The organism is Magnetospirillum gryphiswaldense MSR-1 v2 (assembly GCF_000513295.1).
GTDB lineage: Bacteria > Pseudomonadota > Alphaproteobacteria > Rhodospirillales > Magnetospirillaceae > Magnetospirillum > Magnetospirillum gryphiswaldense.
Genome location: NC_023065.1, coordinates 461,374 through 692,059, shown reverse-complemented (window position 1 = coordinate 692,059; position 230,686 = coordinate 461,374). Strand labels below are relative to the sequence as shown.

Annotated in this window: 207 protein-coding genes, 1 tRNA gene and 7 pseudogenes (2 of these 215 running past the window's edge); 104 read left to right on the top strand and 111 right to left on the bottom strand. The window is 62.7% G+C overall.

All coding sequences use genetic code 11. From position 1 onward, the window contains the following. Positions 1-536, top strand: the end of a protein-coding gene (locus MGMSRV2_RS03235; RefSeq protein WP_024078900.1) for an IS1182 family transposase. It extends 841 nt beyond the left edge of the window; 536 of the gene's 1,377 nt are visible here — the last part of the coding sequence; the start codon falls outside the window, past its left edge; its stop codon occupies positions 534-536. Between the two features lie 426 nt (positions 537-962). On the opposite strand, the gene MGMSRV2_RS20945 is transcribed toward MGMSRV2_RS03235, so the two are convergent. Continuing rightward, positions 963-1,580, bottom strand: coding sequence for a hypothetical protein (locus MGMSRV2_RS20945; protein ID WP_024078899.1), 618 nt, complete (start codon positions 1,578-1,580; stop codon positions 963-965). Positions 1,581-1,723: 143 nt separating this feature from the next. On the opposite strand from MGMSRV2_RS20945, the gene MGMSRV2_RS03225 reads away from it, so the two are divergent. The 4 genes from MGMSRV2_RS03225 to MGMSRV2_RS03210 are packed head-to-tail and all read left to right on the top strand — an operon-like array spanning position 1,724 to position 8,756. Next, positions 1,724-3,037, top strand: coding sequence for an NHLP bacteriocin system secretion protein (locus MGMSRV2_RS03225; protein ID WP_084027892.1), 1,314 nt, complete (start codon positions 1,724-1,726; stop codon positions 3,035-3,037). Next, complete coding sequence (locus MGMSRV2_RS03220; protein WP_024078897.1) at positions 3,034-5,259, top strand: NHLP family bacteriocin export ABC transporter peptidase/permease/ATPase subunit; 2,226 nt, start codon at positions 3,034-3,036, stop codon at positions 5,257-5,259. The genes MGMSRV2_RS03225 and MGMSRV2_RS03220 overlap by 4 nt, the downstream gene beginning before the upstream one ends. A gap of 4 nt (positions 5,260-5,263) precedes the next feature. Next, positions 5,264-8,203, top strand: a complete 2,940-nt coding sequence (locus tag MGMSRV2_RS03215) for an NHLP bacteriocin export ABC transporter permease/ATPase subunit (RefSeq protein WP_024078896.1) — start codon at positions 5,264-5,266, stop codon at positions 8,201-8,203. A 10-nt stretch (positions 8,204-8,213) separates the two neighbouring features. Next, complete coding sequence (locus MGMSRV2_RS03210) at positions 8,214-8,756, top strand: cyclic nucleotide-binding domain-containing protein (RefSeq protein WP_024078895.1); 543 nt, start codon at positions 8,214-8,216, stop codon at positions 8,754-8,756. 429 nt (positions 8,757-9,185) lie between these two features. Here the strand turns inward: MGMSRV2_RS03210 and MGMSRV2_RS03205 are convergent, their stop codons facing one another. Both MGMSRV2_RS03205 and MGMSRV2_RS03200 read right to left on the bottom strand, forming a co-directional pair. Further along, positions 9,186-10,376, bottom strand: a complete 1,191-nt coding sequence (locus MGMSRV2_RS03205; protein ID WP_024078894.1) for an IS91 family transposase — start codon at positions 10,374-10,376, stop codon at positions 9,186-9,188. A gap of 4 nt (positions 10,377-10,380) precedes the next feature. Next, positions 10,381-11,292, bottom strand: coding sequence for a tyrosine-type recombinase/integrase (locus MGMSRV2_RS03200; protein WP_024078893.1), 912 nt, complete (start codon positions 11,290-11,292; stop codon positions 10,381-10,383). 653 nt (positions 11,293-11,945) lie between these two features. On the opposite strand from MGMSRV2_RS03200, the gene MGMSRV2_RS03195 reads away from it, so the two are divergent. Beyond that, on the top strand, positions 11,946-13,199 hold the full coding sequence (locus tag MGMSRV2_RS03195) for a tyrosine-type recombinase/integrase (protein WP_024078892.1): 1,254 nt from the start codon (positions 11,946-11,948) through the stop codon (positions 13,197-13,199). A gap of 372 nt (positions 13,200-13,571) precedes the next feature. Continuing rightward, complete coding sequence (locus MGMSRV2_RS03190; protein ID WP_024078891.1) at positions 13,572-13,877, top strand: hypothetical protein; 306 nt, start codon at positions 13,572-13,574, stop codon at positions 13,875-13,877. 8 nt (positions 13,878-13,885) lie between these two features. Here the strand turns inward: MGMSRV2_RS03190 and MGMSRV2_RS20940 are convergent, their stop codons facing one another. The 3 genes from MGMSRV2_RS20940 to MGMSRV2_RS03175 all read right to left on the bottom strand — a co-directional run bounded on the left by MGMSRV2_RS20940 (position 13,886) and on the right by MGMSRV2_RS03175 (position 16,251). Continuing rightward, complete coding sequence (locus MGMSRV2_RS20940) at positions 13,886-15,373, bottom strand: hypothetical protein (protein ID WP_144084268.1); 1,488 nt, start codon at positions 15,371-15,373, stop codon at positions 13,886-13,888. A 179-nt stretch (positions 15,374-15,552) separates the two neighbouring features. Next, positions 15,553-15,795, bottom strand: a complete 243-nt coding sequence (locus MGMSRV2_RS03180; protein ID WP_024078889.1) for a helix-turn-helix domain-containing protein — start codon at positions 15,793-15,795, stop codon at positions 15,553-15,555. Positions 15,796-15,993: 198 nt separating this feature from the next. Then, positions 15,994-16,251, bottom strand: coding sequence for a helix-turn-helix domain-containing protein (locus tag MGMSRV2_RS03175; RefSeq protein WP_024078888.1), 258 nt, complete (start codon positions 16,249-16,251; stop codon positions 15,994-15,996). Positions 16,252-16,489: 238 nt separating this feature from the next. On the opposite strand from MGMSRV2_RS03175, the gene MGMSRV2_RS03170 reads away from it, so the two are divergent. From MGMSRV2_RS03170 to MGMSRV2_RS20935, 8 genes and pseudogenes are all read left to right on the top strand, one after another. Further along, positions 16,490-17,032: a hypothetical protein gene (locus MGMSRV2_RS03170; protein ID WP_024078887.1), complete on the top strand. Its 543-nt coding sequence runs from the start codon at positions 16,490-16,492 to the stop codon at positions 17,030-17,032. Between the two features lie 45 nt (positions 17,033-17,077). Beyond that, positions 17,078-17,584 carry a hypothetical protein gene (locus MGMSRV2_RS03165; protein WP_024078886.1) on the top strand — a complete coding sequence of 169 codons (507 nt, stop codon included), beginning with the start codon at positions 17,078-17,080 and terminating at the stop codon, positions 17,582-17,584. Between the two features lie 430 nt (positions 17,585-18,014). After that, positions 18,015-18,194, top strand: coding sequence for a type II toxin-antitoxin system PemK/MazF family toxin (locus MGMSRV2_RS03160; protein ID WP_024078885.1), 180 nt, complete (start codon positions 18,015-18,017; stop codon positions 18,192-18,194). Between the two features lie 263 nt (positions 18,195-18,457). Beyond that, complete coding sequence (locus MGMSRV2_RS03155) at positions 18,458-18,667, top strand: hypothetical protein (protein ID WP_024078884.1); 210 nt, start codon at positions 18,458-18,460, stop codon at positions 18,665-18,667. A 77-nt stretch (positions 18,668-18,744) separates the two neighbouring features. Next, positions 18,745-18,912 carry a hypothetical protein gene (locus tag MGMSRV2_RS21345; protein WP_158497724.1) on the top strand — a complete coding sequence of 56 codons (168 nt, stop codon included), beginning with the start codon at positions 18,745-18,747 and terminating at the stop codon, positions 18,910-18,912. 40 nt (positions 18,913-18,952) lie between these two features. Further along, positions 18,953-19,267, top strand: coding sequence for a hypothetical protein (locus MGMSRV2_RS21340; RefSeq protein ID WP_158497723.1), 315 nt, complete (start codon positions 18,953-18,955; stop codon positions 19,265-19,267). Then, the gene (locus MGMSRV2_RS03145; protein ID WP_158497722.1) at positions 19,189-19,911 is read left to right on the top strand and encodes a Y-family DNA polymerase; all 723 of its coding nucleotides are present in this window, start codon (positions 19,189-19,191) and stop codon (positions 19,909-19,911) included. The genes MGMSRV2_RS21340 and MGMSRV2_RS03145 overlap by 79 nt, the downstream gene beginning before the upstream one ends. 105 nt (positions 19,912-20,016) lie before the next feature. After that, a pseudogene (locus MGMSRV2_RS20935) lies at positions 20,017-20,127 on the top strand (IS630 family transposase); the annotation flags it as partial. 31 nt (positions 20,128-20,158) lie between these two features. On the opposite strand, the gene MGMSRV2_RS03135 reads toward MGMSRV2_RS20935, so the two are convergent. Next, positions 20,159-20,922 (bottom strand): IS5 family transposase gene (locus MGMSRV2_RS03135; RefSeq protein ID WP_106001305.1). Its coding sequence is split into 2 segments (ribosomal slippage): positions 20,159-20,595 and positions 20,595-20,922, totalling 765 coding nucleotides; the frame shifts between segments, so codons are not numbered across the junction. Positions 20,923-21,069: 147 nt separating this feature from the next. Here MGMSRV2_RS03135 and MGMSRV2_RS03130 point away from each other — a divergent pair. Beyond that, positions 21,070-21,825: pseudogene (locus MGMSRV2_RS03130) on the top strand (IS5 family transposase). 246 nt (positions 21,826-22,071) lie between these two features. On the opposite strand, the gene MGMSRV2_RS03125 reads toward MGMSRV2_RS03130, so the two are convergent. From MGMSRV2_RS03125 to asnB (MGMSRV2_RS03080), 12 genes are all read right to left on the bottom strand, one after another. Further along, the gene (locus tag MGMSRV2_RS03125) at positions 22,072-22,674 is read right to left on the bottom strand and encodes a 2OG-Fe(II) oxygenase (RefSeq protein ID WP_024078876.1); all 603 of its coding nucleotides are present in this window, start codon (positions 22,672-22,674) and stop codon (positions 22,072-22,074) included. Next, complete coding sequence (locus MGMSRV2_RS03120; RefSeq protein ID WP_024078875.1) at positions 22,671-23,105, bottom strand: lasso peptide biosynthesis B2 protein; 435 nt, start codon at positions 23,103-23,105, stop codon at positions 22,671-22,673. The genes MGMSRV2_RS03125 and MGMSRV2_RS03120 overlap by 4 nt, the downstream gene beginning before the upstream one ends. Further along, positions 23,102-23,236 carry a hypothetical protein gene (locus MGMSRV2_RS22130; RefSeq protein ID WP_024078874.1) on the bottom strand — a complete coding sequence of 45 codons (135 nt, stop codon included), beginning with the start codon at positions 23,234-23,236 and terminating at the stop codon, positions 23,102-23,104. Before MGMSRV2_RS22130 ends, MGMSRV2_RS03120 begins: the two co-directional genes overlap by 4 nt. 156 nt (positions 23,237-23,392) lie before the next feature. Then, a complete protein-coding gene (locus tag MGMSRV2_RS03115; RefSeq protein WP_024078873.1) occupies positions 23,393-24,229 on the bottom strand; it encodes a sulfotransferase domain-containing protein in 837 nt (278 codons plus the stop codon). Then, a complete protein-coding gene (locus tag MGMSRV2_RS03110) occupies positions 24,226-25,146 on the bottom strand; it encodes a hypothetical protein (RefSeq protein ID WP_024078872.1) in 921 nt (306 codons plus the stop codon). The genes MGMSRV2_RS03115 and MGMSRV2_RS03110 overlap by 4 nt, the downstream gene beginning before the upstream one ends. Positions 25,147-25,148: 2 nt before the next feature. Next, positions 25,149-25,448: a PqqD family protein gene (locus MGMSRV2_RS03105; protein ID WP_024078871.1), complete on the bottom strand. Its 300-nt coding sequence runs from the start codon at positions 25,446-25,448 to the stop codon at positions 25,149-25,151. A gap of 174 nt (positions 25,449-25,622) precedes the next feature. After that, the gene (locus MGMSRV2_RS03100; protein ID WP_024078870.1) at positions 25,623-27,539 is read right to left on the bottom strand and encodes an asparagine synthetase B family protein; all 1,917 of its coding nucleotides are present in this window, start codon (positions 27,537-27,539) and stop codon (positions 25,623-25,625) included. Continuing rightward, positions 27,536-27,700, bottom strand: coding sequence for a hypothetical protein (locus MGMSRV2_RS21335; RefSeq protein WP_024078869.1), 165 nt, complete (start codon positions 27,698-27,700; stop codon positions 27,536-27,538). Before MGMSRV2_RS21335 ends, MGMSRV2_RS03100 begins: the two co-directional genes overlap by 4 nt. Positions 27,701-27,847: 147 nt before the next feature. Continuing rightward, positions 27,848-30,106, bottom strand: coding sequence for a nucleotidyltransferase family protein (locus tag MGMSRV2_RS03095; RefSeq protein WP_024078868.1), 2,259 nt, complete (start codon positions 30,104-30,106; stop codon positions 27,848-27,850). After that, positions 30,103-31,371 (bottom strand): O-antigen ligase family protein, encoded by a 1,269-nt coding sequence (locus MGMSRV2_RS03090; protein WP_024078867.1) that lies wholly within the window; start codon positions 31,369-31,371, stop codon positions 30,103-30,105. Before MGMSRV2_RS03090 ends, MGMSRV2_RS03095 begins: the two co-directional genes overlap by 4 nt. Then, the gene (locus tag MGMSRV2_RS03085; protein WP_024078866.1) at positions 31,356-32,585 is read right to left on the bottom strand and encodes a hypothetical protein; all 1,230 of its coding nucleotides are present in this window, start codon (positions 32,583-32,585) and stop codon (positions 31,356-31,358) included. Before MGMSRV2_RS03085 ends, MGMSRV2_RS03090 begins: the two co-directional genes overlap by 16 nt. After that, positions 32,576-34,417, bottom strand: a complete 1,842-nt coding sequence (gene asnB, locus MGMSRV2_RS03080) for an asparagine synthase (glutamine-hydrolyzing) (RefSeq protein WP_024078865.1) — start codon at positions 34,415-34,417, stop codon at positions 32,576-32,578. The genes MGMSRV2_RS03085 and asnB (MGMSRV2_RS03080) overlap by 10 nt, the downstream gene beginning before the upstream one ends. Before the next feature lie 136 nt (positions 34,418-34,553). Between asnB (MGMSRV2_RS03080) and wecB the strand changes: the two genes are divergently transcribed. Then, positions 34,554-35,660, top strand: coding sequence for a non-hydrolyzing UDP-N-acetylglucosamine 2-epimerase (wecB, locus tag MGMSRV2_RS03075; protein ID WP_052588846.1), 1,107 nt, complete (start codon positions 34,554-34,556; stop codon positions 35,658-35,660). Continuing rightward, the gene (locus tag MGMSRV2_RS03070; RefSeq protein WP_024078863.1) at positions 35,657-37,027 is read left to right on the top strand and encodes an O-antigen ligase family protein; all 1,371 of its coding nucleotides are present in this window, start codon (positions 35,657-35,659) and stop codon (positions 37,025-37,027) included. Before wecB ends, MGMSRV2_RS03070 begins: the two co-directional genes overlap by 4 nt. Here MGMSRV2_RS03070 and MGMSRV2_RS03065 read toward each other — a convergent pair. The 4 genes from MGMSRV2_RS03065 to MGMSRV2_RS03050 form a co-directional block, all read right to left on the bottom strand. Further along, positions 37,021-37,677 (bottom strand): hypothetical protein, encoded by a 657-nt coding sequence (locus MGMSRV2_RS03065; RefSeq protein ID WP_024078862.1) that lies wholly within the window; start codon positions 37,675-37,677, stop codon positions 37,021-37,023. The two genes, MGMSRV2_RS03070 and MGMSRV2_RS03065, sit on opposite strands and share 7 nt — an antisense overlap. Then, positions 37,661-39,889 carry a GumC family protein gene (locus tag MGMSRV2_RS03060; RefSeq protein WP_158497721.1) on the bottom strand — a complete coding sequence of 743 codons (2,229 nt, stop codon included), beginning with the start codon at positions 39,887-39,889 and terminating at the stop codon, positions 37,661-37,663. Before MGMSRV2_RS03060 ends, MGMSRV2_RS03065 begins: the two co-directional genes overlap by 17 nt. 20 nt (positions 39,890-39,909) lie before the next feature. Further along, positions 39,910-41,352: an outer membrane beta-barrel protein gene (locus MGMSRV2_RS03055; RefSeq protein WP_084027889.1), complete on the bottom strand. Its 1,443-nt coding sequence runs from the start codon at positions 41,350-41,352 to the stop codon at positions 39,910-39,912. Positions 41,353-41,494: 142 nt separating this feature from the next. Further along, positions 41,495-42,163: a class I SAM-dependent methyltransferase gene (locus MGMSRV2_RS03050; protein WP_024078859.1), complete on the bottom strand. Its 669-nt coding sequence runs from the start codon at positions 42,161-42,163 to the stop codon at positions 41,495-41,497. A gap of 298 nt (positions 42,164-42,461) precedes the next feature. Here MGMSRV2_RS03050 and MGMSRV2_RS03045 point away from each other — a divergent pair, with 298 nt between their 5' ends. The 4 genes from MGMSRV2_RS03045 to MGMSRV2_RS03030 all read left to right on the top strand — a co-directional run bounded on the left by MGMSRV2_RS03045 (position 42,462) and on the right by MGMSRV2_RS03030 (position 46,526). After that, the gene (locus MGMSRV2_RS03045; RefSeq protein ID WP_144084267.1) at positions 42,462-43,184 is read left to right on the top strand and encodes a TylF/MycF/NovP-related O-methyltransferase; all 723 of its coding nucleotides are present in this window, start codon (positions 42,462-42,464) and stop codon (positions 43,182-43,184) included. Positions 43,185-43,267: 83 nt separating this feature from the next. Next, positions 43,268-43,981, top strand: coding sequence for a hypothetical protein (locus MGMSRV2_RS03040; RefSeq protein WP_024078857.1), 714 nt, complete (start codon positions 43,268-43,270; stop codon positions 43,979-43,981). 30 nt (positions 43,982-44,011) lie between these two features. Further along, a complete protein-coding gene (locus tag MGMSRV2_RS03035) occupies positions 44,012-45,211 on the top strand; it encodes a hypothetical protein (protein ID WP_024078856.1) in 1,200 nt (399 codons plus the stop codon). Further along, positions 45,204-46,526 (top strand): sugar transferase, encoded by a 1,323-nt coding sequence (locus MGMSRV2_RS03030; RefSeq protein ID WP_024078855.1) that lies wholly within the window; start codon positions 45,204-45,206, stop codon positions 46,524-46,526. The genes MGMSRV2_RS03035 and MGMSRV2_RS03030 overlap by 8 nt, the downstream gene beginning before the upstream one ends. Here the strand turns inward: MGMSRV2_RS03030 and MGMSRV2_RS03025 are convergent. From MGMSRV2_RS03025 to MGMSRV2_RS22355, 3 genes and pseudogenes are all read right to left on the bottom strand, one after another. Further along, entirely contained in the window at positions 46,476-48,014 is a 1,539-nt protein-coding gene (locus MGMSRV2_RS03025) for a WecB/TagA/CpsF family glycosyltransferase (protein WP_242410741.1), read from the bottom strand. The two genes, MGMSRV2_RS03030 and MGMSRV2_RS03025, sit on opposite strands and share 51 nt — an antisense overlap. A gap of 177 nt (positions 48,015-48,191) precedes the next feature. Beyond that, positions 48,192-49,250, bottom strand: coding sequence for a right-handed parallel beta-helix repeat-containing protein (locus MGMSRV2_RS21815; RefSeq protein ID WP_242410740.1), 1,059 nt, complete (start codon positions 49,248-49,250; stop codon positions 48,192-48,194). 156 nt (positions 49,251-49,406) lie between these two features. Next, positions 49,407-49,544: pseudogene (locus tag MGMSRV2_RS22355) on the bottom strand (glycosyl hydrolase family 28-related protein); the annotation flags it as partial. On the opposite strand from MGMSRV2_RS22355, the gene MGMSRV2_RS21805 reads away from it, so the two are divergent. Next, complete coding sequence (locus tag MGMSRV2_RS21805; protein ID WP_162472130.1) at positions 49,491-49,640, top strand: hypothetical protein; 150 nt, start codon at positions 49,491-49,493, stop codon at positions 49,638-49,640. The pseudogene MGMSRV2_RS22355 and the gene MGMSRV2_RS21805 overlap by 54 nt on opposite strands. Here MGMSRV2_RS21805 and MGMSRV2_RS03015 read toward each other — a convergent pair. After that, complete coding sequence (locus MGMSRV2_RS03015; protein WP_242410711.1) at positions 49,637-50,509, bottom strand: NAD-dependent epimerase/dehydratase family protein; 873 nt, start codon at positions 50,507-50,509, stop codon at positions 49,637-49,639. The two genes, MGMSRV2_RS21805 and MGMSRV2_RS03015, sit on opposite strands and share 4 nt — an antisense overlap. A 61-nt stretch (positions 50,510-50,570) precedes the next feature. After that, positions 50,571-51,137, bottom strand: coding sequence for a polysaccharide biosynthesis/export family protein (locus MGMSRV2_RS03010; protein WP_024078851.1), 567 nt, complete (start codon positions 51,135-51,137; stop codon positions 50,571-50,573). Between the two features lie 189 nt (positions 51,138-51,326). Here MGMSRV2_RS03010 and MGMSRV2_RS03005 point away from each other — a divergent pair, with 189 nt between their 5' ends. The 4 genes from MGMSRV2_RS03005 (at position 51,327) to MGMSRV2_RS02990 (ending at position 56,122) form a co-directional block, all read left to right on the top strand. Further along, on the top strand, positions 51,327-52,046 hold the full coding sequence (locus tag MGMSRV2_RS03005) for a metallophosphoesterase family protein (RefSeq protein ID WP_158497719.1): 720 nt from the start codon (positions 51,327-51,329) through the stop codon (positions 52,044-52,046). 74 nt (positions 52,047-52,120) lie between these two features. After that, positions 52,121-53,854, top strand: a complete 1,734-nt coding sequence (locus MGMSRV2_RS03000) for an ABC transporter ATP-binding protein (RefSeq protein WP_041633418.1) — start codon at positions 52,121-52,123, stop codon at positions 53,852-53,854. A 168-nt stretch (positions 53,855-54,022) separates the two neighbouring features. After that, positions 54,023-54,205 (top strand): hypothetical protein, encoded by a 183-nt coding sequence (locus tag MGMSRV2_RS21330; RefSeq protein WP_041633417.1) that lies wholly within the window; start codon positions 54,023-54,025, stop codon positions 54,203-54,205. A gap of 408 nt (positions 54,206-54,613) precedes the next feature. Next, positions 54,614-56,122, top strand: coding sequence for a B12-binding domain-containing radical SAM protein (locus MGMSRV2_RS02990; protein WP_084027885.1), 1,509 nt, complete (start codon positions 54,614-54,616; stop codon positions 56,120-56,122). Positions 56,123-56,289: 167 nt separating this feature from the next. Here MGMSRV2_RS02990 and MGMSRV2_RS02985 read toward each other — a convergent pair. Next, a pseudogene (locus MGMSRV2_RS02985) lies at positions 56,290-56,735 on the bottom strand (integrase core domain-containing protein); the annotation flags it as partial. 14 nt (positions 56,736-56,749) lie between these two features. Here MGMSRV2_RS02985 and MGMSRV2_RS02980 point away from each other — a divergent pair. Beyond that, positions 56,750-57,145, top strand: coding sequence for a phage major capsid protein (locus tag MGMSRV2_RS02980; protein WP_024078845.1), 396 nt, complete (start codon positions 56,750-56,752; stop codon positions 57,143-57,145). A 5-nt stretch (positions 57,146-57,150) separates the two neighbouring features. Here MGMSRV2_RS02980 and MGMSRV2_RS02975 read toward each other — a convergent pair. After that, positions 57,151-57,267: pseudogene (locus MGMSRV2_RS02975) on the bottom strand (IS5/IS1182 family transposase); the annotation flags it as partial. 126 nt (positions 57,268-57,393) lie between these two features. Here MGMSRV2_RS02975 and MGMSRV2_RS02970 point away from each other — a divergent pair. The 3 genes from MGMSRV2_RS02970 to MGMSRV2_RS21795 all read left to right on the top strand — a co-directional run bounded on the left by MGMSRV2_RS02970 (position 57,394) and on the right by MGMSRV2_RS21795 (position 59,966). Continuing rightward, positions 57,394-58,635 (top strand): sugar-transfer associated ATP-grasp domain-containing protein, encoded by a 1,242-nt coding sequence (locus MGMSRV2_RS02970; RefSeq protein ID WP_024078844.1) that lies wholly within the window; start codon positions 57,394-57,396, stop codon positions 58,633-58,635. Between the two features lie 280 nt (positions 58,636-58,915). Then, a complete protein-coding gene (locus tag MGMSRV2_RS21800; RefSeq protein WP_242410710.1) occupies positions 58,916-59,434 on the top strand; it encodes an IS110 family transposase in 519 nt (172 codons plus the stop codon). 22 nt (positions 59,435-59,456) lie between these two features. After that, positions 59,457-59,966 (top strand): IS110 family RNA-guided transposase, encoded by a 510-nt coding sequence (locus tag MGMSRV2_RS21795; RefSeq protein WP_234016326.1) that lies wholly within the window; start codon positions 59,457-59,459, stop codon positions 59,964-59,966. Positions 59,967-60,233: 267 nt separating this feature from the next. Here MGMSRV2_RS21795 and MGMSRV2_RS02960 read toward each other — a convergent pair whose 3' ends face one another. The 5 genes and pseudogenes from MGMSRV2_RS02960 to MGMSRV2_RS02940 all read right to left on the bottom strand — a co-directional run bounded on the left by MGMSRV2_RS02960 (position 60,234) and on the right by MGMSRV2_RS02940 (position 63,109). Further along, positions 60,234-61,439: an IS256 family transposase gene (locus MGMSRV2_RS02960; RefSeq protein WP_024078840.1), complete on the bottom strand. Its 1,206-nt coding sequence runs from the start codon at positions 61,437-61,439 to the stop codon at positions 60,234-60,236. 207 nt (positions 61,440-61,646) lie between these two features. Next, positions 61,647-61,913 (bottom strand): annotated as a pseudogene (locus MGMSRV2_RS02955) (transposase); the annotation flags it as partial. A 312-nt stretch (positions 61,914-62,225) separates the two neighbouring features. Further along, positions 62,226-62,301: transfer RNA gene (locus MGMSRV2_RS02950), tRNA-Glu, on the bottom strand. 20 nt (positions 62,302-62,321) lie between these two features. Further along, positions 62,322-62,792, bottom strand: coding sequence for a M67 family metallopeptidase (locus MGMSRV2_RS02945; RefSeq protein WP_024078838.1), 471 nt, complete (start codon positions 62,790-62,792; stop codon positions 62,322-62,324). Beyond that, a complete protein-coding gene (locus MGMSRV2_RS02940) occupies positions 62,789-63,109 on the bottom strand; it encodes a hypothetical protein (protein ID WP_024078837.1) in 321 nt (106 codons plus the stop codon). The genes MGMSRV2_RS02945 and MGMSRV2_RS02940 overlap by 4 nt, the downstream gene beginning before the upstream one ends. Before the next feature lie 48 nt (positions 63,110-63,157). Here MGMSRV2_RS02940 and MGMSRV2_RS02935 point away from each other — a divergent pair, with 48 nt between their 5' ends. Next, positions 63,158-64,141, top strand: coding sequence for an RluA family pseudouridine synthase (locus MGMSRV2_RS02935; protein ID WP_024078836.1), 984 nt, complete (start codon positions 63,158-63,160; stop codon positions 64,139-64,141). A gap of 137 nt (positions 64,142-64,278) precedes the next feature. Next, complete coding sequence (rpoH, locus tag MGMSRV2_RS02930; RefSeq protein WP_024078835.1) at positions 64,279-65,145, top strand: RNA polymerase sigma factor RpoH; 867 nt, start codon at positions 64,279-64,281, stop codon at positions 65,143-65,145. A gap of 254 nt (positions 65,146-65,399) precedes the next feature. On the opposite strand, the pseudogene MGMSRV2_RS02925 reads toward rpoH, so the two are convergent. From MGMSRV2_RS02925 to MGMSRV2_RS02900, 6 genes and pseudogenes are all read right to left on the bottom strand, one after another. After that, positions 65,400-65,684, bottom strand: a pseudogene (locus MGMSRV2_RS02925) (DDE-type integrase/transposase/recombinase); the annotation flags it as partial. After that, the gene (locus tag MGMSRV2_RS02920; RefSeq protein ID WP_024078833.1) at positions 65,685-65,978 is read right to left on the bottom strand and encodes a hypothetical protein; all 294 of its coding nucleotides are present in this window, start codon (positions 65,976-65,978) and stop codon (positions 65,685-65,687) included. A gap of 162 nt (positions 65,979-66,140) precedes the next feature. Then, on the bottom strand, positions 66,141-66,860 hold the full coding sequence (locus MGMSRV2_RS02915) for an efflux RND transporter periplasmic adaptor subunit (RefSeq protein ID WP_024078832.1): 720 nt from the start codon (positions 66,858-66,860) through the stop codon (positions 66,141-66,143). Further along, complete coding sequence (locus MGMSRV2_RS02910; protein ID WP_024078831.1) at positions 66,857-68,458, bottom strand: TolC family protein; 1,602 nt, start codon at positions 68,456-68,458, stop codon at positions 66,857-66,859. The genes MGMSRV2_RS02915 and MGMSRV2_RS02910 overlap by 4 nt, the downstream gene beginning before the upstream one ends. 24 nt (positions 68,459-68,482) lie before the next feature. Further along, positions 68,483-73,849: a DUF4347 domain-containing protein gene (locus MGMSRV2_RS02905; protein ID WP_024078830.1), complete on the bottom strand. Its 5,367-nt coding sequence runs from the start codon at positions 73,847-73,849 to the stop codon at positions 68,483-68,485. Further along, positions 73,846-75,039, bottom strand: a complete 1,194-nt coding sequence (locus MGMSRV2_RS02900; protein ID WP_024078829.1) for a TIGR03032 family protein — start codon at positions 75,037-75,039, stop codon at positions 73,846-73,848. Before MGMSRV2_RS02900 ends, MGMSRV2_RS02905 begins: the two co-directional genes overlap by 4 nt. Before the next feature lie 303 nt (positions 75,040-75,342). Here MGMSRV2_RS02900 and MGMSRV2_RS02895 point away from each other — a divergent pair, with 303 nt between their 5' ends. The 5 genes from MGMSRV2_RS02895 (at position 75,343) to MGMSRV2_RS02870 (ending at position 78,527) form a co-directional block, all read left to right on the top strand. After that, entirely contained in the window at positions 75,343-75,549 is a 207-nt protein-coding gene (locus tag MGMSRV2_RS02895) for a helix-turn-helix domain-containing protein (protein WP_024078828.1), read from the top strand. A gap of 84 nt (positions 75,550-75,633) precedes the next feature. Further along, entirely contained in the window at positions 75,634-76,476 is an 843-nt protein-coding gene (locus MGMSRV2_RS02890) for a DMT family transporter (protein WP_024078827.1), read from the top strand. After that, positions 76,473-77,036 carry a helix-turn-helix domain-containing protein gene (locus MGMSRV2_RS02885; protein ID WP_041633413.1) on the top strand — a complete coding sequence of 188 codons (564 nt, stop codon included), beginning with the start codon at positions 76,473-76,475 and terminating at the stop codon, positions 77,034-77,036. Before MGMSRV2_RS02890 ends, MGMSRV2_RS02885 begins: the two co-directional genes overlap by 4 nt. An 852-nt stretch (positions 77,037-77,888) precedes the next feature. Continuing rightward, positions 77,889-78,236 carry a response regulator gene (locus tag MGMSRV2_RS02875; protein ID WP_041633411.1) on the top strand — a complete coding sequence of 116 codons (348 nt, stop codon included), beginning with the start codon at positions 77,889-77,891 and terminating at the stop codon, positions 78,234-78,236. A 111-nt stretch (positions 78,237-78,347) separates the two neighbouring features. After that, complete coding sequence (locus MGMSRV2_RS02870) at positions 78,348-78,527, top strand: hypothetical protein (protein WP_024078820.1); 180 nt, start codon at positions 78,348-78,350, stop codon at positions 78,525-78,527. A gap of 68 nt (positions 78,528-78,595) precedes the next feature. On the opposite strand, the gene MGMSRV2_RS02865 is transcribed toward MGMSRV2_RS02870, so the two are convergent. From MGMSRV2_RS02865 to MGMSRV2_RS02830, 8 genes are all read right to left on the bottom strand, one after another. Continuing rightward, entirely contained in the window at positions 78,596-78,910 is a 315-nt protein-coding gene (locus tag MGMSRV2_RS02865) for a type II toxin-antitoxin system ParD family antitoxin (RefSeq protein ID WP_024078819.1), read from the bottom strand. A gap of 19 nt (positions 78,911-78,929) precedes the next feature. Next, positions 78,930-79,472, bottom strand: a complete 543-nt coding sequence (phnN, locus tag MGMSRV2_RS02860; protein WP_024078818.1) for a phosphonate metabolism protein/1,5-bisphosphokinase (PRPP-forming) PhnN — start codon at positions 79,470-79,472, stop codon at positions 78,930-78,932. Then, on the bottom strand, positions 79,472-80,167 hold the full coding sequence (phoB, locus tag MGMSRV2_RS02855; RefSeq protein ID WP_041633410.1) for a phosphate regulon transcriptional regulator PhoB: 696 nt from the start codon (positions 80,165-80,167) through the stop codon (positions 79,472-79,474). Before phoB ends, phnN begins: the two co-directional genes overlap by 1 nt. A gap of 15 nt (positions 80,168-80,182) precedes the next feature. Further along, positions 80,183-80,875, bottom strand: a complete 693-nt coding sequence (gene phoU / locus MGMSRV2_RS02850) for a phosphate signaling complex protein PhoU (protein WP_024078816.1) — start codon at positions 80,873-80,875, stop codon at positions 80,183-80,185. Between the two features lie 10 nt (positions 80,876-80,885). Beyond that, the gene (pstB, locus tag MGMSRV2_RS02845) at positions 80,886-81,671 is read right to left on the bottom strand and encodes a phosphate ABC transporter ATP-binding protein PstB (protein ID WP_024078815.1); all 786 of its coding nucleotides are present in this window, start codon (positions 81,669-81,671) and stop codon (positions 80,886-80,888) included. A gap of 10 nt (positions 81,672-81,681) precedes the next feature. Then, a complete protein-coding gene (gene pstA / locus MGMSRV2_RS02840) occupies positions 81,682-82,980 on the bottom strand; it encodes a phosphate ABC transporter permease PstA (protein ID WP_052589076.1) in 1,299 nt (432 codons plus the stop codon). A gap of 10 nt (positions 82,981-82,990) precedes the next feature. After that, positions 82,991-84,367 carry a phosphate ABC transporter permease subunit PstC gene (gene pstC, locus MGMSRV2_RS02835; protein WP_024078813.1) on the bottom strand — a complete coding sequence of 459 codons (1,377 nt, stop codon included), beginning with the start codon at positions 84,365-84,367 and terminating at the stop codon, positions 82,991-82,993. Between the two features lie 111 nt (positions 84,368-84,478). Next, a complete protein-coding gene (locus MGMSRV2_RS02830) occupies positions 84,479-85,510 on the bottom strand; it encodes a PstS family phosphate ABC transporter substrate-binding protein (RefSeq protein WP_024078812.1) in 1,032 nt (343 codons plus the stop codon). A gap of 357 nt (positions 85,511-85,867) precedes the next feature. Here MGMSRV2_RS02830 and recQ point away from each other — a divergent pair, with 357 nt between their 5' ends. Beyond that, complete coding sequence (gene recQ / locus MGMSRV2_RS02825) at positions 85,868-87,670, top strand: DNA helicase RecQ (RefSeq protein ID WP_041633408.1); 1,803 nt, start codon at positions 85,868-85,870, stop codon at positions 87,668-87,670. Positions 87,671-87,762: 92 nt separating this feature from the next. On the opposite strand, the gene MGMSRV2_RS02820 is transcribed toward recQ, so the two are convergent. The 5 genes from MGMSRV2_RS02820 to MGMSRV2_RS02800 all read right to left on the bottom strand — a co-directional run bounded on the left by MGMSRV2_RS02820 (position 87,763) and on the right by MGMSRV2_RS02800 (position 91,361). Then, positions 87,763-88,365, bottom strand: a complete 603-nt coding sequence (locus MGMSRV2_RS02820) for a NapC/NirT family cytochrome c (RefSeq protein WP_024078810.1) — start codon at positions 88,363-88,365, stop codon at positions 87,763-87,765. 6 nt (positions 88,366-88,371) lie between these two features. Next, positions 88,372-89,046 (bottom strand): c-type cytochrome, encoded by a 675-nt coding sequence (locus tag MGMSRV2_RS02815; RefSeq protein ID WP_024078809.1) that lies wholly within the window; start codon positions 89,044-89,046, stop codon positions 88,372-88,374. Positions 89,047-89,259: 213 nt separating this feature from the next. After that, entirely contained in the window at positions 89,260-90,534 is a 1,275-nt protein-coding gene (locus MGMSRV2_RS02810) for an NAD(P)/FAD-dependent oxidoreductase (protein ID WP_024078807.1), read from the bottom strand. Positions 90,535-90,545: 11 nt separating this feature from the next. Further along, on the bottom strand, positions 90,546-90,803 hold the full coding sequence (locus tag MGMSRV2_RS02805; protein ID WP_052588837.1) for a c-type cytochrome: 258 nt from the start codon (positions 90,801-90,803) through the stop codon (positions 90,546-90,548). A gap of 195 nt (positions 90,804-90,998) precedes the next feature. Next, entirely contained in the window at positions 90,999-91,361 is a 363-nt protein-coding gene (locus MGMSRV2_RS02800) for a rhodanese-like domain-containing protein (RefSeq protein WP_024078805.1), read from the bottom strand. 232 nt (positions 91,362-91,593) lie between these two features. Between MGMSRV2_RS02800 and coxB the strand changes: the two genes are divergently transcribed. The 4 genes from coxB to MGMSRV2_RS02780 are packed head-to-tail and all read left to right on the top strand — an operon-like array spanning position 91,594 to position 95,318. Further along, the gene (coxB, locus tag MGMSRV2_RS02795; RefSeq protein WP_024078804.1) at positions 91,594-92,403 is read left to right on the top strand and encodes a cytochrome c oxidase subunit II; all 810 of its coding nucleotides are present in this window, start codon (positions 91,594-91,596) and stop codon (positions 92,401-92,403) included. After that, entirely contained in the window at positions 92,400-93,980 is a 1,581-nt protein-coding gene (gene ctaD / locus MGMSRV2_RS02790) for a cytochrome c oxidase subunit I (RefSeq protein ID WP_024078803.1), read from the top strand. Before coxB ends, ctaD begins: the two co-directional genes overlap by 4 nt. Positions 93,981-93,984: 4 nt before the next feature. After that, positions 93,985-94,527, top strand: a complete 543-nt coding sequence (locus MGMSRV2_RS02785; protein ID WP_024078802.1) for a cytochrome c oxidase assembly protein — start codon at positions 93,985-93,987, stop codon at positions 94,525-94,527. Further along, on the top strand, positions 94,524-95,318 hold the full coding sequence (locus tag MGMSRV2_RS02780) for a cytochrome c oxidase subunit 3 (protein ID WP_024078801.1): 795 nt from the start codon (positions 94,524-94,526) through the stop codon (positions 95,316-95,318). Before MGMSRV2_RS02785 ends, MGMSRV2_RS02780 begins: the two co-directional genes overlap by 4 nt. Before the next feature lie 243 nt (positions 95,319-95,561). Here MGMSRV2_RS02780 and MGMSRV2_RS02775 read toward each other — a convergent pair whose 3' ends face one another. Next, a complete protein-coding gene (locus MGMSRV2_RS02775; protein ID WP_024078800.1) occupies positions 95,562-95,972 on the bottom strand; it encodes a hypothetical protein in 411 nt (136 codons plus the stop codon). Between the two features lie 10 nt (positions 95,973-95,982). Continuing rightward, complete coding sequence (locus tag MGMSRV2_RS02770) at positions 95,983-96,231, bottom strand: hypothetical protein (protein ID WP_024078799.1); 249 nt, start codon at positions 96,229-96,231, stop codon at positions 95,983-95,985. A gap of 202 nt (positions 96,232-96,433) precedes the next feature. Between MGMSRV2_RS02770 and MGMSRV2_RS02765 the strand changes: the two genes are divergently transcribed. Continuing rightward, a complete protein-coding gene (locus MGMSRV2_RS02765; RefSeq protein WP_024078798.1) occupies positions 96,434-96,691 on the top strand; it encodes a hypothetical protein in 258 nt (85 codons plus the stop codon). Positions 96,692-96,983: 292 nt separating this feature from the next. Here the strand turns inward: MGMSRV2_RS02765 and MGMSRV2_RS02760 are convergent, their stop codons facing one another. The 3 genes from MGMSRV2_RS02760 to MGMSRV2_RS02750 form a co-directional block, all read right to left on the bottom strand. Beyond that, the gene (locus MGMSRV2_RS02760) at positions 96,984-98,114 is read right to left on the bottom strand and encodes a type III PLP-dependent enzyme (RefSeq protein WP_024078797.1); all 1,131 of its coding nucleotides are present in this window, start codon (positions 98,112-98,114) and stop codon (positions 96,984-96,986) included. A 551-nt stretch (positions 98,115-98,665) separates the two neighbouring features. Next, positions 98,666-99,649: a sulfur carrier protein ThiS gene (thiS, locus tag MGMSRV2_RS02755; RefSeq protein WP_024078796.1), complete on the bottom strand. Its 984-nt coding sequence runs from the start codon at positions 99,647-99,649 to the stop codon at positions 98,666-98,668. Positions 99,650-99,754: 105 nt separating this feature from the next. Beyond that, positions 99,755-100,489 carry a DUF748 domain-containing protein gene (locus MGMSRV2_RS02750; protein ID WP_024078795.1) on the bottom strand — a complete coding sequence of 245 codons (735 nt, stop codon included), beginning with the start codon at positions 100,487-100,489 and terminating at the stop codon, positions 99,755-99,757. 155 nt (positions 100,490-100,644) lie between these two features. On the opposite strand from MGMSRV2_RS02750, the gene aroQ reads away from it, so the two are divergent. From aroQ to accC, 3 genes are read left to right on the top strand one after another with little or no spacing between them, the layout of a single operon-like run. Next, positions 100,645-101,091 carry a type II 3-dehydroquinate dehydratase gene (gene aroQ / locus MGMSRV2_RS02745; protein ID WP_024078794.1) on the top strand — a complete coding sequence of 149 codons (447 nt, stop codon included), beginning with the start codon at positions 100,645-100,647 and terminating at the stop codon, positions 101,089-101,091. A 7-nt stretch (positions 101,092-101,098) separates the two neighbouring features. Next, entirely contained in the window at positions 101,099-101,548 is a 450-nt protein-coding gene (locus MGMSRV2_RS02740; protein WP_024078793.1) for an acetyl-CoA carboxylase biotin carboxyl carrier protein, read from the top strand. A gap of 8 nt (positions 101,549-101,556) precedes the next feature. Further along, positions 101,557-102,900 (top strand): acetyl-CoA carboxylase biotin carboxylase subunit, encoded by a 1,344-nt coding sequence (gene accC / locus MGMSRV2_RS02735; RefSeq protein ID WP_024078792.1) that lies wholly within the window; start codon positions 101,557-101,559, stop codon positions 102,898-102,900. Between the two features lie 69 nt (positions 102,901-102,969). On the opposite strand, the gene MGMSRV2_RS02730 is transcribed toward accC, so the two are convergent. From MGMSRV2_RS02730 to MGMSRV2_RS02715, 4 genes are all read right to left on the bottom strand, one after another. Then, on the bottom strand, positions 102,970-104,067 hold the full coding sequence (locus MGMSRV2_RS02730) for an HD-GYP domain-containing protein (RefSeq protein WP_041633406.1): 1,098 nt from the start codon (positions 104,065-104,067) through the stop codon (positions 102,970-102,972). A gap of 8 nt (positions 104,068-104,075) precedes the next feature. Next, complete coding sequence (locus MGMSRV2_RS02725; RefSeq protein ID WP_084027883.1) at positions 104,076-105,242, bottom strand: response regulator; 1,167 nt, start codon at positions 105,240-105,242, stop codon at positions 104,076-104,078. Positions 105,243-105,250: 8 nt separating this feature from the next. Continuing rightward, entirely contained in the window at positions 105,251-109,585 is a 4,335-nt protein-coding gene (locus tag MGMSRV2_RS02720) for a response regulator (RefSeq protein WP_024078789.1), read from the bottom strand. A gap of 127 nt (positions 109,586-109,712) precedes the next feature. Continuing rightward, positions 109,713-112,610 carry a coiled-coil domain-containing protein gene (locus MGMSRV2_RS02715; RefSeq protein ID WP_024078788.1) on the bottom strand — a complete coding sequence of 966 codons (2,898 nt, stop codon included), beginning with the start codon at positions 112,608-112,610 and terminating at the stop codon, positions 109,713-109,715. 217 nt (positions 112,611-112,827) lie between these two features. Between MGMSRV2_RS02715 and MGMSRV2_RS02710 the strand changes: the two genes are divergently transcribed. Next, positions 112,828-113,784 (top strand): alpha/beta hydrolase, encoded by a 957-nt coding sequence (locus MGMSRV2_RS02710; RefSeq protein ID WP_024078787.1) that lies wholly within the window; start codon positions 112,828-112,830, stop codon positions 113,782-113,784. A gap of 44 nt (positions 113,785-113,828) precedes the next feature. Continuing rightward, the gene (locus tag MGMSRV2_RS02705) at positions 113,829-114,632 is read left to right on the top strand and encodes an RMD1 family protein (RefSeq protein WP_024078786.1); all 804 of its coding nucleotides are present in this window, start codon (positions 113,829-113,831) and stop codon (positions 114,630-114,632) included. A 50-nt stretch (positions 114,633-114,682) separates the two neighbouring features. Here the strand turns inward: MGMSRV2_RS02705 and der are convergent, their stop codons facing one another. From der to MGMSRV2_RS02685, 4 genes are all read right to left on the bottom strand, one after another. Beyond that, the gene (gene der / locus MGMSRV2_RS02700) at positions 114,683-116,095 is read right to left on the bottom strand and encodes a ribosome biogenesis GTPase Der (RefSeq protein ID WP_024078785.1); all 1,413 of its coding nucleotides are present in this window, start codon (positions 116,093-116,095) and stop codon (positions 114,683-114,685) included. 1 nt (position 116,096) lies between these two features. Next, a complete protein-coding gene (locus tag MGMSRV2_RS02695) occupies positions 116,097-117,413 on the bottom strand; it encodes a PQQ-like beta-propeller repeat protein (protein WP_024078784.1) in 1,317 nt (438 codons plus the stop codon). A gap of 14 nt (positions 117,414-117,427) precedes the next feature. After that, a complete protein-coding gene (locus tag MGMSRV2_RS02690; RefSeq protein WP_024078783.1) occupies positions 117,428-118,111 on the bottom strand; it encodes a tetratricopeptide repeat protein in 684 nt (227 codons plus the stop codon). 81 nt (positions 118,112-118,192) lie between these two features. After that, positions 118,193-118,747 carry a thioredoxin family protein gene (locus MGMSRV2_RS02685; protein ID WP_024078782.1) on the bottom strand — a complete coding sequence of 185 codons (555 nt, stop codon included), beginning with the start codon at positions 118,745-118,747 and terminating at the stop codon, positions 118,193-118,195. Positions 118,748-118,858: 111 nt separating this feature from the next. Between MGMSRV2_RS02685 and MGMSRV2_RS02680 the strand changes: the two genes are divergently transcribed. After that, on the top strand, positions 118,859-119,236 hold the full coding sequence (locus MGMSRV2_RS02680) for a hypothetical protein (RefSeq protein WP_024078781.1): 378 nt from the start codon (positions 118,859-118,861) through the stop codon (positions 119,234-119,236). 78 nt (positions 119,237-119,314) lie between these two features. On the opposite strand, the gene MGMSRV2_RS02675 is transcribed toward MGMSRV2_RS02680, so the two are convergent. The 6 genes from MGMSRV2_RS02675 to glgB all read right to left on the bottom strand — a co-directional run bounded on the left by MGMSRV2_RS02675 (position 119,315) and on the right by glgB (position 129,794). Beyond that, positions 119,315-119,494, bottom strand: a complete 180-nt coding sequence (locus MGMSRV2_RS02675) for a hypothetical protein (RefSeq protein WP_024078780.1) — start codon at positions 119,492-119,494, stop codon at positions 119,315-119,317. A gap of 105 nt (positions 119,495-119,599) precedes the next feature. Next, a protein-coding gene (locus tag MGMSRV2_RS02670; protein ID WP_144084263.1) for an IS630 family transposase occupies positions 119,600-120,561 on the bottom strand; the annotation gives its coding sequence in 2 pieces (ribosomal slippage) (positions 119,600-120,213 and positions 120,213-120,561; 963 coding nt in all). Positions 120,562-120,684: 123 nt separating this feature from the next. Then, on the bottom strand, positions 120,685-123,141 hold the full coding sequence (locus MGMSRV2_RS02665) for a glycogen/starch/alpha-glucan phosphorylase (RefSeq protein WP_024078778.1): 2,457 nt from the start codon (positions 123,139-123,141) through the stop codon (positions 120,685-120,687). 60 nt (positions 123,142-123,201) lie between these two features. After that, the gene (gene malQ / locus MGMSRV2_RS02660; protein ID WP_024078777.1) at positions 123,202-125,400 is read right to left on the bottom strand and encodes a 4-alpha-glucanotransferase; all 2,199 of its coding nucleotides are present in this window, start codon (positions 125,398-125,400) and stop codon (positions 123,202-123,204) included. An 11-nt stretch (positions 125,401-125,411) separates the two neighbouring features. Then, a complete protein-coding gene (gene glgX, locus MGMSRV2_RS02655; RefSeq protein WP_024078776.1) occupies positions 125,412-127,541 on the bottom strand; it encodes a glycogen debranching protein GlgX in 2,130 nt (709 codons plus the stop codon). Positions 127,542-127,598: 57 nt separating this feature from the next. After that, positions 127,599-129,794: a 1,4-alpha-glucan branching protein GlgB gene (glgB, locus tag MGMSRV2_RS02650; protein ID WP_024078775.1), complete on the bottom strand. Its 2,196-nt coding sequence runs from the start codon at positions 129,792-129,794 to the stop codon at positions 127,599-127,601. A gap of 251 nt (positions 129,795-130,045) precedes the next feature. On the opposite strand from glgB, the gene MGMSRV2_RS02645 reads away from it, so the two are divergent. Beyond that, positions 130,046-130,267, top strand: a complete 222-nt coding sequence (locus tag MGMSRV2_RS02645) for a hypothetical protein (protein ID WP_024078774.1) — start codon at positions 130,046-130,048, stop codon at positions 130,265-130,267. Positions 130,268-130,355: 88 nt separating this feature from the next. Here the strand turns inward: MGMSRV2_RS02645 and MGMSRV2_RS02640 are convergent, their stop codons facing one another. Genes MGMSRV2_RS02640 through msrP form a run of 3 tightly spaced genes read right to left on the bottom strand, consistent with a single transcriptional unit; the run spans position 130,356 to position 132,317 of the window. After that, entirely contained in the window at positions 130,356-130,826 is a 471-nt protein-coding gene (locus tag MGMSRV2_RS02640; protein WP_024078773.1) for a hypothetical protein, read from the bottom strand. A 7-nt stretch (positions 130,827-130,833) separates the two neighbouring features. Next, a complete protein-coding gene (locus MGMSRV2_RS02635) occupies positions 130,834-131,418 on the bottom strand; it encodes a protein-methionine-sulfoxide reductase heme-binding subunit MsrQ (protein ID WP_024078772.1) in 585 nt (194 codons plus the stop codon). Then, a complete protein-coding gene (gene msrP / locus MGMSRV2_RS02630) occupies positions 131,418-132,317 on the bottom strand; it encodes a protein-methionine-sulfoxide reductase catalytic subunit MsrP (protein ID WP_024078771.1) in 900 nt (299 codons plus the stop codon). Before msrP ends, MGMSRV2_RS02635 begins: the two co-directional genes overlap by 1 nt. Before the next feature lie 146 nt (positions 132,318-132,463). On the opposite strand from msrP, the gene MGMSRV2_RS02625 reads away from it, so the two are divergent. Next, positions 132,464-133,531 carry a YjgN family protein gene (locus MGMSRV2_RS02625; protein ID WP_024078770.1) on the top strand — a complete coding sequence of 356 codons (1,068 nt, stop codon included), beginning with the start codon at positions 132,464-132,466 and terminating at the stop codon, positions 133,529-133,531. After that, positions 133,531-134,562, top strand: a complete 1,032-nt coding sequence (locus MGMSRV2_RS02620) for a M48 family metallopeptidase (protein ID WP_024078769.1) — start codon at positions 133,531-133,533, stop codon at positions 134,560-134,562. Before MGMSRV2_RS02625 ends, MGMSRV2_RS02620 begins: the two co-directional genes overlap by 1 nt. Here MGMSRV2_RS02620 and MGMSRV2_RS02615 read toward each other — a convergent pair. From MGMSRV2_RS02615 to MGMSRV2_RS02605, 3 genes are all read right to left on the bottom strand, one after another. Next, the gene (locus tag MGMSRV2_RS02615) at positions 134,555-134,785 is read right to left on the bottom strand and encodes a hypothetical protein (RefSeq protein WP_024078768.1); all 231 of its coding nucleotides are present in this window, start codon (positions 134,783-134,785) and stop codon (positions 134,555-134,557) included. The genes MGMSRV2_RS02620 and MGMSRV2_RS02615 overlap by 8 nt on opposite strands. 99 nt (positions 134,786-134,884) lie before the next feature. Beyond that, positions 134,885-135,439, bottom strand: coding sequence for a demethoxyubiquinone hydroxylase family protein (locus MGMSRV2_RS02610; protein ID WP_024078767.1), 555 nt, complete (start codon positions 135,437-135,439; stop codon positions 134,885-134,887). Next, positions 135,436-135,909, bottom strand: a complete 474-nt coding sequence (locus MGMSRV2_RS02605; protein WP_052589075.1) for a disulfide bond formation protein B — start codon at positions 135,907-135,909, stop codon at positions 135,436-135,438. The genes MGMSRV2_RS02610 and MGMSRV2_RS02605 overlap by 4 nt, the downstream gene beginning before the upstream one ends. Positions 135,910-135,998: 89 nt before the next feature. Between MGMSRV2_RS02605 and meaB the strand changes: the two genes are divergently transcribed. Next, the gene (gene meaB, locus MGMSRV2_RS02600; protein WP_024078765.1) at positions 135,999-136,922 is read left to right on the top strand and encodes a methylmalonyl Co-A mutase-associated GTPase MeaB; all 924 of its coding nucleotides are present in this window, start codon (positions 135,999-136,001) and stop codon (positions 136,920-136,922) included. A gap of 98 nt (positions 136,923-137,020) precedes the next feature. Next, complete coding sequence (locus MGMSRV2_RS02595) at positions 137,021-138,325, top strand: diguanylate cyclase domain-containing protein (RefSeq protein ID WP_041633404.1); 1,305 nt, start codon at positions 137,021-137,023, stop codon at positions 138,323-138,325. A 108-nt stretch (positions 138,326-138,433) separates the two neighbouring features. On the opposite strand, the gene ygfZ is transcribed toward MGMSRV2_RS02595, so the two are convergent. Continuing rightward, the gene (gene ygfZ / locus MGMSRV2_RS02590; protein ID WP_024078763.1) at positions 138,434-139,258 is read right to left on the bottom strand and encodes a CAF17-like 4Fe-4S cluster assembly/insertion protein YgfZ; all 825 of its coding nucleotides are present in this window, start codon (positions 139,256-139,258) and stop codon (positions 138,434-138,436) included. A 102-nt stretch (positions 139,259-139,360) separates the two neighbouring features. On the opposite strand from ygfZ, the gene MGMSRV2_RS02585 reads away from it, so the two are divergent. The 6 genes from MGMSRV2_RS02585 (at position 139,361) to MGMSRV2_RS02560 (ending at position 146,001) form a co-directional block, all read left to right on the top strand. Then, positions 139,361-140,386 (top strand): glycosyltransferase, encoded by a 1,026-nt coding sequence (locus MGMSRV2_RS02585; RefSeq protein WP_024078762.1) that lies wholly within the window; start codon positions 139,361-139,363, stop codon positions 140,384-140,386. Continuing rightward, positions 140,383-141,408 (top strand): glycosyltransferase, encoded by a 1,026-nt coding sequence (locus MGMSRV2_RS02580; protein ID WP_024078761.1) that lies wholly within the window; start codon positions 140,383-140,385, stop codon positions 141,406-141,408. The genes MGMSRV2_RS02585 and MGMSRV2_RS02580 overlap by 4 nt, the downstream gene beginning before the upstream one ends. Next, complete coding sequence (asnB, locus tag MGMSRV2_RS02575; protein ID WP_024078760.1) at positions 141,408-143,159, top strand: asparagine synthase (glutamine-hydrolyzing); 1,752 nt, start codon at positions 141,408-141,410, stop codon at positions 143,157-143,159. The genes MGMSRV2_RS02580 and asnB (MGMSRV2_RS02575) overlap by 1 nt, the downstream gene beginning before the upstream one ends. Before the next feature lie 2 nt (positions 143,160-143,161). Next, positions 143,162-144,496: a dihydroorotase gene (locus tag MGMSRV2_RS02570; RefSeq protein ID WP_024078759.1), complete on the top strand. Its 1,335-nt coding sequence runs from the start codon at positions 143,162-143,164 to the stop codon at positions 144,494-144,496. Continuing rightward, positions 144,497-145,315, top strand: a complete 819-nt coding sequence (locus tag MGMSRV2_RS02565; protein WP_024078758.1) for a hypothetical protein — start codon at positions 144,497-144,499, stop codon at positions 145,313-145,315. A 143-nt stretch (positions 145,316-145,458) separates the two neighbouring features. Next, entirely contained in the window at positions 145,459-146,001 is a 543-nt protein-coding gene (locus MGMSRV2_RS02560) for a hypothetical protein (protein WP_024078757.1), read from the top strand. Positions 146,002-146,126: 125 nt separating this feature from the next. Here the strand turns inward: MGMSRV2_RS02560 and MGMSRV2_RS02555 are convergent. Further along, positions 146,127-147,088, bottom strand: a protein-coding gene (locus MGMSRV2_RS02555) for an IS630 family transposase (protein ID WP_144084247.1) whose coding sequence is annotated in 2 segments (ribosomal slippage) — positions 146,127-146,740 and positions 146,740-147,088 — 963 coding nt in all. Because the reading frame shifts where the segments join, the coding sequence is not laid out codon by codon here. A 123-nt stretch (positions 147,089-147,211) separates the two neighbouring features. Here MGMSRV2_RS02555 and MGMSRV2_RS02550 point away from each other — a divergent pair. From MGMSRV2_RS02550 to MGMSRV2_RS02525, 6 genes are all read left to right on the top strand, one after another. After that, positions 147,212-149,632, top strand: coding sequence for a bacteriohemerythrin (locus MGMSRV2_RS02550; RefSeq protein ID WP_024078756.1), 2,421 nt, complete (start codon positions 147,212-147,214; stop codon positions 149,630-149,632). Between the two features lie 63 nt (positions 149,633-149,695). Beyond that, a complete protein-coding gene (radC, locus tag MGMSRV2_RS02545; protein WP_024078755.1) occupies positions 149,696-150,406 on the top strand; it encodes a RadC family protein in 711 nt (236 codons plus the stop codon). Further along, the gene (locus MGMSRV2_RS02540) at positions 150,406-151,497 is read left to right on the top strand and encodes a ParA family protein (protein WP_024078754.1); all 1,092 of its coding nucleotides are present in this window, start codon (positions 150,406-150,408) and stop codon (positions 151,495-151,497) included. Before radC ends, MGMSRV2_RS02540 begins: the two co-directional genes overlap by 1 nt. A 228-nt stretch (positions 151,498-151,725) precedes the next feature. Further along, a complete protein-coding gene (gene metC, locus MGMSRV2_RS02535) occupies positions 151,726-152,895 on the top strand; it encodes a cystathionine beta-lyase (RefSeq protein WP_024078752.1) in 1,170 nt (389 codons plus the stop codon). Continuing rightward, a complete protein-coding gene (locus tag MGMSRV2_RS02530; protein WP_024078751.1) occupies positions 152,895-153,488 on the top strand; it encodes a DUF1007 family protein in 594 nt (197 codons plus the stop codon). Before metC ends, MGMSRV2_RS02530 begins: the two co-directional genes overlap by 1 nt. Before the next feature lie 67 nt (positions 153,489-153,555). Further along, positions 153,556-154,428: a nickel/cobalt transporter gene (locus tag MGMSRV2_RS02525; protein WP_024078750.1), complete on the top strand. Its 873-nt coding sequence runs from the start codon at positions 153,556-153,558 to the stop codon at positions 154,426-154,428. On the opposite strand, the gene MGMSRV2_RS02520 is transcribed toward MGMSRV2_RS02525, so the two are convergent. The 3 genes from MGMSRV2_RS02520 to gltX are packed head-to-tail and all read right to left on the bottom strand — an operon-like array spanning position 154,336 to position 158,526. After that, positions 154,336-155,793, bottom strand: a complete 1,458-nt coding sequence (locus tag MGMSRV2_RS02520) for a hypothetical protein (RefSeq protein WP_024078749.1) — start codon at positions 155,791-155,793, stop codon at positions 154,336-154,338. The genes MGMSRV2_RS02525 and MGMSRV2_RS02520 overlap by 93 nt on opposite strands. Then, positions 155,790-157,169 (bottom strand): cysteine--tRNA ligase, encoded by a 1,380-nt coding sequence (cysS, locus tag MGMSRV2_RS02515; RefSeq protein WP_024078748.1) that lies wholly within the window; start codon positions 157,167-157,169, stop codon positions 155,790-155,792. The genes MGMSRV2_RS02520 and cysS overlap by 4 nt, the downstream gene beginning before the upstream one ends. A gap of 16 nt (positions 157,170-157,185) precedes the next feature. Further along, a complete protein-coding gene (gltX, locus tag MGMSRV2_RS02510) occupies positions 157,186-158,526 on the bottom strand; it encodes a glutamate--tRNA ligase (protein WP_024078747.1) in 1,341 nt (446 codons plus the stop codon). A 247-nt stretch (positions 158,527-158,773) separates the two neighbouring features. On the opposite strand from gltX, the gene MGMSRV2_RS02505 reads away from it, so the two are divergent. Continuing rightward, the gene (locus MGMSRV2_RS02505) at positions 158,774-161,845 is read left to right on the top strand and encodes a cyclic nucleotide-binding domain-containing protein (RefSeq protein WP_024078746.1); all 3,072 of its coding nucleotides are present in this window, start codon (positions 158,774-158,776) and stop codon (positions 161,843-161,845) included. A 5-nt stretch (positions 161,846-161,850) separates the two neighbouring features. On the opposite strand, the gene MGMSRV2_RS02500 is transcribed toward MGMSRV2_RS02505, so the two are convergent. From MGMSRV2_RS02500 to MGMSRV2_RS02475, 6 genes are all read right to left on the bottom strand, one after another. Next, complete coding sequence (locus MGMSRV2_RS02500; RefSeq protein WP_024078745.1) at positions 161,851-162,216, bottom strand: SET domain-containing protein; 366 nt, start codon at positions 162,214-162,216, stop codon at positions 161,851-161,853. Between the two features lie 12 nt (positions 162,217-162,228). Further along, positions 162,229-162,666: an SET domain-containing protein-lysine N-methyltransferase gene (locus MGMSRV2_RS02495; RefSeq protein WP_024078744.1), complete on the bottom strand. Its 438-nt coding sequence runs from the start codon at positions 162,664-162,666 to the stop codon at positions 162,229-162,231. A 168-nt stretch (positions 162,667-162,834) separates the two neighbouring features. Next, positions 162,835-163,386: a GNAT family N-acetyltransferase gene (locus MGMSRV2_RS02490; protein ID WP_024078743.1), complete on the bottom strand. Its 552-nt coding sequence runs from the start codon at positions 163,384-163,386 to the stop codon at positions 162,835-162,837. Positions 163,387-163,461: 75 nt separating this feature from the next. Next, positions 163,462-164,997: a SpoVR family protein gene (locus tag MGMSRV2_RS02485; protein WP_024078742.1), complete on the bottom strand. Its 1,536-nt coding sequence runs from the start codon at positions 164,995-164,997 to the stop codon at positions 163,462-163,464. Further along, positions 164,984-166,270: a YeaH/YhbH family protein gene (locus MGMSRV2_RS02480; RefSeq protein ID WP_024078741.1), complete on the bottom strand. Its 1,287-nt coding sequence runs from the start codon at positions 166,268-166,270 to the stop codon at positions 164,984-164,986. The genes MGMSRV2_RS02485 and MGMSRV2_RS02480 overlap by 14 nt, the downstream gene beginning before the upstream one ends. Before the next feature lie 119 nt (positions 166,271-166,389). Next, on the bottom strand, positions 166,390-168,336 hold the full coding sequence (locus MGMSRV2_RS02475; RefSeq protein WP_024078740.1) for a PrkA family serine protein kinase: 1,947 nt from the start codon (positions 168,334-168,336) through the stop codon (positions 166,390-166,392). A 256-nt stretch (positions 168,337-168,592) separates the two neighbouring features. Between MGMSRV2_RS02475 and MGMSRV2_RS02470 the strand changes: the two genes are divergently transcribed. Together MGMSRV2_RS02470 and MGMSRV2_RS02465 are read left to right on the top strand one after the other, a co-directional pair. Next, the gene (locus MGMSRV2_RS02470; RefSeq protein WP_024078738.1) at positions 168,593-169,927 is read left to right on the top strand and encodes an SAF domain-containing protein; all 1,335 of its coding nucleotides are present in this window, start codon (positions 168,593-168,595) and stop codon (positions 169,925-169,927) included. A 115-nt stretch (positions 169,928-170,042) separates the two neighbouring features. Then, on the top strand, positions 170,043-170,837 hold the full coding sequence (locus MGMSRV2_RS02465) for a hypothetical protein (protein WP_024078737.1): 795 nt from the start codon (positions 170,043-170,045) through the stop codon (positions 170,835-170,837). Between the two features lie 53 nt (positions 170,838-170,890). Here the strand turns inward: MGMSRV2_RS02465 and MGMSRV2_RS02460 are convergent, their stop codons facing one another. From MGMSRV2_RS02460 to MGMSRV2_RS02410, 12 genes are all read right to left on the bottom strand, one after another. Next, on the bottom strand, positions 170,891-171,631 hold the full coding sequence (locus MGMSRV2_RS02460) for a proteasome-type protease (protein WP_024078736.1): 741 nt from the start codon (positions 171,629-171,631) through the stop codon (positions 170,891-170,893). A gap of 19 nt (positions 171,632-171,650) precedes the next feature. Beyond that, the gene (locus MGMSRV2_RS02455; RefSeq protein ID WP_024078735.1) at positions 171,651-172,577 is read right to left on the bottom strand and encodes an alpha-E domain-containing protein; all 927 of its coding nucleotides are present in this window, start codon (positions 172,575-172,577) and stop codon (positions 171,651-171,653) included. Beyond that, on the bottom strand, positions 172,571-173,989 hold the full coding sequence (locus MGMSRV2_RS02450) for a circularly permuted type 2 ATP-grasp protein (protein ID WP_024078734.1): 1,419 nt from the start codon (positions 173,987-173,989) through the stop codon (positions 172,571-172,573). The genes MGMSRV2_RS02455 and MGMSRV2_RS02450 overlap by 7 nt, the downstream gene beginning before the upstream one ends. 159 nt (positions 173,990-174,148) lie before the next feature. Further along, positions 174,149-175,024: a radical SAM protein gene (locus MGMSRV2_RS02445; protein WP_024078733.1), complete on the bottom strand. Its 876-nt coding sequence runs from the start codon at positions 175,022-175,024 to the stop codon at positions 174,149-174,151. Positions 175,025-175,043: 19 nt separating this feature from the next. Then, positions 175,044-175,244, bottom strand: coding sequence for a ribonuclease HepT family protein (locus MGMSRV2_RS20925; RefSeq protein ID WP_144084262.1), 201 nt, complete (start codon positions 175,242-175,244; stop codon positions 175,044-175,046). After that, positions 175,234-175,431 carry a nucleotidyltransferase family protein gene (locus tag MGMSRV2_RS02440; RefSeq protein ID WP_024078731.1) on the bottom strand — a complete coding sequence of 66 codons (198 nt, stop codon included), beginning with the start codon at positions 175,429-175,431 and terminating at the stop codon, positions 175,234-175,236. Before MGMSRV2_RS02440 ends, MGMSRV2_RS20925 begins: the two co-directional genes overlap by 11 nt. Positions 175,432-175,465: 34 nt before the next feature. Then, entirely contained in the window at positions 175,466-176,845 is a 1,380-nt protein-coding gene (gor, locus tag MGMSRV2_RS02435) for a glutathione-disulfide reductase (protein WP_024078730.1), read from the bottom strand. Positions 176,846-176,878: 33 nt separating this feature from the next. After that, positions 176,879-178,534, bottom strand: a complete 1,656-nt coding sequence (locus MGMSRV2_RS02430; RefSeq protein ID WP_144084261.1) for a PAS domain S-box protein — start codon at positions 178,532-178,534, stop codon at positions 176,879-176,881. Positions 178,535-178,711: 177 nt separating this feature from the next. Beyond that, a complete protein-coding gene (gene cysC, locus MGMSRV2_RS02425) occupies positions 178,712-180,577 on the bottom strand; it encodes an adenylyl-sulfate kinase (protein WP_024078728.1) in 1,866 nt (621 codons plus the stop codon). 18 nt (positions 180,578-180,595) lie between these two features. Further along, entirely contained in the window at positions 180,596-181,396 is an 801-nt protein-coding gene (gene cysD, locus MGMSRV2_RS02420; RefSeq protein WP_041633952.1) for a sulfate adenylyltransferase subunit CysD, read from the bottom strand. Between the two features lie 13 nt (positions 181,397-181,409). Continuing rightward, positions 181,410-182,102 (bottom strand): phosphoadenylyl-sulfate reductase, encoded by a 693-nt coding sequence (locus MGMSRV2_RS02415; protein WP_024078726.1) that lies wholly within the window; start codon positions 182,100-182,102, stop codon positions 181,410-181,412. Then, positions 182,099-184,162 (bottom strand): nitrite/sulfite reductase, encoded by a 2,064-nt coding sequence (locus MGMSRV2_RS02410; RefSeq protein WP_024078725.1) that lies wholly within the window; start codon positions 184,160-184,162, stop codon positions 182,099-182,101. The genes MGMSRV2_RS02415 and MGMSRV2_RS02410 overlap by 4 nt, the downstream gene beginning before the upstream one ends. Before the next feature lie 145 nt (positions 184,163-184,307). Here MGMSRV2_RS02410 and MGMSRV2_RS02405 point away from each other — a divergent pair, with 145 nt between their 5' ends. The 3 genes from MGMSRV2_RS02405 to mepK all read left to right on the top strand — a co-directional run bounded on the left by MGMSRV2_RS02405 (position 184,308) and on the right by mepK (position 187,103). Further along, on the top strand, positions 184,308-184,727 hold the full coding sequence (locus MGMSRV2_RS02405; RefSeq protein WP_024078724.1) for a rhodanese-like domain-containing protein: 420 nt from the start codon (positions 184,308-184,310) through the stop codon (positions 184,725-184,727). Between the two features lie 130 nt (positions 184,728-184,857). Continuing rightward, positions 184,858-186,456 carry a L,D-transpeptidase family protein gene (locus MGMSRV2_RS02400; RefSeq protein WP_024078723.1) on the top strand — a complete coding sequence of 533 codons (1,599 nt, stop codon included), beginning with the start codon at positions 184,858-184,860 and terminating at the stop codon, positions 186,454-186,456. Between the two features lie 83 nt (positions 186,457-186,539). Then, positions 186,540-187,103: a peptidoglycan L,D-endopeptidase MepK gene (gene mepK, locus MGMSRV2_RS02395; protein ID WP_024078722.1), complete on the top strand. Its 564-nt coding sequence runs from the start codon at positions 186,540-186,542 to the stop codon at positions 187,101-187,103. 163 nt (positions 187,104-187,266) lie between these two features. Here mepK and MGMSRV2_RS02390 read toward each other — a convergent pair whose 3' ends face one another. Beyond that, positions 187,267-187,899: a hypothetical protein gene (locus MGMSRV2_RS02390; protein WP_052588832.1), complete on the bottom strand. Its 633-nt coding sequence runs from the start codon at positions 187,897-187,899 to the stop codon at positions 187,267-187,269. A 145-nt stretch (positions 187,900-188,044) separates the two neighbouring features. Here MGMSRV2_RS02390 and MGMSRV2_RS02385 point away from each other — a divergent pair, with 145 nt between their 5' ends. From MGMSRV2_RS02385 to MGMSRV2_RS02365, 5 genes are all read left to right on the top strand, one after another. Then, positions 188,045-190,138, top strand: coding sequence for an ATP-binding protein (locus MGMSRV2_RS02385; protein ID WP_024078720.1), 2,094 nt, complete (start codon positions 188,045-188,047; stop codon positions 190,136-190,138). Positions 190,139-190,223: 85 nt separating this feature from the next. Then, a complete protein-coding gene (locus MGMSRV2_RS02380) occupies positions 190,224-190,910 on the top strand; it encodes a response regulator transcription factor (RefSeq protein WP_024078719.1) in 687 nt (228 codons plus the stop codon). A 76-nt stretch (positions 190,911-190,986) separates the two neighbouring features. Next, on the top strand, positions 190,987-191,484 hold the full coding sequence (gene folK, locus MGMSRV2_RS02375) for a 2-amino-4-hydroxy-6-hydroxymethyldihydropteridine diphosphokinase (RefSeq protein WP_024078718.1): 498 nt from the start codon (positions 190,987-190,989) through the stop codon (positions 191,482-191,484). Between the two features lie 12 nt (positions 191,485-191,496). Continuing rightward, positions 191,497-191,877 (top strand): dihydroneopterin aldolase, encoded by a 381-nt coding sequence (locus MGMSRV2_RS02370; RefSeq protein ID WP_024078717.1) that lies wholly within the window; start codon positions 191,497-191,499, stop codon positions 191,875-191,877. A 125-nt stretch (positions 191,878-192,002) separates the two neighbouring features. After that, positions 192,003-194,129 carry an ATP-binding protein gene (locus MGMSRV2_RS02365; RefSeq protein ID WP_024078716.1) on the top strand — a complete coding sequence of 709 codons (2,127 nt, stop codon included), beginning with the start codon at positions 192,003-192,005 and terminating at the stop codon, positions 194,127-194,129. Positions 194,130-194,161: 32 nt separating this feature from the next. On the opposite strand, the gene MGMSRV2_RS02360 is transcribed toward MGMSRV2_RS02365, so the two are convergent. Beyond that, complete coding sequence (locus tag MGMSRV2_RS02360) at positions 194,162-194,425, bottom strand: DUF2312 domain-containing protein (RefSeq protein WP_024078715.1); 264 nt, start codon at positions 194,423-194,425, stop codon at positions 194,162-194,164. Positions 194,426-194,589: 164 nt separating this feature from the next. Here MGMSRV2_RS02360 and MGMSRV2_RS02355 point away from each other — a divergent pair, with 164 nt between their 5' ends. Then, a complete protein-coding gene (locus tag MGMSRV2_RS02355) occupies positions 194,590-194,988 on the top strand; it encodes a response regulator (protein WP_024078714.1) in 399 nt (132 codons plus the stop codon). Between the two features lie 122 nt (positions 194,989-195,110). Further along, a complete protein-coding gene (locus MGMSRV2_RS02350; RefSeq protein ID WP_024078713.1) occupies positions 195,111-195,494 on the top strand; it encodes a response regulator in 384 nt (127 codons plus the stop codon). On the opposite strand, the gene MGMSRV2_RS02345 is transcribed toward MGMSRV2_RS02350, so the two are convergent. Then, a complete protein-coding gene (locus MGMSRV2_RS02345; protein WP_024078712.1) occupies positions 195,495-196,283 on the bottom strand; it encodes an N-formylglutamate amidohydrolase in 789 nt (262 codons plus the stop codon). 139 nt (positions 196,284-196,422) lie between these two features. Between MGMSRV2_RS02345 and ykgO the strand changes: the two genes are divergently transcribed. Both ykgO and MGMSRV2_RS02335 read left to right on the top strand, forming a co-directional pair. Beyond that, complete coding sequence (ykgO, locus tag MGMSRV2_RS02340; protein WP_041633398.1) at positions 196,423-196,548, top strand: type B 50S ribosomal protein L36; 126 nt, start codon at positions 196,423-196,425, stop codon at positions 196,546-196,548. Between the two features lie 98 nt (positions 196,549-196,646). Next, positions 196,647-197,216: a tetratricopeptide repeat protein gene (locus MGMSRV2_RS02335; RefSeq protein ID WP_144084260.1), complete on the top strand. Its 570-nt coding sequence runs from the start codon at positions 196,647-196,649 to the stop codon at positions 197,214-197,216. Here the strand turns inward: MGMSRV2_RS02335 and MGMSRV2_RS02330 are convergent, their stop codons facing one another. Genes MGMSRV2_RS02330 through MGMSRV2_RS02320 form a run of 3 tightly spaced genes read right to left on the bottom strand, consistent with a single transcriptional unit; the run spans position 197,217 to position 198,919 of the window. Then, the gene (locus MGMSRV2_RS02330) at positions 197,217-197,924 is read right to left on the bottom strand and encodes a Crp/Fnr family transcriptional regulator (RefSeq protein WP_024078710.1); all 708 of its coding nucleotides are present in this window, start codon (positions 197,922-197,924) and stop codon (positions 197,217-197,219) included. A gap of 36 nt (positions 197,925-197,960) precedes the next feature. Continuing rightward, complete coding sequence (locus MGMSRV2_RS02325) at positions 197,961-198,407, bottom strand: YaiI/YqxD family protein (protein ID WP_024078709.1); 447 nt, start codon at positions 198,405-198,407, stop codon at positions 197,961-197,963. Next, positions 198,404-198,919 (bottom strand): GNAT family N-acetyltransferase, encoded by a 516-nt coding sequence (locus MGMSRV2_RS02320; protein ID WP_242410709.1) that lies wholly within the window; start codon positions 198,917-198,919, stop codon positions 198,404-198,406. The genes MGMSRV2_RS02325 and MGMSRV2_RS02320 overlap by 4 nt, the downstream gene beginning before the upstream one ends. A gap of 121 nt (positions 198,920-199,040) precedes the next feature. Between MGMSRV2_RS02320 and ccoG the strand changes: the two genes are divergently transcribed. From ccoG to MGMSRV2_RS02305, 4 genes are all read left to right on the top strand, one after another. Continuing rightward, the gene (gene ccoG / locus MGMSRV2_RS02315; RefSeq protein ID WP_024078707.1) at positions 199,041-200,507 is read left to right on the top strand and encodes a cytochrome c oxidase accessory protein CcoG; all 1,467 of its coding nucleotides are present in this window, start codon (positions 199,041-199,043) and stop codon (positions 200,505-200,507) included. Positions 200,508-200,684: 177 nt separating this feature from the next. Next, complete coding sequence (locus MGMSRV2_RS02310; RefSeq protein WP_024078706.1) at positions 200,685-202,886, top strand: transporter substrate-binding protein; 2,202 nt, start codon at positions 200,685-200,687, stop codon at positions 202,884-202,886. A gap of 62 nt (positions 202,887-202,948) precedes the next feature. Further along, positions 202,949-203,095, top strand: coding sequence for a hypothetical protein (locus tag MGMSRV2_RS21325; protein ID WP_024078705.1), 147 nt, complete (start codon positions 202,949-202,951; stop codon positions 203,093-203,095). A gap of 166 nt (positions 203,096-203,261) precedes the next feature. After that, positions 203,262-204,509: a phosphatidylserine decarboxylase family protein gene (locus MGMSRV2_RS02305; RefSeq protein ID WP_024078704.1), complete on the top strand. Its 1,248-nt coding sequence runs from the start codon at positions 203,262-203,264 to the stop codon at positions 204,507-204,509. Here the strand turns inward: MGMSRV2_RS02305 and MGMSRV2_RS02300 are convergent. Beyond that, positions 204,506-204,796, bottom strand: a complete 291-nt coding sequence (locus tag MGMSRV2_RS02300) for a DUF6156 family protein (protein ID WP_024078703.1) — start codon at positions 204,794-204,796, stop codon at positions 204,506-204,508. The two genes, MGMSRV2_RS02305 and MGMSRV2_RS02300, sit on opposite strands and share 4 nt — an antisense overlap. Before the next feature lies 1 nt (position 204,797). Beyond that, positions 204,798-205,691 carry a phosphoserine phosphatase SerB gene (serB, locus tag MGMSRV2_RS02295; RefSeq protein ID WP_024078702.1) on the bottom strand — a complete coding sequence of 298 codons (894 nt, stop codon included), beginning with the start codon at positions 205,689-205,691 and terminating at the stop codon, positions 204,798-204,800. A gap of 110 nt (positions 205,692-205,801) precedes the next feature. On the opposite strand from serB, the gene miaA reads away from it, so the two are divergent. The 16 genes from miaA to MGMSRV2_RS02215 all read left to right on the top strand — a co-directional run bounded on the left by miaA (position 205,802) and on the right by MGMSRV2_RS02215 (position 226,901). Beyond that, a complete protein-coding gene (gene miaA, locus MGMSRV2_RS02290; protein WP_024078701.1) occupies positions 205,802-206,740 on the top strand; it encodes a tRNA (adenosine(37)-N6)-dimethylallyltransferase MiaA in 939 nt (312 codons plus the stop codon). Positions 206,741-206,842: 102 nt separating this feature from the next. Further along, the gene (locus MGMSRV2_RS02285; RefSeq protein WP_024078700.1) at positions 206,843-208,612 is read left to right on the top strand and encodes an acetolactate synthase 3 large subunit; all 1,770 of its coding nucleotides are present in this window, start codon (positions 206,843-206,845) and stop codon (positions 208,610-208,612) included. Positions 208,613-208,630: 18 nt separating this feature from the next. After that, positions 208,631-209,143 carry an acetolactate synthase small subunit gene (ilvN, locus tag MGMSRV2_RS02280; protein ID WP_024078699.1) on the top strand — a complete coding sequence of 171 codons (513 nt, stop codon included), beginning with the start codon at positions 208,631-208,633 and terminating at the stop codon, positions 209,141-209,143. A 59-nt stretch (positions 209,144-209,202) separates the two neighbouring features. Then, positions 209,203-210,222: a ketol-acid reductoisomerase gene (ilvC, locus tag MGMSRV2_RS02275; protein ID WP_024078698.1), complete on the top strand. Its 1,020-nt coding sequence runs from the start codon at positions 209,203-209,205 to the stop codon at positions 210,220-210,222. Positions 210,223-210,365: 143 nt separating this feature from the next. Next, complete coding sequence (locus tag MGMSRV2_RS02270; RefSeq protein ID WP_084027877.1) at positions 210,366-212,390, top strand: ATP-binding protein; 2,025 nt, start codon at positions 210,366-210,368, stop codon at positions 212,388-212,390. An 80-nt stretch (positions 212,391-212,470) separates the two neighbouring features. After that, positions 212,471-214,453: an ATP-binding protein gene (locus MGMSRV2_RS02265; protein ID WP_024078696.1), complete on the top strand. Its 1,983-nt coding sequence runs from the start codon at positions 212,471-212,473 to the stop codon at positions 214,451-214,453. A 165-nt stretch (positions 214,454-214,618) separates the two neighbouring features. Further along, the gene (locus MGMSRV2_RS02260) at positions 214,619-216,163 is read left to right on the top strand and encodes a 2-isopropylmalate synthase (RefSeq protein WP_024078695.1); all 1,545 of its coding nucleotides are present in this window, start codon (positions 214,619-214,621) and stop codon (positions 216,161-216,163) included. A gap of 52 nt (positions 216,164-216,215) precedes the next feature. Then, positions 216,216-217,256 carry a rod shape-determining protein gene (locus MGMSRV2_RS02255; protein ID WP_024078694.1) on the top strand — a complete coding sequence of 347 codons (1,041 nt, stop codon included), beginning with the start codon at positions 216,216-216,218 and terminating at the stop codon, positions 217,254-217,256. 87 nt (positions 217,257-217,343) lie between these two features. Then, positions 217,344-218,243, top strand: a complete 900-nt coding sequence (mreC, locus tag MGMSRV2_RS02250; RefSeq protein WP_024078693.1) for a rod shape-determining protein MreC — start codon at positions 217,344-217,346, stop codon at positions 218,241-218,243. Continuing rightward, positions 218,240-218,755, top strand: coding sequence for a rod shape-determining protein MreD (mreD, locus tag MGMSRV2_RS02245; protein WP_024078692.1), 516 nt, complete (start codon positions 218,240-218,242; stop codon positions 218,753-218,755). The genes mreC and mreD overlap by 4 nt, the downstream gene beginning before the upstream one ends. Before the next feature lie 6 nt (positions 218,756-218,761). Then, positions 218,762-220,651, top strand: coding sequence for a penicillin-binding protein 2 (gene mrdA / locus MGMSRV2_RS02240; protein WP_024078691.1), 1,890 nt, complete (start codon positions 218,762-218,764; stop codon positions 220,649-220,651). Beyond that, positions 220,651-221,814: a rod shape-determining protein RodA gene (gene rodA, locus MGMSRV2_RS02235; protein WP_024078690.1), complete on the top strand. Its 1,164-nt coding sequence runs from the start codon at positions 220,651-220,653 to the stop codon at positions 221,812-221,814. Before mrdA ends, rodA begins: the two co-directional genes overlap by 1 nt. Before the next feature lie 127 nt (positions 221,815-221,941). Continuing rightward, a complete protein-coding gene (locus tag MGMSRV2_RS02230; RefSeq protein WP_024078689.1) occupies positions 221,942-223,213 on the top strand; it encodes an imelysin family protein in 1,272 nt (423 codons plus the stop codon). A gap of 65 nt (positions 223,214-223,278) precedes the next feature. Then, a complete protein-coding gene (locus tag MGMSRV2_RS02225; RefSeq protein ID WP_024078688.1) occupies positions 223,279-224,715 on the top strand; it encodes a di-heme oxidoreductase family protein in 1,437 nt (478 codons plus the stop codon). Between the two features lie 10 nt (positions 224,716-224,725). After that, entirely contained in the window at positions 224,726-225,805 is a 1,080-nt protein-coding gene (locus tag MGMSRV2_RS02220; RefSeq protein ID WP_024078687.1) for an imelysin family protein, read from the top strand. Further along, on the top strand, positions 225,786-226,901 hold the full coding sequence (locus tag MGMSRV2_RS02215; RefSeq protein ID WP_024078686.1) for a DUF1513 domain-containing protein: 1,116 nt from the start codon (positions 225,786-225,788) through the stop codon (positions 226,899-226,901). The genes MGMSRV2_RS02220 and MGMSRV2_RS02215 overlap by 20 nt, the downstream gene beginning before the upstream one ends. 85 nt (positions 226,902-226,986) lie before the next feature. On the opposite strand, the gene MGMSRV2_RS02210 is transcribed toward MGMSRV2_RS02215, so the two are convergent. Then, positions 226,987-227,946, bottom strand: coding sequence for a helix-turn-helix domain-containing protein (locus MGMSRV2_RS02210; protein ID WP_024078685.1), 960 nt, complete (start codon positions 227,944-227,946; stop codon positions 226,987-226,989). Between the two features lie 223 nt (positions 227,947-228,169). On the opposite strand from MGMSRV2_RS02210, the gene MGMSRV2_RS02205 reads away from it, so the two are divergent. Next, a complete protein-coding gene (locus tag MGMSRV2_RS02205) occupies positions 228,170-230,152 on the top strand; it encodes a TonB-dependent receptor domain-containing protein (RefSeq protein WP_024078684.1) in 1,983 nt (660 codons plus the stop codon). 54 nt (positions 230,153-230,206) lie between these two features. Then, positions 230,207-230,686, top strand: partial view of an ABC transporter substrate-binding protein gene (locus tag MGMSRV2_RS02200; protein WP_024078683.1) — the start only. The gene runs 645 nt beyond the window's last position; only the first 480 of its 1,125 coding nucleotides appear in the window; its start codon is at positions 230,207-230,209; its stop codon lies off the right edge, out of view.

The window sequence follows — 230,686 nt, the reverse complement described above, 5'->3', positions numbered from 1 at the left end:
GGCTTGTCCATGAGCGCGGCATCGAGCCGCATATTCCGGTATTCGACAAATCCGCCCGCAGCGACGGCAGCTTTGCCCGCGCCGACTTCCCCTATGATCATCAGCGCGATCGCTACACCTGTCCTGCCGGCAAGGAATTGAAGCAGTATCACCGCACCTACGCCACCCCGCGGCCCGGCGTCGACAAGGACGGCTTCATGCGCTATCGCGCGAGCAAGCACGACTGCGATGCCTGCTCGCTCAAACCGCGCTGCTGCCCCGGCCAACCTGCGCGCAAAATCCCGCGATCGATTCACGAAGGCGCCCGCGACATGGCGCGCGAGATCGCGAAGACAGATGCCTACGTCACCTCACGGCGCGAACGGAAGAAAGTCGAGATGCTGTTCGCCCACCTCAAACGCATCCTGAAGTTGGATCGGCTCCGATTGCGGGGACCAAACGGTGCCCGCGACGAATTCCTTCTCGCCGCCACCGCCCAGAACCTCCGGAAACTCGCGAAGCTCATCCCCATGCAGCAACTGGTCCCGGCGACCTGAGCGGGACAGGGCAACACAGTCTCGTCAGATCGTGTCGGCACCATCGAGCGCCAGGCCGCCATCGATGGGGTTTTTCAACAGAATCCGCCCATCATGGTCGTTCCGGAGATCACCGCCTAATTCCGAAAACGGACCTTGCCCTAATTCGCCACACCAGCGGTTGCTGGGCCTGGATAGGTGACAAGGGCTATCGCGGCCACGGCCTCAACCGTTCTCTACCGGGGCCATCCCCGCGAGTTCCGTCGCCGATCCCGTCATCGGCCACATGAAGAACGACGGTCCTGCCTCCCTCAAAGGCAGGGGCGGCGGGTGCGCCATATGCTCAGCAAATTGGCGTAACGCCGGGCACCATTCGACTGGTGCCCGACCGCGATCGCGGCGCCCCTGACCGGGCGCCGCAACATGCGCGTTACGCAGCCCTAGGCGTCAGTGTGCCGGCGGGATACCGACCTCCAGTGTCACGGTGCCGTCGCCATTGTCGACCATTCCCGACATCGGCCACGAATGGATGGTGTAGGTCCCATCGCCATTGTCCTTGGCCTCGGGAGGAATCCCGCCTTCCCAGCTTCCAACCTGATCGGCCGAGACAGTGAAGGTCGAATTCTCCAGATCAACCTGATCGGCCGAAACCGGCAGCGTCCACGAACTCGGTCCCTCTGCGTTGTATTCGAGCCCTTCAAACAGCGGAGCGATGAATTCATTGACATAGCCATCCGGATGGGGCGGCGGTGCGGCCATATCCCCACCACCCGGAGGCGGCGGGGGTGGCATTTCGTCACCTGCCGGCGGCGGGGGCGGCATGTCACCACCGGGCGGCGGCGGAGGCGGCATGTCACCACCGGGTGGCGGCGGAGGCGGCATGTCACCACCGGGTGGCGGCGGGGGCGGCACTTCACCACCGGGCGGGGGCGGCGGGGCATCGATGGCACCGGCCAGGTCTTCCGGCGGAGCTTCGCCAGGCGTTCCCGAGCCGCCGACCACCAAGTCCAAATCCAACTCGGAAATCTCTTCCGGGGTCTTGCCAGTTTCCTTTATGGGTGCCATCGCCGCTCTCCCTTGTGCTGTAGCTTTGCACCATTTTTTTCGCGCCGCAGCAATCGCGACGCAACAACAGTGCAATGAAATCTTTTGTCTAAACCCGTATTTATGCTTACCACCAGCCATGTATCACGGCTATCCTAAATTGGATGGGAACAACTAGTTATCAGTTTATAATGAGCATTAACGGAACGCAGTCTATCTTCCGACAAGTGGCGCTGGAGCGGCTTTCGACTCCGGAACAACTTGATCAGGCTATGTGTGTGACTTCGCCATTGGCGTGGTTGCTGATGGCTGCGAGCGGTGTTCTGGTCGCCGTCGCCGTGGTTTGGAGCATGATCGCGACTGTGCCGATCAGGGTGCCGGCCAAGGGCATCTTGTTCAGCGCCGGTGGTGTGCTGACGGTGGCGTCAGAGCAGGGCGGTCGCATCGCTGCGCTGCCGGTGCGGTCGAACCAGCGGGTCGAGGCCGGCCAATTGGTGGCGCGGATCGAGCAGCCCGACCTTCGTCAGGACCTGGAGACCGCGCGTCAGGAACTCAACGAGTTGGAACGCCAGCGCAAGCAGATCGTCGAATTTCAAAGCCGCGACATGAAGGTTCAGATGAACCTGCTGGCCCAGAAGAAGCGTGACGTGCAAGAGGCCATGGGCCACGTCCGCGACCGCATCCGCTGGCTCGACGAGCGAGCGCGCAACGAGGCGCGCCTGCTGGAACGCCAGATCATCGACCGGCAGCGCTACATCAACACCAAGATCGACTTGAATGCCGCCCATGAGGCCTTGTCCAAAAGCAACAACGAACTGAAGCAGATCGAGCGCGACGAGACGGCGCTGACCATCGGCAAGGAACGGGAATTGCTGGACAAGCGCATGGCGATCGGTGCCGTCGAGCGCAAGATCGAGGCGCTGACCGAACGGTTGGCCCGCCAATCGGTGGTCCTGAGCCCCTACAGCGGCGTAATCGTCGAGTTTAAGGTCAACGAGGGCGAGGTGGTTGAGAAGGGGGCATCCCTGTTCAGCCTGTTGCCCAGCGACCTCGGTGCCCTTGAAGGTGCCGGCGGGGTGCGGGCGGTGCTCTACGTGCCGCCCGGCGACGGCAAGAAGGTCAAGCCGGGGATGGATGTCCAGGTGGCGCCCTCGACGGTCAAGCGCGAGGAATACGGCTTCATCCTGGGCAAGGTGCTGTCGGTGGCGGAGATCCCTTCGACCTCCGAAGGCATGATGCGCACCCTGAAGAACCAGCAATTGGTGCAAGCCTTGTCGGGTCAGGGCGGCGCACCGTTCGAGGTGGTAGTGGAGTTGAGCCGCGATCCCGCCACGCCCACCGGCTTTCGCTGGTCGTCGTCGCGCGGGCCTGACGGCGAGATCAATTCCGGCACCCTGGCGGATGCGGAAATCCACGTGCGCCAGATTCATATGATCAGCCTGGCGCTTCCCGCCCTCGAGCAATTGCTGGACCGATGATCGCCAAGGTGTCCGCCCTGCTGGATCGCTGCCGCCCGCTGGTCGAGCGGGCGCGGGCACGCCTCGATCATTGGCGCGGCGCCAAGCCTGCCGGCTTGCGCGTGTGCACCCCCACCGTTTTGCAGATGGAGGCGGTCGAATGCGGTGCAGCCTGCCTGGCCATGGTGCTGGGGCACCATGGGAGGTTCGTTCCGCTCGAGGAATTGCGTTATGCCTGCGGCGTCTCGCGCGATGGTTCGAAGGCCAGCAACATCGTCAAGGCGGCACGCGCCTACGGCCTCAAGGCCAAGGGGTTCAAGATGGAACCGGCGGGGTTGCGCAAGCTGCCCTTGCCGTTGGTGGTGTTCTGGAACTTCAATCACTTTGTCGTGGTCGAGGGCTATGGCGGCGGCAAGGTGCTGCTCAACGATCCTGCCACCGGTCCCCGCGCCGTCTCGGACCTGGAATTCGACGAAAGCTTCACCGGTGTCGCCCTGGCCTTCGAGACCGGTCCAGAATTTCAGACCGGCGGCCAGCCGGCGAGCGCGTGGAACAGCCTCAAGGGCAAGCTCGAAGGGGTGAAAACGCCCTTGTTGTACCTGCTGGCGACCAGCTTGGCCTTGTCGATCCCGGCTCTGCTTCTACCGTCTTTCCAGCGCGTCTACGTCGATTATTATCTCATCCAGCACCTGGGCGACTGGCTGGTGCCGCTGCTGTCCGCCATGGTGGTGACGGCATTGATCCGCATGGCGTTGACGTGGCTGCAGCAGGAGAATTTGCTCAAGTTGCAGACGCGGCTGTCGGTCACCGCCTCGTCGCGCTTCCTGTGGCACGTTCTGCGCCTGCCGGTCGGGTTCTTCGCCCAGCGCTATGGCGGTGAGATCGCCACCCGGGTGCAGTTGAACGACCGGGTGGCCAGCCTGATCTCGGGCGACCTCGCCACCGCCGGCCTCAACGCCGTCACCATGGCCTCGTTCGCTCTCTTGATGCTGCAATACGACGTGTTGCTGACACTGGTCGGTCTGGCCTTTGCCGCCGCCAATTTGGGGGCGCTGAAGCTGGTGTCGCGCCGGCTGTCCGACGCCAACCAGAAGCTGCTGCTCGATCGTGGCAAGCTGTCGGGCATCACCACCCAGAACATCGGCATCATCGACAGCTTCAAGGCGTCGGGGATGGAGGATCTATTCTTCGGTCGCATCGCCGCCTACCACGCCAAGGTGGTCACTGCCGAACAGGACCTCGCCCGCCAGCGGTTGTTCCTGCAGGCGGCGCCGTTGCTGCTGGGCGGCTTCGCCTCGGCGGCGATCCTGACGCTGGGCGGCTTCCGGGTGATGGAAGGCGGCCTGACCATCGGTATGCTGGTGGCGTTTCAGATGCTGATGGCGCAATTCCAGGCGCCGGTCACCAGCATCGTCGGTCTGGGCGGACAATTGCAGGAGGCGGTGGGCTACGTCAACCGTCTCGACGACGTGCTGCGCCATCCCCGCGACCCCGAGTTCGACGCCCCCGCAGCCGCCACCCGCAAATTGTCGGGCCGCGTCGAGGTCCGCGACCTGGTGTTCGGTTTCTCGCCGTTGGACCCGCCGCTGATCGAGGGATTTTCGCTGAATCTGGCCCCCGGTGCCCGCGTCGCCCTGGTCGGCGGCTCAGGCTCGGGCAAATCGACCATCGGCAAGCTGCTGGCCGGCTTCTACCGGCCGTGGTCAGGCGCCATCCGGTTCGACGACGTGCCTGCGGCCGAGCTTGGCCGCGAGACCCTGCGCACCTCACTGGCTATCGTCGACCAGGACATCGCGTTGTTCGAAGGCACCGTGCGCGACAATCTGACGCTGTGGGACGATACCCTGCCGGACGACCGCATGGTCCGCGCCGCCAAGGACGCCGCCATCCACGACGTCATCGCCGGACGCGCCCAGGGTTACGACTCGCCGGTGTCCGAAGGCGGTCGCAACTTCTCGGGCGGCCAATGCCAGCGTATCGAGATCGCCCGCGCGCTGGCCGCCGAACCCACCGTGCTGATCCTCGACGAAGCCACCAGCGCGCTCGACGCCGCCACTGAAATCCAGGTGGTGGAGAACCTGCGGCGGCGGGGCTGCACCTGCATCATCATCGCCCATCGCCTGTCCACCATCCGCGACTGCGACGAGATCGTCGTGCTGGAACGCGGGCGCATCATCCAGCGCGGCACCCACAACGCCATGATGGAAACCGACGGGCCGTATCGCCGACTGATCGAGCATTGATGCCATGACCAGCCAAGCTCCCCTCCCCTCGCCGTTTCCCTCGCCTTTTCCCCTGGCGCTGGCGCAAGCCGGGCAGCCGTCGGCCATGCCCGCCAACGATAGCCTGGTGCTGACCGGCGAGGCCGGCCTGTGGCTGGTCGAAGCGGGCGAGATGGATATCTTCGCCGTCGATCGCCATACGGATGGAATTCTGGGAGTGCGTCGTCACCTCGCCACCGTAGTCGCGCCCGGCCTAATGGCCGGAATGGAATGGCCGGCCGATTCGGCGTCGCCGATCGAGATCGTTGCCATCAGCCGCGACGCCCGGGTGCGCCGCCTCGATGGCGGGGCGCTCCTCGGGCTGGCCGATGCCGCCGCGCTGGCGGCGCTCGGCCGTGCGCTGGAACGCTGGATCGCCGGTCTGACCGCCGGATTGGCGCGCTTTTTCGCGCCGCGCTCGGCCGCCATCCTGCCCCTGGCGCCGGGCGCCACCATTGAGGTCGCGGCCGGCGCCCTGGCTGGCTGCCCGCGCGGCCTGGTCTGGGTGCTGGTATCGGCCGGATCGGCGCGCTATCTCGGCGTCGAGACGCTTTTGGCGGCGGAGCACCCCCTGATTCCGCTGACCACCGACAGCTGGCTGACCGGCGACGAGGGGTTGACCGTCGCCGGCTACAGCACCGACGGCTTGATGCGCACGGCACATTGGTGGCCAAGGGTGAGAATTTTCCACCATGTCTGGCTGCGCGCTTTGGTCCGTAGCGTCGCCCAGGCCGCCAAGGCCGAGGAATGGCGGCTGGAAAAGCGGGCCGACAAGACCCGCGACGCCATCGACGGCACCCTGACCCGCTTTGCCCGGCTGGTCGGCGAGGTGCAGAAGCCGGCGCCCAGCCACGACCCCGACAACGCGCTGGCCATCGCTTGCGCAATCGCCTGTCAGCCGCTCGGCATCACCATCGAAGCCTCGCCGCTGCTGGCGCGCCGCCGCTCCGCCGACCGCCCGCTGACCATCGAGGACATCGCCCGCGTCACCCGTCTGCGGGTGCGCCGCGTCGCCCTGCGCGGCGACTGGTGGCGACAGGATCTTGGCCCGCTGGTCGGCTTCAGCGACGATGATGGCCAGCCAGTTGCCCTGGTTCCCGGTCGGGATGGCCGTTACCGCGTACATCGTGGCACCAACGACCGCGACGAACCCTTGACCGAAGCATTGGCGGCCGGGCTGCAGATGATGGCGTGGAGCTTCTACGCGCCCCTGCCTGAAGGCCGCCTGACCATTCGCGATCTGCTGCGCATGGGCATTCGTAACCAGACCGCCGATATCGCCGTCGCGCTGGCCGCCGGGGCGGCCGGCGGGTTGCTCGGGCTGGCCTTGCCGCTGCTGACCAGCTGGGTGTTCCGCCAGATCATTCCCGGCCACCTGGAAAGCCAGCTGGTCCAGGTCGGGTTGGCCCTGGTGATGGCGGCGGCGGCCTCCACCATCTTCAAGATCGTCGGCGACGTCGCCTTGCTGCGCATCGAGGGCCGTGTCGCCGGGCGCTTGCAGGCCGGCATCATCGACCGGCTGCTGCGCCTGCCTTCCAGCTTCTTCAACACCTATTCCACCGGCGACCTCGCGCTCCGCACCCTGACCGTCGAAGCGGTACGCAAGGCTCTGACCGGACTGGTGCTGTCCTCGGCCATGGCCGGGGTGTTTTCGCTGTTCAGCTTCGCTCTGCTGTTCTGGTACCAGCCGGCCGCCGCCTTGGTGGCGGGAGTCCTGTTCCTGCTGGTGATGGGAGTGTCGACCTTTGTCGGAGCCCGCCAGTTGAAAGCCATCTACGAGGGCGAGGCGATCTCGGGCAACATCAACAGCCTGGTGCTGCAGATCGTCAACGGCATCCCCAAGCTGCGCATTGCCGGCGCCGAGGATCGCGCCTTCGTGCTGTGGGGCAAGGTGTTCGCGGAATTGCGCGGCCGCATGGTGCGGATGCGGCGCATCGCCAACGCTTACGCCGTGTTCCTCGCCGGCTATGACATCCTGTCGCTGGCGGTAGTGTTCTTGGTGATTGCCCTGGCCGCCGGTTCCGACATGGACACCGGCGCCTTCCTGGCCTTCGTGTCGGCCTTCAGCATGTTCATGAGCTCGACCACCCAGATGGGGCGCGCCGTTATTCAGTGCTTCAATGTGGCGCCCATGGTCCAGCGCGCCCAGCCGCTGCTCGACGCCTTGCCGGAGACTGATGCCAGCAAGAACGACCCTGGCCAACTGACCGGCGGCATCGAGGTCACCGGGGTGGTGTTCCGCTATGACCGCGAGGGGCCGAAGGTGCTGAACGGGCTGTCGCTGACCGCCGGTGCCGGCCAGTTCATCGCCCTGGTCGGTCCCTCGGGCTGCGGCAAGTCGACGCTGATGAAGCTGCTGCTGGGGTTCGAGCAGCCCGAGGCCGGCGGCATCTTCGTCGACGGCCACGATCTGCGCACGCTCGACGTCCAGGCGGTGCGCCGTCAGGTCGGCGTCGTGCTGCAATCGGGCCGGCTGATGCCGGGAACCATCTACGAGAACATCAAGGGCGCCTCAGAGGCCTCGGTCGACGATGCCTGGCAGGCCGCCGCCATGGCCGGCATGGATTCCGACATCAAGGCCATGCCCATGGGCATGCACACCGTACTGACCGAGGGCTCGGCGGCGCTGTCGGGCGGCCAGATCCAGCGCCTGCTGATCGCCCGTGCGGTGGTGGCGCGGCCACGCCTGCTGCTGTTCGACGAAGCCACCAGCGCGCTCGACAACCTGACCCAGGCGGTGGTGACCGAAAGCTTGTCACGGCTGTCGGTCACGCGCATCGCCATCGCCCACCGCCTCAGCACGGTCCGCGACGCCGACCGCATCTATGTTTTGCAGGAAGGCCGGGTGGCGGAATCAGGCACTTACACGGAATTAATGGCCAGGAATGGCCTGTTCACCGAGCTGGCTCGGCGCCAGCTGACCTAAGGGGGAAAGCATGAGAAAAGTCCTCGTCATCCTGGGGCAGCTGTCGGATTCCGATGTGGAATGGTTGGCAAGTGCCGGCAGCCGCGAGAAGATCGCCGTCGGCCGTGTGCTGATCGAGGAGGGCCGACCGATCTCGTCGATGTACATCCTGCTCGACGGCCATATGGAGGTGTCGCTCAAAGGGATCGGCACCGTCGCCACCCTGGCCTCGGGCGAGATCATGGGCGAGATGTCCATGGTCGATTCGCGCCCGCCCTCGGCCTCCATCACAGCCAAGACTGATTGCCTAGTACTGGCCATTTCCAAGGACGCGCTGCAGCGCCAATTGGAAGCCGACGTCGGCTTCGCCTCCCGCTTCTACAAGGCCATCGCCACCTTCCTGTCGGACCGTCTGCGCGGCACCGTCCGCCGCCTCGGCTATGGCGATTCCGGGGCGTCGCTGGACGAGGACGTGGAATTGGAGGGCGAACTCGACCTCAACGTGCTCGACAGCGTCCACCTTGCCGGAGCCCGGTTCGAGCGCATGTTGAAGACGTTGATGGGCAAGGGCTGACAGCTCCGTCCCGTTGCCCAGGCATATCGAGAAGGAATTGGCGGAGTACCAGGGTAATCCAACCTAGCGGATGCTCGATGGAAGCGTCCGCCTTTCCTGTTCCGCGCCTGAATGCAGGCAGTCCGCTCCCGTGAAGAGTTTCGGGCGCCGGGAGGCGTACGAAAGTCTCCGAGGAACGAACCCGCGGGGTGCAGACACAGGCCTATGGGGATTTCGTTTTTCGGCTGATCCTGGTGTCGGCGTGACGGCTCGTCGAAAGGTGCCAACTTGACGCGGAGAGGTCGTCACGTTGACCTGTCGAGCCGCTTTTCGGTGAGCCAGGATGGCCGCGAACCCGCGTGGCGTCGAGGGTTTCGGAGAAAAGCGCATATGGGATCGTCACCCGACGCGTGGCGGTTCGGGTGCCTGGTGTGGTCAGGCCATGCCGGATCATGGAGGACTCTCCCGGTTCGGCAGTGCCGCGACAGGCGGCGCACGAGGCTGGTGTCCCCGTTCGAAAACCTCGATAACTACCATGCGCCCGCCACAGCAGGGACATGGCCGGGATTCATCGGCGGGTTCCTCCGAGACCTCGGCTTCGGCCGGCGGGGCGACAGCGAGAAGCGCGCGGATGCGTTCGAGGCTTGCCTTTCGGCAGGACGCGGCAAGCAGGCCGTAATGCCGGATGCGATGGAATCCACGCGGCAGGATGTGCAGCAGGAAGCGGCGGATGAACTCGTCGGCGGAAACGGTCATGACGCGTTGCCGGTCGGCCCCCTCGCGTCGGTAGTCCTTGTAGCGGAACGTAACGCCGGCCTCGTCGAAGTCGATCAGGCGGCGGTTTGAGATGGCGACGCGGTGGGTGTAGCGCGCCAGGTAGGCGAGCACGGCCTCGGGGCCGCCGAAGGGGGGCTTGGCATAGACGACCCAACGCTTCTTCCGGACCGGAGAGAGATGGCGCAGGAATGCTCGCCTCTCGGCCAGATGGGCCGTGGCGCCAAAGAAGGCGAGTTGGCCGGAATCGTGAAGCGCAATCAGACGCGTGAGAAACAGACGACGGAACAGCGCGCCCAGCACCCTGACGGGAAGAAGGAATGCCGGACGGGACGACACCCATCGCCCGTCGGGCGCAATGCCGCCGCCGGGGACGATCATGTGCACGTGGGGATGATGCGTCAGGGCCGAGCCCCAGGTGTGGAGAACGGCGGTGATGCCGATGCGGGCGCCCAGATGCTTCGGATCCGCCGCGATCCTCAGCATCGTCTCCGACGCGGCGCGGAACAGCAGATCGTAGAGCACCGCCTTGTTGTGAAAGGCAATGCCGGCGACCTCGTCCGGCAGCGTGAAGACGACATGGAAATAGCCCACGGGGAGCAAATCGGCTTCCCGTTCCGCTAACCATGTCCGCGCGGCGGCTCCCTGACATTTGGGGCAATGTCGATTGCGGCAGCTGTTATAGGCGATCCGCCAATGCCCGCACTCCTTGCAGGCTTCGACGTGACCACCCAGCGCGGCGGTACGGCAATGCTCGATCGCCGACATGACCTTGAGCTGATGCAGGCTCAGATGGCCGGCATGGGCAGCCCGGTAGGCCGGTCCGGCAACTCGGAAGATATCGGCGACCTCGAGCGAGGCCCGCAACGGCTTAGCCGTTGGGCTCGATCTCTTCGGCCTTGAACAGAGCCAGCCTGTCGAGCGGGCTGACCACGGTGCGCACCGTCCGCGTCGCCACCTTGGTGTAGAGGGCGGTGTTCTCCAGCTTGCTGTGGCCGAGCAGGACCTGGATGATCCGGATGTCGACTCCGTCTTCCAACAGATGGGTGGCGAAGCTGTGGCGGAGCGTGTGCGGGCCGACCCGCTTGGTGATCTCCGCCGCCTGGGCCGCCTCGACCACAACACGATGCAGTTGCCGGGTGCTGATCGGCTTCATCGCGTGCTGGCCAGGGAACAACCAGCCATCGCGATGCATGACGCCCTGCTGACGTCCGAACGTCCACCACTGGCGCAACAAAGTGAGCAGATCAGGCGACAGCATCGCGTTGCGAGACCGGCCGCCTTTGCCGCGTTCGACCCTTATCAGCATGCGTTCGCTGTCGATATCGCGGACTTTGAGCGCGGAGACCTCGGCGACGCGCAGACCCGCGCCATAGGCGACCGACAAGGCCGCCTGGTGCTTGAGGCACGTCGTCGCATTCAACAGGCGGGCGACCTCTTCCCGGCTCAGCACCATCGGCAACTGGCGTGGATGGGAGATCCGCATCAGCTTGCGCGCCAGTTCGGGCCGGTCGATCGTATGAGTAAAGAAGAACCGCAGTGCCGAAACGATGCTGTTCATCGTCGGCACCGGCACGCCGGACTCACGCTGCTCCAACTGGAACTGGCGAATATCCTCCGCCGTGGCCGTGTCGGGCGAGCGCCCCAGGAATGCGGCGAAGCGCCCGACGTCACGGATATAGTTGCGCTGCGTCTCGCGTGAGAACCGGCGCATGGTCATGTCCTCGATCAACCGCTGACGCAATGGGCTGACCGGGGCGGAGGGGGGAATGAGAATGGTCATGGCATGGCTCCTCAAATCCAGTGAAGGAGCCAAAATGCTCGGACTATGCCGGCCCACACTCAACCATGGCGCAACTATCCGAACCTGACAGGCGCATCAACAAAGAACATCCATCCCGCGCAGCGGGTTCGTTCATCGGCCCGAAGCGGTAATTCTGCGTGACCGCACCATTTTGCCAACTGCTTCGGGTCCAACAAATCCCCTGTCCAGAGTCCATCCATCCCCCATCAACTTACCAAAAACAACACGCCGTAACATTCTCCTTGCATGGCTATAGATACAACGACTTGCGGACCTGCTGATACGGACGGGCGTGTCAACAGGTCTGGAGAATAAACCGCTACAAAGAGAGAGTTGTGCCAGTTTCCGGCAGGGGCATGTCAGCAGGAAGACATGCGAACACCGCGCAGAACCTTGGGATACCCAAAGTCGCGTCGGCCCTGTAGAGCCAGTTTTTTTTAGAGAATGGCGTCCCCAGGGGGATTCGAACCCCCGTTACCGCCGTGAGAGAGGGGTATCTGAAGCCACTAGAGACAGCATGAGACACTTATAACAAACTGATTTTAATATAACTTTTTGATTCCACATTCAGCTTGCATCATCCTGTTTCAGGGCATATTTTGGGTAAAAATTAGGTAAACAAGGAGGCTGTGATGGCCATAACTGTTCGCGATGCCAAGCTGGACAGCCGCAACGCTCGATCCAAGCTGCCGATCCAGCACAAGCCCTTTTGGCGGGTAATCGACCAGGGATGCCATCTTGGATATCGAAAAGGTATTCGCGGCGGGGTATGGCGAGCCCGCTACCTCGTCACCCAAGGTAAATACGCGGAAACAGTTTTGGGAAAGGCAGATGACGTCCAGGATGCAGATGGACTTGAAATCCTATCTTTCAGCCAAGCACAGGAAGCTGCCCGGTCATGGTTCTCCCTGCAAGTCCGAAAGCAAGCCGGATTGCCGGTGACGGAAAGCAAAGGTTTCACGGTTTCAGACGTTCTGGACCTTTATCTTGCTTGGTTCCTGCAGCACCGAAAAAGCTACGTCACACTGAAAAACGCCGTCGAAGCCCACGTCAGACCCGCCCTGGGCAACATCGAGATATCGGCACTCACTCCCCAGAAAGTCCGTACATTCCATGAGCAAATTGCCCAGGCACCTCCCCGCCGAAGAGGGTGGGACAAGCAAAAGACCCAACAAACGACAACACCCATGTCCCTTGAGCAAAAGCGGCAAAGACGCAGCACCGCCAACCGAGTTTTGACAACACTGAAAGCCGCATTGAATCACGCTTATACAGAAGGGCGCATTTCAAGTGATGAGGCTTGGAGGCGCGTAAAACCTTTCCGCAACGTCGATTCTGCCAGAGTCCGCTATTTAAACGAATCTGAATGCAAAGCTCTCGTTAGTCATTGTACTGGCGCCTTTGCCGACCTCGTTCAGGCCGCCATTCTCACAGGATGCCGTTACGGTGAACTGATCAAGTTGAAGGCCAATGATGTCAACTTCGATTCCGGCACAGTGTTGATCACGGATTCAAAATCAGGACAAAGTCGTCACGTCGTCCTGACCGAAGAGGGGCAAGTCTTTTTCAAGCGCGCCCTAAATGGAATTGCAGTCGAACAGCTCATTTTCCAGCGTGACGATGGAAATGAATGGGGAAAATCTCATCAAAGCCGACCACTGGCGGAAGCCTGTGACAAGGCTGAAATTCGCCCTCAGATATCATTCCACACATTGCGCCATACTCACGCCTCACACTTGGCAATGCGCGGAGCCCCGCTGCCCGTAATCGCCGCCCAACTGGGCCATAGCGATACCAGAATGGTGGAAAAACACTATGCTCACCTCGCACCGAACTACATTGCGGAAACGATCAGAAAAGGCTTCCCGCATATCGGATTCGAGTGAAATGAAGAAATCGGCAAGTTTTATTGCCGATTTCACGAGACAATCTATACAAATAGAAATATCAAACACATAAACTATTGACACCAGATCAATAAAAATAAAAACCATCACTCATAAAAACATACAGGTGATGGACATGACGTGCACACTCCCCCCACTGATGACAATCCGTGAGTTCACTTCTGCGATGCGGATCAGCCGCGCAACGTTGTATCGCCTAGGGGATAAAAGCCAAGGTCCCCAGCGGGTAAAATTGCACAAATGCGGAGCCGTCCGAATCGTCCGTGATTGCATTTGGATTGCTAGTGTATTGGGGCGTAGCGGCGCAAAATGTGATGGATGCCCATTTCGGCAACCGCCGGAGTCGGCGTGATGCGCAAGAGCAATCGTATCTACGTCCGTATCACCCCCCAAATGACGGATGACCTGCACAAGCTGCGCAAAACCCTGGCGCTACCAACCCTTAGCTCTTCAGCCCGCCAAACGCTCCGGGCCGGTCTGGAGGCGCTCTTGGATCGCCCATCGATGCTACACCGGAGCGAGTTGCTCCACATCAGAATCGACTTGCACCGCGTTGCCGCCATGCTTTCCCGGGTGCCGGAGGCCGATCAGGGGCGACTCACAGAGGTATTGACCCAGTTGCAACCATTGCTGGCCCGACTGGACAAGACGGTATGACACCGTCCTTATCGCCCCATGGAACCTGACGCTCTCCCGCTTGGGGGAAGTATGGCGGCGGACTTCGGCACGTCCAGGACAGGTGGTACGCGATTCAAGGACGACACAGGACGAATCCTTTCCCGCTCCTCTGACAGAGGTATAGGGGGCGCTGCCTGTGGTGGCGCGTCCTCGTTCATCCCCGGTTCCCACGGCACCACCATTTCCGCGAAAGGCCAGTGTAAGCCGGAGAGTACCCGTCCCAAAATAACCTGTACACTGCGGAGATCGTCCACCTCGGCGCACCGCCGCGCCAGATGCCACAAGCTTTTCACCACGGTCACGCGGTTGCGGCGTAAACGACGTTTCTGACGCAACTGCCCATATTCCGTCCCCCAGGCAATGACGGTGGCATTGGAAACAGGCGGCAAAGGCGACAATAGCGGCAACTTACGCACTTCTGTCAGGGCGTTTTCCCTGGCTTCCGGTGCATGGGGCTTGGTCGCCCCGAATATTTCTGGCTGTCGACGCAGATACCAACTGGCCAAGGCCAGTTTACCGCGACCACCCTCCCCCGCCGCCAGTTCACGCCAGCACCGCTGAGCGGCAAGCGGTTCATGATAGAGGACGGAAAAATCGGAAAGCAACGGGTCCACGGGGACACCCATGGCAGATGGAACAGAGCCATCACGACACCAGGGCAGCCATTGACGCCACCAAGATGATTTTCGCGGCCTATCGGGCTCAGGTTCCCGTGGCTGTCGGCGCTGAACCAGGCCTCCTCCGTGACGGGCGAACCAAGCCGGAGCACGGCACGACAAGTCACCATTGCCCGGTCGCCTTGGCCAGCGGACAAAGGTCCGGCCCGACATCATCTCTTCCCGAAGCTCGCCCCGATCTTCCCGCCTGACCGCCTGAACTGAGACACCAGCCTGGGTCAACACCTCGGCGAACACTTGGCGCAGTTGGTCCAAGGTCTCACCATGAATGTCCAATCTCAGGCGTGGACCAAAACGGGATTGCGCCTTGACCAGCACATGGGCGTGCAGAAAGGCGGCATCGTCGTGCACGGCCCACAGCACCTGAAATCCTTTAGCGGCGAAAAGCTCATCCACCCCCGCCTGCACACCGCGCCAGAATGCCGACCGTAAAGACTCGTCGCCCACTGGCACACGGGCCGAGACGATGAAATGATGCAGTTGAGTGTGATACAGGCGCTCGGGCTCTGGCAACGTTTCACCCTGATCGGGAAGTCCACGCGCCTTGCGCGACAGGTTTTCCGTATCCGCCAACAGATCCCACGTGGTGAGTCCAGCCAAGGGATCGACTTCCGCCCCGAATTCATTGAACAGCGGCACCGGAGACAGATCGGCGGGACGCAAGCGGACAACATAACGCAGACAAGCCTTGACCCCCGCAGCGCTTTTCCGCCGCCCGGCGACCTTGACCACCACCTGTGGCCCATCGTTCCGCCGCCAGCTTTTCTCGACGCTCCAAGCCCGCCAGGTGTTGGACATCCAGGCCCCACTGGGCTGCCGCCGCCGACAGCGAAGCAACGCGCGGACCACTTCCTCGTCGTCGCTGGCCAGAACCCGGCCTAGGCGATGACGCCACCACTCTTCTGTATCTACGATATTTTGCACCTCTCTCATGTCTTCAGTTTAACGACTGAGCACACCAAAGTCTGTCCGACAAATCAGGAAAAATGAAGCGCCCCGACGACATCGGCGAACAGCGTTTGCGGGTCGAGCCCCAGCGCTTTGGCCACCCGCAGGAACTCCACCAGATCCAGCCGACGCTGCCCGGATTCATAGGCCGAAACGAAGGATTGCGGTTTGCCCAGGCGGGTCGCCAGATCAACCTGGGTGATGCCCAGGCGCTTGCGTTCCGTCGCCAAACGGGCACCGATCCGCTTGTACTGATCCGGGTCAGCCCACACGTCGCCTTCTCCTTATACCTCCTCCGACCATAAATCGGAAAATCGGATATTGAAAAATCCGATAACCTCTTTCATGCTGTGCCCTCATCCTCGTTGGGGAGCGCATGCAATGTCGGGGAAGAATTTCGACGGTCGGATCAGGCGATGCCAATCCTGCGACGATCACCGAATGAGGCGCTATGGAGAACCCCGCTAACCTCAATCCTTAGGCTTTTTCCGAACCCGCTCGGGCGTGGCGGCATCAACCACCAAACCTTTCAACAAATCCGAGGGATGCACGCCCAAACCCACCGCCAAATCCACGATCATCGCCAAAGAAGGGTTCCAACGCCCCCGCTCGATGTCGCTGAGATAGGTCACATTCATACCGGCACGGAAGGCCAACTCCTCTTGCGTCAAGCCGCTTGAGGTCCGGGCATCTCGCAGAATCTGTCCAAACTGGCGCCGGATATCCATGGACACATGACGACGTACACACCAAACGCTTGACCATCGGATATATCCGATATTGAAATGCACACACGGGACACGAGCAGTTTCTTCCTTCAAGTCAGCCGCGATGGAATACGGATATGAGGCACCATAAATTCTTGATCCCGACGCTGGCGGTAACAGCGCTCAGCCCCGGTTGCCGGATCGGCAAAAGCACCGGGGGATTGCCTCGCGCTGTTTCACTCCCACCGGAGAGCCAGTCATGACCGACAGCAAAACCTCGCTGACCCTGTTCGGCGAAACATTGGAACTGCGCACCTCCCTGCTCATGGGGGCGGGGGTGCCGATCAATGGCTTTTTCACCAACGGCCAGAGCGTCGCCGATCTGGCTCTGATCCGTCCCTATGACGGGCTGGTGCAATTCAACGACGCGGTCATCGGCAGCACGGTCGATGTCATCCGTCAGCGCAATTCCACCGGCTATCGTCTGTTCTTTGCCGTGGCGACGCCAATCCTGCTGCTGATCGACATGATCTTCGCCGTCTTGCGCGGCATCGGGCGCGTTTTCGCCGCCATGTCGGTTTTCGGCATCTTCAGCGCCGTTCTTGGTCTGGTCGCCCTCGCCGCAATCATCATGACCCTGGGGGCCATGGCCATGGTGGCACTCTATGCCTTGCCGGTCCTGGCGGTGATCTATCTGGTCCGCATGAGCTATCGCTCCGGCAACGAGGACGCGGTCCGGAAAATCAAGGAGGCCTGCCACACCCTGGCGCGTCGCCTCCCCCATGACGCCGTCGGCGCCTGATCGGCGGGTTCACTCATTGATTCACCAACAGGGGATTCGGAAATCATGATGGATTGGATCAAGCAGCATGCTGCGGCCAGCGCCGCCGCCGCTGTCGGCGCCACCGCCGCCGGATCGGTGCTCGTCTATGTCTATGTGCTGCCGCCGCAGCCGGCGGATACCCCGCCCAAGCCGGCAATCCAGGACGAGCAGGGCCAATATCCCGCCCGCTTCATCCTGCACTACAGCGGGCAGATCAACACTCATGGCGAGTGGAGCAGCGCCCGGAGGAGTATCATCGAAGAGAAAATCTTCGGGCATCTGGGCGAAATCTGCGACATCACCATCAAGGCCAATGGCGAATGCCGGCTGATTCCTTTTTACGATCCCAAGCAACTGGGCGGGGTCGGCGGGATGGACGCCCGCGTCATCTTCCGCCTGCATGAGCGCGACAACCGCTATGCAATGATCGAAACCTATTATCACGGCACCGTCAAAGGCGTGACCTGGACCCAGCTGAGCAAGGGCATCCGGATCGGCGAGGCCAAGATTTTTGCGACGGCCATGCCATGAGCGACGCAGCCGAATCCCCAGCTTTGGCGAAATGGAACCGCCTGAAAGACCTCTTGCTCCGGCATGCGATCGCGCAGGGCGCTTCCTCGACCGTGAAGTTGAGAAACTTTACGGCACATCCTCCCAAGGTCCCGAAACCCTCTGCACCCGAGACGCTCTGAGATGGGCGGCGATAAACACCGCGGGGTTATGCCGGAGGAATCTGGCCCGAAGAACTGGAATCGGCCCCCCTGGCCGGAGAACCCCATGCCGGGAGGTGGCCTGATCATTCCCGGCACCTACCGGCGCGGCTGGAAGGTGGAGGATCTTCCCACCTCTTCCGGACCGATCACCCCATTGACGGAGGAAGAAGCCGATCTCTTGTTGGGTCGGACCCCGGCAAATCAGGAAGGGCTTACTGCTGCTGTCGGGAACGCTGGTCGAAGCTCCCTTGATCCGCGTGGATGTGGAGCCGAGCCCGGAAAACGGTCTGCGCAAGCGATCCCAAGTCATGGTCGATAAGGCCATGACCGTGAAGCGGGACAAGCTGGGGGAACCGTTCGGGCACCTGGATGAGGCCGCCATGATCGCCGTAAATCGCTCGTTGGCCCTTTTCCTGGGCTTCGCCTAAAGAAGGTCGCCCACTCGGTCCGAACCGAGAAAGTTCGCCCGAATTTTGTCGGACAAATTGCTATACCTGCTGAATTCATAAGTCGTGGGATTGCGCAGATATCGCATCACCTCAGGCAAGGGCCTTGCGACTTTTGCCCAATCCGCCCTCGCCGGATTGCGACTGCGTCCAAATATGCTGCGACAGCCCGCCAATCCCCGGTGACTGGTCGGCGAGAGCTTGCGACAAAGACCATATTTCCCGTGTCAGTGAGGAAATCCCCCATGAGCATCGTCCTCAGCTTCAAAGACAATGGCCCCGCCTTCGACCGCGCCAACACGGTCGCCCAGTCCATGGGGCTATCCATGGAGGAATACCTGCTGGCCTGCATCGCCGAGGGGCACAAGCTGCTGCGCAACCGCTATCACCCCAATGACAGCGATCTGGAAGAGCCGACATTCCAGCGTTGGGGGATTCCAATCCACGATCGATGATCCGCGCCATCGACATGACCGGCTTGGCTCTTGCCGTCACAATGGGAACATATGTAGAACATTTTATGTGTGCCGCTATGTCCTCGCCCGCCATCGACCGCATGTTGCCGGGCGGCGGTCTGGCCCTTGGCAGCGTGCACGAAATCGCCGCCGCCACCGCCCATACCCCCGGTCTGCTGGCCTTCGGCCTGTCCCCCGCCCGGTTGATCCTGGTGCGGCCGAGCAGCTCGGCGGCCCTGTTGTGAAGCGGCGCGCTCCCGCGCCCTGGCCGGGGTGCTGGCGGAAGTGCGCGGCCTGGATTTCACCGCGGCGCGGCGCCAGCATCTGGCGGTACGGGCCAGCGGCGTCACCTTGTTGCTGTTCAACAGCGCCGCCGCTATCGGCACGGCATACAGCCGCTGGCGGGTATCCGGCCGGCCCGGTGCCGATGCTCGCTGGCGGCTGGAGCTGGTGCGCTGCCGGGGCCGCGCCGCCGACGACACTGGTCTGTTGCTGAGAGGTGGAGTGGCATGGACCGACGGGTGGTTTGCATTTGGCTGCCACGGCTGCCGACCGACCGGCTGTGTCGGGCCAATCCCGGGTGGCGTGAGGCGCCGCTGACGGTGGCCGGCACCGATTTCAGCCGCCGCGTGACCGCCATCAACCGCACCGCCCATGTGGCCGGCCTGCGCATCGGCCTGCGTCTGGCCGACGCCCTGGCGCAAGAGCCAACCCTGCGCGTCGTCCCTCCGGATGACGCAGCCGATCAGGCATTGTTGCGGGTGTTGGCGGAACGCTACGGCATGGTCTCGCCGTGGACCGCCCCCGACATCCCCGACGGCATCTGGATCGATGCCGGCGGCTGCGCCCATCTGTTCAGCGGCGAGGCGGCCATGCTGGCGCTTTTGCGCGACAAACTGGCGGCCCAGGGCTTCGCCGTGCGCGTCGCCCTGGCGACCACGCCTGGTGCTGCCTGGGCCTGGGCCCGCTTCGGCAATGCCGATACCCCCATCCTGGGCGATCCAGGGCAATTGACGCCCCTGCCCTTGGCCGCATTGCGCCTGCCGCCCGACACTGTGGCGGAATTGTCCGCTTTGGGATTGCGCCGGGTCGGCGACCTGCTCGACCTGCCCCGCGCCCAGGTGTCACTGCGCTTCGGCCGCCAGGTGCTGTGGCGATTGGACCAGGTCTTGGGAAACGAGCCCGAGCCCATCGCCCGCACCGAGGACGTCACCCGGTGCCTGCACCGTCTGCTCGACCAATGATGCGGCCTGCTGGCCACGGAAGATCTGGGCGTGCGCGGCCTGACCTTCACCTTGTTCCGCATCGGTGGCAGTCTGGTCCGCATCGAGGCGGGCACCAGCGCCCCCATCCGCCGCTACATCAAGGAGCACAACCGCTTCTCCGAACCTTTCGTCTGGACCAAGCCCGCCGACAGGATACTCGCCAAACTCAAGCGACTGCCTGCACCTTCTGAATGAATCTGTGCACTAGGTTGTAGTGACAATTTAATCACTTCAGCCAGAGCATGATGCTTGCGAGTTTGATGAAGCCCAGAAAGTTGACAGCAAGTTTGTCATAACGCGTAGCGATTCGGCGCCATTGCTTGAGCTTGGCAAAGAAGCCTTCGATGCCCCAACGGTTCTTATAGGCGATGCAATCATAGTCACGAGGCAGCTTGCGGTGGCGGCGCGGCGGGATGACGACACGAGCGCCCTGATCTTCGATTTTCTCGCAAAAGCTATCCGCGTCATAGGCCTTGTCGGCAAGCACCTGTTCCGCCTTGAGGCCGTCAATCAGTTCGTGTGCCGGAGCCATGTCGTTCTGCTGGCCCGGTCCCAGTTCGAAGCGCACCGGCAGCCCCAATGCATCGACTACAGCGTGGATTTTGGTTCCGAAGCCGCCGCGTGAACGTCCGAGAGCCTGGGCTTCCTGCCCCCCCTTTTTTGTCGCGCCCCGGCAGCTTGGACCTGAGCGCGGATGACGGTCGCGTCGATGGCGATCCATTCCATGTCGGGATCACTCGACACCGCCGCGAAGATCCGATCGAACACCCCTTGCTCGATCCAGCGGTAATAGCGCCGCTTGACGGTCTGGTACGGGCCAAAACGATCCTCGGGCAAATCGCGCCAACGCGCCCCTGATCGCGCCAGCCACAAAATTGCATCGAGAAACCGCCGCGCATCACTGCGCGGACCGCGCTTACCCTTGCGCCCACCGGGCACAAACTCACGCAAGCGGTCCCACTGATCGTCCCGGAGAATTTCGCCGTCCACACCAGCCTCCAAAAGCCAGTGTTGAATCAGAAATTAGGCCAAAGGGGAATCCCCTAAATTGTCACTACAACCTAGAGGGCGTTGACATTCAGGATTCCCACGGACCCCAAAATCTGATTCAAACTCCTTTTCGAGAAGGAGGCTTGAATGAGCGGGGTCCGTTTGATCTTAAAGGATCATCAGTGGGATCGGATGGCGCCACATTTGCCGGGCAAGCGCAGCGATCCCGGCAGGACTGGTGCGGATAACCGCCTTTTCCTGGAAGCTGTGCTATGGCTGGCCAGAACGGGTTCTCCTTGGCGTGATCTGCCGGATTTTTTCGGCAATTGGAACAGCGCATTCATCCGTTTTTCCCGCTGGTCCAAGGACGGTGTATGGGATCGGCTTTTCGCCATGATGGCTGACGACCCCGACTTCGAATACGTCATGATCGACTCGACTATTGTCCGGGCGCACCAACATGCGGCGGGCAAAAAGGGGGGCCTGAAGCTCGTGCGATCGGGCGTTCACGCGGCGGGCTGACCACCAAGATCCACGCCATCGTCGATGCCTTGGGCAACCCGCTACGCTTTATCCTGACGCCAGGACAGGCGAGCGACTACACCCAGGCAGAAGTCCTCATCGCCGACATCCCGGCAGAGCACGTTCTTGGCGACAAGGGTTACGATTCCGGGGCATTCCGCGACGCCATCCGCGACCAGGGTGCCGTCCCGGTCATCCCTCCGAGAAGAACATCACCCCAAGTGCCGTGCGATTTCGCCCTCTATTGCGAGCGCAATCTCGTCGAGCGCTTCTTCCTCAAGATCAAACACTTCAGGCGGATCCGCCACTCGCTACGACCAGACACCGAGGGCCTTCTTGTCCATTCTCTGCCTCGTCAGCGCATTCATCTGGACCAAATGAATGTCAACGCCCCCTAGGTGAATGGTCTTTTTTGCACACCCTCAGGCCGCTCCAGCGTTCACGCCGCTAGCGTTGAACAAACGCCACCGCGTCGGAAGGGCCGCCTACGCTAATCGCAAGGGCTGATTTCTACGGCCTGCACCGGACGGATGCTGGCTATCCCGCAGCCTTCAGCTTCAACGAATACGGCGCTGCACTGCGGCCTGTTTCCTGTGCTCGATCGAAGGCGATAAACTGTGACGCCGCTCAGCCCCTGACCCACATATTGACGGCGAAGCGATGGTCGGCGAAGGCGTCGCCGGGAACTGACACCCGTTCCACCGAATGCCAAGCCCAGGACGGAAAGGCGACCATCTCGCCGCAATCCGGCTCAATGTCGATGAAATCGTCACCGGCCAGGGTGTAATAGCGCAAGACGCCGCCGGAAAACGCCTTGGGGAGGCGGTGCAGGTAGCACACCATGGTGACGCGCCGCGGCGCGCCGTCCGGGGTTGCATAAGTGTCCCGGTGCCGGACGAAATGCGCGCCGTCGCCATGGGCGACCAATTCGACCTGCACCCCCTTCGGCACGAACGGCGGCATACTGAAGGCGGCGCAGATCTCCGCCAACGAGTTCAGCGCCCGCTCTTGCAGCAAGGGTCCGAACTCCCCCAGATCGGTTAACCGCAACGAAGAGCGCTGATCGGAAATAACCTCCCTGTCCCCGTCTTCCCCCCTCACTTTCGACGGTTTGAAATGCGCCTGACGGTCGACGGCGTAGGCCAGCAGCGCATTCGTCGTCGCCGCGTCTAACCAATGAGCATGGCGGCGATGGGGCAGAAATTGGCTGATGAAGGCGGGCGCTGTCATATGGCGTATCTCGCCACCTGAATGAATTCCCCGGCGCCTTCCATCCCTGTCACCGGTACGGTGCCGCTGCGGCTCCAGGCATGTGCCGTCACCTCGCCGTCCCGCTTGGCAACGCCGAAGCGCACCTCCGCCGGCAGGCCGCGCCGGCGCAGCATCATCGCCGCCGCCGCCGCCTGGGGCAGGCAAACCGCCCTGAACGGCAAATTTCTCGCCGCCCGCCCCACCGCCCGGGCGACGATCCGCGCCCGTGTCGCGTCGATGGGAAACGGCGCCAAATCATCCCCTGCACGCAAACGGAAAACCCGCATCGCCGCGGCGAAGGGCAACGTCTTTAACACAAGGAAAACAATCGTCAGGGTTGCAATGGCTTCCGCCGTAGCGAACCTTTCGTTGCGCGGCAGGGCGAAAAAGCGGCGGGCACGACCGATCATGCAACCCCCGCCAACCCACGATCGACCAGTTGAACGAACGGCGCCAGCACGCAACCCTCGATGGTCGCTATGTCGGCACAAAGCGCGTCGGACTTGCGGCGGAGGCTGTCCCGCAGGGCGATGGTCAACATGGGGGTTTTTCCGGCGCTGGACTGATCAGTCCATATTCTTATTACTCGTAGAATAGGAGTCAAGGTCCGCTGCATTTGGCTTCAATCCCGGCCAACCTGATGCTGATTCCCCAGATCCTAGACCTTCACCGAGCATCGATGTGCGCAATTGGGCGGCTAAAGATATCCCAGCTGGCGCATGACCACTGCGTGATCCGCGTTGATGCGTGCCGCTTGATCGGCCGACAGTTCATCACGCCAGCCGCCGGCTTGGCCTCGGCGAAAGAAACGCTTGGACTGGCGCGGCCGCCCACGGAAACCATTGTGTTCCTCGGCCTGCCGCAAGGCGTCGAAGCGGGTCGCCGCCACGGCGCGCCGCAGCACGGCATCTTCGGCGCTCCAGCCAAGATGGGCGATCACCCGGCGCAGGGCAGCCAACGGATCATCTAGCATATCCTCGTAGCGCAACAGCAGCGGTGGCGGAATGGGCGCCAGCAGCCAGCTTTCCACATGGCCGCTCCAGTTCAGCAGACGTTGGGGCAATTGTGCGTCGAGGCGGTGCCGGCTGCGCGCGAAGGTCAACTCGGGATTGCCCAAGATGGCGATCGCCCCGTCGAGATCCAGATTACTGTGATTGGCCAGCGACGCCGCGATGTCGCGCGGATCACGCACGAGATAGACAGCCCCCAGGGTTGCGGCCGGCGGAAACAGCGGTTCGCCGGCGGGCGTCAGGGTCCACGCATCATGCACCTTGCGCAATAGCGGCTGGACCGTTTCCGCCGCCTGAATCTCATACAAGCGCGGGCGCAGACAGGTGATCTCATCCTCGGTCAGGTCCGCAGAGGCCACGCCAAGCGCCTCGTCGAAGGCATGGCGGCCGCTAGCAATGGGCGCAAACCCGGCGGACGCGCTGAAATCCGGCGCCGCCCCGCCCCGTTCGAGGCTGCTCAGCATCAAACGTAGCCAAGTGTTGCCGGACTTGGGATACGAGGCCAGCCAAACGATGCCACTCATGACGCGGCCTGGCGGGCGACGATGCCGGCAATGATCGCTTCGGTATCGCCGTGGTCGTGACAGCGAGCCAGCCGCCAATGCGCCCCCAACCTTGTCGCCAACTGCGTTGCCGCGACGTGCACGGCGATAGGCGCACTGATGCGGCTCAGCATGGTCATACGGTAGACATGGCCCTGCAGGGCCATCACCGCCTTGAGGCCGCGTAACCGTTCCAGCGCGGCGTGACGCGGGTCGAGAACCGTTTCCAGGTGATAGACCGCCGCCAGAGGCAGCGGCGCGGAGTGAAATCCCTGTTCAATCGGCAAGGCGAATTTCTGCAGCTCGGGCCGCACGGCTTCCAGCCGGGCGGTGTCTATCTCCAGCGCCGCCAAGGCGTCCTGCCACAGCTTCAGGCGCGGAAAGGCCGGCAGCACCATCGGACAGCCGGGCCGCGTCACATCGACGACCGTCACGTCGTCGGCGAGGACCTCGTAGCCGTGATGCAGAAAGGCGGCGGCAAGGGTCGACTTGCCGGTCCCCGAGCGGCCTGTGAAGGCCACCGCGGTATCGCCAATGCGCACGCTGGAAGCGTGCAGCGGCACCAAGCCGCGCTGATGGGCCAGCAGTCCAAACACCGTTCCGAACAGAAAGGTCCGCACCGCAGTGTCGGTCGCGCCGGGGGCAGGTTGAACCAAAATCTCGCGGCCCTGCCGCACCAGATAGGCAGCGACCCGCGGCAGAGCGAAGCGGCAGGTGCCGTCCTTGGCGATCTGCAGCAGCGGTCCTGCCGGCACCGCGTCCGCCAGCGTCTCAGGCACATTGGCAAAGCGGATGTGCAGATCCGGGTCGCGGTCGTCACCATTCCAGGACAGCAGATCAGGCAGAGGCAGATCGCTGCGCACCCGCCAGCCGCACAACAGGCGATCGGTGAACACCATCCTTACCCGGCGGGCGGCGGAGTGCGCAGCTCGAGCAGGCCGTGATCGAGCAGCCTGTTCAGCAGGTCGAGCACGTCGCTTTCGATCACCGCCGGATCACCATCGTAGTCGGCTGCCAGCCGCGCCACCAAATCCGCAACGCGCACCGGCTGGGCGACCTGCGACCAGATATGGCTACCGATGTCATCCAGTCCATAATAATGGCCGCGCTCGAGACTCATCAGGACGACCTCGCCGCTAACCTCGACAGCCAATGGCCCGGTGGCTTGATCGACGATTGAGTGCGGCGTAACGGTTGGCATGACATAATCCCGGGGAGTTTGGCTAGGCAGGAAGAGCACCGGCACGACGCGGATGGCCGCGCGAACGCCGGCCCTAGGCCGAACAGGAATGAATGACCAGAAGATAGCAAAGTGTCGGGCTTCCAACAAGCCCGACGCCAAGACGGGGAAAAGGGACAGGCCGCAGACTTAGGCCTAGCCGTTGCCGCCCTCGACCCAGCGGATGAATCGACCAGCGTGCAAGCCGCGCTCCAGCACAGCGGCATAGGGAATATAATGCGCGGCGGCCGGCTCGGTCGGTAGGCTGTGGGCTAAACTTTTAAGCCGCGGCAGATCGAGGCAATTTCGTGCCATGGGCGAGCGCTCCAATTCCTCGATGGTGGCGAGAAACTCGGCGCGACGCGGCAACAGGCGATTCAGGAATTCTGGGCATTGAACCCCGCGCTGGGGATTGCTCACCACTTCCGGCGGTGCCTGACCAGCCAGAACACGCCGCGCCAGCCAGCGCGTCACACCATTGCGGAGATATTGGTCGCTGGGGACAGCGAAACAAAATTCCAGTAACCGCAAGTCACGCAGCGGTTCACGCAGATCGAAGCCGTAAATCGCGCGCAAGCCGGACCGGACCTGTGCGTGAGATTGATATAGCTCCAATGCCTCGCGACGGGCCGTTTCTTCCCCCCCAAATTTTGCCCCCATCATGTGACTGCGTTTACCGCTATCAACCTGATGGGCTGTCGCAAAGTTCGGATGAATTGAAAAAGTATTCATTAACGGTGGCGCCGGGCGGCGGCGCAATTGGTCGAACCATTGCGGGGTCGCTATCGGCAGCAGAGGACGCAGCGCCAGAGACCACATGGTCTGTGCAAAGGATAAATCGCGGGACCGGGCCAGATGGGAAATTTCACGCCACAACCTCACCAGCCTGCCCGACCGTGCCGCATCGCGGAGGCCCACAATACCATCCCAACTCAAAGTATGGTTGCCGCCGCTGCCTTGAAGCAGAACGCCTATTCCCTGGGCCTCGGCCAACTCCCGCATCGGCGTGAACCACCCGATGTTCAAGGTATTGCGCACGGGCCAGCCCGTCGACAGGAACATGCGCTCCGGTTCCGTTTCGATGCGCTGGACGCCAGTTCCCACCACCAGATGCAAGTCGATATTATTGTGAAGGTCAGCGGTGGAGCGGGCATAGCGACCTTCGTCGACAAACCGGTTTTTGCCAAACTTTGGCAAGGACAAGCCTTCGGCCGGGATTGCGGTGAGCGCCATCAGCCGCGTTGGGGCCATCAGCCGAGCCGCTGTCGTCGCCACCAAGGTCGAATCCAGGCCTCCGCTAAGCGTGGAGGCGATTGGCCGATCCGTCCGCAAACAGCTGCGCACGGCACGGGTCAAGTGCTCTCGTGCAGCCTCGACATAATCGTCATCGCGCCGATATTGAAGTTTCTTCGAATAATCGGGTTGCCAATACCGCCGCAACTCAAATTTATTTGGCTGCCAGACCGCCACATGCGCGGCCGGTATCTGCCGAATGTGCTTATAATAGGTGCTTCCCGGCGGCAACGGCAGGTCAACCAGGAAGGCCGCCATCGCGGCTTCGTCGATCCGACGCTGAACCTCGGGCAGTGCCAGCAACGCGCGCGGCGTGGTGGCGAAGGCGAAGCCGTCGGGAGTGTCGGCATGATAGAGGGCACGATGTCCCAGCGAGTCCCGCGCCAATAGCAACCGACGATCTCCATCGTCCCACCATGCCAGAGCGAACGGACCAACCAGACGGGCGATAGCCCCGTCACCCCAGCGTTCCAGCGCCGCCAACACCAAAGCGCTATCTGGGATGCCAGCACCGCCTATCCCCAACGCCTCAATGAGGTCGTCGCGATTATCCAGCCGACCATCGAACATCAGGACCGATCGCGCCCCGGCCAGCGGCTGCCGCTCGGATCGATCCTCCGCGGTATAGATTCGTTGCCGATGAACGAGCGCCGCCGAACTTGACCGCCAGTACCGCGGAGAAACTGCCCCAACACCATCCAATGTCGCGGCAAATTTCTCAAGATGAACTCCGACCGTCTTTATGGTCGGACACCCAACAACGCCCGCAAACAGACTCATGAATGCCCGGAAGCCGTTGTCGTGTCGTCAGCGGGGTGTTGATTGATCCAACCTTGCGTACCGCTGGCGATATCAACAACGGATAAAACCGGCGTTCGCCACGGCTTCTTGACGGCCGTCCGACATTCCTGTTCCACGGATACCGCCTTGTCATCGTGCATCTTTGTCTCCAAAGGGAAGGGTTCCACAAACTTCTTAAACGACGGTGCAGATCATCCAGCCGATGCCCACTGACCGAAGCCAGCAACAACTATAGAGCATGTCGGCCAACAGGACGAGCACATCTCTATTCGAGGTTCTCTGCGGCCTCATTCCCTCCTGCGAGCGCGGTAAATGAAATTGCGCAACACCCAGCCCACCGGTCGTAAGAGCGGGTACAAGAAGGTCAGGGGCGCGGGCAAGGGGATCAGTGATTCATCCACCGGATTGCGCAATGCCCGTTTGACTGCCGCGAGATTGCAGCGCCAATCGCCGCTGAGGCGTATCCCCCACAAGCGGCGCCGAAACTCCAAGCTTATCCAGGCCGCCGTCCCCCGTCGTGGCCGCTCAAGCCAGCGCCGGTCGGAAAAGAACGCCTGCATGAACCAACGCATCGGCACCGACACCTGCGCTAAAGTCGCCCCCTCCCCCAGCCATAATCCGATCAGCGCGTCGGCGTGGGCGGCTTCGTTCTTCCAGCCCAAACGCGCACAATCGTCCAGGGACTGTAATCGCAGGGCCTCGTCTTTGAACAACATTGCTATATCAGCCAGCCAGCACAACCGGTCCCAGCAATGGCGGGCGCCATGGGCGAGCAGATAGGGGACCAAGACGCGATCGGACAAAGTGGGCAGAACCAGATTCTGCACGCGGATTTCCGCCCGATCCCGCCACAGCACGGGAAAATCCCATTCGGGACAATCGTCCCTTTCGCTCAGTTGCAAATGCAGCTCGACCACATGCCCGCCGTCGTGGACATAGGCGCAATCCTTCATCAGGGCGACCAGATCACCAAGCGGCGGATGGGTGGCCAAGCTGTCTTGGCGCACATAGCCATTTGCGACCAAAAGGGCGTGGGCGGGAAAGAAATCAGCCCTCCCGATCAACAGATCCATGTCGCCGACGCCACGGCGAAACGGATCGGCATACAAACGCTGTGACAGCGCCACACCTTTCAGCACCAAGACCTTGATGCCTTGGTCCTGAAACGCGCGCATCAACCGGGCCAGCTCGGCGATCTGGGCCATACCGCGCAAGGCGTTGCGCCGATTGCGCCGCTGCAACGCCCGCAACCGTGCAGGAGCGATAGCGTCGGCGGGCATTTTCTTCAACGCCGCAAGCACCAGAGGCGCAACCCTGTGGCGCTCGGCCCCGCCGATGAAATCATCCCACGCCGCCACCCGCGCCAAAGCGTGGCCCAAGGCATGGCCATTTCCCGACGGGTCCAAGGCCAGCGCGACGCAGTGCCGCAATGCTTCGAATTCAGGCGCCAGCGCCGGCAATGCGGTCAAACTCGCCGCCTGTCTTTGCCGCAGGATATCGTCATAAAGGGCGGCCACGTCGTCGCCCCGGCTTTGCCAGCTAAACAGCCGCTCCACCGTATCGGCAATCGCTGGCAACACTGAAGCGGCGGCGCATTCCAACACGCAGGCCGCCAGCGCCCGACGATCCCCCAAAGTGAAAACATGATGCCACCCCACCGCGTCGGCTATGGCGCGGTTACCGTCGATATCACTGACCGCTATGGGGGTTCGGGCCAACAGGGATTCCAGGAAGACGGTCGGCAAACCTTCGCGTTCCGAGGCCAGAACCATGGCGTCGCAGCCGCCGACCATGGCCGCCGTTTCGTCATCGTCGCGCCAGCCGAGGAAATGAACCCGCGCGCCCAGACCCAGACCGATGACCTGGGCCTGCAAACGGACCAGATCATCACCTTGGCCGACGATGTGCAACTCAGCCTCTTCCAATCCCGGTTCAAGCAAAGCGCCGATGACGTCGTCAAGGCGCTTGACCTTGTCGATCCGCCCCACCGACAACACGGCCGGCTGCCCCGACAGACGCCGCGCCGGATTGGCGACCTGCCTATCCCGCACCGCAGACGCGTCGATGCAATTGGGGATCACCTCGGTCCGACGCGGACGAAACCCCAGTTCGGTCAGGCTTTGGCGCCAACCGGAATGCAGCAAGATGACGGCATCGGCGTGATGAAGCGATGAACGTTCAACCCCCCAATCCCACAAGCGCTTGCTCATCCGGTTTAGCCAATCGCCGCCTTGATAATAGCAATGCGGCGTGAACACCGCCGGCTTGCCCAGCAATCGGGCCAGACGCAAGGCCAGTGTGGAAATCACTGTTCGCGCCCCATGGACATGGACGACATCGCAGCGTCGCATCTGCGCGAACAAGGTTTTGAACCCGGCCCCATCCACCTCGTAGCCCCGCGCCGGACCTTCCGTTAAACGCTGGACCAGGATGGTCAGGACAATGTCGCCACGATCGCTCAAAGCCCGGGCCAAGCCTTCCATGTGGCGGGCAACGCCACTCGATTGCGGCCTGAACTCGCAATGGACCATCAAGACGCGGATCATGGGCGCACAGCCTTGGCCCTATCCGCCTGGGCCACAATCCCCCCCAGAACAATCCAAAATATCCCCATGCCCGACAGGCTGAAAATATGGTCGGAACTGATCAGGGTGGTGATGATGCCAATCCCAAGGGCGAAGACGGCCGAGGCGATATCGCCCGTCGCCCCGCCCAAGCGCCGGGCCTGCAGGGTCTTGCGCAGGATGGCCGCGTAATAACACAGGAATATCACCGCGCCGGGAACACCGATCTGATAGGCGATGGCGAAAATTGAACCTTCACCGCCACCGGCCATCTCCAAGCCTTCATCGGCCGCCACCGATCCCGAGGCGCCGATTCCCGGCCCAACGATGGCCACATCGCCCAATTCCTCCAAATTCCGCTGCAACGCCTCGAAATGACCAATGGTTGAGCCATCCTCAAAGTTAGCGGAATATGAATAGACAAATTGCAGCGTCTGATAAGTCCCCGCTATCAAGGCCGCCAGCATGACCAGATTGCGGGCCATCGTGCCACCGCGTCCGCTCAGGACCAAAAATACCGGCACGGCGATCAGCAAGATCAGCATGGCGCCACGGGTGCCGCTTTGCCACACCCCGATCATGCCCACCAGCAAGACCCCAAGGGCCAGCCAAAAAGCCTTGCGTTGCAACACAGCGAAACCAAGCATGGCGCCAATGGCGACCATGCTGCCTTGGGCCAGGGGCGCCGCCACCAGACCGCCGGCGCGACGCTCTCCCTCATAGCCGAAGAAGTTGAAGGGCAAGACATAATAGCTGTCGAAGCCGGAAATGATGCCTTTGACACCATTGAGATAGTGACCATATTGCAGTGTTTCGGTCCAGAACTGGGTCTGCCCGACATCCCAGGCGCCAAAAGCGGTGGAGGCCCCGGCGATCGCCGCCAGGATCAAGGTATAGAGGCCCAAACGCCGGGGTGTTTCAAGACTGCCATAGCCCGCCGCGACCAACACAATCGGCAAGGACAGCTTCGCGGCTGAGGCGATGACAACCCTGAGCTCGAGATCATCGGAAGCGAGCACGGCGTAACCGCCGATCACCCCCGCATAAAGCACGGCGAACATGAAGGACGCCCCGCTGCGATGGGCGGCCCGCAATCCCCATGCCGCCAGCACGACCATCAAGCCTTCGCGACTAAAACGGATCAGCTCGATGCCCAAATGATCGGGATCGGACGAAAACAGCCAAGCCGAAGTCAGATCGGCCAGGGAAATCAACAGGGTTAACAACACGATCAAGGCAAAGGACATGACGGAACAATCTTACCAAGCAAGCGGGAAAGCCCCCCGGTTTCGGGCGAAAACGTGTTGTTCAGCCAAGCTTTTTGCCGAATGGCTGCCTGCCTGCGAAACGCTTCATCATCGGACAGACGACCATATAGCGCAAATGCTTCTCCTGCACTTTTCACCCGCAATGGCGGCGTTGCAACAGCGTAAGCCGCCTGATTGGCCGTATGGGGGAACTCCACGGCAGCGACCCAATGACCGGCCAGGGCGGCATCGATGGCCAAGGTCGAGCAATGGGCCAGAACCAATGCAGGTTGCGGCGCCTGCAACACGACATGGGGAGGCAAGCTGGTCGGCACTGCTCCATAAGGATGGCGACCGCCCTCTCGCGGATGTAAAAGCACCACCATTCGCCGATCAAGCTGGTGCAGCCCCGCCACGAAGGCCTTCAGATGCGCTGCCAGATGCGGACCGAAAATGACCGCCTGGGTCTGCGACGCGACGGCCAAAACCTGCGGTGGGCCGTCCGGGCCGGCCCCATCGCCTGCACCGCGCCCCAGACTATCGACCACCAGCCGCGCAGAGGCGACGCCGCAATCGGCAAAGGCCTGCCTTGAGGATGGTCCCCACACAATTTGATAATCGGCCCGACAGGGAAAGAACTCGTCAGTGGGAATTCCGTGCAACAGGCAGACGCTGGGCCAGCCGCTGTGCAGGCTGGCCGTGCTCATCATGTCGAAATCATTATGCAAAACCAACACGCCGCGACGGTCGGCCAACAAACCTGCCACGGCCCGAATCCATAGCTTTTGCCGGGCCTGGGCCTGCGCCACCCAGCCACCCAGCCATCCAGCCGGATCGAGCCCGGCCAAGCCCAACCCGCCCGGACGCAGAACCGGCACATCGGCTGGAAACAACGACGGGTCCAACCGGGGATGGGCCAAGACGACCGGCGTCAATCCTGCCGTGGCGATGGCGGGTAGGGCGCGGGCCAAGCTGGACCAGCCACTGCTGCCGGCCAAGGTGGCGACCAACACCGCCAGCAGCCCGGTCGGGAGCGGTTGGCGGCGGGATGGTCGGGCCAACAGCAGGGCGTCGCGTGCCAAGGCCAGTGCCCCCCGGCCACCGGGAAAGCGTTTTTGGCCCTGGAAAAACAACTCGTGGCGAACTAGGTCCACCTCGGGACCATGGCGCTGTTGCAACTCAGCAACAAAGGCGGCAAAAGGGCTTAGGGCCATTGCCGTTCCACCTGACGCAGCCACAACAGGAAGCAGACCGGCCACCATAGGCGCGGATCGCTGGGGTGTTGGCGCAAAGCTCTGGCCAGACGGCCGGCATTGATCATCTCCGACGCCGCTTTCGGCGGTTCGGCCAGCAAATCACCAAGATCCAGACTGCCAACACGAAACTGCTCGGCGTGGCCCAGCCCGCGATTTTTCGCCCCTCCGATCACCCTTGGCGGCAAGAAGGGGGCCATGGCGTCACGCAACGGCAATTTGCCGCCGCGCCCGGACACTTTCAGCGTCATGGGCAAGCGCATGGCCAATTCGGCCACCCGATAATCCAGGAACGGCGAGCGCGATTCCATGCCCACGGCCATGGCGTTGCGATCGGCGTAACGCAGGATTTGCGACAGCGCCCCGCCTTGGGCGTCAACTCGCCCCAGTTCGGCCAGAGGCAAGCTCTGACGCACCGCCAGATCACGCAACCTGTCGTCATGAGACAGGCGAAAATCATCCGTCAGCACCGCCATATGCGTCCGTCTCGCCATCAACGCCGACAGAGCCGGAAAGGGCAAGCTCCAGACCAGACGGGCCAAGCCGTCGCGCCAATGCAACTCGGGCGAGGACCAATAATCCCAGCCCTCTGCCAGCGCGCCGCTACGCACCGCATCGCGCCACGCCACCGGCAAATAGCGTCGGGTATAGCCCGCGAACAATTCGTCGCTGCCATCGCCAGTCAAGGCGACGACCGCCCCGGCCTTGCGCATGGCACGATAAAGCCGCAGACCGGCTACCGGGCTGGGCGTGCTGACCGGCACTTCTTGCGCCGCCAAAAATGCCTCGATATCGTCAAGCGATGGAGTGGGATCGACACGCACTTCGTGAAAGGAAGCCGCAGCAGCCACGTGATCCCTGGTCTGTCGGGCCGCCTGAATCTCGTTGTATTCCTCGCCCCCGCGATCATAGCCATACGAGAAAAATCCCAAGAACGGCGCAGTCATGGACTGGGCCTGACTGCCGATAGCCCAGGCGACGGCGCCGGAATCCATGCCCCCCGACAATTGCGCCGCCACCGGTACATGGGCACGCAATCGCAATCCGGTCGCGCTGGTCAGCAATCGCGGCAAGTGTTTGATTGCCTGCGCCGCCTCGGGCGCGGGTAAAGGCTCGGGCCAATCGTGATAGCGCCGCCGCGTCAAGGCGCCCTGGCTATCTTCCACCCACAAAGCCCCTGCCGGCACCTGAGTGATGCCATCAACCATGGTCCGATCCTGGTGATCGGACAGCCCCAAGGACAAGAAGTCAAAGGCCTGAACGGCATCGACCCGGACCGGCTGACCCGAGGCGGCAACCACGGCGCGGATTTCACTGGCCAGGATCATCCGTCCGGGCTGGCGAAACATGTAAAGCGGTCGCACCCCCAGCCGGTCGCGGCTGATCACCAAGCGATCACTGGCGGCGTCATGCAAGGCCAGCGCCCATGTGCCGTTGAAACGCGAGAACGCCGCTTCACCCCATTCCCGCCACGCCGCCAAGACAACCTCGGTGTCGCTGCCGGTGCGAAAGCCATGGCCCAGAGCGATCAGCTCGCTCCGGAGTTCCAGGTAATTGTAGATGCAACCGTTAAAGACCAGACAATCGCCACTAGGACCGAGCATCGGCTGGTGACCGCCGGCGCCCGGGTCAAAGATGGACAGGCGGCGATGGCCCATGATCAGACGTCCGTGGCGACGCGATACCCGCCCCTCGCCATCGGGGCCGCGATGAGCGACACAAGCCATGGCCAAGTCCAGGCGATGCGGTTCCATCGGCGAGCTGTTCAGGGACGCGACCACTATTCCACACATTTAGCCACAAGCCCTGTCAGTAACCGGTGAGCCAACAATAGTCACCCCACCATCGCAAACCAAGAATTGCATATTTGCCTTTTGCGTAAAAGGCGTCCAAATATGGGGCATGAAGCATGGGGACGGAAAAAGGGTAGTGCGTATCCTTGTCATCATCGGCACAAGGCCCGAGGCCATCAAGCTGGCTCCGGTCATCCGCCGATTGCAGTGCCACGCCGACGTTGCCGTCAGGGTCTGCCTGACCGGACAGCATCGCGAATTACTTTCACAAGGGCTAGCTGACTTCCACCTGCATGCCGATCACAATCTGGATCTGATGCAAGACGGCCAATCGGTCAACGACATGGTTGCCCGCGTCCTTGCCGCCATGTCGACGGTGCTGAACCAGGAAAGGCCCGATTGGGTGGTGGTCCAGGGCGACACCTCCTCGGCTATCGCCGCCGCCCTGGCCGCGTTTCACCACGGCGTGCGCGTCGCCCATGTGGAAGCTGGCCTGCGCACCGGTGACCCCAACCAACCATGGCCCGAGGAAATCAACCGGCGCCTGATCGCCCAATTAGCCCATTTGCATTTTGCACCGACCCCGAGCGCCAAACACAATCTGGAACGCGAAGGCATCGCCCCGTCAGCCATCGAGGTGTGCGGCAATACAGTCATTGACGCCTTATTGCTGGCGCAAAATCTTGGCGATGAAAATATCGCTCCGACCGCCGCGGACCCGCATCAAAAGCTGATATTATGCACCTTGCATCGCCGCGAGAACCTGACCCCCGAGCGCTTGAGCCAAGTCGAGACCGCACTGAAAGTTCTGGTTGCCGAACACGACTGCCACATCGTTTTTCCATTCCATCCCAACCCGGCCCTGGCCGACACCGTCGCCCGGCTGCGCGACTTTCACCCCCGGTTGCGCATGATCGCGCCGCTCAGTTACGTTCCCTTCGTCAGGCTGATGATGCAAGCCAGTCTGATCCTGACCGATTCCGGCGGCATCCAGGAAGAAGCGGCCTATCTCGGCAAGCCGGTCCTGATCATGCGGACCAGCACTGAACGCCCGGAAGTGCTGGAGGGCGACGCAATTCTGGTCGGCACCGACGAAAAGGCCATCATCACCGCCGTTACCAAGATTTTGCAATCCCCCCACCCCATCCATCGGCCCACTGGAACCTTTGACACCCTCGGCACCGGTGGGGCGGCGTCCTTGATCGTCCAACGCCTGATGGCGGAAGAAAGTGCTCCGACATGAGCCATCGCCGCTCGGCCAACGACCGCATATTCATTGCTCTGACCGCCCTTATTGTGCTAGCGCCCTTACCGCTGGCCGCCAACCGGGCATGGTCGTGGAGCCTGCTGACCCTGGCCAGCGCCCTCTTGACCCTGATATGGGTGGTAGGCCGCCTGCGGGGCAGATGCCATCCGGGCCTGCCGGCGACCAAGCTGGCGCTTCCCGCCACCTTGTTCCTGATGGCCTTGGCTTGGGGGGTGTTGCAGACCCTGCCGATCATGCCATTGTCTTGGACGCACCCGGTTTGGACCGAGACGGCAGCCGCTTTGTCCCGACCGCTTGGCGCCACCATTTCCGCCAACCCGGAAATGTCCGGTCACGCTGTGATGCGCCTGGGCGCCTATGGTCTGATTTTTGTCTTGGCAACCCAGTTAGGGCGCCAACGCCATCGCGCCGCCTGGGGCCTGAAAAGCGTGGCCGTCGCCGTGCTGGTTTATGGTGCTTATGCCTTGTTTTGCCAGTTAATCGAACTTGACTACATTTTGTGGATGAAAAAATGGGCCTATCAGGGTGATGCTACCGGCACCTTTGTCGGTCGCGCCGCCTTTGGCGCCTTTGCCGGGATCGGCGTCCTCGCCTGTCTTGCCCTGGCCATCCACCGCTCGGCTGCACAACGCCCCTCCATCGGCACCAGCGAACGGATTGAACGCTTGCTGGCCCGCACCGTGCCTTGGCTGATCGCTTCGGGATTCCTGTGGCTGGCGGTCCTGGCCAGTCATTCACGCGGCGCCTTTCTCGTTACCGGGGCAGGCTGCTTGGCATTGTTGATTGCCGCCACCATCGGGCGCCTGGTGCGCCTGCGCCAGACCCTGGCCTTGCTGCTGGTCCTGATCGGCCTAGCCGGAGCCGCAGTGCTGGCCGATGGCGACATCACCCTGGCCCGCATGAGCGGCGAAGGCGACCTGACCGGCGACCGCCCCAATCTGATGCGCCTGACCTGGATCGCCATTGGCGACGCCCCGCTGACTGGACATGGATTGGGCACTTTCACCAGCGCCATCATGCCCTATCGCGATACCAGCCTGCCACGCCCGGTCCTTTACAATCATGCGCATAATTCGTGGGAAGAAGTGATTATGGATCTGGGCTGGCCCGCCGGTTTGTGCCTGCTTTCCGCCGTGATTATCCCCATAGCCGGCTGTTGCGCCGGTCTTGTCCGTCGCCGCCAGGACCAGATCTACCCGGCCCTGGCCGTGGCGGCGGCGACGTTGCTGGGTTTACAGGCCATGATCGATTTCACCGTGCAAATACCCGCCCTGGCGGCCTTATTCGCCTATCTTCTCGGGATTGGCTATAGCCAGTCGTGGTCCGCAAAAGCATATCAGTGAAGAACATGGATGCGCATGATAGCGTCCATGTCGGCGTCACTCAGGTTCTTGACGACACGAGCAAAATAGCCCCGGTGGATGAGATTGCGCTGTTGCGCCAAAATTTGCTGAACCTGGGCCGGACGCACCACATAAGACAGCCGAAACTGATCATCGAGCAAGCCTTGATCCTCGGCCCCCATCTCGGGTTTTAACTCCAAGCCGAGATCAAGGCGGGATTCCATGATCGACGGATAGACCCGGGCATTATAAACCGACATCCGCCACGCAGCGATGGCCTGGGCCGGATCGGTCCGTGCCAGAATCTGGCCCAACCACAACCATTGTTCAGGGAGCAGCGGCGCTTGCGCCAACAGCTTTTCCAATCCCGCCCGCTCGTCCGGCGCCTTGGCCAAATGTCGGACCAAAGCCCTATAGCGACCGATTTCGGTCGATGCCTGCCATGCCTCGGCCCGGGCGAGAAACTCCTCGGTCGCCGCCCATTCCTCTGGTTGTGGGTAAAGCCCGTCGGAATGCACGCCCGGAGCCAAGGCCAGCAAGGTGCCGGCAATCAGGCGCGGGATGGCCGCAAACGCAAGCACGACGGCCAGCACGGCCAGCACCAACAAGGCGCGGCGCTCGCCACGGCGCAGCTCAGGTGTTTTTGCCATAGCCCTCATAGGCGCCATAATAGCCATAGGCTCCATATGCTCCCTTGCGGTGATGCGCGGGGCTGGTCTGCGACAACACCACGCCGCTAACTTCGGCACCGACCTTGGCCAGATACGACAGTGCCGCCATGATGGCGTCGCGGGGCGTGTCATTCCATTTGACGACGAAAACGATCTGGTCGGCAACCTGTGTCAGCACCTGAACATCGGTGGTCGCCAAGCTGGGCGGCGCATCAATGAAAATACGGTCATAACGCGCCGACAAGGATTGCAGCACCTCGGTCAGGCGCCCATTGGACAGAGCGTTGCCGGAAAAAGCATCAACCGGTCCGGCCGGTAAGATATCAAAGCCGCCCCGCTCGTCGCGCAGGATCAATTGCTCGGGCGACAGACTGGCATCCGACAGCAACTGGGTCAGGCCCTGCGATGGCTCTCGTTGCAGTGCTACATGCTGTGTCGGGCGCATCAGATCGCCGTCAATGACCAAAACCCGACTGCCCGTCACCGCCACCGCCATGGCCAGATTGCGGGTGATGAAACTTTTGCCTTCGGACGGAATGGAAGAGGTGATCAGCGTGACTTTGTCGCCACGATCGACCGCCGACGCCGCCAAGACCGCCTTCAACGAGCGAAAGGCATTGGCCAGGGGCGAACGGGGCGCGTTCAAGATGCCAAAGGCCAGGGCTTCGGCATCCCGCTTCTTGCCGCCCTGCTTGGGGATCACCGCTAGCAAAGGCAGATAGGTGATCTGTTCGACTTCCTCGGCCGAACGAATGCGGCCGTTCAACCGGTCGAGCAGGAACACCAAGCCGATACCGCCGAATACCGAAAGCAGCAGTGAAGCCAGAAAAATCCGGACCCGACGGGGCGAGGAAGGCTGGATCGGGATGGCGGCAGGCGACAGCACGCGGGCATTGGCGCGCTGAATGCTTTCCTGCTCTGAATCGCGCTTGTAGCGGCTGAGAAAAGCTTCATAGAGCGTGCGGCTGGTCTCGGCTTGGCGTTCCAGCTCGCGCAGTTCGACTTCATGCACGCCGGATTCGTTGGTTCCTTGCTGCAGTTGTCCGATCTGGCGTTCCAGCGACGACACGCCGACGCGGGCGGCCTCGGTTTCGGTCGCGAGCGAGGCGGCGACCTTACTGATTTCCTGAGCGATCCTGGCCTGCGATTCATGCAAATCCGCCCGCAGGCCGATGATCCGCGGGTGTCGGTCACCATAGGTCTTCATGGCTTCGGACAATTCACGCTCTTTACCCACCTGTTGCTCTCTCAGGCGCTGGATTAACTGAGATTGCAACACGTCATAGGCGGTTTCCATCGACCCGCCATTGCGCAACAGCCCACGCAACTGATCATAGCGCGCCTGCTTTTGCGCCAATTCCGAGCGAGCGACGACCAGGCGGCTGTTCAGTTCGACCAATTGCTGATCGTTAACAGTCATCTGGCGTTCGCCCCTGCGCCGCTGCGCCAGGTTGTACTTGCTGCGAAACTGTTCCGCCGCCTGTTCCGCCGTCGCCACGTCACGGCGCAACTCATCCAAGCGCTGTGCCAGCCATTCATTGGCCCGCTTGGAGTCTTGCAAGCTGGCTTCCAAACGCTCAAGGACGTATAGATTGGCCAAAGTGTTGGCGATTCGTGCAGCTTTTTCGCCATTGTCAGCGACAAATTCAGCGGTGATGACAAACGATCGCCGGTGACTTTTCACTGATAGTCGGGACAGAAACATACCTTGAATACGCGCGCGCTCGACTTTCACCCTGCCCTCGGCGGACAATTGCTGTTCGCCGGCTCGTTGGCCGGTCAAGACGGGCAGCGGATTGATATAGCCGATTGCTTTCGCCCACATCGAGACCGGGCGCAAGGCCGTGTTGAATTCCGGATCACGCTCAAGACCAAGCTTGTCGATGACCTTTTCCACCAGTACCGACGAACTCAGGATGTCGGCTTCGGTCTGAACCGAGGCCTCGGTCAAACGGCTTTTGCCATAGGACCGCTCCAGTAGGTTGTCACCGATATCGGGGGCCTCGATCAGCACCTCGACCTGGGCGGTATAGCGACGCTCGGCTTTATAAAGATAAAACACCGTGGGGACGGTGACTATCAGGATCCAGCCGAGAACGACCCATTTGCCGCGACCGACCACCCCCAAAGCCCTACGCGCCTGACGCCGAAAAAGATCGGGGGAATCCTGCGCAGACTTACTGTCATACAATTTCAAATCCGTTTAATCCGTCAATATTGGAGCCCAAGGCGCAGCATCGCGGTGGTTTGATTAAAGCCGCTGCCGTCCACGTTGGTCAACTTATGCTTTTCACCCAACTCAAGGCTGGAATAGAGATTACGATTGAATAAATAAGTGGCACGGACGACACCTTCATAGGTATCAGCCTCCAGATTCCCACCTTTTTGCTCATCCCGGCTGTAGCTGAGGGTCGAGCCCAAAATGAGGTTTCGCTGCAATTCGTGGCGCACGGTGACCGACACCGCGGTACGGATCAAAGCGGAGACATTGTTCGCAGTGGTTTCCTCGATCGAACGCTCAAGCGTCGGAATGATCGTGGTCAACTTCGACGGAGACCAATTCAGCCGGGCCTTGACGTAATAGCCCGAAGGATCGCTCAATCTCTCGTCCTTGTAGTTTTGCCTCATATAGCCAGCCAGGAAATCACCGCGAACCAACTCGGATATATCAAGGCCGATACCGGTGCCCAGACGAAGGCCCGAGCTGTCGCGGCCAATGCCGAACTGATCTGCATCATGCTGATAGGCACGCCACAGCAAAGTCCCTTCATTGACCCAGGAATAGCCGGGAATGAATTCATACGATTCCCGCAACGTCACATCGAGCTCGTTGCGATTTCGAAAATGAGACGGCGTAATCCCCGTACTCGTCCGCGTATCTTCCCAGTCGCGCTTCACCGCCGTGACGCCCAGACTGGATGTCAGATTTCCGATGGAGAACGCGCCTGAGCCATTGAGCGTCAAATAATGAAATTCTGTGGGACGCAAGCCACCGGCATCATCGAAGCTGCCGCGATCTTCGTGATCATGAGTGTAAGTCAGCGACGCATTTAGGGCATCGCGGTCGGTAACGTCGTAGCGCCCCGACAATTGGGCCAACCCGTTGGTCACGCTTTCCTTGTCGAAGGTGACGAATTCCTTGCGCTCGACGCGAGCAAGGGCGTTGATTGCGTGGCGATCAAAGCGCGAGTTCAGGGCTAATTCGGGCCGGTAGGTGCTGATGATGTCGTGCTTGGCGTCGTAATTGGTCGCGTAGATATTGCTGTTGCGGGCGACATCCAGCTCCATCTTCGGCATCAGCAGGAAAGCGCCGAGATCGACACCCTTCGGCTGATAGGCATCGGGGGCGATATCGGTGTCCTTTTGCTCCAACGCCTCTTTGGGCGGCAGCAAGCCTTCCTTTTGCTTACGCACGCTTTCACTTTTCTGGCCGACAGCCTTTTGATCCGCCTCGGACGCGCTTTGTCCCAATGCTGGGCCACTCAAGCCCCCAACCAAGACCAACACACCGACAGCCATACCACGTGCGGACTTCATCACTTCTAACCCTTCTAGCCCACGACCACTTGGCAACAACATCATCCGACAACCATGCGCCACTTGGGAAATCCCAAAGGCTAAAGAGGCAAACCAGAAATTGCAAAGCACCATCATTTCTGGTTATATCCCTTTCGCCTTCCTGTCAAGATCACGACAACTTTGGCGCAATAATAACGCCCCAAAATGCTCCTCCGATCTTTTGCGCACACGGTCGAAAGAGCCCCCCCTTCCCAAGACGATGGGGCGTGATCCGCGCCTATTCGGGTCGACAACAAACGACAATCTCGCCCGTCGACCGGGGGAGATAACGATCCGCTCCATCCCGTAAGGCCAAGAACAGCCGGGGAGCGCGCTCCGCCAGAACAAGAGTCCGGTGCAATCCGCGTCCACATCGGCGCCTGATCCACAGCGGCCGCCAGCCACTGATCAAGCAAAGATTTTTCAGGGTGTTTGGTGTCCACGAATAAAGGTGGCGCTGCAAATCGAACCCATCCACATCCTTAGGGACGGCGCCGTCTTCGACGGGGACCGCAATAAACAGACGCCCATCGGCCTTCGTCTTATCGCGAAGCTGAAGTAAGATTGCATGGGGATCAGGGACGTGCTCCAGGCTGTGATGCGCCAGGATCACGTCGAAATGATCGGCAGGGATTCCGTCAAGGGAGTCACGCCATTCGAAGCCCTGGGATCGGCAGGCTTGTGCCGAGGTATGGTTGATGTCAACGGCCCACTTCTCGGCGGCCTGTATCTCCGCCAGATTTTGCCCAAGTCCAGCACCGAACTCCAGCGCCGCATCACAGGACAAACCGCTATAGCCGCCCATCAAAGCACAGGCACGAGCCCAGCGCCGACGAAAAACGAGATCGTCGAAACAGCCAAAGGCATCATTGTAATAGCCCTGATTGTAGGAAGTGGGGGGATTCATCCGACGTTTCCCATATGGATGCACTTGCTTTGTCTGGATTTGGTATGATGACTAGATAGCCTAATTTCAGCCGCACTGGAAGCGACCCTTCCCGGCACCTCCACGGACAGACATAAAATCAGAAATTGCATCGACCATGATTTATTGAGTATATCTCGACTATCAGATCGTAGGAAAAGTCAGCAATAATCACTTGCATAAAAATTGAATTTTATCATCTATTCGCATACACACGCCAAATAACCGCCACATCACGCCCCTACTTTCCTTACCAAACCCGATGTATAGATTGTTCAGCATGGGCCATTTTCTCGACTTCCTTAAATTGCAGTACCGGCGCCTGCGTATTGGCGCCAGCATGCATCGCAACGACGCGCTCGGCGCCCTGCACCGGGCCTGGGGCTATGTTCACGCCACTCAAATGGTGGGCGATTATTACGAATTCGGGGTGTACCGCGGTGCATCCTTGATAAACAGCCGATTGTCGCAACAACATTTCCGCCGCCATCTGGAACGCTCCCGCGACTTGCCATTTCTGCGTCAGGGCACGGTCACCCTGTTTCTCGAACACAGCCCGACCTTTTACGGCTTTGATACCTTCGCCGGCATGCCCGATAATGCCGAGGGTGAGGACAGCCTGGCCCCCGGTTCCTTCAAGGCCGATTTTGACGCCGTGCTGCGCCGCTGCCGCCATGTCGGCCTGGGCCCGCCGGCATTGCAGCTTTTCCCCGGCCTGTTTTCCCAGACCAGCCACAATATCGGCCCCCACCCGGCAGCCATCGTCCACGTCGATTGCGACTTGTTCGCCTCGGCGGCTGACGCCTTGAGCGCCATTGCGCCGCGACTGACGCAAGGAACGATTTTGCTTTTTGATGATTACAACCTGTTTCGCGCCGATAATTGTCAGGGCGAAAGGCGGGCTTTGGCTGAATTTCTCCGCACTCATGACATCACGGTCGAACCCTGGTTCGCTTACGGCCCCGCTTCTCAGGCCTTTATCTGCCATCACGTTGTGTCATAACCAGTGGACGAGTGCGTGTCCTTGCTTGGATTCGGCTATCTAGTGTATAGGATGAGCTTGCGAGTTATGAGCGCGGAGGTTTTATGCGAAGGCTGATCCCAAGTCTGCTGTGCGTCTGTTGTTTGGGGGTCTTTGGCTCCGTCGCCATCGCCCCGCAAGTCTACGCCCAGGCGGCTGCCCCCCAGGCGACGATGCCCCCTGCTCTGCAGGCCGCCGTCGCCAGCGGCAACGGCCAGGCCATCCAGCAGGCCATGAACACCTTGAGCGGCGGCAATCCGCAGCGGTTGGCCGCCTTGGCCCAGATGGTGAGCACAGCCGCCGAGCGCTTGATCGCCAGCAATCCGCTCGCCGCCGCCAATGCCGCCAATGCCGCCAGTGCCGTCGCCCGCCAACCGGCGGTCATCGCCGCCGCGCCGCAAGCGGCTTTGTCGCTGGCCGTCTCCACCTCGCGCATCGCCACCTCCCCCAGTGTGCAGGCCGCCGCTCCCGCCATCAGTGCGGCCATTTCGGTCAATGCCGTCGGGGTGGCCACGTCGCCGGCGGTTTTCGCCATATCGCCCACCGCCGCCTTGCAGGTGATGTCGGATTCCTTCACGTCCCTTAAATCACCGAATGTCGCAGCTTCGGCGGCCGGCGCCCTGCGCGACGTGACCCAATTGTTGACCGCCGCCTCGGCCGATCCGCGATTGGCCGCAGCCCTGGCTCAATCGGGTGCGATCATCATCGACATCATGACCGGGACGAGCGTTCCTGATTTTCTCAAAGTCAGGGATGATGGTGCGGCCACCGCATCGTAAAATTTGCGGCCCCGACGCAAACACGACGATATGACAACCATTTGGCAACGAGCCCTGCATCCGCTGGGGCCCGTTGGCGCGCAAGGGCTTTCCCAAGCCGCCAATCTGGCCGCCCAGTTAGCGTTGATCGCCTTTATGGGCAAGACCCGGTTCGCCGATCTTGGCCTGGGCTTGATGACGGCTGCGACAATCTGTTTTATAAGCGAAATCGGCCTGGGCACCTATTTCCTGCGCGAGAGCGCGCGCTCAGAGCAATGGCTGGATTCGTGGCGTCAATCGGTCGGCAGCCGTTTGATCGTGGCGGCGACGGCGGCGGCCCTGGCTTGGGCCGCTTTGGCCTGGGGGGCACCCAACCCGGGCACGGCACGGCTGGTTTTGCTGGCCGCAATTCCCGGGGTACTTATTTCCGCCGCCAACCCGACGCCTCTGTTGTTTGGCCTGGATAAGGTTCGGACCGCCTCTGGCGGAATTCTGCTGCGCTTTGCCATCCAAAGCGCGGGCGGCGTTGCCATCGCCTTGGCATGGCCGCACCATGCCGAAATCGGGGTCGGGCTGGCCTTCTCCGCCGGCATCGTCGCGCAGGTTCTGGTCGGACAAATGGCCGGGCTGCCGATCTTGGCGCTGGCCCCGCGCAGGCCCAGGACAGTGCCGCCGAAAGCCGCCTTGCGCTTGTGGGGGTTATCGCTGGTAGGCACGATCAATGATCGCGCCTTGCCCTTCGTCATCGGCAACGCCCACCCGGAAATTCTGTCCGCGGCGCTGATCGGACTGCAAATCCTGCAAACTCTGGTCGGCATTGGCACGCAGATGGATCGCCTGCTGATCCCAGCGGTCGCCCGGGGGGAAAGGTCGCAGGATGCGCAAGCCACATGGCGCCGGCTGCACATGCCGCTGCTGTTGTTGATTTTGCCCGTCATTGCCGCCACCCCTGTCGCATCGACATTCTTCATGCCGGGATGGGAATTGGCCGCCTTTATCTTTGCCTTGGAATGGGCTTCGGTGGTTATCGGCACCCTGGCCTTTGCTCTGGCCTTTGCACGAGGAGGGGAAAAGCGGGTGGCTTACTTCATGCTGGTCGCGGTGCCACTCTCCACAGTCGCGCAGGTGTTCTTGGGCGGGCGGGTCCCCCTGGAACTGATCTTGGCTTTGCGGTTGATTGTCGCGGCATTCGTCGGTTGGCTGGCCAGCTGCTGTGTCGCCGCACTGGTGAACGACACCGCCCGTGCTTGACCTCTTGGCGACGCGACTGGGCCTCATCGTGGCCTGCGGCTATGGCGCATTTTCCATCCGCCACCAAACGCTGCTCATGCCCGAACCTTATTGGCACACGCTGTTGGCAGCCGTCGGCCTCTATGGCCTGAGCGAGCTGCTTGTTCCCAGCCCCAAGGGCTGGCTGCCGATTCGGCGCGGGATGGATGCTGGCCTGCGCTTGGGACTAATCGCCCTGATTCTAAGCACCACTGCCTTTGCCTTGAAAATATCGGACCAATATTCTCGCCTGTGGGCGATCTATTGGGCGCTGTCGAGCTGGGTGACGCTTTTCGGCCTTGCCCTTGCTGCCATCCGCCATTCGCAAATGCCGCGCCGCCTGATCCTGGTGGGCGAGCCCAAGGTGACCGAACAAGCGCAGGCGGATTACGCCACCCAATCGGGCATGGACATATTGTGCCTGCATCCGTCCGAGCTACTCGACTGGCTGGACCGGCGCAATGCGACCGGCGTCCCCCTGGACGGCGAAAAAATCTTGCTGATCGGGCATGTGCCCGAACCGGCGCAGCGTACAGCCCTGATCCTGGCCCTGCATGGTAGCCCCGTCGCCTTGCGCTATTGCCCCGACCTCGACGATTTCCTGGCCGGGGGGGGGCGCGGGACGCTGCCTTTAGTGCCGGCACCGGGACCGGCGCAAGACTTGATCAAGCGCCTGGAGGACATTTTTTTCACCTCCTTGGCCCTGATGCTCTGCGCTCCGCTGATGGGAATCATCGCCCTTCTGGTCTGGCGCTCCGGGCCGGGGCCAATCTTGTTTCACCAGCGCCGCCTGGGTTTGGGCGGACGCGCCTTCACCATCTACAAATTCCGCACCATGGTGCCAATGGCGTCAGACCAGGCCGAGGCCCCGCAGGTGGAAAACCACGATGCCCGCGTCACCGGTATCGGCCGAGTCCTGCGCCATTGGGGCCTGGACGAATTGCCGCAATTGTTGAACGTCTTGCGCGGCGACATGTCGCTTGTCGGGCCCCGTCCACATGCTTTTCCCCATGACATGACATGGGGATCAAAGCTGCCGCAATACGCGCAACGCTTCCGCATGCGCCCGGGCATCACCGGTTTGGCCCAGATTCGCGGCTGGCGCGGTCACGTCGAAAGCGACGTCGCCATCGCCACGCGATTGGAACTGGATATCCAGTACATCCGCACATGGTCGCTCGGCCTGGATTTGCGCATTCTGGCCGAGACCATTCCGTCGCTTATCCGCAACGCCCCGCCATCGGCTTCACCGCCCAGCCAGTCGCTGGACGACCCATTGGGACAGCACCGCGACTAAAAAGCGGCTGTTGCAAGACACATAACGCGGCCCCAGCCGCAGCGGCTCTTGTATCAAGCGAAACAACCATTCCAGCCCGGCGGCTTGCATCCAGGCCGGAGCCCGACGGCGGTCACCCGCCAAAACGTCCAAAGAGCCTCCGACACCGAAGGCAAAGGGGATGGCGCTTGCGGCGTGCACCTTGGCCAGAAATAAATCCTGACGCGGATAGGGCAAGGCGGCGATCAGGCAATCCGCCCCGAACGAGGCCAAATCCGCCGCCACCTGCTCGTCTTGGGCGGGGGGGAAATAGCCGTCGCGCCAGCCCGCCAGATGCAAACCCGGATGGCGCCGATGCAAGCGTTCCACCGCCCGCGCCAGGACATCGGCCCTGGCCCCGACGATATAGGGGCGCCACCCCCGTTCGGCGCACAACGCAGCCACCTGATCCAACAAATCCACACCTGAAATCCGCTGCCTGGCCGGCAGCCCCAGATATCGCAAGCCCCACAGGACCCCCATGCCATCGACAACGGCGGCATCGGCGCCGAGCACGGCCAAGCGGAATGCCGGATCGGCCCGTAACCCGATCAGCTTGGCCACATTGATGTCCGCCACCCGAAACGGCTTTCGCTCGGCCATTGCCTTCACCGCCTGCCGCAGCAAAGCCCCCATGGTCCAGTCGAGATCGAACGCGATCCCCCAGCAAAACACCCGCCCGCCGGGTTCGCTCAAGCTTCTGTCCAGCACCGGGCCATGACGCCAGCGCGACAGCCGGCCCCGCCACGCCTCCGGCAGCAGCACCCTGGCACCTTGCCCCAATCCCCGTCGCAGCCAACTTTGCCGCGGCGGCGCCACAGCCGGCCCGTCGGGGGGAACCGTGTCCCACTTTTCCACTCCCTGCCGCCCCGCTTCCACCCACAGACAGGCCGGCAACGCAGCCGCTTTGGCCAGGGGGAGCGCAAACGGCTTCAACCCCGCCGCCAGGACGGCCCGACGCAGACTGTTCACGGTAAAGCAGGTGACATGGGCTGGATGAATGTCGGCGGCACTCACGGCATCGACACGGGTTTCGGGAACTTCAATCACCAATCGCCCCGCCGGGGACAGCAATTGGGCCAAGAACCCGAGATCGGCAACCGGATCAAGCATATGTTCCAGGGTGTGGAACAAAACGATCAGATCAAAGGATGCGCAATCAGGCAAATCGCCCCAATTCAGGAACCTGACCGGCGCACCATCCACGGCCAGATGGCGATGCTCGCCATCTGGCTCGACCGCGGTCAACGCCAAGTCTGGGCGCAAAGCATGCAATCGCCCGAGAAAGCCGCCATGCCCACTGCCGATTTCCAGCACCTGACCGCCTTGCGTCACGGCTAATGCCAGCGCCCGAGCCCGGCGAAGCCCGATTTCCCGGCAACGGATGGCGTGAAGAAACGCTTCATCCGGACGAGTGCAGTTCTCAAATGGATAAAGCCGACGATAGTCCTTTGCGTAAAAGCGGCGCATCCCCGCAGCGCTCATGTCCGGATCAAGATAAAGACCGCCACAATGACCACATTGCATCAGCCACTGGCCTTGACCGACCTTTTCCTCGCGCGCCACCCGGTTTTGCCGATCAGTGACCGCGCACAGGCGGCAAATGGCCCCGGAACGGGCCAACGACAACCATATACGCGTCATCGTTCACCATCGCCGGCAAAAAAAAACCGGATCGATCTGTCGACTGCCCGCGACGCTGTCCACCGCCGTGTTGTCGCGGATCAGCAATTCCTTCGCAGCCCAACCCGATAGCGGGACAATGGCAGCAATCAAAGCCTGCCCGTCACCGCCGCACCGGTCAAAGCGATTGTGTTCGACCACGATGTTGCGCAGCCCCGAGGCCGGACGATCGCCCATCCCCATCGCCATCGCCTGGGTCATAGCCGAAATTATGTTACCGTTGACCAGAACCCCCGACGCATCGACGATCCGGATGCCCACGCTCGCCTGCGCATTGCTGCCGGAAATGCGGTTGTTGGCAACCACCACACCGGTCGAGCCCCGATCCACGCCGATGGCCCCGATCACGCCGGACACCACATTGTCGGAGATGACCAGATTAGTGATGGTACCCGGATGCTGGAAGTTCAGCACCAGAATGCCGCGCAAATCATTGTCGGCACGATCGCTGACGATGACGTTGCCGACAATCGCCCCATTGGCGCAGCCATCGCGGATCAAAATCCCCGAACTCCCCGGCATCACCGCCTGAAAGTGCAGCATATTGCCGGAGAGGGTGAAGGTATCAACCCAGTTAAGCTCAATGGCGACATCGATTCGGGTGTCGAGTTCAAAGCGATTGCCACTGATCATAACATGCCGGAGCAGGCTTTGCGCCCCGCCCCCCAGGATATAGATGCAGTTTTGCACCTTGGTCGAGCCGACACTGCCGGCAAAGCTGTTGTTGTTAACCGAGATGCCCCTGCAATTGCACCCCGGTGCCTGGCAAGCGGCGATGTAAAGGCCCGGCACATTGCCGTTATCGGCGAAAACGCAGTCCTCGATCCGCAGACTTTCCAGTCCTTGGCCTTCCGCTTCAGGACGTGGACCAAGGATGACGCCACCGCCGCCGCTACGACCGTCACCGAAATGCTGAAAACGGCAATTAAGGATGCTGATCGCGCGCAAGGCGCAGCGCAGATACAAGGCAAAACCTTCCTGCCCTTGCGGAGAAGAGCTTAATTGCTGGCTGCGCCCACCCAAAAAGCCCAAATCGCGGATGGTGACGTCTTCAAGCACATCATTGCCGTCACAATGCAGCAGATTGAATGGCACCTCCGTCGGCGCCCCCCCATAGACCAGAACCGAACGGGACGGCCCCGCCCCCCGCCAGACCTGCCCGGACCGAGGCCGCAACGGCCCAGTCAGCCGGTATTGGCCCGAGGGAAACCATAACTCGTCGCCACCAAAATCAATGGCTTGCTGCAATGCGGCGCGGTCATCGTGAATGCCGTCGCCCTTGGCGCCGAAAGCCCGTACACCGCGTTGTCCACTCACCGGCTGAAGCAAACGTTGCGCCGCCAGAACCACACCGCCGCCCAGGGCCGCGCCCAGCGCGACCAAACCAATCCGGCGACGGCTCAGGAGGGCTAGTTTGCTGTCCATGTCCGCACGATCGCAGCAATGCTGTCGTCAAGATCACGGTCGGCACGCCACCCAAAGTCGCGAAAACTTTTCCCCGGATCACCCAATTGGCTGGTTCGATCCATCACCCGACACAAAGCCGGATCGCTGAACAACTCGACCTGCGCCCCCCGATGAGCGGCCAGCCGCAAGGCGATATCGCTGGCGGAATATTCACGGCCACTACACAAATTGTAGACGTCGATGTCCGTGCTGTGCCGTCCCACCAGGCAAGCAAGCCCCGCCGCCATATCGTTCACATCGACGAAATCACGCCGACGATCCAGATTGCCCATGCGCAAGGTCAAAGGCCCGCCGGGGGCGGCATCCATCCGCCGCAACAAATCGGGGATAAGGTGACCGTTGGGGTCATTGGGGCCGATGACATTGAACATGCGGGCGATAATTCCCGCCCCCCGTCCGGCCTTTGCCCAAGCGGCCAATTGATGTTCATTGGCCGCCTTTGACGCGGCATAGACATCCTGGGGCGCCAAGGCGGCATTTTCCGCCAATGGGCCGTCATGCCAATCATACACCGCGCCGCTCGAAGCCAGTACGACATGGCGGCACCCCGTCTTCGCGCAGGCGTCCAAAACCGATTGGAATCCCATCACATTGACATCGGTGGCGTGAAACGGATCGCGCTCGCAGGTGGGGATGTGGTGGATCGCAGCCAGGTGAACCAGACTTGCCGGACGATGGCACTCCATGATGGCGATCATCGCTTGGCGATCTCTGATATCTGCCTGATAACAGATCAAACCATCGGTTTGAGCCGGCATCGGCCGCCCGACCGACAGATCGTCAACCACCACCACCGGCTGGTGTTGACGCAGCAAACCGACCAACACCGTGCCGACGAAACCAGCCCCCCCGGTAACTAGGACCCCCCCCTCCCCGTCAGAAATAGCGTTCGGTGACACGAATGATATCCCCAGGCAGGATGGGCGTGCGCTCGATGGCGCGGAACTGCTGTTCTTTGCCATCGATGATGCGCACCAGGATGACCTCGTTCTCGCGGGCGCGATAATCATAACCGCCGGCGCGGGCCACGGCAGACAGCACCGTCATGCCAGCCAGATACGAAAACTCACCCGGCAGCTTGACCTCTCCCAAGACATAAAAGGGACGATAGCTCAGCACCTCGACCGCCACCTTGGGATTGCGCATATAGCTGCTGCGGGTCAGAACCTCTTCGATCCGCCCCACCAGAGTATGCGCGGTGACCCCGGTTGCGCGGACCGTGCCAATCAGCGGCATGCTAAGATTGCCGGCTGAATCGATCTGAAACTCGCCGGACAAGTTCTGCTCGTTGAAGACAATGACCCGGATCCGGTTGCCCGGTTCAAGCACATATCCCTCGGTGAAGTCGCCGATGGAACTCGGCGCCATGACATCGGGCAATGGGTGGCGGGCGCATCCGGCCAAAGCCATCAGCACAAACGCAATAGATGCAAAATAACGCATGGGAGGCCTTGATTCCTTAAGGTTCACCGTTTCCAGCTTACATGGCACTATAGCCGCATCAATGTTTGCTGAGAAGACACCCCATATGTTCAGGCTGGCATCGCCATGATCGCCCCATTTTGGCATCGGTTATTGTTTCGGCGCGGCGAGAAACGGCACTCCCCCATGCCCAGGATCGATACGCTGGGCGTGCCGGCCCAGACCCCCCTTTACGCAATTGGCGACATTCACGGCCAGATCGATCAGTTGCGTCAGGCAATCGCGTGGATCGTGGGTCGTGCCGCCGCCCAGACCGAGCAAAACCTGAAGCCAAAGGTTGTGTTTTTAGGCGATTACGTTGATCGCGGCGAGGACAGCCGGGCCGTGCTTAATTGTCTAATCGGACTAGAAGCCGAGTTCCCCTCGATCCAATGGATATTCCTGGCCGGCAATCATGAAGCGGCCATGCTGGGCTTTCTTGACAATCCGCTCGAGCACATCGCCTGGCTCGGTTTCGGCGGAGCTGAAACCTTGCTCAATTACGGCGTCCGCCCCCCGGTCGGTGTGGGCGGGCGGGCGATCCAAAAGACCCGCGACCAATTGCTCCAAGCCCTGCCCGATACGCATTTACGCTTCTTGCAGCAACTACGTCACAGCCACCAATGCGGCGATTATCTTTTCGTCCATGCCGGCTTGCGTCCGGGCGTACCGCTGGAACGCCAAGCACCAGAAGATATGCTGTGGATCCGCGACGAGTTCATGAACACGCCCCATTGGTACGGGAAATGCGTGGTCCATGGCCACACCATCGAGACTGCGCCGGCACTGCATCCATGGCGCATCGGCATCGATAGCGGCGCCTATTGCGGTGGGCCGCTCAGTTGCCTGGTCCTAACCGGCAACCATCGGGAAGTCATTGGATTCTCATGATGGAAACGGAACCATCCCACCCTGATGTTGGCTTCAAGCAGATATTTTCACTTCTTCGCGCCCTGCTCGTCGAAATGACCGAGTTCGGGGGGCGGCGCCTGTGGATCGGCATTCTTCTGGCCGTCATCAGCGCCACCCTCGAAGGCGTCGGCCTAGTTTTACTGTTGCCTATGTTGGCCGCCGTCGGCGCCACCGGATCTGAAAGCATCACCCCATTGCTGTCCCGATTGTCGGATGATCTGGGCCTGACCGGCTTGCTGGTGCTTTGGACACTCGTCGTGCTGGCCCTGGCCGGATTCTCGGCCAGGCGCGAAATGACCATGAACCGACTTAATCAGCATTTTATCGGCCATCTGCGCCAACGCTTGCACCTGGCATTGCTGGGCATGGAATGGAGCGCCTTTCAACAATTACGCTCTGCCGATGCCGTCGCTACCTTGACCGGGGGGGCAGTTCGTGTCGGCCAGGGCGCCACCTTTATCATCCAATTGATCACCCTGACGCTATTGGTCGTCGTCCATGTGTCCGTCGCCGCGTTCCTGTCCCTCAACGTCACCTTGCTCGCCGCCGCCATCGGCATAGGCGTCGTTGCTGTTCAAGCCCCACAACTGCGTCACATGATGCGGCGTGGTCGCGGTGTGGAAAAAGATTTGCGCAACATCCACGCGACCATCACTGAACATCTAACCATGATGAAACATGCGAAAAGCCACAATGCCGAAGCCACCTTCGCCAAAGCCTTTGGTCTCGAAGTTAATGCCTTGGCCACCGCCATCGCGGTCGTCGCCAACAAGCAAATTAACGTCCGGTTTCGCCAAAAAATCTTGGCGGCGGTGATCCTGGCACTGGTGGTGTGGATCGCGATCACCAAATTTGACATTACCGGCGCCCCCTTACTGCTGTTGATCGCGGTGTTCGCCCGCCTGCTGCCGACCATCGGCCAAACCCTGTACGCAGCCTTGCGCGTCGTCGAAGCCCTGCCCGCCTATGGCGAAATCCAAACCTTGTTGCGCCATTGCGCCCAGAACGCAGCCACTCCGGCAATGGCTGGAACACCCATTCCGACCGGCATGCTGCGCCTACAAGGGGTCAGCTATACTTGGCCGGGACGAACCCAACCAGCCTTGGCCGGGATTGATCTGGACATTCCCACCAACCGCACCACGGCGTTGATTGGCCCATCGGGGGCTGGAAAATCGACTTTGGCCGATCTTTGCCTGGGGCTGCTGTCCCCTTCGCACGGAAGCGTCAGTGTGGGCGGAATCGCCTTGACCGGTCCGCACGCGCCGGCATGGCGTCAGCGCGTCGCCATCGTGTCCCAAGATGTGGTGATGTTCCACGACACCGTCCGACGCAATTTGTCCTGGGCCAACCCCGATGCCAGCGAGGCCGAGTTGTGGCAGGTTTTGACCTTGGCCGCCGCTGACACCATGGTACGCAACCTGCCCCAGGGTCTGGACAGCGTCCTTGGCGATCGTGGCACCCGCTTGTCAGGGGGGGAGCGCCAACGGTTGGCCCTGGCCCGCGCCTTGCTGCGTCAACCGGTCTTTTTAGTGCTGGACGAAGCCACCAGCCACCTGGACCACGAACACGAACAGCTGATTCAAGAAGCCCTGCACCGCCTGCACGGTCGCATAACCGTGTTGGTCATCGCCCATCGCCTGGGCACGATCCGCCACGCCGATGCCATCGCCGTCATCGATAATGGCCGGTTGCGTGAATATGGCACTTGGGACGAACTGAACGCATCCGGCGGCTTTGTCGCCGCTGCACGTCTTGATGTGCAAGGGGATTTGATCATTGGCTAAAAGCCCTGGCAACAGCCGCGACCAGGGCGAACTCGGCGCCGGCGGCGGGTTCGACGGCGGCGAAGATGCTGGTCCAGTCAAAGCGGCAGTCGTACAGGCGGGGTGGCCGTAGGCCCGAACACACCACGACGCGCACAGCACCTTGGCAACGGCGGCCTTGATGCCTTCATGGGCGTCGGAGCCCACCAACTTTGCCCAGATTCAACGGAAACATCGCCGGCTTGGCGCGAATGGCGCCGGTGGCATGGCCGCGTTTACACCGGCAAGAAGGGCTGGACCTTGGCCTACCGCTACCAGCGCTGGCTGACCACGGTGCGCTTCGATCACCCCGCCCAGCAGGTGGTGTTGTAGGATTACGTCCAGCCGTCACCGATTCCAAGGGGCGGGTCGCCCGCTTGACCCAGCGGATCGAGACCTGATACCAAACTTGTCGATGGCTCAAGAGGTCGAAGCCGTGCAGGCCATGCGCGGCGTCGGCTTGCTGACGCCCCAACCGGCCAACTCCGCCATCAACGACAAATCGTGCTCGACGCCGCTCACGCCCGCCACCCCAACCGCTTCGTCCTCACCTCACCGCACCCCAGGCCCCGGCCACGCCAACGGCAGCCTGGGTGAACCCACCCGAAAACTCCCAAAGGCCCCTGCTTAAGCTGACGAAGGACACTGTCTCAATCGCGTTGACAGGTTCCAGCCCCGATCGAATAGAGTTGGTCACCAGGAAGGATTTGCTGCTAAAGCAAAAGAGGGCGACAGGAGATTATGGTGAAGCGGCTGCTTCTGTGCATTCCCAATCAGAGTGTTCACTATCGCGGGATGAATGCCCGGCCACAGGTGAGCATTCCGCTTGGCATCCTTTCAATCGTGGCATTCCTGCGCGAAAACGGCTGGGCTGGGGATGTCCGCGTTTACGACGCGCGTCTCAGCGCCAGCTTCACTACCACCCAGGAGAAGGGCGGCCGGGTCACCCTGTTCGGAGACGATGAGGCCACCATGGGGAAGCGCATCGCGGAGATAGCGCCCGACGTGATCGGCATCTCCAACATGTTCTCTGCGCAGTTTCCACAGGCGTTACGCATGGCAGAAGTCGCCAAACAGGCCTGTCCGAACGCCGTGGTGGTGATGGGCGGCCCCCATGTTTCGGTCTTTCCCGAGGAAACGTTGGAGCAGCCTTGCGTCGATTACGTGGTGGTCGGTGAGGGCGAAGAGCGCATGCTGGCCCTTCTGCGCTGTCTTGAGGCTGGCGAGACCCCTGCCATTCCCGGTGTACTCGGTCGCCCGGAGGACCGCCGATTGCTACGAGACCACCCCCTGGTCAAGGTGAATTTCATAAAGGAGGTGGACGATCTGCCGCTGCCGGCCTACGACATGGTGGATGTGGAGCGTTATTTCGAGCTTCAGGCCAACGGCTTCTCGCCGCGAACACGAGAGTGGGGCCAACGGGCGGTGACCATGATCACCAGCCGGGGATGTCCGCACCGCTGCACTTTTTGTTCCATCCATGCCACCATGGGCTATCGCTGGCGCGCCCATTCCCCCGACTACATCCGGCGTCATATCGCCCTGCTCCGCGAGCGCTACGCCATCGACTTCATCCATTTTGAGGATGACAACCTGACCCATGATAGCGAGCGTTATGATCGGCTGCTGAACATTCTGCTCGAGCTGCTGCCGCGCCTTCCATGGGACACCCCCAATGGCGTGCGGGGCGACGGCTGGACACTGGAACGGGTCCGGCGCACCCGGGAATCGGGATGCCAATACTTAGCTGTCGCCATCGAATCCGCTGTCCAAAACGTTCTTGACAAGGTAGTGCGAAAGCGTCTCGACTTGGCCCAGGTGGATAACCTGATGGTCTTTACCCACCAGGAGGGACTTCGCCTGATGGCCTTCTACGTGGTGGGCCTTCCGGGCGAGCGGCTCGAGGATATCGACGCCACGTTCCGATACGCCTTGGCCCGCTACTTCCGCTTCGGTGTGTGGCCGGGGATGAACCTGGCGGTAGCATTGCCCGGCACCGAACTTGGCCGCATCGTCGAACGAGACGGCCTGCGCGATCCGTCGCTTCCGTACGCAGCCAACCAGTTGACCACCTCCGAGTTCAGCCCCGCAGACATCCAGAAACGCTTCCGGCGATTTCAGCGCCTGAAAATCCTCATCTTTCTGTGGCGTTCTCTGACGTCGTGGCGTGACCTCCGCTACAACGCCAGCCTCGTCTGGCGCTATCGATCCAGCATCGCTAACGAATTCCGCAAGGCTTTCGGGATGTAAGGCCCATCAGGGTCATTGAGGTCGACCTGAATCAACAGCCGGCCAATTTTGTCGGGCGCCATTAGAAACTGGCCACTCCACATAGGAGGAAGGGCTCATGGACAATTTAGTTGGAAGGAGTGCGCCCCGGAACGGGTCAACGCGATTGAGACATTGTCCTCATCAGTTTAGGTAGCCGCCCTTTGCGAGTTTTCGGACGGGTTGATCCAGGCCGCCGTCTGCATGGTCGGGGGCCTGGGGTGCAGCGCGGACCAAGCGGTTGGGGTGACGGGCGTGGGCGGCGTCGAGGACGATCTGACGCTGATGGTGGATCTGCACGGCCCGGCCGGAATGGACCTGTTTTTTTGGGGGGCAGCAACCCGATGCCGCTGTGGTGGTGGCGGTTGTTGTACCAGTCGAAGAAGCGGCGGCAGAAGGCACGGGCGTCCTGAATGGAGCCGAAGCGGTCGGGGAACTCAGGGCGATATTTCATTGTCTTGAACTGGCTCTCCGAGTAGGGATTGTCGTTGGACTGGTAGGGCCGCGAATGGGTCTTGGTAATGCCGAGATCGGCCAGCAAATGGCCGGTGGCCTTGTCGGTCATAGACGAGCCGCGATCGGCACGCAGGGTCAGGGCGAGCCCGCCAGATGGGCGAGGCGCTCTATGCCCGCATCAATCCCGCCCATGCCCTGTCGGAACCGGCGAGGCGCTTAGCCTATTCCACCTGCGCCGAGATGGCGCGAGAACTGCTCACCCAGCGCGGCCACGCGGTCACCGGCCTGTCGCCCGCTGCCATGGTCACCCGTGCGCTCCACACCACCAGCGATTTCGGCATCATCCTGGGCGACACCGTGGGCCGCACCCTGCGCGCCGCCTATCAGGCCGCCCCCTCGGGCATCCGCCAGTTGGGCCGCCGGACCTCGGCCCGCGACTTCCGCGCCGTCAACAAGATCATGCTGGGCGAAGCGCCCTTGCTGGAAAAGCTGGGTGAGCACGGCGAGATCAAGGCCGGCACCATGACCTCGGCCCGCGAGGACTCATAAGCCCGCATCCACAAGCGGGTTGAGGCAAGCATGACAGCGGCCAGGAAATTCCTGGCCGATTTGTCAAAGCGCGTGGCGACCCGCCTGAAGTACTTGAGCTTATTGAAGAACCGTTCGACGACACCATCGCGCCATTCCGCCTTCCGGTTGGACCGGAATTTGGCTATTCTGGCGTCAATCGGAGGCGGATAGGCTGCCTATCTGGGAAATGTCGGCTAAGTGCAGTCCGAATTCCGAGGAAGGATAGGATGTGGGAATTCTTCAGAAGTATCTGGATCCGTCTGCCTGTTGACGGAAGCGGGATATTTGGCTCCTGGGGCCGTTCCACAGCCGCACGAATTCGAAGCGTGACGGCCAGTCGATTATGGCGCAATCGGGTGCCGAGTTGGGCGCTGCCCGTTCTGGTGCCTGTCGTGCGGATGGCATGGCTGATCGCTTGCCCGGCTTTTGCGGTAAAGGCGGTGCGACGCAGCCGGTCGACTTTTTGCCTGGGTACGTGGTGCAAGCTGACCGCCGATGGGTGGTTCCGTGGTCTTCACCCCATGGACAGCGCCAATCCCGAAATTCCCAACGAACTGGTGACATCCTGTGCGGTCGAAGGGCTCGGCGAGCGTCACTGGATCCGCCTGTGGAGTGTTCTCGGTTCGCGCGGAGACCAGGCATTGGCCAAGGACAAGCTGGCCATGGCGGAAAGTCTTGGGAAAGTGGGGGTGCCGACCCCCCGTTTGCTGGCCGAATTGCCTCGCGGGGGGGCTGTCCGCTTAGGGGCATGGAGTGGCGGCGACCGCGTATTCATCAAGCCCCGACACGGCTCGCGGGCGCAAGGAACCCTCTCGCTGAGGCAAACCACAGATCCCAACGTCGTTCTGGTCAGCCGGGGGCGGTTTCCTACCCGCATCATGCCTCGAGAAGCCGTCGAGGGAGCTCTGACAAAGCTGGCCGAGACCGACACCCTGGTCGTCCAGGAATTTCTCAATGCCTCGCCGGAGATGTCGGATCTTTCCGCAGACGCTCCAGTCGAGCTACGGCTGACGACGGCGCGGGCACCTGGTTGTGCCGCGCGGGTGATTGCCGCTTCGGCAAAAATACAGCCGCCGGGCTATCATTCCGCAACGACATTGAATATCGGGCTGATGATCCCTGTAGATCCGGAATCAGGCGTGATGGGATCGGGATTTTACCTGCGTGCGCCTGGGGAGAGCTTTCCCTATGTGCCGTGGAATAACGCCCCGATCAAAGGACGTGCCTTGCATTCCTTCGCCCGAGCCGTCGACTTGGTGGAAGCGGGGTCGCGTTTGCTGCCGGATCTTCCGGTCATTGGATGGGATGTGGTGCTGTCTGACCGCGGCCCCGTCGTGCTCGAGGCGAATACCGGTCTTTCATGGAATTTCATTCATCTCTGGCATGGCAGCAAGAAGGCGGCATCGCCTCTGATGCCCCTGGTCCTGGCATGGCTGGACCGCTTTGCTCCCTTGCCTCGGTCGAGGTGATCCCGCGGCCTCTGCTGCGCGGGACCAAGTTCTGTACCCATGAACCCGAGGCGGCATCATCGGTTGCCGCCGTCATGCCAAACCAGGAAGCGGGCCATTTCCATTTAGACGATGGAGGCCCACCAGCTTGCAGGCTCGGCGCTGGCTGATGCCCTTCTCGGACATCAACCAAACCCCGGCTTCCAGCAAGGCGGCGGGCGTCACCATTAATGGGATGGTCCGCCCCGTCCAACCAACCGCACACTGGACGTCGGCAATCCAATTCGGGGAGACCGCTCTGATGATCCGCAATAAACCCAAGGGGGCCGTGACCTACGGCATCTATATCGGCAAAAACCTGTTCCACGTCGTCGGCGTGGATGCCGACGGCAAACCGATCCAGAAGGTGAAGTTCCGCCGCGACACCGTGCTGCAATTCTTCGAACGGGCCGAGGCCGCAACCGTGGGCATGGAGGCATGTCCTGGATCACAATGGCTGGCACGCAAGCTCCAGGAGCGCGGACACCAAGTCCGTATCATCCCGGCCCAATTCGTGAAGCCTTACGTCAAATCCAACAAGAACGACATCATCGACGCCGCCATCGCCGAGGCGGTGACGCGGCCGACGATGCGCTTTGTCGAGGTTAAGAAGCCCGAGCAGGTCGACCTTCAGGCTCTGCATCGCATCCGCGACCAGATGGTGCGCAATAGGACCCGGCTGATCTGCCAGATGCGGGCGTTCTGCCTGGAATACGACGTAGCGATGCGACAAGGCGCGGGCGTCTTCAAACTGGATCTTCAAAAGGGTTTTGGCCGATGACGGCAACGACCTGACGCCAACCATGCGCCGTCTGCTGGGCGATCTGGCTGACGACCTCACCCATTTGGAAACACGCATTGCGGTGATCAGCCGGGAGATCGACGCCCTGGCCGCGTGCAGTGATGTGGCTCGACGCCTGAAGACGATTCCGGGAATCGGTGCCTTGGGGGCTACGGCATTGCTCGCCGCTGTCGGCGCCGGTCATCAATTCACCAAGGCCAGGGATCTGGCTGCATGGCTGGGACTGGTGCCTCGCCAGCATTCCTCCGGCGGCAAGCAGACATTGCTCGGCATCAGCAAGCGCGGAAATCCCTACATCCGGCGTCTACTCATCCATGGCGCCAGATCCTGCGTGCTGCATTTGGACAGGTCCCGGGATCGGCTGGGGCGGTGGATCGACCAGTTACAACAGCGCATGCACCCAAACAAGGTGACGGTGGCGCTGGCAGCCAAGATCGCCCGCATCGCCTGGGTGGTGGTGCTGACTAAACCCGGAGCCCTCTACGAACGCCGCGATCCGGCTATGACGTAGGGGCTCCAACAGACTGCGAGGTCAAGGGACGTGATGACGAGGCAGTTGATCGCCGTGCCGTAAACCCTGTCAAAAAATCGGGCCCTGTGCCCGAACCATTATTTGGGAACGCACGAGCCGATCTCATCATGGCCTAGCTGCAACAGCAGCCCACTCGCGAGAGGCCGGATACATTTACGCAGACTGTTCCCGTCCATTGATCGTGTCCCGAGGATTGGTGTAACAGCGCTATCGCCGTTTGATCTCCGGCGGGCTTGGCCGGTTTGATCAGGCTGCCGCGACGGGCGGCAGGCTGGTGAGCGGATCATCGCCCAAGGGGGCGACGGATTCCAGGGTCATGTAGCGGGATCGCTGGACGGCCCATTCGTCGTTCTGCTCCAAGAGAATAGCGCCGATGAGGCGGGTGATGGCGGCCTCGTTGGGAAAGATGCCGACGACCTCGGTGCGGCGCTTGATCTCGCCGTTGAGGCGCTCGATGGGATTGGTCGAGTGCAGCTTGGCGCGATGGGCGGTGGGGAAGTCCATGTATGCAAGGACGTCCACCTCGGCGTCGTCCATCAGATCGGCCAGTTTGCGCGCCCGAGGCCGCAGCTGGTCGGCGACCTGGCGCCACTGGGCGCGGGCGGCGATGGCGGTATCCTGGGCGAAGGCGGTGCCGATGAAGGCGGAGACGACGCGGCGGCCCTGCTTTCCGGCATGGGCCAGGACGTTGCGCATGAAGTGGACGCGGCAGCGCTGCCAGGTGGCGTTCAGCACCTTGGCGATGGCGGCCTTCAGCCCTTCATGGGCGTCGGACACCACCAGCTTGACGCCGCGCAGGCCGCGCCGTGCCAGCTTGCGCAGGAAATCGGTCCAGAAGGTCTCGGCCTCGCTGGGGCCGATGGCCTGGCCCAGCACCTCGCGCCGCCCGGCGGTGTTGGCGCCCACCGCGATGGTCACCGCCACCGAGACGATGCGGCCGTCCTGGCGGACCTTCACATAGGTGGCGTCGAGCCAGACATAGGGCCAATCGCCCTCCAGCGGGCGCTCCAGGAAGGTGGCGATCTTGCCGTCGATCTCGGCGCACAGCCGGCTGACCTGGCTCTTGGAGATGCCGGTCATGCCCATGGCCTTGACCAGATCGTCGACCGAGCGGGTCGAGATGCCCTGGACATAGGCTTCCTGGATGACGGCGGTCAGCGCCTTTTCCGCCATCCGGCGCGGCTCCAGGAAGCACGGCAGATAGCTGCCCTTGCGCAGGCGGGGAATGCGCAGCTCCACCGTGCCGGCCCGGGTTTCCCAGTCACGCTCGCGGTAGCCGTTGCGGTGGACAAGGCGCTGATCGGGATTGCGCTCGCCATGCCCGGCGCCGGTCAGCGTCGCCACCTCCAGCTCCATCAGCCGCTCGGCGGCGAAGCCGATCATCTCGCGCAGCAAATCGGCGTCGGCGCTCTTTTCCAGCAGGCCACGAAGGCTCATCATATCGTCGGTCATCGTCGGTTCCTTGGTTCGGTTGGAGTTCGCAACCAAACCCTACCGAAGATCGACGATGACCACCCGCACCGCGCGGGCCAGCCTGGGGATGATGCCTCCGGGCGCTACGCGCCCTGCGCCATCATCCCCAGGCAAACGCTGCTACACCACTCGTTGGGACGTGACCCGTCCATTCGCCCAAGACCCTTACAGGGAGGGGGCGGACCATACATTTTTTGAAGCGACATCCTTCAAGATGGCGTTGTCGAGCATGGCCTCGGCCAGCAACTTCTTCAGCCGGGCATTCTCCTCTTCCAGCGCCTTCAGACGCTTGGCCTCGGATACGTCCATGCCCCCGTACTTGGATTTCCAGCGATAGAAGGTCTGCTCCGAGATCCCGTGCTTGCGGCACACCGCTACCGCCGGCATCTCCCCTGCCTCGGCTTCCTTCAGGACGCCGATAATCTGTTCCTCGGAAAATCTGCGGCGCTTCATCTGAGTTCCCCTGTTTCTTTCAGGTTACGGGAAACTCACCTTCCGCATGGACCGGATTCAGGGGGGGGGAGATCACTTGTTATCGTACTGCCACAGCCCTACCAAATCACACAGCAGATCCCAGAACGAGCACGAAACGGCAGATTGTTTTAGATCCTCCTGTCTTAAGCAAGCTCACAGTGGAACGGTGTTTCGTACACCCAAACCACGAACCTGCTTCAGCCAGTCTCGGAAACGGGCATTATCCGCGTCACATATTGGGTAAAAATTAGGTAAGCACCCAGGTCAAGAATCATAACCCATTGATTCGACTGGCGTCCCCACGGGGATTCGAACCCCGGTTACCGCCGTGAGAGGGCGATGTCCTAGGCCTCTAGACGATGGGGACGTCTGGGCGCGAGGGGCGTTTTATGCCTGATCATCCCCTGTCGACGCAAGGGTTATTTTCCCCTTGGGCGTGCGAATGGGAACGGGGCGGAAATTCCCCTTTTTCTCATCCATCCGATGGGCCAGCGTTTGGATGGCCTGACCATCCAGCACACCAACGATCACCCAGGCCAAGTCCGGCTCGTAAGTCATCGCCCGATCCGTGCCGGAGGGGTCGGCAGTACCATCGGTGTGGGAATGGTAATGACCGACAATGCGATCCTTGGTACCGGTTTCACGCAACTCCTTTTCCACGGCGATGCGCACCGCCGGGTCAAGCTCGAAGCAATTCCCCGTATCGGCGCGCAGATTGCCAGCCGGCACCACCCGGGTGACCCGGATCAACTGGCCCTTACCGCGCCCGATCACTAGGCCACAAGCCTCCGCCGGATAGGCCGTTTCGGCGGCGTCGACCATCTGCTTGGTCAGTTTGGCATCTATTTGCAGGATCATCGCGGCCCCGGTGCCTCCAAGGTAAGGACAAAACTGCCGGCGATGGCCCCAGAAGACGGGTCCAGCACGATCAGTCGCTCGGGGCCGCCGCCAGTGATGCGCAACACCACCCGGTCACCGGCCACCAGCGCCTGTTGCACCTGCGCTCCTGCCGGCAACGGCACAGACACCGCGCCAAAATCACCGCTGACGATGGCGGGCGGCTTGGCCTTGGTAGCCATTTTTCCCGACTGGGAGTACAACCCCCAGCCAAGCAGGGCCAAACCCGCAACCAGCAACGCGCCCATGAACGCCACCAGGGCCTTGATCGCTTTCATAGCTTAAGATTCAATCCCGCAAAATACATTGATGAAAAGATCGATCCCTTGACCGACCCAGCCGACACCCTGCTTACTCCCGACGCCGTCACCACCGATGAAGCAGGAAGCCGGCTGGATAAATGGCTGTCGGCACGCCTGCCCGACCTGTCGCGCACCCGCATCAAGGGGTTGATCGACGATAGCCGGGTTTCGGCTGCCGGGCAGACCATAACGGACGCATCCGCCAGGGTCAAACCCGGTCAGTGTTTCGTCGTCGCCATCCCCCCCGAACGTCCCGCCGATCCCCTGCCCCAGGCCATGGATTTGAGCGTCGCCTATGAAGACGATGATCTGATCGTCATCGATAAGCCGCCGGGATTGGTGGTCCACCCTGCCCCCGGCAGCCCGGATCACACCCTGGTCAATGCCCTGCTGGCCCATTGCGGCGAATCGCTGTCGGGCATCGGCGGCGTCAAGCGTCCGGGTATCGTCCACCGCATCGACAAGGACACCAGCGGCCTGTTGGTGGTGGCCAAGAACGACCGTGCCCATCACGGCCTGGCCGAGCAATTCAGTGTCCACTCGCTGGAACGGGCCTATCGCGCCCTGGTCTGGGGCGTCCCCATGCCGGCCCAGGGCGAAATCCACGGCAATATCGGACGCTCGCCCCAGGATCGCAAGAAAATGGCCATCGTCAGCCATGGCGGCAAACCGGCGCTGACCCGCTATCGCGTGCTGCGCAGTTTCGCCGGCGGCGCCGTCTCGCTGGTGGAATGCCGCTTGGCCACCGGACGGACCCATCAGATTCGCGTCCACATGACCTCGATCGGCCATCCCCTGGTCGGCGACCAGACCTATGGCCGTGCCCGATCGGCCAAGGTCAAGCACCTGCCCGACCAAGCCCGCCTTGCCTTGCTGGAGTTCCCACGCCAAGCCTTGCACGCCTCGGTACTCGGATTTATCCATCCAAATAGTGGGGTTATGCTAAAGTTTGAAAGCCAGATTCCGGATGATTTCAATGAGCTAGTATCACTTTTAGAGGCTATATAATTTTTAATTATACTTGAGTGCTGAACTCTGGCATTCTCCTTTTCAGGCAGATGTGATACCACTTGTGCATGACGTACAGGAGGTTGGCGGCGGGATGAGAGGCCCCGCCGACGCTTCCCGGGACGAGGAGACGAGAGATGACGGCAATCCCCACCTCCCTGTCGCTGGCCCCAGAGGGCAACCTCTCGCGCTACCTGCAGGAAATCCGCAAGTTCCCCATGCTGGAACCGACAGAGGAATACCAGCTGGCCAAGCGTTACCGTGAACACGGCGACTTCGAGGCCGCCGACCGCCTGATCACCAGCCATTTGCGTCTGGTCGCCAAGATCGCCATGGGCTATCGCGGTTATGGCCTGCCGCTGGGCGAGCTGATTTCCGAAGGCAATGTGGGGATGATGCAGGCGGTCAAACGCTTCGACCCCGATCGCGGCTTCCGTCTGGCCACCTATGCCATGTGGTGGATTCGGGCGGCGGTGCAGGAATACATCCTGCATTCGTGGTCGCTGGTGAAGATGGGCACCACCGCCGCGCAGAAAAAGCTGTTCTTCAACCTGCGCAAGCTGAAGGGCCAGATGCAGGCCATGGACGAAGGCGATCTGCCGCAGGAAACGGTGACCTCCATCGCCACCAAGCTAAACGTACCGGAAAACGACGTCATTAACATGAACCGTCGTCTGGCCAGCCCCGATCACTCGCTGAACGCGCCGGTGCGCATGGATGGCGAGGGAGAGTGGCAGGATTGGCTGGTGGATGAAAGCGACGATCAGGAAACCGAACTGGCCGACCGCCAGGAACGCGGCATCCGCAGCAAACTGCTCTCCACCGCCCTTGATACCCTGAACGAGCGTGAACGCTCGATCCTGAGCCAACGGCGACTGACGGAAGACCCGGCCACCTTGGAAGACCTGTCGCAGCAATATGGCATCAGCCGCGAGCGGGTGCGCCAGATCGAGGTCCGCGCCTTCGAGAAGCTGCAAAAAAGCATCCGTGCCAGCGTCGGATGACGACACCAAGGGTGGGAGGAGCGGCCTAGTCTTACCCACGGTGTCCACCATCGCCATGGACCTGTTCTTGGGCGAATTTGCCAGAACCTTGACCCTCGACGACCACATCGTCATGGTCCTCGGCGGCGCCGGATGGCACGGCGCCGCCGCTCTGGCTGTTCCCGACAACATCACCGTGGTACCGTTGGACTTTCCTGGGAAGAGTGTTTTTCCGTTTATGCAGCTTCGGCTTCGAAGCGGTATGGGCTTTTATATCCTAGGGCGGAATGACGGAGGATGCCCACCGTCGGTTGCCGCACGGCCAAGGCGCCGTTCAAGGCGGTCTGTGCCAGATCCTTCTTCATGCGGTCGCTGGTGGCCCAGCCGACGATGCGCCGCGAGAACAGGTCAATGACGACGGCCAGATACAGCCAACCCTCCACCGTCCAGATACAGGAAATGTCGGCGCCCCATTTCTGATCGGACCGTCCGGCGGCGAAGTCCTGGCCCAGCACGTTGGGGGCGACGGGGCCGGCGTGAGCGCTGTCGGTGGCTTTCTTTCAGGCCCAGGCGAGGCGGCCCGTCGACATCTTGAAGGCAAGCTTGCGCGGGGACAGCGCCATGCGAGTCAGACTGACCAGATCGGCCAGACGTTCCAGCAGCGAGACTTCTTCCCAGACGAAGGGATCGTCACGGGCGAACAGCAGAAAGCCGGGCCCACATGGCAACAGCACCCCATGGGCGGGCAACCACTCGCCCCATTGATCGCGAAGTTCGGCTGGCAGGTCGTTGGCGTCCACCAGGATTGCGTGGTCGGGTTTCAGGTGACGGACCAATTTGTCCAGCCACAGCACATAGGGCGCATTGGCCTCGACCGACGCAGCCCCCGCACGCCATCATCCCAGCACCGCCTGACGATAGGACACCAGGGTATGCGCCAGATTGATTGCGGCGAATTGCCCGCTTGGCCTTCAGGATGCGGTGTTCCTGTCCAAGCCAGGCATGGATGATGTCGGTCACGGCGGCGGCGACAGCAGCACTTTACCCGACATTCCGGCGGCAAGCTCGGGGAAATGGCCGCCGATGGCGCCGGTGACCTTGACCGACTGGCTGACCGGATCGATGCGGGCGCCGATGCGGGTGAGCTTGACCGGATAGGTCCTGGCGGTCTCGTCCATGGCCACCTGGAAGAGGTGACCGGGTTTCAGCCACACCAGCCATTTGGACGGCACGATGAAATCCAGCTCCAGCACGCTGTCGTCGAGGATGTCCAGCAGCGCCTGACCGGGCTGGACGTATTGCTGGGCGCGGACCTTCTGTTCCACCACCCGACCGTCGAAGGGGGCGGGCACCGTGCATTTGCCCAGCACCGCGCCGCTGGCGTCGACCTTGGCGCGGGCCTTGTCGCGCTCGGCCTGGGCCACGTCGCTTTCCAGCTTGCCGATGGTCTGCAATTCCAGCAGCCGGGTGTTCACCGCCACCGTCTTCTCGGTGGCGCCCAAGGCCGCCCGCGCCTCGGCCATCTGCGCCCGCTGGATGGAACAGTCAAAGGCGATCAGGGTGTCGCCCCGCTTGAACCGCTCGCCCTCGCGCGCCCCCACCTTCTCCACCTTGGCGCCGATCTCGGCGGCCAAGGTGGTGAAGTCGCGCGGGCTTAATTGCGCCCGCAAGTCCTGCGCCGCCGCCGGGGCGGCCAGCCCGAAAAGCAGCGGCAGAATCCGCCACCAGCCTGTCATCGGGCGCCGTCGCTGCCCGCCGCGAACCAGCGGCCCAGGCCGGCCAGCGGCCCGGGCTCGTCCGGCAGGGACGGCGTGGTGTCGGGCAAGGCGGCGACGCTGGCCTGCCGGGCTTGGCGGCCCCATTCCTCCAGGCGGGCGGCGATCACCGCCGACAGGCTGGACAGATCGTGGCTGGCGACGCTGTCGGGCATCAGATCGTGGCCGATGCTGGCCTGCATCTTGGCATAGGATTGCTCGACCTGGGCATAGGTCTGGAAACGGCGCAGCGCCGAGGCGATGGCCGAGGCGCTGCCCGCCACCCGTTCCAGCATGCCCTGGGCGTCGTTGGCGGTCTTGGCCGCCGACAATTCATAAAGCCGCCGATCAACCCGCCACAATTCGTCCGATTGCTGGTATTGGCTGACGGCGTTGCGGTATTGCCGTTCCGACACGTGCACCTGGGCCAGTACCGCCATGCGCAGGGCCAGCCGCTTGGACTTGACCACCTCTTCGTTGGTTTCGGCGTAGCTGATGGCGTCGGGACCGCTGATCAGGTTCATCAGGTTCCACGAGAGCTTGGCCCCGGCCTCGTACCAGTGATTGCTCATCAGGAACGAATTGTGGTCGTAATTGCGGCTGGCGGAAAAGGTGATGCCGGGAAACAGCCGGGTGATCGCCTTGCGGGTGTCGTTGACGCTGATCCGGGCCAGATAGCCCTGTTCGCGCAGGTCGGCGTTGTTGGCGAAAGCCAGTTCCTCCATGCGCTCCAGTTCCAGCTCCCAGGCCGGAACCTGCAGATCGCCCGGCACCGTCAGCACCAGTTTGGTCCCCGGCGGGGCGTTGATCAGGGCGGCCAGCTCGATCTCGGCGGTGGACAATTCCTGCTGGATGGCGGTCAGCTGCCGCAGGGTTTCCAGCAGGGATTTCTGATAGCGCAAGCTTTCCGCCGGCGCCTTCAGGTTCTCGCGCTCGACAATCTTGGCCCGGTCCAGCGCCACCTTGGCCTCGGCCACCGCCTTTTCCACCTCACCCTTCAGTTCCTGGTGGGCGGCGGCGCGCCAAAAGGCGAAGCGCACTTCCTGCACCAGATTGTGCACGGTCTTGCGCTTGCGCTCTTGCGCGATCAGGGCGCGGTCGGCGTTCTGCTTGGCGGTGAAATAGCTGAGGCCGAAATCCAGCACGTTCCACGACAGGCCCAGATCAGCGGTGTAATTGTCGCGGTCGGTGGAATAGCTGGGGCTGGTGCCGGTGGTCTGGGTCTTGACGTCGCGCGATACCGTGGCGTTGGGTTCCGAGCGCGAGGTGAAGCCGGCATTGGCGGCCAGCTTGGGCAGCATGTCCCAGCGGTCGACCTGGGTCTGGCCCAGGGCCAGGCCTTCCTCCATCACCTTGGCCCGACGGTCGAGATTGTATTTGAGCGCCCGGGCGATGGCGTCGGACACGGTCAGCGGACCGGAAAGCGGCGCACCGCCCTTGAACATGTCGGCGCGGTCGTCGCGGGCCGCTTGTGCCAGCTGCTCGGGGCTGAACGGCTCGGGCGTCATGGCGCAGGCGGCCAGCAGGGCGACCAGGGACGCGGAGGCCAGCAGACGCGTGGCACGGGAAAAACCGATCATTGCAAACACCCCCTTTGATGATCCCTACGCGGCCTTGCCGCTGGTCTTCAATGCGTTGAACAAAACCGCCTGCTTGGTCGCCTGGCCATCCTGGCCCAGCGCCCGCAATTGCGCCGTCAGGCCGGGACGGCCAACCGGGGATGCGTCGCCGGTGCGACCGGGAGCTTGCGGACCGCCCTGGCCCTGGCCTTCACCCTGGCCCCCGTCACGACCGCCACCACCTTGGCCGCCCTCTGCCGGCGCGGCATTGCCCTGGCCCTGGCCGACGACGATCTTGAAGGTCTGAACCACTTGGCGGCCTTCGTTGTCGCGGGCGATGACGCGCACCACCACCTCGCCACGGAAACCGGGTGGCGGTGTTCCCTCGAAAGTGCCGGTGGAGGGATTGAACGCCATCCAGCCCGGCAGCGCCGCGCCATTGGCCCGGGTCGCCGTCAGCGACACCACCGCGTCGGCCTTGGTATGGGCGAAGGTGTCGGTGGGAATGGTCACCGAGATGCGCGCACCCTCGGCCACGATCGCGTCACGCATGGGCGCGTTGATCACCAGGGCATCGCCGCCCCCGGCCGGCTTGGCGGCGACAACCACCTGGAAGGCATTGGTCGCCGGGCGGGTCAGGGTGCTTTCCACCGGCGGCAGAGCGGGCGGTGTCGGCACCGGAATCGGAGCCGGCGGCGGTGGCGGCGGCGGTTCCGGTGGTGGTGGTGGCGGCGGCACCGGAATCGGAGCCGGCGGCGGCGGTGGTGGTGGTGGTGGCGGTGCCGCCACTGGGGCCGCCATCACCGTGATGGACATGGTCTTGGTCGCCGTCGCCCCGGCGGCATCGGTGACGGTGATGGTCACGGTGCTGGTGCCGGCATTGGTCGGGGTGCCCGAAATAACACCGGTATTGGCATTGATGCTCAGCCCTGGCGGCAGGCCGCTGGCGCTATAGGTCAGGGTGTCGCCTTCATCGGCATCGGTGAAGGCGCCGTTCGGCAAGGTGAACGTATAAGCCGAACCGACGTCGCCGCCCGGCGGCGTCAAGGCGGTCTCAGAGGCCGTCGGAGCGGTGTTGACGGTGATGGCGGCATTGACCGTGCTGCCACCCAATCCACCATCATTGGCGGCCTTGGCCGCCTGGGCGGTGAAGGCCCCCGAAGTGGCGCCATTGGACGGCGTGAATTTCAGGCCGGCGTTGCCCTCGGCGAAGGTGATGAAGCTGCCGTTGGTGATCTGGGTGGTGCCGTCGGCTTTGTACAGCGTGCCGCCGGTGATGCCGGTGATCTTGAAATGGGTGGTTTCCGCCCCGTCGCCGGCGGCACGGCTGAGAACCAGCCCGCTGGTGGTCTGAGTGACGGGCGCCGTGCTGGCATTGGTGACCGATGGCGTGTCGGCGATGGCGGTCAGGGTGATGGCGCTGGTGATCTGGCTACCGGTCAGCCCGCCATCGGCATTGGAGGTCGATGCCTGGACGACGAAGCTGCCATCGCCGCCATTGCTGGAATTGCGATTGGCGGTGGGACGGAAATACAGGTTGGTGGTGGTGGCGTTGCCGCCACCGCCGCCTTGGGCGATGAAATCGCCGTTATTGACCTGTTGGGTGAAGGCCGCATCGGAGTAAAGCGCGCCGCCGGTGATGCCGGTGATCTTGTAATGGGTCTCGGCATTGCCCTTGGTAATGGCGATGGCGCCGGAATCGGTGTCTTCGTTGAGGGTCGGGCTGGCCACCGCCGCACCCACGGCGATGGCGGCATTGACCGTGCTGCCGCCCAGACCGCCATCGGCGGCACTGGTCGACGCCTGGGCGGTGAAACTGCCATCGCCGCCGCCGGTGGGGGTGAATTTCAGCCCGGCATTGCCCTCGGCGAAGGTGATGAAATCGCCGTTGTTGATGGCGGTGGTGCCGTTGTTCTTGAACAGATTACCGTTGGTGATGCCGGTGACCTTGAAATGGGTTATCTCGGCTCCGTCCACCGCCGCGCGGCTTAGCACCAGACCGGATGTGGTCTGGGTGCCGGGCGTGGTGCTGGTATTGGTGATGGCGGGCGTGTCGGCCACCGCGTTCACCGTCACCGTCGCCATCGCCGACGATCCGGCGACCGTACTGCCGTCGGTGGATGCCTCCACCGCGAAGCTGCCATTGCTGGAGGAATTGGCGGTGGGGCTGAACTTCAGCCCGGCATTGCCCTCGGCGAAGGTGATGAAGTCGCCGTTGCTGATCTGGGTGGTGCCGTCGGCCTTGTACAACGTGCCGCCGGTGATGGCGGTGATCTTGAAATGGGTGGTTTCCGCCCCGTCGCCGGCATTGCGGCTGATCACCAGACCCGAGCTGCTTTGCGTGTCCTCGTTGGTAGTGGCGTTGGTGACGCTGGGCGTATCGGCCACTGGGGTCAAGGTGATGGTGCTGGTGGCGGTGCTGCCGCCCAGACCGCCATCGGCATTGGATGACGACGCCTGCACCGCGAAACTGGCGTTGCCGCCGGTGGTGCTGTTGCGGTTGGCCGTGGGCACAAAATAGACGGTGGTGGTGGCCCCACCGCTGGCGACGAAACCGTTATTGCTGATCTGCTGGGTCAGCCCGACATCAGAATAAAGCGTGCCGCCGGTGATGGAGGTCACCTTGTAATGGGTGGTCTCTGTCCCGTCATTGGCCGAGCGGGTGATGGTGACCGCCTGCGATGTCGCATCCTCGGTGACGGTGTGGCTGCTGATCGTCGGCGTGTCGGCGATGGCGGTCAGGGTAATGGTGCTGGTCACCGCCGTGCCGCTGACAGTGGTGCCGTCCGACGCCTGCACGGTAAAGGCGCCGTTGCCGCCGGTGGTGGTGTTGCGTTGGGCGGTGGGCCGGAAATACAGGCTGGCGGTGGCGCCGCCATAGGCGATGAAGCTGCCATCGGTCACCTGGGAGGTGAACCCGGCATCGGAATAAAGCGTGCCGCCAGTGATGCCGGTAACCTTGAAATGAGTCTCGGCCCCACCCTTGGTCACGGTGATGGCACCCGAATCGGTGTCTTCATTCACCGTCGGGCTGGTTACCGCCATGCCCACGGCGATGGCGGCGCTGACCGTGCTGCCGCCCAGACCGCCATCGGCGGCACTGGTCGACGCCTGGGCGGTGAAACTGCCATCGCCGCCGCCGGTGGGGGTGAATTTCAGCCCCGCATTACCCTCGGCGAAGGTGATGAAATCGCCGTTGTTGATGGCGGTGGTGCCGTTGTTCTTGAACAGATTGCCGTTGGTGATGCCGGTGATCTTGAAATGGGTCACCTCGGTGCTGTCGGCGGCATTGCGCGACAGCACCAGCCCGGACGTGGTCTGGGTGCCGGGCGTGGTGCTGGTGTTGGTGACGGATGGCGTGTCGGCCACCGCGGTGACGTCGATGGTCACCGTGTCGGTGTCGCTCAGCGTGCCGGTGCCGTTGTCGGTGGATTGGATGGTCAGCGTGGCATAGCCGGTGCCGCTGGCATTGGCCGTGGGGGTATAGGTCACGCTGGACAGGGCGTTCTGCACCTGCGCCACGGTGCCGACGATGGTCACCGAATTGCTGCCGTCGCCGGTGATGTTGGCGCCACCGCCGGTGGTCACCGCCAGCGTGCCCTTGCCCGAGGCTACGGAAACCACCGTGGTCAAAGTGGTGCCGGCATCGACGTCGGTCACCGACAGGGCGTTGCCGTTGCCGGCCGAGAAGGTCAGCGTGCCGTCCTCGGCCACACTTTGGGTGGTGGGCTTGGTGTTGACCGGTGCCTCGTTGACGTTGGTCAGGTTGATGGTGATGGTGGCGGTGGAATCGGCGTTGGTGTCGGCGTCCTCGTCATCCACCGTCACCGTCAGGGTAAAGGTGGGATTGGTCTCGAAATCCACCGCCGAGGCGGTGTTGACGGTGATCTGGCCGCTGCTGTCGATGGCGAAGGCGCCGCCGGTGTTGCCGGCGGTGATGGCATAGGTCAATCCGTTGGTGTCGGTGCTAGGTGTCACCGTGGTCACCGTGCCGGTGGCATTTTCGTTCCACGACACCGTGTTGTTGGAAATACTTGGGTTGACGTCGCTGATGGTGATGCTGAAGGTCTGGTTGGTCAGTTCGGCGGTGCCGTCCGATACCTTGAACCCAAGGCTGTCGGCCCCGATGTTGTTGGCGGTAGGCGTGTACTTGATGTTACCGGCATCGATGTCGGCCTGGGTGAAGGTGCCGTTGGCCGATACCGTCACGCCGCTTTTGGTCAGGGTGCCCTTGGTCGGCGCGGTGGTCAGGGTATAGGTCCGCGCATTAGCCGCCTGCTCGGCGTCCTTCACCTCCAGCATCGCCGTGGTGATGGTGGTGATGGTGGCGTTTTCCGACAGGGTCAAGCCGGCATTGGCGCCGCCGGTGAAGGTGGGAGCGGTGTTGGGGGATGCGCTGCACTCGACTATTTGGGGAATAAACTCACTTACTGGGGCCATTGCAGCTGTGTAGACACCAGCGCCAATCGACAAGGGTTGATTGTTTGTATTTATACCATTTAAAGTAAACGCCACATCGGCAACCCACCCATAACTTGCATCGCTATCTTTATGATGTGCCCATTGGGTAATTCCGTCTGGACCAATGATAATCTCATTTCCACCGGATCCACTGGAAGTACATCCCAAACAATGGCTGATGTCCTGCATGCCTTGCAGGGTAAACGGCAGGACCGTCTCCACGTCGCCCGTCTGATATTCCAGATCCCAGTCGCCGCCGAGGATGGTGGGGCCGGTCCGGTCGGTCGAGGCCGCGATGTCCACGTCTCCCATGGCCTTGGACAGGTCGTCGATGAAGGCCTTGCCGGCCTCGCCGCCGGCCACCGAGCAGGAATACAGTATGAAGTCGCCGCCCGGCTTCAACGCGGCGCCGATCTGGGCCAGATAGGGACTGGCGGCGTCCAGGCTGCCGTTCCAGATGGCCTGGCCGGCCAGGATGATGCCGCCGGTGCGGCCCTCGGCCACCAGATGGATGGCGTCCAGGTTGCTGTATTGCGACAGGGCCTGGGCCATCACCTCCAATTCCCCCATGCCGTCGGCATTGGGACGCAGCAGAATCAGCGGAATATTGGGGTTCATATCCGCCACTAGGGTCTGCCAATCAACCACGGTGGTATCGACGACGACGACCTCGTTCCGGCTGCCGCTGGCATCGGTGGCCGGGGCGCTGCTCTGCACCACGGTAATGGCTACCGCCGTGTTCTGGACATCGGCCTTGGCGATGATCTCGGCCACCGTGCTTTTGGCGCTGGTATCCACGGCAGGCGGAGCCACGCTTTTGTCCGCCGCGACAGTCTTGTCCACCACGTCGACGATTGCCGCACCGTCGAACATGATGCGCGGCTCCAGCGCCATCATGCCGATCTTCATCTTGGGGGGGCGGCGCTTGTACTGGCGGGAGATGGCGTTCATAGCACGATTCCGTTGCTGTCAGAGGTCGCGGAGTCTTCGCCGTCCCGGTCGGGACGGGGACGCGGCGGCGCAAAGGGATGAATTCCGGGGACGGCGTGGCTGATCCGGCGGTGCAGGTCGGGTTCGGAAAAGCCCGGGGTGTAAGGACGGGTGATACCCGGCAGGAAGGCGGCGTCGTAAAGTTCGCTCACCACACCTTCGATGGTCAGCCAATGCACCACGGCGCCGCTGTTCAAATCGACGACGATCAGGCCGCAGCGCTGCGGAACATGCAATCGTTCCAGTCGGTCCTTGATGGCCATGCCCGAGGCGAAGGTGTTGTCGCGCAAGCGGGACAGGCCGATGACCGCATAGTCGCCGACAAAGCACAATCCACGGGCGAAGCCGGCACACAGGGCGACGGGGACGAATTTGTCGCCGTCCAGATAACCGAAATCGCCGTCGCCGGAATTCAGCAGCCACAATCGCCCGTTGTGCCAGCGGGGGCTGTGGGGCATGGACAGCCCCCGGCACAGGACATGGTTGGCGCGGATATCCACGACCATACCGCCACCGTTCTTTTTCGCCTTCCAGCCGATCGGGGTATCGCTCTGCCCGCACAGGGTGACATAGGCGATTTCCCCGTCGCGGGTGCCCATGCCGTTCAGGTGGCAACGGTCCTCGGGGCTTAGAGCCGTGATGAAATCGGGCTTCCAGAGGGGGCGGAAGCCGTAATGGGCGTCGATGGCGGCAATGCAGGAATAGAGCGTGTTGACGAAGGCCAGCTCATAGCGCTGGTTGCCGAACATGGTGTCGGCGACGATGTCGTGGGTGTCGCAGCCGCCGAGGAAATAGCCCTTGCGCGGCATGTAGACCGCCTGCCATTGCCGGTCCTTGATGGTCAGGGGGCCGACATTGGAAAAGCGCCAGACCTGTTCCTTGTTGCTGACCCAAAGCTTGTTGCCATCGATGGCCAGCCCCATGGCGCTGCCGACGATGCGTTCCTGCGCTTCGGTTTGACCGTCCTCTCCGGCGAACAGGAAGAACAATCGGGATGACTGGTAGGTGGTGAAGCAAAGGCTTCCCCCAACATCCTTCAGCCAGCCACCCAGCCCTGGCGAAGGCCGCAAAACGGGCGTCGGCAGCTTTTCCTGCGCTTTGATCGCGGCAAGACCGGGAGAGGTTCCTAAGACTTGATGAGAAGCAGCCATGAATTCCCGAATACCAAGAGAAGACGAACCTCAAACGCAATGCTGTGCGTATCTTACGTTCTCTTCCAACCAATACTGGGAGCCAGACTATCGGTCGTTCCACACCGGCAACACCTGGAAGATATTGGAGGGTATGGGCCTTGGCTGGGGCGCATCGTCGTTACGTCCCACCGATTACTTCTTTGGCGCGATGCCGGCACAGCTAATGCTATCAATGAATGTTCTGCTGCATATTTGTGCCCAGTGATCTTGGGGGCGTGACGGCTAGGATTCCGCCTGAATACAGCGGAATCAGGCGGTCAGATGCTCACCAAACGGGAAACGGAATGTCTGACCTGGGTGGCCAGCGGAAAAACTGCGTGGGAGGTCGCCCAGATTCTCTCCATTTCCGAATCCACCGTGATATTCCACATAGAGAACGCCAAGAAAAAGCTGGCCGCCGCCACCGTGACTCACGCCGTCGCCCTGGCCGTCGGCAGGAGGCTGATTAGCATCGATCTGGGCTTGTAGAGGCCGGGAGGCATCTTCCGATCCCGCTTGACCCAGGAGACCGAGCCCGTCACGCTCCGCCCTCCTTCACCGGGGAGCGACGAGATGGCGGAGAATCGTCAAGTGCTTGGCAGCCTTTTCATGCTGGCATCCGTTTTCTTTTTTTCGGCCCAGCTTTCGTTCTTGAAGCATGCCAGCCTGAGCCTTCATCCGTTCGAGGTGTTGTTCTTGCGTAACGCCGTGGCGGCCGCGTTCATGGGCGTGGCTTTCGTGGTGGCCGGACCGACATTGCTGGTGGGGTGGCGGGTTTTTGCCATTCGTGCCGGATTCGGATTCCTGGCCGGGTTGTGCCTTTTCTACGCCAATGCCAATTCTGCCCTGGCCGCCGTGGCCATTATCTTCCATGCCCGTATATTCCCGCTGACCGGGCTGGCCCGGCTGACCCTGGGAGAGCGGGTTTCACCCTGTCGCTGGCTTGGGGTGGCGGCAGGATTCCTGGGGATTCTTCTGATCATCATGCCGGAACGTTGGAATGCTTGGTCGCTGGGCCTGCTGGCCGCGCTGGGGGCGGCTCTGTTGTCCGCCGCATCGCAAGTGGCGGTAAAGGCCCTGACCGAAGCCAACGCGCCACTGACCGTCGTCGCCTATTCTCAACTGGCCTTCGCGATCATGTCGATGGCCCCCGCCGTGTCGGTGTGGAAGGCCCCGGAGCCGTGGGAATTGGCCGCCATCACGATGGGGGCCGCAGGCGGCGGTTTGGCTATGCTTGCCGCGGCTAAGGCTTTCTCGCTGGCTCCGGCCTCAGCGGTCAGCCCGGTGGACAACATCGGAATCTTCGTTTCCGCCTTGATAGGTTGGGTGATCTTTGGCGAAACTCTGTCTTGGAACGTGGCCCTTGGCGGTCTATTGGTTTCCGTTTCCACCATCTTCGTGACGACACGTACATGAACGACTGGAAAACCCAATTGCGCCTGTTGCGCCGCTATCACGGGCTGAAACAAGCCGTGATCGCCGAGATGCTGAATGTCGACCAGGGGACGGTGTCCCGGTGGGAGCGCGGGGTCAGTGAACCAGATCTCTCCCGACGCAGACGGCTGCGAGACCTGATGTGGAAATTTGGAACGCGCCTGGAATGTGACATCCGGCGACTGATGGCATCCCCCTTGTCGGCAAAGACTGTTGCCAGCACAAAAAGTATCATTCTTGATATGACATTCTTGCCTGAAGAAAATGGTTCATTCGATAAGTCAAAAATTATTGGACAAGATGCCAAGGTAATTCGCGGCGATTCGGTCTTTAATGAATTGTGGGACAGACAGCTTCCGGGTGTCATATGCGGAGACTTCTCCGGTATTCATTCAGTGTTTTTCTCTCAGCGCACGGGAAAGTGGACTGAGACATACACCATTCCGGTAATCATTGGCGGAACAATGCACTTTCTTTCCGAGCGCCGGATAATTGCGAAGCGCGATTGCCTCGTTTCCAGCTTGCGCGTAATAGAGCTGTAAATTGTTATGCATAAATTTGTAGTATTTTAGAGATATGTCCATATTGCAATGGAAGGCTAAGGTGTGACAGATATTTATTGAATATCAGGATATCGTTGTTCTGCACGGAACATTGACGAAACGCTCGATGATCCCCCATCAACCTCAAAGTATATGGATGCAGCCCCTTCACGTATTGCGGCACCCCCAAGATCTTTCAGGCTTTGCTGGCAAAGTGGAGTGAAAAAACCGCTCACCCGGTATTGGTACGCGATATGACACTCCCTTCTGTCAGGGGGTATTTCCCTTCACCCTTTAGACAAGAGCAGAGGGCATAGCGGGCCATCGTGGCCGCCTTGATCGGTGACGAATCTCAGATTATCGCGACGTCGAACATCTAAAGGCACGGCCGCAGGGCAAGCCGCGCATGCTGTTGGCTGACAAAGGCCATGTCAGCAGCGCCTCCTCTTGGAACCTCGTCGTTCTTGGCCCCCAACCCCATAAAACAACACCCCAGAGATTGATAAAAATTACATTTTAACAACAAAAAGACGTATCCGTACATATTTGCGCCCAATGATCTAATCCGCAAGATCGCTAGAATTCCGCCGGTTACACAATAATCGGACGCAGGATGCTCAAAAATCTGGAAACTGGAGCGCATTGCTTGGCGGACAGAGGAAAGTCCGCGCGGGATGTTCTTAGACTGGAACCGCTGATACTCGATGATGACAATTTCAGGATCATCATCAATTCTATCATATGCATCCAGTTTTTGACTTTCGTGAAAACTCTATCATGCAGGTAATTCTCAGCCTTGATGGCGGATTTGACGATGAATTGCGGCATTTGCTCCGCAGGGGCGGGATAAGGGTGGCCGACAAGGAAGTGCCGGAATTCATCGATGGGCGGGGAGCCGTGAACCGGGGAGACATCGTGCTGCTCGACCTGCGCCGCCACCCCCGCCAAGCCATCGACACGATCAAATCCATCCGGCGGCGACAGGGCTTTGGGCCCGGCATCATCGTCATGACCAGGCGCGGCGATGTGGTCACCACCCTTGAGGCCCTGGAAGCCGGGGCCGATTCCCTGACCCATTGCCCTGGAGCCGACGCGACCTTGGTCGCCGCCTCGATCATCGGCCTGGGCCGCCTGATGGGCGTGCTGCCCCAAGGGCGAGGCGTCTACCAGACGGGTTCGGGCTGCGGCGTACGGCCATGAGCGACCACATTCCACTTTCACCCCTGGCCTTCGCCAGGGCGGACGAATACGTCTTCACCAATATCCTGTCATCGGCGGAGCCGTTCGTGCGGTCGCTGGGCGGCCCCGGTCATGGTGATCGATTCCCTGGCGGCCTTTCTGTATCTGATGGAGATCGAGGACCTTCTGGCCGATGCGGGACACGACATCGGCTATGACGGCCGCATCGAGATCGACCTTGCCGCCTTGGCAGAGTTCTGCCGCTTCCATCGCTTCTGCCTGTTCGACGACATCCGCGCCGCGCGGGAGTGAATCTTCGTCGTCTTGCTCATGGGCTCAATCCACTCAGGAGTTTGAGCCTCCGGCAATCCTGGGGCGGTTCACCCCAAGGTCCGGGGATCAGCCCAGGCGACGGGCGGCATCGGCCAAGCTGTCGCGCAAAACCCGGGCCGCAGCACGATTGTCCACGAGGCTACATCGATGGCCGTGTCCATGTCGGCAAGCACGTCGTCCAACGTGGCTGCGCCGTTGCGCTCGGCTTCCTCGGCGGATTGCAGCAAGCGAAGCCCCGCTCGTACCACTTCGCTCATGTTGTTGTAGCGCCCGCCTTCGACGCAATGACGGGCAAAGGCTTCCAGTTCGGGAGTCAAATGCACGTTGGTGGCCATGGCGCCCCGCATGTCAATCTTTGACATGGCTTAGAAAATTCCACCCCTACCGGCAAGCCCGCTTCAAGATCGCGGCGAAGGCCTGTGCCGCTTCCGCCAGTTCGCCATCGTTGACGATGGTTTCGTCGGCATCCGCCGGCACGCTGGCCGCGCGGGCCAGGCGACCGGCGATGTCTTCAGCGGTTTCGCGACCGCGTCCGGCCAGACGACGGGCCAAGACTTCCGGGTCGGCGGTGATTTCCACCACCACGGCGTCAAAGCCCCGGCGGGCTTCGGCGATGGCGGTGCGGGAGATATTGGCGATGACGGCACAGCCCCGGGCCAGATCGTCGCGGATTCTGGCCGGGATGCCATAGGCGATACCGTGGGCTTCCCAATGCAGGGCCAGGGCGCCGGCATCGCGCAAGGACACGAACTTTTCCGCACTCACCGCCACATGGTCCTCGCCGCCGGCATCGGCGGGGCGGGTGACGATGCGGCGGGGGAAGACCACGCGGTCGTCAGCGCCCAACAGGGCGCGGGCGGCAGCCATGACGCTGTCCTTGCCCGCCCCCGAGGGGCCGACGACGCAGACCAGAATCCCGGTCATCAGGCCGCCTGTTCCGAGTCCAAGGCATAGCCGGCGGCACGCACGGTGCGGATGATGTCGGCATCGTTGTCGCCGTTCAGCGCCTTGCGCAGACGGCGGATATGGACGTCGACGGTGCGCGGTTCCACATAGATGTCCGGCCCCCACACCGCGTTCAGCAGTTCTTCGCGCGAGAAGACGTTGCCGGGATGCTGCATGAAGAATTGCAGCAGGCGGAATTCCGTCGGCCCCAGATGCACCGGGCGGTCGCCGCGGGTGACGCGGTGGGCGGCCAGATCCATGGCGATGTCGCCATATTCCAGCATGCCCTTTTGCGGCACCGGCTGCACCCGGCGCAGCATGGCGCGGATACGGGCCATCAGCTCGGGCAGGCTGAACGGCTTGGTCATGTAATCATCGGCGCCGGTATTGAGGCCCCGGATTTTGTCGCCCTCTTCGCCACGCGCGGTCAGCATGATGATGGGCAGTTCACGCGTTGCCGGCTTGCGGCGCAGCTGGCGGCAGACCTCGATGCCGGACAGGCTGGGGAGCATCCAGTCCAGCACCACCAGATCGGGCTTGCGCTCCGACACCAGGGTCAGGGCTTCCTCGCCGTCGCCGGCCTCGCAGACGCGATAGCCTTCCTTTTCCAGGTTATAGCGCAGCATGGTGGCCAGGGCGGCCTCGTCCTCGACGATCAGAATAAGCGGCTTCATATCCATGTCGGTGGCTCACTCGGTATCCACGGTGTTGCCCTTGGGGCGCTCGCCCTTGATCGGCGTGCCGACCACCAGGAAATGCAGGGTTTCGGCGATGTTGGTGGCATGGTCGCCGATGCGTTCGATATTCTTGGCCATGAACATCAGATGGGTGCAGGCGGTGATGGTGCGCGGGTCTTCCATCATATAGGTGATCAATTCACGGAACAGGCCGGTGTACAGATCGTCCACCTCCTCATCCCGGTTCCACACCCGGATGGCCTTTTCCACGTCGCGCTCGATATAGGCGTCGAGGATGTCTTTCAGGATTTCCTGCACCAGATGGGCCAGATGCAGCACGGCGGCGACCGGCTTGACCGGCGGTAGCTGGTTGAGCACCAACGAGCGCTTGGCCACATTGGCGGCATAATCGGCAACGCGTTCAAGTTCGGAGCCGATCTTGAGGGCGGCGACGATGTGGCGCAGATCAGACGCCACCGGCTGGCGCAGGGCCAACAGGCGGACGGTGAATTGCTGCACTTCGTGTTCAAGCTCGTCGACGCGGGTGTCGCCGGCGACCACGCGGGCGGCCAGATCGCTGTCGCGCTTGGACAAAGCTTGCAGGGCGGACGCGAACTGGGCCTCGGCCATCCCGCCCATGCGGGCGATGATGTTGGTCAGGTGGGCCAGTTCTTCGTCATAGGACTTTACGGTATGGTCGCTCATGTCATCGTCCTCAGCCGAAGCGGCCAGTGATGTAGCCCTGGGTCAGCGGATGCTGCGGGTTGGTGAAAATCTGCTCGGTGTCGCCGACCTCGACCAGTTCCCCCAGATGGAAGAACGCCGTGCGCTGCGACACGCGGGCCGCCTGCTGCATGGAATGGGTGACGATGACGATGGTGAAGTTCTCACGCAATTCGTCGATCAGTTCCTCGACCTTGGCGGTGGCGATGGGGTCAAGGGCCGAGCACGGCTCGTCCATCAGGATCACCTCGGGGGCCACCGCGATGGCCCGGGCGATGCACAGGCGCTGCTGCTGACCGCCCGACAGGCCGGTGCCGGTTTCTTCCAGCCGATCCTTGACCTCGGCCAGCAGGCCGGCCTTTTCCAGGCTGCCCATGACGATTTCGTCCAGTTCGGCCTGATCGCGGGCCATGCCATGGATGCGCGGGCCGTAGGCGACGTTGTCATAGATCGACTTGGGGAACGGATTGGGCTTTTGGAACACCATGCCGACACGGGCGCGCAACTGCACCACGTCGATGTTCTTGTCATAGACGTCGTCGCCGTCCAGGGTCAAAGACCCGGTAACCTGAGCGGTATCGATCAGATCGTTCATGCGGTTGATGCAGCGCAGAAAGGTGGACTTGCCGCAGCCCGACGGCCCGATCAGGGCGGTGACGTCGTTGGGGCGGATGTCCAGATCCACATGCTTCAACGCATGCTTCTGGCCGTAATAGACGTTGACGTCGCGGGCAGAAACCTTGGACAGGCGCGGTTCGGTGACGGGTATCGCGTTCATGGATCAAATCCTACCAGCGGCGTTCAAACTTCTTGCGAAGCAAGATGGCGACCACGTTCATCATGCCCAGGAAGAACAGCAGCACCATGATGGCGGCGCTGGTCCGCTCGACAAAGGCGCGTTCCGGGCTGTCGGCCCACAGATAGACCTGCACCGGCAGCACCGCCGACGGGTCCAGCGGACTGGCCGGAATGTCGACGATGAAAGCGACCATGCCGATCATCAGAAGCGGCGCGGTTTCCCCCAGGGCGTGGGCCATCCCCAAGATGGTGCCGGTCAGGATGCCGGGCATGGACAGGGGCAGCACGTGGTCGGTGACCATTTGCAGCTTGCTGGCGCCCAGGCCCAAGGCGGCCTCGCGGATCGACGGCGGCACCGCCTTCATGGCGGCACGACCGGCGATGATGATGGTGGGCAGGGAGATCAGCGCCAGCACCAGACCGCCGACCAGCGGGGCCGAACGCGGGAAGCCGAAGAAGTTGAGGAAGATGGCCAGACCCAACAGACCGAACACCACCGACGGCACCGCCGCCAGATTGTTGATGTTGACCTCGATCAGGTCGGTCCAGCGGTTCTTGGGGGCGAATTCTTCCAGGTAAACGGCGGTGGCCACCCCCAGCGGGAAGCAGACCAACAGCGTGATGGACAGCGAGAAGAACGAGCCGACCACCGCGCCCCACAGGCCGGCCTGTTCCGGTTCACGCGAGTCGCCGACGGTGAACAGGGCGGTGTTGAACTTCTTGGCGACGTCGCCCTTCTTTTCCAACGCGTCCAGCCAGCCCAACTGGGCATCGGTCAGGCGACTGCCCTCGGCCCCGGCCGTACGGGTGATATGTCCCTTCATGGCCATGTCGACATCGTCGTCGGCGACCAGCCAGACGCTTTGCGTGCTGCCCAGCAGGCTGGGATTGGCCACCAGCATCTTGCGCAAGCCGACATCGGCGCCCGACGACACCAGGGCGGCCAACTGCCGGCGTTCAGGGCGGCTTTCCACCGTCGGGAAGGCCTTGTACATGGCGTTCTTGATCACCTGGCCGTAATTAGCGGCGGCCAGGGCATCGGCACTGGGCTTGACCGGGTCGACCCCCAGGGTCTCGGCGTCCAAGGTGACGTCGACGCGGATGTTGGTCTGGACAAAGGCGGTCAGGCCGTTGGACAGGATGGTGACCAGCAGCAGGGCCAGAAAGCCCAGGGCCAGCACGATGGCGGAGATGCCAAGAGCCTTGAACCGGCGTTCGGCGGCGTAGCGTTGCTTGAGCCGCGAGGCGGCTGCCTGGGCCGGGGTCACGGCGATCGCTTTTTCAACCATGGGGGCGGCCTCAGTCATATTTTTCACGATATTTGTTGACGATGTGGAGCGCGACCACGTTCAGCGCCAAGGTGACGGTGAACAGCACCAGCCCCAGGGCGAAAGCGGCCAGCGTCTTCGGGCTGTCGAATTCCTGATCGCCCACCAGCAGGGTGACGATCTGGGTGGTCACCGTGGTCACCGCTTCCAACGGATTGGCGGTCAGGTTGGCGGCCAGGCCGGCGGCCATCACCACGATCATGGTTTCGCCGATGGCGCGGCTGGCGGCCAGCAGCACGCCGCCGACGATGCCGGGCAGCGCCGCCGGAATGACCACCTGACGGATGGTTTCCGACTTGGTGGCGCCCAGACCGTACGAGCCTTCGCGCAAGCTTTGCGGCACGGCGGTGATGACGTCGTCGGACAGCGACGAGACGAAGGGGATGATCATGATGCCCATGACCAGACCGGCGGCCAGGGCGCTTTCGGAGGCCACCGACAAGCCCACATGGGCGCCCATGTCGCGGATGAACGGCGCCACGGTCAGGGCGGCGAAGAAGCCGTAGACCACGGTGGGGATACCGGCCAGAACCTCAAGCAGCGGCTTGACCACCGAGCGGAACTTGGGGGCCGCGTATTCGGACATGTAGATGGCCGACAGCAGGCCCAGGGGCACGGCGACCAGCATGGCGATACCCGAGATCAACAGCGTGCCGGCGAACAACGGTACGGCGCCGAACGCCCCCGAGCTGCCCACCTGATCGGCGCGGATGGCCATCTGCGGGCTCCACTGGGTACCGAACAGGAAGTCGAACAGCGACACCGTCTGGAAGAAGCGCAAGCTTTCAAACAGCAGCGACAGCACGATGCCGATGGTGGTGAAGATGGCCACCGTCGACGCCGCCACCAGGAACACCTTGACCGCCGCTTCCACCCGGTTGCGGGCGCGCAGATTGGTGTGAATGCGACGATGGGCGAAGGCCAGGGCGGCCACGGCCACGGCCAGCGACGCCACCGCCACCGAGAAGAACATGGTGGTGCGCAGGCTGGTGTAATGCTGCGCCGCCTCGCCCACAGCCGCATTGCTGGGCACATGGCCGTGACGGGCGACGTTCCTGACCTCGTTGTAGACCAGGGCCAGACGCTCTTCCGGCAGGCTTTGCAGATCCGCCGGCAAGGACGACATCACCGTGCCATGCAAGATGGCCGGTTCCAGCATCAGCCAGCCGATAATGACGAAAAGCGCCGGCAGGCCGCACCACAAGGCGACGTAATAGCCGTGATAAGAGGGCAGCGAGTGCAGCAGGCGGGGATTGCCGCTGGCGGAGGCCAGGGCGCGGTTGCGCCCCAGACGATAGCCGAACGTCGTCAGCAACAGCAGGACGACCATCAAGGTGAGGAGCTGCATGGGACCCGTCAGGTTGGCGGTTCTGCCCCCAAAATTGGGGCGGGGAAAGGCGTCAAATCGTTAAAAGAAAAATGCGGTCGCCCGAGGGACACCAGGGCGACCGCAGTACCATTACATCTTCAGGGCTTCAAGACCGTTGATCTTGGCGGCCCATTCCTTACGCTCGGCGTCAGGCATGGGGATCAGGCCCTTGTCGGCCAGATAGCCGGACTTGCCCCAGGCCTTTTCCGAGGTGTATTCGGCCAGGTATTCCTTGATGCCGGGGATCTGGCCAACGTGGGCCTTCTTGGCATAGACGAACAGCGGACGCGACACCGGGTACTTGCCAGCGGCGATGGCTTCGAAGGTCGGCGCGACGCCATCGACCATGGAACCCTGCAGCTTGTCCGAGTTCTGGTCCAGGAAGGAATAGCCGAAGATGCCGAAAGCGTTGGCGTTGGCATCCAGCTTCTGAACGATCAGGTTGTCGTTTTCGCCGGCTTCCACATAGGCGCCGTCTTCACGGATGGACGAGAACACCTTCTTGAAGGCCTTTTCGTCGGTCTTCTTCAGTTCCTTGATTTCCGGGAAAGCTTCGGCACCGATTTCCATCACCAGTTCCAGGAAGGCGTCACGGGTACCGGAGGTGGGCGGCGGGCCCAGCACTTCGATCTTGGAGGCCGGCAGGCTGGGGTCGATCTGGTTCCAGGTGGTGTAGGGATTTTCCACCAGCTTGCCATTTACCGGCACTTCCTTGGCCAAGGCCAGGAACAGCTGCTTGCGGGTGACGTCGATGTGCTTGGCCTTCTTGGAAGCGGCCAGCACGATGCCGTCATAACCCACCTTCATCTCGACGACGTCGGTGACGCCGTTCTTGGCGCAGGATTCCATTTCCGACTTCTTGATGGCGCGCGAGGCATTGGTCAGATCCGGATGATCCGGGCCGACGCCGGCGCAGAACAGCTTGAAGCCGCCGCCGGTGCCGGTGGATTCGACCACCGGGGTCTTGAACTTGCCGGCCTTGCCGAACTGCTCGGCAACGGCGGTGGTGAACGGATAAACCGTGGACGACCCGACAACGCGGATCTGGTCGCGGGCCTGAGCAGCGCCGGCAAAGGAAACGGTCGCAAGGGCAACGGCCGCAACGGCCAGGGTCTTCCTCATAGGTGGGTCCTCCGATAGATCGAACAAATCTGGCGCGAAACCAGGCGGTCTCGCTGGACGCCACTTTAGCCATTCTGTGTTACAGAACAGCGATGCATGGATGAAGGTTTTATGACAAAGACTGTCACAAAACATTCTCGCCAATTCATTCTAACTATTTGTTTTTTATGTATTTATTTCGAACAACCCGAACACTTTGGTAATAGATGGCCATCGATTGCCCACTGTCACAATAAGGTTTCAGCCCCTCGCTCCCAGGGGTGGGGCGACGGCACCAATATACCAAGACGGGGATTTCGTGGCATGGCCGGACGTCAAAGGCTACAATGCCGCCCCTTGCCCCCTGCCCCGTTGGTCATGACCGCTTCCCTCGCCTCTGCCCGCGCCTGCCTGTCCTCGGTATTCGGCTTCGATTCGTTTCGACCGGGGCAAGAGGATATCATCACCCCCATCCTGGCCGGCGAGGATGTGTTGGCCATCATGCCCACCGGCGCCGGCAAGTCGCTGTGCTACCAATTGCCGGCGATCATCGGCGATGGCCTGACCGTGGTGGTGTCGCCGCTGATCGCGCTGATGCGTGATCAGGTGGCGCAAATGACCAATTACGGCGTGGCGGCGGCGGCGATGAATTCCGCCAACGATTCCGACGAAAGCCGGCGGGTCTTCGACTTGATCCGCCGCCGCGAGCTGAAATTGCTGTACCTCGCCCCCGAACGGCTGGCCCGGTCGGAAACGGTGGATTTCCTGCGCCGCAGCGGCACCGCCCGTCTGGCCATCGACGAGGCCCATTGCGTCAGCCAGTGGGGCCACGATTTCCGCCCCGAATATCTGGCCTTGGGTGAATTCCGCCGTGCGCTCGGTCAGGTCCAGACCATCGCCTTCACCGCCACCGCCGACGCCGCCACCCGCGCCGACATCGCCGAACGCCTGTTCGACGCGCCGCCGCGCATCTTCATCGGCGGCTTCGACCGGCCCAATCTGATGCTGGCCATGCAGGCCAAGGACAGCCCGCGCCGGCAATTGCTGGGCTTCCTCAAAGAACGTAAGGGCGACAGCGGCATCATCTATTGCAGTTCGCGCGCCGGCTGCGAGGATCTGGCCCAGGGTCTTAACGATGCCGGCCACCGCGCCTTGGTCTATCACGCCGGCCTGGACAAAGGCCGGCGCGAAAACAACCAGGACACCTTCCTGCGCGAGGACGGAATCGTCATGGTCGCCACCGTGGCGTTCGGCATGGGCATCGACAAACCCGACGTGCGCTTCGTCGCCCATGCCGATCTGCCCAAATCCATCGAAGCCTATTATCAGGAAATCGGTCGCGCCGGACGCGACGGCTTGCCGGCGGAAACCCTGACCCTGTACGGATTGGGCGATGTGCGCCTGCGCCGCCAGCAGATCGAGGACAGCCAAGCCTCGGACGAACAAAAGCGGGTGGAGCGGCAAAAGCTGAATGCGCTTTTGGCCTTATGCGAGGCCCCCAGGTGCCGCCGCCAGACCCTGCTGTCCTATTTCGGCGAGACCACCCAGCCGTGCGGCCATTGCGACCTGTGCCTCAACGGCGCCCAGGTGCGCGACGGCACGGTTGACGCGCAAAAGGCGCTGTCGGCCATCTGGCGTACCGGTCAGCGCTTTGGCACCGAGCATCTGGTCAACATCCTGATCGGCCAGGACAACGACAATATCCTGCGCTTCGGCCACGACAAATTGCCCACCTTCGGCGTCGGCAAGGACCAAAGCCGCGACCAGTGGCGCGCCTTGTTCCGGCAAATCTATGCCGGCGGCCTGATCAGCCAGGATCTGTCGGAGCATGGCGGCTGGCGCATTACCGAACAAGGCGGCGAGGTGTTGCGCGGTCGCGCCCGTATCGACGTGCGTACCGACACGCTGAAGGCCAAGGGTAAGAGCAAACGGGACAAGCCGGTGCCAGCGGTGCTGCGCAACGACATCGACCACGATCTGCTGGCGGAATTGAAGAAGCTGCGGCGCGAACTGGCCACCGACCAGGGCATCCCGGCCTATGCCGTGTTCCCCGACCGCACGCTGATCGAACTGGCCGCCGAGCGCCCGACATCATTGGCGGAAATGCGCGGCATCCACGGCATCGGCGAAGCCAAGCTGGAACGCTATGGCGATCTGTTCCTGGAAGTTCTGCTGGGGTAGAACAACAGTTTATTTAAAGACACGGATGGACACGGATACAATACTTTCACTTACATCCGTATTTATACGTGTCCATCCGTGTCATGACTTTTTTACAGATCGTCCTTGCTGGACGGTAGTTTATGGGCCACGCCCTTGTGGCAATTGATGCAGGTCTTGCCTTCAAGTGCCGCTTCCGGGTGTTTCAGGCGACCGGCGGTGCCTTGCTTGGCCATGTTCATGGAATCGAAGGAATGGCAATTGCGGCATTCGCGCGAATCGCTGTCGGCCATGTATTTCCACACCCGCTCGGCCAGGACGGGCCGCATGGCCTCCAGCTTTTCCGGGGTGTCGATGGTGCCCTTGATTTCGGCGATGATGTCGTTGACCGCCATCACCTTGCGCACCAGCTTCGGCCCCAGGGCCTTGGGCACATGGCAATCGGCGCATTGGGCATGGGCGCCGCTGCGGTTGATGTAATGGACGCTATCCTTGTACTCAGCGTAATTCTGCTTCATGGAATGGCATGAAACGCAGAATTCGGTGCGGTTGGTCCATTCGATGGCGGTGACGAAACCGGCCATGCCGAAAATGCCGAGCGCCACGCCGATCCACACCAACACCGCCTTGCGCCAGAAGGCTTGGACGGGCGGGCGCTTGTGGCGCCGCGGATGCGCGGCGCCACCATCGGGGGCGTTGGGGGCTTGCCCGCTCATCGCCGCTTACTTCGGCAACGACTTGGTATAGGCGACGATATCGGCGGAAATACCGTGGTCGAACGCGCGCAGCATGGGCATGGCTTCCGCCGGCTGACCGTTCAGCGCCTTGTGCAGCATGGCCGCCGGGTAATCCGCGGCCTGGCCCAGGGCCATGCCGGTGCTGACCTTCTTGCCGTCGGGCCCATGGCAGACACCGCACAGGGTGTTGTAATAAATCTCGCCCTTGGCAGGGTTGCCCTTGGACAGGTTGGTAGTGGGGTCGACATATTTGGACATGTCGATCTGGCCCTTGGACACGAACATGGCCAGATCATTGGCATCCTTGTCCGACAGCTTGTCGGGGCCATAGCCATGGGTCTTGTCGCGCAAGATGGCGACGATGGACGCTTCCGGCTTGCCCTTGGCCCCGGTGATACCCTTGACCCCGGCGCCCTTGTCGCCGGAATAGTCCCAGCCATGACAGGCGGTGCAGCGCCACGAATTCTTCGGCGCCTTACCGGTATAGGCCGGGTGCGGTTCCTCGGGGCGGGTGGTCTTCAATTCCTTCGACCAGTTGTCGTACAGACGACCGCCACGGGCCAGGGTGGATTCGATTTCAGCCGCCTGGACGGCGCCGGCCAGACCGGACAACGAGGCCGCGGCCAGGATGGTGATGGTGTGTAGGCGACGCATGAGCATGTGGACAAAGCCCCCTCTTGGACGTGTAGCCGATCCCGTGATCGGGCGGGTTATCCCGCCTCGCGTTTGCATAAAAGCTAATATAGATAATCAACAATATGAGCCGCAACACATAAATACACTAATGTAGGGCTATTTTTTCACAGGATCATGAACAACGACCAAAGCCCGCCCCTTTCACAAGGGGCGGGTTAAGAATGGTCAATACAATGATTAGGCCCAGCTATCCTGACAGATGCTTTGATACCAGCCGGTGGCGAAGTCGGCTTCCTTTTTACGGAACTGGTAGTTTGCCCCCATGGGGCTGACACCACCGGAACCGGGAATGGAGGAAATCTTGCCGTCCTTGACCGCGAACACGGCGGCGACCGAGATGCCGTAATCGGCGGCCACCAGCGAATAGCAGGTGTTGATGGCCGACAGCGGCAAGGGCTTTTCGCCCTTCAAGGTGGCGACGATGGCGGCGGCGCAGACCTTGGCCTGGGACGACGCCGAATAGCCCGATTTCGGCATGTCGCCGGCGATGGCGGCATCACCGATGACATAGACGTTCTTGGCCAGGGTCGATTCGAAGGTGTTGGGATCGACCGGGCAGAAGCCCGACTTGTCGGTCAGGCCGGCGGTGATGGCGATCTGACCGGCGGTCTGCGGCGGAATGATGTTGGCAACCGCCGGCTTGTACTTCTCGAAATCGGTCTCGACGGTGCCATCCTTGGCATTCACCTTGGTGACCTTGCCGTTCTTGGCCGCCGGCACCCATTCGATGATGTCGTCGTACATCTTTTCCCAGCCTTCCTTGAACAGCTTGTCCTTGGCGAAGGCGTCCTTGGCGTCGAGAATCAACAGCTTGGACTTGGGCTTGTGCTTCTTCAGATAGCCGGCGATCAGGCTGGCGCGCTCGTACGGGCCGGGCGGGCAGCGGAACGGGTTGCCCGGCGGCGCGATGACCACCAGACCGCCATTGGGCATGGCTTCCAACTGCTTCTTCAGCAGCACGGTCTGCGGACCGGCCTTCCAGGCATGGGGCATGATCTCGGCGGCGGCGGCGTCGTAGCCCTCGATGGCGTTCCACTTGAAGTCGATGCCCGGCGACACGATCAGACGGTCGTATTCAAAGGTCTTGCCGCCGGCGGTCTTGACCACCTTGGTGGCCGGGTCGATGGCGGTCACCATGTCGGTGAACACCTTGACGCCGTGCATGCTGGTGAGCTTGTCGAACTTGCGCTCGATGTACGACATGTCGTTCATGCCCACCAGGACGGTGTTCGAGAACGGGCAGGTGAAGTGGGTGGCCTGGGAATCGATCAGGGTGACGTCCAGGCTGGGATCATAGCGCTTCAGGTACTTGGCGGCGGTGGCGCCGCCAAAGCCGCCGCCGACGACGACGACGCGGGCGCCGCTGGAACAGGCCGACAGGCCGCCGGCCAGGGTCAGCGCACCGGCAGCACCCAGCAGACCATTAAAGGTCCGGCGAGAGATGTTGGTCATGGTGGTTCCCCTTATTTCTTGCGGCTGGCGTAATAGTCGGCGATGGCGTCCAATTGCTCGACGCTATAGGCCTTGGCGATACGGTCCATGACCGTCGCCTCGCGGCTGCCCGACTTGTAGTCGTGCAGAACCTTCTTCAGCTCATCCGCTTTTTTGCCGGAAAAAGCCGGCATGCCGCCGACGCTGTGGCCGTCGGTACCATGGCAGCCGGCGCAGGCATCGGCCATCACGGCAACCGCATCGGCGGCCCCGGCGGCAACCGGCGCCATGGCCAGTCCGAACGCAAGACATAGTACGGGCGTGGTGAGGAATCCCCTCATGACGTCATCTCCTCCCTGAATTTTCATTATTTACGGTTATATTAGGGAAAACTACCAGCAGCGACGGGGGTTGACAACCCTTTCAACCTGCTGCAATGCGGCAGAAATCCTTGCAAATTCAGGGATGCGGAAACTATTCCAATTCTATTCGACCGGATAGCCCATGCCGCGCCAAGCCATGATGCCGCCTTCCATACGGTTGATTTCACCACTGTAGCCGGCCCCCACCGCCTTGGCGGCGGCCATGCCGCAACGCTGGCCGGACCGGCAATGGAAAACCAGCTTTCCCCCCTCGGGAATGGCCGGCAATTGGCTGACTTCAAAGGTGGACAGCGGCAGGTTGATGGCGCCCTTGATACGCTCGGCGGCATGTTCGTTGACCTCGCGCACATCGATGACCACCGCTTGGCCGGCATCGATCCACTGGCGCACGTCCGCGGGGCTCACCATCTTCACATTGCCGGCCTGAGCACCGCCAAAAACCGCCCCGAACAAACGAGTCATCATGATTTTTTTCCTATCAAAATAGCGGATCATTCTTTAGACCTGCCTCATATTATAATCCCGGCAAGCCTTTGCAAGGCTGCCCTTCGCACACGCACCCTGCATCAATGGAAAAAAATGCGGCCATCCCCCTTGGCGGACGGTCCAGCAATGCCCACTGTTTCTATTAATTCGCAATAACAGCAAGAAACATCCGGCAAACGGTATTCAGGCGAAGCCACAGGGAGGCGCCCGCATGAGACCTATGGCATTGGCGACATTCGTGGCCGGCATCACCGTGCCGGGCCTTGTCTTGGCGGATCAGCCCATTCCGTGGGCCATGGGCTTCCAGCCCGCCGCATCCCCGACCATGGAGCATATCGGCACCCTGTCGTTCATGCTGAACACGGTGATCTTCGCCATCATGGCCCTGGTCACCGGATTGCTGGGCTGGTGCATCTGGCGCTACAACGCCAACCGCAACCCGGTGCCCCGGCAGTTTTCCCATAACACGCTGGTGGAGATCGCCTGGACCGCCATCCCCGCCCTGATCCTGCTGGTGGTGGCCCTGCCGTCGTTTCGGCTGCTTTACTTCATGGACCGCACCAACGAGGCGGAGATGACCCTGAAGATCACCGGCCATCAATGGTACTGGTCCTACGATTACACCGACCACAATCTGCAATTTGACGCCTTCATGGTGTCGGACGACGAATTGAAGCCCGGCCAGTTGCGGCTGTTGACCACCGACAAGGAAGTGGTGCTGCCGGTGGGCGTGCCCATCCGCGTGCTGCTGACCGCCGACGACGTCATCCATTCGTGGGCGGTACCGTCCCTGGGGGTGAAGACCGACACCGTGCCCGGACGGCTGAATGAAACCTGGGTGCGCATCGACCGCCCCGGCACCTATTACGGCCAATGTTCGGAATTGTGCGGGGTCAACCACGGCTTCATGCCGATCATGATCCGGGCGGTGGCGAAAGATCAGTTCCTGGCCTGGACCGAGGAAACCCGCGTCAGGCTTGCCGCCAAGCCGCAACCCAGCACCGTCGGAGGCAAGTCATGAGCGCCCATCCCCCCGCTCCCACCGGCCTGCAACGCTGGCTGTTTTCCACTAATCACAAGGATATCGGCACGCTTTATCTGGCCTTTTCCATCCTCACCGGCCTGATCGGTGGCGCCATGAGCGTGTTCATCCGCATGGAGCTGCAAAATCCCGGCATTCAGTTTTTGGACGGCGATTATCATTTCTACAACGTCATCCTGACCGCGCACGGCGTCATCATGGTGTTCTTCGTCGTCATGCCGGCGCTGATCGGTGGGTTCGGCAACTGGTTCGTGCCCTTGATGATCGGGGCGCCGGACATGGCGTTTCCCCGCATGAACAACATTTCGTTCTGGCTACTGCCGCCGGCCTTCGCCCTTTTGGTGATGTCGGCGGTATCGGGGGCTGGGGCCGGCACCGGCTGGACGTTATATCCGCCGTTGTCGGTCACCGGCCACCCCGATCCTTCCGTCGATTTCGCCATCTTGGCCCTGCATCTGGCCGGCATTTCATCGATCCTGGGCGCCATCAACTTCATCACCACCATCCTCAACATGCGGGCGCCGGGCATGAACATGCACCGCATGCCTTTGTTCGTCTGGGCCATGCTGGTCACCGCCATCTTGCTGCTGCTGGCGGTACCGGTCCTGGCCGGCGCCCTGACCATGGTGCTGACCGACCGCAATTTCGGCACCGGTTTCTTCAATCCGGCCAATGGCGGCGATCCGGTGCTGTATCAGCATCTGTTCTGGTTCTTCGGCCATCCAGAAGTCTACATCATGATCCTGCCGGCCTTCGGCATCATCAGCCACATCATCGCCACCTTCTCGAAAAAGCCGGTATTCGGCTATATGGGCATGGCCTATGCCATGGTCGCCATCGGCTTGGTCGGTTTCGTCGTCTGGGCCCACCACATGTTCACCGTCGGCCTCAACGTCAACACCCGCGCCTATTTCACCGCCGCCACCCTGGTCATCGCCGTGCCCACCGGCATCAAGGTGTTCAGTTGGATCGCCACCATGTGGGGCGGCTCCATCGAGTTCAAGACGCCCATGCTGTGGGCCACCGGCTTCGTCTTCCTGTTCACCATGGGTGGGGTCACCGGGGTGGTGCTGGCCAATTCCGGCGTCGATATCGCACTGCACGACACCTATTACGTCGTCGCCCATTTCCATTACGTGCTGTCCTTGGGCGCGGTCTTCGCCATGTTCGCCGGCTTCTATTACTGGATCGGCAAGATGAGCGGACGGCAATACCCGGAAGGCCTGGGGCGCGTGCATTTCTGGATGACCTTCATCGGCGTCAACCTGACCTTCTTCCCCCAACATTTCCTGGGATTGGCCGGCATGCCCCGGCGCATCCCCGATTATCCCGACGCCTTCTGGGGCTGGAACGTGGTCAGTTCCATTGGCGCCTATATCGCCTTCGCCGCCGCCATCCTGTTCGTCTTCATCTGCTGGCGCACCTTTGCCGCGGGCGGCAAGGTCGCCGCCAATCCCTGGGGGGTGGGCGCCACCACCTTGGAATGGACGGTCACTTCGCCGCCGCCTTTGCACTCCTTCGACAAGATCCCCCACATCACCCACGCGGCGGAGTAAGACCATGTCGTCCCGCCGCCGCCAGAGAGTGACCGTCGCCGCCTCACTTGCGGCGGTGGTTTTCATGATCGGGCTGGTGGCGGCCAGCGTGCCGCTTTACGACCTGTTCTGCCGGGTCACCGGCTATGGCGGCACCACCCGTGTCGCCGCCGCCCCGGAAGGCGTGAACGGGCGGCCTATCATCGTCCGTTTCGACGCCTCGCTGGCCAAGGGCATGCCCTGGCGCTTCACCCCCGAACAGCGGCAGATCAGCACCCATCTGGGCGAGCAGACCCTGGCCATCTACAGCGCCACCAATCTGTCGGACCAGCCGGTGATCGGCACCGCCACCTTCAACGTCACCCCGGCCAAGGCCGGACGCTATTTCAACAAGGTGCAATGCTTCTGCTTCACCGAACAACGGCTGGAGCCGGGGCAAAGCGTGGACATGCCGGTCAGCTTCTTCGTCGATCCGGCCCTGGCCGATGACGAAAGCACGGCGGAAATCACCACCATCACCCTGTCCTATACCTTCTTCCCCATCAGCCACAGGCGGGACCGGTCATGAGCGACAGCCATTCCGATCATCCCTTTCATCTGCTCAATCCCAGCCCCTGGCCGCTGACCGCCTCCATCGGCGCCTTCATCATGGCCCTGGGGGCGGTGCAGTGGTTCCACGATCGCGGGCAAAAGGGCTGGATGCTGGCCGGTCTGGCCATCGTCGCCGTCACCGCGTTTTTGTGGTGGCGCGACGTGGTGCGCGAAGCCCGGCGCGACCATGCCCACACCCCCGCCGTCCGCCATGGCCTGCGCCTGGGCATGGCGCTGTTCATCGCCTCGGAGGTGATGTTCTTCGCAGGCTTCTTCTGGGCCTTCTTCAACGGCGCCCTGGGGGTCAACCCGTCGGTCAGCCAGTGGCCGCCCGCCGGCATCGAGCCCCTGCACACCTGGAGCCTGCCCTTCATCAACACCCTGATCCTGCTGAGTTCGGGGGCGACGCTGACCTGGGCCCATCATGGCGTCAGCAAGGGCCATCAGCGGCAATCGGTGCTGGGTCTGGCGGTCACGGTGGCGCTGGGGATATTGTTCCTCAGCCTGCAAATGGTCGAATACGGCGAAGCCACCTTCAAATTCACCGAAGGTGTCTACCCGTCGGTGTTCTACATGGCCACCGGCTTCCACGGCTTCCATGTGCTGGTCGGCGTGTGCTTCCTGATCGTCTGCACCTTGCGCGCCCAAACGGGCCACTTCACCCCCGGCCAGCATGTGGGCTTCGAGGCCGCCGCCTGGTACTGGCACTTCGTCGATGTGGTCTGGCTGTTTCTGTTCGTCTGGGTCTATTGGTGGGGAAATTCGTGAAAAAGTCCTTCGCTTCGCTCAGTGTACTTTTCCCCGTTGATAAAATTGGAGAAAAATAGGCTTGGGGCGGCCCTGCGCCTATTTTTCCCGTTTCTGTTTTCCAGGAGACAGGCTTTGCCTGTCTCCTGGCGGGGAAGAGATTTAAACCCGCGCGGAAAGCTTGCTTGAGCACGGGTTTTCCCTATTCAAATCGGGGAAAAGTACACCGAGGCAAAGCCGAGGGACTTTTTCACGGTCAATGCGTTAATCCCAGTCGCCGCCGGTCCGCCCCACCGTCAGGTGCAGGTCGCGTTCCGATACCAGACAGGTGCCGGCGCCAGCGATGGGGCGCCCGCCCATGGCTTCGGCGACGGCATTGACCATGCACGACTGACCGCACGCCTCGGCACATATTTCCAGCTGGTTGTCGAATTTCTCCGACAGGCCCAGATCCACGTAGCCACGCATGGATTTGATGTCGGCCTCGCCATAGCGCCCGGCCACCGCCTTGCCGTATTCGGCCAGCATGCGGTCGGGACCGATATCCGAACAGCCGCATTGCGACACCAGCCCCAAAAACCGCCCCATGCGGCTGGGATGGGCCGGCTGATCCGGTGGCGGCAAAGCGCAGCCGGTCAGGCTCAACACCGTCAACAAGACCATGAGCTTGTTCATCGACACACCTTCAATGGGGACATTCCTTGCGCCCGCACGTGCCCAGATTGGGCGCACGCCATGTGTTGCAGATCGGGCACTTGACCAGATCACGCACAGATTCGCCGTCGGCATCCGGGGTAAAGCGCGGCTTGGGTTTGGCCGCCTGATCCGCAGGCTCGCGCGGCGCTTGCCTTTGCATGGCCAGACGCTGGGCAAAGCGGAAGCCGAACCAGATCAGTACGACCACCGCGACGGTCAAAAGGAATTTCATGAACATGGCTGAAGCTTGCCCCCAGGAGGCCGCCGAATCAAGTGACCTTGGTCAATCGGCAGCATATTGCGTCGCAACATTTATGGTGCGGTGCGAATTTTATTACAAGAACTAGGGACATCTCGAAATTATGCACGGCTTTATGCTAGGATCGTCAGCGTTGAATAAGACAGTGACAGATGCCATTCCACAGTCACGGAGATCGGCCATGTTGTCCCTCACCGATTGCGTCGCTTTCAGCGGCCTGACCCCCGAACAATTGGACGCCGTCGCCTGCTTCAAGCATGTGCCCACCGTCGTCGCCGCCGAATGGGCGGAAACCGTGCTTGACCAACCCGATGGCTGCGCCACGGTCGAGGCCGCCCTGGAGGCCGAGGTCAAGCTGGCCCATGACCATCACCTGGAAACCGAAGAGGGCTGGCAACACGGGCTGGAGGAATTCTGCCACGACCACCCACACGAGTGATCGTCGTATCGGCGACAAACGGGGCGCGGCCTGTGGGCTGGCGCCCTTTTTTGTGCCGTCTGCTCGACAGACCGGGGGGACGGAGAAATCCAGCCGCAACACGGATAAACGCGGATGCCGCTTCGCGGCTGCACGGATAGACGCGGATTTTATCTTTATCCGGGTTCATCCGTGCCAATCCGCGTCCATCCGCGTTGCGCCTGGTTTTGTCCGCACGTGCTGACCGTGACGCAAAACAAACAGGGCGCGACCCTTGCGGCCGCGCCCCGATTGTTTGTCCTGATCAATAGGATCAGATGAAATAGGCCTTCAAGGGGGCAAAGCCATTGAAGTTCACCGCCGAATACGAGGTGGTGTAGGCGCCGGTCGACAGGATGCGCACCTTGTCACCCACCTTCAGGGTCACCGGCATTTCGTAACCGGCCTTCTCGTACAGGATGTCGGCGGAATCGCAGGTCGGACCGGCCAGCACGACGGGGGCGGTTTCCTCGCCGTCACGGGGGGTCTGAATGCGGTACTTGATGGCCTCGTCCATGGTTTCGGCCAAGCCGCCGAACTTTCCGATGTCCAGATAGACCCAGCGCACGTCCTCGTCATAGGACTTCTTGGAGATCAGCACCACTTCCGCTTCCAACACGCCGGCATCGCCGACCAGCGACCGGCCCGGCTCGATGATCATGGCCGGCAGGGCATTGCCGAAATGGTTGGTCATGGCGTGCATGACGGCGTCGGCATAGCGTTCCACCGCCGGGATGTCGGTGCGGTACTTGGCCGGGAAGCCGCCGCCCAAATTCATCATCTTCAGGTCGATGCCGGCTTCGTTCAGGGCGGTGAACAGCATGGCGGCCTTGCCGACAGCGATGTCCCACTGATTGAGGTCGGTCTGCTGGCTGCCCACGTGGAAGGACACGCCGTAAGGGTCCATGCCCAGTTCACGCGCCTTGACCAGCAGATCCTTGGCCATCTCGATCTCGCAGCCGAACTTGCGCGACAGCGGCCATTCGGCCCCATCGCAAGTCATCAGGATGCGGCAGAACACGCGCGAACCGGGGGCCGATTCGGCCAGCTTTTCCAGTTCCGCTTCCGAGTCGAAAGCGTACAGACGCACACCCTTGGAATAGGCGTAGGCGATGTCCGACTGCTTCTTAATGGTGTTGCCAAACGAGATGTTGTCGGCGCGGGCACCGTTTTCCAGGCACAGATCGACTTCACCGCGCGAGGCGACGTCGAAGCTGGAGCCCAGGCCCACCAGCATGCGGATGATTTCCGGCGCCGGGTTGGCCTTGACGGCATAATACACCTGAGCCAAGGGCAGCCAGTGGCGCAGGCCCATGTAATTGTCTCGCACGACGTCCAGATCGACGACCACACACGGCGTCGCAGGACGGACTTCCTCCAGAAAACGAGCGATCTTCGCGGTCATCGCGAGTCCTCCCCAGATGTATTGATTTGGGCGTCGAGCCCGAATGTCAGGAAAGCGGCCCCGAAACCCCGCCATCAGGCAGGGTCGTCAGTCCGAAAACGACGGCTGTTCGGGAAGCCGTTAGATCCGCCGGGAGGTACTTCGGACGTCGCACCACAGCAGGTCGAAGGCCTGCAGAGCGGGTAACCCGTTCACGAAGCTGGAATAGGAAAACTCTGACAGCGTCTGCCGAGCCACTACGTTCATAGCTTGATCCTCCAAGCACCGGGGAGTTAACCCGCTTGCACCCAGAAGACGCCTTGGACGTCGTTGCTTAAACCCCGTAGGGCCAGAGGCACGTGCGCTGTACGTCTCACCTGAAGTGGCTATATACAGCGTTTTTCGGCGACGAAAAGTGAAAAATAACCCTTGGGAAAAAATATTTTCCTAATGCTCAAGTTGGCTCAATAAAATCAATAACTTATGGACGGCCAAGCACAACCGGGCGACGGAACGTATTGTGGCCAAAAGGGGGACGGCAACACCATTGGCAGTGTCCCGTCCCGCCCCTTTCAGATCAGCCCGGCCAGGGGCGAGCTGGGGTCGGCATACATCTTCTTGGGCATGCGGCCCGACAGATAGGCCAGGCGACCGGCCTCCACCGCCAACCGCATGGCCTTGGCCATGCCGATGGGGTCCTTGGCGGCGGCGATGGCGGTATTCATCAGCACGCCGTCGCAGCCCAGCTCCATGGCCACCGCGGCGTCCGACGCGGTGCCGACGCCGGCATCGACCAGGACCGGCACCTTGGCGCTTTCCTTGATCAAGCGGATATTGATGGGATTGATGATGCCCAGGCCCGAGCCGATCAGCGACCCCAACGGCATGATGGCGACGCACCCCATGTCCTCCAGCATCTTGGCCTGGATGGGGTCGTCGGAACAATAAACCATGACCTTGAAGCCGTCCTTGATCAGCGCCTCGGCCGCCTTCAGGGTTTCCGGCATATTGGGATAGAGCGTCTTCTGGTCACCCAGGACTTCCAGCTTGACCAGATCCCAGCCGCCGGCCTCGCGCGCCAGGCGCAGCGTGCGCACGGCGTCGTCGGCGGTGAAACAGCCGGCGGTGTTGGGCAGATAGGTGTATTGCTTCGGGCTGACGTAATCCACCAGCATGGGCTGGCTGGGATCGGACAGATTGACCCGGCGCACGGCGACGGTGACGATTTCCGCCCCCGATTCGGCGATGGCCTTGGCGGTTTCGTCGAAATCCTTGTATTTGCCGGTGCCCACCAGCAGGCGCGAACGGAACTTGCGCCCGGCCACCTCGAAATAATCGTCGCTGACCACGTCCGCCGATCCTCCGCCGATGAAATGAACGATTTCCAGCCGGTCGCCATCGCCGACCATGACCTGGGCGTAGGTGGATTTGGGCACGATCTCAAGATTGCGTTCGACCGCCACCTTGCGCGGATCGATGCCCAAACCCAACAAAACCGCCTCGACGCTTTGCGCCGCCGCCAAGGCGCGCTCTTCGCCGTTGATCATGACTTTCATGCGACCGGTCCCATCATGGAAACAAGAGGGTCGCAGTATGGTCAGTGCCGGGCAGCGTTGCAACCTTATGCCCGTGGGGCGCCCGCCACGGCACGGGCAAACCCGTTATTTACCGAACACACCCTTCAGCGCGCCGCCGGCATCGCCGGGCACCGCGCCCTTGACCGCATCGCCGATGGAGCCGATGCCCATGGACTGGCCGGCCTTCAGCGCCGACTTGGTCAGGGCATCCATCACTTGCTTGGCCACTTCGCCGGCACTGGCGCCGCCCGATTTGCGACCGATGCCGGTCAGCACGATATCGGCCAAGGTGGCACTGCTTTTGACACCGGGAATGGCGGTGGCCAGATTGACGGTGCCCTTGCTGATGACCAGACGATCGATGACCAGCTTCTTTTCGCCGCCCTTCTCCGCCGTCGCCTTATCGCCGCTGCCGGCGGTCTTGGCCGCTACGTTCTTCTGGATGGCGTCGATATTACTGCCGCCGCCGGCGCCCATTTCATAGGTCACTTCCGGCGCCGCCACCGAGATATCCTTGATGACGATGGGATTGGCGGTCAGCGAACCGGTGTCCAGGGCCACGGCAATGGCGCCGAGCTTGAAGGCGTGCGGAGCGGAAAAGCCCGGCGGATTGGCGACGGTCAGACCGGCGATGGTGGCCTTGCCCTCGGACAGGGAAATCTTGACGTCGCCGACGCTGACCTTGACCCCGGCCACCTCGGTCCCCGCCGTCTCGATCACCTTCTTGACGATGCTGTCCAGGTTGGACGACAGAAACGCCACACCGGCGCCGATGGCCACCACCAATACGGCGACCACGATCAGAATGATCTTGCGCATAAGCATCCCCTCCCCGCTTGGATTTCATGAAAGTTGCGTCCGTTCAGTGTGCCCCACAGGTCCGCACCGGTAAACTATGGCATCCGGCTGCTAACAATATTTCGTGGCCGACAGGTTCGGGTTGCGCCGTCTGTTGCGCGTGCTATAAGGACGAAATGACGAAGCCGATTATCCTGATCGTCAACGGCCCGAACCTGAACCTGCTGGGAACACGCCAGCCGGAACTGTACGGCCATGAAACCCTGGCCTGCGTCGAAGCGTCGGCACGGACGCATGCCGCGTCCCTGGGGCTGGAGATCGAGTTTCATCAATCCAACCACGAAGGCGACCTCGTGGACTGGATTCAAAGCGCCCGCCAGCGCTGTGTCGGCATCATCATCAATGCCGGCGCCTATACCCACACCTCGGTGGCGATTTTGGACGCGCTTTTGGCGGTCCAGGTTCCGACGGTCGAGGTGCATATGTCGCACATTCACCGGCGGGAAGAATTCCGCCACCACTCCTTCGTTTCCAAGGCGGCGAAGGGGATGATCTGCGGCTTTGGCAGCCACGGATACATTCTTGCGCTCGACGCGCTCGCCCGTCTGATCAGGGGAAGTTGACAGCCCAATGGCCACCAAATCCTTCGATGCCGATCTGGTCCGTTCGCTGGCCGAACTGTTGGACCAGACCAATCTGACCGAGATCGAATACGATACCGGTTCCGTCCGTATCCGCGTCGCCCGCCAGGGCTTGCCCATGGCCGTGCACCACGCCGTCCCGACCACCGCTCCCGCTGCCGCCCCGGTGGCGGCACCGGCTGCCGCCGATGATGGCGTCGGCCATCCCGGCGCGGTGACCTCGCCCATGGTCGGCGTCGCCTATCTGTCGCCGGAGCCCGGCGCCGCCAAGTTCATCGACGTCGGTTCCACCGTGTCGGAAGGCCAGACCTTGATGCTGATCGAGGCCATGAAGACCTTCAATCCCATCCGCGCCCACCGTGGTGGCAAGGTGACCCGTATCCTGGTCACCGACAACCAACCGGTGGAATTCGGCGAACCTCTGGTCATTATCGAGTAAATGCCTTGATGTTCGAAAAGGTACTGATCGCCAATCGCGGCGAAATCGCACTGCGCATCCATCGCGCCTGCCGGGAAATGGGCATTCGCACGGTCGCTGTCCATTCCACCGCCGACAACGACGCCATGCATGTGCGCCTGGCCGACGAGGCCGTGTGCATCGGCCCGCCCTCGGCCAAGGATTCGTACCTGAACAAGGCGGCGATCCTGTCGGCGGCGACCATCACCGGCGCCGATGCCATCCACCCCGGCTACGGTTTCTTGTCGGAAAACGCCGATTTCGCCCAGATGGTCGAGGAACACGGCTTCGTCTTCATCGGCCCCACCGCCGACCATATCCGCATGATGGGTGACAAGATCACCGCCAAGCAGGCGGCGGCGGCAGCCGGTCTGCCCTGCGTGCCCGGCTCTGAAGGCGCCTTGGAAACGGTCGACGACGCGCTCGAATGCGCCGCCAAGATCGGCTATCCGGTGCTGATCAAGGCCACCGCCGGCGGCGGCGGCAAGGGCATGAAGGTGGCCCGTTCGGCCGACGAACTGTCTGAAGCCTATAAGATGGCCAGGAACGAGGCCAAGGCGGCGTTCGGCAATGCCGACGTCTACCTGGAAAAGTACCTGGGCAAGCCGCGTCATATCGAAATGCAGATTCTGGCCGACAATTACGGCGCGGTGGTGCATTTGGGTGAACGCGATTGTTCGTTGCAGCGTCGCCATCAGAAGGTGCTGGAAGAAGCACCGTCGCCGGCGCTCAATGACGAACAGCGCGCCCGTATCGGCGACATCGCCCGCAAGGCGGTGCAGAAGCTGGGTTACCGCAATGCCGGCACCTTGGAATTTTTGTTCGAGGACGGCGAGTTCTATTTCATCGAAATGAACACCCGCCTGCAGGTCGAGCACCCGATCACCGAGGCCATCACCGGCATCGATCTGGTGCGCGAGCAATTGCGCATCGCCGCCGGCGCCCCCCTGGGCTACACCCAGGAAGACGTCCGCTTCCAGGGCCATGCCTTCGAATGCCGCGTCAACGCCGAAGACCCGCAGACCTTCGTGCCCTCGCCCGGTCGCATCACCGGCTATCACGCCCCCGGCGGCTTGGGCGTGCGCGTCGATTCCGGCCTTTATGCCAATTACCGTATCCCGCCCCATTACGACAGCATGATCGCCAAGCTGATCGTCTCGGGCAATTCCCGCAACGAGGCGCTGATGCGCCTGCGCCGGGCCTTGGGCGAGTACGTCATCGACGGCATCAAGACCACCCTGCCCCTGCATAACCGTCTGGTGCAGGACCAGGATTTCGTCAACGGCGATTACGATATCCACTGGCTGGAAAAGTTTGTCGACCGACATAACTGATTAAATCAATTACTTAGCGCCGCCCGCGTCAGCCCTGATGCGGGCGGCGCATCTTTTTCAGGCCGGACATCAATCGGCGTATTGCTCGGCGATGGCGCGGAATTCTTCCTGAATCGAGAGGAACGCATCGACCACGTCGGGGTCGAACCGGCTGCCCCGGCCTTCGATGATGGTGGCCACCGCCATGTCATGGGCGTAGGGATCCTTGTAGACGCGACGGCTGATCAAGGCATCATAGACGTCGGCCACCGCCATCAGGCGGGCGGAAATGGGGATATCATCGCCGGAAAGCCCCTCGGGATAGCCATTGCCGTCCCAGCGCTCGTGGTGGTAATGGGCGATTTCCTTGGCCGTGGTCAAAAATTCCAGCGTCTTGCCCAACCATTGCTCGGCATGCTCGATGGCATGGCGGCCTTGGGCCGCATGATTCTTCATCACCTCGAACTCTTCTGCGTCCAAGGGACCGGGCTTCAGCAGGATGCGGTCGGGGATGCCGATCTTGCCGATATCGTGCAAGGGGGCCGACTTGAACAGCATGGTGATCGCCGCCTCGTCGAGATGACGGCTGAAACGCGGATTGGTTTGCAAGGACGTGGCCAGCGCGCTCATGTAATACTGGGTGCGGCGAATATGATTGCCGGTCATCAGGTCGCGGGTTTCCGCCAGGGATGCCATGGCCAGGATGGTGACATCCTTGATGGCGGTGGCCTCCTTGGTGCGCTTGGCCACCTCGCGCTCCAGAAAGCCGTTCTTGTCGCGCAGGAAGTCGGCGGCGGCTTTCAACCGCAGATGGGCGCGGAGGCGGGCCAGCAGGATGGGCGGACTGACCGGCTTGGGCACATAATCCACCGCGCCCAGATCGAAGCCGCGCTTTTCGTCGGCCATGCGCGTGCGTCCGGTCAAAAACATCACCGGAATGGCACGGGTGCGCGGATTGGCCTTGAGCTGACGGCAGACCTCGTAGCCGTCAATATCCGACATCATCACGTCCAGCAGGATCATGTCCGGCATGTCGCCGGTGGCCAGCATGGTCAGGGCCCGTTCGCCGCTATTGGCGACCCGGACCCGGTACTGATCCTTGAGCAGGCCGACAATCAGGGCCAGTTCCTCGGCGGTGTCATCAACCACCAGGATGGTCGCCTTATCGGTGAACTCGCCAGCAAGCATGGGGAGCATTATTCCTTCTCGGTGCAGGCGGTGCCGGATCGTGCCAGCAACTCCCGCTTTCGCGCCAAATCGGCATCGGAATCGGCGTGCCTTAAGGCAATCTGACGAAATTCCTCCTGGATTTCCAGAAAAGCATCCAGAATATCGGGATCAAAATGACTACCCCGGCCTTCGACCATGATGGCCACTGCCGCGTCATGCGTCATTGCCGCCTTGTAAACCCGACGGCTGATCAACGCATCATAGACGTCAGCCACTGCCATCAACCGCGCCGACAACGGGATATGGTCGCCGGCCAAGTTCTGCGGATAGCCGCTGCCATCCCACTTTTCCTGGTGGGAAAAGGCGATTTCCTTGGCCATGGTCAAAAACTCGACCCTCGACCCCAGTGAATGCTCGGCGTGTTCGATGGCGTCACGGCCCAAGGTGGTGTGGGTTTTCATGATCTCGAACTCTTCCGGCACGAAGCGCCCCGGCTTCAGCAGGATGCGATCAGGAATACCGACCTTGCCGATATCGTGCAATGGCGCCGATTTGAACAACATGTCGATGGCATACTCATCCAGTTGTCCGGCAAAGCGCGGATGGCCGCGCAGCTTTTCCGCCAAGGCCTTGATATAGAACTGGGTGCGGCGGATATGGTTGCCGGTTTCCAGATCACGGGTCTCGGCCAGCGAGGCCATGGCCAGGATGGTCACGTCCTGGATGGCCATCACCTCCTCGGTACGCTTGGCCACTTCGTGTTCGAGAAATTCGTTCTGGTCGCGCAGAAAATCGGAGGAGGCCTTGAGTTCCAGATGGGTGCGCACCCGCGCCAGCACGATGGGTGGACTGATCGGCTTGCTGATGTAATCCACCGCCCCCAATTCCAGCCCGTGCCGTTCCGAATCCACATCGCTTTTGGCGGTCAGGAAAATCACCGGAATGTCCCGCGTCGCCGGGTCAAGCTTCAGACGTTGGCAGACTTCATAGCCGTCCAGTCCCGGCATCATGATATCCAGCAAGATCAGGTCGGGGGGATTGGCGGCGGCGGCCACCTTCAGCGCCTTTTCGCCGCTGCTGGCGACCTTGACCCGATACTCGTCCTTCAACAGGCTGCTCAACACCGCCAGGTTGTCGGGGGTATCGTCCACCACCAGGATCGTCGGCCGTTCGACAAAATCCACGCTGTCCATTCTCATCCTCATGCGTCTCGGCGATTGCGCCCCATGGCCCGATCCAGCGCGGCCAAGGCGACATCGAAATCGAAACTTTTGATCCCGGCGTGAATCCGCCGGTATTCCTCGGGGAACGCCGCACGAAGCAGGGCCGCATTTTCCTCCAGCACATCGTCGGCCATGGCATCATCATCGGCAAGCAGCTTTCGCAAGCGATCGCTGACCTCACCCACAAGTTTCAGGTCCACCGCCGTCGCGGCAACAATCTCTGGCTCGGGTGGCAAACATTCGTCCAAGGCGGCGACCAGCGCCGCCAAAGGCTGCTCCAGCCGGGTGAGCAGACCATCCACAACGTCGCGCGGCATGCGATCGGCCAGGGCGGTTTCCAGGGCGGCGGCCAAGTGCTGAATCTGCTCGGCCCCAATCATGCCGGCCAACCCTTTCAGGGTATGGGCCAGCCGTTCCGCCGTCGTCCAGTCGGCGTCGTCCAAGGCCCGACGGATATCGGTGGCCGCCCCGCGCCGACCGGCGGCGAATTTGCGCAAGCTCATCAGATAGCGGCTGGTCTTGCCCTGGACCCGACGCAAGCCGGTGACCCCATCCAGACCGGGAATATCCGGAACGTGCTCGGGACCGGTGGCGGCAACCGGCCCGGCATTTGTCGCCGCCGAACCATGGCGCGGCTTGATCCAGCGCACCAACGCCGCCCACAGTTGGTCGGGATCGATGGGCTTGGCGACAAAGTCGTTCATCCCCGCGTCCCGGCACAAATCCTGATCGCGGCGCATGGCGTTGGCGGTCATGGCGACGATGGGCAGGTCGTCGAAACGCCCGAGCTTGCGGATTTCTCGGGTGGCGGTGACGCCATCCATCACCGGCATCTGCATATCCATCAGCACGATGTCATAGGTGTTACGCTGGACCTTGTCCAAGGCGATGGCACCGTCATCGGCGATGTCGACGACGAAGCCGGCATCGGCCAGCAATTCCGCCGCCACCTCCTGATTGAGGTCGTTGTCTTCCACCAACAGGATGCGCGCCCCCTGGATGGCCGCCAGATCGTCCAGGGGAGCCGGCGATCCGCCCTGGTCATCCGCCCCGGATTCGCCGTTTCTGCCGCCGCCGAACATGCGCATCACTGTATCGAACAAAATCGAGGCGCTGAGCGGCTTGATCAGCACGTCATCGATGCCGGCCTCGTTGATCTGATTGAGCACCTCTTCGCGGCCATAGGCGGTGACCATCAACAGGCGCGGCGCATGCTCCACCCCCAAGGCGCGGATATGGCGGGCGGTGTCGATGCCGTCCATGTCGGGCATGCGCCAATCGACCAGGACCAGGGCATAGGGGATACCTGCGTCGGCGGCCCGCTTGACCTCGGCCACGGCTGCCGGCCCCGAGGCCACCTCGCTGGGCTCGAAGGTCATGCTGGTCAGCAGATCGCACAACACGGCGCGGGCATTGTCGTTGTCGTCCACCACCAACACCCGGCAGCCGCGCAGATCGGGCGACGGCAGCAGCTTGCGGTCCCGCTCGACGCCGACGCCCATGCGGGCGGTGAACCAAAAGGTGCTGCCCTTGCCATATTCGCTTTCAACCCCCACCGCGCCGTCCATCAGTTCGGCCAGCTTCTTGGAGATGGCCAGCCCCAGCCCGGTGCCGCCGAATTTGCGGGTGGTCGAGGTGTCGGCCTGCTCGAAACTTTGGAACAGACGGGCCTTTTGCTCGGGCGTGATGCCGATACCGGTATCGCGCACGGCGAAATACAGCACCACCTCTGTTTGCGTGCGTTCCTGCACCCTGACGATGATGTCGATCTCGCCCTTTTCGGTGAATTTGACGGCGTTGTTGGCGTAATTGATCAGAATTTGGCCCAAACGCAGGGAATCACCCACCAGGGCGCGCGGCACGTCCGAGGGCACGTCGAAGACCAGTTCCAAGTTCTTGGCATTGGTCTTTTCCGTCAGCAGGCTGGCGATATTGTCGAGAACCTTGTCCAGGTCGAAACCGATATGTTCCACCGTCAGCTTGCCGGCCTCGATCTTGGAAAAATCCAAGATGTCGTTGATGATGCCCAAGAGATGCTGGCCGGCGCCTTGGATTTTCTTGACGTAATCGTGCTGGCGCGGGGTCAGCGGGGTCTTCAGCGTCAGATGGCTCATGCCGATGATGGCATTCATGGGGGTGCGGATTTCGTGGCTCATATTGGCCAGAAAATCCGACTTCATCCGGGTAGCATCCTCGGCCAGTTCCTTGGCCCGCGTCAATTCGGCCTCGGCCTGTTTGACGGCGGTGATGTCCTGGAAGAAACCGGCCCAGACCCTGTCGCCCTGCTCGCCGGGGATGGGCACCGCCTCCATCCTGATCCAGCGTTCGTCGCCAGGGCTATCCAGGCGGAAGCTGGCGGAAAAATGAAGTCCGCCGCCAATGGCAGCCACGACACTCTCCTCCAGACCGTCCCGATCCGCCGCCGCCACCGTGCCGTACAGCCTACCGGCATTGGCCCGCAATTCATCGCGCCCGATACCCAGGATTTCGCGCACCTTGCGGCTGATAAAGGTGAACCAGAACAGATCACCCTGGCTGCGCATTTCAAACACCGCCACCGGCACCGAATCGGTGAGCGCCCGCAACCGTTCCTCGGCCATGCGGATGCGGGCCAAGGCTTCCTCGCGCTCGGTCACATCCAGCCAATAGCCGTTCCACACCCTGGTGCCGTCGAAGGATTCCGACACCATGGAGCGGGTCTCGATCCAACGCGGCGCGGTATTGCCCAGCACCACCCGATAGAGCAGATTGGTCGGCTGGCCCCTGTCGATGGCCTCGGCCTGGGCGATACGGGCGGGTTCCAGATCGTCGGGATGCAGGTTTTTCAGGCGCAGCCCCGGATCATTCATCAACTCGGCCGCGGTCACCCCCAAGATGCGCGCAACCTGGGCACTGACGAAACGGAAGGCGGGGGAACGCCCCGGTACCACTTCAAAGCGGAAGGTGGCGCAAGGCAGCGAATCGGCCATTTCACGCAGCAATTGACGCGACCATTCGGCGGCGCCTTTCGATTGCTCCAACTCCCATGTGCGTTCGGACACCCGGGCTTCCAAGGTGGCGTTGGCTTCCTCCAGCCGCGAGGTCGAGGCCAGCAGGGCTTGGCGCATGGCCTCCTGCGCCGTGGCCAGGGCGCTTATTTCCGCCAAATCCGATGCGACGGCCACCGGTCGCTGCAAGTCCAGGCGACCGATGCGCGTGCTTTCCTCCGCCAGATGTTCCAGCGGGGCGGCGAAACGCCGGGCGATGGGCAAGGTCACCAGGGTGGCGGCAACCAGCGTCGCCACGATCAACAGAACCAGCAACACCGTTTGGTCACCACTGATGGGGATAAAATCCCGATGTGGCGCCACCACCGCCAGCCAGAACGATTGCTGACCGATGAAGACCCGGCGAAAATGCGAGAACCACTCTTCGCCCCGGTACTCCAGCGCATTCAGGCTGCCGTTGGGACGGCCCAGATCGTTCCAGTGTTGCCAGCTTGCCGCCAGCACCGGCAGTCCGGCATCGGCCAAGGGCTGCAATACCGATTTCTTGATTTCGCCGTCGTCATCGAAACGTTGGTCACGCGGCACGCCGACCAGACGCCCCTGATCGTCCAACAGCATGCCTATGCCGTTGGGGCCGGCGGTGATGCCACGGGTGAAGTGAGACAGATCCAACAGCTTGACGTCGTGGGCGATGATGAAACGGCTGCCATCGGCGCCGGTCCAGCGGCTGGCGGCGGTGATGCCCGGTTCCTTGGTGGTGAAGAAGATATAGGGCGCGGTCCAGAACACCCCCAGATCCTCGGCCATGGCCATGGCGCCTTGGAACCAAGGCCGCTTGCGGGCATCGTAATCGCGCTCCAGGATCTCGGTCTTTTCCAGGACGCGGGTATTGCTCCAGGTCATCCAGGTGGTTTTGTTGCCCCAACGGTCGGGATCGCTGAGACGGTTGATCCACTTGCCGTCCGCCGTGTGCAAAAGCAGGATTTCACGACCCGATTCATGGGCGAAGATCACCGACGAGATTTCCGGGTGATTCTCGATCATCGGGAAGAAGAACTCGTTGAACCGTTCCACCTGATCCAGTTGCAAACTGCCGTTGACCCCCCAGCGCCGGCTGGTGTTGAGGGTGATCTCGACGGTGGCGAGCAGACGCTGGACGCGGGAATCCAACTCGCCGGCGGTCTGGGTCATCTGCGATTGGGCCAGACGGTCGATGGCGGGAACGACGATCAGCGCATAGGTGGAAACGGCGAAGACACCCAGGGCCATGACGACGATGGCGAAGGCTCGCAGCAACAGACTGGTACGCACCGACGTTCCGGTCATGGCATATCAACCTTTCGCCTTGGCTGCTCGTCCGACCTTTCCAGCATAACGAAAAGATAGGGCAGCGGAAACGATCAGGGCGCTTCCACCGAAAGCGGAAGCGCCCTGAACCGGCATGAACCGGACCTTATTCCAACCGGCCCAAGGACCGGGCGACCACCAGATACAACTTGCCGACTTCCGACGAGGTGAAGGTGCCGGTCAGGACGTCGGCGTAATCGGACTGACGCGCCTGGTTCAGCAACGCCTCGAACTCGGCCAGATAGCGGGTGACGTATTCGCGGAACTCGCCATCGTCCTCGTACTTGTTCTTGATGGCGGCGATCTGGTGCTTGTCCAGGTTCTTCAAAATCTTGCGCACGAACACGCTTTGATCGCCGGCATGGAATTCGCGCCAAGCCTTTTCGTCGATGTTGGTGGCGAAGATGCGACCGATATCCACCGATAGCGATTGCAGCTTTTCGACGATGAAGGCGGCGTTGCGCAGGAAATGTTCGACCGAGGCATTGGCGCGGCGTTCCTCGATCTGCTCGGCCCGCATTTCCGCCAGCTTCGAGGCGCTGACCAATTCGTCGATCTGACGACCGAAGGTGGCGGCCAGATTTTCCGCCTGCTGCGACAGCCTTTCGCCGGTGACGCCCAGATCGTTGGACTTCTGGCGAATGACCTCGAACGAGGTTTCCAGCTTGGCCCCGGTACGGTCGGTGGATTCCTGCAATTCCAGGGCATAGCGACGCAACGAATCGCCCGAGGCGCGCACCGACGAGGTGATCCGTTCCGACGCCTGATTGAGATCGCGGATACCGGCGCGCAGCATGTCGCCGGCGGCGGTGACCTGACCGGCGGTCTTGTTGGACGATTCCTCGAAATCGCGGACGATCTGGCGCAACGCGTCGCCGGCGGTCTGCGAATTGTGGAACACCCGTTGTGCCGCCTCGCCCACTTCCACCGCGTGTTTGGCGATGGCTTGACCGAAGGCCTGCAACACTTCCGACGAATCGTCGGCGACGCGGGCCACCGCTTCGGTCTGATCCTTCAGCTTCTCGCCGACGGCGGTGACGCTGACCTGGGTCTGGTCGGCGGAAGCCACCAATTGTTCGGTCTGACGGCGCAGGGCGTCGATGGTGCCGCGCAGGCGGGTGGCCACCTGTTCGGCGATACCCCCCATCTGCTCGGACCGCTGCTCCAGCATTTCCGAGACACCGGCGGTGTCGGCCACCGCCTTGACGGCAGCCGAGCCCACTTCCATGGTGCGCTGGCGCAGGCCCTCGCCCACCGCTTCCAACTCGACGCCGACGCGCGACGACACCGCCACCAGATCGTTGGTGTTCTGGCGCAAGGTGTCGGAAATGGTCTTGACCTTGGCCATGACCTGATCCGAGGTGGAAATCAGATGACGCGATTGCTGGTTGAGCGACGCTTCCGACAGGCGCGACTGAGTGGACACCACATTGGCGGCATCGGCCAGTTCGTCGGCCTGCTTGCGCAGGGACTGGCGGATGGCCTCGGCCTGGGCAGCGGCGCGGTCCGCCCCCTTGCCCAAATCCTCGATATGCAGCCGCAGGGTTTCCGACACTTCGCGGGCCCGGGCCTGCATCTGATCGGACGCCGCCGACAAGGCACGCGCCTGCGACTGGAACAGCTCGCCGGTTTCGCGCACGCGGCCACCGGCCCGTTCCGCCGCCTGATCCACATCGTCGCGACGCTGGGCGAAGACTTCGCCCACTTCGCCCATCTGGGCGGCGGCTTCGTCCGAAGTGGTACGCAATTGCTCGGCGTGGCGGGCCAGAACCTCTTCCATCTCGCGGAAGCGGTTCATGGCCTGATCCGATGCCGACGACACTTCACGCGACTGCACCGACAAGGCTTCCTCGACGATGCGGATGCGCGACAGCACGCGGTCGGTGATCTGGTCAAGGCCGGTGGCCTGCTGTTGAAGCGACTGACTGATGCGCCCGGTCTGTTCGGCCAGACGAACCGCCGCCTGATCGAGATCGGTGTTCTGGCGGTTGAACAAGGTTTCCAGGGCCTCGACCCGTTGCGACAGGGTGCTGGACACCGCCTCGGTGCTTTCCGCCGCCTTGCTGGCGCCTTCGGCCAGGGCCATGGCCCGTTCGCTGAAAATCTGGCCGACCTGTTCGGCCCGCACCACCGCCGCTTGCGACGTCTTGTCCAACGCCTCGGCATGCTTGGCGATCTGGGCCGACATGGTTTCCGCCCGCTGGGCGGCCCGGCTCGAGGTCTGGTCGATGGCTTCGGCCTGCTGGTGCAGGGAATCACCGAATTCGCGCACCCTGCTGGCGGCGGTCTCGGTCACCACGTTGAGTTCCTGGGTTTGCAAGCGCAGCAAATGCTCGATTTCGCGCGCCCGCGTGGTGGCGGAATCGGCGGCATTGGTCAGACGGTCGACCTCGCCCTTCAACGCGTCAACCGCGCCGCGGGCGTCGCTGCTGACCCGGCCCAACACCGACGACAGAGTGTCGATCTGGCCGGCCATCAAGGTCCGCACCTTGTCGGCATCGACGGCAGCGCGTTCCGACGCCTCGGTCAATGCCTTGGTCTGCGCCAGCAGCGAATCGGACACCGCCTTGACCCGGGCCTCGGATTCGTCGGACGGATAGGTCAGGCGGCGCAGATGGTCATCCAGTTCCTGGGCGACGATGCGCATCACCCGACCACGGTCGAGCCAGGCCAGGACCATCCACAACAGGGCGACAGGGACGAAAGCGGCGCCGACGATGCCGCCCAGTTCCTGCGGCTGCAACGCCATCAGGTTGTCCCAGCCGATATTGGTGTTGACGTACTGACCGCAGAAGCCCAGCCAGATGAACGTCAACAGCCCGGCGACGAAATTGACGACACGGACCATACGACCAGCAGCCTGGGTATTCTTGCGCCGCGCCTTGGGGGCGGACTTGGGAAACGGCGGCTCAACCATCAAAATCGGCGGCTTTTCGGCCACCAGGATTGCCTGTTCGGTTTCGGCGCGGTCTTCGGCCTGATCCCGCTGCGTCGTCTCACCCATCCCGCCCGATCCTTATCCTGATAAACCGTGGCCGAGGATGCCCGTTGAAGCGTTAAAAATCAATCACCTCCCAGCCATCTTTCCCCGCCGAATGCTTGGAATCGCAACAGATTAAGCCGATTTCCATTTTTTACATTGAAAATGTGTATTTATATTTTAGTTTGACAGACAATCGATGTTGTATAATCCTGACAACGGTTCCAGCGGAGTCGATGCCATGACCTCATCCCCAGCCCTTAGTCTGATCCAGGCCCACGCCGCCCGACACGGGGCAGCCCCAGCCGATCCGCTGCGCCAATCCTTGGCCGAGGCCCGGGCCCGCGCCTTGGCTTATCAGGGCATCTGGAACCACGATTTGCCACCCCTGGCACGGCGCCAGGACATCACCGTCGACGACTTGCGCCTGCGCCTGTTCGACAGCCAGCCGCAAGGGCCGAGCCGACGACCGGTGCTGCTGTACTTTCACGGCGGCGGCTTCGCTCTCAACAGCATGGACACTCACGAACGGCTGCTGCGCCTGCTGGCCCAGCGTTCCGGCGCCGCCGTGCTGGCCTTAGGGTATTCGCTGGCCCCCGAGGCACGCTTTCCCCGTCAGGTGGACGAAGCTCTGGCGGCCATCGCCTGGGTCCGCGCCCACGGCGCCGATTTCGGCCTGGATGGCAACGCTTTGGCCGTGGGCGGCGATTCCGCCGGCGCCAACCTGGCCCTGGCCGCCATGCTGCGCCTGCGCGATCAGCGCCTGCCCCAGCCGCGCCTGGGCGTGCTGCTTTATGGCATGTTCTCCGCCGATCTGCTGACCGCCTCGCACCAACGGTTCGGCGGCGGGCAATTCGGCCTGACCACCGAACGGGTGGATTGGTTCTGGTCGCAATACCTGGCCGATTTCGCCCAGCGCGACAATCCCTTGGCCGCTCCCCTGCTGGCCGATTTGCACGGCTTGCCACCGCAACTGGTCATCGGCGCCGGCCTGGATTGCCTGCTGGACGACAGCTTGGCTTTGGCCGAAAAATTACGCCGCGTTGGCATCCCCCATCAGTTGTCGGTCTATGACGGCGTGCCCCATTCCTTCATGCAGATGAGCGCGGTGCTGGACCAGGCCCAAGCCGCCATCGACGAAACCACCCGCGCCTTGGCCGAGGCGCTGATGACGCCACAACTTCAGGCGGCGGAATAGCTTCACTTGATTTCATCCCGCCATGACGGCAGCATCGCCCGATCATGAGCGAAGAATCCCCAGCCGCCCTGGCGCGGCACAATCTGATCGTGCGCGGTTTCCTGCTGGGCGAACGCCTGGACATCCGTGGTTTTGAATTGACCCAGGCGCTGGCCACCACGCCCCTGACCCTGAGGGTCGGGCGCAAGGGCTATGCGGTGCTGTTCCGCTACGGCGTCGTCGTCCTGTTCGACGTCACCGCCGATGAAGAGGCGCATTATCTGGCCGACATCACCCGGCTGGTCAGCGACCCGCTGCTGGAACCGGGGCGCGAGCAGGCACATATCGACATCGTTCCCGGTGGGACCGAGCATGTGGACCCCGACGGCACCATCATTTTGTCGGAACTGACGCCGGAACGCATGCAGGTGGTGGCCGACGTACTGGCCAAGGACATGCTGCTGGAACACTTCGAAGTCCGCGTCGCCGGCGTCTTCGACCGGGTCGAGCCCCTGGCCGGACGGCTGAAGCGCCACGGCAGCCGCAACTTCAAGATCAAGGAATTGCTGTCACAGATCGGCGACGTATTGCTGACCCAGCACCGCATGGTCGGTCGCGCCGAAGTGCTGGAAAAGCCGGAAGCCCTGTGGAACCTGCCGCAATTGGAAGGGCTATTCGGGCGGCTGGAGCGCGAATATGAAATCCGCGAACGCTCGCGCGCGCTCGATCACAAGCTGGAAGTCATCAGCAACACCGCCGAGACCCTGCTGGACCTTGTCCATACCAGCCGCTCGCTACGGGTGGAATGGTACATCGTCTTCCTGATCGTCTTCGAGATCGTGCTGTCGCTGTGGGAAAAGTTTTTCTGAGCCGAAGTAAGCGCGGGCTATCACCCCAGGCGATAGCCCGCTTACGAGCTTTATTTCTTTTTCTTGTCGGCGTAAGGATTGCGCCCGCCGCGCACATAAAGGCGCATGGGCACCCCGGCCATTTTGAAGTTCTCGCGCAAACCATTGATCAGATAGCGGCTATAGCTTTCCGGCAATTGCTCGGGCTTGGAGGCGAAGATGACGAAGGTCGGCGGACGGGCCTTGATCTGCGTCATATAACGGATCTTCAGGCGGCGCCCACCCGGCATGGCCGGCGGCGGATGATGCGACAGCACGTCTTCCAGCCAGCGGTTCAACTGCGAGGTGGGAATGCGGCGGTTCCAGGTCTTGTGCACCGCCAGCACCGCGTCCATCATCTTGTCGACGCCGCGCCCGGTGAGCGCGCTGATGGTCACCGTCGGCAGGCCGCGCACCATGGGCAGCGAGGTTTCCAGGCGGTCGGCCAGACGCTGCAAGGCTTCCTGCGGCTTTTCCACCGCGTCCCATTTATTGATGGCGATGACCAGCGAGCGGCCTTCCTCCACCACCATGCGGGCGATGGTCAGATCCTGCTTGTCCAAGATGGCCGCAGAATCCATCACCAGCACCACCACCTCGGCCATGCGGATGGCTTCCAAGGTGTTGGAGGCCGACAGCTTTTCCACCGGGTCTTCGATATTGGCGCGCTTGCGCAGGCCGGCAGTGTCCACCAGCCGGATGCCGCGATCCCGATGCTGCCAATCCACCGAAATGGCGTCACGGGTCAGCCCGGCCTCGGGGCCGGTCAGCATGCGATCCTGGCCCAAAAGGCGGTTGACCAGGGTCGACTTGCCCACATTGGGGCGACCGACGATGACCAATTGCAACGGTCGCTCGGGCCGGTCCTCGGTCTCGATTTCCTCGTCGTCGACGGGATCGGCGGCGAAGAAGTCGTCTTCCTCGTCGTCGTCGAAATCCAATGCCCCGGCGGCTTCGGCATGGGGACGCAGGGCGTCGAACAATTCGGCCAACCCTTCGCCGTGCTCGGCCGAGAACGGTACCGGCTCGCCCAGACCCAGGCCGTAGGATTCATACATCCCCGGCGCCCCGGCCTTGCCCTCGCACTTGTTGGCGACCAGGATCACCGGCGTCTTCTGCTTGCGCAGATAATCGGCGAAATGGGCATCCAGCGGCGTCACCCCGGCACGGGCGTCGATCAGCATCAGCACCACGTCGGCCTCGGCCACGGCGGTGTCGGTCTGATAGCGCATGCGCGCCTCGATGGATTCGTCGTGCGCATCCTCGAAGCCGGCGGTGTCGATGACCCGGAATTCCATGCCCAGCAGGCTGGCGGCAGCCTCGCGGCGGTCACGGGTGACGCCGGGCATGTCGTGGACGATGGCCAGACGACGCCCGGCCAGACGGTTGAACAAGGTAGACTTGCCCACATTGGGGCGGCCAACGATGGCTACGGTAAAGGTCATATCAGCGGTACGCCACCAAATCGGCATCATCGGTCAGGAAATACACGGTGCCCTGGGCCACCGACGGCGGGATGCTGACGCCATCGGGGGATTCTTCGATGCCCAGCACCGCACCGGTATAGGGGGACAGGGCCAGCAGCTTTTCATGGCTGGAGGCCAGGATCAGACGGTCGGAGGCCAGGATCGGACCGGCCCAGATGATGCGGCCGGTACGGTCTTCCTCGTCCTCCCACATCTGCAACTGGGTGACCCAGATGATCTTGCCGGTCTTGGCGTCCAGCGCCACCGCCTCGTTGGAATTGTTGACCAGGAACAGATAATCGCCGCCCACCCACGGGCTTTGGATGCCGCCGATCTCGCGTTCCCACAACCGGCGACCGGTGCGCAAATCGACGGCGACCACCAGATCGGCATGGCCGATGGCGTAGACCCGCCCGCGATCGATGATCGGGCGCGCCCGGATATCGGTCAGGGCCGAGGCCCCTTCGGTGCGACGCATGGTCGCCAATTGCTCTTGCCACAGAACCGAGCCGTTATCGACGCGCAACGCGAACAGCTCGCCCGACGAATAAGGCACCACCACCACGTTGCCGTCCACCGCCGGGCTGGTCCCGCCCAACAGGCTGGCGGTTTCACTGATGCCCTGATGGCTCCACAGCACACCGCCGTCTTCGGCGGCCAGGGCGTGGGTCTGGTTATCGACGGTAATGACGAAGACACGACCGGCCCGCACGGTCGGCGGACCGCGCATGGGGCCCGACAGGGTCTGGCGCCACAGCACCTGGCCGTTGCCGGCATCCAGCGACACCACCTGGGCAAAGCCGGTGGAAACGAACAGCTGGCCGTCCTCATAGGCGAGGCCGCCGCCCGAGAAGGTGTCGTCCTCATCCTTGGGCGTGATATCGAAGGCCCAGATCTTGGCGCCGGTCGCCGCGTCGAACGCGCGGATTTCGGCGCTGGAATCCAAGGTGAAGATACGCCCCTCGGCCACGATCGGCTGCGCCAGCAGCTTGGCCCGCTTGCTCGAGCCCTCGCCGATGGAGCTGCGCCACACCCGCCGAAGCTGGTCGTTGATCTCCATGTGATGCATGGCGTGGTTGGAATAACCACCGGCCTGCGGCCAGTCGTCATTGGGCTCGGGTGGCGGCAGCTTGATCAACGCCTGATCGCCAGACAATTCCGGCGCCAGCGAGCGTTCCCCTGAAAGAACGGAAATACGCTTGCCCGGCAAGGGCGGCGCTTCCTTCTCACCCATCCAGCTCGAACAGGCCGACAAGCCCAAACTGGCGATCACGACCCACAGCAGACGACGGCTCATGCACTTTCCCCCGTTCAGCCCTTGGCCGCGCTTTCCAGCGCCGCCAGCAATTCGGCGGCGCGACCGCGGATACCCGCCGGAGCGGCCACATCGTCGGCGACCTTACGCAACAAATCCATGGCCTTGGCGTTATCGCCCGCCTTCAGCGCCAACAGCGCCAGAATTTCGCGGGCGGAATGGCGCCAAGCGCCCGATTCCACCGCCAACGGCGCCACTGATTTTTCCACCAAGGCGATATCGCCGGTTTCCAACTTGAGATAGGCCGATTTCAGTACGGCCATATCCCGATAAATGTCATCAACCCCACCATCTGCGGCGATACGGTCGTAGAGCGCGGCGGCGGCGGCGGCATCGCCATCGGCCAGCTTGACCTGGGCCAGCTTCAACTCGGACAACAGCTTGTAGCCGGACGGACCCGAGGCGACCAGCGCCTGCAAGGCCTCTGTCCCCTTGGCCTTGTCGCCCTTGTCCAGCATCTGGCTGGCCTCGGTGAAACGCAAGGACGCCTGCAGGTTCTGACCATGGCGCCAAGTCTGCCAGGCCTGAGCGCCGGCAACGGCCAGCACGATGGCCACGGCACCGCCAATGAACAGGCCGCCATACTTCTTCCACGCCTTCTCCAGGTTTTCCTGGCGCAGATCGTCGTCAACCTCGCGGATCAGCAAGTCGGTGGCGGCATCATCTTTGGAACTGGTCAAGGAAGTCGTCTCCGGTAATCGGTCGGCGTCAACATAGTGTGCTTGGCGAGCAGAGGCAAATCCGGCGTGCGTTTTCCGCCATCAATCAGTCCGCCATTTGATCGAACAGCCCATGGAGGGTATCTGATCGACCGGGCCGCGCCCGGTTTCAGCCACCTGCCGCATGGCCTCGAACAGATCGCGACGAACATCGACCGGCGCCGCCTGTTTGCGCGATTCATCCAGACGCCCGCGATATTGCAGCCCAAGATCAGCATCAAAGCCGAAGAAATCGGGGGTACATACCGCGTCGTAGGCCCGCGCCACCTGCTGGCTTTCGTCGTACAGATAGGGAAAGGCGAAGCCATGGCGCGCCGCAAACACTGTCATGTTGTCGAAACCATCCTCGGGATAGGCTACCACGTCGTTGGACATGATGGCGGCAACGCCGATACCCAAGGCCCGCAATTCGTTGGCATCGCGCACCATGCGGTCGACCACCGCCTGCACATAGGGGCAGTGGTTGCAGATGAACATGATCAGCGTTCCCTTGGGTCCGCGCACCTGATCCAGCGACCAAATGCGGCCATCGATGCCGGGCAAGGCAAAGGGGGGCGCCTGCCAGCCGAAATCGCAAATGGGCGTTTCCACCGCCATTGCCCGATCCTCCGTTAAGGCTTTGTTGGGAAGGTCCGGGCCATAATTGATTTGACCGGGTCCGCCCATCGGGCCGACACTATAGCGAATCGTTCAAAGGGGTCATAGAAGATGATCAGGCGCCTTGCCCCCCTGGCGGGAATTCTGCTGCTGTCGGGCTGTGCCTTTTTCGGGCGCGACGGCATCGAGAGCGAGGTCGCCCGCGTCGGCGACGCCAATCTGTTGATGAACCTGGAAGTATTGAGCGTCATCAACACCAAGAAGACCATGGGCGACCATCTGGCCACCTGGATCACCGGCAAGGATTGCTCCACCATCCGGGCCCAGCGCGAGGGCGCTTGGTGCGTGGACTGGCCGGGGCCGCCGCCACCACGCCAGCAGGTCTATTGCTATGCGTCCATCGCCCGGCCCAGCTGCTATTCCCAGCCTTATAACGAGGGCAACGACCGCCTGATCGGCTTTGTCCCCGCCCCACTACCCGTGCGCTGACGACCGCTGGGCGAAACGGCTTTCGCCACCCAAGGGCGACTGCCCCAGGTGGCGAAACCGCGACACATTCAATTCAGATCAACGGGCTTCGCCGCGCATGCGGTCGCTGATGCGGCGCATGGTCTGCCCCATTTCCGGGCACGTTTCGGCCAAATGTGAAGCCAAGGTATGAGCTTGGGAACGGTCGAAAGGCCGGTCGGCGCATTCCGCCTCAAGCAGTTCGGATAGCCGGCGCATGTCACTCAACAGCTGATGCATGGCGATATCTCCTTGGTGCTGACCAGAAGATATTGCGCCGCAACATATTGCACTGCAACAGACTCTTTGGTGACAAAACCAATGCGATAGAAGCCTAGAGCATTTTCATATCGAGCGTCCATATCCGTCGTGGGCGAAGAAATTGGCGCATTCCTCGGGCGGAAACAGGTCGATGAGTTTTCCGATCACGTCCCATAAGGTGTTGATGGTGCGGGCTTGCGCCTTTCGCAGCAGGCTCTTGAGCTTGGCGAAGGCGAGCTCGATGGGATTGAGGTCTGGGGAGTAGGGCGGCAGATACCGCAGGGTGGCCCCTCGGGCTTCGATGAGTTGCTTGACCCCTGCCACCTTGTGGGCGGGCAGATTGTCCATTACGACGATGTCGCCGGGCCGCAAGGTCGGAGCCAGGACCTGCTCGACATAGGCCAGGAAGATCGCGCCATTCATCGCCTTGTCGATGACGAAGGGGGCGGAGATTCCGTCATGCCGGAGCGCCCCGACGAAGGTGGTCATTTTCCAATGACCGTGCGGCACCGCAGCCAGCAGCCGCTGACCGCGCGGCGCCCGTCCGTAGCGCCGGGTCATGTTGGTCGATGCCCCGGTTTCATCAAGGAAGACCAAGCGGGTTGGGTCCAGCGCCGGCTGCTCGGCTCGCCAGGCGATGCGTCCTTCGGCTACGTCGGGACGTTCCTGCTCGGCAGCATGCGCACTCTTTTTTTCAGACTGAGGTCGAGCCGCTCAAGCGTGTTCCACAGGCCGCCGACGCTGATCGACACGCCCAATTCGGCCAGAACCCAGGCGCGCAACTCAGCCAGCGTGGCATCGGGCTCGACCTTGATCTGCGCCTGCAACGCCTCAAGGTGAGCCGCCAGCTTCTGTCCTGGCCGCCCAGGCCGTGGCTTCACCGTCGTCTCGCCGGTGGCCCGGCGGCGGCCTTGGGCCTTGTAGATGTACGAAACGCTCACCCGGAACAGCGGCGCCACCTCGTAGGCGCTCATGCCGCTGTCCACAGCCGCCAAAACTCTATCGCGCAAGTCCTGAGAATAGGACTGCCCTGAGCGCCACGTCATCGCATCATCCTCGGGAGCGTTGTTACCGAAGATGTTGAATCACAAAATGACCTCAGGGGGAATCCTCTACCGATTCCGCTCGGCGTGAAACCGCTCTAAGGCCTATCCCTTATGGCGCGGGTATTACACCGGCACCCCCCAGATATCGCGGGCATATTCCGATACCGTGCGGTCGGACGAGAATTTGCCCATGCGGGCGACGTTCAAGATGGCCTTGCGGTTCCATTCCGGCTGATCGCGGTAAAGTTCGTCGACGCGCTCCTGCGCTGTCATATAGCCGGCGAAATCGGCGGTCAGCAGATAATGGTCGGAATTGGTGAGGATATCGACGATAGCGCCGAAGCGTTCCGGCTCATCGGGCGAGAAATAGCCCGAGGCGATCAGGTCGATGGCCCGCTTCAGATCCTGGTTGGCGGCGATGGCGGCACGCGGGCTGTAGCCGTCAATGCGCAGGCGGGCCACCTCCTGCGCGGTCAGGCCGAACAGGAACATGTTTTCCTCGCCCACTTCCTCGCAGATTTCCACATTGGCGCCGTCCCAGGTGCCGATGGTCAAGGCCCCGTTCATGCTCATCTTCATGTTGCCGGTGCCCGAAGCCTCGGTGCCGGCGGTGGAAATCTGTTCCGACAGATCAGCCGCCGGCATCACCAGCTCTGCGGTGGAAACGTTGTAATTGGGGACGAACACCACCTTCAGCTTGTCGCCGACCAGGGGATCGTTGTTGACCACGTCGGCCACGTCGTTGATCAGCTTGATGATCAGCTTGGCCAACAGATAGCCCGGCGCCGCCTTGCCGCCGATGATGACGACGCGCGGCACCACATCCACCAGCGGATTGGCGCGGATGCGCGAATACCGGCTGATGACGTGCAAGACGTTGAGAAGCTGGCGCTTGTATTCGTGAATACGCTTGATCTGGACGTCGAACAAGGAAGCGGGGTTGATATCGACGCCCAGGCGTTGGGAAATGACCTCGGCCAGACGGACCTTGTTGGCATGCTTTACCGCACTGAACTGAGTGCGGAACTCAGCATCGGCGGCCAAAGGCTCCAGCTTTTTCAACTGGTCGAGATGGATGACCCAGTCCTTGCCGATCTTGCCGGAAATCAGCGCGGCCAAGCCGGGATTGGACAGTAGCAACCAGCGGCGCGGCGTCACGCCATTGGTCTTGTTGTTGATCTTGCCCGGATTGAGATGATCGAAATCCGAGAAGATGGTGGATTTCATCAGCCCGGTATGGATGGCGGCGACACCGTTGACCTTGTGGCTGCCGATCACCGCCAGATGGCCCATGCGCACCCGGCGATCCCCTTCCTCGGCGATCACCGAGACCCGGCGCAACAGGTCGTTATCGCCGGGATGACGGTGGCGGACCTCTTGCAGGAACTCGTGATTGAGCTGGAAGATGATTTCCAGATGGCGCGGCAACACCCGCTGGAACAGATCCACCGGCCAGGTTTCCAGGGCCTCGGGCAAAAGCGTGTGGTTGGTATAGGCGCAGGTGGCCCGGGTCAGCGCCCAGGCGCGATGCCAGTCGATCTGATATTCATCCACCAACACCCGCATCAGTTCGGCCACCACCATGGCCGGATGGGTGTCGTTGAGTTGCACCGCCACCTTGTCGGGCAGCTTATCCCAATCGCTATGCGCCTTCCTGAAGCGAGACAGGATGTCCTGGATCGAAGCGGCGACGAAGAAATATTCCTGCTTGAAGCGCAATTCCTTGCCGCGATCGGTCAGATCGGACGGGTACAGCACCTTGGACAGGGTTTCCGATTCCGCCTTGTCGCGCACGGCCTCGATATAATTGCCGGCATTGAAGTATTTCAGGTCGAATTCGCGGGTGGATTTGGCCGTCCACAGGCGCAGATTGTTGACGGTCTTGCCGCCATAGCCGGGAATGGGCACGTCATAGGCCATGGCCATGACTTCCTCGGTGTCCATCCACTGGGCGCGGGTATGGCCCAAGACATCCTTGTAATGCACGACGCGACCACCGAAGCGCACCGGATAGATGATGCCGGGGCGGGCGAATTCCCACGGATTGCCGTAACGCAGCCAGTTTTCCGGGCTTTCCACCTGCCAGCCGTGCTCGACGTGCTGGGTGAACATGCCGTAATCGTAGCGGATGCCATAGCCGAAGCCCGGCACCCCCAAGGTGGCCATGGAATCCAAAAGACAGGCGGCCAGACGGCCCAGGCCGCCATTGCCCAGCGCCGCTTCCACTTCCCAGCCCAACACCTCGTCGAAATCGACGCCCATGTCGGTGACGGCCTGCTTGACGGTGTCGTAGATGCCCAGGTTGATCATGGAATTGGACAAGGTCCGCCCGATCAGGAATTCCATGGACATGTAATAGACGCGCTTCCTGTCCTCGGCGTAATAGCGGTTGAGCGTCGGCATCCAATGTTCCGACACCCGGTCGCGCACGGCGTAGGCGGCGGCCATGAACCAGTCGCGCGCGGTGGCGCTGATCGGCTCCTTGCCCACCGAATACAGCAGATGGCTGGCCAGCGAGTACTTGATGCTCTCCACATCGTCGTCGAGCAGTTTGACCACCGGAGGTCCGACACGGCGCATGCTTTGGTCCTTCCCGCCTAAACCCTATGCGTTACGAAGTCGCCTGAACCCGCACCTAAGTCAAGGCGTTTCATTGCATTGCGGCCTTGCCTGACGCAAGGCCTCGGACATACGCACAAGGCGGAAATCATCCAGCACGGTCTGAATCTCCCCAGAAAAACGGCGACGCCAATTGGGATGCTGGTTGACGGTGCCGGGCAAATTCATTTGCAGGTTCAACCCCAACACGTCTTCCAACTGCACCATCATCAACCGTGACTTGGCGCGGGCCAGATACAGATGGGCGGCATCGGCCAGGGCCAAGACCTGTTCGTCGCTCAGGTCGCCGTCCACGGGAAAGCCATGGTCCAGCAGCCCCTGGCCGGCCAGCGCCGCCACCAGGGCGGCACGGTCGGTGGCGCGGGCTAGGCGTTCCTGTTCGGCCATGCCGGAACGCGGATAAAGGTCAAGGCGTTCGCGGCTGTCGATGTCGATGCCATTCCACCAGCCGCGCAAACTGGGCAGATCATGGGTGGCGAAAATGGACAGGGCCTGGTCCTGGAATTCTTCCGGCGCCTTGAAGCGGTCGGGGCCGGTCTTCTCGAACACCATGACCCGATAGGCGAACAAGGCCATGCGGTCCATGCGCTCGCGGAAGCCCTCGGGCACGGTGCCCAGATCCTCGCCGATGATCAGGCAATTGTTGCGCACCGATTCCAACGCCACCAGCCGGAACAGATCATCCACCGGATAGCGCACATAGGCACCCTGGTCGGCATCCACCCCCGGCGGCACCCAATAAAGCCGCTGCAACGCCATGGCGTGATCCAGACGCAGGGCGCCAGCATGGGTCATGTTGGCGCGCATGACGGCGATGAAGGGCTCGTAGGCCGCCTCACGCAAGGTGATGGGATTGAACGGCGCCAGCCCCCAATCCTGCCCCTTCAAGGCCAGCGGATCGGGCGGGGCGCCGACGGAAACGCCCAAGGCCAGCCGGTCCTGTTCCATCCAGGCATCGGCACCGTCGCCGGCGATGCCGACGCCCAGATCGCGGTACAGGCCGATGCCGGCCCCGGCGTCCAGGCCGGCGCGATGGGCGGCGGCCAATTGTTCGTCGGCGACGAATTGCAGCCAGCCGTAAAACTCCACCTTGTCCGCGTGTTCGGCGGCGAACTGGGCCACCGCCGGATTGTCGGGGTGCTGGAATTGCTCGGGCCAATGGCGCCAATAGGGCGTGCCGGCACGGCTGAAATGTTCGGCCAGGGCCTCGAAGGTGCAAAACAGCCGGGCCTTGTCGCCGCCCTTGGCCAGGAAGGCGCGGAAGTCTTCGGCGCGGGCATCGCCCGCCGCCAGATGCTCGGCGCGGAACCAGGCGTAAAGCTCGGCCAGGATCGGGCCTTGCAGATGGGCGACATCGGCGTATTCGACCATGGGATAGGCGCGCAGCCGGTCCAGGTTGGCCTGGAAGCCGGGCGAGGCGTAAAGCCGCTTGGCCGCCCGGCAGGTGGCGAATTCGGGGATGGCCTCGACGTCCAGATAACCGACATTGAGAAACCGGCGCGACGACGGCGCATAGGGGCTGAACTTGTCGGGCTGGGTCGGGAACAGGGCATGCAACGGATTGACGCCGATGGTCGCCGCCCCCAGCCGCGCCGCCCCCGCCGCCAGCCGGGCGAGCGAACCATAATTGCCCACACCCCAATCGGTCGGGTCGCGCAGGGCATATATCTGGGTGGCGATACCCCAGGCGCCGGCACCTTGCACCGCCTTGGGCACGAAGGCGCGCGCAGGCGTCACCACCAATTGGGCCTGGGCCTCGCCGGCCTTGGTCCGGATCTCCAGACGATGATAGCCCTGCGGCAGCGTTGCCGGCAGCACCAGCCGCCAGCGCTTGATCAGGGCGCCGTCCAGCCAGCGTTCCTCGATCCAGGTTTGGCTGTCCACCTGCACCTGACCGCTATGCAGGGCGCCGTCCTCGGTGGTGACGGTCCAGGCCAGCATGTCCTTGTCGGCGGCAGCCGGAATGGTCAGGGTCGCCCACCAATCACCACCTTGCTCGACTACCGTCACCGGATCGAGCAAGCGGCGCCACGGGCGCTGGTCGAATTCGGTCAGACTGGCCGCCAGTTCGGCCTCGCTGTCGATGGCGAAGCCCATGGCGCGCAGAAACACCCGCTTGGTGCTTTCCGGCACCACCCGCCACTGGCCGTAGAAATCCCACCAGCCATCTTCAATCCCGGCCAGTCGCGCCAATTGGTCGAGCGTGTCGGTTGCGGTCATGGTCGGCTTCCTTATTGATCGGATGGGTCATTGCGCCGGCGCAACACCGCCAGCGAATGGGGCTTGACCGGAAAACGGCTGCCGGCGGCGCAGGTTTCGTCCGCCCGGATGGAATCCATCCGCGCGGTGTCGATCACCACCTCCCAAGCAAGCGCCAATTGCGGCGGCGGCAGGGTGTAGAAGATGATCTCGGTATAGGCGTTCATCAGCAGCATGAAGGTGTCGTCGGCCCGCCCGCCGGCGGTATGCGCCTGGATTTCGTCGCTATCGCCGCCCAGCACGCAGCCCAACGAGCGGGCATAGGGCATGGCCCAATCGGCATCGCTCATTTCCAGGCCTTCCGGCGTCACCCAGGTGATGTCCTTGATGGCCTGACCGGGCCGGCGCACGCCGTTGAAAAAGCGCGGACGGCTGAACACCGGGTGGTCGCGCCGCAATTTGATCAGCCGGCGGACGAAATCCAGCATGATCTGGTCCTGATCGTCCCAATCGATCCAGGAAATGTCGTTGTCCTGGCAATAGGCGTTGTTGTTGCCGCCCTGGCTGCGCCCGAACTCGTCGCCGGCCAGGATCATCGGCACCCCTTGCGACAGCAACAACGTCGCCATCAGGTTGCGCATCTGCTGGGTCCGCAACGCGCGTACCTTGGGCTGCTCGGTCGGGCCCTCGATACCGCAATTCCACGAATAATTGGCATCGGTGCCGTCGCGGTTGCCTTCCATGTTGGCGTCGTTGCGCTTTTTCTCGTAGGCGACCAGATCGGCCATGGTGAAGCCGTCATGGCAGGTGACGAAATTCATGCTGGCCCAGGGCCGCCGCCCACCCCAGCCGAACAGGTCGCTGGACCCGGTCAGGCGCGAGGCCAGATCGCCGATCAGACCGCCATCGCCGCGCCAGAACCGCCGCACGGTGTCGCGATACTGTCCATTCCATTCCGACCAGCCGGGCGGAAAGGCACCCAGACGATAGCCGTCGCCGCCGATATCCCAGGGCTCGGCGATCAGCTTGACCCTTGAGAGCACCGGGTCTTGGCGCACCGCGTCCAAAAAGCCGGAACCGCCGTCGAAGCCGGATTTCTCCCGCGCCAACGACGCCGCCAGATCGAAGCGGAAGCCGTCCACATGCATGTCCTCGACCCAATAGCGCAAGGAATCCATGACCATCTGAAGCACGCGCGGATGGGACAGTTGCAGCGTATTGCCGCAGCCGGAATAGTTTTCGTAATGCTCGGGCTCGCCCGGCATCAGCCGGTAATAGCTGGCATTGTCGATGCCCTTGTAGCTGAGCGTCGGCCCCAGATGATTGCCCTCGGCGGTGTGGTTGTAGACCACATCCAAAATCACTTCGATGCCGGCATCGTGCAGACGCCCGACCATGGTTTTGAAATCACCGTGGGACGAGGCGCCGTAATAGCGCGGATCGGCGGCGAAAAAGCCGATGGGGTTATAGCCCCAATAATTGCGCAGACCCTGGTCGATCAGATGACGCTCGTCGACGATGGCGTGAACCGGCAGCAATTCCACCGCGGTGACGCCCAGTTTCACCAGATAATCCACCACCGCCGGATGTGACAGCCCCAGGAAGGTGCCGCGATGCTGGGTCGGCACATGCGGATGCTTCATGGTGAAGCCGCGCACATGAGCCTCGTAGATCACCGTTTCCGCCCAAGGCCGATTGGGGCGGCGGTCGTCGCCCCAGGTGAAGGCGGTGTCCACCACCCGACATTTGGGCATGAAACGGGCATTGTCGCGCTTGTCGATGACCAGATCGGCGCGCGGATTGCCCAGCTTGAAGCCGAAATGGGTGTCCGACCACAGTAATTGGCCGCTCAAAGCCTTGGCGTAAGGGTCGATCAGCAGCTTGGCGGCGTTGAAGCGATGCCCTTCATTCGGGTCGTAGGGGCCGTGGACGCGATAGCCATACAGCAGGCCGGGCCGCGCCTCGGGCAAATAGCCGTGCCAAACCTGATCGGTGTATTCGGGCAGATGGATGCGCTCGACCTCGCGGCCGTTATGGTCGAACAGGCACAATTCCACCGCTTCGGCATGGGCCGAGAACAGGGCGAAATTGACGCCGTTGCCATCCCAGGTGGCACCCAGAGGATAGGGGGAACCGGGCCAAATACGACGGCGATGAGGCATGGAAGATGTGACCCGTCAGCTTGAATTGGTGCAGAAAGCCATGGAAACCCGACCCGTTCAAGCCCGCTTGAACACCAAAGTGGACAAAGGCGGCAGGGTCACCGCCACCGACAGGGGCTGGTCGTGCCAAGGTTCGTCCTCGGCCCAAACGCCGTCGCCGTTATTGATGTCGGAGCCGCCATACCAGTGCGAATCGGTGTTGAGCACCTCGCGGTAGCGCCCGCCCAACGGCACGCCGATGCGATAATCATAGCGCACCACCGGGGTCAGGTTGCACACCACCAGACAGAAATCGTCGCCGTCGAAGCCCCGGCGCAAGAACGACAGCACCGAATTGTCGCGGTCGTTGCAATCCACCCATTGGAAGCCCGCCGGGTCGTGGTCCAACTGATGCAGCGCCGGCTCGACCCGATACAAGCGGTTGAGATCGCGCACCAGACGCTGGGCCCCCAGGTGCAAGCCGTTTTGCAGCGAATCCCAGTCCAGCGATGCTTCGCAATTCCATTCGCGCTGCTGGCCGAATTCCTGGCCCATGAACAGCAATTTCTTGCCCGGATGGGTCCACATGAAGGCGTAATAGGCGCGCAGATTGGCGAAACGCTGCCAATCGTCGCCCGGCATACGGCCCAGGATGCTGCCCTTGCCGTGCACCACCTCATCGTGCGACAGCGGCAGCACGAAGTTTTCGGTGAAGGCGTAGAGCAGGCCGAACGTCAGGCTGTCGTGGTGGAAACGACGGTGGATGGGGTCCTTGCTGAAATAATTCAGCGTGTCGTGCATCCACCCCATGTTCCACTTGAAACCGAAGCCCAAGCCGCCGGTCCAGGTCGGCCTGGACACGCCGGGCCAAGCGGTGGATTCCTCGGCGATGGTCATGGCGCCGGGATGTTCGGCATAGACCACTTCATTCATCTGCCGCAGAAAGTCGATGGCTTCCAGGTTTTCGTTGCCGCCATGCCGGTTGGGCAGCCATTCACCATGATTGCGCGAATAATCCAAGTACAGCATGGACGCCACCGCATCCACCCGCAGACCGTCGACGTGGTATTGCTCCATCCAGTAAAGCGCGTTGGAATACAGGAAGTTGCACACTTCGGTGCGGCCATAATTGTAGATGTGGGTATCCCAATCCTTGTGCAGGCCCAGGCGCGGGTCTTCATGCTCGTACAGATGGGTGCCGTCGAAATGATGCAGGCCGTGGGCGTCGCGGGGGAAATGGCCGGCGACCCAATCGATGATGACACCGATCCCGGCCTGATGCAGACGTTCCACCAGCAGGCGGAAATCCTCGGGCGTGCCGTGGCGCGAGGTGGGCGCGAACAGCCCCACCGGCTGATAGCCCCACGAGCCCGAGAACGGATGCTCGTGCACCGGCAGGAATTCCACATGGGTGAAGCCCATGTCCTGGACATAGGCGGTCAGCTTGTCGGCCAACTCGCCATAGGTCAGCATACGGTTGCCGTCTTCCGGCACCCGCATCCACGAGCCCAGATGCACTTCGTAGATGGAGATGGGGGCGTGGCGGTCGTTGCGCTTGGCCTGCGCCTTCATCCAGGCGCCGTCGGCCCAATCGCGCTCGTCCAGATCGGCGACTACCGAGGCGGTGCGCGGCGGCACCTCGGCATAATGGCCGTAAGGGTCGGCCTTCAGCGGCAGCAGGTTGCCGTGCGGACCGATCAGTTCGTATTTGTAATGGGTGCCGTTGCCCAGGCCGGGGATGAACAATTCCCACACCCCGGCGTCATGACGCAATCGCATGACGTGGCGGCGCCCGTCCCAGCCGTTGAAATCGCCCACCACCGAGGCGCGTTTGGCATTGGGGGCCCAGACGGCGAAATGCACGCCGGCGATGCCGTCGACCACCTGCAGGTGAGCGCCCAGTTTCTCGAAGGTGCGCAGATGGCGGCCTTCCACCAGCAGGTGGATGTCCAGATCACCCAACAGCGATGGGAACCGATAGGTATCCTCGCGCTCCATCATCCTGCCGCCCACCTCCAGGCGCAGGCGGTACGACGCCGCCAGGGCGTCGGACAGCGGGGCACAGAAGAAACCCTCGGCGTGCAGGCGGGGCAATTCCACCTCGCCCGCCGGACCGATGGCCCAGACCCGCGCCGCCTCGGGGGCGAAGACGCGCAGGCTCCAGCCGTCAGGGCCGTGATGCGGCCCCAGAATGGCGAAAGGGTTGCCATGGGTGCCGGCGGCGATGGCGCCGATCTCGGCCTGATCCAGCGTGAGCGGGTGTTTCTTGGTCATTGTTCATCCCCTGCCGGCACGGACGTGCCATCGACTTGGTACACGGATGTGCCATCGTCTTGGCACACGAATGCGCCATCCCCTTGGTAGCAGGCTTTGGCCGCCAAGAACAGATGGGCCGACGCGCACGGGGTTTTCCGCCTTTTCATGGCTGATTACCCTTTCAGATAAGACCACAATCTGGTAGAGGTTTTGGCCGAGGGGGCCGGCTGACTTCTAGCCGGCAAATGAAATTTTTAGGAGCCTGTCTCATGAGCGTTCTTCCCAAGGTTCTCGGCCTGACCGTGGCCGGCGTGCTGGTGATCGCCCTGTATCTGTCCACCTCGGTGGTCGGCAGCCTGTTCTTCGGTGCGGTCGCCGCGCCCAGCACTGCCAACCCGCTCAGCTTCATGATCTATCTGGGCCTGGCCCTGACCGCCACCTTCCTGGCCATTGTCATGTACCTGGCCTCGACCGGCGGCGACGAAGCGTAAGCTTTCAAGCGTTCGGCATAAAAACCGCCCCGGTCGCAAGGCCGGGGCGGTTTTGTTTTGGGCCACGGGCCGGCCTTCGGCCCCTAGCCTAATTACACACCCGCATGTCATGGATGACATCGGCCTGGACGATTTCCGACTGCTTGGCGAACGCGCCCCAGCCGCTTTTACTGACCTCTTTCAGTAACTTGTCCACGTGGCCGCAATAGGCAACGCTGAGCGGGTAATAACGATAATAGGTCACCAGCCGACCATCGAAATAGGTCATCACCTCGACCGGATTGTCCTTGAACTCGCGCTCGAACACCTTCTTGCGCCGGGCCGTCTGCTGCGCCAGCCGGGTACCGAACTTGCTGTCGAAATCCCTCCACATCTTGGCGGTGCCGGGATTGTAATATTCGTCGCAGCGATTGCCGCCCTCGCGCAGGAAGATGCCGTGGCGGACCAGCTTCTCCACCTTGACCTCGCCTTCGGTCAGGCAACGCTTGAACTTGACCTGGGCCGCCGCCGGGGCGGCCAGGAGCATCAAGGCGACGGTCAGAGGGACGAGATTGCGCATGGCGCCATTATGCCCGTTGCGCCCGCCGGGCGAAACCCCACAGGCGCCAGCCCAGCAAAACCGATAGCACCACGGCGTAAACCAGGGGTTCGCGGATGTCGGCCTTGACCATCATCCAGAAATGCGCCACCCCCAGGATGGACGCCGGAAACACCAGCAGATGCAGCCGCCGCCAGCGTGCCCCACCCAGGCGCCGGATCATGCCGTTGGTCGAGGTCAGGGCCAAGGGCACCAGCAAAAGCACGGCGATCATGCCCAAGGTGATGTAATTGCGCTTCACCACATCGGCCCACAGCGCCGCCCAATCGAAGAACAGGTCGATGCCGACGTAAGAGGCCAGATGCAGGCAGACATAGAAAAAGGCGAAAAGCCCCGTCATCCGGCGCAACCGCGCCAGCGCTGGCCAGCCGGTCCATTGCCGGACCGGGGTCACCGCCAGGGCGATCAGCAGGAACCTGAGCGCCCAATCGCCCAGATAACGATTGATGGTCTCCACCGGGTTGACGCCGAGCGAGCCGAAACCCGCCCGCCACAACAACCAGGCCAAGGGCAGCAACGCAACGGCGAAGGCAGCAGGTTTCAGCCAGCGCATCAGTAATTGACCCGCAAATCCATGCCGGCATAAAGCGAGGCCACCTGATCGGCATAGCCGTTGAACATCAAGGTCTTGCGCCGGCGGAACTCGCCGATGCGCCGCTCGCTCGCCTGCGACCAGCGCGGATGGTCAACCTCCGGGTTGACGTTGGAATAGAAGCCATATTCGCGGCTATTGGCCTTTTGCCACGAATTCACCGGCTGGGTTTCGCTGAAGCGGATGCGAACGATGGATTTGATGGATTTGAAGCCGTATTTCCACGGCACCACCAGCCGCAAGGGGGCGCCGTTCTGGGCCAGCAGATCCTTGCCGTAAAGGCCGGTGGCCAACAGGGTCAAGGGGTGCATGGCCTCGTCCAGACGCAGGCCCTCCACATAGGGCCAGTCCAGCACCGGCACCCGCAGGCCGGGCATCTGCGCCTTGTCGGCCAAGGTGGTGAATTCCACGTATTTAGCCTTGGAATTGGGCTCGAATCGCTTCAACACTTGCCCCAGCGGCACGCCTTGCCAGGGGATGACCATGGACCAGCCCTCGACACAGCGCATGCGGTAGAGGCGTTCCTCGAGCTTCAGCGGCTTGATCAGGTCGTCAAGGGCGACGGTGCCGGGCTTGGCGCATTCCCCGTCCACCGCCACCGACCACGGTGCCAGCTTCAGGCGCGACGGCGCGGTTACCGCCGGGTCTTCCTTGGCAGTGCCGAATTCGTAGTAATTGTTGTAGGTGGTCACCGCCTCGAACGGCGTCGGCGCGTCGTCGCTGGTGGCGGCCAGCCCCTGCCCCGCCGCCAGCAATGTCCCCGCCGCCGCGCCCAGGGCGAGAAACCGGCGGCGGTCCAGATACAGTGCCTGATCGGTAACGTCATGATCGCGTAAATCGGCGGCGGGGCGGATCAGCATGGCTTGGGTCGTCCTGTCCTGGGGGTCGTCATAAGCATGGGTTCGCCCCGAGAGGCAAAAAAGTTACGCGCCGAAAAAATGCGGATTGCCTTTGACCTCGACTAAAAGGACACTTTCCCCATTCAACCGGGGGGGGGTTTGCCAGCATGTCCGAAAGCGCCTTTGTCCATCATGGCCGATTGGGAGCGGTGATCCGCCTGTCGGTGGTCAATGCCTTGCTCAACATCGTAACTTTGTCCTTGTGGCGATTTTGGGGCAAGACCCGGGTGCGCGCCTATTTGTGGGGCCATACCACCATATGGGGCGAGCCGTTGGAATATGTGGGGCGCGGCGGTGAATTGTTCATCGGCTTCCTGCTGGCCATGCTGGTGGTCTTCACCCCCTACATGATCCTGGTCACCGTGGCCCAGCTCATGCTGGTCGAGGAAAATCCCCTGGGCGCCTTGCTGTTCGCCCTGGCCCAGTTCAGCCTGTTCTTCCTGATCGGTGTCGGCCTGTACCGGGCCCGGCGCTATCTGATGACCCGTACCGTGTGGCGGGGCCTGCGCGCCGGCCAGGACGGTTCGGCCCTGACCTATGCCTTGCTGATCCTGGGCCATATCGTGCTGATGGGGTTGACCCTGGGCTGGTCGGCGCCGTGGATGTCGGTGAAGATCGAACGCTACCGGCTGAACCACACCCGTTTCGGTGATACGGGTTTCACTTGCGACGCCACCTCGGGATCGCTGTACAAGCGTTTTTCTGCGGTGTGGTTCAGCTTCATCCCGGTGGTCGCCTGCATGGCGCTGCTCGGCGCGTTCATGGATTATCCCAACCCGGAGACCATGGAGCCGGGCGAATTCTTCGCCAAGCTGGCCTTGGTCTATGTCTGGCTGTTCGGCTCGACCCTGGTGTTCACCGCCCTGCCGCTGGCCGCCTATAATGCCGCCTATTGGCGGCAGATCGCCGCCCATACCCGTTTCGACGGCATCGGTTTCAGCTTCGAGTTGGGGGCGTGGCGGCTGGTGCGGCTGTTCGTCGGCAACGCGCTGATCACGGCGCTGTCCCTGGGCATCCTGCGCCCGGTGGCCAGCATGCGTACCTTGCGCACCGCCTGCCAGTGCCTGAGCATGGAATCCCAGCCCGATCTGTCGCGGCTGTTCGCCGGCACCCAGCCGATCCCGCGCACCGGCGAAGGGCTGCTGGCGGCATTGGATGGCGTCGGCGAATTCTGATGCGGGTGCTGGCCGGCCTCTACCGCGACGGCAAGACCGCCGAAGATCACCCGGTTGAAATCCGCGTGCTCGGCCATGGGCTGGAAATCGTCGCCCATGACAGTCCGTTGGTGGAACGCTGGCCGCTGGCCCGCATCGCCCGCGATGGCGACACCATCGGCGCGGCGCTCAGGTTGCGCTGCGCCGATTTCCCTGCCGCTCGTCTGGTGATCGCCGACGGCCAGGATCTGGCGGCATTGCTGCCCCAACGCCAGACCAAGCCCTGGCTGTGGGCGGGGCTGGCCGCCGGTGCCGCCTTGGTCCTGGGCCTGACCTTTTGGGGTCTGCCGCATCTGGCCAGTGCCGCCGCCCATATGGTGCCGATCGAGGCCGAGCGCGCCTGGGGCCGGGCCATGGCCCGCGAGATCGAGGACGACCACCGCGCCTGCACCCGCCCGGACGGCATGGCGGCACTGGCGGTCTTGCAACAGAAACTGGCGCTGGTCCTGCCCGAGCCGCAACGTCCCAGCCGGGTGGTGGTGGTCGAGCACCCCATGGTCAACGCCGTAGCCTTGCCCGGCGGCACCATCATCGTGTTCGACGGCCTGCTGCGTCAGGCCGACACGGCCGACGAAGTGGCCGGGGTTTTGGCCCATGAAATGGCCCATGTGGCCGAACGCCACCCGCTGATCGCCGGTATCCGCTCGGTCGGGCTGGCGGCGCTGGTGACCTTGTTCACCGGCGATCTGTCAGCGGTGGCCGCCACCATCGGCGGCATGGCCCTGGCCGGCAATTATTCACGCCAGGACGAAAGCAGCGCCGATGCGCTGGCGGTGGAAATCTTGCATCAGGCCGGCATTTCGCCCCAGGGGCTGGCGTCGTTCTTCGCCAAGCTGGCGGATCAGGGCGGTGAAATACCGCAATGGCTGTCTACCCACCCCGAGTTGGATGCGCGCCGTCAGGCGGTGGAGGCCGCCACCTGGGGCCAAGCCTTCGCCCCCGCCCTGGATGCCAGCCAGTGGCAGGCGCTCAAGGATATCTGCCCTAACTAGCCTTGTAACTTTGGACGTAACCGCCCGAGGCGCGCAAATCAACCGTGCCGCCGCCTTGCTCGGGCGTGTGCTGGTGCAGCCACAACGTGGCAGCCAGCGTGACCAAAGCGGCTACGCCCAACTGTACCAGCGGACGCGACAGCAGCCGCACCGTACGGCTGAGACCGATGGTCAAATGCCGGCGCAGCGGATTGCGGTATTGCGAACGATAGGGGATGGTCATTCATGCCTCCGGTCTTGATGCCGGGGCACGTTAAAAGCCGATTGTGTCAGGGAAATGGCCAAACGGCGGCAAAGAGTAACAAAGGGTAACGAGGAAACGCTAAAACCGCTCCGACAGCCAGATGGCCAGCTTGCAGCCGCTTTTGATGGCGGTGGACAGCAACGGATAGGCCGGGGCCTTTTCCGCCTCGTTGGCCAAGCCGATATCGCGGTGCTCCAACTCTTCTTGGCGGAATTCCTCGATGGTGGCCTTCAACTCCGCCTCGTCATCGCCAAGGACGGCGTATTGAGCGGCATAATGTTCGTCGATGGCTTCTTCCACCGCCACCGTGCAGGCCATGGCGGCGCGTTCCCCCAGCAAAGCGGTGCCGGCGCCCAGGGCGAAGCCGGCCACGTGCCAGATGGGCGAAAAAATCGTCGGACGCACGCCGCGTTCGCCGATCAGCCGGCTGAAGGTGTCCAGGTGGTGCTGTTCCTGCTGGGCCATCTTGGCCAGAATCGGCCCGTGCCGCCCCCGCCCCAGCACCGCCCGTTGACCCTGATAGATGCGCACCGCCCCCAACTCGCCGGCCTGATCGACGCGCAGGATGCGGGCCAGCAATTGCTCGCGGGTCAAATCACCGGGGATGCGGTGTTGGGCGGTGTCGGCACTCATCGGCGTCCCTTCCTGGGTAGGGCAGCCAGCACCACCAGGGCGAGGCCGCCGGAAAACACGATGTTCAATGCGGCCATGGTGATGCCGTGCCATTGCCAGGCCGGTTCGTCGCAGCGGGCCTCGGCCGGCTTGCTCATCAGCGCCGACAGATCGTTCAGGTTCACCGCCCCGGATTGGCTGGCGGCACAGGTGGAGTCCCACCATTTCTGCTCGACGCCCACATGGTAGACGGCGATGCCAGCATTGATCAGAAAGGCCAGACCGGCCAAGGCCATCAGCGCACGTTGCCAAGACAGCGGTCGCAGCAGGGCGATCAGCGCCAGAATTCCGGCAACGGCGAAGGGCACGCGCTGGGTCAGACACAGCGAACACGGACGCAGGCCGAAACCGTACTGGGCCACATAAGCCGTGGCCAGGGCGCAAACGCTGACGGCCAGGACGAAGAGCGGGAGAAAACGCGAGGAAGTCATGGCCCGCACCATATCATCTGCCCACCCGCTTGACCAGTTGGGCTTGGGCGGGAACAATGGCCGGCCCATTCTCCCGTCATCGAGGCTTCATGGATCTTTCCACTCTTCGTTCCGGCGGCAAGGCCGCCCTGGCCCGCGCCCTGGCCCAGTTGGAACGCGCCCCCGATGCCGCCGAGACCGTGGCCCTGCTGGATGCCGCCTATGCCGAACCCCTGGCCCATGTGGTCGGCATGACCGGCCCGCCGGGGGTGGGGAAATCGACGCTGATGAACGCCCTGATCGGCGGCTGGCGGGCGCGGGGCCGTCGCGTCGCCTGCATCGCCGTCGATCCGTCGTCGCGGCGTTCGGGGGGGGCGCTTTTAGGCGACCGCACCCGCCTGTCCACCGACCCCGAGGATCAGGACATCTTCGTCCGCTCCATGGCCGCACGCGACCGCCTGGGCGGATTGGCGGCCTTGACCATATCGTCCATGGTGCTGATGCGCGCCCTTTACGACGTGGTCCTGATCGAAACCGTCGGCGTCGGCCAAAGCGAGACCGACGTGGTCGGCGTCGCCGACACCGTCTTGTTCTGCGTACAGCCAGGATCGGGCGATTCCTTGCAATTCATGAAGGCCGGTATCGCCGAAATCCCCCATGTGGTGGTGGTGACCAAGGCCGATATGGAACAGGCGGCACGGCGGGCGCGCTCCGATGTCCTGGGCGCCTTGTCCCTGGGCGGCAGCGATGAGGTGGACAATTGGCAGGTGCCGGTACTGATGGTGTCGTCCATGCGCCGTGAAGGCGTCGACGATCTGATCGCCGCCATCGACGGCCACCGCGACTTTCTGCAAGATGGCGACCAACTGAGCGCCGCCCGTCATGCCCAGGCCGAACAATGGCTGACCGAGGCGGTGCGTGAACGCTGGGGCCGCGAGGGAATCGCCCGTGCCGGTGACCTGAGCCTGCCGGCAGGACAATCGCCGTTCCATCGGCTGGCACTTTTGAACGACAAACTAAAGTTTGCATTATAAAAGAAGGCTGTGCGCATCAATCACATGTGTTGACATGGCGTGACGATGCGTTGACCATTCTTTAGTCCAATACGGGGGAAAGCGAGTTGACGGCAGCCATGACGGGAAAGTCCGCGTCGGTCGTCCTTGATCGCGAGCTGCTTGAGCTCGTGTCTTCCCTTGTCTGCCTGCTGCGTGACGGCAAGGTGCTTTTCCTCAACAATGCCGGTGTGCGCATGTTGGGCCTGTCGGCAGCCGCCGACGCCCAGGACGAGTTGTTCGAATCCTTCGTCGTCGAGGATTACCGCTTCCTGATGGAAGCCGGCTGGGAATTGCTGGCCGAGGAAGATTTCCTGCCACTGAAGCTGTCCCGCGCCGACGGCCAAGTGTTCGAAGCCGAGTTGCGCGTGCGTCAGGCGCCGTCGGCCACCGACATTTTCCTGGTGGAAGCACGCGATATCTCGAAATTCGTCAAATCGGCGGAAGCCCTGCGCGAGCGCGAGGAACGGCTGCAAGGCGTCCTCGCCTCGGTGGCGGAAGGCATCGTTACCATCAACGATTCGGGCCGCATCGAATCGGCCAATCCGGCGGCGGAGCGCATGTTCGGCTTCAGCCGCGGCCAGTTGGTGGGCCGCGACATGACCGACCTGCTGCCGACCAGCGCGCGTGAGCGCCATGTCCGCTTTTTCGATGCCTACATGGCGGGGCTGTTCCCCACCCTGATGGGCCGTCAGGTGGAAGGTATGGGGCTGCGTCAGAACGGCAGCATGTTCCCCATGGAAATCTCGGTCAGCGAATTGCGTCATGGCCGCCACCGCCTGTTCACCGCCATCCTGCGCGATATTTCTGAACGCAAGGAGGCCGAGGACCGCATCCGCAGGCTGGCCCATCACGACACCCTGACCGGCTTGCCCAACCGCAATCTGCTCAACGACCGCATGAACCACGCGCTCGCCCGCATCAAACGCCACGGCGGTCACATGGCGGTGCTGTACGTGGATTTGGACAAGTTCAAGCCCATCAACGACAGCCTAGGCCACGAAGCCGGCGACGCCGTGCTGCGAGAGGTGGCCAACCGGCTGATGTCGTGCGTGCGGTCATCCGATACGGTGTCGCGGGTGGGTGGCGACGAATTCGTCGTCGTCGTCGAGGAAATCACTCGCCAGGGCGAAGCGGCGCTGGTGGCGCGCAAGATATTGGATGCGCTCGAGCAATCCATCCCCTACCACGAACATCAGTGCCAAGTGGGCGCATCGATCGGTGTCGCCCTGTTCCCCCACGATGGCACCACCATCGAGGAAGTCTGCAAGGCCGCCGACTTGGCCATGTACCGGGTCAAACATTCGGGCCGCAACGGCTATTGCTTCTATTCCGACACCGACGGCGAAGTGGTCGCCGCCGATGACGACAGGTTACTGGAATAGTCGGTCAAGCCTCAAACGCGACGCTTCCATCCCCTCAACCGTCCTGCCCGCGCAGGCGGGCATGACGGCCATGGTGGTGGAGGATTTCCGGTTAGCGGGCGCGCGGCTCTACTCGCCTTCGGGCAGCACCGCCCAAGCCGGCACGGTGACGGCAAGGACCTTGCCGCCGCACGTCAGCGGCGTGTCGGCGCGTAAGTGTTCCAGCCGGATCATGGCCAGACCGGCACCATCGCCGCCCGAGCGCATTTCTCCCGCCTCGGCCTCGCCGGCCAGCACCGGGGTGCCCGCTTCCGGGGCGGCGCCGTCGAAGCTGACCGGCAGCAGGCGCTTTCTCACCAGACCGCGATACTTGGTCCGCGCCGTCAGCTCCTGCCCCATGTAGCAGCCCTTGTTGAAATCGACGCCGCCCAGCTCGTCGAAGCCGTTTTCCAGCAGCAGCGACTTGTCCACGATCAGATCACGAGCGCCATCGGGCACGCCCTGGGCAAAGCGCCAAGCATCCCAGGCGGCAAGCGGCGCCTCGGCCATATCCGCCGGCGGCTGGCTGGCGTAAAGCCGCCCGCCCATGGCCGGCAGGCGGGTGTCGGCAGCGACCCCTTCCGGCAAGGCGCCGTCACCGCCGAAGACGGCGAATACCGCCAGATCGGTGGTGGTGATGGTCACCTTGGACCGCAGCTTGTAGAGCGACAATTTCTTGCGGAAAGCTTCGGCGGTGGCGGCATCGACGTCGATCAGCACGGTGTCGCCCTGTTCGGTCAGGAACAGATCCCACAGGAACTTGCCTTGCGGGGTCAAAAACGCCGCCCACAGCGCTTGGCCGGGGGCGATCTTGGCGACATCGTTGGAAATCAGACCTTGCAGAAAGGTCTTGCGGTCGTCGCCGGCCACATTCAACACGGTACGGGGAAGACGGGTGAACTGATAAGCGGGCATGCTTGTCCTGCCTTGGGTCGGGTGTGGGCGGCGGATCATCAAAAGGTGGGACAATCAGGGCCGCTTGGCAACCCCCGTTCCTGGCCGTATATAGGGGGGACGATGCATATCACATTGGTTGACGATTCCATTCCCTTTGACGGCTATACCGCTTCGTCGCGCCCCTTGGGCGGGGCGGAAAAGGGATTCGCCGCCCTGGCTGGGGCCCTGGCCCGGCGCGGGCACTCGGTCGCGGTGTTCAACCGCTGCCGCTGGTCCATGTTCATCGAAGGGGCCCAGTGGGAAACCTTCGAGGCGAAAAAACCGCTGATGACCGATCTGCTGATCGCGCTCAGAAAGCCGGAACTGCTTGGCTTCATCCGTCAGGCCAAGCGCCGGGTGCTGTGGCACACTGGCCCCGGACGCCTGCTGGAACGCAAATCCACCCGCGCCGTCTTCGACGATCTCAAGCCAGCGGTGCTGTTGTGTTCGGAAACCCAGGCCCTGGATTGGCAGGCGCGCGGCCTGAAGGTGGCGCTGCTGCCGCCGGCGCTGAAATCCGATTTCCTTGCCGACAGCGACGTCGGACCAGAACAGCCGCCGCGCGCCATCGTCACCACCCATCCGGCCCATGGCCTGTCGTGGCTGGTGGATGTGTGGGTGGACAAAATCCGTCCGCGGGCACCCGCGGCAGAACTGCACATCCATTCCACCAGCCTGGCCAAGATGGCCGAGGGCGGCGGTGTCGATGACGCCTTGCAAGACCTTGCCGTCAAAATTCTGGCGGCCAAGGGCGACGGTATCGAGGTCTTCCGCCCCCAGGGCGACGCCCTGATGGCCGCGGCCTATCGCCAGTCCATGGTCCATCTCTATCCCGGCCATCCCGACGACAGCACCGCTTTCACCCTGATGGAAAGCCAAGCCTGCGGCACCCCCGCCGTGCTGCGCCCGCTGGGGGCGGCACCGGGCCGGGTGGTCGATGGGTCGTCGGCCTATGTCGCCCCCGACGACGACGCCTTCGCCAATCTGGCGGCGTTGCTGCTTAACAATGCCGACACCCGCGCCAATCTGGGCGCCGAAGCCCGCGCCCTGTACCAGGGCCGCACCTGGGACCGGGCGGCGGAGAAACTGGAAACCCTGCTGGCATGACCCGTCTGTTGCAAGCCATGGCCGGGGCCGAACACGGCGGCGCCGAGGCCTTTTTCGAGCGTCTCGCCATCGCCTTGCACAAGGCCGGGCTGGACCAGCATGTGCTGATCCGCCGCAATGCGCGCCGCGCCGCCCATCTGCGCGCCCAAGGGGTGCAGGTGACCGAATTGCCGTTCGGCGGTGCGCTGGATTTGTCCACCCATCTGGGCTTTCGCCGCGCCATCAAGGATTTCCGCCCCAGTCATGTGCTGACCTGGATGAACCGGGCGACCAAGTTCTGCCCGCGTGGCGATTTCGTCCATGTCGGTCGCCTGGGCGGCTATTACGACCTGAAATATTACAAGAAATGCCATCACCTGATCGGCAACACCATGGATATCCGCAACTGGATCACCGATCAGGGCTGGCCGGTCGAGCGGGCCCATTACGTGCCCAATTTCGTTGCCGACAATCGGGCCGAGCCGGTGGCACGCAAGATTTTTTCCACCCCCGGCGGCGTGCCGGTGATCCTGGCCTTGGGCCGGCTGCACCCCAACAAGGCTTTCGATACCCTGATCGATGCCCTGGCCCAGGTGCCCGAGGCCTATTTATGGATCGCCGGTGAAGGCCCGTTGCTGGGCGAGTTGGAGCGCCAGGCGGCCAAGCTGGGGGTGATCGCCCGCACCCGTTTCCTCGGCTGGCGCGACGACGTCGCCGGCCTGTTCGCCGCCGCCGATCTGTTCGTCTGCCCATCACGGCATGAACCCCTGGGCAATGTGGTGATCGAGGCCTGGGCCCAGGGCAAGCCGGTGGTCGCCGCCGCCGCGCAAGGGCCGTCGCAACTGATCTTCGACGGCGAAAACGGCCTGCTGACCCCGGTGGACGATGCCAGCGCCATGGCCGGGGCCATCAACCGGGTGCTGGGCGACCATGATTTCGCCGCCCATCTGGGCCGCACCGGACAGGCGGCCTATCAGGCGCAATTCACCGAAGCCGCCGTGGTACAACGTTACCTGGACTTCCTTACGCAGGTCGCCCGCTGATGTGCGGCATCGCCGGCCTGATCGCCCCCGCCGGGCAGGTTCCCGATTCAAGGGTAATGGACCTTTTGGCCGATGCCCTGGCCCATCGCGGCCCCGACGGTCGGGGTCGTTACGTGCGCGACAATGTGGCCTTGCTGCAAAACCGGCTGTCCATCATCGACCTGGAAGGCGGGCGCCAACCCATCCTTGACCCCCAGGGCCGGGCCATCATCGCCAATGGCGAGGTCTATAATTACCTGGAACTGCGCGGGCAGTTGGACGGCGCCACCTTCACCACCCATTCCGATTGCGAGCCGCCGCTGCACCTTTATGCCCGCGACGGCCTGGACTTCGCCCAAGCCTTGCGCGGCATGTACGCCCTGGCCATCCATGACCCGCTGGAAAACCGGGTGGTGCTGGCCCGCGACCCCTTCGGCATCAAGCCGCTTTATCTGGCGCAAGGGGAATGGGGCATCGCCTTCGCCTCGGAACCGCAGGCCCTGATCAAGGCCGGGTTGGTGGTGGCGGCGGTCGATCCGCAGGCGCGAGCGGAAGTGCTGCAATTGCAGTTCACCTGCTCGGACGCCACCATTTATCCCGGCATCCGCCGCGTGCCCGCCGGCGCCACCTTGGTCATCGAAAACGGCCAAATCCGCCAGCATACCCGCCGCCCGGCGCTGGTCGCCGGCGGAACCCGGTCCGGCGATGCCGAAAGCCTGCTCGACCAGTTGGACCGGGTGCTGACCGAATCGGTGGATATGCACCAGCGCTCGGACGTGCCCTATGGCATGTTCCTGTCGGGCGGCATCGACTCATCGGTATTGCTGGCCCTGATGGCGCGGCTGAACCCCCGGCCCGTCCTGGCCTTCACCGCCGGATTCTCAGGCACGGACGTCCATGACGAACGCGACCACGCCCGCGCCCTGGCCCGCAGCGTCGGCGCCCAACATGTGGAAGTGGATTTCAACGAAAGCGATTTCTGGGCCCTGCTGCCCCGGGTCGCCAGCGCCATGGATGACCCGGCGGCGGATTACGCCTGCCTGCCCACCTACAAGCTGGCCATGCGCGCCAGCCAACAGGTCAAGGTCATCCTGTCGGGCGAAGGCGGCGACGAATTGTTCGGCGGTTATGGCCGCTATCGCGGCGCCATGCGCCCGTGGCCGTTGTCCAAGCCCATGCGCCGCAACGGCACGTTCGATGGGCTTGGGGTGTTGCGCCCCCTGCCCGGCTGGCGCGACCGTTTCGCCCTGGCGGAAAAGGCCGCCGCCCTGCCCGGTCGCAGCCGCTTGCAGGCGGCCCAGGCCATTGATTGCGCCGACTGGCTGCCCAACGACCTGCTGATCAAGGCCGACCGCTGCCTGATGGCCAACGCCATCGAGGGCAGGGTGCCGTTTCTTGATCCGGAGGTGGCGGAATTCGCCTTCACCCTGCCCGACCGCTTCAAGATCAGGAACGGCCTGGGCAAGCATCTGCTGCGCCTGTGGCTGGAGCGCGCCATGCCCGCCGCCCGCCCCTTCGACAAAAAACGCGGCTTCACCGTGCCGGTGGGGGAATGGATCAGCGCCCGCCCGGACATCGGCGCCCTGGTGGCGACGCAACCGGGTATCGGCGAAATCGCCCTGCCCGGCCAGGTGGAAAAGCTGTTCGCCGCCGCCGCGCCCAAGACCGGCTTTGCCCGCTGGTCGTTGCTGTTCTATGCGCTGTGGCACCAAATCCATATACTGGGCGTGCCGGCTGACGGCGATGCCTTCGATACCCTGAGCACGAGGTAATCATGTCCCAAAGCTTCGATCTGGTCCTGGCCAACGGCACCGTGGTCACCCCCGGCGGCACCGCCACCACCGATATCGGCATCCTGGGCGGGCGCATCACCGCCATCGGTGATTTGCGCGGATCGGCCATGGCCGACAAGATCGACTGCACCGGCCTGCACGTTTTGCCGGGCGTCATCGACACCCAGGTGCATTTCCGCGAGCCGGGGCTGGAGCACAAGGAAGACTTGTCCACCGGCAGCGCCGCCGCCGCCATGGGCGGTGTCGTCGCCTTCTTCGAGATGCCCAACACCAAGCCGGGCACCACCACCGACGTGGAATTGCTGGACAAGCTCAAGCGCGGCGAGGGCCGCTGCTGGACCGACCACGCCTTTTTCCTGGGGGCAGCGGCCGACAACATCGACCATCTGGCCCAGTGGGAACGCATCCCCGGCTGCGCCGGCATCAAGGTGTTCATGGGCTCCTCCACCGGCAATCTGCTGGTCGCCGACGACGAGACCCTGGCCAAGGTCATCGCCCAAGGGTATCGCCGCATCGCCGTCCACTGCGAGGACGAAGCCCGGCTGATCGCCCGCAAATCCATCGCCGATGCCGCCGGCCATCCCCGCGCCCACCACATCTGGCGCGATGCCGAGACGGCGCTGATCGCCACCAAACGACTGGTCAAGCTGGCCGAGGCGGCCAAGCGCCGCGTCCACGTGCTGCACGTCACCACCGCCGAGGAAATGGAGTTCCTGGCCGATCACAAGGATCTGGTGACGGTGGAAACCACGCCGCAACACCTGACCCTGACCGCGCCCGATTGCTATGAGACCTTGGGCACCTACGCCCAGATGAACCCGCCCATCCGCGAGAACCACCATCGCGGCGCCCTGTGGCGGGCCATCAACAACGGCACCGTCGATGTGCTGGGGTCCGACCACGCGCCGCACACGCGCGAGGAAAAGGACAAGCCCTATCCGCAATCGCCGTCGGGGATGACCGGGGTGCAGACCCTGGTGCCGATCATGCTGGACCACGTCAACCAGGGCCGCCTGAGCCTGGAACGTTTTGTCGATCTGACCTCGGCGGGACCGGGACGAATCTATAATCTGGCCGGCAAGGGCCGCATCGCCATGGGCTACGATGCCGACTTCACCTTGGTCGACATGAAGGCGGAACGCACCATCACCAACCAATGGATCGTCAGCCGCTGCGGCTGGACCCCGTTCGACGGCAAGAAGGTCAAGGGCTGGCCCATGGCCACCATCATCCGCGGCCAATTGGTGATGAGCGACGGCCAGTTGATCGGCGACCCCGCCGGCAAGCCGGTGCGCTTCCAGGAATGCTATCCGTAAGTGGAAAACTTTCTGTTCAAAATCCTGCCGCTGCTACTGATCGCGGTGCTGCTGAAATACGCCCAGGCGAAAGCGGCGGGACGCGGCGTTTTCGCCAGCCTGGGCATCTATGCCGGCATCGGTGTGCTGTGTCTGACCATCTATTTTGCCGGTCGGGGCAGCGCCATCACCTTCTATCCCGAAGGCGAGGCGGCGCTGGAAGCGGCCATGGACGAGTTGGACAAGCTGTCCGACGATTTCGACACCCTGCGCATCATGCTGCCGGAAACCTATATGCCGCTGGCGGTGGCGGCACGGGGTTATCTGGCCCAGGACAGCCGCCGCCATCTGAGCCTGGAGGCGGTGGAAAGCCTGGAGCCCAAGGGCTCGGCGGTGGTCGCCACCTTGTGGCGCAAGGCGGCCCGGGGCAGCGACCAGTCCCTGCGCGACATGTGGAGCAAAAGCCTGGCCCTTGACCTGGACTTGCTGGAAACCGCGCCGCTTTCCTGCGCCTCGCGCAGTGACGGGGTGATGATCCCGGTGCCCGGCCGCAGTCAAAGGTTGCCGTCGGAAGAGGAATTCGACAGCGCCATGGTCACGGCCATCCAGGACGGCGACCGCAATCCCGTGGCCGCCATGGCCGACAAGGATGCTCTTGATTTGATGGCGGCGATCACCCGCCCGCTCAACGACCGGCAATTGAAATACGTATTCGAGCGCGGCAGCGACGCCGACGCCGTGGAACGCTGCCAATCCCGCATCGCCTTCGCCCGGCTGATCGAGGCCGCGCCCCAGGCCGCCCAGGCCATTCGCGCCTATTATGCCAGCGGCTATCAATGATGGCGGCAATACACCTTGACATCCGCATTCGGCTATAGCCGCCGCCCCTGGTGATCTGCCATACTCAACCAAAGCTGGACACTGCCGTTGCCGCGCATTACACTTGCGAACGGCTCGCATCCAGGCCGAAGGGGTATCCGATCATGTTCACCGACAACACACTGACGCCGAAGGAAGCCGTGCGCTTGTGCGCACTGGGCATGATCGCGCGCCAATGCATGCGGTATTCCGAACTGGCCGGGGCGGTGCGTCATTTCATCAGCCGGGTGGCCGGGCCGCAGATCGACCTGATGGGTATGTCCATCGAATTGCTGCGCTACGAAGGTCTGGTGCAGGCGGTGGGCGGCGAAGGCATGGAAGACAACGCCCAACTGACCATCACCGAGGCCGGCAGCCGCGAGCTTCACGCCTTGCTGACGGCGCGTCTGCGCCCTGGCTCCGACCTGTCCAAGCTGGTCATCGCGCTGAAGATGCGCTTCCTTGATCTGCTCGAGGTCAAGGAACAGCAGGCCCAGGCCGATCTGTTGCTGGAAATGGTGGAAAGCGAACTGGCCCGCCTGCTGGATTTGCGCGGCGCCTTTGCCGGCGACGGCGACGGCTGCCACCTGATCGACTGGCTGGACCACGACATCGAGCAACTGGAAGCACGCCTGTCTTGGCTGGAAGAGTTTCGCCTGCGCCTTTAGTTTGACTTATATAAAACTAAAGAAGGACAATAGTGCAACCAATTACTGAAGAACCCCCACCACTTTAAGGCGCCCCCATTTAAGACGCCCAAAGAAAAGGCGTTTATTATCCCTCTAGAGCATTTTCACATCGAGCGTCCATATCCGTCGTGGGCGAAGAAATTGGCGCATTCCTCGGGCGGAAACAGGTCGATGAGTTTTCCGATCACGTCCCATAAGGTGTTGATGGTGCGGGCTTGCGCCTTTCGCAGCAGGCTCTTGAGCTTGGCGAAGGCGAGCTCGATGGGATTGAGGTCTGGGGAGTAGGGCGGCAGATACCGCAGGGTGGCCCCTCGGGCTTCGATGAGTTGCTTGACCCCTGCCACCTTGTGGGCGGGCAGATTGTCCATTACGACGATGTCGCCGGGCCGCAAGGTCGGAGCCAGGACCTGCTCGACATAGGCCAGGAAGATCGCGCCATTCATCGCCTTGTCGATGACGAAGGGGGCGGAGATTCCGTCATGCCGGAGCGCCCCGACGAAGGTGGTCATTTTCCAATGACCGTGCGGCACCGCAGCCAGCAGCCGCTGACCGCGCGGCGCCCGTCCGTAGCGCCGGGTCATGTTGGTCGATGCCCCGGTTTCATCAAGGAAGACCAAGCGGGTTGGGTCCAGCGCCGGCTGCTCGGCTCGCCAGGCGATGCGTCCTTCGGCTACGTCGGGACGTTCCTGCTCGGCAGCATGCGCACTCTTTTTTTCAGACTGAGGTCGAGCCGCTCAAGCGTGTTCCACAGGCCGCCGACGCTGATCGACACGCCCAATTCGGCCAGAACCCAGGCGCGCAACTCAGCCAGCGTGGCATCGGGCTCGACCTTGATCTGCGCCTGCAACGCCTCAAGGTGAGCCGCCAGCTTCTGTCCTGGCCGCCCAGGCCGTGGCTTCACCGTCGTCTCGCCGGTGGCCCGGCGGCGGCCTTGGGCCTTGTAGATGTACGAAACGCTCACCCGGAACAGCGGCGCCACCTCGTAGGCGCTCATGCCGCTGTCCACAGCCGCCAAAACTCTATCGCGCAAGTCCTGAGAATAGGACTGCCCTGAGCGCCACGTCATCGCATCATCCTCGGGAGCGTTGTTACCGAAGATGTTGAATCACAAAATGACCTCAGGGGGAATCCTCTACCGATTCCGCTCGGCGTGAAACCGCTCTAAGAGCACTTTCTTGGGGATAATAAAATGTCTGCGAACATCACGGTCGCCCGCCGTATTTACGGCGGCTTCGCCTTGGTTCTGGTTCTCTTGGCCAGTCTGGCGCTTATCGCTGTCCTTCAGATCAGCCGCATTCACGACAGTCAGAATATCTACGCGTCGGTCAGCGGCAATTCGATCAATGTCAGCGTGATCGAAGGCGACATTTCGGAACTGCGCAGACTGGTGACCCTGAACTCAGGATTGAACAACGAAGCTGCCGGCAAAAAAATCCCGGCCCTTCTGGAGCGCCTGGATAAAGAACTCGGTGAAGCCATCAAGGTCACCCGCGACCCCAAGCGCAAAGAAAACCTGGAACGTATGTTGGTCCTGTTGGGCAATTATGCCCAAATCGTCAAACAGATTCAGGCTAACGACGTCAAACGGGATCAATTGATCGAATCACGTATGAACACCAGCGGTCTGGCGGCTCGCAAGGCCTTGTCGGAGATCACCCTGTCCGCCATGCATGATGGTGACTATCAGGCCGCTGCCCTCACCGGCCAGATCCAGGAAGCCCTGATGCTGACCCGTCTTGCGGCCTGGAAATTCCTGTCCGAACCCAAGCCCGAAACGGTTGATGAGGTCAAAGCTGCGGCCGGCGCCTTCCTTGATACGGCAAACAAGCTGGAAGCCCGCTTGCTAAACCCCACCCGCAAGGCCTTGGCCGCCAACGCCGAAAAACTGGCGCGCGACTATGTGGCGGCCTTTGATGAAACCGCCCAGGCCGTGCTGATGTCCAACCGCCTGCTGTTCAAGGATGGTGCGGCTATTGGCGAGGAACTGGGCCAATTAGCCATGGAAACGCTGGACTCTCAGCGTCATTACCTCGAGCAATTGGATCAAGATACCGATGCGACCATGAACAACACCACGCGCCTGATGTCGATCTTAGGGGCCTTGGGACTGGGCTTGGGCATTGTCTTGTCGATCTTTATCGCCCGCTCGATCATCGTTCCGATCAAAGCCATGACCCAGGCGATGGGCCGTTTGGCCGGCGGCGACAAGACCATCGACATTCCGGCACGTGAACGCGGTGACGAAATCGGCGCCATGGCTGCCGCCGTCCAGGTGTTCAAGGACAACGCCATCCGCGTCGAGCAATTGACCGCCGAACAAGAAGAACAAAAGCGTCGTTCCGAAGCCGAACGCCGTGCAGCCCTGCATCAGATGGCGAACAATTTCGAAGCCCAGGTGGGTGGCGTGGTCAACGCGGTGACCGCGGCGGCCGTGCAGTTGCAGGCGGCGTCGCGTCAGATGGCGGCCAACGCCACCGAAACCAGCGCCCAGGCCACCACGGTGGCCAGCGCCGCCGAACAGGCCTCGGCCAACGTGCAGACGGTGGCTTCGGCCAGCGAGGAACTGGCGGCATCCATCAACGAAATCGCCGCCCAAATGCAACGCTCGCAGGCGGTGGCCGAACGCGCCGACGAGCAGGCCCGATCCAGCGAAAGCGTCATCCAGCAATTGGCGGAAACGGTGGCCAGCATCGGCGCCATCGTCAACCTGATCACCCATATCGCGCACCAGACCAACCTGTTGGCCCTGAACGCCACCATCGAAGCGGCCCGCGCTGGCGAAGCCGGCAAGGGCTTCGCCGTGGTCGCCAACGAGGTCAAGGGGCTAGCCAGCCAGACCGCCCAAGCCACCGAGGAAATCGCCACCAAGATCGCCGCCGTGCAAAACGGCACCCACGACGTGGTGACCTCTATCGCCGCCATCTCCCATGTCATCAACGAAATGAGCGAGATCAGCGCCACCGTCGCCTCGGCGGTCCAGGAACAGACCGCCGCCACCGGGGAAATCGCCCGCAACGTCGATCAGGCGTCCATGGGCACCCAGGAAGTGTCCAACAATATCGGCATGGTGGAAACCGCCGCCCGCGAAACCGGCCACGCCGCCAATCAGATCAGCGATTCGGCTGCCGAGTTGTCGCAGCAAAGCGAGATGCTGAAGGTCGAGGTGAGCAACTTCCTGTCCCAGGTGCGTTCCGACGACAAAGAACAGAAATTGATGGAATGGAACGACAGCCTGAACGTCGGCATTGCCGAGGTGGACAAACACCATCACGAGATGATCGACAAGCTGAACCACTTCTTCCGCCAAATGCTCTCGGGCGATGCCGGCATGGCGGCCCTGGAAGTAGCGCGCACCTTGTTGCCCGACATGCAAAAGCATTTCGAGGAAGAGGAACAGATCATGGAACGCAAGGGGTTTGACGGACTGGCCAGCCACCGCAAATCCCACCAGAACTTCCTGGCCCAGGCCAAGGCCCATTGCGACGCCGTCCAATCGGGGCGCACCGATGCGGCGCAATCGCTGTTCCGCTTCATGGCCGACTGGATGCGCAGCCATATCCAAGACCACGATATCGCCTTTGCCCGCTTCGTCAGCGCCAAGGCGGCGTAAGCTTTGACGTCAGACGGCGGCGCATCACTGGACGCGCCGCCGTCCTCGTTTTATAGTCCGGTCATGTCCGACCTGATTCCCGGATTGGAAGATTCCGCCGAACCCGCGCCCCATCACGCCGGCCACCGCGAGCGGCTGCGCCAGCGTTTCCTGGCCGAACCCAACGCCTTGCCCGATTACGAAATCCTGGAACTGCTGCTGGCCAGCGTCATCCCGCGCAAGGACACCAAGCCGCTGGCCAAGGCGCTGATCGCCGAGTTCAAGACCTTCGCCGACGTCCTGGCCGCCCCGGTTCAGGCCCTGGAAAGCTTCACCGGTGTTTCGGCGGCCACCGCCGCCTACCTGAAGGTGGTCGAACACGCCGCCACCCGCATGGCCCGCTTGCAGGTGATCGACCGACCGGTGATCACCAAATGGGACCAATTGCTGGATTACTGCACCATTGCCATGGGCCGGCTGCCGACCGAGCAATTCCGCCTGTTGTTCCTGGACCGCAAGAACGTACTGATCGCCGATGAATTGCAGGGCCAGGGCACCGTCGACCACACGCCGCTTTACCCGCGCGAGGTGGTCAAGCGGGCGTTGGACCTGAACGCCTCGGCCATCATCATGGTGCACAACCACCCCAGCGGTGACCCCGCCCCCAGCCGCGCCGACATCGACATGACCAAGCAGGTCGCCAATGCCCTGAAAGGGGTGGGCATCGCGGTGCATGACCACCTGATCATCGGCCGCAAGGGCCATGTCAGCTTCAAGGCCCAGGGGTTGCTGTAATGGAGCTGCAAAAAGCGGTCTTCCCCCCGATCATCGCCGTGTTCAACCATAAGGGCGGCGTCGCCAAGACCACCACCGCCGGCAATCTGGCCGCCTGTCTGGCCGCCTTCGGCTATCGGGTGGTGTTGGCCGATCTGGATGCCCAGGGCAACGCCACCGGTTCTTTCGGCATCCTGCCGTTGCCGCCGGTGGGAGCCATGGACGTCATCACCGGGCGGGTGCGACTGGACGAGGCGCTGATCCCCACCTCGTTCCCCGGTCTGTCGCTGCTGCCCGCCACCACCCAATTGCGCACGGCGGAACAGGAATTGGGGGCGCATGAGCGCTCGCATCTGGCGCTGCGCACGGCATTTGCCAGCCAGAACATCGCCGCCCACGCCCATATCGTCATCATCGACTGCCCGCCATCCTTGGGCACCATCACCGGCAACGCCCTGGCCGCGGCGGCGGCGGTGCTGATCCCGGCGCGGCCCGATCCCTATTCACACGAAGGCCTGGTCAACACCTGGCACGAGATCAAGCGCCTGCGCCAGAACGCCAATGCGACGCTGAACGTGGCCGGCATCTTGCTGACCATGACCGGCGAGGACACCACCGGCGGCGACGTCGCCCGCTCCATGCGGGCGGAATTCGGCGATCAGGTCTATGCCATCGCCATCGAAAACGATCCCAAGGTCACCGAGGCGGCGCAGATGGGGGTGCCGGTATCGGTGCTTGATCCCGATGGCGGCGCCGGTCTGGGCTATTTGCAGGCCACCGCCGAGATGATCACTCGATTGCGCCGCCACGCCCGCCACGACATCCATGCCCTGGCCGAGCCGCTGCCCCTGATCACCGCGCAAAACACCTTGCGCGACTGGCGGTCAAGACTGCCGGGCCTGCAACGGCGGGCCGGGGCCAATCCGGCCTGGACCGCCGTGCAGATCGCCAACGAGGATGCCGACGATCTGCCCTCCGCCCCGCCGCCGGCCAGGACCGAGGCGCCACGCCAGGGCTTCGGTTGGGGGGCGCTGCTGCTGATGCTGCTGCTGGGCGGTGCGTTGGGGGCGGCTGTCACCGTATTTTCGTATAAAGATATCGCTGGACATTGACCGCGCGGCCTTTCTTCCCCATCTTGGTGGACAAGGGAGGTTCCCTAGCTTTACAGGAGCAGCCGATGCGCCGTCGCCAAGCACTCGCCAAGGCCCAACAACAGGTGGATTTGCGTCCCCTGGCCGTGACCTTCCTGTTCGTGATCGCCGCCTTCGCCCTTTACGCGCTCTAGATGATCGGGCCTTGGATGGCGGTGCCCGCCTGACCTTGCCGCCATCTTGGATGCCATGAAAAAAGACAGCCTGATCACCCATGCCGGTCGTCACCCCGAACGTCATTTCGGTGCCGTCAACCCGCCGGTTTACCACGTCTCGACCATCCTGCACCCATCGGTCGCCGCCATGGAGCAAAGCGGCAAGAAGCCGTTCGAGGGTGTGCGCTATGGCCGTTTCGGCACGCCGACCACCCACGCCTTCGAGGAAGCTCTGGCCGCTGTCGAGGGCGGACACAAGACCGTCGCCACCTCGTCCGGTCTGGCCGCCATCACCGGCGCGCTTTTGGCTTATCTGAAGGCCGGCGACCATCTGCTGATGGTCGACACCACCTATTTCCCCACCCGCAAGTTCTGCGATTCGGTCCTGGCCGGTCTGGGTATCGAGACCACCTATTACGACCCGCTGGTGGGGGCCGGCATCAAGGATCTGCTGCGCCCCAACACCCGGGTTGTATTCACCGAATCGCCCGGTTCCCTGACCTTCGAGGTTCAGGACATCCCGCTCATCGCCGAAATCGCCCATGGCCATGGCGCCGTGGTGATGATGGACAACACCTGGGGGGTGCTGAACTTCCAGCCCTTCGCCCATGGTGTCGACGTCTCCATCCAGGCCTGCACCAAATACGTGGTCGGCCATGCCGACGCCATGCTGGGGGCGATCACCCTGAAGGACGAAGACAGCTGGCTCAGGGTCAAATCCTCGGTCGCCGCCTTCGGCCACTCGCCCGGAGCGGAAGAATTGTATCTGGGCCTGCGCGGCCTGCGCACCTTGGCCGTGCGGCTCAGGCAGCATGCCGCCACCGCCCTGACCTTGTGCCAATGGCTGCAAACCCGGCCCGAAATCGAGCGCGTGCTGTATCCGGCCCTGGCCGACGATCCCGGCCATGATCTGTGGCAGCGCGACTTCACCGGTGCCTGCGGTCTGTTCGGGGTGATCCTCAAGCCTGGCTTCGGCAAACCGGCCATCGAGGCCATGCTGGACGGCTATGCCTTTTTCGGTCTGGGCTTTTCCTGGGGCGGCTTTGAAAGCCTGGTCATCCCCACCTATGGCCATTCCATCATCCGTACCGCCAGCGCCTGGGACCATGCCGCCATCAGCCTGCGCTACCATGCCGGGCTCGAGGATGCCTGCGACCTGATCGGCGACCTGGAAGCGGGTTTCGACCGGCTGCGGGGCGGCTGATGCGCTGGCTGGCGCTGCTGGCGGGCCTGCTGCTGGCCCCCCTCACCGCCCCCACAATCGCCCGAGCCCATCCGCATGTGCTGATCGATTCCCACCTGATCTTTCTGTTCGAGGCCGGCAAGATCGCCGGCATCCAGATGGGCTGGAAGTTCGACCCGGTCTATTCCTCGACCCTGGTCCAGGATTTCGACGCCGACAAAAGCGGCAGTCTGTCACCCAGTGAACTGGCCAGCATCGAGAAAGAGGCCTTCCGCGATACCCGCCAGCACCAGTACTTCACCCATGCCCAGGTGGATGGGCGGGTGGTGGAATGGCCGGAAGCGGCGAATTTCCAGGTTCTGGTCCACAAGGACGCGCTGCTTTATGCCTTTCGCCTGAACTTTCCCAGCCCCATCGATCCGCGCCAAAGCCCGCTCAAGGTTTCCACCTATGAGGAAAGCTTTTACATCGATATCGACATCCCCAACGACGCGGCGGTCAAACTGGTGGGCGACGGCTCGCAGGGCTGCCGGGCCATGATGGGCCCGGATAAAGCCAATCCGCTGTTGGGCGGCGTCGCTTTTCCCAAAAAAGTGGAAATCCGTTGCGACTGAGCCTGAGGGCGCCTATGGATAATGTTATGTTATAACACTTAACCAGCCATAGCGACGAAAGCCGAGCATGAGCCTGATGCCCCCCCCCGCCCCCACCGGTTTCGACCTGCCGGAACCCCTGCGCTCGCTGGCCGAATGGGGCTTTGCCCTGCAACGGGGCCTGAATGGGGAGATGCGCCGTCAACTGGTTCTGATGCAAGACGGCGGCGTCAGTTGGGAGCCCTTGGCCGCGATCATCCTGGCCGCCTTTCTCTACGGCATCTTTCACGCCATCGGTCCCGGTCATGGCAAGGTGGTGATCGGATCGTGGTTCGCCAGCCGCCGCGCCCGCATCGCCTATGGCCTGGCCGCCTGCGCCCTGTCGGCGCTGGTGCAGGCGGCGTCGGCCATCGCCGTCGTGCTGCTGCTGGCCGGCGCCCTGTCGCTGGCCCCGCGCGACGTGTTGGCCCAGGCGGCATGGCTGGAAACCGGATCCTATGCCCTGATCACCCTGATGGGGGTGTGGATGCTGGTACAGGCCCTGCGCGGCCGACATGCTTGCGGTCACGATCACGGCGACCATCAACACGGCCCCCATTGCAATCACGCCGATCACACCCCGACCATTCCGGACCGCAGCCTGTGGGCGATGGCGGCAGCGGTGGGGTTCCGCCCCTGTTCGGGCGCCATCCTGGTGCTTTTGTTCACCTTGGCGAATGGCATGCTATGGGTGGGGATCGTGGCGACCTTGGCCATGGCGGTGGGGGTGACCATCACCGTGTCGGGTATCGGCCTGTCGGCCCTGGGGCTGAACCGCCTGCTCGAAAGCCGCTTCGGCACCTCGCCCCACGCCGCCTTATGGCGACGGCTACTGGCGGTGGCCGGCGCCGGGACGATCCTGCTTTTGGGGTTGGTTCTGCTGCTCGGGGTAATCCACAACGGGCCGGCGCTCACCGGCTGAGGCCGGACGCTTGGCGGTGAAACGCTGATCCAGCCGGATAGCGGCGATGGACACGGCGAACAGGGCCAGCCAGACGATACGGTTCTGATAACGGTCATGGGGATTGGACAACGCCCCGCAGACGAAGGCGTTACCCAAAAAGGCGACGATGACCACCGCCAACAAACCGGTGCTGATACGGTCACGCCGCTTCCAGGCCACCGCCAGCAAGACCAGGGCCGCCAATTGCGCCGCCTGGGCGATGGGCACCTGAATCTGGTTCAAAAGCTCGAAGTCGATGCCGCCGTGACGCTGCTGCATGGCATAGCGGAAGGCGCGGAAATCATCGGGATAACGCCTGAGCTGGGTTTTGACGAAATGCCAGCTCATGGGCACCAGATCCTCGCCGGTGCCGATCAGTTCCATCTGGGTCAGCGTGTTGCCCACCATGGCCTTGGCGGTATCCATGGGAAAGGTCTTGATGGTGCCCTTGACGATGGCGGCGGCCTCGTCCTGCATGCCGGTCCAGCCGCCCAATTGCTGGAACACCGATGGCCCCCACAGGAACTCGTCGGCGGTGTGCGGCAATTGCTCCTTGTATTCACACAATTTCAACGGGGCCCCGCCGGGGCAGACCTCGTCCAGATATTTCTGCGCCAGCCCGTCCTGGACGAACAAGGCCAGTTGCAGCACCTGCCCTGAGGCACTGAAAAAGCCCTTACCGGTGGCCATCCAATGGGTCGCCGGCACCAATCCCACGCCCAAGGCCACCGCTGGCAGCACGAAAACCAGACGGGGGCGCGGCATGCGCAAGGAAAAGCGCGAGGCCAGCCACATGGCCGCCAGCACCAGCACCAGTCCCGACGCCACCGCCACATGGGTCATATGAACGCAGATGGACAAACCGACCACCGGGATGAGCACCGCCCGCCGCCAGCGCGGTAAGGCGGAACCGAAGGCCAGCACCGCCACCCCCAGAATGGTCAGCCCGGCGAACATGTCGGCCATCACCTGGGCCACCACCCAGGGCAGGCCGGTGGCCAGGGACAGCAACAGCCCCATGGCCAGATAGACATGGGGGCGATAGCGGGCGATCCACGCCCACACCGCTTCGTGCAGCATCCAGGCCATCAACAGCGCCTGGAACACCGGGATCACCCACAAGGTGTCGAAGGGCCGGGCCAGCACGGTGACCAGCCCATAGGTCATGATGCGGAAGATGATCGGCTGCCAGGAAAAGGCCATCTCGACATAATCTTCGCTGTCGAAATAAACCAGCGGATAGCCGTTCCACAGCGCCGGCCCCAAGAGCAGCAGCATCACCGCCGCGACGGACGCGATCCGCCAGCCCTGCCAATGCAAAAATCGGGCGGTCGCCTCGATCACGCCCGTTTCCAGGTGGTACCTTGCGGGCCGTCTTCCAGAACCACGCCGGAATCGGCCAGTTCCTTGCGGATGCGGTCGGCCTCGGCGAAATTCTTGGCCTTCCGCGCCTCCAGGCGGGCCTGGATCAGGTTTTCGATCCCCGCCTCGTCGGGACCGCTGTCAGCGCCTGCCGATTGCCAGCGAAACCACACTTCCGGGTCTTGCAACAGAACACCCAAGGCTTGGCCGGCGGCCAGCAGAGCACCGCGGGCGCGGGCCTTGTCGGCGACGCTTTCCGCCTTGTTCAAGCTGCCGGCCAATTCATGCAGATGGGAAATGGCCAAGGGCGTGTTGAGGTCGTCTTCCAGCGCCGCCTGCACCGCCAGCGGCAATTCCACCGCCTCGGTGCCGGCATCGGCGGTGCCGCGCAAGGCATTGTACAGACGGTCCAAGGTGGCACGGGCCTGCTTCAGCCCCTCGGCGGTCCAGTCGAAGGGCTGGTGGTAATGGGTGGACAACATGCACAGGCGGATGGCCTCGCCCGGGGCAGTTTCCAGCAACTCGCGCACGGTGAAGAAGTTGCCCAGCGACTTGGACATCTTCTCGCCTTCCACCATCAGATAGCCGTTATGCAGCCAATAACGGGCGAACGGCGCGCCGTTGGCGCACTGGCTTTGGGCGATTTCGTTCTCGTGGTGGGGGAAGACCAGATCCTGGCCGCCGCCATGGATATCGAAGGTCTGGCCCAGATACTGGCCGCTCATGGCGCTGCATTCGATGTGCCAGCCCGGACGACCCCGGCCCCAGGGTGAGTCCCAGCCGGGCAGATCGGGGGGGGACGGCTTCCACAGCACGAAATCACCGGCATTCTTTTTATAAGGCGCCACCTCGACGCGAGCACCGGCGATCATCTCATCCATGGAACGGCGCGACAATTGGCCGTAATCGGCCATGCTGCCCACCTCGAACAACACATGGCCTTCGGCGGCGTAGGCATGGCCCTTGGCGATCAGCACCTGGATCATGTCGATCATCTGCTGGATATGGGCGGTCGCACGCGGCTCGATGGTCGGCGGCAGGGCGTTCAACTCGGCGATGTCGTCATGAAACATCTGGGTCGTCCGCGCGGTGATCACCGCGATCGGCTCGCCCGAATCCTTGGACCGCTGATTGATCTTGTCGTCCACGTCGGTGATGTTGCGCACATAGGTCACCGCCGGATACAGCCGGGTCAGCAACCGGTACAGCACGTCGAAGACGATGACCGGACGGGCATTGCCGATATGGGCGCGGTCATAGACGGTGGGGCCGCACACATACATGCCCACGTGATCGGGGGACAGAGGCTGGAAGGCTTCCTTCCGGCGGGTCAGCGTGTTGTACAGAACCAGGGCCACGACGGCACCTCCCCCTTTAGGCGACTTGGCCGGACAGACGCGCCAGCGCCTTGTCGCGACCGATCAGCGGCAGCAGCAATTTCAGTTCCGGGCCGTTTTCGCGGCCCGTGAGCGCCAGACGCAGCGGGTGGAACAGCTCGCGCCCCTTGCGTCCGGTCGCCTGCTTGACGGCATTGGTCCACGCCCCCCAGGTGGTCTGATCCCAGGCGCCATCGGGCAGAACCGCCGCCGCCTGGGCGCAGAACGCCGCGTCCTCGATCACCGGATCGATGGGGCCGGTGACCACCGGCCACCACTGGGCCGCGTCGCCGATGCTGGCCAGGTTGGCCTTGACCGCATCCCAGAAGCCCGCATGGACACCGTCCAGGCCCAAGGCGGCCAGACGCGGCGCCACCTGATCGAAGCTGAGGCCATGCAGCAACTTGGCATTCAGGTGGGCCAATTCGTTCGGATCGAACTTGGCGGTGGAACGGCTGAAATGGGTGATGTCGAACTCATCCACCAACTGATCCAGAACAGCACGGATCTCGATGGCGTCGGACGTGCCCAGCTTGGCCAGCAGCGAATTGACCGCCATGGGCTCGGTACCCTGCTCGCGCAGATCGGCCAAGGACAGCGAACCCAGGCGCTTGGACAGGCCGGCGCCGGAAATATCGGTCAGCAGCGGCAGGTGGGCGAAAGCCGGCGGCTCGGCCCCTAAAGCCCGGAACAGTTGGATTTGCGGTGCCGAATTGGTGACGTGATCCTCGCCACGGATGATGTGGCTGATGGCGAACTCGATATCGTCGACGACGCTGGGCAGGGTGTACAGATAGGTGCCGTCGGCGCGGATCAGCACCGGATCGGACAGGGACGCGCAATTGACGTGGCTGTCACCGCGCACCAGGTCGTCCCAGCGCACATCCTTGTGGTCGAGCTTGAAACGCCAATGGGGCTGGCGGCCCTCGGCCTCGAACTTGGCGCGGTCGGCGGCGGTGACGTGCAAGCCGGCGCGGTCATAGACCGGCGGCAGGCCACGGGCCAATTGCCGCTTGCGCTTGAAATCCAGCTCTTCCGGCGTTTCCCAGCAGGCATACAGGCGGCCATCGGCCTTCAGCCGCTCGGCGGCGGCGGTGTACATATCCAGCCGCTTGGACTGCCACGCCTTTTTGTCCCAGGCCAAGCCCAGCCAGGACAGGTCGCGGGCGATGCCTTGGGCGAATGCGTCGGTGGAGCGCGCCAGATCGGTGTCGTCGTAGCGCAGCATGAAATAGCCGCCATGCGCCTTGGCGAACAGCCAGTTGATCAAGGCGACGCGGGCATTGCCCACATGCAAAAGCCCGGTGGGGCTGGGGGCGAAGCGGACCGTGACGGTCATGGGATGAGGACGTTTCCAAAAGGTTTGGCGAAGCGGTCCTCCCCTATAGCACCTGGCCTTGGCGGCAACAAGCCTGGGGCATCACCGCCGTCAACGGACCCGCACCGAGGCCCGAGGACGGGGCAATGTGAACGGCCATTGACAATAGCCGCGCCGCTACCGGTTGCCCGCATGCCTAAGCCATATTACCTTGGCGGCGCGAGCAAACCATGGCAATCGATGATTGCCGACGGCAGAAGAAAGTCAGATGAAAAGAGCATTGCCGTCCATATTGTCAAGGCAGTTCCAGTTCATATTTCTGGCTTTCACCCTGACTCTGACCAACACCTTTACCACCACCTTGGCGTCATCGACGTTTTTGTCCAATGCCGGGGCGGATAGCCTGCCGATTTATTACGTCATCTTTTCCGCTGTCTCGATTCCGGTTTCACTCGTTTTTTCCACCATCATCGACAAATGGCCGCGATCGCGGATTTTTCAGGCCATGCTGCTGACCTTGCTGGTCCAGGGCGTGGCGCTGCCGCTGTTGCCGCTGGTGATGGAGGCGGCAACGGCGGGGACCATCGCCTATCTGGGCTTCAGCATCTGCGAAATGCTGCTGTACAGCGTTTACTACGTCCTGTTCGCCGATCATTTCACCGCTACCGAGGCCAACCGCCTGACCACGCCGGTGGCCATGAGCATGGCCATGGGCGGCATCGCCGGGGCTGGGCTGGTCGGCGGCATCGCCGCCCTGATGCCGCGCGAGGTGGCGGCCATGACCGCGCCGCTGCTGGCCGGGCTGGTGCTGATGCAATCCATCTGGCTGAGCCGGCGGGAAGAGCCGCTGGACGAATGCGAATCGGCGGCGGATGAAGGCGTGTGGGACAGCATCCGCATCCTGCCCAAGGTGGCGTCGCGTTATCCCATCATCGCCTTCATGGCGGCGGCGGTATTCCTTAACACCATGCTGCAATGCATGGCCGAATACGCGGCGTTTTCCATCTATTCCGAACATTATCCCGACGAAGACGCGCTGACCGCCTTTCTCGGGCTGGCCAATGCCGGCATCAACGTGATCGGCGTCATCATCGTCCTGGCCTTCACCAACCCGCTGCTGCCACGTCTGGGGGTGGCGCGCATGAATGTGTGCGTGCCCTTGTTCAACAGCTTCGCCTTCGGCGTGCTGGCGCTGTGGAACGGCCTGCCGGCGGGGGTGCTGTCGCACATCAATTACGACGCCTTCGAAAACAATGCCGGCGTGCCGGTGTTTTCCATGAACTACAACGCCATGCCCCATCGCTTCGTCGGGCGCATCCGGGTGTTCAACGACGGCGCCGTCTATCCCCTGGCCTTGCTGGTGGCCGGGCTGGTGCTGCTGGTGCTCGACGGGCTGGTGCCGCTGTCGGGCATCGCCGTGCTGTGCGTGGGCCTGAGCGTGGTTTTCCTGCTGGTCGCCCTGCGCATCAAACGTCATTACGTGCACGGGCTGATCGAGATGCTGCGCAACGGCAGCATGGATCTGGATGCCGCCGGCAAGGGCTTTCGCCCGCCGCCGGAATACGTGGACGACATCATCACCATGCTCGACAGCCCCGATGCCGACACCGTGTTCCTGGGGCTGGAAATGGCAGTGCGCTGCGACAGCACCATCGCCCTGGCCCGCGCCGGCGATTGCCTGCCCAAGCTGGACCCCCAGCGTGGCCGCACCATCCTGCACGACCTGCTGACCGAGAACCGGGCCGGCACCATCATCTTGCTGCGCGATTTGTGCGATTCGCCCATGGCCGAACTGCGTCGGCTCGGCCTTGGCGTTCTGGGGGAAAAAGCCCTGCCGCTGGATGGTTGCGATATGGCCGCCCTAGCCGTCGACAACGATGAAAGCGTCGTCGCCATGGCCCGGGTGCTGAACGGCGCCGGAACCGGCGACACCGCGCGTTTATCCACCGCCGCGGCCCAGGCGGTCATCGACATCACCGCCAGCCTGGCTCCACGCGACGCCGCCCGGATCATCCGCGCCTTCGGTGACCATCCGGCGCCGCAAGTGCGGGCGGCGGCCCTGATCGCCACCACCCGCCATGCTCAACCCGGCGACAGCGCGGTGATGCCGTGGGCGCGCAAGGCGGCGCAAGAGGCCGACACCGAAGTCCGCGCCGCCGCCCTGGCGGCGCTGACCCGTCTGAGCCTGCCGGTCAACCTGCCGGCCCTGGCCGCAGCCGGTCTGGGCGATGACGACCCCAGGGTTCGCCGCTTGGTGGCGGCGGAACTGGGCCAGCGCGGCACCGATGCCTTGCCGGCGGTGGCGGCGCAATTGCGGGCGCTATCCCCGGCCACCTGTCATGCCGCCCTCGACGCTCTGGGCCTGATCGGCGGCAAAAGCGCGGATCAGGCGCTGTTCGCCTTTTTGTCGGAACGGGTCTATCCCCAGACCACCCAGGCGCTGGCGCTGCAAAAGCGCGTCCCCGGCGACGGCACCGCCTGGGCGGCCTTGCGGCAGGCCCTCGACGACGTCAACCAGCAATCCCTGGCCCTGGTCCTGGCCGGATTGGGGGCCATGGGCTATCAGCGCATCCTTGGTTCGGTCCGTGCCGCCCTGGCCGCCAGCGAGCCCCGGGTCAAATCCAACGCCCTGGAAACCCTGGCGTCGCTGGCCCATCGCCATTACGTGCTGCCATTGCTGCCGCTGCTGGAACAACAGGCCGATGCCCCACCGCCGGCCCGGCCCACGGATGCGGCCATCATCGCCGACATCCTGACCCAGGCCCTGGCCCTGCCCAGCCCATGGGTGCGTGCCGCCGCCCTGGTGGTATGGCGGCAGGACCTCAACACTCTGCCGCCCGCATCGGACGATACCGAAGATGCGGTGGTCGCCGAAACCCGTGCCCGGCTGGCGGCGGGAACCGCTCCGGACGACAAGGATCTCCCCATGAACCGACTGGCCTTCCTGAAATCGGTTTCGCTGTTCCAGAACATGAGTCTGGACAATCTGGTGGCCCTGGACCACGCCATGAGCCGCGAAACCTATCTGGCCGGCGAAGATATCGTGCGCGAAGGCGAATCCGGCGACCGTCTATACGTGATCTTTCGCGGCGCGGTCACCATCACCAAGCACCTGCCCGACGGGCCGCGCCAATTGGCGACGCTGCACAGCGGCCAGATTTTCGGCGAAATGTCCATCTTCGAGGCGGAAACCCGCTCGGCCACCGTCACCGCCACCGAGGAAACCGAGGTGCTGTCGCTGGACCAGGACCACCTGCACAGCCTGATCCAGCAACGCCCTGAAATATCGGTGGAAATGTGCAAGGTGCTGGTACGGCGCTTGCGGAAGATGATTGCCTGAGATTATCAGGCAAACTCGTGGCGCGGGTGAAACTGGTTGTAATCACACAGCAATTCCTCGCCGGCGACGATGTCGCGGGTGGCGATGGTATCGACCACGCAATCGGTGTTGGGCTGGTCGCTGTGATTGAAGAAGCGCGCATGGTCGCCGTCGAGCAAATAGATCGGGCTGCCCACCTCTTCCGGATATGAATAGGTCCGCAGGAACGACCGCGCCGGTTCCGGCAAGGCATCGCGCTCGGCCTGGGTGAAACGGCGATCGACCCGCTCGTCAAACCGCCAGATCACCGTGCCCTTGGCGATGTTTTCACCGGCGAACAGACCGATGCCATGGACGGAACTAGCCCCCAGATAAGTCTTGACCAGCAGCATAATCCCCTCCCCCTAAAGAATGCAGCGTTGGCCGTCGTCGATGCCTTCGCACCAGCACGGACGGCCCAGCTTGATCAGATCCATGTCATGGTAGTTGATGGTCAATTGCTCGCCCGCTTCGATGGCGCGGATGGTTTCCACCACCAGCACCCCGGCATCGGCGCGGCAATTGGCCTTGCACGAATGGTTGATGAAGTCGATGCCGCTGATCTCCACCCCCGCCTGCGGCATGATGGCGTAAAGCTTGCCGTCGGTCAGCCTCAGGTGGATGGACATGCTGCCATCCTGGCCCCGCCAATCCACCAGCCCATCCGCGGCGAGATCAAACACTTGGGCGGCACCGTCGAAGACGCCGACCACCGTGCCACCGGCGATGTCGCGGCGGGCGAAAACCCCGGATTCCCCCGCCACTGCGCGCACTTCCACCAAATCAAGATCGGTCCAGCTCATCTCGTCCCCGTTTTTTGTCCCCAGGGCTGAGACTACCCGATACCGCCTCAATCGTAAGTCAAACCAAACCTCGTTCAACATGCGTTGAATATCAATCGGTTACGCTTTTACCGGCACTTTGGCGCCACACCACGTCCTGAAACGCCGATTGTCGCGGCTGGGATCGGGTCAAGGCTTAGGCAGCAGCGCCCCTTGGCAGGCCTTGACCATGGACATCCAGTCCTGGGCCAGGCCGTCCATCTCGGCGCCGATTTCATCGCCCACGGTCAGCAGATCGGGTGGCGGCAGCGGCAGATAGGCCTCGGCGGTGCCGCATTCGCGATGGATTTTCATGCCCAGCTTGCGGGCCAGGGCGATCATCGAGCCGTTGTCGCTTTGACACAGGGTGTAAAGCTTTTCCGCCCTGCGGTTGCGGGTCCAGCGCACGGCGCGCCGGGTCAGTTCGGCACCGACGCCATGGGCACGGCTGTCGCTGTCGACACTGATGCCCATCTCCGCCACCGGGCCGGCAAAGGCCACATGGGCGACACCCACCAGCCGGTCACCGTCGAAACAGCCCAGCAGCAGGTCATCGGCGGCGATGCCGGCGACGTATTTGTCGATCCAGTCGTCACCGACGCGGGAATGAGCGAAACGGAAGGAACGGTCGGCGGGCGACAGGCGCTTCAGATGCGCGGCGAAAAGCGGGCGTTCAGCCATCAAAAGCTTGCGATGCAGCATGACCTTGTACTCCTGCTTTCCCTCCCTGATCTCATAATTAGCAGAAATTTATTGTGCAGTGCAACATAAATCTGGTCATACCGGTCCAACGTCCTCGCAGATGTGCAAAACGGCACCATCTTCGTCCACTTCCACCAATTGCACCGGATAGCCCCATAGATTGGCCAGATGGCGCAGGGTATGGCCGGCCTGGGCCGAATCCAGCAAGATACCGTTGGCCACCCGGTGATGGACAATCAGCCGGCGGTCACCGCTCAGGTCGACGTCGGCCACCTGGATGTCCGCTTCCAGGGCACCGATATCGTAGCTGCGGGCCAGGGTCTGACGCACCTGACGATAGCCGCGCTCGTCATGAATGGCCTTGATCACCATGTCGTCATCCTCGGCCTTGTCGTGCAGATGGAACAGCCGGAGCTTGCGCATGACGGCCGGCGACAGGAATTGCAGGATGAAGCTTTCGTCGCGGTAATCGGCCCAGGCATGGCGAAGCGTCGCCCACGGGTCGTTGTTGCCGGCGAAATCGGGGAACCAGGCACGGTCCTCGACGGTGGGCTGGGTGCAGATGCGGGCGATGTCCTGCATCATGGCGAAACCCAGGGCATAGGGGTTGAGGCCGGAATAGCGCGGATCGTCGAAGCCGGGCTGGAACACCACATTGGTGTGGGAGTGCAAAATCTCCATCAAGGTGCCGTCATCGATGCGGCCCTGTTCATGCAGGCGGTTGGCGATGGTGTAATGCACCATGGTGGCGCAGCCTTCGTTCATCACCTTGGTCTGCTTTTGCGGATAGAAATACTGGGCGATGTTGCGGACGATGCGCAAAATCTCGCGCTGCCACGGCGCCAGCAGCGGCGCCGATTTTTCCAGGAAATACAGGATGTTTTCCTCGGGCAGACCTAGCGCGTGCTTGCGTTCGGCCAAATCCTCGTCCACCGGGGCGCTGATTCCGGCCTTGGGCAGCGTCCGCCACAGATCGTTGTAATTCTGCTGGAACCAGTCTTCCCGCTCTTTCTCGCGCCGCTTGTCCTCGGCCAGATCGAACGGACGCTTGCGCGGATATTTGTGCACGCCGTGGCTCATAAGCGCATGGGCGGCGTCCAACACCCGCTCCACCGCCCGCTGTCCATGGCGTTCTTCGGCGTGCTGGATGTAGCCCTTGGCGAAGTCCAGGTAGTCCAGGATGCCCTTGGCGTCGGTCCATTGCCGGAACAAGGCGTTGTTCTTGAAGAAATGGTTATGGCCGAAGGCGGCATGGGCGACCACCAGGGTCTGCATGGCCATGGAGTTTTCCTCCATGACATAGGAAATACACGGGCTGGAATTGATGACGATCTCATAGGCCAGACCGCGCATGCCCTTGCGGTATAAAGTCTCGTCGGCGGCGAAATGCTTGCCGAACGACCAATGCTTGTACATCAGCGGCATGCCGATGGAGGAATAGGCATCCAGCATCTGCTCGGCGGTGATCACCTCGATCTGGTTGGGATAGGTGTCCAGGCCCAATTCGTCATGGGCGATGCGGGCGATGGCATCATGGGTGCGCTGGAGCTTGTCGAAGTTCCAGTCGGCGCCGGTGAACAGCAATTTACCCGGACCGTCATGCCTGGGCATGGCTTTTCTCCCGGCTGAACAATTCACGGAACACCGGAAAGATCTGGGCGCGGTTGCGCACCTTGCGCATGGCCATGTTAGGGGCGGCGACGCTTTTATAGGTGCGCCACAGATCGGTTTCGCGCCCCAGCCAATCCTTGTACTCGGCGCCCACTTCGATATAGGCGAAGTACTGGCACACCGGCAGGATGGCGGTGGTCAACAGCCCGATGGCGGTGGCATTGTCGGAATTGGTGTTGTCGCCGTCCGAGGCCTGGGCGGCATAGATGTTCCAGTCATGGGGCGAATAGCGGGCCTTGACGATCCGGGTCATCTCGACCAGGGCGGTGGAGACCACGGTACCGCCGGTTTCGGTGGAATAGAAGAAGGTCTGCTCATCCACCTCCTTGGCCTGGTGGGTGTGGCGGATGAAGACGATGTCCACATGGGCATAGCGCCGGTTGAGGAACAGATAAAGCAGCATATAGAAGCGCTTGGCCAAATCCTTCATGTGCTCGGTCATCGACCCCGACACGTCCATCAGACAGAACATCACCGCCTGGGAAATGGGCTTGGGCGTGGCCTGGAAGCGGTTGTAGCGCACGTCCACCGGGTCGATATAGGGCACAAGCCGCGACTTGGTCAGTTGCGCCTCAAGCTCTAGGCGCAGTTCCGACAGCAATTCCGGGTTGTCGCCGTTTTCCTCGAGTTCGGCGATGGCCGCCTGCAATTCAGCCATTTCGGCGGGCTTGGGCCGCTTGAGCGCGATGCGCCGGCTGAGCGAGTTGCGCATGGTGCGCACAAGGTTGAGGTTGGACGGCGAACCGGTGACCGACAGGCCGGCGCGGGAAAACGCCATCTGCTCGGATTTTTGCAGGTTCTTCTTGTCCATGTCCGGCAGTTCCAGGTCTTCCAGGAACAGGTCGAGGAACTCGTCGCGCGACAGGACGAAATGAAAGGCATCGTCGCCGCCGCCATCGGGCGAGCCGTCCGATCCCCCTGCCCCGCCCGATTGCTTGGGCGGCTTGGCGATGGTGTCGCCGGTAATGAACTCCTTGTTGCCGGGGACGACGTAATCGCGGATACCGCCTTCCGCCGCCCGGCGGAAACTGGGCTCGCGCAGATCGTCCATGGGAATGGAAATGCCCTCGCCGCCGTCGATATCGGTGATGGAGCGCCCGCTGGAGGCCTCGCGCACCGCCTTCCTGATCTGCTCGCGGGCGCGGCGCAGAAAGCGCTGGCGGTTGGCCAGACTTTTGCCTTTCGGGTTCAGGCGGCGGTCGATGATGTTCATTGTTTTATGCCCTCTCGTCTCCGTCACTCCCGCGCAGGCGGGAGTCCAGGGGGTGCACCTCCACCTTTTCCGCGACTCCTGGATACCCGCCTGCGCGGGTATGACGGTTAGCGTGAAAATCACCCCGCCTGCTTGACCCGCATGTACCATTCCACCAGCCGGCGCACTTGCCGTTCGGTGTAGCCGCGGCTCATCATCCGCTCGACAAATTCATGGTGTTTCTTCTCGCTGTCGCTGTCCTTCTTGGTGCCGAAGCTGATCACCGGCAGCAGGTCTTCCACCTGACTGAACATGCGCCGCTCGATCACCTCGCGGATTTTCTCGTAAGAGGTCCAAGACGGATTGCGGCCCTTGTTGTTGGCCCTGGTCCGCAAGGAGAACTTGACCACCTCGTTGCGGAAATCCTTGGGGTTGGCGATGCCCGCCGGCTTTTCGATCTTGGACAATTCCTGGTTCAACAGCTCGCGGTTGAGCAATTGTCCGGTATCGGGATCCTTGAAATCCTGATCCTCGATCCAGGAATCGGCGTAATCGACATAGCGGTCGAACAGGTTCTGGCCGTAATCATGATAGCTTTCCAAGTAAGCCTTCTGCACTTCGTTGCCGATGAATTCGGCATAACGCTGGGCCAGATCGGACTTGATGAAGTCGATGTATTTCTTTTCCGTATCCTCGGGGAATTGCTCGCGCTTGATGCTTTGTTCCAGCACATACATCAGATGTACCGGATCGGCGGCCACTTCGCCGGTGTCGTAATTGAAGGTGGACGACAGCACCTTGAAGGCGAAGCGGGTGGAAATGCCGTCCATGCCCTCGTCCACCCCGGCCGCATCCTTGTATTCCTGCATGGGCTTGGCCTTGGGGTCGGTCTCCTTGATGCTTTCGCCGTCATAGACCCGCATCTTGGAATAGAGGTTGGAGTTCTCGTGTTCCTTCAGCCGCGACAGCACGGTGAAACGGGCCAGCATTTCCAAGGTGGCCGGGGCGCACGGCGCCTGGGCCAGTTCCGAGGTGCGGATAAGTTTATCGTAGATGCGCTGTTCCTCGGTGACGCGCAGGCAATAGGGCACCTTGATGACGCAGATGCGGTCGATGAAGGCTTCGTTGTTCTTGTTGTTCTTGAAGGTCTGCCACTCGGCTTCGTTGGAATGGGCCAGGATGATGCCCGAAAACGGCATTGCACCGATATTCTCGGAGCCGGCGTAATTGCCCTCCTGCGTCGCCGTCAGCAGCGGATGCAGCATCTTGATCGGCGCCTTGAACATCTCGACGAATTCAAGCAGCCCCTGGGTGCAGCGGTTCAAGCCGCCGGAATGGGAATAAGCGTCGGGATCGTTCTGGCCGAACATCTCCAGCTTGCGGATGTCCACCTTGCCCACCAAGGTGGAAATGTCCTGGTTGTTCTCGTCGCCCGGCTCGCATTTGGCCACACCGATCTGCCTGAGCCGCGACGGATAGACCTTGACCACCTTGAAGCGCGAGATGTCGCCGGCGAATTCGTCCAGACGCTTGACCGCCCACGGGCTCATCACTCCGGGCAGGCGGCGCTTGGCGATGCCGTATTTTTCCTCCAGCATGTCGCCCATGGTGTCGGGATCGAACAACCCCAGCGGGCTTTCGAACATGGGGGATATTTCCTTGCCTGCCTTCAGCACATAGATGGGCATGGCCTCCATCAGCGCCTTCAGCCGCTCGGCCAGCGACGACTTGCCGCCGCCCACCGGCCCCAGCAGGTACAGGATCTGCTTGCGCTCCTCCAACCCCTGCGCCGCGTGGCGGAAATAGCCGACGATGCGCTCGATGGTTTCCTCCATGCCGTAGAACTCGGCGAAGGCCGGATAAATCTTGATGGTCCGGTTCATGAATACCCGACTGAGCCGCTGGTCCTTGGCGGTGTCGATGATGGCGGGTTCACCGATGGCGGCGATCATCCGTTCCGCGGCTGAGGCATACATCATCGGATCGTCGCGGCAGCCGGCCAGATACTCGGCCAGGCTCATCTCGGATTCCTTGCGGCCTTCATAGGATCGGGCGAAGTGGGCGAAAATGTCATCGGCGGCGTGCATGGCGTTCTCCCTTCACGGAACCGGCCTGCTTTGGACCTATGTTCTTCACGTGGGGATGACCGCGCCAAAGAAAAGGGGTGGACTGAACATCAATGCGCCCCTCAAGTCGCCGCCCGACGCATGGCTGGGGTGGCGGAATGTTCGGGTAATAATAAACTCCATTAACCGAACATTTACTCACCCCCTTCTGCTGCATGGTTTTCATCCGCGCGGGTTAAGGGTAGTGTGACGCCGCGCTGAAGCTGGGATTTGCTGCATGAGCCTGACATCTTTGATGGCCGACCGACTTGCCCATGGCCGCCCGATCCGGGCGGGCGTGATCGGCGCCAGCAAGTTCGCCACCTTGTTCCTGGCTCAGGCTCGCCATCTGCCGGCCCTGCACGTGGCAGCCTTGGCCGATGTCAACCCGGAACGCGCCCATACCGCCCTGGCCCTGGCGGCTTGGCCGCCGGCCAAGGCGGTGGCCCGCTCGCTGGCCGACGCCATTGACAGCGGCGGCACCTGGGTGACCGGTGACCCCATGAGCCTGTGCGAACAGGAAGGCCTGGATGTCCTGTTCGAGGCCAGCAATGACGCGCCACGGGCCATTTCCCATGCCATCGCCGCCATGGAATGCGGTATCCACGTGGTGATGGCCAGCATCGAGGCCGATTCCCTGGCCGGCCCCTGGCTGGCCGAGCAGGCGGCACGGCGCGGAATCCTCTATTCCCTGGCCTATGGCGACCAGCCCGCCCTGATCTGCGAATTGGTGGATTGGGCCCGGGCCTGCGGTTTCCAGATCGCCGCCGCCGGACGCGGCATGGCTTGGAAGCCGGGCAACGAAGTCATCACCCCCGATACCGCCTGGACCCATCTGGGACTCAGCCCTGAACAAGCCCGCGCCAGAGATCACGATGCCACCGGCGTCACCGCCACCTTGGACGGCACCCGTGCGGCGCTGGAACTGGCATCGGTCGCCAATGCCACATTACTGGAGCCGCCACAGAGCGGGCTGGCCTTCCTGCCCTGCGGCACCCATGACTTGCCCCACGTCTTCCGTCCGCAGCACGATGGCGGACGGCTTCCCCAGGCCGGCATGGTCGAGGCGGCGTCGTGTCTGGAGCCCGATGGTCGCGCCGTGGCCGGCGCCTTGCGCTGGGGGGTTTTCGTCACCTTCACCAGCCCGGCCAGTCATTCCACCCGCTCCTTCGCCGAATTTGGATTATTAACCGATGACAGCGGCAGCTATGCGGCCCGCTGGCGCCCGCATCGTCTGGCCGGGCTGGAAGCGGCGCTGTCGGTGATCAGCGTCTGCCTGCGTGGCGAGCATACCGGCTGCCCGCGGGCCTGGGTCGCCGATGTGGCGGCCATCGCCAAGCGCAACCTGAAGCCCGGCGATATCCTGGACGGCATCGGCGGCCATACCGTGCGCGGCATCTTGTTGCCGTCCAGCGCCAGCGTCACCGGCAATCTGCTGCCCGTCAGCCTGTCCCAAGGCGCGGTGCTGAAGGCCCATGTCGCCGCCGGTCAGCCCATCGCCTTAAGCCAAGTGGATTTGGGACAAGCCTGCCAAGCAGTGCTGGATATCCGCCGCCAGATGAAAACGCCGTAAAGCCTTGTGATACGACTTTACGCATATACGGATTGCTACAATTCGTAACTTTCCATCATCACCATGGAAGGGTACGACGGATGCAGGAAGATGCATTCCAAGAGGTTCTTTAAAAATGCGAAACCACGCCTGCGCCATCGCCGCCATTCTGACCGGGATGTCGGCATTTTCCGCCTTCGCCGCCGATCCCGCCCCAGCGGTTTCAGCCCCCAACGTCAAGGTGGATGTCATGGGCGGCGCCCTGAGCGGCGGCCCCGCCATCTTGGGTGGCGCGACCTTTACCGCCCCTCTGGGCCATGATTTCGGCGTTCAGATGGACGGTGCCTTCGGCATGGCCGATCAGGATTTGCGCGGCGGTATGGCTGTCCACCTGTTTTATCGTGATCCGACCAGCATGCTGCTGGGCGTGACCGGCATGTGGTCGAACATCGCCGGCCCGCACAAGGATGCGAAATCCAATATCCGCCGCGTCGGCGCCGAGGCGGAATTCTACTTCGACGATTTCTCCATCCTGCCGTCGGCGGGTGTGCAGAACGACCACGCCGACACCACCGGTTACGCCAATCTGGGCGGGATTTATTACGCCACCCCCAATCTGGCCCTGGGCACCAGCGTTTCCGGCGTCGCCAACAGCCGGGCCATCCAAGCCGGCTTCGAGTACCGTCCGGATTCGTGGACCAACACCTCGTATCTGTTCGATACCGGTGTGGGCAACCAAGGCGCCGCCTTTGTCCTGGCCGGCATCCGGTTCTCGTTCGGGGCCCCGTCCAAGACCTTGCAGCAGCGTGACCGCTACGACGATCCCGGCAACATCGTCACCTACATGAACACGGTGGGTTCGGCGGCTGTCACCACCAAGACCGACCACATCCCGACCCCGACCGCGGTCGCCGTCGCCCCGCCGACCTAACCACGGCCCCAGGAAACCGGCCCCCGACGGATGTCGCGGGGCCGGTTTTCATTTCAGACCTCGCCGCCCCAGGGCGGGTCGGGCAACACCTGGAACAGGTTGCGCAGGCCCTCGCCCCACATCTGCCCCAGTTTCTGGAAATAGGGATCGTCCTCGCCGATGGTGTGGTGCAGGCCGACCTTGAACTCGTCCTTGTGATAGACCAGCAGATCGATGGGCAGCCCCACCGTCAAGTTGGAACGGACGGTGGAGTTGAGCGACAGCAACGCGCATTTGGTCGCCGGCATCAGATCGAGCTTGCGCGTCACCACCCGGTCCAGGATGGGCTTGCCGTATTTGGTCTCGCCGATCTGGATGAAGGGGGAATCCTCGCCGCATTCGATGAAATTGCCGGCGGCGTAGATCATGAACAGCCTGGGCGCCTCGCCCTTGATCTGGCCGCCGAAAATCAGCGACAGGGCGAAATCGGCGCCATGTTCCTTCAAATGCTTGGCGTCGTGGCCGTGCACTTCGCGCACGTAAGATCCCACCACGCGGGCGGCGTCGAACATGGTTTCCGCCAGCAGGATATTCTTCTTCGGGTCGTCCGATTTGGTGCCCTGGTCCAACAGCGTCGACACGAACTGGGTCACCGCCAGATTGCCCGCCGACAGCATGACCAGCACGCGGTCGCCGGGCTTTTCCCACACCCGCATCTTGCGGAAGGTGGACACATGGTCCACCCCGGCATTGGTGCGTGAATCGGACGCGAACACCAGTCCCTGATCCAGGGACATGGCCAAACAATAGGTCATCGATATTCCCCTGCGGCGGTCAGGCCGACATCAAGAAGTCTTCGTGCAATCGAGCACTGAGATGGTTGTTGGCGGTGATGAAATCGCTGATGAAGGCAGCTAGGCCCTTGTCCAGCAACTCATCCAGCTTGCTCCAGTGCAAGCGGGCCTGCAACGCCCCGGTCATCCGGGTGCATTCCAGATCCGGCCCCAGCGCTTCCAGTGACTTCAAGGCAAAACCCAGGCACGATTGCAGCGACCTGGGCATATCGTCGCGCAGGATCAGCATATCAAGCGCATTGGTCTGCTTGGGTTCGTCGCGATAGACGGTGCGATAGGCCTTGAGCGCACTGACCGAGCGCAGCACCACCGCCCAATGCACATGGCCGAACGGATCGGAACCGGCGCCGCTGGGCGAGAAGCCGCCCAAGGGCACGCCGATCAGGCGCGCCGTGTTGTCGGCCCGCTCCAGCGCCGTGCCCAGGCGCAGGAAGTGATAAGGCTCGTCGCGCAGCATGACGCCGTCGACAATGCCGCGGAACAGGTGCGAGCGTTCGCGCACCCATTCGCAAAAAGCGATCAGGCCTTGTTCGCGCAGGCGGGGGCCGTCCATGGACTTGACCTCCAGCCAAGTGGCGTTCATGGCTTCCCACAATTCGTTGGGGATGACCGAACGCACCGCATGGGCGTTTTCACGCGCCGCCCTGAGCGCCGCGTAAATCGAGGACGGATTGGTGGAATCCAGCACGGTGAAGCTGACCACATTGACGGCGGAGGCTTCGCCATAGCGGGCGTTGAAGGCCTTCTCGCCGCCGGCGATGGACAGCACCGAGCGCCAGAAGGCGTTGCGGTCACCGCTGGCCGACAGTGCGGTGCGGTTGGCGACGTCGAGGAAACGGGCAATGTTCTCGGCCCGCTCCATGTACCGGCTCAACCAGTACAGATGTTCAGCGGTACGGCTCAGCATGGGTCGTTCTCCAGCACCCAGGTATCCTTGGTTCCGCCGCCTTGCGACGAGTTGACCACCAGCGACCCTTCGGTCAGCGCCACACGGGTCAAGCCGCCCGGCACCAGAGTGACGGTTTCGCCGGCCAGCACATAGGGACGCAAATCCACGTGCCGGGGCGCGATGCCCTGCTCGACCAGGGTCGGCACCGTCGACAGCGCCAGGGTCGGCTGGGCGATGTAATTGCTGGGATTGGCCAAGATGCGCAGGCGGAATTCCTCGATCTGCGCCTTGGTCGAGGTCGGTCCCACCAGCATGCCATAACCGCCGGCGCCCTGCACTTCCTTGACCACCAGTTCGCCCAGATGCTCAAGCACGTATTTGCGGTCGTCGTCGCGCTCCAGCCGCCAGGTGGGAACGTTGTTGAGGATGGGTTCCTCGCCCAGATAAAAGCGGATCATCTCGGGGACGTAGGTATAGGTGGCCTTGTCGTCGGCAACGCCGGTGCCGATGGCGTTGGCCAAGGTCACCCCGCCATTGCGGTAGACGTCGAGCAGGCCGCGCACGCCCAAGGTGGAATCCGGGTTGAAGGCGTCGGGGTCCATGAAATCGTCGTCGATGCGGCGATAGATCACGTCGACGCGCTTGGGACCACGGGTGGTGCGCATCCACACCAGACCGTCGGAGACGAACAGGTCGCGGCCTTCCACCAGTTCGATGCCCATCTGCTCGGCCAGGAAGGCGTGCTCGAAATAGGCGGAATTGTAGTAGCCCGGCGTCATCATCACCACGGTGGGGTCGCCCTTGCACTTGGCCGGCGCCACCGAACGCAGATTCTTGATCAGGATATCCGGATAATCGTCCACCGCCGCCACCCGGTGGCGGGCGAACAGGTCGGGGAACAGGCGCATCATCATCGCCCGGTTTTCCAGCATGTAGGAAACCCCGGACGGCGAGCGCAGATTGTCCTCGAGGACATAAAAATCGTTCTCGCCGGTGCGCACCAGATCGATGCCGGCCACGTGCACATAGACGTCGCGGGCCACGTCGATACCCATCATCTCCTTGCGGAACATGTTGTTGGTCAACACGTGTTCCTTGGGGATGATGCCGGCCTTCAGGATATCCTGGCCGTGATAGAGATCGGTCAGAAAAGCATTGAGCGCGCGCACGCGCTGGCAACAGCCGGTGGACAGATGCTTCCATTCCTTGGCGGCGATGATGCGCGGAACGGTGTCGAAGGGGATCAGACGCTCGGTGCCGTCCTGGTCGCCATAAACGGCAAAAGTGATGCCCAGACGCCGGAACAGCATGTCGGCTTCTTCGTGCTTGCGGCGCAGCAGATCGGGCGGCAGCGACAGCAACCAGTTTTCATAAGTCCGGTAAGGAGCGCGAACGCCGCCGGCCTGGGACTTCATTTCATCGTAGGCCATTCCCTCTCCATTCCTTGTTATCACTGTCGATAGACAGCCATGCAACCGGCGTGCCTGGGAAAAACCATTGTCCTTCAAGGGCTTTAGGGGTGTGCGCAACAAAGCCATGCGCAATCAATGATCTTTCGGCTCAATTCTTAGGCAGCACTTTCAGAATTCTTATAAAGCTCGCATCCATTTGGGCCGAAGTCCACCGCCCATACTGACGGCATGGTCGATCTGGGCCAAGACGCGGGCTTTATCCTTGGGCAGGGTCCCGGCCAAAGGCAAAGCGTTGCTGGCGTGGTTGGAACGGAAAATCACCGGGCTGGGCGGGTCGAGCCGCTCCACCAGCCGGCGCATTTCCAGCAGGATGGCCGCATCATCCTGCCACTGGAACGGCTCGCCGAATTTGTCGAAAAAGCGGTCCTCGACCTCGTCGGCCAACCGCAATTGCAAGGTGGACAGAAAGGTCACCGGCACCTTGTTGATCAGATCCGCCGTCTCGTCCATGTGCTGCTGCCAATGGGCTTGGCCGCCCAGGCCGGTGATCACCGTAGCCGACACCTTAAGCCCGGCCTGGGCCGCGCGGGCCAGACCGTCGTGCATCTGCTTGGCATTGCCCTTCTTGATTTTTTTCAGCAAAAAGTCCGAGCCGCTTTCGATACCGACATAGACCAGCGACAGCTTCTTGGCCTTGAGGAACTGAATTTCAGCGACGCTTTTGCCCAGCAGATTGAACGGCGTGGCGTAAGCCGTCACCCGTTGCAGGTTGGGGAAGGTCGCCGCCAGACGGTCGCAGATGGCGGCCAGATGATCGGTGGGCAGGTTATAGGCGTCGCCATCGGCCAGAAACACCCGATGGGCATCGGGCCAAACCAAGGCGGCGGCGGCGATGTCGTCGTAGACGGCATCCAGATCGCGGGCGCGATATTCCTTGACCTTGTACATGGAGCAGAAGGTGCAGCCGTTGAAACGGCAGCCCAACGTCGCCTGGATGATCAGATTGTCGCCTTCCGACGGCGGCCGCCACAGGGGGAAATCGTAATCCAGCACAATGGAACCCTTTGACCAATCAGGGTGAAATTTCGTCGATCATATCAGGTAAACGGCAAATCAGCAGCGGCACGAACGTGGTCACCGTCTCGAGCACCCGTGACATGCGGATACCCAGGTAATCATGAGCCATGATGTTGCTCATACCGACGACAAAGGATTGCGCATCGCGAGCGTAATCCAGCATATCGGCAAAACAGGCGGCAGGGTCACGCTTCACAACAAGACCAGTTCGGACAGCACTCGGGATGCTGACGGGGGCGCAGGACTTCACGCTCGACCAGATCGACTTGCAGCCCCAGCGCATCGCTGAGCTCTAATTGCAGCCTGGTATAGGCGATCAAATCCATATCGTCGCGCTGTTCACCGCGCACGTACGAGCCGAACACCATGCCCGACAGAGCCACCGGACAAAACCCACCTCACACGGGATAAGCTCCATCAATCCTGACATTCCGGGCTGGGATCGGGCCTTTTATCGCGCATGGTCACCAGTTCCTCGGCGGCCGTCGGGTGGATGCCGATGGTGGAATCCATCTGCGCCTTGGTCACCCCGCATTTCAGCGCCACGGCGAAACCCTGAACCATTTCCGCCGCATCCGGCCCCAAAACGTGAATACCCAAAACCTTGTCGGTGGCGCGCTCGACGATCATCTTCATCAGCGTACGTTCGTCGCGGCCCGACAGCGTGTTCTTCATGGGTTTGAAGCGCGACACATAGACATCGATGGCGCAGCCGCACTTGGTACGCGCCTGTTCCTCGGTCAGGCCGACGGTGGAGATGGTCGGCATGGAGAACACGGCGGTGGGCACGTTTTCGTAATCCACAGTGGTCGGATTGCCCAGAAACAGAGTCTGCACCAGGGCCATGCCCTCGGCCAGGGCCACCGGCGTCAGGTTCATGCGGTCGGTGACATCGCCGATGGCCCAGATGCTGGGCACCGAGGTATGGGAAAACTCATCCACCACGATGGCGCCGTTTTCATCCATCTGCACGCCCACGTCCACCAGACCCAGGCCACTGGTATTGGGGGCGCGTCCGGTGGCGTACATGACCAGATCGACGCGCAGGGTTTCGTCGCCCGACAGCCGCAGATCATAGCCACCCGCCACCTTTTCAATGGACAGCACCTGGGTTTCGCGCCGAAGGTCAATGCCCTTGGCCACCAGGGCTTCATCCAGGGCGGCGCGGATGTCCTGGTCGAAGCCGCGCAACGTCGCCTCGCCGCGCAGGACTTGCGTCACCTTGACGCCCAATGCATTGAAAATACCGGCGAATTCCACCGCGATATAGCCGCCGCCGACAATGACCATGGATTTGGGCAATTGCAGCAGGTCCAGGGCCTCGTTCGAGGTGATGGCGTGCTCGATGCCGGGAATCTTGGGCAAGGACGGGCGTCCGCCGGTGGCGATCAGGATGTTTTCTGCCGAATAGCGCTTGCCCGCCACCTCGACGGTGTGGGCGTCGACGACCGTGCCACGGCCTTCCAGCACGGTGACGCCGGAATCGCGCAGGATGCGGTTATAGACGCCCTCCAGCCGGTTCAATTCAACGTTCTTGGCGCTGACCAGCCGGCCCCAGTCGAACGACACCTCGCCCACATCCCAGCCGAAACCGGCGGCATCGGCGATGTCCTCGGCCATATGGGCGCCCATGACCAGCAGCTTTTTCGGCACGCAGCCGCGCATGACGCAGGTGCCGCCGACCCGGCTTTCTTCGGCCACCGCCACCCTTTTGCCCAGCCGCGCGGCCATGCGCGAAGCGCGCACCCCGCCCGAACCGGCGCCGATGGTGACAAGGTCGAAATCAAAACCGGACATGGAAAATGCTCCCGCTGACGACAAGCCCCCAGCCTAGCATAGCGCCATGGCCGGCGACAGACGGATGGTCACCACCGTCCCCTGCCCCGGCTGGCTGGCCAGGGCCAAGGTGCCGCCATGCAACTCGATGAAACGCTTGGCCAAGGGCAAGCCCAGCCCGGTCCCCATATTGCGTCGGCTCAGGTGGGAATCGATCTGGACGAAGGGTTCCAACACCCGGTCGATATCTTCCGGCCTCATGCCGATACCCGAATCGGCGACCTTGATCCAACTGCCGCCGTCATCGCGGCCCAAGGACAGAATGACATGACCGCCGGCAGGAGTGAACTTGACGGCGTTGGCCAGCAAGTTGAACAGAACCTGCTTCAGCCGCAGCGGGTCGACCAAAGCATGGCCAGGATCGCCATCCACCTGCAGGCGCAGTTCGAGACGGTGGCGCATGGCCTTTTCCGCCATCAGCCGGATCACCTGCTCGGCTAAAGGCGTCAGCGGCAGCCGTTCGGGCGCCAGGTCGAAGTGACCGGCCTCGACCTTGGACAGGTCGAGGACGTCGTTGATAATGGACAAAAGGTGCGTGCCCGATTCCCAGATGGCCTGGACGTATTCAGCGTAAAGCGGATTTTCCACCGGCCCCATCACCCCAAGGCGCATGGCGTCGGAAAAACCGATGATGGCATTCAAGGGTGTGCGTAATTCATGGCTCATATTGGCCAGGAACTCGCTTTTGCAGCGGTTGGCCTCTTCCGCCTGGCGGCAGGCCGCCTCGGCTTCGGCGGTGCGGGCGGCAACACGGTATTCCAACAGATCGTTGGCCTGCCTGAGCGCGGTTTCCGCCCGGCGACGCTGGGTGATGTCCTGACCGACGATGACGATACCGTCATCATCGCTCAGCGGCGCCAGATTCCACGAAATGATGTGCTGGCCCAGCACCGTTTCGCGATCGCGCACCTGCCAGCCCTTGCGCACCTCATCCAGCCATTGATCGAAGCGATCGCCGTCTTGGCCCACCCGATTGCTATCCAGGATAGTGCTCCAGGCCCGACCGATGGCCGCCGCCGCCGACAGACCGAACATGCGCTCGGCCTCACGGTTGAATTCGCGCACCCTTCCATCGGCACCGACGACGACGATGATGCTGGCGGCGGCCTCGACCAGGGAACGGAAGCGCGCTTCGCTGGCCCGCAGAACCGCCTCGCGCCGTTTCCGGTCGGTGACGTCGCCGATGGACCCGACCATACGGGTTGCCACACCGTTTTCGTCGCGGACCGCCAGACCGCGCGACAAAATCCAGCGGTATTCGCCATTGCGACCGCGGACCCGATATTCGCATTCAAAGTGGTCGGTTTGGCCTTTGAGATGCTGGACCAGGGTGGATTGATAGGGCACCCGGTCATCGGGATGCACCATCTTCAGCCAATCGTGCGAGGTGGTGCGCACGGTTTCACCGGAAAACCCCAAAATGGCCAGCAAGCGGGCGGACAGATACAGTTCCTTGGTGATCGGGTTCCAGTCCCACAGACCCTCGTTGGGGCCGCGCATGGCCAGGGCATAGCGCTCTTCGCTTTCACGCAGGGCGCGGGTGGTGGCCATCAGCGCGTCACGGGAGGCATTGGCCTCTTTTTGCGCCAGTTCCAACTCGCTGATGCGCGACCGCAAGCGACTGAGAACCGCACGCCGCTTGAAAGGCACGCTCTCGGGCCCAGGCTTGATTCGGAGCCGGTTGTTCGCCACGCGCACTCCCCTGTTACCTATTCTTTTTTGGTAATACCTATTCCTCTTACTGTGGGTTCATCCTGGGATAAGAACAAGGGGAGCGAAGGTATGATTCGCTCCCCTTTCCGGGAGTGGGACGCGTCGCCGTTCAAACTAAATACGAAAAGTCCAGGCGGTCATGGTGTCCACCGCGTTGCGCCCGAACTGGGCTTCCACATAGGAGACCAATTCGCTCACCGTCTCCTCCACCGACTTGCCATCGGTATTCAGGGTCAATTCAGGATTTTCCGGCGCCTCATAGGGGGCGGAAACGCCGGTGAAATCGATGATTTCGCCCTTGCGTGCCTTTTTGTACAGACCCTTGGGGTCGCGGCGTTCGCATTCATCCAAGCCGGTGGCGACATGGATTTCATGAAAGGCCTCGGGATCAATGGCACGCACCCGGTCGCGGTCGGCGCGATAGGGGCTGATGAAGGCGGTGATCACCAGCATGCCGGCCCGGGCGAACAGATGGCCGATCTCGCCGACGCGGCGGATGTTTTCGCTGCGGTCCTCGGGGCTGAAGCCCAGATCGCTGCACAGGCCGTGGCGGACATTGTCGCCGTCCAACGCGTTGACCTGCCAGCCCTTCTGGAATAGGCGGCGCTCCAGTTCCATGGCGATGGTCGACTTCCCGGCACCCGACAGGCCGGTCAGCCACAACACACCGCCCTTGTGACCATTGGCCCGTGCCCGGGATTCCGAGGTCACCTGATGATCCACATGGAAGATGTTGCGGTTGTCCATGGCGGCACCGACGATGCCGCCGCCGACGATATCGTAGCCGTGCACCAGGACGAAGCGGCCCAGCCGGGCGTTGTCGCCGAAGGTGTCGAAGGCCATAGCCCCGCGTGAACGGAACACCAGTTCGGCCACGGCGTTGCGACCGACCTGGGCGCCCTGGTGACTGCCCAGATCCTCGACGTCGATGACCTTCTCGATGGCCGCCACTTCCACGTGATATTCGGCGGTGGCCAGCTTCAGCTTGAGGCGGTCGCCCAAGGCCAGCGGGTCGCGGCCCAGCCAGAACACGCGGGCCCGGATTTCATGGGCCAAGGCCGGGGCGGCTTCGGCCAGATGGGCCACTTGACCGCGCTCGACGAAAATGGGCTCGTCCAGGGTGACGCCCACCGACTGGCCGGCACCGGCACTGAGCACGGTGATGTCGGACCCGGCCCAGCCTTCGATGCTGGCGACGCGGGCCGACTTGCCCGAGGGCGAGAAGGTCAGGCGGTCGCCCACCTTGATGCGCCCGCTTTCGATGCGGCCCGAGATGATGCGGCGGCTGTCGAACTTGTAGACGTCCTGCACCGGCAGGCGCAAAGCCAGATCGGTAGCGACGGCAGCGGCAGCGAAACCATCCAGCGCGCCGATCACCGACGGCCCCTTGTACCAGGCCGACTTTTCCGAAACGGCGTTGATGTTGTCGCCACCGCGCGCCGACACCGGCACCACATGGGTGGGGGTGACGCCGATGCCGCCCAGATAGGCGCGGATTTCCGCTTCCACCTCCTGGAAGCGGGCTTCCGACCAATCGACCAGATCCATCTTGTTGACGGCGACGGCGATCTGGGTCAGGCCCAGGAGGTGCAGCAGATAGCCATGGCGGCGGGATTGTTCCTGCACGCCTTCATGGGCGTCGATGACCAGCACGGCGGCTTCGGCGGACGCGGCGCCGGTGATCATGTTCTTCAGGAATTCCTTGTGGCCGGGGGCATCGATGATCAGCACCGGACGGTTGCCGGTATGGAACCGCAATTGCGAGGTGTCGATGGTGATGCCCTGGTCGCGTTCGGCCTGAAGCGCATCCATGACGAAGGCCCATTCGAACGGCATGCCGCGCTTGTCGCAGACTTCCTTCAGGTACTCGACCTTGCCTTCGGGCAGGGCGCCGGTTTCGTGCAGCAGACGACCGACCAGGGTGGACTTGCCGTGGTCCACATGGCCGACGACGACGATCTTGAGCGGAGTGTTGGACATGAGTGTGTCGTCCCTTGCTTACATATAACCGGCGGCGCGCAGCCGCTCGAAGGCGTCTTCGGATTCCTTGTCCTGGGCGCGACCAGCGCGCTCGGACGTCTTGGTGGTCTCCAGTTCCTCGACGATCTCGTCGACGGTGGACGCGGTCGAGGCGATGGAGCCGGTGCAGGGCGCGCAGCCCAACGAGCGATAGCGCCGCCCGTTCTTGGAGAAATAGAGATCGACCACCGGGATGCCCTCGCGGGCGATGTAACGCCACACGTCCAACTCGGTCCAGGCCAGCAGCGGATGGATGCGCAAGTGGGTGCCGGGGGCGAAATCGGTCTTGAACTGGTCCCAGAATTCCGGCGGCTGGTCGCGCACGTCCCATTCGTTGGTGTCGTTGCGCGGGCTGAACACCCGTTCCTTGGCCCGCGTGCCTTCCTCGTCGCGGCGGATGCCGGCGATGACGCCGGTAAAGCCGTGTTCGGCCAAAAGCGCCTTCAGCCCTTCGGTCTTCAAGGCCGAGCAGCAGGTGACCCGGCCTTGGTCGGGGTGCATGCCGGCCTCAAGCGCCGCCTTGTTCTGACCGATGATCAGGGGCAGCTTCCAGTCCTTCGCCACCCGGTCGCGGAATTCGATCATTTCCGGGATCTTGTAGCTGGTGTCCACATGCAGAACCGGGAACGGCACATGGCCGAAGAAAGCCTTGCGCGCCAGCCACAGCATGACGTTGCTGTCCTTGCCGATGGACCACAGCATGGCGATCTTGTCGAGCCGGTTGAAGGCTTCGCGGAAGATGTAGATGGATTGGGCTTCCAGTTGGTCGAGGTCGTTCATCATTTTCTTTCCGTCAGATCCCGGCGCCGTCGCTGCCAAGGACAAGGGTATGAATTCCACATTCGGTCTTGGCGCTGCCGGCCCAGCGCCCGGCGCGGGCCGATTCGCCCGGCTTGGTCGGGCGTGTACACGGCCAGCAACCGATGGAGCGATAGCCCTGCTCGACCAGCGGATGGGTGGGCAGGCCACGGCTGACAAAGGCCTTTTGTACGTCGTCCTCGCTCCAATTGGCCAGCGGGCTGATTTTGACCACCTCGCCCGACACCTGGACGGTGGACAAGGCTTGGCGATCGAAGCCGTGGGCTTGCTTGCGTCCGTCGATCAGGCCGGCATACCCCTCGACCGCACGGGCCAGCGGCAACACCTTGCGCAAATAACAGCAGCGGTCATGGTCGGTGCGCCACAGATCCTCGGCCTCGGTCAGGTCTTCCGATGCCGGACGCACCACCACCACATTGGTCAACCCCAACTGGCGCTCGAGCCGATAGCGGTATTCCAGGGTTTCGTCGAACAACTCACCGGTATCGAGGAAAACCACCGGAATGGACGGATCCACCTGAGCCACCAGATCCAACAGCACGGCGGATTCGGCCCCGAACGACGAGGTCACCGCCACCTTGCCCGGAAACACCTGATGAGCGATGACCTCGATCAGATCCTTACCGGACAGGTGACCGTAAGCAGCGCTGTAATCCACGTGGCTCATGGCACCGCCCCCAGCAAGGCGTTGATGTCCCCCACCTCGGCCACAGCCGGAACCGGGGCGGCGATGGCCTCGGCGACGCTGTCCAGCAGATAGGCTACCGCCTCGCGATAGGTCTGGGCATCCTGCGCCTGGGCCTTATCCGCTTGGCCCACCGCCTGGGCGATGACCGGGGAATCGGCCCATACCTGCGACACCTGCGACAGCAGAGCGCCGACGGCAATGCCGTCCTCGGTGACGATGCCACGGGCGTGCAGCAGGCGCCGCAGGGCAAAGGCCTGAGCGTCGGCGGCAGTATCCCGAGCGGTATCATGCAAACCGGCGATCAGGTGGCGGTCGGTGGAAATCAGGGCATCGTCGGCCAGATCGGCGTAGCACAAATCCATGGCGAAGGGGGCGGCGCACTCGCCCTTGGCTTGGGGGGCGCCGGGGAAATCCACCGCATCGCCCCAATCGACGAACAGGCCATCGGTGGCACCGGCATCCAGAGGCGCCAGAATGGCGGCGATGCCGTCCTGGCCCAATCGTTCAGCCCAGGCACGCACGCTTTCACCGCTCTGACGCCCTTGCGCCAGGGCCTGACGCAGCAGGGCCAAAGCCTGGTCGGCCAGCTTGGCCGGAATGGTCGGGCCGCCCAAGCCAACCAGGCCGGCATTGGCGTCGCCGCCGAAATGCAATTGGTAATGCGGGGTGGCGCGGCCCTCCACCTTCTTGGCGGCGCCGTGCAGGCCGAAATCGGCCACATGGTGCAGGCCGCAGGAATTCTGGCAGCCCGAGACATGGACGCTGAGACCCTTGGCCAACGGATCGTTGAGGGCGCTGGCCAGGGCCTGACGGGCGAAGCTTTGCGAATTGGTGATGCCGATGCGGCAGGTGGTGGTGCCGGGGCAGGAAATCACCGTCGGCGCCTGTTCCGCCGAGGCGGGCACCTGCAAGCCGATGGCGGTGACGCCGTCGACCACCGCCGCCACCTTGTCGGCGGCAACGCCCAGGAACACCAGATTCTGTTCACGGGTGGCGCGCAGATCGGTGACCCCGGCGGCTTCGGCGATTTCGGCCAGACGGTCCAACTGGTCCGACGACAAGATGCCCAGGGGCACCAGCACCGACACGGCGGTGCTGCCGTCATGGGCGGAGATCAGGCCGACCGGAGCGCGGGACACCGGGGCTTCCAGGGCGTCGCGCCATTCCAGACCGGTCCACGGACGCTGGGGCAACTGACGCACGCGCTCGAATTCCTCGGCGAACAGGGTGCGGAACTTTTCCTCGCCGAAACGCTTGACCACGAACTTGACCCGCGACGCATTGCGGTTGCGGCGGTCGGAATAACGCTGGTGCAGACGGGCCAAAGCCTCGATCACCGCCGGCAGGTCGGTTTCAGCGACAAAGGGCAGAACCTCGATCGCCGCACGCGGCTGGCTGCCCAGACCGCCGCCGGCCAGGATGCGAAAACCGCGCTGGCCGTCCTTATCGATGGCGATCAGGCCCAGATCGTGAATGGACGAATGACCGCAATCGGTGGCGCAGCCCGAGACGGTGAATTTCAGCTTGCGCGGCATGTTCTGCACCAGCGGATGGCGCAGCCAGGCGCGGGCCAATTGATCGGCCACCTTGCCGGCATCCACCAGTTCCCGCGGGCAGGCGCCGGCCAGGGCGCAGGCGGTCAGGTTGCGGATGGTGTTGCCGCAGGCTTCGCGGGTGGTGATGCCGTTGGCATATAGCAATTCCAGCAGAGCGGGGCTTTGATCCAGCGGTACCGAATAAATCTGCACGTCCTGGCGGGTGGTCAGATGGGCATCGCCCTGGGCGTAAGTGCGGTTGGCCTGACCGATGGTGCGCAGCCACGCTGGCGACAGCCGCCCACCGGGGATCTTGATGCGAACCATCTGCACGCCCGGCTGCTTTTGGCCGTAGACGCCGAAACGCAGGCGAAAGGCGGTGAAACGCTCGGCATCCCACTCGCCCCGCTGATGTCGCGCCAGGGCGGCCCGGTATTCGCTCAGGTCGGCGTCACGCACCAGCGGCTCGGCCAGGACCGGATCGGTGGGGATGGCATCCAACATTTCAGGCACCCTTTCTTTATTCACACCACATCATGTGTATGTCATACTGTGATTTACGAAATACCACGCCATAATCTACAAAACAACAGTTTTTTGTGTATATTAATACCATTTACCACTAGATTATACGTATAAAGGAACCGCCATGAGCACCTATTCCGGCGACATCTCGCCCCGTGACAGCTGGGAAAAGCTGAAATCCACCCCCGAGGCCCGTCTGGTCGACGTCCGTACCCAGGCGGAGTGGCAGTTCGTCGGCTTGCCCGATCTGTCGTCCCTGGAAACCCAGCCCGTCTTGGTGTCGTGGCAGATTTTCCCGACCATGACCAAGAACGACGCCTTCGCCCAGCAATTGGCGGCCCAGGGCATCGGCACCGAGACACCGCTTTTGTTCCTGTGCCGGTCGGGCGTGCGCTCGAAGGCGGCGGCGGAACTGATGACGTCGCTGGGATACAAGGAATGCTGGAATATCAGCGACGGTTTCGAGGGACCGCTGGACGAATCCCGCCATCGCGGCTCCCAGGGCGGCTGGAAAGCCCAAGGCCTGCCCTGGCTACAGGGTTGACCCTAGCTTAAGTGTTGCACAACAGACGCAGTGTCGCGGCGCCGTCACCATGGGGCCGCGACAACCGTTGACTTAAATTACGTCAAGCCCGATACCCATGCTGAGGTGAATTCGGTCCGAGTAGAAAACCTTGTCTTTTATCCGTCCGCTGTACGTTGCTGCCGCCCTGGTCCTGATACCGGGGCTTTTCTGCGCCGATGCCAGGGCCTCGATCGCCGCCCGCTTGGCCGAAGACAGCGCCGTTATTCAGGTGGGGGAACACCCCCTGGAAAGCGACCTGATCCGCGCTTTCTACAGCGAGCGGGGCTTCAAGGCCGCGTGGTCGGGCGAGGCGCGCCCGCGCGCCGACAAGCTGCTGGCCCAGATCCAGGCGGTCGCCGCCGGCGAGGGCTTGCGCCCACAGGCCTATGTGGTGCCGGACATCAACAACGCCGACGACCGTGACCTGCTGATTTCGGAAACCCTGGCCCGCTTTGCCCGCGACCTGTCCATCGGTCGCGTCGCCCCCACCCGTCAGGTCGGCGGCATGGGCGCCGAGATTCGACCCAAGCTGGACGGCACCGCGATCTTGCGCGAGCTTGCTGCCGGGCGCGAATTGGCCGCCACTCTGATCCCGGTGCAGCCGGCTTATGCCGGCTATCACCGCCTGAAGGTCGCCCTGGCCCGATACGAAAAACTGGCCGCCGATGGCGGTTGGTCGGTCATCCCCGACGGCCCATCCATCAAGGCTGGTATGGAGGATGCGCGCCTGCCCCTGGTGCGCAAGCGTCTGATCGTCACCGGCGAGCTGGCCGCCAGCCAAAGTCAGGGCAACACCCTGGATGCCCCATTGATCGAGGCGGTCAAGCGGTTCCAGGGCCGGCACGGCATCGATCCCGACGGCGCCATCGGCAAGCAGACCTTGACCGCGCTCAACATCAGCGCCGAGGAACGCGTCCGTCAGGTGGCCGCCAATCTGGAACGCTGGCGCTGGATGCCGCGGCGACTGGATTCAACCCATATCGCCGTCAACCTGCCCGCCGCCCATTTCGAACTGGTGCGCGAGGGCCGCATCGACATGGCCATGCGGGTTGTCGTCGGCGATATCCAGCACCAGACGCCGACCATGGCCACCACCATGACCTCGGTGGTCATCAACCCCACCTGGACGGTGCCGCCCTCTATCGCCACCAAGGAAATCCTGCCCAAGCTGCGCAAGGATCCCGGCTATCTGGCCAACAACAACATGCGCATTCTCGATGCCTTCGACGGTGACTTTGAAAAATCGCAGGGATTGGGCATCGACTGGTCCAAATATTCCAAGTTTCCCTATCGTCTGCGGCAGAAGCCCGGCAGCGACAATGCCTTGGGCCAGGTCAAATTCAACCTGGACAACGGCGACGACATCTATCTGCACGACACGCCCAAGCGGCAGTATTTCGGTCGTATCTTCCGTGCTCTGTCCCATGGCTGCGTCCGCCTGGAACGCCCCACCGACCTGGCCAAGCTGCTGCTGCCGGCCCAGGCCGACAAGCTCGATGAGTGGGTGCTCGACGACACCACCCGCACGGTCAAGCTGGACAAGCCGCTGACCGTTTACCTTATGTATATGACCGCCTGGTCCGACGAAGACGGCACCGTACATTTCCGTGAAGATTTGTATGGGCATGATTCGCGCCTGAAAACAGCGTTAAAGCGCCGGCAGCAGCCGCCTCAGCCGCAGGTCAGCCAGGAACCCGTCAAGAAGTAATGTGCGTATCTTTCCTTGATTCCGGGTTGACTCCCCACCCCTGGGCGATGGTATGAGTCTCCCCCGTCAAGAGGGGGAAACGCATGAACCAGGACCGCACTGGCGATCAGACCCTATCGCGCCGCATGTTTTTGGGCGCGGGTATCGGTGCCGCCGCCACGCTGGCGTTGACTTCGCCGCTGGAAGCCGCCGTTCGCGCCATGCCGGAACGTGCGCTCAACCTGTACAACATCCATACCGGCGAATGGGTCAAGACGGTCTATTGGGCCGATGGCCGCTATATCGCCAAATCGTTGTCGCAGATCAGCCGCCTGCTGCGCGATCACCGTTCGGGTGATACCCACCCCATGGACCCGCGGCTTCTGGACCTGATGGCCGCCACCCACCGCCGCCTGGGGGCCAAGGGCGCCATCCACATCGTGTCCGGCTATCGCTCGCCCACCACCAATGCCATGCTGGCGGCAGCCACCGACGGGGTCGCCCAAGGCAGCCTGCACATGAGCGGCAAGGCGGTGGACATCCGCATCCCCGGCGCCACCACCCGGGTGGTCGGTCGTGCCGCCAAATCGCTGAAGGTCGGCGGCGTCGGCACCTATCCCGGTTCCAAATTCGTGCATCTGGATACCGGGCGCGTCCGTTTCTGGTAATTCGTCGCCGTGAAAAAGTCCCTCGGCTTTGCCTCGCCAAGGCGGTAAAACGTAAAAGCGAAAAATAGGCGCAAGGCGCCGCCCCAAGCCTATTTTTCTCCGCTTCAAACAACGGGAAAAAGTACACTGAGCGCAGCGAAGGACTTTTTCACGAGTAACTAACTCAGCGCCCTTCCAGCAGGGGGCGCATGGCCTCGATGGCCTGAGCCAGACGCTCAGGCGGGACCGAGCGCAAATCCATGCCCATCCAGCCCGCCGGCAGCTCGAACATGCGTTCGTCCACCTTGCCCAAACGCAGGTTGCTCAAGGCCGTCGCCACCTCCGACCGACGGCCATTGCTTTCCGTCACCGTTCCCTCGGCCTTCATCATCACGCCGTCATTGGCGAACCAGGCATGGCCGTCGAAACGGCTGCCCTTGGGGCCGTTGCCGACCACCTTGTAACGGGTGGTCCTGATACCGGCGACCACATCGGAGCCCAGGCGGGTGCGCTCCACCGTCAGGGTGTCGATACCGCCGGCCAAGACGCCGACGGCGCTGAAGGCCAGGCCCACATACCAGCGTCCCGACGGCTTCAACAGATAGGCGCTGTTGGTGTCGCGGCGCAGGATCACCGCCTGCCCACCATCCTTGGTCGAGAAATCGCGCCGCTCTCGCCCCGGTGCGTGCCAGACGCTGCCGTGATAGGTGCCCTTGTCGCCGCTGACGGTGAAATCGGCGGTGAACGACACCGCCGCATCCAATAGGTCAAGCGCCCGCTCGGCCGCCGCCGCCGGCAGCACCATGACCAAATTCAAGACTAATCCGACGCATAAGCCCGTGATCCGCATGTCTCACCCTTTTTGCCCTGGCGGCTAATCCTATGAAACCCTATCGCCCACCGCCGCCGCGCGTTAGCATGTATGGCACCAACCCGCCGACAGGGAAAGGCTTCCCGCCTCGATGATTGCCCATTCCGTAGCCGATCAGCTTCGCCAGATCGATCGTGCCGTCACCACCCTGACCCGATCCACCGAGGCCTTGCTGCGGGCAACCGACGAGAAAACCCTGCTGGAACACATCTGCCGCATCGCCGTCGAGGTGGCAGGGTTCAAGCTGGCCTGGGTCGGTTATGCCCAGAACGACGACGCACAATCGGTCATCCCCATGGCGGTGGCCGGCTGGCGCACCGATTACGTCGATGAAATCGGCGCATCCTGGGGCGAAGGCATCCGTGGTCACGGCCCCATCGGCAACGCCATCCGCACCGGCGTCACCCAGATCACCGTCGATACCGAAACCGACCCCCGCTTCGCCCCCTGGCGCGAATCGGTGCGCAAGCACGGCTTCCGCTCGTGCATCGCCCTGCCGCTGGCGCAGGTGGCCGAACGTATCGGCGCCCTGGTCATCTACGCCGGCGAGCCCGACGCCTTCGATGCCGACATCGTCCGCCTGCTCGAGGATCTGGCCCGCAACCTCAGTTACGGCATCGGCACCTTGCGCATGCGGGTGGAACACGACCGGGCGGTGCGCGAACTGGCCGAAAGCGAGGAACGCTACCGGTCGCTGATCGAGCTGACCCCCGACGCCATCCTGGTCCATTCCATGGGCGAGATCCTGTTCGCCAATCCTGCCGCCTTGCAGGTGTTCGGCAACGGCCTGTCGTCGCTGGTGGGCGAATCCATCCTGCAACTGATCCCGCCGGAAGAACACCCCATCCTGATCGAGCGCTTCACCCGACCGCCGCCCGGACGGGTGCGGGCGGAACATCAGATGATCCGCCTGGATGGCAGTCTTTTCGACGCCGAAGTGGTGGCCACCACCATCACCTTCCACAGCCGCCCGGCCCGCCTGCTGGTGATCCGCGACATTTCCGACCGGCGCGAGGTGCAGGAACAATTGGTGCAGACGGCCAAGCTGGCCACCTTGGGCGAAATGGCCGCCGGTCTGGTGCACGAATTGTCGCAGCCCCTCAACATCATCCGCCTGACCGCCGAGGGGGCGTTGCTGTTCATCGAACGCGGCAAGGCGACACCGGAATGGCAGGCTCAGCAATTTCATCTGATCGCCGACCAGTCGCAGCGCACCGCCGAAATCATCGACGACATCCGTATCTTCTCGCGCCGCGACAATTCCCCCATGCAGGTGTTCGACGCCATGTCGGCCACCCGCTCGGCCATGGCGGTGCTGGAAGGCCAATTGCGCCCGGACGAGATCACTCTGGTCACCCGCCTGCCCGACACCCCCATCCCGGTGCGCGGGCGACGAGTCCAGTTGGAACAGGTGATCATGAACCTGTTGTCCAACGCCCATCACGCGCTGAAGGAAAAGCGCGAACACAATGGTGGGGGCAGAGCCTGGGCAGCGGAGATCGCCGTCACCGCCCGCCAGGACGGCAACCGCCTGACCATCCGCGTCGCCGATAACGGTCCGGGCATCCCACCCGCCGTGCGCGCCCGCATCTTCGAGCCGTTCTTCACCACCAAGGAAGCCGGGCGCGGCACCGGTCTGGGCCTGTCGGTCAGCTTCGGCATCATCAATGCCATGGGCGGGCGACTGGAACTGGACAATACCGGCCAAGGGGCCTGTTTCGTCATTTCCCTGCCCATCGATGCCAATGACGAGCCCCAGGAAGTGCCGCAATCCCCCCCGCAGACCTGCCCCATCGACGCCCATATCATGGTGGTGGACGACGAAACCACCGCCACCGAGACCCTGGGCCGCTATCTGACCGAAATGGGCTATCGCGTCACCTTGTGCGGCAGCGGCTCCGAGGCGCTGACCCGCTTCCGCGACGACCCCGCCGACGTGGTCATCACCGATTTGCGCATGCCGTCGGGCGGCGGCGAACAACTGGTCGAGCAATTGCGTGAATACGACCCGCTGCAACCAATCGTCATCGTCACCGGTCACCTGGGAGCCACCGAAAGATTGGCGGAAAACCTGCAAGACGACCGCTGCGCCGTACTGAAGAAACCGGTGGCCTTGGGTAAATTGGGCGAGATCATCGCCACCTTCCTGTTGCCGCCCGGCGACGAAGAATTTACCCAAACTTGATGGTTGCCATTGTTCTGGACCCATTGACCCTCTATGCTTTGGCATTATTGATGCGGTCCGACGGGCGGGACGTAAGGAGCGTGTGATGCAAATACTGGTCGCCGATGACCATAAGCTGGTGCGGGACGGACTGAAGCCGTTTCTGCATGAACTGGATGCCTCGGCCGAAATTCTGGATGCCGCCAATCTGGGCGAAGCCCTGAGCGTCGGTGCCACCGCCCCGTCCCTGGGCCTGATCCTGTTGGACCTGATGATGCCGGGCATGGATGGACTTAAGGGGCTGGAAAGCGTCCGCAAGCAATTCCCCAACGTTCCCGTGGTCATCGTCTCCGGCTTCTCCACCCGCGAACACGTGGTCGCCGCCGTTCAGGCCGGCGCCTCGGGCTTCATCCCCAAAACGGTCAGCGGCACCGCCATGGTCAACGCCTTGCGGCTGGTGCTGTCGGGGGAAAAATACCTGCCGTCGTCCAGTTTCTTCGAGGACGTGACGGTGCATATGCCGATGATGCCCTTGCAGCAGCGCCCGACCCGCACCGGCGAAATCCCCGCCCCCTTCGACAAATTGTCGCGCCGCGAATCCGAAATCCTGGCGCTTTTGGTGGAAGGCCGCACCAACAAGGAAATCGCCATCGCCCTGGAATTGCAGGAAATCACCATCAAGGTGCACTTGCGCAACGTCTATCGCAAGATCGGCGCCGCCAACCGTGCCCAGGCGGTCCGCATCGCCATGTCGTCGGGCTGGGCCGCCCCCCTGGTTCTGGCGTCGGGCTGACCGGCCTCACTCCCCCCTTGCCTTGACCGCGTTTCTAGAGGATTGTTGCGCCCTTCCGACGCCAGGGGCAGGAGCAATGGCAAGCGTTTATCTGGGTTTAGGCACCAATCTGGGCGACCGCCAGGCCAATCTGCGCATCGCCGTCGATGCCCTGGCCCGACTGGGCCGGATTGGCGACCAATCCCGCCTTTATGAAACCGCGCCGCTTTACGTCACCGACCAACCCGCCTTCCTCAACATGGCCGTGGCCCTTGCCACCGATCTGGCACCGCTGGATCTGCTGGCCCGCTTGAAGGGCCTGGAGCAGGAATTGGGGCGGGTGGCGTCACGCCGTTACGGCCCGCGCCTGATCGACCTGGACATTCTGCTTTATGACGACGTGGTGCTGGACCATCCCGACCTGACCATCCCCCACCCCCGGCTGTGCGAGCGGCGCTTCGCCCTGGCGCCCTTGGCCGACATCGCCGACACCGTCCTGCATCCGCGGACCGGCATCACCATCGGGCGATTGCTGGCCGACCTGCCCGTTTCCGCCGACGATCAGGTGATCGTCGCCGCCCAATCCCTGACCTGAAAGAGACTTTCCATGTTCGCAAAGCACGGCGACGCCAAGATCTATCGCATCCTGGTCCGCGATCTGGTGCTGAAATGCCTGATCGGCATCCACGCCCACGAATTGCTGGCGCCGCAGCGGGTGCGCATCAACGTGGAAATGGCCGTACTGGAACAGGCCGGCCCGATGTCCGACGATATCGCCAACGTGGTGTCTTACGAGGACGTCATCGAAGGCATCAAACGCCTGCTGGCCGAAGGCCACATCAATCTGGTGGAAACCCTGGCGGAAAAGATCGCCGCCCTGTGTCTGGTGGATGAGCGGGTCCGTTCGGTACGCATCCGAGCCGAAAAGCTGGACGTCTATGCCGAAGCCGCGTCGGTTGGTATCGAGATCGAACGCCGGCGCGACTAATGCAATAAAAGGCAACATCCATAAGTATAGGCCCCATATCCAATAAATTGTGGCCTTGCCACAACTAAAGCGGCCCCGCACAATGACTTCGGCCAAAGAAATTGGGGAGTCGACAGTTCAGGGTCATGGATTTCCGCCGCCGCAGCCTTCGTATCTGGATCGCCGCCGCCATCTTGGTATTGACCACCAGCGTCATGTCGGCGGCGCAATTGGCTTATTCCCGCCAACGCCACATCGATTCGGGGCAGGAACTGGCGCGGGCTTTGTCCAATGCCGCCGCCCAACGGGTGATGTCCAGCATGCAATTGCTGGATCAGTTGCTGCAAGAGGCGGTCAGCCGCATCCCCACCGATGGCCCCGCCCCCGCCGGCACCTTGGAGCCGTTGCGCCCCAAGCTGGCGACCACCAAGGAAATCCGCGCCCTGTCGCTGATCGACGCCGATGGCATCATGCGTCAGGTGGTGCATCGCCAACAGCAAACCCTGTCGCTGCCGGTGGATATCTCGGACCGTCAGCATTACCAATATCAGCGCCGACATTGGTCGGAACAGCGCATGGCCTTGTCACCGCCGGCCACCGACCGATTGACCGAATCCATGGCTTGGTTCGCCTCGCGGCCGGTGATCAGCCCGGATGGGCGCTTCCTCGGTATGGCCGGCATGGCCCTGGAGCCGGACTTGCTCGCCGCCCCGCTGCGAGCCGCCACCCCGGGCGAAGGCGACGCCGCCGGAATTTTCTCGACCGAAGGCGTGCTGTTCGCCCGCCATCCCTTCGCCCCGCAAGCCATCGGTCGATCCATCGCCAGTTCGGCGGTGTTCCTGGCCTATGGTGAATTGGGCGAAAGCGGCAGCGTGCGCGAGTTGGTCAGCATCACCGACGACATCCCGCGTACGGTGGGGTTCACCAAGGTTCCCGGTTATCCGCTGGTGGTCAATGTCGGCATCAGCCATGAAAGATTGCTGCACCAATGGGTGCGCGAAGCGCAAATCCACGGCGGCATCCAACTGGCCCTGACCGCCACCATCTTCTTGCTGGCCTGGGGCATGGTGCGGGCGGAACACCAGCATCAAAGCGCCGCCGAAAGGCTGCGGGCGACGGAACGCGACCACATCGACACGCTGTCGCGCGAGGTGGAAACCCGCACGGCGGAATTGCAGCAATCCCTGGAAGCCTTGCAAGAAAGCGAGGAACGCTTTCGCCTGATCGCCGACATCTCGCCGTTGCCGCTGGTGGTCACCCGCCGCTCGGACGGCGTAGTGATCTACATCAACGCCCAGGCGGCCGAGGCCTTTCAGGTGCCCCAAGCCGAGGCCTATGGCAAGGTGGCGCCCAATTTCTGGGAAAGCCCGGCGGATCGCTCGCGCATGGTCGAATCCCTGGTCAACACCGGCATCGTGCGCAACCTGGAAGCCGTGTTGAAACGGGCCGACGGTGAACGCTTCACCGCGCTCTTATCGGCGGCCTTCGGCTCCCTCAAGGGCGAGGCCATGGTCCTGGTCAGCGTGCTGGACATCAGCGAACGCAAACGCCTGGAACAGGAACTGGCCCGGTCCAACGCCGAGCTGGAACGTTTTTCCTATGCCATTTCCCACGATTTGCAGGAACCGCTGCGCATGGTGGCCAGCTATGTGGGGCTGATTGAACGGCGCTATGGCGACACCCTGGACCAGGAAGGCCGTGACTTCGTCACTTATGCCATCGACGGCGCCAAGCGTATGTCGCGCATGATCAGCGATTTGCTGGATTACTCACGCCTGCGCCGGCAGGCCTGGCACTTTGAAATCACCGATTTGAACGCCGTGATCGCCGACGCCCTGGCCAACCTGGCCACCAGCATCGAAAGCAATGGCGCCGACATCTCGGTCGAAAGTCTGCCCACCTTACCCGCCGATCCCAGCCAGATCATGCGGGTCATGCAAAATCTGATCGGCAACGCCCTGAAATACCGGGCGGCGGACCGCCCGCCCCGGATCAAGGTCAGCGCCCGCCGGGACGACGGCTTGTGGATCTTCGAATTTGCCGACAATGGCCGCGGCTTCGACACCGGGGAAGAGCAGCGCCTGTTCCAGGTCTTCCAACGCTTGCATCCCAATAGCGGCATCGGCGGTTCCGGCATTGGTTTGGCGCTGTGCCGGTCGATCATCACCGCCCATGGCGGCACCATCTGGGGACGCAGTGACGGCCCCGACCAGGGCGCCACCTTCGGCTTCAGCCTGCCGGTCGAGCGCGACATGAAAAAAGGCGCGGAGTAAACCCCGCGCCTTTTTGGTCGTCGGTGGAAAAGTCAGACCATGCCCAGCGCGGCCTTGTACAGTTCCAGCAACTGGTCGATCTCTTCGCGCTCCTGCTCTTCCATGCGGCGCAGGGCAATCAACTTGCGGATGATCTTGGTGTCGAAGCCTTGGCTTTTCGCCTGGGCATAAACGTCCTTGATATCGGCGGACAACGCCTTCTTTTCTTCTTCCAGCCGCTCGATGCGCTCAACGAACTGGCGCAATGCCTCGGCGGCAATGCCCCCGATCTGGCTGTTGTTCTGGTCGTCGCTCATCTGTTCATTCCTCGGCCTCGAATGGGTGCCAGACCATAATGCGCCACCGTTTCCGGTTCAAGCCGGGAAAAATTCGCCGGATAAGGTGCGCACCCGATGCATGAAAAAACACCCGGAGATATGATGCGCACAACACGGAAAATTCGCGTAAAGAGAGCATGGCCATGAACACGCCGTCGTCGCAGCCCCGCATCATGTTGGTCGAGGACATCCCCGCCATGCGTTTGCTGGTCCGGCAGATGTTGAGGTCATTGGGCATCGATCAGATCATCGAAGCCAATGACGGCTCCACCGCATTGCAGTTGGTCCGGGCTCAACCCGTAGATGTGGTCCTGTCCGACTGGAACATGATTCCCATGACCGGACTGCAGCTTCTGATGGCCATGCGCGAAGACCCGGCGACCAGCCACATCCCCTTCATCATGATCACCGGCGAAGGGTCGATGGAGCATGTGCAACGCGCCCGCTCGGCTGGCGTTAACGGCTATCTGATCAAGCCCTTCGGCCTTGATGCCCTGACCCGCCAATTGACCAAGGTGGTCCGGTGGCGCCCCGCCGCCTGAATCGAAAGTATGACACTGCGTGCTGCCAATGATCAGGCGCCTAAGACTAACGCCTTGTGGGACTTGCCCGGGGATACTGGCATCCTGAGCCGATCGATGATTGGCTTTCGAGAGTCCAGATCATGCCTGTTCGCACCGTTCTTGTGGTTGAAGACAGCCCGCTGACCCGCCGCATGATCCGCCGCATGCTGGAACAGCATGGCAGCCTGGATGTGGTCGAGGCCGGAGACGGGCGCGAGGCGATGGAAATCCTGAACAGCCAAGCCGTCGACATCGTACTGTCGGATTTGCATATGGAACCCATGGACGGCCACGGCCTGATGGCGGAAATGCGCCTGCGTCCCGCACTGGCCCATTTGCCCTTCATCATGATGACGGCCCAGCATTGCCCCGACAGCATCCGCCGGACCATTGGCGACCACAGCAGCCATTACCTGCCCAAGCCATTCACGCGCGAGCAATTATACGCCGCCCTGCAACGCAGCAGCGCCCGCCAAGCCGCCTGATCAAAACACCTGCACACGCCGCAACGACGGATCGGCCAGCACCGGCGCCAAGATTCGGGCCAGGATATCGGCCCAGCGGCGACACCCTTCCTCGTCCCGCACCAGATCCTGACGGATTTCAAAGGATACATGCGGCAGCCCCGCCGCTCCGGCATGGGTATCGAGGGTGTAATTGATCTCGCGCCCCGAATAAGGCTGGTTGTCGCCCACGCATAATCCGGGCACCTGGCGCAAGGAATCGATCACCGGCAGGGCCATGCGACCGTCGCGGTTCCACAACACGCCGACTTGCCAAGGCCGCTGAAACCCCTGCATGCACGGGGTGAAACTATGCACCGAAATCATCGCCGGCACCGGCCCATGGCGGAACATGCGCCCCAGCACGGTGCCGATCTCGCGGTGGTAAGGCCAGAACCACGCCCCGGCCCGGGCTTCCGCCTCGGCATCGTCCACATTATGATTGCCGGGCACCGTGACCCCACAGGTACAATGCGGGATCGAGGACGGATCACCGGGTTGGCGGTTGCAATCGATGACCAGACGGCTGATTCCGGCCAAAATGGCGTGACACCCCAGCCGCTCGGCCAGCAGACGAGAGATGGTGGCGGCACCGATATCCCAGGCCACGTGATCGGTCAGGCTATCGGCGGCCAATCCCAGATCGCCATGGCGTGACGGAATAACCGCCGAGGCATGATCGCAGACGATCAGCACCGATGGGTCATGGGTGGCGTCGAGGCGCTGAAACGGCACGGGATCGTTGTCGGGATGGGCGATAAACTGTAACATGCCTACATAGATAAATGGCGCCGCAGAAAAAATCCATCAATGGGTTGACAGCCTATGGGGGTTTCCGTATTTTCGCCGCCTCCGGTCGCGCACCCGGACTAGACCATTCGCGACCTAAAAGCTTTAGGGAAGTTGGATTATGAAGATTCGCAATTCGCTGAAGTCGGCCAAGCTGCGCGACAAGAACTGCCGTATTGTCCGCCGCAAGGGCCGCGTGTTCGTCATCAACAAGACGAACCCCCGCTTCAAGGCTCGCCAGGGCTGATCGCCCGGCCGGACCGAAAGTAAAAACCGCGCCCCACCTGGAGCGCGGTTTTTTCTTGCCGTCTTGCCAAGGACTTTCGCCGTGCCCACATGCAGGTCATGGCACGGATCATTGGCTTTCTGATGGCGATTATCCTGCTTGGCGCGGCCAATGCCTGCTCGCCAAAGCCGCCCAGCCATGCTGAAATCCAGCCCGGCCTGGACCGTCTGTTCCAGCAATTGCACACCACCACCAATCCCGCCGAAGCCCGCCTGCTCGAGGCGACCATCCGCCATGTGTGGTCGCGCAGCAATCAGCCCGAGGTGGAGCGAATGATGAAATGGGCCAAGGCCGCCCTGCATGGCGGCGATCTGCCCACCGCCTTTCACCTGCTCGATCAGATCGTGCTCAAGGCCCCCGATCTGGTGGCGGCCTGGAACATGCGGGCGACCTTGCATTACGCCCAAGACGATTATGCCGCGGCCCTGGCCGATATCGCCGTCACCTTGACGCTGGAGCCGCGCCATTTCGGCGCCTGGGCCGGATTGGGGCTGATCATGCGGGAGATGGGACAAGAGCGCGCTGCCCTGGCGGCATTTGAAACCGCGCTGGACCTGAACCCGCACCTGACCGACCTGCGCGACGATGTCAGCCAGTTGCGCAATCAGGTGATCGGCTTGGCGCTGTGATCAGCCGCCGGCAGCGATGGCATCCAACTGGCCGCGATCAAGGCGGAAAGTGTTGGGGCGGATTTCCTGAACCACTCCCAAACGCTTGAATTCCGCCACCGTGCGGCTGGAGGTTTCGGTGGTCAGCGACAAGATGGCGCCCACATCCTCGCGCCCCAGCATGCGGCACAGGCCGTCCTCGCTCAATCCCGACAGATGCACGAACAGCCGCGCCATACGCTGGCGCGCGGTGCCGGTGTTCAACTCGGTCAGCCATTCATCGGCCAGACGCAGAGAATCGCTCCATTTGTTCATCAATTGGCGATGCAGGCGTGGGGTTTCGCGGTTGAGCCGCTCGACCACCTCGCGCGGCAGACGGCAGACCAGGGCCGTCTGCAACACCTGGGCCGCGTGTTCATAGGGGCGCCCGGCCAGCACCTCGAGCCCGGCCACGTCGCCGGCGCGCAGCAGCCGGACGATGCGGCGGTTGCCGTCGGGCAGGTATTGCACCAGTTTGACCAGACCGCTGCGGATGGTGAAGGCGGCGACGCCCTCGTCCCCCGAATGATACAGCGTCGTCCCGGCATCCAGCATCAGCTCTTCCACCGGCAAATGGATCAGCTGGAAATCCGCTTCCTGCAAATCGGCGAACAGCACCAGATCGCGGATGGCACATGTGCGGCATTCGGCCTTACCCAACCACGCGGCTTCGATCTGACTACGGCGCATCGCCCTGTTTCCGTTACATTATGATTGGATGATAGACTATCGTTTCCGGGCCGCCTGCACCAGACGTTCCAAGCCGTCGAGAAAACGCGAGCGATCCTGTTTGGTGAAGCCTGACGGCCCGCCGGTGACGGTGCCCTGTTCGCGCAAATCGGTCATCAGGTTACGCATGGCCAGTTGCATGCCCATATTGGCCTCTTGAAACGCCCGCCCGCGCGAATCCAGGGGCAGCGCCCCCTTGGCCAGACAGCGGGCGGCCAGCGGAATATCGGCGGTGACCACCACGTCACCGTCCTGGCAGCGTTCGGCGATGACGTCGTCGGCGGCATCGGCGCCTTCGGCCACCACCACCTGCTCGACCAGATAATGGTCGATGCGGTGCCAGCGATTGGCAACGATGATCACCGGCAATTGGTGTCGGGCGGCAACGCGCAAAACCTCGTCCTTGACCGGGCAGGCGTCGCCGTCGATGAAGATGCGGGTCATGAACGGCTCTTTCTATAGAGAACATGGCGGCGCAAGGCATGGCCGGGCGGCAGGACGGGATGATCGAAATCGCCCGCAGTGTCGCGGACCAGACCGATGCGCTCCATCACCCGGCGCGAACGGTGATTGTGCGGTACCGTATAAGCGATGATTTCCGCCAAGCCCAGGGTGGAAAAGCCGAAATCCAGGGCAGCAGCGGCGGCCTCGGCGGCATAGCCGTGGCCCCAATGGCCACGGCCCAGGCGCCAGGCCATTTCCACCGTTTGGCCTTGGGTGGCGAACGGCATGGGCTGGGCCGGTTCGTTCAGCCCGACATAGCCGATGAACGGGCTGCCGCCTTGCACTTCCACCGCCCACAGGCCCCAGCCGCGGGTGGACAGATTATCCATGATGCGCAAGCCCTGGGCGTCGCTTTGACCAGAATCCAGTGTTGACGGCATCAGGGCCATGACCTCGGGGTCAGCGTTGATGAGACGGAAGGCGGCCAGATCGTCGGAGCGCCAGGCGCGCAATATTAGGCGTTGGGTTCGCAACCAGACCCTCCATTCCTGCATGGCTGTTAGTGACAAATGTCACTGAAAACTGGTTAAGCCTCAGCTAAACCTGGACTCGGGACAGGAGGACAAGGCACCCATGAACGCGACCATCGACCCTGATCAGATCACCGAGCGCCAGCCCACCAAGGGCGAGGTTCCGTTTTACCGCGAAAATGGCCAAGCCGTACCGCGCGGCGTCAAGGGATTGTTCCGCAATCTCAAATGGTGGGCCTCGGGCATTCTGCTGGCCTGGTGGCATCTGGGACCGTTCCTGCGCTGGGATCGCGGTCCCGACGCGCCGGGACAAGCCATCTTGCTCGACATGGCCGGACGGCGCGCCTATTTCTTCGATATCGAGATCTGGCCGCAGGAAATCTATTACGTCACCGGCCTGCTGCTGATCGCCGCCATCTCCCTGTTCCTGATGAGCGCCCTGGCCGGGCGTGTCTGGTGCGGCTTCTTGTGCTGGCAGACGGTCTACACCGATCTGTTCCAGAACATCGAACGCTGGGTGATCGGCGAACGCACCGCCCGCATCACTTTTGAACGCGCCCCCACCAGTGTCGGCAAACTGGCCAAGAAGAGTGTGGTGGTCGGCGCCTGGGCACTGGTCTCGGCCGCTTGCGGCATCGGTGTGACGCTGTGGTTCGGCGACGCCTTCCAGATGCTGAAGGACATCTTCACCCTGGAGGCGCCCACCGCCGCCTATGTCTTCATCATCATCATCGGCGGCTTCTGTTTCCTGTTGGGCGGCTTCGCCCGCGAACGGGTGTGCGTCTATATGTGCCCCTATTCGCGCTTCCAGGCGGCCATGTTCGACGAACATTCGCTGATCGTCAGCTATGAAGCCTGGCGCGGCGAACCGCGCGCCCCCGCCCCCAAGGACCGCAATTTCGCTGATCGCGGCCATTGCGTCGATTGCAAGATGTGCGTGCAATCCTGCCCCACCGGCGTCGACATCCGCTTCGGCAACCAATTGGCCTGTATCGGCTGCGGTGTCTGCATCGACGCCTGCGACCAGATCATGGACAAGTTCGGCCTGCCGCGCGGCCTGATCAGCTATGATTCCCAGGTCAACCTGGAAGCGCGCGAGGCCGGACGGAAAGCGCCGGGGATCAAGCCCATCCGCGCCCGCACCGTGCTCTATGCCGGCCTTTTGGCCATCGTCGCCGGCATCATGCTGGTATCGCTGCTGACCCGCTCCACCACCGAAGTCAACGTTTTGCACGAACGCGCGCCGCTTTACGTGCAATTGTCCGACGGATCGGTCCGCAACGGCTATGCCTACAAGATTCTCAACATGGTGCGCGAGGACCGCACCTATGTACTGAAGACCGAAGGCTTGGCTGGCGCCACTTTGGAAGTGGTCGGCGGCAAGGCCGATGCCGCCGAATTGGAGCTGAAGGTGGAAAAGGATCAGGTCGCCACCTACCGCATCTTCGTCAACGTTCCCGAAAACGTTCTGCCCGGACGCAGTGCCGACCTGACTTTTGTCCTGACCGAGCAAGGAAAAAGCGGAAAACCCATCCGCAGCAAGACGCTGTTTGCCGGACCGGATAAATAATCCGCCCATCCCGAGACCCCGGAAAGACATGTGTTTTCCGGGGTCTTTTTTGCCTTGTTTTAAGCCAGACTGCCTATCTTGTCGGCGCGCCCTGGTTGACGACCACGGATAAGCTTGGCCTGGGCGGCGGCATGCCGATTGCTACGGCTGGGGCGGAGCCACAACCCGGAGGCCGTCATGGTGAAATCGGTTTCACCCTTTTCCCGTAAGCCCCAACTGGCCGAATTGGCCAAAGCCGCCGAAGAAATCGCCGCCGGCGACCGCTTCGTCAAAGTCCCCCATCAAACCGGCACTGATGCCGCCGCCCGGCTGGCCCGCGCCGTCGAGGCCATGCGCCAAGCGCTGGTCGAGGCCGATGCCGCCATCGCCGAACAGGAAGCCGACCGCGAGGTGCAGGAACAACGCCACCGCTCCATGGAAAGCTTCATCGGCAAGTTCGAAGGCACGGTCACCGGCGTGCAGCAAAACCTGTCCAATGCCGCCCACAGCATGCGCGACGCCGCCGGCGCCCTGGTCGCCCAGGCCGGCACCGTGGCTGAAAAAAGCCAGCAGGTGCAAACCGGTGCCGCCACCGCCACCAGCGAAGCCGCCGTGCTGGCCGAGGCCGCTGGCCAGTTGGACCAGTCCTTGGGCGAGTTGGAAGGCCGGGCCAGCCGCGCCGCCCAGGTCATCACCCAGGCGGTGGGACTGGTGGATAGCGCCGATGCCACCATTCGCGGCCTGTCCGACGCCGCCGGGCGCATCGGCGGCATGGCTCGCACCATTTCCGACATCGCCGGCCAGACCCGCATGCTGGCGCTCAACGCCACCATCGAGGCGGCAAGAGCGGGTGAGGCCGGCAAGGGCTTTGCCGTGGTCGCCGCCGAGGTCAAGAATCTGGTGACCGAAACCGAGAAAGCCACCGCCGAAATCGACGGGCGCGCCGGCGAGATCCGTCAGGCCACCGATCAGGCGGTGGCAGCCATGAATGCCATCGGCGGCTCCATGCACGAGGTCAACGCCCTGGTCGCCGCCATCGCCGCCACCATGCACCAGCAAAGTGCCGCCAGCCGGGCCATCACCGATGGCGTCCGGGCCACCGCCGCCGAGGCCGAAAGCATGAGCGCCTCCATCGAGGATGTGGCCGAAGCCAGCAGCCAGACCCGAGCCGAAGCCGACAGCGTGCACGCCGCCGCCGGGGCGCTGGGCCAGCAATCGGACACCTTGGGCCAAGCCGTCGGCACCTTCCTGGACGACCTTGATCACGGCGCCATCCGTATCGGCATCCTGCATTCGCTGTCAGGTGGCTCGGCCGTGGGCGAACGTCCGTTGAAGGATGTGCTGCTGATGGAAGTGGCGGCGCTCAACGCCCGTGGCGGCCTGTTGGGACGCCCGGTCGAAGCCCTGCTCTACAATCCGCGATCGGATGCCAAGCGCACCGCCGAACTGGCCGATCAGGCCTTGGGCCACGACCGGGTACAGGCGCTGTTCGGCGCCTGGAGTTCCACCGCGCGCAAGGAAACCCTGCCGGTGCTGGGCCACCGCAACGGCCTGCTGTTCTATCCGTCGCAATACGAGGGGGCCGAGGCCGCTGCCAACGTCGTCTATTGCGGCGCCCCGCCCAACCAGCAATTGCTGCCGGCCATCCAATATCTGATGAGCGCCGAGGGCGGCGGATACAGTCGTTTTTACCTGATCGGCAACGACACCCTGTATCCGCGTCTGACCCACAAGGTGCTGACCGATTACCTGCGCGGACGCGGTATAAGCGGCCAGAGCCTGCGTGAAACCCTGCTGCCGGTGGGCGCCGACGACTGGGCCCGGGCAGTGGCCGATATCCGCGCCTTCGCCCGCGCCGGTGGCGGCAAGGCGCTGGTGGTCAGCACGGTGGGCGGCGACAGCAACTTCCACTTCTTCCGCCAATTGGGCGGCGCCGAGGTGCCGGTGCTCACCGTCTCCATCGGCGAGGCCGAGGCCGCCTTGCTCGATCCCCGCCTGCTGGCCGGCCACATGGTGGCGTGGAACTATCTGATGAGCATCGACACGCCGGAGAACCAGGCCTTCCTGCGCCAGTGGCGGCAACATTGCGCCAACCCCAAGGCGGTGGTCAACGACGCCATGGAGGCGTCGGTCATGGCCTTGCGCCTGTGGGCGGCGGCGGTGGAAGCCTGCGGCAGCACCGAGCCGGACAAGGTGCGCGCGGCCTTGCCCGGACAGAAGACCCGGTCGCTGACCGGTTTCGATGTCTCCGTCGATGACACCAACAACCACCTGCATAAGCCGTGCCTGCTGGGCCGCATGCAGGCCGACGGCTCCATCGCCATCGTCTGGCGCTCGAGCGGACTGATCGCGCCGGAGCCGGAGCAACCCACGCCAGCCCCGGCCCTGGCGGCCGAGTAGCCGGTTGACTTCAACCCCCGCGCCGTGCCAGTTTCGCGGCAATCAATCAATGGAGAAAAGCCATGTCCGGTGTGCTGCAAGGGGTCATTTTGCTGCTGGTCGCGTCGGTCGCCGTCTATGGCCTGCTGATGTGCGTGGGCTCGGGCAAGGCCGCCGGCGACGGCCATGGTCACGGTCATGACAGCCATGGCGGCCACGGCCACCATTAAATCTCGGTTCGCAAAAGCCCCGGCACACCCTGCCGGGGCTTTTTCATACCCCGCAATCAAACCAAAGATAGACAATTTATAACAAAATACACGTTTTAGGTTTATCTGATTTCGTGCCATCCTGCTGGCGGCGTTTCATGCCAACATAAGTGGGGGAGGCCCGACCATGACCACGCAATCCATCACCATCAACAAATCCCGTCCCGGTGGCTGGCTGCCCATGGACGAAGCGGCGCTGGCCGAGTTCCGCCTGGGAATCGAGGCCGAGGTCGCCGCCCATCCCGACCGCCCGCTGGTGCGCCCGGTGCAGGCGCTTTACGACTGCATCATGGAAACGCCGCTTTACCGCATGCACCTGACCCAGGCCATCGAGCAGGCCCACACCGCCGGCTATCGCTTGGGCTATGCCGATATCGACGGGCTGATGCGGCGGATCAACGCGGTCATGCATTACGCCCCGCCGTTTTCCACTTCGTCCCTGGTCGGCTGCCCGCTGAACGCCCTGTTGGACTGGCCCATGTGCATGCCGTCGGGCTTCGCCTTCTTCCAGTTCCCGGCCATCAACGAGAAAATCCGCGCCGTGCTCGGTTATTGGTCGGACTTTTTGTCCGGTCCCAACTCGCGCGATTATCTGAACACCGACAATCCCAAGGGCTGGTTCAGCACCACCGCCGCCACCAAGGTCAACATGTCGGAATTCATCTGCGACCCTGCCCTGCCCCATTGGGGCTATCGCTCGTGGAATGATTTCTTCACCCGTCTGTTCAAGCCGGGCATGCGCCCGGTGGCCAGCCCCGACAATGCGCTGGTGGTGACCGCCGCCTGCGAATCCGGCCCCTATGCGCTACAGACCGGGGTCAATCTGTTCGACAAGTTCTGGATCAAGACCCAGCCCTATTCGTTGATGGACATGTTCACCGCCGACCGCCGCGATCTGGCGGAAACCTTTGTCGGCGGCACCGTCTATCAGGCGTTTCTGTCGGCCTATAATTACCATCGCTGGCATGCGCCGGTATCCGGTACGGTGGTTGACGCCTATGTGGTCAACGGCACCTATTACGCCGACGCGCCGTCGGAAGGTCTGGACCCCGCCGGCCCCAACAATTCCCAAGGCTTCATCACCGCGGTGGCGACGCGGGCGGTGATGGTCATCGACACCGGCAACCCGGCCCTGGGCAAGGTCGGCTGCATCTTCGTCGGCATGGCGGAAATCTCGTCGTGCATCATCGCGGTGAAAATCGGCCAAACCGTGGCCAAGGGCGACGAGATCGGCTATTTCCAATACGGCGGCTCGACCCATTGCCTGATCTTCCAGCCGGGGGTAACGCTGGATTTCATCCCGCCCCAGCCCTACGGCGAGAATGACAGCCAGATCGTGCCGTTGAACTCAGCCTTGGCCAACGTGGTGGTTTAACAGGCGGTGCCGTTTTCGTCGAAATGCAACACGGTGGTTTCGTCGTCCTCGTCATGGACGACGATTTCCGCCCGCTTCAAGGCGCCGTTGGGGTGGTAGTCATAGGCGTGGCCCAGCACCACGGCGCCATAGACGCATTTTTCCAGCCGCACCACCCGCTCGGCGCCGTCGAAATGGGCGCGGATGAAGGTATTGCGGTTGGAGATTTCGGTTTCGGCCAGCGGCCCCACCAGCTTCAACGGCAGGCGCACGCCGGTATAGGTGGTGAAATAGCGGAAATCAGCCATCTCACCCCTCCACCATGTCGTCATCGCCATAGCCTTGGGCATAAAGCAGTGCCGTCAGGTCGCCATGGTCGATGCGCACGCGGGCTTCAGCCGCCACCACCGGCTTGGCCTGATAGGCCACGCCCAGGCCGGCGGCCTTGATCATATCCAGGTCGTTGGCGCCATCGCCCACCGCCGCCGCCAGAGCCAGCGGAATCTTGCGTTCGCCCGCCGTGCCGATCAGCGTGGCCAGTTTGGTTTCACGCCCCAGGATGGGGTCTTCCACCCCCGACAGCTTGCCGTCGGTGAAGATGAAGCGGTTACCCAAATCGATGTCGAAACCGCAAGCCTCACGCACGCGGGTGGTAAAATAGGTGAAGCCGCCCGAGACCAGCACCGCATAGGCGCCGTTGGCCTTCATGGTCTGCACCAAGGTGCGGGCGCCGGGCATCAGCCGGGTCTTGGCCCAGGTTTCGGCCAAGGCGGTTTCCGGTACTCCGGCCATCAGGCCGATCCGTTCCTTGAGCGCGGCCTCGAAGCCGATCTCGCCGTTCATGGCCCGCGCGGTGATGGCGGAAATACGATCCTTGATGCCGGCATATTCGGCCAGTTCGTCCAGGGTCTCACCCACCACCATGGTGGAATCCATGTCGGCCACCAGCAGCAGCTTGCGCCGACCCTGGGCGGCTTGGGCCACCACGTCGACGGCCACTTTACCCAGGCGCTGACGGGCCGCGGCGTCTGCCTGTTCCGGCGCAAGGTCGCCGAAGGCCAGATCGCAGGCCTTGCCCGGCGACAGCCATTGGGCCGCCGCCACATGGGCGCCCAAGGCTTTCAATCCCTGGCGGATATCCGCCACCATGGCGTCGGTCAGACCGACCTTTGGGCCGGCGATCAGCGTCAGTATGTTTTCCATCAATCACCCGGTTGTGCGTGGTCATGGCGGCGGCCAAAGCTTTACGGCCAAGGGCGCCGCTTGGCAAGGGAAGGTTCCGCCCAAGTCCTCAAGATGGTATAGGCAAGACCATGAACCGTCCCGCCATCGTCATCGCCGGTCCCACCGCGTCAGGCAAGTCAGGTCTGGCCCTGGCCATCGCCCGCGCCTTCGACGGCACTGTCATCAACGCCGATTCCATGCAGGTCTATGACGTGCTGCGGGTAATCACCGCCCGCCCCACCCCGGAGGAAGAGGCCCAGGCCCGCCATCGCCTGTATGGCACGTTGCCGCCATCGGTCAACTGCTCCGCCGCCCTGTGGAAAGAGATGGCCGCCGCCGCCATGGAAGAGACCTGGGCGCAGGGCCGACTGCCGGTGGTGGTGGGAGGCACCGGGCTTTATATCCGCACCTTGATGCACGGCATTTCCCCCGCCCCGCCGATTCCCGATGACATCCGCGCCCATACGCGGGCCTTGCTGGCCGAGATGGGCAACGCTGGCTTTCATGCGCAACTGGCCAAGCGCGACCCGGTGATGGCGGCACGGCTGGACCCGGCCAATTCCCAGCGCCTGGCCCGGGCCTGGGAGGTGCTGGAAGCCAGCGGCCAATCCCTGGCCCATTGGCAATCCCTGCCCATGGAAGGGGCGGTGCCGGCGCGCTGGCTGACCCTGGCGCTGGACCCGCCGCGCAACATTCTTTACGCCCAGTGCGACCAACGCTTCCGGGCGATGATGGCGCAAGGGGCGCTGGACGAGGTGCGCGCCTTGCTGGACTTGCGCCTTGATCCGGCGCTGCCGGCCATGAAGGCCCTGGGCGTGCCCGAACTGGCCCGACTGGCTAGTGGCGCCATGACCGAAATCCAGGCGGTGGAAGCGGCGCAACGGGCGACACGAAATTACGCCAAACGGCAGTTGACGTGGTTCCGGCATCAACTTGAAAAGCCAGAGGTGGTTTCTACGCAACTTTCGGAAAGAATTTTTGACGAAATCTTTGCGAAAGTTCGCCACTTTCTATTGACCCCGCCTTAGTGAAGCGATAGGTTGTCCCGCTCGCAGCCACCTTGTGGCCGCACGCGGATGCGTGCGTTTATGGGTGGCTGCTGTTCGCGTTCATAGGAATAAAGGTGCGAAATGGCACAGCACGATGCGCAGATGACCGGTGCGGAAATCCTTTTGAAGGCCCTTGTCGACCAGGGCGTCGAGGTAATTTTCGGCTATCCGGGTGGCGTAGTGCTGCCCATTTACGACGAATTGTTCAAGCAAAACCGCCTGCGCCACATCCTGGTCCGCCATGAGCAGGCCGCCGTCCACGCCGCCGAGGGCTATGCCCGTTCCACCGGGCGCGTCGGCTGCGTTTTGGTGACTTCCGGCCCCGGCGCCACCAACACCATCACCGGCCTGACCGACGCCTTGATGGATTCGGTGCCGTTGGTGTGCATCACCGGCCAGGTTCCGACCAATCTGATCGGCAACGACGCCTTCCAGGAAGCCGACATCACCGGCATCACCCGGCCGTGCACCAAGCACAATTATCTGGTCAAGAAGCCCGATGATCTGGCCCGGACGGTGCACGAAGCCTTCCACGTCGCCAAGTCGGGCCGTCCCGGCCCGGTGGTCATCGACCTGCCCAAGGATGTCATCACCGGTCGCGGCGAATACCAATCGCCCAGCAAGCTGAAGACCAAGTACAAGCCGCAGGTCAAGGGCGACCTCAAGGCCATCGAAAAAGCCGCCGAGATGATCGCCGCCGCCAAGCGCCCGGTGTTCTATGTCGGTGGCGGCGTGGTCAATTCCGGTGTCGCCGCCTGCCAGTTGCTGACCCAGTTCGTGCGCATGACCGGCTATCCGTGCACGCAGACGCTGATGGGCCTGGGCGCCTTCCCGGCTTCCGACCCGCTTTCGGTGGGCATGCTGGGCATGCACGGCACCTACGAGGCCAATCTGGCCATGCACGGCGCCGACCTGATCATCAATGTCGGCGCCCGCTTCGATGATCGCATCACCGGTCGGCTGAAGGACTTTGCCCCCACCGCCAAGAAGATCCATATCGACATCGACCCCAGCTCGGTCAACAAGAACGTCATGGTCGATCTGGCGGTGATCGGCGACGCCGCCCACATCCTGGAAGACCTGATCAAGGTGTGGAAGGCCAAGCAGTGCCGCCCGCATGAAAAGGCGCTGAAGGAATGGTGGGCGACCATCGAGGGCTGGCGCGGTCGCAACTGCCTGCACTACGAAAACAGCAACAAGATCATCAAGCCGCAATACGCCATCCAGCGGCTTTATGAACTGACCAAGTACAAGAACCCCTACATCACCACCGAAGTGGGCCAGCACCAGATGTGGGCGGCCCAGCACTTCAAGTTCGAGCAGCCCTGCCATTGGATGACCTCGGGCGGCTTGGGCACCATGGGCTACGGCCTGCCGGCGGCCATGGGCGTGCAGGTGGCTTATCCCAATGCCCTGGTCATCGACATCGCCGGCGAAAGCTCGATCCAGATGAACATCCAGGAAATGGCCACGCTCTGCCAGCATCGCCTGCCGGTGAAGGTGTTCATCTTGAACAACCAGTACATGGGCATGGTGCGCCAGTGGCAGGAACTGATCCATGGCGGTCGTTATTCCGAAAGCCACATGGAACACCACCCCGACTTCGTCAAGCTGGCCGATGCCTTTGGCGCCGTCGGCCTGCGCGCCACCAAGCCCAGTGAGGTGGACGACGTCATCAAGGAAATGCTGGCGGTGGACCGCCCGGTGATCGTCGATGTCCGCACCGACGCGTCTGAAAACTGCTTCCCCATGATCATGCCCGGCATGGCCCATAACGAAATGGTGCTCGGCCCGGAGGAAAACGTCCGCGTCGAGCCCGGCTCGGACGAAGGCGGCATGGTTCTGGTCTAAGGCATAAGGAACAGCAACGTGAGCAAAGAGCAAGAGATCCAGCGCCACACCATCGCCGTGCTGGTCGCCAACGAATCGGGCGTGCTGGCCCGTGTCATCGGCCTGTTCTCGGGCCGCGGCTACAACATCGAAAGCCTGACGGTGGCCGAGGTCGACACCAAGGAAGCGCTGTCGCGCATCACCATCGTCACCAGCGGCACCCAGATGATCGTCGAGCAGATCAAGAACCAGCTGCGCCGGCTGGTGCCCATCTACAAGGTGGCCGATCTGACCACCGATGGCCCCCATGTCAGCCGTGAGCTGGCCCTGGTCAAGGTGTCGAGCACCGGTGAAAAGCGGGTGGAATCCCTGCGCATCGCCGACATCTTCCGCGCCAACGTCATCGACAGCACCAACGAAAGCTTCGTCTTCGAAGTGGTGGGGGCCACCGAGAAGGTGGACGCCTTCATCAAGCTGATGGAGCCCCTGGGTCTGGTCGATGTGTCGCGTACCGGTGTCGCCGCCATTGCGCGCGGCGCCAATCCGCTTTAAACACTTCGCCCAGATTTCTATCGGGCCGAATTCCCGTTTTGTCAGGAAGGAATGTTTCCATGCGCGTTTATTACGATCGTGACGCCGACGTCAATCTGATCAAGGGCAAGAAGGTCGCCGTGGTCGGCTATGGCAGCCAGGGCCACGCCCATGCGCTGAACCTGCGCGATTCCGGCATCAAGGACGTGGCCGTGGCGCTGCGCGCCGGCTCGGCCACCATCAAGAAGGCCGAAGGCGAAGGCCTGAAGGTCATGACCCCGGCCGACGCCGCCGCCTGGGCCGACGTGGTCATGATCCTGACCCCGGACGAATTGCAGGCCGAGCTTTACTACCGCGACTTGGCCGACAACATGAAGCAGAACGCCGCCCTGGTGTTCGCCCATGGCCTCAACGTGCATTTCGGCCTGATCGTGCCGCGCCCGGACCTGGACGTGTTCATGGTCGCCCCCAAGGGCCCCGGCCACACCGTGCGCGGTGAATACCTGAAGGGCGGCGGCGTTCCCTGCCTGGTCGCCGTGGCTCAGAACGCCACCGGCAACGCCCTGGAAATCGCTTTGTCCTATGCCTCCGCCATCGGCGGCGGTCGGTCCGGCATCATCGAGACCAATTTCCGCGAGGAATGCGAGACCGATCTGTTCGGCGAGCAGGTCGTCCTGTGCGGCGGCTTGACCAAGCTGATCCAGTACGGTTTCGAAACCCTGGTCGAAGCCGGCTATGCCCCGGAAATGGCCTATTTCGAGTGCCTGCACGAGGTCAAGCTGATCGTCGACCTGATCTATGAAGGCGGCATCGCCAACATGCGCTACTCGATCTCGAACACCGCCGAATACGGCGATTACGTCACCGGCCCGCGCATCATCACCGAAGAAACCAAGAAGGAAATGAAGCGCGTGCTGGAAGACATCCAGCAGGGCCGTTTCGTCCGCGATTGGATGCTGGAATGCAAGGCTGGCCAGCCCAGCTTCAAGGCCACCCGCCGCATCCAGTCTGAACACCCGATCGAGCAGGTGGGCGAACGCCTGCGCGGCATGATGCCGTGGATTTCCAAGAACAAGCTGGTGGACAAGGCCAAGAACTAAGGCCGGTCTTTCAGTATCGACGCAGAAAACCCTGGAAGGAAACTTCCGGGGTTTTTTCTTGGGTCACGGCCATATCCATTGGTTATGGAGATCATCCGCCCAAGCATGTACATTGGTCAGGGGTGAACAATCGGCGACAGACAATGACGATGATCGCGGCTTTGCGCCGGCAGATGACGCTGACGCGGGCATGGCTGGGGATGGTCATGCTGCTGTGTCTGGCCGTGCTGCTGTGGGATATCGGGCGCAGCTATGTCGAACACCGCCGCCAGACGGTCGAGCGCTTGACCGCCCTGGCCAAGGTGGTCGAGGCCCGCACCGAACAGACCTTCCAGACTCTGGACATGCTGCTGCGGGAAACCGCCAACGAACTGCCGTTCGACCGTCCGCCGGGTGATTCCGGTTTCCTGCGCTTACTCAAGGGCCGCAGCTTCATCTTCACCGATGCCCTGACCATTTCGGTGGTCAGCCCGGATGGCACAATCATCCATGCCTCCAATGTTTCCCTCGTCGGGCGCAATGTGGGCGAGCGCGATTACCTGCACCATTTCCGCGCCCATCCCGACGACACCTCCATGTTCATCAGCAAGCCGGCGGTCAGCATCGCCAACAACCCGGTGATCTTCACCGCCCGGGCCATCCGCCATGACGACGGGCGTCTGCGGGCGGTGGTGCTGACCGGCATCAACCCGGAATTGCTGGGATCGTTGCTGCAATCGGCCTTGCCGTCAGAAGACAGCGGCGCCATCGCCATATTGCGCCGCGACGGCACCGTGCTGGCCCGACGCCCGGAACTCGCCAACACCACCCCCGGCGCCTCGCTGGCCGGTGCCCCCATGTTCCAGGCCCATATCACCAGCGGTAACGCATTGTCGGTGCTACAAGGTGGCGGCGGTCCCGACCAGTTCGAGCGCCTGTTGATCATCCGCGACACCAACCTGCACAATCTGGTGGTGGTGGTGACCATTTCCGCCCAGCATTTGTTCGAGCCGGTTTTGAAGACCCTGGTGGCCGATTTGATCTTCCTGATCATCGTCGGCGCCGTAGTGATGGTCTTGGGCCGCTTTCTCGGCGGTCGCGAACGCCAACGCCTGCAAACCCAGCGCGAACTGGCGCTGGCCCGCGATTATTACATGCGGGTTCTCGACCACCTGCCGGTGCATATCTGGCGCTGCGACGACCTGGGCCGTATCGATTATACCAACGGCACGCTGCAAGCCTATTGCGGCGCCACCGCCGGCGATCTGCGTCCGCTGGTGCATCCCGACGATCTGGCATCATGGCAAGACGCCAACGCGTCCCGCCTGCACCGGCGCGAGAGCAGCGAACAGGAATTCCGCCTGCGCCGATATGATGGCCAATATCGCTGGATGCACGAGGTGGCCCAGCCATTTCATCACCAGGACGGCAGCTTCGCCGGTCATCTGGCCGCCTGTCTGGACGTCACCGAGACCCGCGAAGCCCAGGAAAAGCTGACCCAGTCCAACGCTGAATTGGAACAGTTCGCCTATGTGGCCAGCCATGATCTGCGCGAGCCGTTGCGCATGGTCAGCAGCTATATGGGGCTGATCGAGCGCCGCCTGGGCTGCAAGGTCGAAAGCGACATCCAGGAATTCCTGGCTTTCGCCAAGGACGGCGCCACCCGCATGGACCGCCTGATCCTGGACCTTCTACAATATTCCCGCATCGGTCGCATGTCCACGGCCCGACGGCCTCTGGATTTGGCCGATTGCCTGTCGGTGGCGCTGTCCAATCTGGGAGTGATGATCGATGAAAGCCGGGCCCGGCTGTGCATCGGCGCCCTGCCCACGCTCAATGCCAGCGATGACGACATGGTGCGCCTGTTCCAGAACCTGATCGCCAACGCCATCAAATACGCGCAGCCGGGGATCGCCCCGGAAATCCGCATCGATTGCCAGCGCGAGGCCGGATCGTGGCGGCTTTCGGTGCAGGACAACGGCATCGGTATCGACCGCACCTATTTTGATCGCGTCTTCCGCATCTTCCAGCGCCTGCATGGCCGCGACGACCATGGCGGCGGCTCCGGCATCGGATTGTCCATCTGCAAGAAGATCGTTGAAAGCCATGGTGGTCGCATCTGGGTCGATTCCGCCGGAACCAACCAGGGATGCACTTTCACCTTCATCCTGCCGGCCCTGAACGGCTAGGTTTTCCGCCTTTTGTCTCCCTTGTGTGCCCTGGATCAAGGTTCTACCCTGGTGAGGTGACTTTGAGGTGAGCAGACGCCATGGCGGCGAAACGGGGCACGGATTGGTTCTGGGCGGTGGTCGTCATCGTCACTGTCATCGGCATGACCGCCTGGGACTCGTATTCCCTGGTGGTCGATCGACGGAGCGAAGCGGTCGAGCGGTTGGATGCCCTGTCCCGGGTGGTTGAAGCCCGCGTCGGGCAAACCATCAGATCCCTGGACTTCCTGTTGGCCGATGCCGCCGCCGAGTTCAAGCCCACCTATCGTCCCGGCGACAGCGATTATAACCGCTTTCTCACCACCCGCGCCCGCTTTGAACCGGCGGCGCTGACCATCACCATCACCACCCCCGACGGCACCATCACCCATTCCACCAACGCTTCGCTGGTGGGCAAGAATGTGGGGGCCCGGTCCTATCTGGATTTTTTCCGCGCCAATCCTTCCTCCGACCTCTTGTTCGTGTCCGAACCGGTCACCAGTCTGCTGTCGCGCACTGTGATCTTCGCCGCCCGCGCCAAACGCGACGAAAAGGGACAAGTGCAGGCCATCTTCGTTTCCGCCCTGTCGCCCAGCCTGTTTTCCGGCATCGTTGAAGCGGCCTTGCCATCCGAGGCAAGCGGCGCCATTTCCGTCACCAACCGCGACCACACCGTGCTGGCCCGCGCCCCCAGCATGGACGGCGCCCCCATCGGTCGGTCGCTGGCCAAGGTGCCGCTGCGGGTAGCCCATCTGGCTTCGGGCAAGCAGGCCAGCATCCAGGAAGGGGTGGGCGGCATCGATGGCAAGGTCAGGCTGATCGCGCTACGCACCATCGAGCCCTGGGGGTTGGTCATCGGCGTCAGCGCCACCCGAGCCGATATCCTGCGCCCGGTTCTGCCGCGGCTGATCGGCAATGTGGCGGTCGCCCTGTTGGTCATCGCCTTCGCCGTCGCCCTGGTCAGGGTGCGCGGCAGCCGTGAGAGAAGCCACCAACTAGCGCAAGAACAGGTACTGAAGGCACGCGACTATTATATGCAGGTGCTCGACGAAATGCCGACCCTGGTGCGCCGTCAGGACTCGAACGGCCAGTGCCAATACGTCAACGCCACCTGGACCGCCTTTACCGGCCACCCCTCCACCGATGCCCTGGGCCAGGGCTGGCTGGAAGCGGTGCATCCCGACGACCGGGCGGGTCTGGCCAAGGGCGGCGAGCACGAATACCGTCTGGCCCGCAACGACGGCAGCTATGCCTGGATTCACGAAGTGGCGCGGCCTTTGCGCGACCAGGACGGCCAGCCGGCAGGCAGCTTGGCCTCGGGCATCGACATCACCGAATCGCGCCAGTTTCAAGAAAAGCTGCAACAATCCAACGCCGAGCTTGAAGAATTCGCCTATGTGGCCAGCCACGACATGCGCGAACCGTTGCGCATGATCAACAGCTATATGGGCCTGATCGAACGGCGTATGGGCACGGAACTGAGCGATGAAATCAAGGAATTCATCGCTTTCGCCCGCGACGGCGCCCAGCGCATGGATCGGCTGATCCAGGACCTTTTACAATATTCGCGCATCGGGCGCATGTCGGCGCAGCGCGGTATGGTCGACCTCAATCTATGCCTGGATCAGGCCAAAAACCTGTTGGAACTGGCCATGGCCGAGCAAAATGCCACCATTGTCGCCGGCCCGCTGCCGACTTTGTTCGCCAGTGCCGACGACATGGTCCGCCTGTTCCAGAACCTGATCGCCAACGCCATCAAATACCGCCAGCCCGGCGTATCCCCTTGCATCGAGATCGCCGCCCAACGCCAAACCGGAGCCTGGTGCATATCGGTGTCCGACAACGGCATCGGCATCAGCCGCGAATTCTATGACCGCATCTTCCGTATCTTCCAGCGTCTGCACGGGCGCGACGAACATGGCGGCGGCTCGGGCATTGGCCTGTCCATCTGCAAAAAGATCGTCGAAAGCCATGGCGGTCGTATCTGGGTCGATTCCGCCGGCCCCAATCAAGGGGCTGTGTTCAGCTTCACCCTGCCGGCGTGACAGATAGCCTGTTGACAACGACACTCAACTTGGACTTCCTATAGCCGCGTTGCGGTGCGGCGGCCACAATTTTGCCACAATCGCAATCCAAACCGTCCTTCCCGTGACCGAACGCCCTCCCCGGGTCTGCGCCAGCGGGGCGGGACTCTTGATCTGGGCAGGTCCATGGACAACAACCGCGTCATTATTTTCGACACCACGCTGCGCGACGGCGAACAATCCCCCGGCGCCTCGATGAATCTCGAGGAAAAGGTGAAGATCGCCCTGGCGCTGGAGGAAATGGGCGTCGACGTCATCGAGGCCGGCTTCCCCATCGCCAGCAATGGCGATTTCGAGGCGGTGCAGGCGGTGGCCCGCGCGGTGAAGAATTCCACCATCTGCGGCTTGGCCCGCGCCGCCCGTGGCGATATCGAACGCTGCGCCGAGGCGGTGAAGCTGGCGCCCTTGCACCGTATCCACACCTTCATTTCCACCAGCCCGCTGCACATGAAGTTCAAGTTGCAGATGGAACCCGAGCGGGTGCTGGAAAAGATCAAGGAATCGGTGGCTTTCGCCCGCAATCTGGTGGACGACGTCGAATGGTCGGCGGAAGACGGCTCGCGCACCGAACACGACTTCCTGTGCCGTTCGGTCGAGGCGGCCATTGATGCCGGCGCGCGCACCATCAACATCCCCGACACCGTCGGCTATGCGGTGCCGGATGAATACGCCGCCCTGATCAAGATGCTGGTCAACCGCGTCCCCAACATCGACAAGGCCATCTTGTCGGTGCATTGCCACAACGATCTCGGGCTGGCGGTGGCCAATTCGCTGGCGACGCTGAGCGCAGGCGCCCGGCAGGTGGAATGCACCATCAACGGCCTGGGCGAACGCGCCGGCAACGCCGCCATGGAAGAAATCGTCATGGCGTTGCGCACCCGCCACGACCTGATGCCCTATACCACCGGCATCAAGACCGAGAACATCACCCGCGTCTCGCGGCTGGTCTCGGCCATCTCCGGCTTCGTCGTCCAGCCCAACAAGGCCATCGTCGGCAAGAACGCCTTTGCCCACGAATCCGGCATCCATCAGGACGGCATGCTGAAATGTGCCCAGACCTACGAGATCATGACGCCGGAATCGGTGGGGCTCAACCGCTCCAGTCTGGTCATGGGCAAGCATTCCGGTCGTGCCGCCTTTAAGGATAAGCTTAAACAATTAGGCTATGATCTTGGTGACAACGCCATCGAGGACGCCTTCGCCCGTTTCAAGGACGTGGCCGACCGCAAGAAGGAAGTGTTCGACGAAGACATCGTCGCCCTGGTCGATGAAGCGGTGTTCCGCGATAACGAACGCATCCGCTTCAAGGGGCTGGAAGTGCTGTGCGGCACCCGCCACAACCCGCCCAAGGCGGAACTGGAACTGGAAATCGACGGAGAACTGAAATCGGTGAAGGCCACCGGCGACGGCCCGGTCGATGCCACCTTTAACGCCATCAAGGCCTTGTGCCCGCATGAAGCGCGCCTGCTGCTCTATCAGGTGCACGCGGTGACGCAAGGAACCGACGCCCAAGCGGAAGTGACCGTGCGGTTGGAAGAAGACGGCAAAACCGTCAACGGCCAGGGCGCGGATACCGACACCATGGTGGCTTCGGCCCGAGCCTACGTGAAGGCTTTGAACAAACTTTTGACGAAACGGCAAAAAAGCGCTCCCGCCGCCGTCACGCCCTGATATAAGTCCAGGCTCAACCACGGCATAGCGTGTTCTTTTCAAGCGAGGGATTATGTTTCCGAACCTGACGGGCTGGTTTTCCGCCGATATGGCCATCGACCTTGGCACCGCCAACACCCTGGTCTATGTGAAGGGCCGCGGCATTGTTCTCAATGAACCGTCCGTGGTGGCCATCGCCGAGGAAAAGGGCAAGAAAAAGGTTCTGGCCGTCGGCGACGAGGCCAAGATGATGCTGGGCCGCACGCCGGGCTACATCCAGGCCATCCGCCCGCTTCGCGACGGCGTCATCGCCGATTTCGAGGTGGCCGAGGAGATGATTAAGCACTTCATCCGCAAGGTGCATAATCGCCGGTCCTTCGCCAGCCCGCTGGTCATCGTCTGCGTGCCGTCGGGCTCGACCGCCGTCGAACGCCGCGCCATTCAGGAATCGGCGGAAAGCGCCGGCGCCCGCAAGGTCTTCCTGATCGAGGAACCCATGGCCGCCGCCATCGGCGCCGGCCTGCCGGTGACCGAACCCACCGGATCCATGGTCGTCGACATCGGCGGCGGCACCACCGAGGTGGCGGTGCTGTCGCTCGGCGGCATCGTCTATTCCCGCTCGGTCCGCGTCGGCGGCGACAAGATGGACGAAGCCATCATCGCCTATATCCGCCGCAACCATAACCTGTTGATCGGTGAAGGCTCGTCCGAGCGCATCAAAAAGGAAATCGGCTCCGCCTGCCCGCCGGAAGACGGTGAAGGCCGCACCATGGAGATCAAGGGCCGCGACCTCATGAACGGCGTGCCCAAGGAACTGATCGTCTCGGAACGCCAGATCGCCGAATCCCTGGCCGAGCCGGTGGGCGCCATCATCGAGGCGGTCAAGGTCGCCCTCGAACACACCGCCCCTGAACTGGCCGCCGACATCGTCGACAAGGGCATCGTGCTGACCGGCGGTGGTGCGCTGCTGTCCAACCTGGACTATGTGTTGCGTCACGCCACCGGCCTGCCGGTGTCCATCGCCGACGATCCGCTGTCCTGCGTCGCCCTGGGAACGGGCCGCGCGCTTGAGGAAATGCCCAAGCTGAAGAACGTTCTGTCCAGCATGTACTAGTTTTCCGACATCAATATGTAGTAGTCTGGCCTGCAATCGGTCGTCGGCGCGCCCGACGACCGTATTTCAGGCGCAAAGGGGGATCATGTGAAGCAGTCCGGTGCGGTCGGACGCCTGGCAACGTTGCGGCTGCTGGCCCAACGCTTCGCCTTCGTCTCCCTGGTCGTCGCCGCCGTCGCCCTGATGATCCTGGGCAAGGCGGACATCGTCCTGATCGAACGCACGCGCACTGCCGTCGCCGACGCCATCGCCCCCATGCTCGACGCCATGTCGCGCCCCGCCGCCACCATCGCCGAAATCAGCGAAAGCATCCGCGAACTTGCCAATCTGCGGGCCGAAAACGCCCGTCTGAAGCAGGAAAATCTGCGTCTGCAACACTGGCAGACGGTAGCCCGGCGGCTGGATGCCGAAAACAGCGTGTTGCATGACCACCTGAACGTGGTTCCCGATCCCGACCCCGCCTTCATCACCGCCCGCGTCATCGGCGATCTGGGCTCGGCCTTCGGTCATTCCATGCTGCTCAACGCCGGCTCGCACGATGGCGTACGCAAGGGCCAGGCGGTACTATCGGGGGAAGCCCTGATCGGCTATATCGCCGAGGTGGGTGACCGCTCGTCGCGGCTTTTGCTGCTGACCGACATCAACGCCAAGATCCCGGTGCTGGTGGAAAACTCGCGCACGCGCGCTATCCTTTCCGGCGACAACAAGGCGCGGCCCAAGCTCAATTACGTCGCCGGCAACCCGTCCATTTCGGTGGGCGACCGGGTCATCACCGCCGCCTCGGGTGCCGCCTTCCCGCCCGGCCTGCCCATCGGCGTCATCGCCTCGACCGCCGAGGGCGCCATCCGGGTCGAGCCCTTCGTCCGCCGCCATGAACTGGAATTCGTCGCCGTGGTCGATTTCGGCCTGGGCGGCATCCTGCCCTTTGAAAAGCCGGCGATGCCGGAACGCCGGCGGCGCGGACCCGACAGCGGAGCGGGCAATTGAAGCCCTCGGTCTGGGTGCGCATGGACACCTGGGTCCGCCACTTGGTTCCCGTCGGCGTGACCCTGGTTCTGTTGTTGCTGACCGCCATTCCCACCCGCATCCCCGGCCTGTCCGGCATCATCCCCATGTTGCCGCTGATGGGGGTGTATTATTGGGCCATCTATCGCCCTGATCTGCTGCCGGCGTGGTCGGCTTTTCTGATCGGCCTGCTGTACGACATCATCGGCGGCACGCCTTTGGGGGTGAACGCCCTGGTGCTGCTGTCGGTGCAAGGCATCGCCGCCGGCCAACGCCGTTTCTTCCTGGGTAAGTCGTTCATGGTGGCGTGGTGGGCGTTTGGCCTGCTGGCCGCCGCCGCCGCCGGGGCCACCTGGCTGCTGGTCACCATTCTTTACGGCCAAGCCCTTGACGCCAGCCCGGTGATCTTCGACTACCTGCTGACCATGGGCCTGTTCCCGCTGCTGACCTGGACCCTGGCCCGGACCCAAATGGCCTTTCTGAAAGAGGTCTGAGGGCGCATGTACCACGACAACGACCGGACCAAACTGTTCAGCCGCCGGGCCTTGATGCTGGCCAGCGGCAAGGGCGCCCTGATCAGTGCCCTGATCGCCCGCATGTATTATTTGCAGGTGGTGGAAGCCGACCGCTACACCATGCTGTCCGAGGAAAACCGCGTCGCCATCCGCCTGCTGCTGCCGCCGCGCGGGCTTATTTTGGATCGCAGCGGCATCGCCATGGCCGTCAACCAACACAATTACCGGGTGCTGGTGGTGTCGGAAAAGTCGCCGTCGCTGGATTACACCCTGGATGCGCTGTCGCAGATCATCACGCTGACCGACCATGACCGCGCCCGCGTCACCAAGGAAGTTCGCCGCCGCCGGTCCTTTGTGCCGATCACCGTGCGTGAAAACCTGTCGTGGGAGGAAGTGGCCCGCATCGAGGTCAACGCCCCCGATCTGCCCGGCGTCATGATCGACGTCGGCCAAAGCCGGTTTTATCCACTGGAACATCTGGGCGCCCATATTCTGGGGTATGTCTCGGCGGTGTCGGAAAACGACCAGAGCGACAACGATCCGCTGGAGGAACTGCCCGGCTTCCGTATCGGCAAGGCCGGGGTGGAAAAGATCTATGACATGGCGCTGCGCGGTCGCGGCGGCACCAGCCAGGAAGAGGTCAACGCGGTGGGCCGCGTCATGCGCGAGCTTGAGCGACGCGAGGGTGAGCCGGGCGTTGATCTGGCGCTGACCTTGGACACCCGGTTGCAGGAATATGCGGCCCAGCGCCTGGGCGACGAATCGGCGGCGGTGGTGGTAATGGACATCCATACCGGCGACGTCATCGTCATGGCCTCGACGCCGTCCTTCGATCCCAATGCCTTCAATCGCGGCCTGACCCACGACGAATGGAAGGAATTGTCCACCAACCCGCGGGCGCCTTTGCAGAACAAGGCCATTTCCGGCACCTTCGCGCCGGGCTCCACCTTCAAGATGGTGGTGGCCATCGCCGCCTTGGAAGCCGGGGTGATCAGCCCGGAACAGACGGTACTGTGCCGGGGCCACACCGAGTTGGGCAGCATCAAGTTTCACTGCTGGAAAAAGGGCGGCCATGGTTCCGTCGATCTGATCAATGCCATCAAGGGCTCGTGCGACGTCTACTTCTATGAAATCGCCCGCCGTGTCGGCTTCGACAAGGTGGCCGAGGTGGCCAACCGTTTCGGCCTGGGCGTGCATACCGGCATCGACCTGCCCAACGAACGGCCCGGCCTGATCCCCACTCGCGCCTGGAAGCGCAAGGCCTTGAAACAGCCCTGGCATCCGGGTGAAAGCCTGATCAACGGCATTGGCCAGGGCTACTGCCTGACCACGCCCTTGCAATTGGCGGTGATGACCGCGCGCATCGCCAATGGTGGTCAGCAGGTGGTACCGCATGTGGCCCGCGACCTGATCACCGAAAAGGATTCCGCCCCGCGCCCCGCCCCCAACTGGCCGTCCTGCGGCGTGTCGCAACGCAGCCTGATGCTGGTGCGCAAGGGTATGAACGCGGTGTCCAACGAACCCGGCGGCACGGCGTTTCGCGCTCGTATCGAGCAAGACGGCATGTGGCTGTCGGGCAAGACCGGCACCGCCCAGGTGCGCCGCATCACCATGCGCGAGCGCGAAACCGGGGTGAAGAAGAACGATGAATTGCCGTGGAAGGAACGCGACCACGCCCTGTTCGTCGCCTATGCCCCCGAGGATGCACCGCGCTTTTCCATCGCCGTAGTGGTGGAACATGGCGGCGGCGGTTCGGCGGTGGCCGCGCCCATCGCCCGCGACATCATGCTGGAAGTGCAAAAGCGTGAACGCGCCCGCGTCGCCTCTGGCCAGAACTGCGCCGATCATGCCTGCGACCACAAGGAGCATGGCTGATGCTGCGTCCGACACAAAGACTGTCCAGCCGCCTGAACCGTACCGAGATGAGCTGGCGGGAAAAGATCTGGCAGATCAACTGGTCGCTGATCGCCGTACTGACCGCCATCGCCAGCGTCGGTTTCCTGACGCTTTATTCCGCCGCCAAGGGATCGCTGGAACCTTGGGCCATCAAGCAGATGATTCGCTTCGCCGTGGGGATCGGCCTGATGATCACCGTGGCGGTGGTGGATTTGCGCTTTTGGATGCGCCACGCCTATATCCTTTACGCCGTCTCCATCGTCTTGCTGATCGCCGTCGATCTTAAAGGCACCATCGGCATGGGGGCACAGCGCTGGATCGATCTGGGTTTCATCCAGCTTCAGCCGTCGGAAATCATGAAGATCGCCATGATCCTGACCCTGGCCCGCTATTTCCACGGGGCCAGCGTGCAGGATGTGGGCCGTCCGACCTTCCTGATCCCCCCCCTGCTGCTGGTGCTGCTGCCGGTGGCCTTGGTGATGAAGCAACCCGATCTGGGCACCGCCATGATGGTGTTGATGAGCTCGGGCGCCATCTTCTTCATGGCCGGCGTCCGCATATGGAAATTCGCCCTGCTGCTGGCCGGCGGCCTGGGATCGATTCCGGTGGCCTGGCAATTCCTGCATGATTACCAGAAAAAGCGCGTCATCATCTTCCTGAACCCCGACCAGGATCCCTTGGGCGCCGGCTATCATATCACTCAATCCAAGATCGCCCTGGGCTCGGGCGGTCTGTTCGGCAAGGGCTATATGAACGGCACCCAGTCGGGCCTGAACTTCCTGCCGGAAAAGCAGACCGACTTCATCTTCACCATGTATGGCGAGGAATGGGGGCTGATGGGCGGCCTGTTCCTGCTGGGGCTTTACGTCCTGCTGACCGCCTTCGGCTATGCCATCGCCATGCGCTGCCGCGCCCAATTCGGTCGTCTGGTGGCGCTGGGCATCACCACCACCTTCTTCCTGTATTTCTTCATCAACACCGCCATGGTCATGGGCTTGGTGCCGGTGGTCGGCGTGCCGCTGCCGCTGATCTCTTATGGCGGCACCGCCATGCTGTCGCTTTTGTTCGGCTGGGGATTGGTGATGAGCGCCTACATCCACCGCGATTTGCCCATCGGACGGCGCGGCGGTCACGACGACTGATCGTTTGACGTGCCGCCGTAAGGGGGCAATCTCATACAGAACTAATATCGATTCTCAATAGCACTGCAATCGCCTCTCAATTGCGTAATCATGCCCCCTCTTTTCTTGTGGAAAGCGGGGTCAACAGATGAAGCGTTTTGTGATGGTGGCCGCCAGTGCGGCGGTATTGCTGGGGGGCGGTCAGGCTGGCGCCGCCGGTGTGGACAAGAAGGCGGTGCTGACCACTTATGCCGACATCGCCCACGCCAAGTATGAAGATTCGCTGATCGCGGCCAAGCAGTTGAAGGTCGCAATCGATGCCCTGGTGGCCGCCCCCAGTGCCGAAACCCTGGCCACCGCCAAGGCGGCCTGGATTGCCGCCCGCGTGCCCTATCAGCAATCCGAGGCCTTCCGTTTCGGCAACACCGCCGTCGACGAATGGGAAGGCAAGGTCAATGCCTGGCCGCTGGACGAAGGTCTGATCGACTACGTCAACGCCGATACCTATGGCACCGAATCGGGAGAAAACCCGCTCTACACCGCCAACATCATCGCCCATCCCAAGCTCAAGGTCGGCGGCAAGAACGTCAATGCCAGCAAGATCGACAAGAAGCTGCTGGCCAAGATGCACGAGGCCGGCGGGGTCGAAGCCAACGTCACCACCGGCTATCACGCCATCGAATTCATGCTGTGGGGCCAAGACACCAACGGCACCGGTCCGGGTGCCGGCAACCGTCCGGCCAGCGATTTCGACACCAAGAGCTGCACCGGCGGCAATTGCGACCGCCGCGCCGCCTATCTGGTCACCGCCACCGATCTGTTGGTCGACGATCTGAAGACCATGGTCGACGGCTGGAGCGCCAAGGGCAAAATCCGCGCCAAGCTGCTGAAGGGCAAACCCGATGCCGGCATCGCCACCATCGTCACCGGCCTGGGCAGCCTGTCCTACGGCGAACTGGCGGGCGAGCGCATGAAGCTGGGCCTGATGCTGCACGACCCCGAGGAAGAGCATGATTGCTTCTCGGACAACACCCACAACTCGCATTTCTATGACGCCAAGGGCATCCAGAACATCTATCTGGGCAAGTACACCCGCACCGACGGCACCGAGGTAAAGGGCCCGGCCCTGGCCGATCTGGTCGCCGCCAAGGATACCGCCCTGGATGGCGACATGAAGGCTAAGCTCGACGCCACCATGACCGCCATGGGCGTGTTGGTGAAGACCGCCGAAGGCGGCGAGGCCTATGACCAGATGATCGGTGCTGGCAACAGCGCCGGCAACGCCAAGGTTCAGGCCGCCATCGACGCCCTGGTGGCACAGACCCGCTCGCTGGAAAAGGCGGTGGCGGTACTGGCCCTGGGCGAGGTCAAGTTCGAGGGCTCGGATAGCCTCGACAACCCGTCGGCCATCGGCAAGTAAGCATTCCATTATACGGGGCCGCCCTTGGGGCGGCCCCGTTCTTGTTGTTAAGAAAAGGAGAAATCATGCGGGTGATGATCGTTTCGCTGCTGGCCGGATTGTCCATGGCCGGTACCGCCCTGGCCAATGGATTGGCGCCTTTGGAACCGGGCGAGGACATGCCGGGCGGCACCGCCACCCATGCCAAGGTCATCAACCGCGATGCCTTCTCGCATTTCTCCGCCAATATGAGTTTCGCCAAGGAAATGGATTTCAAGGTCGGCAACGGCTTTTTCCGCCGCCTGTGGGTGACGGCGCCGTCCTCGACCAAGGCCGCCGACGGTCTGGGGCCGTTGTTCAACGCCCGCGCCTGCCAGAACTGCCATCTCAAGGACGGTCGCGGCCACGTGCCCGCCGACGGCGAGGAAGGCGTATCCATGTTCCTGCGCCTATCCATTCCGCCGCAGACCGAAGATCAAAAATCCGCCATCGCCCAGGGCCGCGCCAATATCGTTCCCGAGCCCACCTATGGCGGCCAATTGCAGAATTTCGCCATCGCCGGCCATGCCGCCGAGGGCCGCATGACTATCCGCTACCAGGAAATCCCGGTGGCGCTGTCGGGCGGCGAGAAAGCCAGCCTGCGCCAGCCCAGCTATGCCATCAGCGATCTGGGCTATGGCCCCTTGCATCCGCAAACCCTGATCTCGCCCCGCGTCGCCCCGCCGATGATCGGCCTGGGTCTGCTGGAAGCCATCGCCGAAGAAAGCCTGATCGCCCGCGCCGACCCCGAGGACAAGGACAGCGACGGCATTTCCGGTCGGGCCAAGATGATCTGGGGGCAGGAAGAGGGAAAGCTGATGCTGGGCCGCTTCGGCTGGAAGGGTGGCAACCCGACGGTCAAGCAGCAAAGCGCCGATGCCTTCAATGGCGATATCGGCCTGTCCAACCCGCTGTTCCCCGCCAATTCCGGTGATTGCACCGGGGCGCAAAAAGCCTGCCTCGATGCCCCCCATGGCGGCGACGACCAATATGCCGGCTTCGAGGTACCGGCCAACGTTTTGGATCTGGTCAGCTTCTATTCGCGCAATCTGGCGGTGCCCAAGCGGCGCGATGCGAGTGATGCCCAGGTGCTGCGCGGCAAGCAGGTATTCAACCAAACCGGCTGCGCCTCGTGCCACACCCCCAGCCACAAGACGGCCCAACGCGCCGACATGCCCGAACAATCGGATCAACTGATCTGGCCCTATACCGACTTGTTGCTGCACGACCTGGGCGACGGTCTGGCCGACAACCGGCCCGAGGGCATGGCCAGCGGGTCGGAATGGAAGACGCCGCCGCTGTGGGGCATCGGCCTGACCCAGGTGGTCAACGGCCATACCCAGCTTTTGCACGACGGGCGCGCCCGCAACACGCTGGAAGCCATCTTGTGGCACGGCGGCGAGGCCCAGGCCGCACGCGACAAGGTGGTATCCATGCCCAAGGCCGACCGCGCCGCCCTGATCCGCTTCGTCAACTCGCTGTAAGGGGAATCCCATGCGCGTTCATCTTACGCTGATGGCCGTCTTGCTGGTGGCATCGAGCCCGGCCTGGGCCGCTCCCGATTATGCCGGCATCCTCACCGCCGGGGCCGATGGGCCGATGATCGCCGGCTACCGTGACTTCCAGGCTAAGGCCGCCTTGCTGGACCAGGGGATGCAGACCCTGTGCGCCAGCCCCGCCCCGCCCAGTCTGGAAATCGCCCGCGCCGGCTTTCACGCCGCCATGGACTCTTGGCAAAAGGTGCAATGGATCGGCTATGGCCCGGTGGAAGCCTTCCACCGCGGCCAGCGCGTGCAGTTCTGGCCCGACAAGAAGAATGCCGGCGACCGTCAGATGCTGGCACTGCTGAAGGATCGCAACGCCGAGGCGCTGGAAGGCAACCGCATCGCTTTCGCCAGCGTCGCCATCCAAGGGCTGCCGGCGCTGGAAATGCTGTTGTTCGACACCAACCAAGCGGCCAAGCTGGTGGAAGCCAGCGACGACGGTACCCTGCGTTGCCGGCTGGCCCAAGGCATCACCGCCAATCTGGGGCGGATCGGCGGTGAGTTGGTCCAGGATTGGAGCAAGCCGGACGGCTTCGCCACCGTATTGAAAAGTGCCGGGACCGGCGTCAATCCCTATGCCGACCACCGGCAGGCGGCGTCGCAGATGTTCAATGCCTTGCACGCCCAGCTTTCGGCCATGGCCGAGGTCAAGCTGGCTTATCCCCTGGCCGTCTCGGCTGGTGAAGCCCGCCCAAGCCGGGCGGAAAGCTGGCGGTCCAAGCGGTCGTTGCGCAACATCGCCGTGAACCTGGAATCCTTGCGCGACACTTTCGCCACCGCCTTCGCCCCGGCCTTGCGTGCCGACGGCAAGGGCGCCGCCGCCGACCGCTTCCTCGCCGCCCTCATTGACGCGCAAGGTGCGGTGACCAAGCTGCCCGCCCCCATGGAGGAAAGCATGGGCGAGACGGATGGCTGGGCCCGCCTGAACGGGCTGAAAGCCAAGATCAAGACTGCCGCCCAAGTGCTGGAAACCGAGGTGGCCGCCGCGTTGGACGTGCAGGTGGGATTCAATGGACTCGATGGTGATTGACCGCCGCGCCTTCCTGGCCGCCATCGCCGCCTTCGGCCTGATGGGCAAAAGTGCGGCGCGTGCCGACGGACGCCGCTCGTTGTGGCTGGCCGCCAACCTTGCCCCTGGGCGGCAATACGGCCTGGGGGCGTTCGATTCTGGCGGCCACATGGAATTCGAGGTGGCGCTGCCCGGTCGCGGTCACGGCATCGCCCTTGCCCCCGACGGCAAACTGGCGGTGGCGGTGGCCCGGCGCCCCGGCACCTTCGCCGGGGTGATCGACTTGGCCAGCGGTGAGGCCACCCATTGGCTGGAAGCCCCGACAGGGCGCCACTTCCACGGCCATGGCGCCTTTTCCGGCGATGGCCGCCGGTTCTTTTCCGCCGAAAACGATTATGCCGAGGCCACCGGGGTGATCGGTATCTGGGACGTGGGCGACACTTGGCGGCGGGTGGGGGAAATGCCGTCGCACGGCATCGAGCCGCACGACATCCGCATGCTGACCGACGGTCATACCCTGGTGGTGGCCAATGGCGGCATCATCACCCATCCCGACAGCGGACGCGCCCGCCTGAACCTGGAACGCATGGATCCGTCGCTGGTCTACCTGGACAGCCGCGACGGCGGCTTGCTGGGTCAGTGGCGGTTGCCGGCACGGTGGAAATTGCTGTCCATGCGCCACTTCGCCGTCAACGACCAAGGCGACGTCGCCATCGGCATGCAATATCAGGATGACGACACCACCGCACCGATCATCGCGCTTCACCGCTTCGGCCAGCCCATCCGCCTGCTCGACCTGCCCGCCCCCCTGCCCGCCACTGTGCGCAATTATTGCGGCAGCGTCGCCATGTCCGCCGATGGCCGCTATTTCGCCGCCTCGTGCCCGCAAGCATCGCTGGTCACCTTGTGGGAAACCACCTCTGCCCGTTTCCTCGGCACGGTGGCGGTGGCCGATGGCTGCGGCGTCGCTGCCGGCGGTGACGGCGACAGCGTCCTGATGACCAGCGGCCGCCGTGGCGCCTGGCTGTGGTCGGCCCAGACCGGCACGGTGGAGATCACCGGCGCATATGTGCGCGACCGCTCGTGGGACAATCACGCGGTCCGGCTTTTGCTATAGCTGACGCACCCAGACACATCGCGGATGAAAGCGAATTTTTATTTTATCCGCTTTGCTGCTGGTTTTATCCGTCTCCCCCAGTCCCTTACCGTCTGCGCGCATCCTTGGGCGAGATGCCGAACTGGCGCTTGAAGGCGGTGGCGAAGTTGGCCGACGAGGTATAGCCGGCATTCAACGCCGCCTCGGTGACGCTGATGCTACCTTGCTCCAAGGCTTCGCGGGCACGGAGCAAACGGCGGGTGCGGGCGAATTCCAGCACCGAGGCACCATGGGCAGCATGGAACAGCCGCTGCACCCCGCTGATGCTCATGCCCGCCTCGCGCGCCACGTCGTCCACGTGCAGGCGGCTGTCCTGATGGGCATCCAGGTAATCGCAGGCCCGGCGCAGCCGCGCCAGATCACGCCCGCCCAGGCGCGGCACCGGCTCGGGCCTTTGGTCCCATTGCCGCAGGGTTTCGGCGACGAATTCCAGCGCCAGCGATTCCTGATGCAGGGAGTGGATGAAAGGCATGGCCGGATCGGGATAAAGCAGGCCCTGGGCCAATTCCAGATGGCGGGCACTGGGACTCCAGGTGCGCACGGCACGATGGCCGCAAAACAACGGGCGCACGTCATCCGCCGCCAGTTCCTGACGGTCCAGCCAGTCGGGCGGCAGGTTGATATTGACCTTGCACACCCGTCGCCCGCGCTTGCCGCGCCGCTCGAACAGATCGGTCTCGGCGCAATTGAGGGCAAAGGCATGGGGCTGGGAATCGCCGCCCTCGCCGAAGGCAAAGGGTTTGCCGCCCAAGGAAACGCTGGCGCCGCCTTGCAGGAACAGGCCGATGGTCAGCCCCGGCTCGGCCTGGGCCTGGGTGACCAGATCGTGCATGTCGACGATGTCGGTGGCATGAAAGCGCAGGCCCGAGCGCAGGGCCATGCTGCAATAGCGGCCATGCAGCACGGTGTCGCCGGGCTGGATCACCGGTGCCACCAGCTTGAACTTGTCGGTGCGGTTCTGGTGGCGGATATCCTGAAAACTGATGGCCTTGGCTGCTTCATGCATGGGTTCGTCCTGATCAAGAGCTCCGTACTGCCGTCCGTTTCCAATTTTTGAATGCGCCGCAAACAAATGCGAATGCGGCGCAAAAGCACATTTTTGCTACAGGCTTTATACAGACTGAAATCTGCGGCCCAGCACCGATTTTTGTTGAGAGTGCGACGCATTATTATCATAACCGCACAGCCAGGGTCCAGCCCCACCGCTGTGGATGAAAGGAAGACGGAAGATGACCAGCCGCCCCCACCGCCTTTTCGGTAAAGCCGCCTTGTTGGCATCGTCCATTCTGGCCGGCACCATCCTGCCGGCCCATGGACAACAGGCCATCCAGTTGGCGCCGGTGGATGTCGAGGGCAAGGCCCCGCGCGAGGTGGAAACCACCTCGATCATCGACCAGGAGCAGATCGACCAGGAACAGCCCAAGGATATGCGGCAATTGTTCCGCCATGATCCGGCGGTGACGGTCAGCGGCGGCTCGGCGGCGGCACAGAAATTTTTCGTCCACGGGGTTGAGCAAAGCAACCTCAACGTCAGCATCGACGGCATCACCCAGCGCAGCAACATCTGGCACCATAACGGCTCGACCACCCTGGACCCCCTGTTCCTGAAGGCGGTGCAGGTGGAGGCCGGCGTGGCCCCCGCCGATGCCGGACCCGGCGCCCTGGGCGGGGCGGTGAAGATGGAAACCAAGGATGCCAAGGACATGCTGCTGCCCGGCCAGACTGCCGGCGGCACCATCATCGCCAGCTACAACACCAACAGTCAGAGCTTCCGCACCACCGGTTCCGGCTATGCCGCCCAGGACGGCTACGAGGTGCTGGGCGTTTTGACCCGCAAAATGGGCGAGAACTACATCAACGGCGACGGCAACGGTGAACCCGGCACCAAGGATCATCTGCAAAGCGGTCTGGCCAAGCTGGCCTATGAGAATGCCGGCGGTCACCGCTTCGGCGTGTCGGGTGAATATGCCGAAGACAACGCGGTGCGCCGCATGCGCCCCAATTTGGGCGAGGTTAGCCAGGGCACCGGCAGGCTTTACAACACCACCCGCGCCACCCGCCTGAGCACCAGCATCACCTATGAAACCACGGCGCCCACCGACACCTTCGATCCCAAGGTCAACCTGTTCTACAACCGCGTCAGCCTGCAACGCCCCAACGACACCAACCAGACGGCGGTGGCTTCGGGCGTGTTCAATTCCAATATCGAAACCATGGGCTTGAAGGCGCAGAACACCTTCGCCATCCCCACCGGCAAGCTGACCGCCGGCTTCGATTTCGAGAACAGCGACGCCTTCGTCCACCGCTATCTCAAGCGAACCAATGCCGACGAACAGGCGCGCAATTACGGCCTGTTCGCCCAGGCCCGTATCTCGCCCTGGACCGACTGGAAGCTGTCCACCGGCCTGCGCGCCGATTATCAGACCTATCACAGCGTGGACGAGAAGGATTTCAACAATTTCGGCCTGTCGCCCAATGCCAGCGCCGAATATGCCATCACCCCGACGCTCAGCGCCTTCGGCGGCTATTCCTATGTGTTCGGCGGCTTGTCGTTGCCGGAAACCGGTCTGCTGCACGCCTATGAAATGACCACCAGCGACGACGTCGAGGCCACCCGCTCGCACAATTTCCGCACCGGCCTGCGCTATGACGACAGCGGCCTGAAGCTGGAAGGCGCGCTGTTCCGTACGCAGATGTACGACACGCTTTTCTACAACTACACCAACTCCATCCGCATCAACGGCGCCAGCCTGCGCAGCCAGGGCATCGATCTGGCCGGCAGCTATGACTGGGGCGGTGGCAAGCTGTGGGGCAAGTACAACTTCACCCAGGCCCGCTATGCCTCGCGCATGGCCTTGCCCAGTGATTACAACCTGGCCACCCCAGTGGGTCATGTGCTGAATATGGGGGCCGAATACACCCTTGAGCCCATCCGCGTCACCGTGGGTGGCGCCGCCGAAATGGCCAAGGGTATCCACGACGAAGCCCTGACCCGGGGTAATTTCCAGCCCATGAAGGGCTACGCCGTGCTCGACCTGTTCAGCCAATGGCAGCCCTTGGAATCCTACGAACACTGGACCTTGCGGCTCGAGGCCAACAACGTCCTCGACAAGAAATACGTGGCCCGCGGCAGCTATACCACCGCCAACAACATCACCCCGGTCTACGAGGAGGGCCGCTCCTTCCTGCTGTCGACAACGTTGAAGTTCTGACCAAATTATGCGTTTGACTCTCAACATCATTCGCACAATCAGGGGAGGGCCATCATGATCCGCCATCTTTTGCTCGTGCTGGCCATGGCGGTCGCCCTGTCCCTGCCCCCCGGCCCGGCGCAAGCCGGGCCAAAGGTGGTCGATCTTGCAGGCCGCACCATCACCGTGCCGGACAAGGTCGAACGCATCATCCTGGGCGAAGGCCGGGCGGTGATCGCCCTGGGCATTCTTGACCGCGCCGATCCGTTGGCCCGCGTCGTCGGCACCATGGGCGACTTCCCCCTGCTCGACCCCATCGGCCACGCCAAATGGCTGAAGCGCTTCCCCCAGCTTGGCGAAATCGCCGCCATCGGCAAGGTCGCCGCCGATTCGTTCAGCGTCGAACGCAGCATCGCCCTCAAGCCCGATCTGGCGCTGTTTTCCATGGCCGGTCACGGCCCGGCGCCCAAGGATGTGGAAATCATCAAGCAATTGGAAGCCGCCGGCATCACCGTCGCCTTCGTCGATTTCTTTTTCGACCCCCTGGTCAACACA

Bases quoted from the DNA above. Each gene is read 5' to 3' on its own strand.
- MGMSRV2_RS20945 (WP_024078899.1), bottom strand. From the start codon at position 1,580: ATGGCACCCATAAAGGAAACTGGCAAGACCCCGGAAGAGATTTCCGAG.
- MGMSRV2_RS03225 (WP_084027892.1), top strand. From the start codon at position 1,724: ATGGGAACAACTAGTTATCAGTTTATAATGAGCATTAACGGAACGCAG.
- MGMSRV2_RS03220 (WP_024078897.1), top strand. From the start codon at position 3,034: ATGATCGCCAAGGTGTCCGCCCTGCTGGATCGCTGCCGCCCGCTGGTC.
- MGMSRV2_RS03215 (WP_024078896.1), top strand. From the start codon at position 5,264: ATGACCAGCCAAGCTCCCCTCCCCTCGCCGTTTCCCTCGCCTTTTCCC.
- MGMSRV2_RS03210 (WP_024078895.1), top strand. From the start codon at position 8,214: ATGAGAAAAGTCCTCGTCATCCTGGGGCAGCTGTCGGATTCCGATGTG.
- MGMSRV2_RS03200 (WP_024078893.1), bottom strand. From the start codon at position 11,292: ATGACCATTCTCATTCCCCCCTCCGCCCCGGTCAGCCCATTGCGTCAG.
- MGMSRV2_RS03195 (WP_024078892.1), top strand. From the start codon at position 11,946: ATGGCCATAACTGTTCGCGATGCCAAGCTGGACAGCCGCAACGCTCGA.
- MGMSRV2_RS03190 (WP_024078891.1), top strand. From the start codon at position 13,572: ATGCGCAAGAGCAATCGTATCTACGTCCGTATCACCCCCCAAATGACG.
- MGMSRV2_RS20940 (WP_144084268.1), bottom strand. From the start codon at position 15,373: ATGTCCAACACCTGGCGGGCTTGGAGCGTCGAGAAAAGCTGGCGGCGG.
- MGMSRV2_RS03175 (WP_024078888.1), bottom strand. From the start codon at position 16,251: ATGGATATCCGGCGCCAGTTTGGACAGATTCTGCGAGATGCCCGGACC.
- MGMSRV2_RS03170 (WP_024078887.1), top strand. From the start codon at position 16,490: ATGACCGACAGCAAAACCTCGCTGACCCTGTTCGGCGAAACATTGGAA.
- MGMSRV2_RS03165 (WP_024078886.1), top strand. From the start codon at position 17,078: ATGATGGATTGGATCAAGCAGCATGCTGCGGCCAGCGCCGCCGCCGCT.
- MGMSRV2_RS03155 (WP_024078884.1), top strand. From the start codon at position 18,458: ATGAGCATCGTCCTCAGCTTCAAAGACAATGGCCCCGCCTTCGACCGC.
- MGMSRV2_RS21345 (WP_158497724.1), top strand. From the start codon at position 18,745: ATGTCCTCGCCCGCCATCGACCGCATGTTGCCGGGCGGCGGTCTGGCC.
- MGMSRV2_RS03125 (WP_024078876.1), bottom strand. From the start codon at position 22,674: ATGACAGCGCCCGCCTTCATCAGCCAATTTCTGCCCCATCGCCGCCAT.
- MGMSRV2_RS03120 (WP_024078875.1), bottom strand. From the start codon at position 23,105: ATGATCGGTCGTGCCCGCCGCTTTTTCGCCCTGCCGCGCAACGAAAGG.
- MGMSRV2_RS22130 (WP_024078874.1), bottom strand. From the start codon at position 23,236: ATGTTGACCATCGCCCTGCGGGACAGCCTCCGCCGCAAGTCCGACGCG.
- MGMSRV2_RS03115 (WP_024078873.1), bottom strand. From the start codon at position 24,229: ATGAGTGGCATCGTTTGGCTGGCCTCGTATCCCAAGTCCGGCAACACT.
- MGMSRV2_RS03110 (WP_024078872.1), bottom strand. From the start codon at position 25,146: ATGGTGTTCACCGATCGCCTGTTGTGCGGCTGGCGGGTGCGCAGCGAT.
- MGMSRV2_RS03105 (WP_024078871.1), bottom strand. From the start codon at position 25,448: ATGCCAACCGTTACGCCGCACTCAATCGTCGATCAAGCCACCGGGCCA.
- MGMSRV2_RS03100 (WP_024078870.1), bottom strand. From the start codon at position 27,539: ATGAGTCTGTTTGCGGGCGTTGTTGGGTGTCCGACCATAAAGACGGTC.
- MGMSRV2_RS21335 (WP_024078869.1), bottom strand. From the start codon at position 27,700: ATGCACGATGACAAGGCGGTATCCGTGGAACAGGAATGTCGGACGGCC.
- MGMSRV2_RS03095 (WP_024078868.1), bottom strand. From the start codon at position 30,106: ATGATCCGCGTCTTGATGGTCCATTGCGAGTTCAGGCCGCAATCGAGT.
- MGMSRV2_RS03090 (WP_024078867.1), bottom strand. From the start codon at position 31,371: ATGTCCTTTGCCTTGATCGTGTTGTTAACCCTGTTGATTTCCCTGGCC.
- MGMSRV2_RS03085 (WP_024078866.1), bottom strand. From the start codon at position 32,585: ATGGCCCTAAGCCCTTTTGCCGCCTTTGTTGCTGAGTTGCAACAGCGC.
- asnB (WP_024078865.1), bottom strand. From the start codon at position 34,417: ATGTGTGGAATAGTGGTCGCGTCCCTGAACAGCTCGCCGATGGAACCG.
- MGMSRV2_RS03070 (WP_024078863.1), top strand. From the start codon at position 35,657: ATGAGCCATCGCCGCTCGGCCAACGACCGCATATTCATTGCTCTGACC.
- MGMSRV2_RS03065 (WP_024078862.1), bottom strand. From the start codon at position 37,677: ATGGCAAAAACACCTGAGCTGCGCCGTGGCGAGCGCCGCGCCTTGTTG.
- MGMSRV2_RS03055 (WP_084027889.1), bottom strand. From the start codon at position 41,352: ATGATGGTGCTTTGCAATTTCTGGTTTGCCTCTTTAGCCTTTGGGATT.
- MGMSRV2_RS03050 (WP_024078859.1), bottom strand. From the start codon at position 42,163: ATGAATCCCCCCACTTCCTACAATCAGGGCTATTACAATGATGCCTTT.
- MGMSRV2_RS03045 (WP_144084267.1), top strand. From the start codon at position 42,462: ATGGGCCATTTTCTCGACTTCCTTAAATTGCAGTACCGGCGCCTGCGT.
- MGMSRV2_RS03040 (WP_024078857.1), top strand. From the start codon at position 43,268: ATGCGAAGGCTGATCCCAAGTCTGCTGTGCGTCTGTTGTTTGGGGGTC.
- MGMSRV2_RS03035 (WP_024078856.1), top strand. From the start codon at position 44,012: ATGACAACCATTTGGCAACGAGCCCTGCATCCGCTGGGGCCCGTTGGC.
- MGMSRV2_RS03025 (WP_242410741.1), bottom strand. From the start codon at position 48,014: ATGCGCCGCTTTTACGCAAAGGACTATCGTCGGCTTTATCCATTTGAG.
- MGMSRV2_RS03010 (WP_024078851.1), bottom strand. From the start codon at position 51,137: ATGCGTTATTTTGCATCTATTGCGTTTGTGCTGATGGCTTTGGCCGGA.
- MGMSRV2_RS03000 (WP_041633418.1), top strand. From the start codon at position 52,121: ATGACCGAGTTCGGGGGGCGGCGCCTGTGGATCGGCATTCTTCTGGCC.
- MGMSRV2_RS21330 (WP_041633417.1), top strand. From the start codon at position 54,023: ATGGGCGTCGGAGCCCACCAACTTTGCCCAGATTCAACGGAAACATCG.
- MGMSRV2_RS02990 (WP_084027885.1), top strand. From the start codon at position 54,614: ATGGTGAAGCGGCTGCTTCTGTGCATTCCCAATCAGAGTGTTCACTAT.
- MGMSRV2_RS02980 (WP_024078845.1), top strand. From the start codon at position 56,750: ATGGGCGAGGCGCTCTATGCCCGCATCAATCCCGCCCATGCCCTGTCG.
- MGMSRV2_RS02970 (WP_024078844.1), top strand. From the start codon at position 57,394: ATGTGGGAATTCTTCAGAAGTATCTGGATCCGTCTGCCTGTTGACGGA.
- MGMSRV2_RS21800 (WP_242410710.1), top strand. From the start codon at position 58,916: ATGATCCGCAATAAACCCAAGGGGGCCGTGACCTACGGCATCTATATC.
- MGMSRV2_RS21795 (WP_234016326.1), top strand. From the start codon at position 59,457: ATGCGCCGTCTGCTGGGCGATCTGGCTGACGACCTCACCCATTTGGAA.
- MGMSRV2_RS02960 (WP_024078840.1), bottom strand. From the start codon at position 61,439: ATGACCGACGATATGATGAGCCTTCGTGGCCTGCTGGAAAAGAGCGCC.
- MGMSRV2_RS02945 (WP_024078838.1), bottom strand. From the start codon at position 62,792: ATGATCCTGCAAATAGATGCCAAACTGACCAAGCAGATGGTCGACGCC.
- MGMSRV2_RS02940 (WP_024078837.1), bottom strand. From the start codon at position 63,109: ATGAAAGCGATCAAGGCCCTGGTGGCGTTCATGGGCGCGTTGCTGGTT.
- rpoH (WP_024078835.1), top strand. From the start codon at position 64,279: ATGACGGCAATCCCCACCTCCCTGTCGCTGGCCCCAGAGGGCAACCTC.
- MGMSRV2_RS02915 (WP_024078832.1), bottom strand. From the start codon at position 66,860: ATGACAGGCTGGTGGCGGATTCTGCCGCTGCTTTTCGGGCTGGCCGCC.
- MGMSRV2_RS02910 (WP_024078831.1), bottom strand. From the start codon at position 68,458: ATGATCGGTTTTTCCCGTGCCACGCGTCTGCTGGCCTCCGCGTCCCTG.
- MGMSRV2_RS02905 (WP_024078830.1), bottom strand. From the start codon at position 73,849: ATGAACGCCATCTCCCGCCAGTACAAGCGCCGCCCCCCCAAGATGAAG.
- MGMSRV2_RS02900 (WP_024078829.1), bottom strand. From the start codon at position 75,039: ATGGCTGCTTCTCATCAAGTCTTAGGAACCTCTCCCGGTCTTGCCGCG.
- MGMSRV2_RS02895 (WP_024078828.1), top strand. From the start codon at position 75,343: ATGCTCACCAAACGGGAAACGGAATGTCTGACCTGGGTGGCCAGCGGA.
- MGMSRV2_RS02890 (WP_024078827.1), top strand. From the start codon at position 75,634: ATGGCGGAGAATCGTCAAGTGCTTGGCAGCCTTTTCATGCTGGCATCC.
- MGMSRV2_RS02885 (WP_041633413.1), top strand. From the start codon at position 76,473: ATGAACGACTGGAAAACCCAATTGCGCCTGTTGCGCCGCTATCACGGG.
- MGMSRV2_RS02870 (WP_024078820.1), top strand. From the start codon at position 78,348: ATGGTGATCGATTCCCTGGCGGCCTTTCTGTATCTGATGGAGATCGAG.
- MGMSRV2_RS02865 (WP_024078819.1), bottom strand. From the start codon at position 78,910: ATGTCAAAGATTGACATGCGGGGCGCCATGGCCACCAACGTGCATTTG.
- phnN (WP_024078818.1), bottom strand. From the start codon at position 79,472: ATGACCGGGATTCTGGTCTGCGTCGTCGGCCCCTCGGGGGCGGGCAAG.
- phoB (WP_041633410.1), bottom strand. From the start codon at position 80,167: ATGAAGCCGCTTATTCTGATCGTCGAGGACGAGGCCGCCCTGGCCACC.
- phoU (WP_024078816.1), bottom strand. From the start codon at position 80,875: ATGAGCGACCATACCGTAAAGTCCTATGACGAAGAACTGGCCCACCTG.
- pstB (WP_024078815.1), bottom strand. From the start codon at position 81,671: ATGAACGCGATACCCGTCACCGAACCGCGCCTGTCCAAGGTTTCTGCC.
- pstA (WP_052589076.1), bottom strand. From the start codon at position 82,980: ATGGTTGAAAAAGCGATCGCCGTGACCCCGGCCCAGGCAGCCGCCTCG.
- pstC (WP_024078813.1), bottom strand. From the start codon at position 84,367: ATGCAGCTCCTCACCTTGATGGTCGTCCTGCTGTTGCTGACGACGTTC.
- MGMSRV2_RS02830 (WP_024078812.1), bottom strand. From the start codon at position 85,510: ATGAGGAAGACCCTGGCCGTTGCGGCCGTTGCCCTTGCGACCGTTTCC.
- recQ (WP_041633408.1), top strand. From the start codon at position 85,868: ATGACCGCTTCCCTCGCCTCTGCCCGCGCCTGCCTGTCCTCGGTATTC.
- MGMSRV2_RS02820 (WP_024078810.1), bottom strand. From the start codon at position 88,365: ATGAGCGGGCAAGCCCCCAACGCCCCCGATGGTGGCGCCGCGCATCCG.
- MGMSRV2_RS02815 (WP_024078809.1), bottom strand. From the start codon at position 89,046: ATGCTCATGCGTCGCCTACACACCATCACCATCCTGGCCGCGGCCTCG.
- MGMSRV2_RS02810 (WP_024078807.1), bottom strand. From the start codon at position 90,534: ATGACCAACATCTCTCGCCGGACCTTTAATGGTCTGCTGGGTGCTGCC.
- MGMSRV2_RS02805 (WP_052588837.1), bottom strand. From the start codon at position 90,803: ATGGCGCCGGTTGCCGCCGGGGCCGCCGATGCGGTTGCCGTGATGGCC.
- MGMSRV2_RS02800 (WP_024078805.1), bottom strand. From the start codon at position 91,361: ATGATGACTCGTTTGTTCGGGGCGGTTTTTGGCGGTGCTCAGGCCGGC.
- coxB (WP_024078804.1), top strand. From the start codon at position 91,594: ATGAGACCTATGGCATTGGCGACATTCGTGGCCGGCATCACCGTGCCG.
- ctaD (WP_024078803.1), top strand. From the start codon at position 92,400: ATGAGCGCCCATCCCCCCGCTCCCACCGGCCTGCAACGCTGGCTGTTT.
- MGMSRV2_RS02785 (WP_024078802.1), top strand. From the start codon at position 93,985: ATGTCGTCCCGCCGCCGCCAGAGAGTGACCGTCGCCGCCTCACTTGCG.
- MGMSRV2_RS02780 (WP_024078801.1), top strand. From the start codon at position 94,524: ATGAGCGACAGCCATTCCGATCATCCCTTTCATCTGCTCAATCCCAGC.
- MGMSRV2_RS02775 (WP_024078800.1), bottom strand. From the start codon at position 95,972: ATGAACAAGCTCATGGTCTTGTTGACGGTGTTGAGCCTGACCGGCTGC.
- MGMSRV2_RS02770 (WP_024078799.1), bottom strand. From the start codon at position 96,231: ATGTTCATGAAATTCCTTTTGACCGTCGCGGTGGTCGTACTGATCTGG.
- MGMSRV2_RS02765 (WP_024078798.1), top strand. From the start codon at position 96,434: ATGTTGTCCCTCACCGATTGCGTCGCTTTCAGCGGCCTGACCCCCGAA.
- MGMSRV2_RS02760 (WP_024078797.1), bottom strand. From the start codon at position 98,114: ATGACCGCGAAGATCGCTCGTTTTCTGGAGGAAGTCCGTCCTGCGACG.
- thiS (WP_024078796.1), bottom strand. From the start codon at position 99,649: ATGAAAGTCATGATCAACGGCGAAGAGCGCGCCTTGGCGGCGGCGCAA.
- MGMSRV2_RS02750 (WP_024078795.1), bottom strand. From the start codon at position 100,489: ATGCGCAAGATCATTCTGATCGTGGTCGCCGTATTGGTGGTGGCCATC.
- aroQ (WP_024078794.1), top strand. From the start codon at position 100,645: ATGACGAAGCCGATTATCCTGATCGTCAACGGCCCGAACCTGAACCTG.
- MGMSRV2_RS02740 (WP_024078793.1), top strand. From the start codon at position 101,099: ATGGCCACCAAATCCTTCGATGCCGATCTGGTCCGTTCGCTGGCCGAA.
- accC (WP_024078792.1), top strand. From the start codon at position 101,557: ATGTTCGAAAAGGTACTGATCGCCAATCGCGGCGAAATCGCACTGCGC.
- MGMSRV2_RS02730 (WP_041633406.1), bottom strand. From the start codon at position 104,067: ATGCTTGCTGGCGAGTTCACCGATAAGGCGACCATCCTGGTGGTTGAT.
- MGMSRV2_RS02725 (WP_084027883.1), bottom strand. From the start codon at position 105,242: ATGGACAGCGTGGATTTTGTCGAACGGCCGACGATCCTGGTGGTGGAC.
- MGMSRV2_RS02720 (WP_024078789.1), bottom strand. From the start codon at position 109,585: ATGACCGGAACGTCGGTGCGTACCAGTCTGTTGCTGCGAGCCTTCGCC.
- MGMSRV2_RS02715 (WP_024078788.1), bottom strand. From the start codon at position 112,610: ATGGGTGAGACGACGCAGCGGGATCAGGCCGAAGACCGCGCCGAAACC.
- MGMSRV2_RS02710 (WP_024078787.1), top strand. From the start codon at position 112,828: ATGACCTCATCCCCAGCCCTTAGTCTGATCCAGGCCCACGCCGCCCGA.
- MGMSRV2_RS02705 (WP_024078786.1), top strand. From the start codon at position 113,829: ATGAGCGAAGAATCCCCAGCCGCCCTGGCGCGGCACAATCTGATCGTG.
- der (WP_024078785.1), bottom strand. From the start codon at position 116,095: ATGACCTTTACCGTAGCCATCGTTGGCCGCCCCAATGTGGGCAAGTCT.
- MGMSRV2_RS02695 (WP_024078784.1), bottom strand. From the start codon at position 117,413: ATGAGCCGTCGTCTGCTGTGGGTCGTGATCGCCAGTTTGGGCTTGTCG.
- MGMSRV2_RS02685 (WP_024078782.1), bottom strand. From the start codon at position 118,747: ATGGCGGTGGAAACGCCCATTTGCGATTTCGGCTGGCAGGCGCCCCCC.
- MGMSRV2_RS02680 (WP_024078781.1), top strand. From the start codon at position 118,859: ATGATCAGGCGCCTTGCCCCCCTGGCGGGAATTCTGCTGCTGTCGGGC.
- MGMSRV2_RS02675 (WP_024078780.1), bottom strand. From the start codon at position 119,494: ATGCATCAGCTGTTGAGTGACATGCGCCGGCTATCCGAACTGCTTGAG.
- MGMSRV2_RS02665 (WP_024078778.1), bottom strand. From the start codon at position 123,141: ATGCGCCGTGTCGGACCTCCGGTGGTCAAACTGCTCGACGACGATGTG.
- malQ (WP_024078777.1), bottom strand. From the start codon at position 125,400: ATGACCGCAACCGACACGCTCGACCAATTGGCGCGACTGGCCGGGATT.
- glgX (WP_024078776.1), bottom strand. From the start codon at position 127,541: ATGCCTCATCGCCGTCGTATTTGGCCCGGTTCCCCCTATCCTCTGGGT.
- glgB (WP_024078775.1), bottom strand. From the start codon at position 129,794: ATGACCAAGAAACACCCGCTCACGCTGGATCAGGCCGAGATCGGCGCC.
- MGMSRV2_RS02645 (WP_024078774.1), top strand. From the start codon at position 130,046: ATGAGCGTTCTTCCCAAGGTTCTCGGCCTGACCGTGGCCGGCGTGCTG.
- MGMSRV2_RS02640 (WP_024078773.1), bottom strand. From the start codon at position 130,826: ATGCGCAATCTCGTCCCTCTGACCGTCGCCTTGATGCTCCTGGCCGCC.
- MGMSRV2_RS02635 (WP_024078772.1), bottom strand. From the start codon at position 131,418: ATGCGCTGGCTGAAACCTGCTGCCTTCGCCGTTGCGTTGCTGCCCTTG.
- msrP (WP_024078771.1), bottom strand. From the start codon at position 132,317: ATGCTGATCCGCCCCGCCGCCGATTTACGCGATCATGACGTTACCGAT.
- MGMSRV2_RS02625 (WP_024078770.1), top strand. From the start codon at position 132,464: ATGTCCGAAAGCGCCTTTGTCCATCATGGCCGATTGGGAGCGGTGATC.
- MGMSRV2_RS02620 (WP_024078769.1), top strand. From the start codon at position 133,531: ATGCGGGTGCTGGCCGGCCTCTACCGCGACGGCAAGACCGCCGAAGAT.
- MGMSRV2_RS02615 (WP_024078768.1), bottom strand. From the start codon at position 134,785: ATGACCATCCCCTATCGTTCGCAATACCGCAATCCGCTGCGCCGGCAT.
- MGMSRV2_RS02610 (WP_024078767.1), bottom strand. From the start codon at position 135,439: ATGAGTGCCGACACCGCCCAACACCGCATCCCCGGTGATTTGACCCGC.
- MGMSRV2_RS02605 (WP_052589075.1), bottom strand. From the start codon at position 135,909: ATGACTTCCTCGCGTTTTCTCCCGCTCTTCGTCCTGGCCGTCAGCGTT.
- meaB (WP_024078765.1), top strand. From the start codon at position 135,999: ATGGATCTTTCCACTCTTCGTTCCGGCGGCAAGGCCGCCCTGGCCCGC.
- MGMSRV2_RS02595 (WP_041633404.1), top strand. From the start codon at position 137,021: ATGACGGGAAAGTCCGCGTCGGTCGTCCTTGATCGCGAGCTGCTTGAG.
- ygfZ (WP_024078763.1), bottom strand. From the start codon at position 139,258: ATGCCCGCTTATCAGTTCACCCGTCTTCCCCGTACCGTGTTGAATGTG.
- MGMSRV2_RS02585 (WP_024078762.1), top strand. From the start codon at position 139,361: ATGCATATCACATTGGTTGACGATTCCATTCCCTTTGACGGCTATACC.
- MGMSRV2_RS02580 (WP_024078761.1), top strand. From the start codon at position 140,383: ATGACCCGTCTGTTGCAAGCCATGGCCGGGGCCGAACACGGCGGCGCC.
- asnB (WP_024078760.1), top strand. From the start codon at position 141,408: ATGTGCGGCATCGCCGGCCTGATCGCCCCCGCCGGGCAGGTTCCCGAT.
- MGMSRV2_RS02570 (WP_024078759.1), top strand. From the start codon at position 143,162: ATGTCCCAAAGCTTCGATCTGGTCCTGGCCAACGGCACCGTGGTCACC.
- MGMSRV2_RS02560 (WP_024078757.1), top strand. From the start codon at position 145,459: ATGTTCACCGACAACACACTGACGCCGAAGGAAGCCGTGCGCTTGTGC.
- MGMSRV2_RS02550 (WP_024078756.1), top strand. From the start codon at position 147,212: ATGTCTGCGAACATCACGGTCGCCCGCCGTATTTACGGCGGCTTCGCC.
- radC (WP_024078755.1), top strand. From the start codon at position 149,696: ATGTCCGACCTGATTCCCGGATTGGAAGATTCCGCCGAACCCGCGCCC.
- MGMSRV2_RS02540 (WP_024078754.1), top strand. From the start codon at position 150,406: ATGGAGCTGCAAAAAGCGGTCTTCCCCCCGATCATCGCCGTGTTCAAC.
- metC (WP_024078752.1), top strand. From the start codon at position 151,726: ATGAAAAAAGACAGCCTGATCACCCATGCCGGTCGTCACCCCGAACGT.
- MGMSRV2_RS02530 (WP_024078751.1), top strand. From the start codon at position 152,895: ATGCGCTGGCTGGCGCTGCTGGCGGGCCTGCTGCTGGCCCCCCTCACC.
- MGMSRV2_RS02525 (WP_024078750.1), top strand. From the start codon at position 153,556: ATGAGCCTGATGCCCCCCCCCGCCCCCACCGGTTTCGACCTGCCGGAA.
- gltX (WP_024078747.1), bottom strand. From the start codon at position 158,526: ATGACCGTCACGGTCCGCTTCGCCCCCAGCCCCACCGGGCTTTTGCAT.
- MGMSRV2_RS02505 (WP_024078746.1), top strand. From the start codon at position 158,774: ATGAAAAGAGCATTGCCGTCCATATTGTCAAGGCAGTTCCAGTTCATA.
- MGMSRV2_RS02500 (WP_024078745.1), bottom strand. From the start codon at position 162,216: ATGCTGCTGGTCAAGACTTATCTGGGGGCTAGTTCCGTCCATGGCATC.
- MGMSRV2_RS02495 (WP_024078744.1), bottom strand. From the start codon at position 162,666: ATGAGCTGGACCGATCTTGATTTGGTGGAAGTGCGCGCAGTGGCGGGG.
- MGMSRV2_RS02490 (WP_024078743.1), bottom strand. From the start codon at position 163,386: ATGCTGCATCGCAAGCTTTTGATGGCTGAACGCCCGCTTTTCGCCGCG.
- MGMSRV2_RS02485 (WP_024078742.1), bottom strand. From the start codon at position 164,997: ATGCCCAGGCATGACGGTCCGGGTAAATTGCTGTTCACCGGCGCCGAC.
- MGMSRV2_RS02480 (WP_024078741.1), bottom strand. From the start codon at position 166,270: ATGAACATCATCGACCGCCGCCTGAACCCGAAAGGCAAAAGTCTGGCC.
- MGMSRV2_RS02475 (WP_024078740.1), bottom strand. From the start codon at position 168,336: ATGCACGCCGCCGATGACATTTTCGCCCACTTCGCCCGATCCTATGAA.
- MGMSRV2_RS02470 (WP_024078738.1), top strand. From the start codon at position 168,593: ATGAGCCTGACATCTTTGATGGCCGACCGACTTGCCCATGGCCGCCCG.
- MGMSRV2_RS02465 (WP_024078737.1), top strand. From the start codon at position 170,043: ATGCGAAACCACGCCTGCGCCATCGCCGCCATTCTGACCGGGATGTCG.
- MGMSRV2_RS02460 (WP_024078736.1), bottom strand. From the start codon at position 171,631: ATGACCTATTGTTTGGCCATGTCCCTGGATCAGGGACTGGTGTTCGCG.
- MGMSRV2_RS02455 (WP_024078735.1), bottom strand. From the start codon at position 172,577: ATGCTGAGCCGTACCGCTGAACATCTGTACTGGTTGAGCCGGTACATG.
- MGMSRV2_RS02450 (WP_024078734.1), bottom strand. From the start codon at position 173,989: ATGGCCTACGATGAAATGAAGTCCCAGGCCGGCGGCGTTCGCGCTCCT.
- gor (WP_024078730.1), bottom strand. From the start codon at position 176,845: ATGTCCGGTTTTGATTTCGACCTTGTCACCATCGGCGCCGGTTCGGGC.
- cysC (WP_024078728.1), bottom strand. From the start codon at position 180,577: ATGTCCAACACTCCGCTCAAGATCGTCGTCGTCGGCCATGTGGACCAC.
- cysD (WP_041633952.1), bottom strand. From the start codon at position 181,396: ATGAACGACCTCGACCAACTGGAAGCCCAATCCATCTACATCTTCCGC.
- MGMSRV2_RS02415 (WP_024078726.1), bottom strand. From the start codon at position 182,102: ATGAGCCACGTGGATTACAGCGCTGCTTACGGTCACCTGTCCGGTAAG.
- MGMSRV2_RS02410 (WP_024078725.1), bottom strand. From the start codon at position 184,162: ATGTTGGATGCCATCCCCACCGATCCGGTCCTGGCCGAGCCGCTGGTG.
- MGMSRV2_RS02405 (WP_024078724.1), top strand. From the start codon at position 184,308: ATGAGCACCTATTCCGGCGACATCTCGCCCCGTGACAGCTGGGAAAAG.
- mepK (WP_024078722.1), top strand. From the start codon at position 186,540: ATGAACCAGGACCGCACTGGCGATCAGACCCTATCGCGCCGCATGTTT.
- MGMSRV2_RS02385 (WP_024078720.1), top strand. From the start codon at position 188,045: ATGATTGCCCATTCCGTAGCCGATCAGCTTCGCCAGATCGATCGTGCC.
- MGMSRV2_RS02380 (WP_024078719.1), top strand. From the start codon at position 190,224: ATGCAAATACTGGTCGCCGATGACCATAAGCTGGTGCGGGACGGACTG.
- folK (WP_024078718.1), top strand. From the start codon at position 190,987: ATGGCAAGCGTTTATCTGGGTTTAGGCACCAATCTGGGCGACCGCCAG.
- MGMSRV2_RS02370 (WP_024078717.1), top strand. From the start codon at position 191,497: ATGTTCGCAAAGCACGGCGACGCCAAGATCTATCGCATCCTGGTCCGC.
- MGMSRV2_RS02365 (WP_024078716.1), top strand. From the start codon at position 192,003: ATGGATTTCCGCCGCCGCAGCCTTCGTATCTGGATCGCCGCCGCCATC.
- MGMSRV2_RS02360 (WP_024078715.1), bottom strand. From the start codon at position 194,425: ATGAGCGACGACCAGAACAACAGCCAGATCGGGGGCATTGCCGCCGAG.
- MGMSRV2_RS02355 (WP_024078714.1), top strand. From the start codon at position 194,590: ATGAACACGCCGTCGTCGCAGCCCCGCATCATGTTGGTCGAGGACATC.
- MGMSRV2_RS02350 (WP_024078713.1), top strand. From the start codon at position 195,111: ATGCCTGTTCGCACCGTTCTTGTGGTTGAAGACAGCCCGCTGACCCGC.
- MGMSRV2_RS02345 (WP_024078712.1), bottom strand. From the start codon at position 196,283: ATGTTACAGTTTATCGCCCATCCCGACAACGATCCCGTGCCGTTTCAG.
- ykgO (WP_041633398.1), top strand. From the start codon at position 196,423: ATGAAGATTCGCAATTCGCTGAAGTCGGCCAAGCTGCGCGACAAGAAC.
- MGMSRV2_RS02335 (WP_144084260.1), top strand. From the start codon at position 196,647: ATGGCACGGATCATTGGCTTTCTGATGGCGATTATCCTGCTTGGCGCG.
- MGMSRV2_RS02330 (WP_024078710.1), bottom strand. From the start codon at position 197,924: ATGCGCCGTAGTCAGATCGAAGCCGCGTGGTTGGGTAAGGCCGAATGC.
- MGMSRV2_RS02325 (WP_024078709.1), bottom strand. From the start codon at position 198,407: ATGACCCGCATCTTCATCGACGGCGACGCCTGCCCGGTCAAGGACGAG.
- ccoG (WP_024078707.1), top strand. From the start codon at position 199,041: ATGAACGCGACCATCGACCCTGATCAGATCACCGAGCGCCAGCCCACC.
- MGMSRV2_RS02310 (WP_024078706.1), top strand. From the start codon at position 200,685: ATGGTGAAATCGGTTTCACCCTTTTCCCGTAAGCCCCAACTGGCCGAA.
- MGMSRV2_RS21325 (WP_024078705.1), top strand. From the start codon at position 202,949: ATGTCCGGTGTGCTGCAAGGGGTCATTTTGCTGCTGGTCGCGTCGGTC.
- MGMSRV2_RS02305 (WP_024078704.1), top strand. From the start codon at position 203,262: ATGACCACGCAATCCATCACCATCAACAAATCCCGTCCCGGTGGCTGG.
- MGMSRV2_RS02300 (WP_024078703.1), bottom strand. From the start codon at position 204,796: ATGGCTGATTTCCGCTATTTCACCACCTATACCGGCGTGCGCCTGCCG.
- serB (WP_024078702.1), bottom strand. From the start codon at position 205,691: ATGGAAAACATACTGACGCTGATCGCCGGCCCAAAGGTCGGTCTGACC.
- miaA (WP_024078701.1), top strand. From the start codon at position 205,802: ATGAACCGTCCCGCCATCGTCATCGCCGGTCCCACCGCGTCAGGCAAG.
- MGMSRV2_RS02285 (WP_024078700.1), top strand. From the start codon at position 206,843: ATGGCACAGCACGATGCGCAGATGACCGGTGCGGAAATCCTTTTGAAG.
- ilvC (WP_024078698.1), top strand. From the start codon at position 209,203: ATGCGCGTTTATTACGATCGTGACGCCGACGTCAATCTGATCAAGGGC.
- MGMSRV2_RS02270 (WP_084027877.1), top strand. From the start codon at position 210,366: ATGACGATGATCGCGGCTTTGCGCCGGCAGATGACGCTGACGCGGGCA.
- MGMSRV2_RS02265 (WP_024078696.1), top strand. From the start codon at position 212,471: ATGGCGGCGAAACGGGGCACGGATTGGTTCTGGGCGGTGGTCGTCATC.
- MGMSRV2_RS02260 (WP_024078695.1), top strand. From the start codon at position 214,619: ATGGACAACAACCGCGTCATTATTTTCGACACCACGCTGCGCGACGGC.
- MGMSRV2_RS02255 (WP_024078694.1), top strand. From the start codon at position 216,216: ATGTTTCCGAACCTGACGGGCTGGTTTTCCGCCGATATGGCCATCGAC.
- mrdA (WP_024078691.1), top strand. From the start codon at position 218,762: ATGTACCACGACAACGACCGGACCAAACTGTTCAGCCGCCGGGCCTTG.
- rodA (WP_024078690.1), top strand. From the start codon at position 220,651: ATGCTGCGTCCGACACAAAGACTGTCCAGCCGCCTGAACCGTACCGAG.
- MGMSRV2_RS02230 (WP_024078689.1), top strand. From the start codon at position 221,942: ATGAAGCGTTTTGTGATGGTGGCCGCCAGTGCGGCGGTATTGCTGGGG.
- MGMSRV2_RS02225 (WP_024078688.1), top strand. From the start codon at position 223,279: ATGCGGGTGATGATCGTTTCGCTGCTGGCCGGATTGTCCATGGCCGGT.
- MGMSRV2_RS02220 (WP_024078687.1), top strand. From the start codon at position 224,726: ATGCGCGTTCATCTTACGCTGATGGCCGTCTTGCTGGTGGCATCGAGC.
- MGMSRV2_RS02215 (WP_024078686.1), top strand. From the start codon at position 225,786: ATGGACTCGATGGTGATTGACCGCCGCGCCTTCCTGGCCGCCATCGCC.
- MGMSRV2_RS02210 (WP_024078685.1), bottom strand. From the start codon at position 227,946: ATGCATGAAGCAGCCAAGGCCATCAGTTTTCAGGATATCCGCCACCAG.
- MGMSRV2_RS02205 (WP_024078684.1), top strand. From the start codon at position 228,170: ATGACCAGCCGCCCCCACCGCCTTTTCGGTAAAGCCGCCTTGTTGGCA.